Genomic DNA, 225864 nt, shown 5'->3' with positions numbered 1-225864 from the left:
TTGTCAGAGCCGGCGTCGCTCTGACCCTCGGCGGCCTCGTCGGCGCCGTCAGCATCGTCCTGATTGCCGTTATTGTCCTCACGCTCATCGCGTTTGGGCTGGTTGGCCTGAACGATGCGCAGATAGTGCTCGGCGTGCTGATAATAGTTTTCAGCCATCACCCGGTCCCCGGCGGAGGACGCATCGCGGGCCAGCTGCATGTATTTGTCGTAGATATGAGAGGGGGCGCCCCGAACTTTTACATCCGGCCCGTTGCTCTCATATGAGCGATTGCTGGGCGATCCGGCCTTTCGGCCTCGTCCGCGTTGACGCTTCATGTTCAAGAACCTGATCTCTTTTCGGGTTGTTGATACCATTAAGGCCGACACGACACCGCGAAATTCGCGTCTATCGGCACGAGCGCAACCAAGATTGCGTCCGAACTCAATAGCGTGTGGGCCGATCGGTCAGCGGGGCGCTCAGTAATTGCGTCAGGACAGCCCCTGCCCCGACATGCATCACCCGCTGGACTTGCCCGCACCCTAGACGCAGCTGCAGGCAGATTCCAACACTTTTCTGCACGCATTTGAGCTCAGAGCGAAAAACGCAAGCTGACAACGCGGTCATTACCGGCCAAATCCTTCAAGATGCTCACCTCTTCAGCGCCGGCTTCACGTGCGGCCTGCTGCGCCATGGCGCCTTGGTCATAGCCGATCTCAAACAAAGCCAGCCCGCCAGGCTTCAAGAGGCGTGCGCCCTCGGCGAACAAATGCGGATAGGGCCCGAATCCGGTCACACCGCCGTCGAGCGCTAGCCGCGGCTCGAACACCCGAACTTCGGGCTCCAATGTCTCAAGCACATCTGTTGCGATATAGGGCGGGTTGGACACCACCAGGTCAAAAGCGCCTGAAACGCCATCCGCCCAATTGCACAACTGAAAGCGCACGCGTTCACTCAATGTAGTGCGCGCCGCATTCTCCGCCGCAACCTTCAGCGCCGCTTCGCTCAAATCGGTCGCCACTCCCGTGGCGTTCGGGAACTCGCTTAGCAAAGCCAGAATAATTGCGCCCGAGCCCGTCGCAATGTCGAGGATCCGCAAGGACGCCGATCGGTCCGGAAAAGCGGCCAGCGCCGCCTCGATCACGGTCTCTGTGTCCGCACGCGGGGTCAGCACATCGCGGGTGACTTTCAGCTCCAGCGTCCAGAAGGGCTGAACGCCGAGAATGTGCGATAGCGGTTCGCGCTGTTCGCGTCGCGCCACGAACGCGTCAAACTGTGTGCGCTCTTCAGCCGGCATGGGCTGGGTCATCTCGGTGAGCAGGCGCGCCGGACTCAGAGCGCTGGCCGCCAGCAGCAAGCGCCGCGCTTCATCGGCCGCATCCTCCAGCCCCGCCGCGCGTAACCGTTCAACAGCAGTCCGCAAAAGCGCAGCCCGGGTCACCCCGCTCAAGCGTCTTCCATCGCCGCAAGTTTTGCGGCCTGGTCTTCAGCGAGCAACGCATCAATGACTTCATCCAGGGCGTCGCCAGCCAGGATCTCATCAAGCTTGTAGAGCGTCAGGTTGATGCGATGGTCGCTGACCCGCCCCTGGGGGAAGTTATAAGTGCGAATGCGTTCAGACCGGTCGCCAGACCCCACCTGCCCCTTGCGCTCAGCGGCGCGGGCCTCATCCTTCTCGCGGCGCTCTTTTTCATAAAGGCGCGTCTTGAGCACCTGCATGGCGATGGCGCGGTTCTGGTGCTGGGACTTCTCCGAACTCACGACGACGATGCCGGTGGGAATGTGGGTCATGCGCACCGCGGATTCAGTCTTGTTCACGTGCTGACCGCCGGCGCCGGAGGCCCGCATGGTGTCGATGCGCAGATCCTCGTCCTTGATCTCGATCTCGACATTTTCAGGCTCGGGCAGCACGGCGACCGTGGCGGCGGATGTGTGAATGCGGCCGCCCGATTCTGTGACCGGAACGCGCTGAACCCGGTGAACGCCGGATTCAAACTTCATCTTGCCGAACACACCCTTGCCCTTCACCGACGCGATGATCTCCTTGTAACCGCCGACTTCCGCCTCGCTGGCTTCGACCACTTCGACCTTCCAGCCCTGATTGGAGGCGTAGCGCTCATACATGCGGAACAGATCGCCGGCGAACAACGCCGCCTCGTCGCCACCGGTGCCGGCGCGGATCTCGATCATGATTGAGGCGTCGTCATCGCGATCCTTGGGGATCAGCAGAAGCTGCAAATCCCGCTCAAGCGCGGGCAGGCGCTTTCTGAGTTCCTGTCGCTCCTCTTCGGCCAGCTCGACCATATCCTTGTCAGAGCCGTCCTCGATGATGGCTTCGGCTTCTGCAAGGCTGTCACGCGCGGTTTTCAACTCGCGCGCTTTCTCAGCCACCGTTTTGAGTTCGGCGTGCTCTTTGGAAAGCGAAACGATCTCTTCTGGATCAGCGGCGGCGCCCAAACGCGCCTCGACCTGATCGAACCGGTCGATGACCTGGTCCAGTTTTGCGTCCTGAATACTCATGCTTGATCAGTTACGCCCGGCAAGAGGATTTGGAAAGGGTGAGGGGCTGTAAAGTCGACAGCGACTAGACCTGCCCCGCCGCCAGCGTGGCGATCATGCCGGGGTGTTCGAAGGCTTCGAACTTCTCCAGAAGCTCTTCAATGGTTTCGCCCCGCACCAGCATCGCGCGATGCTTGTCCAGCAAGAAGCCTTCCTCAGTCATGTGGTCGATGAAGCCCAGAAGCTTGTCGTAATAGCCGTTCACATTGAGAACGCCCACCGGCTTTTCGTGGCGCCCAAGCTGGGACCAGGTCCAGACTTCAAACAATTCTTCCATCGTGCCGATGCCGCCAGGCATGGCGATGAAGGCGTCAGAGGCGTCCGCCATCATCAGCTTGCGCTCGTGCATGGAGGACACGATGTGCATGTCCTGAACGCGCGGATGAGCGATTTCTTTTTGATGCAGGAAGTCGGGAATGACCCCGTAAACTTGGCCGCCCGCATCAATGCAGGCATCGGCAACAAGGCCCATCAACCCCACCTGCCCCCCGCCATAGACCAGACGGATGTCGTTTTGAGCCAGTGTCTCGCCCACCGCTTGCGCGGCCTGGGCGTATTCGGGTGCGGCGCCCGGATTGGAGCCGCAATACACACAAATAGATTTTTTCATGAGCATCAATCTAGAGGGTCACGCCCTGATCCGATAGGGCCGTGAGCGCATACCGGCTCAGCCCTGTAGCGCCTTTTGCACATCAGTGGTCCAGCCTACCACTGTCCTTTCGCCCTGCTCGATCACCGGGCGTTTGATGAGAGTCGGGTTCTCGACAAGAAGTGCCGCTGGGTCTGACTCGACGCGCGCGCGCTGGTCCTCATCCAGACCGCGCCAGGTGGTGGAGCGGGTGTTGATCAACGCTTTCGCGCCCACCGCCTCCAGCCAAACCGGGACGCGATCGGCCAAATCCGCTTCGGCGCGAATATCGATGAACTCATGCACGATGCTGTTCGCCTGCAGGGCTCTTACTGCCTTCTTGCAGGTATCGCAGTTTTTGAGTCCGTAAACGCGGGTCATCCTTCATCCCTTTTGTCGTACACGAAACTGTTCATCGCCCGGTCAGATTATCTGGGCAAGGGTGAGCGCGCAGTATCGGAGCGACGCGGGGGAGAGCATGCCGTCAGTATTGAAAACCGGAATGACGCTGCTGGCGGGCCTCGTATTGCTCATAGCGGGCTGGGTCTTGATCAGCACGCAATGGGGCTGGAACGCCCTGCCGGACACCCCTTCTCCCACGGTGAACACTCTCGACACCCGGTTTGAAATCGCGGGGGTTGAGGCGGCGGAACGACTGGAAGCCATGCGCGCGCGCCATGGCGTACCCGGCGTCACCGCAGCGGTCGCCATAGATGGCGAACTGGTCTGGTCGGCAGGCGCAGGATGGGCGAATGTGCAGACGCAGACGCCCGCCACGCCTGACACCCTGTTCCGCATCGGCTCCACCTCGAAAGCCATGACCGCGACACTGATCGCCCGGCTTGTGGATCAGGGCGTGATCGACCCGGACGATACGGTCGGCGCACATGTCCCCGACGCCCCCAATGAAGACTGGCTGGAGATCGAACTCGACCAGCTTTTATCCCATACGGCGGGTTTTCCCGGCTATGAGAACAATTCTGACTGGCCGGACGCCTATGAAACCCTGCGCATGAAGCGCCAATATGACCAGGTGGAAGACAGCCTGGAGCTGGTGGATGACGCGCGCCTGCTGTCTGAACCGGGCGAGGCCTATTACTATAGCTCCTTCGATATTGTGCTGGCGGCGGTGATGGCTGAGCGCGCCACGGGTGAAGACTATGCCCGCTTGCTGGAACGCGAGATCCGCGCGCCTCTCGATCTTCCCACGCCAATACGCGCCAATGCGGGAGATGCGCCTGAGCAGGTGGCGCAATTCTACCAGTCACGCGGCAAAGGACAGATCCGCCCCCGCGGCGCGGTGAATGTCAGCCAGCGCTGGCCCAGCGGCGGACTGTATGCGCGCTCGGTTGATCTGGTGCAGGTCGCCAGCGCCTGGCTCGATGACGAGTATATTTCCGAAGCCACGCGCGAGCGCTTCTGGACGCCGATGCGGCTTAATTCAGGCGAGGTGAATGAAGAAGGCTATGCGCTCGGCTGGCGGGTGAACCCGCAGAGCATCTCCCGCTTTGGCGAGGATGCGCCGGTGCGCATCGTCCATCATGGCGGGGTCAGCCGCGGGGCGATGAGCTGGCTGATCCTTTACCCCGAGCTTGGTATCGCCGTAGCGGTGAACATCAATACCGAGACGGGTGAGTTCAGTGATTTCTCGAGTGTGGAGCCTGAAATCACGCGCCTGTTCGCCGAGGCGGTCGGCCGGACGCCCGAAAACGCCCGGCTGCCGGACTAGACCATCAACGCCAGCAGATTGCGCACGGCGATTACGATCAGAACGACGCTCGACAGAGAGAAAAGCACGAAGCGCACCGGGATGAAATTGATCGTCGCCTGGAAGATGCTGTGCGCCACGCGCAGGATCACATAGCCCCAGGCGAGGCCCACATTCAAAGGATCCGCCACACCGACCAGATGGCTGTAGGTCGCCAGTGCGTAGAAGACGACCGGCTGTTCATGCAGATGGTTATAGTTGTCTGCGATCTGCCGCACGGAGCGCGGCAGAACATCCATTTCAGACTTTTCCTTCATCTTGGCGGCGTTGATACCGGCTTTCTGCATGGCGGGAATGCGGGTGGCGTACATCCACAGCCACATCACCAAGGTCCAGCTCGCCAGCATCAACACTGGCGCCATCATGGATTGAAACATTTTTAAACTCCCCTAGACGGCCGCTCTTGTGGCGGCTCGAAGCAGAGCTAAGCGCATATTCGGTTTCATGGAAAGCGGCGCACGCGACCGCCGGCTCCCCTCTCATAGCGAGTTATGGCATTATTCACGCCTCCGGCCAGGACGCGCGCAGGGACAGGGTGCGTGAGAGGCCGGCCAAAGGGAGGATACAATGAGACCGATCAAAGTGCTGATTGGCGTCTTCGCCGCCATCGCTCTGGGGGCTGGCGGCTTTCTGCTGATGACCGCCAACGCCAGTGAAACCACGTTGCGCGAGAGCGCCGCCCAACGGGCGCCCGCCCGCGCCATGCAACGCCGTGTACCGGTCGCGCCGCCCGAGCACACCCGCACCTATGTGAACCAGAGCCCGGCCACGACCCTTCAAACCGGAGCAGACGGCATGACGCCCGTCCCCGATTATGATTGCAGTCACGCCAATGGCCAGGTGCAAGAGTGCTGGTGCGATGAACCGCTCGATTGCAAGGATATGGTCTTGAACGGGCCTTGCGGCGACGATGATATCTGGTGGACCAGTGGAGAGAGCACGCTGGGCTGTTCAATCCAGGCCACGAACAACAACTGATCCCGGCGGGCGGTGGTGGAAAGACTACTCCGCCGCCGCTTCGGACGCTTCGCGCTCGGCTTTCATCTTGGCGGCCTTGTCTTCGACCGCTTCGACAATGCGCTCGATCATGGTGTCGTTGGACACTTTTTCGTCGGCTTGGCCGGCGAAATACAGCATGCCTGAGCCCTTGCCGCCGCCGGTGAATCCCAGGTCCGTATAGGCGGCCTCGCCCGGCCCGTTCACCACGCAGCCGATAATCGACAGCGAGATGGGCTCGGAAATGTGCTCGAGACGATGTTCCAGGGTCTCGACGGTTTTGATGACGTCAAAGCCCTGCCGCGCACAACTTGGGCAAGCGATGATGTTCACACCGCGTGTGCGCAGGCCGAGAGATTTGAGAATGTCATAGCCGACCTTGATCTCTTCGATCGGGTCAGCGGACAGGGAAACACGGATGGTGTCGCCAATCCCGGCCCAGAGAAGCGATCCCAAGCCGATCGAGCTTTTCACTCCGCCCGTGCGCAGCCCGCCGGCTTCCGTGACGCCCAGATGCAAAGGGGCGTCGGTGGCTTCGGCCAGCGCCTGATAGGCGGCGACTGTCAGGAAGACGTCAGACGCCTTTACCGAAATCTTGTATTCGCGGAAATCGAGATCTTCGAGAATGCGCGCATGATTGAGCGCGCTTTCCACCATCGCGTCCGGGCACGGTTCCCCATATTTCTCCAGAAGCTCACGCTCCAGCGATCCGGCGTTCACCCCAATGCGGATTGAGCACCCATGATCGCGCGCGGCCTGAACCACCTCTTTCACCCGGTCCATCGAGCCGATATTGCCTGGATTGATCCGCAGGCAGGCGGCGCCCGCCTCGGCGGCTTCAATGCCGCGCTTGTAGTGAAAATGGATATCGGCGACTAGCGGGACTTTCGCAGCTTTCGCAATCGTCTTGAAGGCGGCGGTCGAGTCCGTATCCGGGCATGACACGCGCACAATGTCCGCCCCCGCCTCTTCCAGCGCCCGGATCTGGTTGATGGTCGCGTTGGCGTCCGTCGTGAGCGTATTGGTCATGGACTGGACGGAAATCGGCGCATCACCGCCCACAGCCACATCGCCCACATGGATCTGGCGGCTCTTGCGGCGGTCAATCATCCGCCAGGGCCGCACTTTGGTGTGATCTTCAACCGCCATGATCGCCGCCTCGCTTGGAGCAGGGTTTCAGTCTGACAGGGATATAAGCGCTGGAATGCGGTTAAGCGAGCCCCTCTGGCCGGGGCTGTCACGGCTGCAGCAGCTAGCCAGCGTCCGCTTCACGCAACGCCGTGAGCATAAACTCGGCGGCGGAGATATTGTCCACAGCTTGACCAGGTTCGCCCAGCGGGCCCATGGGCCGTCCAGCAGCCCGCACCAGAACCGCGCCAGCATCGTTCGTCGAAATGGTCAGCCCTGGCTCGTCCGGCGCGCGATAAAGCTCGCCTGGCTCAAGCTCACGCGCAGCGAGAATACGGCCCGATGCATCGCGGACCTCGATATCCACTCGGCCGCCCGCTTCCAGAACCAGCGTATTGCCCGCATGAGCGTCAGGCAGGCCAGACCAGATTGCGGCGCGGGTCGGTGCGCCGGAGCTTTCCAGCTCCACAAGCGGTGTTTCAGCGCGCATCAGCGCGTCCATGGGCGCAGCGGCGCCAGCGAACACTTCAGCGCGGGTCACGTAATTGCCGTACCAGCCCGCTGCGACGACCACGCCGCCCAGAATGAGCACTGCGCCAACCAGGCCGCGCGGCAGCTTGATCTCACGACGCTCCTGCGGCGCAGTCGGCTCGCCGCGACCGGCGTCGCAATCCACTTCTTCTTTGAACTGGCGAACGCAGTCGGCCACGTCCAGCCCGAGAAAGGCGGCGTAAGTGCGCAGATAGCCCACCGCATAAGCCTTTGACGGCAAGCCGCGGGAATCCATCGCTTCCAGAGCGTCCAGATAGTCACGTTTAATGCGGGTGCGGGCGGAGGCGCTGTCCAGGGTCAGTCCGGCATGAGTCCGGCTTAGCCGCAAGCGCTCGCCCAGGCTGACTCCTTCCAGCGCCGGCGCCGGCGCGCTGAACACCGCGTCAACAGGCACAAAGCCTGAATCATCTGACGTTGGTTCGTAATCGCGCATCTTCGCGTTCGCCATTTCCTGCGTCACAGTGGACGCTCCCCTCATAAGTGTGGCGCCCCAGCCTCACTCAAGACTATTCAACCAAATGCTTTAGTTTTTATCAACAACTTCTCGCGGCAATCCGATTTCTTTTCCAGCCTGGAGCATCCGGTCCCGCAAAGACGGAGCGCCGATTTTCGCGCCCTGCTGAATTTCAGCATCCAGCCAGGGCGTCAAACGGCTCAGATCGCAACCCGCCAACGCTTGCTTGACCGGCCCGATCGAACCCGCCGCCATCGACAGACTGCGATATCCCAGCGCCGCCAGGACACACGCCTCAAACGGCTGACCCGCCAATTCACCGCAGACATTCACAGGTTTGCCGTAAGCGTCACACGCTTGCCGAACATCCTTAAATAACCGTAACGCTGGCGCGCTGATCGGATCATACCGGTCAGACACGCGCGGGTTCTGACGATCCGCTGCGAAGAAATACTGCATCAGGTCATTGGCGCCGACAGACACGAAATCCGCCAGCTCCAGGCAGGCGTCCGGTGCAAACGCCACCGCAGGCGTCTCCAGCATTAACCCGACTCGAATGTCATCAGGGGCGTCATGTCCGTGACGTCGCGCCAGATCCAGCTCACGCTCCAGCACATCCCGCGCCGCAGCCAGTTCTTCGGCGACCGAAATCATGGGGAACAGCACATTGAGCGTACGTCCGCCCGAAGCGCGCACCAGCGCCCGAAGCTGGTACCGGGTCAGCGCAGGCCGATCGAGCCCCATGCGCAGCGCCCGCCAGCCCAAAGCCGGATTGGGTTCGCGCATGGACGAGATGAAGGATGTGACCTTGTCGCCGCCCAGATCGAGTGTGCGAAACACGACGGGCTTGTCGTCCGCCGCATCATAAACTGCCTTATACAATTCGATCTGCGCACTGAGCCGCGGCAGCGTATCGGCCACCATGAACTGAAATTCCGTGCGAAAAAGCCCAACGCCTGACGCGCCTGTGTCTTCAAGACGGTTCATCTCGACCAGAAGGCCGGCATTCATGCCCAGCGTCATCGCCTGACCGTCTGCGGTCTGCGCAGGCGCATCGCGCAAGTGTTCAAACGTCCGCTGTCGTTCGGCCAACATGGCGATCCGCTCGTCATAAGCGATGGTCACCTCGTCATTGGGACGCACGTGCAGAAGGCCGAATTCACCGTCCAGAATGACGCTGTCGCCTTCTTCCACCCGGTCAAGCGCACCTTCAAGCCGCCCCACCATCGGAATGCCAAGAGCCTTGGCGACAATGGCGGCATGGCTGGTGACGGAGCCTTCCTCAACGGCAATGCCAGCCAGACGCGAGCGGTCAAATTCCAGAAGTTCCGCAGGACCCACCGAGCGCGCCACAATGATCGCGTTCTCAGGCAGCCCCTCCTCTTGCGCCTCATCAGTGCGCGCCAGATGTCGAAGCAGCCGGTTGGCGAGGTCTTCAAGATCGTGAAGACGTTCCTGAAAGTGCGCATCGCGCGCTTTCATCAGGCGCGCCCGGTGTTCGTTTCGAACCCGCTCGACCGCGGCCTCCGCCGTCAGGCCTGCCCGGATCGCCTCGCCCAGCTGATTGAGCCAGCCGCGGTCATGGGCGAACATGCGGTAGGTTTCGAGCACTTCGCGCGACGGCGTGCCGATGGGCACGCGGCCGGAATCCAGAAGTTGGTCCACGGATCGGCGCAAGCGCGTGATCGCTTCGTTCAGGCGCGCTTCTTCCGCATCCGCGTCATCAGCCACAAGACGGGTGGAAAGCACATGCGGCTCATGCTTCACCGCGACGCCGCGCACCACGCCCGCCGAGAGGGCCAGGCCCTGAAACCGTTCAGGTTTCGAGAGCCGGACTTCCAGTTCCGAAAAGGCTTCCGCCTGCACAAGCTCGCCGGACGTGACGATTTCCGCCAGCAACATGGCGACGGTTTGCAGCGTTTCGATCTCTTCTTCGGTGGTCGGACGCACCGCCACTGTCTGCGCCGTCAGAACGCCCACAAGACGACCGCCGCGCAGGATCGGCACGCCCACAAAACTTTTGAACGGCTCCTCGCCGGTTTCGGGCTTGTAGGAGAAGCTGGGGTGAGAGGGCGCATCCTCGACTGCAAACGGACGCGCCCGACGCGCCACTTCGCCCACCAGGCCTTCACCAGCGCGAAGGCGCACCCGGTGTACGGCCGACGGGTCCAGGCCATGGGTCGCGGACAGCTCAAGAGCACCCGACGGCCGCACCAGATAGATCGAGCACACATCCGCACCCGTCTCTTCCGCAATGATGTCCGTGAGCCGGTCGAGACGCTTTTGCGCATCCTCCTGGGCCGCCATGAGATCGCGGATACGGCTGAGCAAACGGCGAGGGCCGCGCACGGTCGTGGACAGGCTTTGAGGCGTCATGGCGATCTGTCAGGCATCCTGTCTGGGGCCGCAGCAGGCGGAGCGCGCCCGCCTGAGTCCGGTTTCGGGGGATACAGGCAATGTTTGAGGGCGGTTCGTCAAGCCTTCGGCGGCGCCGCGCCCAACCTGTAGGCGCTGTGCAGCGCACGCACGGCGTGTTCAAGAAGGTCTGCATCCACAAGGGCTGAAATCTTGATCTCGCTCGTCGCGGTCATCCGCACGGCAATGCCTTCGCGCGCCAGTACGCCATACAGCGTACGCGCCACATCCGCCCGCCCCCGCAAGCCTGTGCCGACGACCGACACCTTGGCCAAACCGGTTTCAGAGCGCACCTCCAGCCCGTTGGGGCGCGCCGCGTTTTCCGCCGCCGCCAGTGCGCGCGGCAAATCGCGCCCCGCCACCGAACACTCCACCACCGAACCACCCGAGCGGGCGCGGGCCTGCACGATCATGTCCACATCCACATCCGCCTCACCCAGCGCCGCAAACAGAAGCTCCGCCGCCTGGGGACCCTCACCGCCATGCAGCGACAAGCGCGCCTGATCACGGACATAGGCGACGCCGGACACGATGCGCTTTTCCGCAATCTCCACCTCGGGCGTGACTTCAGTGCCCGCGCTCGCCCCTGCCGGCAAAAAGCTCGACTTCACACGTAATGTCACACCCTTCGCCTTGGCGTATTCAACCGAGCGGGTCTGCAGCACCTTCGCGCCCATGGCCGCCAGCTCCAGCATGGCGTCATGGCTGATGCGTTCGACCCGGACGGCTTCTGGCGCGATGCGGGGATCGGTGGTGAACACTCCATCCACATCGGTATAGATGTCGCACTCGGCGCCCACAGCCGCCGCAACCGCTGCGGCGCTCAAATCCGTGCCGCCCCGGCCCAGGGTCGCCAGACGCCCATCCGCGTTGAGCCCCTGATAGCCGGCGACCACCGGGATCACACCCGCCGACATCATCTCATCAAGAGTTACGCCATGAATATCGGTGATCTTGGCGCTACCCGGCGGGCCTTCCACCAGAATCGGCAAGCTCCAGCCGGTTACGGCTTCGGCATGAAAGCCTTCGCGCTTGAGCGCGAGCGCCATCAGCGCTGCACTCGCCTGCTCGCCCGCCGCCAGCACCGTATCGGTTTCAACCTCTCCCAGACCGCCGCCCAGCGCTTCAGCCGCGCCCAGCAGGCGATCGGTTTCGCCCGCCATGGCGGAGACAACAACGGCGACCTGTTTGCCCTGCCGCGCCTCGGCCGCGACGATCGAGGCGGAGTGCGCTATGCGCTCAGGGTCCGCCATGGAGGTGCCGCCAAATTTAAGCACAAGACGGAGCGTAGCCATTAACATCCTCCAGACACACGACAATCAGCGACAGAACGGCGCTCTGCGGCGCAACGGGCTCGATAATCGCGGGAGATGAGACCATATTGCGGCGCAATAGGTACAAAACCGGCGAAACCAGCGCAAATGCGCATCTGCTGTTCACCGCCGGGATGCGAAGGAGCCCATCATGGCCCAGGCCGAAGCCCCGACCCAGTTGTCCACGCCTTCGATCGACCCGGAGGAAGTTGAGAAATTCTCCCGGATCGCCGGCGAATGGTGGGATCCGAAGTCGAAATTCGCGCCTTTGCACAAATTCAACCCGGCGCGCCTGACCTATATCCGCGAACTGCTTGGCCGGCATTTCAACACCGGCGGCGCAGAACCGCTCAAGAACCTCAAAGTGCTTGATATCGGTTGCGGCGGCGGACTGGTCTCCGAACCCATCGCGCGGCTGGGCGCATCTGTGACGGCGGTGGACGCCGCAGAAGCCAACATCAAGACCGCCCTGGTCCATGCCGAGGAAAACGGCCTGACCATTGATTACCGCCATGGCACCGCCGAGCAACTTCTTGAAGAGGGCGGGCCAGAACAATTTGACGTCGTACTCAATCTCGAAGTGGTCGAGCATGTGGCCAATCCCGACACCTTCCTGCGCGATTGCGCCAAGATGGTGAAGCCGGGCGGCATGATGATTGTGGGCACGATCAATCGCACGCCGCGCGCCTTCGCCACCGCCATCTTCGGCGCTGAATATGTGCTGGGCTGGTTGCCGCGCGGCACCCATCGCTTCAGCAAGCTCGTCAAACCCCAGGAAGTGCGTAAAGCGCTCCAGGCCGAAGGGCTCAAGCCGCTTGAACCGGTGGGCGTGAGCTATAACCCGCTGAAGGATATGTTCTTCATCTCGTCAGATTCAGGCGTCAATTATCTGATGGCGTCCGAGAAACCGGCTTAGTTCGCCTTCTTGGGCGGCGTCGGCGCGAACGGCTCGGGCAAGGGCGCGCAGGGCACGCCCTCTTCGCTCAGCTGCTCGCGCTCTTCAGCGGTCGTCTCGCCATAAATCAGCCGCTCGGGCGCATCGCCCTTGTGGATGGCGCGGGCTTCGTGGGCGAAGCGCTCGCCCACATAATCAAAATTGGATCGGATATGCGCCTGCACCTGACGCGCAAGGGATTGAAAATCCGGCGCGCTGTTGGCGGTTGCTTCGGTTTTGCGAGAGGTGCGCACTGACGGCGCCATCAGCTGTTTTGAAATCTCGAGCGAGCCGCAGGTCGGACATTCGACAAGCCCGCGCGCATTCTGGACATCATAATCGTCTGAATTGCGAAACCAGGCCTCAAAGTCATGCCCCTCCGCACACGACAAGGCGTATCGGATCATGGCCCGGTGAACTCCCGGTCATTGCTGAGGGAGGGAATACGGCTGCGGGCGGAGGCGACCTCATCAAGGTCGATCTCAGCATGAAGCACGCCCGGTTCATCATGATCGAGATGGGCGATGACCTCGCCCCAGGGCCCGATCACCATGGAATGTCCCCAGGTCTTGCGCCCGTCCTCGTGCTTGCCGCCCTGGGCCGGCGCCAGAATAAAGCTGCCGGTCTCGATCGCTCTCGCCCTTAACAGGGTCTCCCAGTGCGCGCGGCCTGTCGGGCGGGTGAAGGCGCTAGGCACGGACATCATCTGGGCGCCCGCCTGAGCGAGCCGACGGTAAAGCGCGGCGAAACGCACATCATAGCAAATGGTCAGCCCCAGCTTTCCGCCCGCCGCATCAGTCAGGACGGCTCGGTCGCCGGGTGCGTAATTGGTGGATTCCGAATAGGTCTCGCCGCCGCCCAGCGCCACATCGAACATATGGATCTTGTCGTAGCGGGCTTTCAGCGCGCCATCGGGTCCGAAGAGATGCGAGCGATTGACCGCACGCTCGCGACCCTCGTCAGAGCTCACACCCCCTTTCAGCGCCATGGAGCCGATCAGAAGATCAACCCCCAAGGAATCCGCAAGATCGGCGAAGCGGACGAGGGCGGGCTCAACCTCCGGCGTATGGATCTGCTCAAACAGGCGCTCAGCGTCTTTTTGCACCAGTGTCGTCGTCTCTGGCGTCAGAATGAACGTCGCGCCATGGCCCGCCGCTTCGCGGATCATTGCTTCGGCGTCATCCAGATTGCGCTCCGGATCCGTGCCGGAACGCATCTGTATCAGTGCGAGTTTAATCGCGCTCATAGCGCTCCTTCAGTGCGTAGCAGATCATCCAGTTTGCCCGCGCGTTCCAGCGCCATCATCTCGTCGCAACCGCCCACATGGGTCTCCCCGATGAAGATTTGCGGGAAGGTGCGGGCGCCGTTGGCGCGGTCCACCATTTCTTTTTTCTTCTTCACATCAAAGCCGGCGTCAATCTCTTCAAACGAAACGCCTTTCTTTTTGAGAAGCGAAACGGCGCGCACGCAATACGGGCACATGGGGCGAGTATACAGGGTGACGGCCATGTCAGGCCCTCCTTGATTTGTATCAGTCTCAGGGGAGCGGGGTCTCCGCAATCGCCCTGTTATGTAAGCGGATCCACGGGTTTAACAACGCGCGCCAGCGTGATCGCGGTCACATCTTCGGCGCCGGCCCGTTTAAGAACCCTTGCACACGCCTGCAGTGTCGCGCCGGTCGTATGCACATCGTCGACAAGGACAAAACGCCGGCCTTGGATAAATGGTTTCGCATTTTTCTGAATCCGGAACGCGCCCGCCACATTGCGCTGGCGCGCCTTGCCGCTGAGCCCGCCCTGGCTGGGCGTGGCGCGTGTTCGCAATACCAGACTTGGCTCCACAGGCAGTGAGACGACCTCAGACAGTGCGCGCGCCAGCAAAAACGACTGGTTGAACCGGCGCCGACGCAACCGGCTGGCATGCAGAGGTATTGGGATCAGCCCGTCCGCCCCCTCCAGCGCATCGCGTCCGGCCCGCGCCATCCAGCGACCGAAGACCTTGAGCCCGTCGGTCCGCCCGGCATGCTTGAGCATCAAAACCAGACGCCGGCTCTCGGCGTCATACACGAAGGCCGACCTCATCCGCCGACAAGACGGCTCTTGCGCCGCACAGGCGCCGCACAACGCGCCCTTACCAATGGGATAATCAAACGGCAGCCCGCAGCTTTCACACCAGGGCGCGTCCAGAAAGCGCACCTGCGACCAGGCCTCGGCGGATAATTCTCCGGGCGCAGCCACGGGGTCGCCGGTGATGGGACACAAGGGCGGCCAGATCAGATTCGCGCAGACACGCCACAGCCCCAAGGCTTTGCCTGACAGCGCATTGGGTCCATATCTGGCCCATGACCCCGGTAACGCTGATTTCATCCAAACCCGCCCCGCAACCCGAAGACGGGCCGCCTGTCCTGTTTGACCGGCGATTGCTGACCCGTCGCCGGGATCGCGCCGCCTCTGATTTCCCAGCATACGACTTTTTGCACGCACGTGCTGCTGACGATCTTCTGGACCGGGTGGAAAGCGTCAGCCGGGATTTCGACACCTGCCTGGTTCTAGGCGGTGGCGGCGTGGTCGGGCGCGCGCTGAAAGACCGCCCTCAAGCGCGGCGTAAGATCAATCATCTGATTGAGGCCGACCTGTCACCGCGCATGGCGGGGCTGAGTGATCACAGCGCGGTTTGTCTGGATGAGGAACACTTGCCTATTGCGCCTGAAAGCGTGGATCTGGTTCTGGCCTGTCTGAGCCTGCACTGGACGAATGATCTCGTGGGGGCGCTGATCCAGATCAATCATGCGCTAAAGCCAGACGGGTTTTTCGCGGGCGCCATTCTGGGCGGATCAACGCTGACCGAATTGAGGCAATGCCTGAAAAGCGTTGATGAGGCTGACCCGGCGCCGCGCCGCGTCTCGCCCTTCGCCGATACGGTGGATATGGCGGGCTTGCTGGGTCGGTCCGGATTCGCCCTGCCCGTATCGGACGTGGACCGGGTGAAGACGCGCTATGGCAACTCATTTGTTCTGATGCGCGACCTGCGCGCCTGGGGCGAGACTAACGCCTTGATTGAGCGGCCCCGAACCCCCGCCACCAAAAGCTTTTTTGTGAAAACCGCCCAGATCTATTCAGAGCGCTTTGCAGAAGAGGACGGCAAGGTTCCAGCGACGTTCGAGATCATCCATTTCGCCGGCTGGGCGCCGCATCCCGACCAACCCAAGCCCAAACGCCCTGGATCAGCGAAAGTCCGATTGGCGGACGCGCTGGGGGTTGAAGAACACAAATCCGGCGACATCGCGGGTTAGGGTCACCCCTCTCCGCCCGAACTGCCCGAGGCCGTGCTGATCGTCGTGCTGACCATTTGCAAAAGCTGCCACAGCTGATCCCCCAAGAGCGAAACTGCGGTAATCACGACGACGCCCAATAATCCGACGATCAAGCCGTATTCAATGGCCGTCGCGCCACGCTCATCACGGATCAGCCGACGCGCGCACCGACCAGCCTGTCGCGCAATTCCGCCGCCAGCGGTTTGTCGGCGGGCGGCATGGGATACTCGCGAAACTGATCGGGCCGGATCCAGACGATCTTCTGCCCCTCGCTGGGGGCGATGAACCCGTCCCATCGCCGGCAGACGAAGAGCGGCATCAGAAGATGGCCCGCGCCGTCGAGCGGTTCGGAGGCAAAGGCGAAAGGCTGCAGACATTGCTCGCATGGCTCGATCCCCAGCTCCTCGCGCAATTCGCGCACAAGGGCCTGTTCAGGCGTTTCACCTGGTTCAACCTTGCCGCCCGGGAATTCCCACAGGCCTGCATGCTGTTTGCCGGTCGGTCGTTGAGCCAGCAGGACACGTCCATCCGGGTCCACAAGCGCGCACGCCACGACGAGCAACAGATTAGAAGTCATATCAGTAGACCGTTTGGGTTAAAGCGGAGTTGGGAGACAGGGTGTATGCGCCATTAAGGCCTAGGGCGCATCCTCGCCCGGCGCCTCTTCTGGCGTATCAATGTCGGCTGGCGGGACCGCAGCAGGCTCCGTCGTACGAAGCGCGCTGGGCGCCTGACCGGCGACCCGGGTCACGGGATACCGCTCGCGCAGCACCTCCAGAAGATCATCAATGCCCTGCAAAGTCAGGAAACGGATGATATTGGGCCGCACCTCGTCCAGGCCTTCACGCGGCTGCAGACGGCGGTCCATCACCTGCAAGACATGCCAGCCGTATTCGGTTTCAAACGGGGCGCTGACTTCGCCCTCGCTTGTGTCAAACGCCACCTGGGCGAAGCCGGTGAGAATGCCCGAGCGAGTGAAGTAACCCAAGTCACCGCCGCTGAAGCGCGTGGCGAGATCCCGGCTGACTTGCGCCGCCAATTGTCCGAAATCGCCGCCCTCAGCCAGAAGGCGCGCAACTTCATCCGCTTCTTCGCGGGTCTCCACCAGGATATGGCGCGCCCGGATCTCTTCGGTGCGGGGAGCGAGACGGCTCTGCTCTTCATAAACCTGCTGGACCGCGTCGTCGCTGACCGCAGACGCAATGGCGTTCTCCACCAGGATATTGCCCAGAATTCGCTCTTCAGCAGCGGCGAGACGACGCCAGGCTTCGTCCTCGTCCTGAATGTTGCGCGCCACCGCTTCCAGCGCCAGAAGCCGCTGATCGATCAAGTCTGAAAGCGTATCGCGGAATTCCTGATCGGATGGGCGCAGGGCCTGCGGATTTTCAATCAATCCCACAGCGGTCGCTTCCCGGCGCACATCATCGATTGTGATGACCGTCCCGCCCACGCGCGCGGCGATCTGTGAGGACTGCGTCTCACGGTCCGCAGTGAAGCGCAGTCCTGACTGTGACGAGAGGGCGCTGGAGGGCTGTGATTCTTCAATCCCTTGCGGGTTACAGCCCGCAATAAACGCCAATGTGATGAGTGCGGCTGCTACATGCAGTCGGCGGGCTTGATTGACAGTCAATCAGGGCCTCCTTAAGTGACCTTTGACCTTACACGACGTGAGAGTTGCGCCCAGGCGTCCGCTTCGGGCGCTCACGTCGTCTTTAATTCATTGTTCGCCCGTCAAGGCAGATACGTCATGCTCAACATCGCCCGCAAGCTTTTCGGCTCCTCCAATGACCGCGAGGTCAAGCGCATGCGTCCCATGGTGGACCAGATCAATGCGCTGGAGCCAGACTTTCAAGGGCTCGATGATGCAGCTTTGGCGCAAAAAACCATCGAGTTCCGCGAACGTCATGAGAAGGGCGAAAGCCTGGACAAGCTGCTGCCAGAGGCCTTCGCCGCCGTGCGAGAAGCCGCCAAGCGCGCTCTGGGGCAACGCCATTACGATGTGCAGCTGATGGGCGGCATTGTGCTGCACCGGGGCAATATCGCCGAAATGCGCACGGGTGAAGGCAAGACGCTGGTCTCCACCCTCGCTGCTTATCTTAACGCCCTGCCCGGCAAGGGCGTGCATGTGGTGACGGTGAACGATTACCTCGCCCAGCGGGACTCTGAATGGATGGGCCGGGTGTTCGCCAAGCTGGGCATGACCACGGGCGTGATCATTCACGGCATGAGTGATCCGGAGCGCCGCGAGGCCTATGCCTGCGACATCACTTACGGCACCAATAACGAGCTCGGCTTTGACTATCTGCGCGACAATATGAAGTACGCGCTCAATGACATGGTCCAGTTCGGCGGTCGTCCGCTGGAGAAGGCCGAGCACCATTTCGCCATCGTCGACGAAGTGGACTCCATCCTCATTGACGAAGCCCGCACGCCGCTGATCATCTCGGGGCAGACCGAAGACCGCACCGACTTTTACAAGACCATCGACCAGATCATCCCGATGCTGGACGATGAGGACTTCACCATCGACGAAAAGGCCCGCTCGTGCACCTTCACCGAGGAAGGCAACGAGCATATCGAACAGCTCCTGAAAGAACGTGATCTGCTCGATAATGACGCCGACCTCTACGATATCGAGAACATCTCTGTCGTGCACCACGTCAACCAGGGCCTGAAAGCGCACAAGCTGTTCGTGCGCGACAAGGACTACATCGTTCGCGACGGCAAGGTTGTACTGATTGATGAGTTTACGGGCCGCATGATGCCAGGTCGCCGTCTGTCGGACGGGCTGCACCAGGCCATCGAGGCCAAGGAAACCGTCGAGATCCAGCCTGAAAACCAGACTCTGGCCTCGATCACCTTCCAGAACTATTTCCGCCTGTACACAAAGCTTGGCGGCATGACCGGCACCGCCGCCACCGAGGCGGACGAATTTCACGACATCTACAAGCTGGGCGTGAACGAAATCCCGACCAATCGCCCGGTGCAGCGGATCGATGAGGAAGACGAGCTCTATCGAACCGAGGACGAGAAATTTAACGCCATCCTCAAGGCCATCGAAGACGCGCACGCCAAGAACCAGCCGGTTCTGGTGGGTACGGTCTCGATCGAGAAATCCGAGCGTCTGTCTGACTTCCTCAAGAAGAAAAAGATCGCGCACCAGGTTCTGAACGCCCGGTATCACGAGCAGGAAGCCGGCATTATCGCCCAGGCGGGCGCTCCGGGGGCCGTGACCATCGCCACCAACATGGCCGGCCGCGGCACCGACATCCAGCTCGGCGGCAATGTGGATTACAATCTGCAAGAATGGGCGGATGCGGAAAAAGCTGCGGGCCGCGAACCTGATGACGCCGCGCTGAAAGCCAAGCGTGAGCAGTTTGAAGCGGAAGTCGCCGACAAGAAACAACAGGCGCTGGACGCCGGGGGTCTGTTCGTCATCGGCACCGAGCGCCATGAAAGCCGTCGGATCGACAACCAGCTGCGCGGCCGGTCAGGCCGTCAGGGCGATCCGGGCCGCTCCGCCTTCTTCTTGTCCGTCGAAGACGATTTGCTGCGCATCTTCGCGCCTGAGCGCCTGGACGGCATCATGCGCACGCTGGGCCTGAAAGAGGGTGAAGCCATCCAGCACCCCTGGATGACCAAAGCCGTCGAAACCAGCCAGAAAAAGGTCGAGCAACGCAATTACGACATTCGCAAGAACATCCTCAAATACGATGATGTGATGAATGATCAGCGCAAAGCGATCTTCGAACAGCGCATCGAATTCATGACCGCGAAAGACGTCTCTGACGTCATCACCGACATGCGTGAGACGACCGTCGAGGACCTAGTCACCAAGCACATCCCGCCACGCGCCTATGCTGACCAATGGGATATCCAGGGTCTTAACGAGGAGGTGGTCAAGCATTTCAATCTCGAGCTCCCGATTAAGGATTGGGCCGCCGAGGAAGGCATCGCGGACGAAGAAATGCGCGAGCGCCTGATGAAGGTGGTCGACGAGACCTATGCCGAAAAGGCCGCCAATATCGGACCGGAGCTGATGCGCCGGATCGAAAAGCAGATCCTGTTGCAGACCATCGACCAGAACTGGCGTGACCACCTGCAGAACCTGGACGCCCTGCGCTCGGCTGTGGGCCTGCGCGGCTACGCCCAGCGCGACCCGCTCAACGAGTTCAAAACCGAAGCTTTTGCGCTGTTCGAGCACCTGCTTGACGAGCTGCGCTATGAGACCACGCGCGTCCTGTTCCATTTGCGCATGGCGCAAAGCTCGCCTGCGCCCGAAGCGCCTCAGCCGCCCAAGAATATCCAGGCGCAACATATCGACCCGCAAACGGGCCGGAATGAGATGGATGACAGCGGCCAGCGTCCCGCCCAGTCCACGCCCTCGCCGACCGCCACGCGCGTCGCCGCCCAGAACGTTGACCCCAACGATCCCAGCACCTGGGGCCGTGTGCCGCGCAACGCCGCCTGTCCGTGCGGATCGGGCAAGAAATACAAGCATTGCCACGGCGCAATTGGAAGCGCTTAATTTTCAAGTGCTTAGTGCTTTTCTTGTGCTAACATTTCGTTCTGCATATGTTATGCAAAACGGTGATTTGGCGCGGTTGTACGGCATATGTCAGGCAATGATGACGAGAGCTATGAGGAAAAACTCGAAGGCGGAAAGGTGCATTTGTTTCAACGCAATGGCATCTTTCAAGCACGCATCTATAAGGGCGACCGCCGATATATCTATAAGAGCCTGAAGACGAGAGACGTTACTCAAGCACGCAAGGCGGCAATCCGCTTATTTTTCGAGCTTGAGTTCCGCAAAGAACAGAACCTTCCGCTCCAAACCAAACGGCTCGACGACGTTATCGACGAGTACATTAAGCTTCGCCAGACACAGCACGACAGAGGCGGCTACAAGCGCGGCAAAAGCCAACGGGGACAGCACACCAGCGCACACATGCTTCGCCAGATAAAACGTGTGAGCAAGTTCTGGCGTGAATACGCAGGCAAGCTGGCCGTTGATAGGATCGATAACGCCGTATTGGCTGATTATGTGCCCTGGCGCAGAGAGTACTACCATCGCATGCCTGCAGATGAGATCCCACTCAACGCCAAGCCCAATCCTGCTGACAAGACACTGGAGTGGGAAACTACCTTCGCGCTCACGCTTCTAAAATTCGCACATGAGCGAGGCTACAGAGGCGCAAAGCCCCTGCCTACATTTAGGCACAAGGCATCGCGCACAGTGACTCGGCCAGCGTTCAACCTCGTCGAGTATCGCCGCCTCATCAGCGCAATGCGGCGCTGGATGCACGAAGAGAAAGACCCTAAGCGGCGCTACACACGCGAACTACTAAGGGACTATGTGCTGTTCCTCGCCAACACAGGCATGCGGGTAGGCGAAGCCAATAACCTGCGTGAAAGCGATATCAGCACCTTCACTGACGATATGGACCGCAAAAACTACGCGTTTGATGTAGACGGCAAGACTGGCAAGCGGATCGTAATTTTGCGCGCTGCAGCAGCGCGATGGGTCGAGCGCACCCTACAGCGCAACGAGCGCTGGAAGCCTGTTTGGGAGGCCGAAGCGGCCTCCGAGCGAAAGCATGTTAACCGCAAGAGCGCAGAGCATGACGACTGGCTGTTTCGCATGCCGGACGGGAACAAGGTCATCACACTGATCGACCAGTTCAAAAAGGTGCTCAAACGCGAGGGACTGACACACAGTACGGATGGTGAGCCGTTCACGCTGTATAGTCTGCGCCACTTCTACGCCGTTCAGATGCTGCGCAATGGCAAAGTCGGCGTGTTCGACGTGGCGCGCAACATGGGCACCAGCGTGCAAATCATCGAGCAGTATTACGGCAAGCACGCCACGCCAAAAGAACTGGCGACCCGACTGGGCGGTTAGCGGGAGCACGGCAGCGTCTTACAGCGCTCTGTGTGCCTCTTGCGCACTCTGCCAGCCACTCAGATAGCGACGCGACGAGATACGTAAAACAAGTCGCCGGATTTGTTATCATTCGAAATGCACAATTGACGGCGCGAAAAGCGAACAATGGGGTTTGATGAGATAGTTTCATAGTCAGCGCGGTTGCTGACGAACGGTTTAGAAAAGGGAGATTCCAATGAACCGCATCGAAACGATCTTTGACGAACTTGCTGCCGACGGCTTTCAACTTGTCGACGTGCAGCGCACTACTGTGCCCACCACGTTCAAAACCAAAGTGCTTGCAGCAGCCGATAAACAGATTGCTCTGCTTGCACAGAAAACCGATGCCGCGCAGCTCAATTATGCCAGCAAAGGCAATAGCGGGAAATACTGGTGGGGCACCAAGCCGGTAAACAACCAGCGTCTTGTTCGCGTGTATGTCGCCAATCGCTTGCTTTACCAGAACATGCAGGCCATTCGCGTGCCCAATACTGTGGATTCTGTTCGCCACGCTATCCTCGCTATCCGCGCTAAAGCTGAGGCTCGTTCGGAAGCGGACTGGGAGGCGTTTGCTAAGCGGCGCGAGCAAGCGCGCAACAAGGCCGCAGCAAAAAAGTAGTAGTACCGTCTGAGCTTTATCAGCTATGCGCGGAGGCGCATGGGCTCGATAAAAAGTGCCCGATCTATCTCCGCATACTGCGCCTCCTCCAGCAACTACGAATGACGCAGGGGCGCGTTCGTAGTTGCAAGAGAACGCAAGGGCTGGAACGGCGGATCGAGCGGCTCAATGAGCAACTTGGCGAAGCCGTAAGCGAGTTCGAAGACACTTACCCTTACCCAGCCTCCGCCATCTTCAACTTCATCGGCGACAGCGTGGTGCCCAGCGTCACTGAGTATGACGGCACCGATGAAAGCGACACCATTTTGAGATGGGATTTGTTTCCAAACCCGAATGCGGAGTCCAACGGAAAAGATACGGATGAGCTGGCTGAGAAAGAGAACAAGGCTCAGCAAGAGCGCCTCAACGCACTGCTAGCTTGGGCAAAGCGCAGACGGTGACATCGATCCAAAACGCCCTGCGAGAGCCGCAGGGCGTTTTTGTTAACCTCTGAGTGTTTTCTTTCGAAATGCGAATTTTCGCGCGAGAAAAGCGAACATCCGCATTTGATGCGACTATCTCCTTGTCAGCAACGGGCTGGCGCTAAAACAAGGAGACTTCAGATGAAACACATCATTATCAGCCACCCGCTCTATCAGCTTGAGGAGCGCAAAACCGCTATCGCTGTGGTATTTTTGGAGGGCATCAAGCCACCACGCGGCATCGCCCAACGGATTGCCGGCAAGCTCGGCCAATTTCGCCAGCACAATGGGCGCGCCGATAAGATCAAGCGAACCCGCCTCGCCAACGATGAAATAGTTTTTGAATTAGTATGCTCGGTCGATGAAATGAACGACGCAGAGCGCGATCAAACGGCAGCGGCAGTCGAGTACGCGATCTCTCACATCAACGCGCTTCACCCCATACCTGAGCTTGCTTGGCTCCAAGCCGCATTCAGCTCGCACGGGTCGGCCATGCGCGACAGCTTCATAAGCAAGCGCGCTGAGCGTATTCACAAGCTGCTTCGAGCGAATGGTTGGGCAATCAACAACGACACTCTCAAAGTGCTGTTGTCAGGTGTCAGCGAGGATGAGCTAGCTGACGCGAATATGGACTATGCACTTGGCTTGATAGCCGCCGAGTGACGCCCCAGCGCCGATCAAGCCAGCTCCACCGCATTACGCAGCTTGACGTCATTCACGTCCATGTAGCGCATCGTCGTGCTTAGGCAGCTATGTCGCGCTAGCACTTGTATGATGCGCGGATTTACGCCGCGCTCTGCCATGTTGGTAATGAATGTGCGCCTGCCGCTATGTGAGCTGGCGCCTTTGATACCCGCGTCTGCATACAACTTCGCAAACAAGTTAATGATGGCTTGTGTGGTTAGCCCCTCGCCTTTTTGCGAGAAGAACAAGGGGTGGTTTGGCTTAGCTGCGAGCACAGGGCGTGCAGCCAAGTATTCCCCAATGGCTTTACGCAGGCGCTGGCTGAGGAACATGCGGGCGCGGTTAGCGCCTTTGGTTTGCCAGCCCAGCAGCGTCACCACATCCACTATTGAGCCATCTGCCTCTTGCACATCACCAACACGCAAGCCAGCTAACTCGCAGGCTCGCGCTCCAGCCCAATGGCTCATCTGCACCAATAGCTTGTTTCTGCTCCTTAACCGCGTCGCGCCAGCTGCCGCCAGCACGCGCTTAAACTCCGCTTCGCCTAACACCTTTGCTTGTTTTGCCATCTGCTTCGCCTTCGGCTCAGAATGTGTTGTTTCGATGCAATTAAATATAAATCCAAACATTATCTCTTCCTACCAATTTAACGTGCTTGTATAGCGCGTTCTATTTCAATTACTTATCATAGAATGTTATGAACTGTATGATAGCTAACTTTCCCTCACGCTCTCATGCCTAGCGTTTCTCCAAGTTGCTTGTGCAGTGTCACCCATTCCTTTCACGTGTCCTTTTGATCAAGTGAGAACGATTGTGTTTGAGTGAAGCGCTGAAATTAGGTTGCACTGAAGATTAGTGTCAGCTTGCTCGCTGACGCTGTGCGCTTCTCTCAAACTGCCTGCCTCATCACTTGTTTTGGCGTACATGGTACTGCCTCCGCCAAATGCGGGCGCACGCCCGCTCTATGCAGCGCGCTGGAAAAGCCGACGTTGGACGACGCTGCTGATCTTCGTCCTGTCCACGTGACTGTGTTCATGTGCGAAATGAGAAAGGTGCGGCTGGAAGCTTTCTGAGCCCTCGCGTAGCCCGTCGAAGAAGGTTTCGCTGGCCGCATAGACCCCGCCTGCCTCGCTACAGCGCATAAGGCTGATTTCACTGTCTCTGCCGTAGCACCACCGATCCAGCCCTGCCCATTCGCGTTCAGCAATCCCGCAAAATTCTACAGGCAAGGGCGGATTGGCGAGGAAATGATAGTGGCGGTTCTGGCTACGGGCGAATTTACCAAACTGCAGGAATACAGCACGCTCCGTTCGAACGCCCTGTCGACGCGTCAGGTTGCCATAGTATCTAGCGTCCAAGCGCTGCCAAAACGTCCTAACAAACTCGTCAGCTCTGTTCGCGCCGACCGTTTCGCCGTCAGTGAATTTCAGCGTGCCAAACACCGTCCAGCCGTGCTCCCTCATCCAGTTCAAATTGGCTTTCGCCAGCTCTCTTCGAATCCTCTCCATCTTTGGTAAATCCTCACATTTTCGCTCGGCTATTTATCTAGCGAGCAGCGTTCAGCTGGGATTTTTGTGAAAGAGCAGCGACTTGGTGCTTTTCGCGTGAAGCGTGCACGATATGATGCCAGCCAAATCAGAACGTGACGCTCACGCGTATTGGGGAAATGCATGGCGGTTTCGCTAAGCGAGCTTGAACAGCACCTATGGGGCGCAGCGAATATCCTGCGCGGCAGCATCGATAGCGGCGAGTACAAAAGCTACATCTTCGGGCTGTTGTTCTATAAGCGCCTCAGCGATGTATGGCTGGAAGAATACGAGCAGTCTCTCGCCAAGTTTGGCGACGAAGAGCTGGCTGCCGACGCAGAACAACACCGCTTCGACATACCTGAGGGCCATCGCTGGGAAGACGTGCGCAGGCACACCACCAACATTGGCGAGCACCTCAACGCAGCGTTCCAAGCTGTTGAAGACGCCAACATGAAGCTGCGCGGCATCTTCCAAAGCGTGGACTTCAACAACAAGGAACGCTTCACCGACGAAACGCTCGAACGCCTGCTTCAGCATTTCGAGCGTTACGACATGCGCAACAGCAATGTCGATGCCGACATGTTGGGCAATGCCTACGAATACCTCATCAAGCAATTCGCAGACGATGGCGGCAAGAAAGGCGGCGAATTCTACACGCCCAAAGAAGTCGTTCGCCTGATGGTGCGCTGCTTGGAAATCGACGAAGGCATGAGCGTCTATGACCCCACATGCGGCAGCGGCGGCATGCTGCTGGAGGCAAACAAGGCTGTTGAGAGTGCGGGCAAGAATGCACGCTCGCTGAGCCTGTTCGGACAGGAGCGCAATCTCAACACATGGGCCATCTGCCAGATGAACCTGTTCCTGCACGATATCGATGATGCCGACGTACGTAGGGGCGATACGCTGCGCGAACCGCTGCACACCGCCGGCTCTGGTGCGCGCGCGCTGCGCAGCTTTGATCGCGTCATCGCCAATCCGCCCTTCTCACTCAAAGAGTGGGGCCACAGTGTGTGGAGCAATGGCGATCCCTATGGACGCGACAGCTATGGCCTACCGCCTAAAGGCTATGGCGATCTGGCCTTTGTGCAGCACATGCTGGCAAGCCTGAATGAACGCGGGCGCCTTGCTGTTGTTGTGCCGCATGGTGTGCTGTTCCGCGCTGGCGCTGAAGGTGCGATCCGCAAGGCGTTTATCGAAAACGACCTCGTCGAAGGCGTGATCGGCGTTGCGCCGAACCTGTTCTATGGCGCAGGGATCCCCGCAGCTCTGCTTTTTATGAGCAAGAACAAGCGAGCGGAACGCAAAGGCTCACTCATCATCATCAATGGCGCTGAACAGTTCGAAGAAGGTCGCGCACAGAACTACTTGCGCGACGTACATATCGACACGCTGGCTGGCGCGTTCCTCGCTTACGAGGACGCAGAGCGACTGGCGAAGGTGGTGCGCACGGAGGACGTCGCCGCCAACGATTTCAACCTCAACATTACGCGCTACGTGAACTTGGGTGAGGCCGCTGAAGAGATTGACGTTGCGACTGAAGCTGAAGCTCTGGCCACGCTGATTAGTGAGCGTGATGCAGCTGAGGCAAAGGTAATAGCATACCTGAAGGAGCTTGGGTATGTTCGCTAATCTACCTAGCGGCTGGGAGCAATTACCTCAACAAGCAGTCGCAAAGTTCTACAATGGTCGCGCGTACAAACTGAAGGAATGGGAAGACACAGGTACCCCTGTAATAAGGCTTCAAAACCTCACAGGCAGCGGTAATAAATTCTATTATTCGAAACTGAAGCTGCCAGAGCACCAGTACTGCGTCAAAGGCGATCTCCTATATATGTGGAGCGCCACCTTCGGCCCCCACATTTGGGACGGCGACAGGGCCATCTACCACTACCACATTTGGAAGGTCGAACAGGCGCATAACAAACTAGATAGAACTTTTCATTTCTTCATTCTGAGCCACCTGACGGAACAATGGAAGTCAGGCGCCAACGGCATGGCAATGCTTCACCTCACAAAAAAGGGGATGGAGCAGCTAACGATCCCTGTCCCCCCACTATCAGAACAAAAACGCATCGCTGAAATCCTCACCGCCGTTGACGACAGCATCCGCGCTGGCGAGCGCGTGATTGAACAGACCGAGCGCGTCAAAAAAGGCCTGATGGAAGAGCTGCTCACAGGCGGCTTGGGTAGCGCGGCGATTGAGCGCGGCGAGGTGCCTACGGGGTGGAGACAAGACGTATTTGAAAAGCTAGTTCGCCTAAAGCGCGGCTATGATCTGCCAGTCTCTCAGCGCATTGAAGGAAGCGTGCCTGTAGTCGCGTCCAATGGCCCTGTTGGAACGCACAATTCGCCTGCCGTCGAAGGTCCTGTTGTGGTTACCGGACGAAGCGGTACGATTGGGAAGGTTGCGCTATATGAGACTGAGTGCCACCCATTAAATACGACGCTCTATTCTCAGAAAACGCATGGGAACAATATTCGATACATCTATTACTTTTTATGTTGGTTCAGATTAGGGCGCTTTGGGACGGGGACAGGCGTGCCCACGCTGAACCGCAACGATGTCCACGCCCAGCAGATTGTAATACCGTCACTGCCTGAGCAGAAACGTATCGCCACCATACTCACCAGCATCGACGACCAAATCGAAGCCGAGCGAAAGCACGTCGAACAACAAAAGCGCCTCAAACAAGGCTTGATGGATGACCTGCTCACTGGACGCGTGAGGACGGTATGATGAGGGGGCGCGGCAGCGAGTGGAAGCTGGCTGAGAAGCCAACGCTCGAATACCTCACTACGCTCGGCTATGCGTTCATCGCGCCGGAAAAACATGAGGATTTGCGAACCTCACTGAACCAAGTGCTGTTCCGCCCTCATCTCATCGACGCTATCGAACGCCTGAACGGAGTGTCGCGCGCCGATGCGGAAGCTGCCGCCGCAGAGCTTGCGCGCGAAGAAGGCAATGAGGAATGGCTCAAGCTCATGCGCGGCGACTTCAGCCGACAGGTTGAAGGCCAAACCACGCATCGCACGCTCAAACTCATCGACTTTGAGAACCCGGCGAGCAATCAGTTCACCGTCACCCATCAGCTGTACGTGCAGGCTGAGAAGAGCCGCATACCGGACATCGTTGTTTATGTGAACGGCATGCCACTGGTGGTGATTGAGGCGAAAAGCCCGCTGAGCCACAAGGACAAGACCGGCGAGGCGTTCGAACAGATCAAGCAATATGAGCGCGATATTCCGCGCCTGTTCGCTACCAACGCCTTCAACATCGTCACTGACGGGACGACCGTGCTCTATGGCGCGACGGGCGCCCCCTCCAAGTTCTATGGCTATTGGCGTGATCCATATCCGCGTGCTGACGACTTCAGTAACGAGCTGCACAAAGGTCTGTGGTGCCTGCTCGAACCCAGCCGCCTGCTAGACTTGCTTGCGCATTTCATCGTTTTCGAACGCGAACCCGAAACTGGCAGAGTCATCAAAAAGATATGCCGCTACCAGCAGTTTCGTGCCGTCAACAAGATGGTGGATCGTGTTGTTGAGGGGAAGCACAAGCGCGGGCTGATCTGGCATACGCAGGGCAGCGGTAAATCGCTGACGATGGTGTTTGCTGCGCTCAAGCTAAAGCACCACAGAACGGTCAGTTCACCCAAACTCGCCAATCCCAATCTTCTGGTGCTTACCGACCGCATCGACTTGGACGAACAGATATCGCGCACCTTCATAGCTACCGGTCTGCCTAATCCTGTCAGCATCGCGTCCATAAGAGATCTACGTGACAAAATGGGAAGCGGCGTTGATGGCCAGACGCTGCTAAGCACCATCTTCAAGTTCGAAGGCTCGACCAAGCCCATTCCCAACAGCGAGCGCTGGATTGTGATGGTGGATGAATGCCACCGCACACAGGAAAAGAACTTGGGCGCGAGCCTGCGCGCCACCCTGCCCGACGCCACCTTCTTTGGCTTCACCGGCACGCCTGTGAAGAAGAACGACAAGGACACCTACGCCAACTTCGGCGTCGAAGGTGAAGGCTATTTGGACAAGTACGGCATCGACGACGCAGTGCGCGACGGTGCGACGGTGCCGATCTACTACACCAGCTGGAAGACGGACTGGCAGATCGACGAAGCGAAGATCGACACTCTGTTCGACACCTGGTTCGCTGAATACGATGATGAGAAGCTCGCCGACATCAAAAAGCGCGGCGTGAAAATTGGGGATCTGGTCAAACACCCCAAGCGCATCGAGCTTATTGCTTTCAATGTCTGGCACCACTTCAAAAGCTACGCCAAGCCCGATGGGTTCAAAGCCCAGCTGGTCGCTTACGACAGAGAAGCCATCGTTCTCTATAAAAGAGCGCTGGACGCACTGATCGCAAAAGAGCTTGAGAAAGGCGGCATGGCTGCTGATGAGGCCGCCGCAAGAGCAACTGCGATGAGCGCCTGCGTGTTCTCCAAATCGCAGGAAGACGACAAGCCCAGCGAGGATAAGTACATAGCGGGCATCCGCAAGGACCTCTGCCGCTGGTACGCGGACAGGGACGCTGAGCGGGACATCAAACGTGACTTCAATGTGCGCGGCGCTGACCCGCAAATCCTCATCGTCTGCGACAAGCTTCTCACCGGGTTCGATGCGCCCGCCGAAGCAGTCATGTACTTGGATAAGCCGCTGCGCGAGCACACGCTTCTGCAAGCGATCGCGCGCACTAACCGGGTAGCGGACGCAAAGAAGAAGAACGGCCTTATCGTCGATTATATCGGCGTCAGCCAGAAGCTGGATGAGGCGCTGGAAAGCTACCGCAGAGAAGACGTCGAAAACGCTATGCGCGACTTGGATGCGCTACGCAGCGAACTCAAAGCCGCCCATCGCGCCGTGCTGGTCTATGTGAAGGACATCAAACGCACCGGCAAAGACCTCAAAGCCGAGTATGACGCGCTGGTCAGCGCTATCGGTACAGAGGACGAGTGGATCATCTTTCAGCGCAAGGTGCGCGACTTCATCACCTTGTACGAGGCACTAGCGCCTGACCCGTCCGTGCTCAACGCCACCGACGATCTCAAATGGTTCGGCAACTTCCTGCGCTATGGGAAGCAACAGTTTGAAAAGAAGGAAGCGCTCGAACACAGCGACTTCAGCGCGAAGATACGCGAGATGCTGGAAGAGCACATCGACGTCAGCGGCCTTCGCAACATCATCAAGCTGCGCAGCGTGGTCGATGATGAGTTTTGGGACGACTTTGAAACCGGCGAGAAGTCCGAAAGCGACTTAAAAGAAGCCGCCATTCGCAAGACCACAGAGCTGCGCAAGATTACAGAAGCGCGCATCGGTGAGAACCATCATCAGTATGCAAGGTTCTCTGAGAAGCTGCGCGAGCTGATCGGAAAGCTCGATGACACAGCGATGAGCTGGAGTGAGAAGCTCAAAGCCGTCGAAGCCTACGCCAAAGAGCTGGACGCAGAGGCTAAGGCCTATGAGGGCACGGGCCTTAGCGAGAGCGCACATGCCGTTTTGCGCGTTATCGAAGCTGTAGCGGAAGACGCTGAGGACAGCGCGTGCAAGCAGCTCGCTGTTGATGTTGAGGCGCTCTACACCAGCGATGAGCACGCCCCCAAGCTCTGGCACACCAAAGACGCTTTGAGGAAAATGCTTCGCCAGCATGTCCGGCTACGCGCGCATGAACTTGGCTTCAAGCAGCTCAAAGAGCTTCCTGTCGAAATCGAAGAGGTCGCCATCAAACGTTATGCACGCGGTTCACATGACTGAGTTCGTCATAGGTAATCTGCGAGTCCCCTACGCGCTTCGCCGCAGCGAACGGGCAAGCCGCGTGCATATCGAAATGACGATGGACGCCATGCGCGTCACCGCGCCAGCGAATGTGTCCAGCAACGACATTGATGCTGCGCTATACAGGAAACGCCGCTGGATCGTTGAGAACCACTACGAGCTCGCAGAAAAATACGCACAGACCCACAAGATTGCGAGATTTAGAACAGGTGCGAAGGTTCCTTTTTGGGGCCGCCTTGCCGCGCTGCGTACTGAAGCGGCTGACGTGAATACGCCAGAAGTTACATACCAGAACAACGGCTTTACTGTTCGCCACCAAGCCCAGCCGACCGCGCAAGAACATGACGATGTCGTCGAAGGGGCACTCAAAAGCTGGCTACGCGAAAGATTACGGATTGAAGCGCGTCAAGCTTCCAATCGCTATGCGCGGGCATTAGGCGTTGAAGTCACTGCGCTACGTGTAAGCGAGCTAAGCACATGCTGGGGGAGCTGCGGCGCCAGAGGTTCAGTCAGCGTTGACTGGCATTTGATCTTCGGCCCTAAGCGCGTGGTGCATTACGTGATCGCACACGAACTCGCGCACCTCGTTGAACGCAATCACAGCCCGCAGTTTTGGCGCGTCATAAAGAGCGTTTTTGGGGATTATGAGCGCGAGCATGCCTGGCTCACAAAGAACGAGCATTTGCTAGGTTACAAGCGAGTTCCAACGCGCGCGTCTGAGAACGCGCACAGCGCCTCTCGCGTTACGCCCGCTACTCGTGCCTAACTAAATCAGCTTTTGCGCGCACACGGCGTTTGTGCAGCTGTTAAGAAGCCAGCGCGGGACGGAGAGTGAGTTGCAAGCCGGAAAACCAAAGGTGCTCTATCGCTTCCCTGCCAGCAGACCCATTTTTGACATGCGACGCTTCGCACACGATGTGCGGCCAGACGGTACGCAGATCGATGCAAAGCGTGGCGGCGTGCAGTGGGATCGCAGCATCTATTACTACTGGTGGCATTTCCTGCGCCGCTCAGAAAAATTTCAAATGGCTTGTGAGCGGAGCGGCGATTACGGCTCAAAGCCGCTTCGTTCAGTTTATGCGGACTTCGGCGATATCTTCGCGTTCGATGACACCAAACGAGGTTTTCAAGCTTGGTGGAACGAAACCAACGCGGACATGGGCACCAATAGAGGTGCATATCTCTTTGGCTACCCAGTGCAAGAGAACGTCACGTTGGTTAGAAATGCAGCCTCGTTCAACTCTGAGGGCTCACTGCTCATCGCCATACCCAAAGGCATACGCAAGCGCGAAATCCAACGTCAGCTAGACACTATCCTCAGCAAAGAGATTCCGCGTAAGCGCGGCGAACGCTTGCAGAAAGCTGACGTTCGATACCGCCCGTTACACGAGCGAATGCATGGTTTGGATACGGCGCTGAAGGTGCTGGAAGTGCGAAGCAACCATCCCCAAAAGGCGTTATGGGAAATCGCGCACCTCGCTGGCGTCAGCAAGGAGGTGAAGCTAGAGGGAGATGAGGCGAAGAGCGGAAGTCGCTCGCACGCGGCCGACAAAAAAGCCTATCTAGCTCAGCATGCCCACAGACTGATTACGAGAGCTAATAAGGTGATTGCAGGCGTCGAACGGGGCGAATTCCCTGTCACTAAATGATTATTATCTGACATTTTGACGCCCTCTCACAAATTCTTGCAGCGTTAAATCAGGTTTTCCATCGCCACATCTGAAGTTAAGCAAACGTGTTCACCAAAGGAGACACGTGATGCAACAACTGTCCAACTTCACCATCAAAACAGTTAATCGCTCTGCTCATAGAGACCCTGTCCAGCAGCGACGTGCAAAACTTCTTTCCAAGCTCGATGAACAACTCAAAGTGTTCGCTGCGGCGCAACGCGGAGAGACTTATTCAAAGACGAAGACGGTTTGGGTAACTAATAGCGATGGGCAACGCGTTCAAACCAAACGCACCCGCGCAGTTCGCGCATGGTTCTTTGAGCAAGACGACGGCTGGTATGTTCAATGTCGCTATGGCGCTAAACCATTGCGCTTCGGAGATGATGGTAACGCGATCTTCGTCGACAAACTTGATGATGTCGAAAAAGCGTTGAATGCGATGCGCGTCGCCATTGGCAAGGGAGACATGGACGACCTGATTGCAGAGGCGCTAAAGGGGCAAGTGAGCGCCGGAGTGCAGCGCAAAAAGCCGCGCGCCTAATAAATATCCAAAATTGAAAGACGAAGGGGCGAGCGCATAGCTGGCCCCTTTTCTATTGCGATGCGGAAATAGGAAACTTGCGGCGATCAATTGAGCCAGCGAATGTCAGGTTTTTGTCGGAAAACGCGCCCTCATCAGAAGCGCTAGCGCGTACTACGCGTTCAAAATTGTCGATGAAGAACACCAAAAGATCGACACCTACACGCGCACTTGAAACCGACTTAAGCGCTGCAGATAACTCTGGCTCTTTGGTGAGCGCTGCAACCAAACGCCGGTAGTGGCTGAATGTCGATGCAAGATAATCCTCATTGAATTTAAGCAGACGGTCATATCGAGTGCGTTCATCCCAGTCGCCAAGCTCGGCATCCAGTTCGAAGCTCATACCCCAATCAGACTCTGCATCGAACGCGCTGAGACCATGTTCAAAGATTAGGGCAAGCCGTTCGTCTCTATGTGCGGAGAAGACCTCTTCAGCTGATCGGTTAAATCGCTCTAACCAGATAAGGCCTATTATGTGTTCAGACGTCAGAGCAGGCGTGATGTAGCTGGAGCCAATGCTTACGTCTTGCTCGAATAGCTTGTCTCCAAACTGTTTGTAGAGGCCGCCCGCTTTAAACATGTTCGGCTTGCCCGAACCGATACCAAAGCTTATGCGCACAAGGCGCTCAAGCCTGACATCTGGCGCTTTCATTCGAGCTTTGATGTAGCTTCGCGCCGGCCCCCATTTGCGACGCTCGCTTGCCTGCCGCAGCGCCTCCAACAGTCCGACGATCAGAGCCACTTCAACTCCAGCCACCGCTATTGCGGCTGGCAGCTCAGCGAAAAACGCTTCTCTATGTAGAAAGAACGCGACGCTTGATGCCGCAAGCGCAGCCAAAAGACCAAGCGCGATTACTATACGGTTCATTAGCCCCTCCAGCGAGACAGACTGTACGGACCGCAAGCGATCAGAGCAAATACACCCGCTTTGTAATGCTAAATAGCTGTGGAGGTGCAGCTATGAGGCTCAGTGACATCGCATTATATGACTATGAATGGCTCAGAGGGCCGCCCTCGCCATCCGCTGCCAGCAAACGCATAGCTCGACACCAAAAGGAAATTGAACGCGATGAACAAAACGCGCTCTCAATACCACGTGAGCTGATGAGCAAGCATGCCAAACAAGAGCTTGGCTATAGCGCTTCGCAGGAGCTTGAACTGCTGGACATCGAAGCAAACAAGGCCAGATTGCGACGGCTTGAGTTAGAGCAGCAGCGAGCAGCGCGACGCGAACAAGCTGCACGTGACGCCGAGTTGCTAAAAAAGTACCTTTCGAAAAAGAGCTATTAACATCATCGACCAGTTAGGCATTTGTTATGCAGCCTCAAAATCCAAAATTAAAGAACTGTTTTTATTTTCCTTTTAAGGCGCTTGTTGAATACAAGCATTGCCACGGCGCCATCGGCCAGGCCTGACCCTGACGCTTGATGCCTGACATACGCCTTTCACGCCTGGAGCCGGATCAGTTTGACGCCGTCAACGCCATGATCCTGCGCTCCAAGGCGTATTGGGGGTATGGCGAGGACATGATGGCTAAGATGGAGGCTGTCCTGCGTCTGGATCCGGGCGCCGCGAAAGACGGTCGGGCCATCGCCGCCTGGCGCGATGATGCGCCCATAGGGCTCGCCCAGATCAGCACGCCCTATGACCTAAGCGACGGGCGGGGCGTCATGCTGGATTTATTGTTCATCGCTCCTGACGCCATCGGAACAGGGCTGGGCAAGCGCCTGTATGACTGGGCGCTGGAGCAGGCGCGTATGGCGGACGTTGATGTTTTGCAAATTCTGTCGGACCCGAACGCGCGCAGTTTTTACACCGCCATGGGCGCAAGTTTCGTCGAGGACCGCCCCTCCAAGCTGATCCCGGGTCGTACCCTGCCCTGGCTGGAGCACAGGCTCTCCTGACACAATAAATCCCTGATTGCATACCCCACCCCTCTGAGTCAGTGTTCTGTACATGACACACGGAGGCGGTGATGAAACGATTGATCGTATGCTCTGACGGCACCTGGCAGACCATTAGCCAGCAGGTGCCGACGAATGTGGCCAAACTCGCGTTTTCTCTCAGCGCAGCAGACACCTCTGATCCCGACAAGCCGATCGAGCAAATCGTTTTCTACGATTCCGGGGTCGGCACGCCATTTACCCAAAGTAACACCAACTGGTTCAGACGCATCCTCAGCTCGGTGCGCAAGAAACGTCAGGGCGCGTTCGGCGGCGGGCTCGAAGAAAAAATCTACGACGCCTATCGCTTTCTCGCTCTGAACTATTGCAAAGGCGATCAGATCTGGTTGTTCGGATTTTCGCGCGGCGCCTACACCGTGCGCTCGCTGGCGGGCCTGATCTATAATTCGGGGCTTCTGCACCGTCGCAATCTGGGCAAGCTGTCTGAAGCCTATGAGCTGTACCGCTCCAAGGACCTCAAACCCTCATCCTGGAAGTGCCGAGAGTTCCGCGAGCGCAACGGTTTTGAACCCGACATCCATTTCCTGGGATGTTGGGACACGGTGGGCGCCTTGGGCATCCCCGATCTCTCTGACGATCATGAGATCAATGAGCGCCTGAACGCCGAATACCGGTTTCATGACGCGCAGCTGAACCGGAAAGTGCTTCACGCCCGTCATGCCTGCGCACTGGATGAAACCCGAAAAGCCTTCCCCCTCACCCCGATGGAAGCCTCCAAGCACGCCCAGAGCGGGACGGATCCCTTGCGGCAGGTCTGGTTCATCGGGCCCCATGGCGGCGTGGGCGGCGGTGAAGCCGACAACACGCCCTTATCAGACATCGCCTTGAAATGGATGGCTGACGAGGCGCGTGAGCAAGGATTGTCGATAGAGCACGCTGTGCTGGATTCACGGTTGGAGCCGGACCCGCTCTGCCGCTTCAAGACTCCGGGCGGTCTGCTCGGCGCATTGGGCGACAAGGTGCGTGAAGCGCCGCCCCCGTCACAGAAGACGCTGGCCTGTTTCCATCCCAGCGTCTGGGTGCGCTTTGATGACGAGGAGGCGGACTATCGTCCCGCATCCATGAAGGACTGGGCTGATGTGGATCGCGACGCTTTGAGCTGACGCTGGCGTCAGGTTTCCAGAAGCGAGCGACCAATCGTCAGAAAGCGATCCCGGCGACGCTGACGCAACTCGGCGGGGCTCAGCCCGTCCAGACTCGCCAGAGCCGTTTCAACCGCATCCCCCACCCGGCGGATCGTGTCTGCGCGATCGCGGTGTGCGCCGCCCAGAGGCTCCTCGATGATCGTGTCGATGATTTTGAGCTCGATCAGATCCTGCGCGCTGACTTTCATGGCGAGCGCTGCGTCACGGGCGCGAGCGCCGTCACGCCACAGAATGGACGCACAGCCTTCAGGCGAGATCACCGAATAGATCGAGTGCTCCAGCATCATCACGGTGTTCGAGGACGCCAGCGCCACAGCGCCGCCTGATCCGCCTTCACCGGTCACCACACTGACCATCGGCGTGCCGAGCGTCAGGCAACGCTCGGTGGAGCGGGCGATGGCCTCGGCCTGGCCGCGTTCTTCCGCGCCAATGCCGGGATAGGCGCCAGCGGTATCCACCAAAGTGACCACAGGCAGATCAAACCGCTCCGCCAGATCCATCAGACGTATGGCCTTGCGATACCCTTCAGGGCGCGCCATGCCGAAATTGTGCTTGAGGCGGGTCTGGGTGTCATGGCCCTTTTCATGGCCCATGATCACGACCGGACGACCGTTCAGACGACCAAGACCGCCCACAATGGCATGGTCCTCGCCAAAGCGGCGGTCACCAGCCAGCTCCTCGAAATCGGTCACGAGGCTAGAGATGTAATCGCGCAAGTGCGGGCGCTCGGGATGCCGCGCCACCATGGTTTTGCGCCAGGCGTCGAGCTTGGAATACATCGATTTGAGCTGGTCGGACGACTTCTGACGCAGCTTGGCGATCTCGTCCGCCGCATCCGGCGCGTCTTCGCCGTTCCGGGACAGGACGCTTTCAAGTTCTTCAATCTTGGCGTCAAGCTCGGCGATCGGCCGTTCGAAATCGAGATAGGTGCGCGTAGAATCTGACATGGACGGTCCTGGTGGATGGGCCCCGGTGGAGGGCGCAAACTAAAGGGCGCTCAAGCGCGAAGCAATCTATGCACTGTTATGAGCAAATGCCGGGCCGGTTTCAGTGCTCAGAGCCTGTCTCATCATGGCTCAGCGGGTGCGCGTCATGCACCAGCGCCTTCAGGCGCGCCTCCAGAACATGCGTATAAATCTCGGTGGTCGAGACGTCGGCATGTCCGAGCAAGGTCTGCACGCTGCGCAAATCCGCGCCATTGGCCAGAAGATGCGTGGCGAACGCATGGCGCATCACGTGCGGACTGACCCTTTGAGGGTCGAGCCCTGCGGCCAGCGTCAACTCTTTCAAACGCTGGGCGAACCGCTCGCGCGTCAAATGCCCGCCTCGCGCCGTGCGCGACGGAAAGAGATACCGCGCCGCTTTTCCATAGGCTGGCGCTTTGGGCGCCGGCAAATGCTCCGCTCGCGCCGCCTTGTATGCTTCCACAGCGTCCAGCGCGGCGTCGGTCAGCGGGATCAGACGCTCCTTGCCGCCCTTGCCGGTGACAATCAGGCAGCGTTCTGACCGGGCGAAGCCTGACAGCGGCAAGGTCACAAGCTCGCTCACGCGCAAGCCGCCCGCATACAAAAGCTCCAGCAAGGCGCGCAGGCGCAGCCCCTCCGCCCCCTCCATGCGATCAGCGGTGTCAAACAGCGCCTCGACCTCGCTCTCGCTCAGCACTTTGGGCAGTGGGCGCGACTTTTTCGGTCCCGACAAGGTCTTGGCCGGATCGTCGGCGCGCAGCCCTTCCTTGAGCAAAAACCGGTAATACCGCTTGAGCGCAGACAGTCGGCGCGCGGCGGTGGCGGGCGACAGGCCGTCCGCAGCGAGATCGACGAGCAAGGCTTCCACATCGCGAGTTTGCGCCTGTTCGAGGCCCACGCCATGTCCGCCCAGTCGCCGGGCGGCGTCTTCCAGGTCCCGGCGATAGGCGTCGAGCGTATTTCGGGCGGCGCCGCGCTCCGCCGCCATCATGTCGAGGAAGAGATCAATCGAGCGCGCGCTCACGCAGTATCCTCGATGACCCGCGCCAGCAGGTATTGCAGCGCCTGCCGACGCAATCCCGCATGATCGAGAGCCAGCATGGACGCCGCGCAGGTTTCTGCGTCTTCAGGATGGCGCTCCAGCAGCGAAGCGGCATGCAATTGCGTTTCGCCCAGCGCGCCTGCGCCAGAGGCCAGCAGCAAGGGTCCCAATGCAGGGGGCGTCACGCCCGTCTGGCGGGTCAGGCCAGACAGCGCCTGTTGCAACTCGCCCTGATCATCTGCGCCGAGCGCCACAAGGCCCGCCGCCTGACACAAACGCTCAGGCGTCGCCGTCTCAAGCCGCGCCGCCAGCAGCGCCATGAAGGCGTCGTCCTCGATCTGATCGAGCGCAATGGCGCGGGCGAAATCGATCGCCACCATCAAACCCGGCGAAGGCGGTTGCCATGCAACAGCCTGGAGTGTCTTGTCTTCGCCCGCGGCCAGTAAGTCGTCGCTCCCCAGCGGCGGCAACTCGCCCAGCTCAGAAGTGGGCCGGGGCGCCGGGGCAGGCTCTGGCGGCCCGTCCAGCAAGGCTTCGCGCCAGCGCTCGGCGGCGACAAAATCGTCAGCCGCCAGGGCGGCCAGCACGAAATGAACGCCATGAGCGAGCGTGTTTTCCGTAATTGGCAAACTCGCCACTTCCGGCCCGAAAGTCAGCGCGGCCTCCATGAACAGGTCTTGCTGCGCCGCGTCCGACAAGCGGATGGCGAGCGCCTCGGCCGCGATCTCGCGATCGAGGTCCTGCCCGATCAAGGCGCCCAGCGCCGCCGCGCGCTCAGCGCCTTCCATGACAACCGCCGCTTCCAGCGCTTCAGGCAAGGTCTGCGGCAGGGCGATGGTCGGACCGGTGCGCTCCGCCGCCAGATGCAGCCAGTTCGGTGCATCCTCGTGCGGGTAGAGCCGCACACCCGGCGCCAGCGCTTCCAACAGGGTCAGCTGCAGCGCGGTGCGCGGACGAAACCCCTCAGGCGCCGGCTGGTTGAGCGTCAGAGCGTCAAACACCTGATCAAATGCTGGTGTTTGCGCCTGAGCGCGCGCCAGTTCTGCGGTCAGCTCTGCAGCCGGAATGCGGCCATCAAGCGCCAGACAGCTGGCGCGCAGGCGCAGCCAATAGGCCGCGTCCCGACCTTCCAGCAGCGCATCGGCAACCCGGCAGGCCTCCTGTCTGCGCCCCATCGCCAGCGCGGTTTCCGCATAAACACGCGACAGCGCATCTGATTCGTTCACCCTCGGCGTGCGGGCCATCAATTCATAGACCAGCTGAGCCCGCCCGGCGGATAAGGCCCGGTCTGCACGTTTGGCGGCGAGCGCGAAATCATCGCGTCCGCCGCGAGGCGGCTCGCCCGAGGACCGTAACGCGGACAAAGCCAACCTCGCCGCGGCCGGATTGCTCCACCCTGAGCTGGCGCGATCCGGCAGCACCGACAGCGCACCATTCAGCGCCCCCGCATGCCCCGAGCTCCAGACCGTTTCCGGCAGAACTGAACTGACGCCCACTTCGAACGGATCGACGGCGCCCAACTCGGCCACTTCAATCTGATCATTGGCTGGCTGGGCCTGAGCGAACGCCTGACCACACGCCAACACGCTTGCGGCCAGCAAGGCGGTTTTAATCGACCAGGTCATCTGTCACCTCGACACGCACTTCCTCAGGGGTCGGCGCATTGCTCTCCGCCAATCCCAACAAAGCGATGAACCCGCCGATAATGACCACCAGCCCTACGCCCAAGCCGATCAGAATGGTTTTCATGAGAGTGCCTTTTCCATGTCGCTCGCCCGGTGGCGATAGTTAAGCAGGCGAATGCGGCGTTTTCCAGACGTCTGCAGTGATTGCTCGCCTGCGCAGCATTGGCGTATAGCCTTACAGTGTGATGACAAATTCTGAAAACCCGCCCGCACTGTCGCGGCACGTGACGCTTGTAGGCTTGATGGGCGTGGGCAAGACCACGATTGGACGACGGCTCGCCCGGCGGCTCGGCGCCGAGTTCCGAGACGCCGACGAAGAAGTCGAGCGCGCTGCGGGCCGCACGGTCAGCGAGATCTTCGCCGATTTCGGAGAGCCCGCTTTCAGAGAGGGTGAGCGCAAGGTGATTGACCGCTTGCTGGCGCAGCCTGATCCGCTGATCATCGGGCTTGGCGGCGGCGCCTTCATTCAGGATGAAACGCGCGCATTGGTGAAAGCCAAAGCCATCTCCATCTGGCTGAAAGCCGATCTCGACGTCCTGATCGAGCGGGTGGGCCGCAAGCCCGGCGCTCGACCCTTGTTATCGCAAGGCGATCCCGCCGAGATCATGACCCGGCTTGAACGCGAGCGCGCGCCCCTCTACGCCCAAGCGGACATTGTGGTGGACACCTCGGTCGGCAGCCATGAACAATCGGCCGATCAGGTGATCGACGCCCTCAGGACCTATCAAGAAGGAATGCGCGAATGAGCGTGCTGCGCGTGATCGAGGTGAACGCAGCGTCCGGCGCCTATGAAGTGGTGATCGGTCGCAACGCCCTGTCTGCGCGTGCGGATCGGCTCGCCAATCGCGCCCCGCGTGGACGCGCGGTCATCGTGGCGGATTCTCAAGCGCTCAGCCATCACGCGACTCGCCTGACCCAGGCCTTTGATGCCGCTGGCCTCAAAACTGAACTCATTGAGATCGAGGGCGGGGAAAGCGCCAAAAGCTGGCGCGGGCTGGAAGCTCTGTGTGATCGCCTGCTGGACCTGAATGTGGAGCGCAGCGAGCCGGTGATCGCTTTTGGCGGCGGCACGGTCGGCGATCTGACCGGGTTCGCCTCGGCGATCCTGAAACGCGGTACGCGCTTCATCCAGATCCCGACGACGCTCTTGGCTCAGGTCGACAGCTCGGTCGGCGGCAAGACCGGCATCAACACCCGGCACGGCAAAAACCTCATCGGCGCCTTTCACCAGCCAGACCTCGTGATCGCCGACACCGCCTTTCTCGACACCCTGCCCCGGCGTGAAGTGCTGGCGGGCTATGCCGAGATCGTCAAAGCCGGCTTGATCCAGGATGCGCCGCTGTTTGATCGTCTTGAAGCTCAGGGCGTGAACGCAGTAACGGGAGACGGTCTGGTCCAGGCCGTCGCAGACGCCGTCGCATTCAAAGCCCGGATCGTCGCCGAGGACGAGCGTGAAAGCGGCGTGCGCGCCTTGCTCAATCTGGGCCACACTTTCGGGCATGCGTTTGAAGCGGAAGCGAAAAAGGGCGCTCTGATTCATGGCGAAGCCGTCGCCTGCGGCCTTGCGCTCGCCTATCGGTTTTCGGAACGGCTGGGCCTGTGCGACGCTGAGGACGCGCGCCGTGTCGAGCGTCATTTGAAGGCTGTGGGACTTCCCGCCCGGGTTTCAGACTTGCCCGGCGGCCCCTACACGGCGGATCGTCTGCTGGCGCGCATGCAGGACGACAAGAAAAATTCGGGCGGTGCGGTCACATTGATCCTTGCGCATGGCATCGGGAATGCCTTCATCACCCGTGATGTGGATCACAAAGAGCTGGCCGCGTTTTTGTCCAGCGAGGTTGAGGACTGATGACTTTTGAACCGTGGATGGCCTGGACCGGACTTGGCATTTTGTGCCTGCTGGCTTTTTCGGGGTTCTTTTCAGGCTCTGAAACCGCGCTGACCGCCACGTCCAAGGCGCGCATGCTGACCCTTGAGAAAGAAAAGGATCACCGCGCGCGGCGGGTCAATCTGCTGATCAATGACCGCGAAAGCCTGATCGGCGGGATTTTGCTGGGCAATAACCTCGTGAACATTTTGGCGGCGTCGCTGGCGTCGGCGGTGTTCCTGGCCATGTTCGGCGAAGCGGGCGTCCCGATCGCCACTTTGGTGATGACCCTGTTGGTGCTGATCTTCGCTGAAGTGCTGCCCAAGACGTATGCGCTGTCGAACCCGGACCGTATGGCGCTGACCGTGTCCTTGCCGATCCGGATCTTCGTGATGCTGTTCGCGCCGGTGGTGGCCGCCGTGCAATGGCTGGTGCGGGCGACCTTACGCATTCTGGGCCTGTCGGTGGAAGGCCCGGTCCTGTCCGCCCATGACGAAATTCGCGGTCAGATCGATCTGCACCACCAGGAAGGCGGCGTGGTGAAAACCGACCGCGACATGCTGGGCGGCGTGCTCGATTTGCGCGAACTGACGGTGGATGACGTCATGGTCCACCGCAAAAGCCTTGTGATGTTTGATATCGACCAGCCCGTCGAGCAATTGGTGGCCGATGCGCTGAGTTGCCCGCACACCCGCCTGCCGCTCTATCGCGATGACGCCGAGAATATTGTGGGCATTTTGCATGTGCGCGATCTGGCGCGTGAGCTGCACAATGCCGGCGGGGATTCCAGCAAGCTCGATATTGAATCCATCAAGCGCGAACCCTGGTTCATTCCCGAAACCACAGAACTGCTCGAACAGCTGACGGCCTTCCGCCAGAAGCGCGAGCACTTCGCTCTGGTGGTGGACGAGTACGGCGCCTTGATGGGCGTTGTGACGCTGGAAGACATCATCGAGGAAATCGTCGGCGAGATCGAGGACGAGCACGATGTCACGGTCGAGGGCGTTACGCGCTTGCCGGACGGCTTTATCCTGGTGGATGGCGGTGCGCCCATTCGCGACGTGAACCGGGCGCTGGACTGGGAATTGCCCGATGATGAAGCGGTGACGATTGCGGGCCTTGTCATCCACGAAGCCCAGACCATCCCCGAAGCGGGGCAGATCTTCCGCTTTCACGGGGTTCAGTTTGAAATTCTTGAACGTCGCCGCAATCAGATCACCCGCATGCGGCTCAAGAAAGAGCCAGAAGCGGAAGACGAAGCCGAGTAATCAGACCGCTTCCTGTGGAGCCTTTGCCTTGATCGCCAGCGCATGAACTTGCGCCTTCAGCAAGTCTCCAAGCGCCTGATTGACCAGACGGTGACGCTGAACCCGGCTCTGCCCTGTGAACGCCTCGGATACGATCTCGACGGTGAAATGGCTTTCCCCCGCCCGCGCCTGTTCTGAATGACCGGCGTGAAGCGCGCTGTCATCGGTCACTTTCAACGCGGACGGCGCCAGCGCCTGGGTCAGTCGATCTTCGATTTGCTGCTTTACGCTGGACATTGTCATCCTCTGTTTATTGTCCGTCAGGGCGGTGCGCCCCATACTTGGGGGCATGGACGGCTCATATAAATACCGACCCAAATTTAAAGACATCCGCATCAAGCCGCCCAAAACCGAGGCGCGGCAAGAGGATAAGGTGTGTGAGCACCCCCAGTGCCGCGCGAAAGCGACAGCACGCGCGCCCAAGAGCCCGGCCAACCGCACTGAGTTTTACTGGTTCTGCCAACAACACGCCGCCCAATACAACAAGGAATGGAATTTCTTTGAGGGCATGAGCGAGGATGCGGCCAAGGCCCATGCCGCCGCGGACATGTACGGCCATCGCCCCACCTGGGGATTTGCATCCGGCTCGAGCGCCCGCCGGGCCGCGCAGAACGCCAGCAAGGATTTCAAGGACGGCTTTGTTGATCCGTTCAACCTGTTTGGCGACGGCCCGCCCCCCGGGCAGGAACGCGCCCAGCGCGAAGCGGAAGACCCGAACGCCGGCATGGGGCGGCTTCAAAAACGCGCCCTCGACACCCTCAATCTCGACCCCAAGGCCAGCAAGTCCGTCATCCGCCGTCGTTACGCGGAGCTCGTGCGTCAATACCACCCGGACTCAAATGGCGGCGACCGCTCGATGGAAGAGCTGCTTCAGAAAGTGGTCGAGGCCTACCAGATCCTCAAAAGCAGCGGCATGGGCTGAGCCCGAGTGGCGACAGGGCTTGGACGCTCTATGTCTGGGGCTTATGGTTTGAACCACCCTGTCGCGCTGCAACAAAGAGCCCTTCCGCGTATGACCGACGATACCCTGATCAGCCTCACCCCCGACACCACTGCCGATTGTCAGGCCTTGTTTGGCTTCGATCCGGGATTTGAGGTCCCTGCCTTTTCCGCCCGCGATTCCCATGTGCCCGACATCGACGACACTTATGTGTTCGATCCGGCCACTACGCGGGCCATTCTGGCGGGCTTCGCCTTCAACCGCCGCGTCATGGTTCAGGGCTATCACGGCACCGGTAAATCCACGCATATCGAACAGGTCGCCGCGCGTTTGAACTGGCCGATGATCCGGGTCAATCTCGACAGCCATGTGAGCCGGATCGACATGGTGGGCAAGGACGCCATCGTTCTCAAAGACGGCCAGCAGATCACCGAGTTTCAAGAAGGCATTCTGCCCTGGGCCGTGCAGCGCCCGGTCGCCTTGCTCTTTGACGAGTACGACGCCGGCCGCCCCGATGTGATGTTCGTGATCCAGCGTGTTCTGGAAGCGTCGGGCGCGCTGACGCTGCTCGACCAGAACCGGGTGATCCGCCCCAATCCGAATTTCCGGCTGTTCGCGACCACCAACACGGTGGGCTTGGGGGATACGACGGGCCTCTATCACGGCACCCAGCAGATCAACCAGGGCCAGATGGACCGCTGGTCACTGGTTGCGACGCTCAATTATCTGCCCGCCGAGACCGAGCGCCAGATCGTCGCCGCCAAGCTGGGCGAGCTGGGCCAGACCGACGCTGGCGCCAAGATGATCGCCGATATGGTGACGGTCGCCGATCTCAGCCGCGAGGCGTTCATCAATGGGGATCTGTCCACCGTGATGAGCCCGCGCACCGTGCTGACCTGGGCGGAGAACACCCAGATCTTCGGCGACGCCGGCATCGCCTTCCGCCTGACCTTCTTGAACAAATGCGATGAGCTGGAACGCCCGATCGTGTCGGAATTCTATCAACGGGTGTTTGGCGAAGATCTGCCGGAAAGCGCCCTCGCCGCCGGTACTGCAGCCTAAAGGCTTTTCATGTCTGACGCTTCGCCTGCAGATCAGTTCCGGCGCGCGTTGTCCGCTGCGACACGCGCCATTTCTCACGACCGCGAACTGGACGTGAAGTTCGGCGGCGACGCCGCGGCGCTGTCCAGCGGCAAGGTCGTATTGCCCAATCCGCCCGACAAGCTGACCGCGGATGATGCGGCAAAGCTGCGCGGCAAGGCGGATGCGCTGGCGCTGCGCCTGCAGCTGCATAACGCGCGCTCGCATCAGACCGCCCTGCCGCCCGGCGCTCGGGCCCGGAAAATCTTTGACGCCGCCGAACAGGCCCGTGTGGAAGCTCTGGGCGCGCGCGCCATGCGCGGCGTAGCGGACAATCTGGACGCCGCGCTGGCCGATCGCTGCCGCCGGGAAGGCTGGAACCACGCCGAGGACCGGCAAACCGCGCCCCTGGCGGACGCCATCTCCATGCTGGTGCGCGAGCGGGTGACAGGCCGTCCGGCGCCCGACGACGCCAAGGGTCTGATGCAGGTCTGGCGCGAGGATCTGGAAAGCAGCGCCGGCGGCGCGCTGGATGCTCTGGCGGGCGCCGTAGAGGATCAAACCGCCTTTGCAGACGCTCTGCGCCAAGTGATCCGGGATCTCGATCTGACCGATGAGCTGGGCGAGCACGACCAGGACGAAGACGACACCGACGACAGCCAGGATGACGCCGGCGTCGAACAAGAGCCTGAAGCAGGCCAGGACGATACAGACAGCGATCCTGATCAGGGCGAGGATGAGGACGACGCTGCGGACGCCAAGGGCACGGCCGCGGACACCGACGACATTCATTTCGCCGAAGACAGCCAGACCCGCGTCGAGGCCGATGACGAGCCCAGCGAGTCCATGCAATCGGCGAAACCCAACTGGGTCAGCCCGCCGGGCGAAGATCCCAACGCCTATAAGGTGTTCACCGACAAGTTCGACGAGGTGATCCAGGCCTCTGACCTCTGCGATGCCACCGAACTCAACCGTCTGCGGCGCACCCTCGATCAGCATCTCAAAGGGCTGGAGAGCGCGGTTGGCCGCCTCGCCAATCGTTTGCAGCGCCGCCTGATGGCCCAGCAGCAACGCTCCTGGTCGTTCGACCTTGAAGAAGGCCTGCTCGATCCGGCTCGCCTGCCCCGCATCATCATGGACCCGATGATGCCCTTGAGCTTCAAGCAGGAAAAAGACACCGATTTCCGCGATACGGTCGTCACCTTGCTGCTCGATAATTCAGGCTCCATGCGCGGACGGCCGATCCTGGTGGCCGCCGCCTGCGCCGACATACTGGCGCGCACGCTGGAGCGGTGCGGCGTGAAGACCGAGATTCTGGGCTTCACCACCCGCGCCTGGAAAGGCGGGCGCTCGAAAGAAGAATGGCTCAGCCAGGGCAAACCGCCCAATCCGGGCCGACTCAATGATCTGCGCCACATCATCTACAAGGCCGCAGACGCCCCCTGGCGACGCGCGCGCCCTAATCTGGGGCTGATGCTGCGTGACGGCCTCCTGAAGGAAAACATCGACGGCGAAGCGCTGCTCTGGGCGCATAAACGCCTGATGGCGCGACCTGAACAGCGCCGCATCATGATGGTGATCTCAGACGGCGCGCCAGTGGATGACGGCACGCAGTCCGCGAATTCGCCCGCCTATCTGGAAAAGCATCTGCGCGAAGTCATCGCCATGATCGAGACCAAATCCGATGTCGAGCTGCTCGCCATTGGCATCGGTCATGACGTGACCCGCTATTACCGCAAAGCCGTGACCATCGTGGATGTGGAGCAACTCGCCGGCGTCATGACCGACCAGCTCGCAGGCCTGTTTGATGAGAAGCGCGAGCGCAAAACAGACAGCAAAATTCGCTCTAGAGGCGAAAACAAGGTGCGTCCGGCCGCCGGCTCGGCTATCAAACGGGCTGTGACCGGTACGCGCGCTCGACGCTAGGGGCGCGCCTTCTTCAGAGGCTCGCCATGATCCGTACGGCTCTCACCGCCGCCCTGTTCAGCCTGAGCGCCGCGTGCGGCGGACAGGCTCAGGACGAATCGCTCCCATCTGATGCAGGCTTGCCCGTCAGCGCTGAGCACGTGGTTCTGTTTCCCGATGACCCCGGCCGCATGCGTGTGGGCGATCTTCGCTATATGGGCGGCGTTGAACTCAGCAGCGAGGATGAACGGTTCGGCGGCTGGTCCGCCCTGCATCTGAACGGCGGGTCTGACGCGCTTGCGCTGATCATGCTGTCAGACCGCGGGGGCTTGGCCCAGGGGCGGCTGGCGCTGGACAACCAGTCTGCGCCCAGCTCCATTCAGCTTGATCAATTTGAAAGGCTGACGGACCCGGACGGAGCGCCGCTGGACGGCGCCGCGGCTGATGCGGAAGGCCTGGCGGTCCTCTCTGAAGACGTGCTGGCCATCAGCTTTGAACGCGACCACCGCGTGTGGAGCTATCCGCGCATGTCCCCGCTGATCGCAACGCCTCTGGCCTTGCCCCCTCGGACGCAAGGCATGGGAAACAATGCCGGCCTTGAAGGCCTGGCGGTGGACGATTCCCATTTATGGGCGAGCGTCGAATACCCGATCCGGGGCGAAGAGGCGCACACGCTCTGGCGCTATGACCGCGCGGACATGGACGCGGCCCCGACAGAATTCCAGCTGGCGCTGGATCCTGATTACGGGATTACCGCTCTTGAATCCGACAGCGTCGGCGGTCTGTACCTGTTGCAGCGTTTCTACCGGCGCGGCGTGGGCAACCGCATCCGCGTTCTGCACCTGACGGCGGATCAGATCGCGACTTCCGGCGAAGCGGCGCTGGAGCCTGCCTTGCTGGCAGAGCTGACCGAAGACATGACGGTGGATAATATTGAAGGTCTGGCGGTCGTCGAGATCAATGGCGAGACGCGCCTGTTTCTGATTTCGGACGACAATTTCAATGAGTCCCAGCGCACCCTGCTGCTGAGCTTCGCCATCGAACCGCGCGACTGAGCCGTTGATCAACACACACAGAAAAACGCCCGCCGTTTCCGGCGGGCGTTTTTCTCGCGTAAAGCTCAGAGCCGTTTAGGCGGCTGCAGCGGCTTTCTTCAGCTCGCGCTTGATTTTCAGCGCGGCGCCAGAGAGCTGCTCATCACGAGCTTTCAGCAGGAATTGGTCCAAACCACCAACATGGTCGACGCTGCGCAGAGCCTTGGCGGCGATACGCAGACGGAAAGACCGCCCGAGGGACTCAGACGCCAGCGTCACCTGACACAGGTTCGGCAGAAAGCGGCGCTTGGTCTTGTTGTTGGCGTGGGAAACGTTGTTGCCCGAAACCGGACCCGTCCCAGTAAGTTCGCAGCGGCGCGACATAGCTTCCACCTTGTTCCACAACAGTCGTAAAATCATATGCGACCGCTTACATGGAAAAACCAGGGTGCGGCGCGAGAGCGGGCGATGTACCGGTCTGGGCCGCCTGCGTCAAGGCGTAGGCGCACAGAACTTGGCGTTCATCTTGCAGCCAGATCACGTTAGATAGGATGCGAACTCGGCTGGGGCCGAAGGAATAGAGTAAAATGCTGACTGTGTCGAATTACGCCCGCCTCACTGTGGCGGCTCTGGCTATGACAAGCTGCCCGCTGGCCGCCAGCGCCCAGAGCGTTGAGCCGCCCCAGCAGATCTACGCCCAGTACTCAGGCTCGGTCCTGATCCTGAAAGTTGCTGACATCTCCTTGTCCGCCGCCTTTCAGGACGGCACCTATTCGGCGGCCGCAACGTTTGAAAGCGGCGGATTGCTGCGCTGGTTCGACGACACCAATATCGAAGCGACCACTTCGGGCTATCGCGCGACGGATTCTCTGAGTCCCTATCGCTATGAGCACATCAATCACGCCAGCAACAAAGGCCGCGTCGTCGGGATCAATTTTGATGACGGCGTCGCCATGCCCGACGTCCAGCCGCCCTTTGGCTCCATGGGCGAGCCGCCCGCCAACGCGGAAGAACGCGCAGGCGCGCTTGATCCCATTTCGACCCTGCTGGGATTGATGCTCTCCATACAGTCCGACGAGGACGAGATCTGCGAGGGCCGCCTGCCCGTCTTTGATGGCAAGGCGCGCTATGATCTGCGCTTCAATAATGCCGGACCCGACGATGTGCGCACCCGCGGCTGGAGCGGCGAGGCCATACGCTGCCAGGCCTATATCGAGCCGATCAGCGGTTATGACGCGGGCGACCGGCCAGACGAGCAAGAGACCAATCGACCGGTGACGATCTGGCTCGCGCCGATCGAAAGCGTTTATGTCCCGGTGCGGTTCCGCGCCCAGACGCGGATCGGCTCGATCAACATCACCGCAACCCAGCTCTATGCAGGCGACGCTTCGCAATAAGATCGATCCCACCTATCTGTAAGGCGAACCCACGCTGGAGAGCGTCATGTCACGCGCCCGCGCTGGCGATAGCCGTATCGCCGCGATCCTAGGCCCCACCAACACCGGCAAGACCCATCTGGCGCTTGAGCGCATGATGGCGCACAGCACCGGTGTGTTCGGCCTGCCGCTCAGGCTGCTGGCGCGTGAGCTTTATGACAAGGTCGTCAAGGCCAAGGGCTCCGCCGCCGTCGCCCTGATCACGGGCGAGGAAAAGATCGTGCCCCCGACCGCGCGATTCTTCTTGTGTACGGTCGAGGCGATGCCGCTGGACATGCGTCCGGCCTTCCTCGCCATCGATGAGATCCAGCTGGCCGCAGACCCCGAGCGCGGGCATATCTTTACGGACCGGCTGCTTCATGCGCGCGGCACGGCGGAGACCCTCTTTCTGGGCTCCACCACCATGCGGCCCATTCTGCGACATCTGATCCCGGACGCCGAGATTGAGGAACGTGAACGCTTTTCGGTGCTGACCTATGCCGGCGCCAAGAAGCTGACAAAGCTGCCCCGACGCTCCGCCATCGTCGCCTTCAGCTCTGAAGACGTCTATTCCATCGCCGAGCTGGTGCGCCGTCAGCGCGGCGGCGCGGCGGTCGTGATGGGCGCGCTCAGTCCGCGAACCCGCAACGCCCAGGTTGAGCTCTATCAGTCAGGCGAAGTGGATTTCCTGATCGCGACCGACGCGATCGGCATGGGGCTGAACATGGATGTGGACCATGTGGCCTTTGCGAGTTTCTCAAAATTCGATGGCCGCAAGCGCCGCCGTCTTTTCCCCCATGAGATCGGGCAGATCGCCGGACGCGCAGGCCGATTTCGCTCTGACGGCACGTTCGGTCAGACCGCCGACGCCCGGCCGCTTGATGTCGACATCATCGAGCGGGTAGAGAACCACACCTTCGAACCGGTCCGCAAACTGACCTGGCGCGACGGTCGGCTCGACCTGCGCAATCTGGATACATTGCGTCGCTCGCTCAACACGCCCTCCCCCGATCCTGTGCTGGAGCGTGTGCGCAATGCAGCCGATGAGCATGTGCTGGATCTGGTGTCGCGCGATAGCGATATTCGCCAGCGCGCCGCCGCTCGAGACGGGACCGCGCGCTTGTGGGATGTCTGCCGGACACCGGACTTTCGCAAATCCAGCCCGGAAGAACATGCCCGTCTGGTTTCAACACTTTACATGCATTTGACCAGCGCCAAGGGCTATTTGCCCGACAGCTGGCTGGACGCCCAGTTGACGCGACTGGCCAAGACCGCCGGAGACGTGGATGCGTTGGCGCAAAGACTGGCTTATGTCCGCACTTGGTCTTACGCCGCCCACCGGAAGGACTGGACAAAAGACCCTGAATATTGGACGAGCCGTACCCGAGAGGTTGAAGATCAGCTCTCGGACGCGCTTCATGAGCGCCTGACGGCCCGTTTCATCGACCGGCGCACCAGCGCGCTGATGAAAGGGCTGCGTGAGAAAACAGATTTGCAATCCGGGCTCAACAGCCTGGGCGAGGTCACTGTGGAGGGCCATTTCGTGGGACGATTGAACGGGCTGAGCTTTGAAGCCGACGCGGCAGGCGAGCCTTTGGCGCGCCGGGCTGTGGCGAACGCCGCCATGAAAGCCGTCCGGCCGGAAGTGAACCGGCTCCTGTCCCAGCTCTCCCAGGCTGACGATGCGGACCTGGCCCTGGGCGAAGATGGCCTTCTGAACTGGAAAGACGATCCGGTTGGACGCCTGAAGGCGGGCGGCGATCCGTTCACGCCGGGCGTTGATCTGATCGGTGGCGAGCTGGGATCCAGCGAATTGATCGCGCAGGCCGAAAAACGCCTGATGACATACGCCGCAGAACAAGCGCAGGCCCGGCTCGAACCGCTTCTGGACATGCGCAAAGCGCTCAAGGAAGAGGGGCGGCTGGACGGTCTGGCGCGCGGCGTCGCCTATCAGCTGGTGGAAAATTTCGGCGCCATGTCCCGCGCCAAGCTGGCGGATGAATTATCGGCCCTGTCCGTGCCCGAGCGCCAGTCCCTGCGGCGCGCCGGCGTCCGCATTGGCGAACATGCCGTCTTCATGCCCGCTTTGCTCAAGCCCGGCGCCGCGCGCCTGCTGTCCATGCTCAAGGCTGTGCATGAAGGCGATATCGAGCGGGCGGTCAATCCGCCGCCCGGCCTGACCAGCATTCCCAATGATCGCCGCTATACCCTGGCCGATTATGCGGCGGCGGGCTTTCAGCCCTGTGGTCCGCGTGCGGTGCGTCTGGACATGCTTGAGAGGCTGGCGGACCTGATCCGTGACCAGCGCTCTGAGAACAAGGAACGGCGGTTTGAACCCAATGCGCCCATGACGGCGCTGCTCGGCTGTTCCAATGAGGATTTGCGCGAGGTGCTCAAAGCCCTGGGTTATCGCCGGGTGCAGACCGCGACTGAAGAGCAACCCGAATTGTGGGCGGGCCGGTCGCGCGCCAGCACCCGTCCGGCGCAAGGCGGAAACAAGCCCCACGGCAAAGGCAAGGGCAAAGGTCCGCGCAAGGATGTGCGCGCCGCCAAGCCTGCACCAGCTGAGAATAAGCCGATCGACCCGGATTCGCCCTTCGCCGCGCTCGCCGCACTGGAGTTGGAGCCCCCGAAACCGGCCGCTCAGAAACGCCGCAAGCCGCGCAAGAAACCAAAGACGAAACCTGCCGAAACACCTGCAAGCGACGCTAAGGCTGAGGCTGGCGACGCACCCACACCTTCAACGACGACTGCGCAAGACAGTGAAAGCACCGCATCTGTTGCGCCCGCTGTGACTCGCGTCGAGGAGCCTCAAGCAGACACTCAGGCCGCATCAGACACGGCGGAGACACCACAAGAGCGTTCATGAGCGAACACGGCCCCGCCCAGCGTTGCGATGTCTGGCTGTTTCGGACGCGGCTCTTCAAATCGCGCGCCTTGGCGGGGCAGATGGTCGAGAAAGGCGCTGTCCGAATTGATCGCGGGGGAAAGGTGATGCGCCTGACCAAGCCCTCCAGCCCGGTCCGCGCGGGCGATCAATTGGTGGTCCGTCGCGGCGCAGCGCTTTTCCGGCTGGTCATCCTCGACTTGCCGGAACGGCGAGGCCCTGCAGTAGAAGCCGAGGCGTGCTACAGCCTTGCCACTGAGTAGCGCATAGACTTTTCTGGATGGATTATGTTTGAAACCCTGAAACGCCTGTTCACATCCACAGAACCCGCAACAGAGCGCGCTTTAACCCCTGAAGTGTGCACGGCGGCCCTCATGGTGGAGGCTGCCCTCTCAGACGGTGTGTACGCCGATGTGGAGGAAGCCGAGATCATCTGTGTGCTTCGCACCGGTTTTGACCTCGACGAAGCGCGCGCTGCGGCAGTGCTGAAAGAGGCCGAGGACCAGGCGGAATCCGCTGTCGACCATCACCGCTTCACCCGCGTGGTCAAACAACTGCCCCGCGACCAGAGACTGACCATTCTGACCGATCTCTGGCGGGTCGTCCTGGCGGATGGCGAGCGTGATGCGCACGAAGATGCGCTGATACGGCGCCTGGCGCCGCTGCTGGGCTTGTCAGACCGTGACCGTGCTGAAGCGCGTCAAGCGGCCTCGAGCCGTTGACAAACGCGCCAGCCGGGGCCATGTCCCCGCCAACTTATCGTCTCTTCCCTGTTCCGAGGCCGCCCGCGCGATGACCTATATCGTCACTGACGCCTGCATTCGCTGCAAATTCACCGACTGTGTCGAAGTCTGTCCTGTGGACTGCTTTTATGAAGGCGAGAACATGCTCGTCATTCATCCCGACGAGTGCATTGACTGCGGCGTTTGCGAGCCTGAATGTCCGGTTGAAGCCATCAAGCCGGACACCGAAGACGATGCAGACGGCAAGTGGCTGGCGTTGAACTCGAAATACGCCACTGTCTGGCCGAACATCACGGTGCGCAAAGACCCGCCCGCCGACTATAAAGAGTTCGAGACCATCACGAATAAGCTGGAGAAATACTTCTCCGAAAAGCCTGCTTAGAAATCTCTGAATTCATTCAAAATCTTAGCGATTGGTTAACTGCGTTCCGCACGCGGAATAGACTGAACTGCGCATCAAGTTGAGTTTTAGCAGTTTTTCTGTTACATTCCCTGTCTTCGGTAAGCGCACATGCGCGTATTCCGGGACAGCAACCGCCTTGATGTAACTGTATCATAGAAAGTCCGACCGCTGATCTTCCACTTAGATCAGATCGGGTTTTCGTGTGGTCTATTCTGACCTGAAAAGATGACCAGTTCGGCAGGCTTTGGACGAGAGGGCCTCGTATGACCAAAAAATCCGCCAACGATAATAAGACGTTCAAGAAAAGTGACTATGTGGTCTACCCAGCTCATGGCGTGGGCCGTGTGGTGGGCGTCGAAAAAGAAAGCGTCGCCGGATTTGATATCGAGGTCTATGTCGTCTCCTTCGAGCAAGACAAAATGACCCTGCGCGTGCCGACCGCCAAGGCGACCGACGCGGGGATGCGCCCTCTGGCCAGTGACGATGTCTTGCAGAACGCGCTCAAAACCCTGAAGGGCAAGCCCAAGGTCAAGCGCACCATGTGGAGCCGCCGCGCTCAAGAATATGAAGCCAAGATCAATTCCGGCGATCTGATCTCCATTGCGGAAGTCGTGCGCGACCTGCACCGCCAGGAAGACCAGCCCGAGCCGTCCTATTCCGAGCGCCAGCTTTATGAGTCTGCGCTGGACCGCATGGTCCGCGAAGTGGCCGCGGTTGAGAAAGTCGACCGTGAGGAAGCGCTTGAGCTTCTGACCACCACCTTGACCAAAAAAGCCGCCTGATACGCGCCTCGTCCCCTCAGGACGTCGACAGTTCAACGCCCCGCCAGAGCACTCTGGCGGGGCGTTTTTCGTTCGACCCCAGCAATTCGTGAACTATCACTTCAGAGCGTGATCCAGGTCCGGACATCGTTCGTATATGCTCATGATCAAGTTACTGGCCCATGCGAAACGAAAGCGAACAAGATGTCACAGTCTGCGCCGACTCGCTCCGCCCCGTCGCGCTCCGTCGATCCTGATCGGCGTTACATGAAAAAGGCGATGGATGCCCCTCTGCTCGAGCGCCAGCAAGAGCTGGACCTCGCGACCGCCTGGAAAGAAAAGGGCGACGAGGAGGCGCTGCATACCCTAACCACCGCCTATATGCGGCTGGTCATCTCCATCGCCGCCAAGTTTCGCAATTATGGTCTGCCGTTTCCCGACCTGGTGTCGGAAGGCAATATCGGTTTGATGCAGGCCGCCGCCCGGTTCGAGCCTGAACGCGAAGTCCGCTTCTCCACTTACGCCACCTGGTGGATCCGCGCCTCCATTCAGGACTATGTTCTGCGCAACTGGTCCATCGTCCGCACCGGCACAACGGCCGCCCAGAAATCTCTGTTTTTCAATCTTCGCCGTCTGCGCGCCCTGATCAAGGACACAAGCTCAGGCGCACTGACACCGGAAAACCGCGCCTATGTGGCCCAGGCCCTGCGCGTCGGTGAGGACGATGTTGAGAAGATGGCGAGCCGCCTGGCCGCTGTCGACCGCTCTTTGAACGCGCCCTTCACCGAAGATGGCGAAGGCGAGTGGCAGGACCTGCTGCAAGATGACAATCCGGACCCGGAAACCCAGGTCATGGAAGATCGCGATCAGAACCAGCGCGCGCAATGGCTGGGTCAGGCTATGGGGCGTCTCAGCGAACGTGAGCAGCTGATCATCCGCGAGCGTCGTCTGGGTGAGGATTCTGTCACGCTTGAGAAATTGGGCGAACGTCTGGGCATCTCGAAGGAACGTGTCCGCCAGGTGGAGCACCAGGCGCTGAAAAAGCTCAAACAATACCTGACTGAAGTCGTGGGTGACCCCGAAGAAGCCGGTCTGATCCCAACCGACTAAGGTTCACGGCAAAGGTCGAGGGTCCGGCGCATCGAGAATTTCGATCTGCGCCGGACTCGCGACATGGATCATCGGTCCGTTCTCGGCATACAGCCAGCCCCGCACGCGAATAACGGCGCCGTCCAGTTGTGCCGGGTCCGAAAGCCCCTGTGCTTCAAATCGCTCGCGGTCGGCCCGGTTCAGGCTCACGGTGAAATCCGTCCGCCAATTCAGCCCAAAATTGAGATAGAGGCGGCCATTGCGCGCCTCTCCCACCGCGACGACGCGGCCTTCTATGATCTGGGCGCTATCAAGATGCTGGGCCAGGCGGTCGGGATCCGGATCACGGATAGCAAACTGCCCGCTGCCCCATCCCCCCGCTCCGGACTGTCGCGCCTCGGCTTCCAGTGCATACAAAACAAGAGCGCGCTGATCTGCGTCAGGTCTCGGCCAGACCATGGCCTGCCCTGACCGAACCATCTCCGCGTCGAGCTGCGCCTCGTCCGCTTCCCGATCAAACAACGCCAGCACCACGGGCCGATCATACCGGTCACGCCCGGCTTCGGTCTCGATCAGCATCAGGGCGTCTCCCGCTTCCTCAAGAAGACCCTGGAGATGGTCGCGGGACGCACGTGTATCCGCGCCCCTGACGCCCGCCAGGAGCGCGGTCTGGCGGACACCCGCCTCGTCCAGATACGTAAAGCTGTGGCCCGAGCGCGCACCCAGAGGCGCAACGCTCGAAACCTCCGCCCGTTCAGGCGCATGACAGGCTGACAGGCCGGCCAAAACCAACACGCAAAGCGCGATTTTGAACATATTAAACTCCCCCAAGAGGGGAGCATACTGCCTGTCAGCCCCAGAAGGTCAAAGCCTAGAACCGGGTATTCAGCCGAAGCCACACCCCCGTACCAGCGCCCGGCAGACGCTCGCCAACCGGCACACCAAGGCCGGAATTGCGGTTATAGCCCGCCAGATGATCGCGATAGGGCTGATCCAGGATATTCTCGACGCCCGCCGACAGGCTGACCTGCTCATTGACCGCCCAGCGCCCGAAAGCGTTCAGAACCACATAGCCCGGGGTTTCCTGCTCGCTGTTCTCGGCGGACACCTTGTCCTGCTCGGCGACCATCAGCGTCTCGAGGCTGGCGGACCAGACCGCCTGCTCATAAGTGGCGCTCAGACGCAAGCTGGCGGGGGTGATGCGGTAGAGGTCATCATCCACATCATCGCGTTCGCCGCGCACATAGGTCAGCACGCCGTCCAAGCGCCAGCTCGGCGTCAGAGCCAGACCGAAGTCCGCATCAAAGCCGTAGAGCCGCGCATCCACATTGGAAAACCGCAACGGCGTCGGATCGCCGTTCATGCCCGACACCATTTCAAGAGGCGTATCGGGAACGCCGGGGGTGTTGGGCTCGGCCGGAACGCCCTGGATGTAATCTTCAACCCAAGCGACATAGACGGTCGGCCGCAGATACGCCCGGTCAGACGCATAATCGAAACCCGCTTCCAGGCTGGTCGCCACTTCGGGGTTCAGATCGAGCGTTCCCACATAGGTGTTGCCGTCCGCCAGACCGCCGGACGCCGTGATCGGCAGCCAGCCATAGCGCTCCACTTGCCCGGCGACGCGGGATTTGCGCGCGATCGCGCCGCGCAGCGTCAGGGTTTCTGTGACAGGACGCGCCAGACGCACCAGGCCATCCACCGTCACATCATCCCAGGACCGGTCAGCATTTGAAAACGCCATGGCCAGCATGCGCGGCCCCATGGGCAAGGCCGCGCCGAGAGACGGTTCGCCCGCCTCCGCTTCGTGAGCGTCAACTCTGAGACCGGCATAAAGCTCATAGGCGGAGACCGGCCCGTCCCATTCGGCATAGGCTCCCGTACGCGTCAGCTCTACATCCGGAAAGGGCGTCACAAAGAAATCTGCATTCATGGGATTGGTGATGGTGGTGTCATGGCGGATGTCCGCGCGATCCAGCCCCAGGCGCAGGACGCCATCCCGAAGGGGACGTTCCGCATCGAAGCCGAACGTCACAGTTTCAGAACTCGCCAGCGTTTCCCGCAGGCGCATTAGCGCCGGCGCCGGGCGTTGATCGAAATTGTTCATGGCGTGATCCACGCGCGCATGCTCGGCGCGCAATGACAGGCTCCACGCCTCAATCTGAGTATCAAGCCCAAGGCGGCTCGTGGACGTGTCCATATAGCGAATATCCATGGGGAATGGCGGGTTGCCGGTTTCGCCCCCTTCCTGGCGGCGGAAATCCGCCGTCAGCTCAGTGTTCGCGGTCAGGCGCAGACCATACCCAAAGCCATAGACATCGCGCGCATGGCCGGTCCCGTTCAAAGTTCCATAGGGCGTGTCTCGATCTTCACCGCGCTCGGTAGACGCAATCACTTCAAAGCGCTGGCGATCCGTCGCAATCCCGGCCACGCCGCCCACGGCATAGCTCTCATCGACGCTGCGGACGATGGAGGTGATGTCCGCACTCAAGACAGGGCTCGCGGTCTCGGCATAGTCGACATGCTTGAACACCGCGTTGACGCCCGCACTCAGGGCTGGCCCCTGACTGACCGGCGCCGGACCACGCGTCACTTCAAGCCGTTCCAGCAAGGGCGCCGGCGCATAATGCAGCGGCGGATCCATCAGGTTGGGACCGCCCGAATGAAAGGCCTGCCCGTCCAGTCGCACCGCAACGCGCGCGCCATAAAGACCGCGATACTGGACCTGACCGGACAAGGCGCCGTTATCCACAAGCGCGGCCCCGGGCAAACGCGCCGCGAGGCCGGCGGCGTCCGGCGCGACCGCAGGCGCAAAATCGGTGGAGACGGCGGCTTCATCCGCCGAGAGCGGCGCATGGCCGGTGACGGTGATGACATCCACCCAGCGCGGATTGTCAGACTGGGACGCCGCTTCGGATGTGGCGGTAGAAGCGGCCGACAGGGCGAGCGCAGAGACGCCCGCAAACAAGATGACAGACATGGTTTCTCATTTCACAAAAGCAGATCACGCGTCCGACACCAAGGTCAGACGCCGACACGCGCCTGGAGGCGCGGCGAGGAGACGATCAGCTGTGAAACGGGGGCGCGCGGAGCCCTACGGGAGGACCGGTGGGCGTGCGAGAGCCGGCCTGATCCACACGGCGGAAATTAAGCGCGACCTGGATCGGTGTCCTGTCCATCAGGACAAGCGCGTCCGCAACCAGCGCAGTACCCTGTCCCAAGGCGCAGGCCACGCAGTCTGAGGGTTCAAAGCCGGCGGGGCGCTCCTGAGGCTCTTCCAGCCCGGTCAGCGCGACAAGTTCAGCGATCTGGGCACGCGCTTGCGCATCCAGATCCATCGACAACGTCCCGCACAGATATTTCGCGTCATCAAAGCCTGCGGCGTAAGCCGTCGCCGCCATGGACGACCACAACGCCTGCAGGGCGATGAAGGCCGCCGCAATCCGGCTCAGGACAGGGTGGGACGCACGAAACATGATAGCGCTATAAGACAGATCGCATTCCTTGGAAAGCTGAAGCCGTGTCGCACAGCGGCGTCACCAGCTCTCTGCCCAGGGACGCAGGTCCAATTCATGCGTCCAGGCCGTGCGCGGCTGATGATGCAAGCTGACATAGGCGGCGGCGATGGCGTCGGGGTCCAGCAGACGGTCCTCAGCCCGCAACGCCTCCACATCAGGCAAGATCTCGCGGATAAACGCAGAATCAATCGCCCCGTCGATGAGCGCATGAGCCACATGGATATTTTTCGGTCCCAGCTCTCGCGCCATGGACTGGGCCAGAGCGCGCAGTGCGAACTTCGCTCCTGCAAAGGCGGCATAGCCCTTCCCGCCCCGAATGGACGCCGTAGCGCCGGTGAAAATAACCGTGCCGCGTTCGCGCGGGACCATCTTGCGCGCCGCTTCCCGTCCCGCCAGGAAGCCGGCGTAAGCGGCCATCTCCCAGACTTTGCGATAGACCCTTGCGCTAGTCTCCTCGATCGGGACATTCACATTCGCCCCGATATTAAAGACCATGATCTCGATCGGGCCGATTTCAGCTTCAACCTGATCAAACAGCGCCGTCATCTGGTCTTCGTCGCGTGCGTCAACGCCGAACGCACGGGCGCGCCCGCCATCATCGCGGATGGTCTGCGCCAACGCCTCCAACTGATCGAGATGACGCGGGCGACGCACCACGCAGGCGTCATAGCCTTCCTTGGCGAAGGCCCTGGCGACTGCGCCGCCCGTAGCGTCGCCGGCGCCGATGATAACCGCCGCGCCGCTCATGAAAGCTGTTTTCTGATTTCGGCCTCGATCTGGTCCAGACGCTCTTTGCCGTAAAACATCTCGTTACCCACAAAAATTGTGGGCATGCCGAAGACGCCGCGAACAACCGCGTCTTGGGTGTTCGCGATCAGATGCGCCTTCACATCGGTGTCCCTGGCTCGCGCGAGCAGCGCGCCTGCATCAAATCCGGCGCCCGAGAAATGCGCCAGGATGACGTCTTCCTGGGTGAAGTCCCGATCTTGCTCCCATAATCCGGCGAAGCCTGCATCCAGAAAGCCGCGTAATTGATCGGGTGCATCCATCTCCACAGCCGCGGCCATGCGCATGAGCGTGAGGGTGTTCATCGGGAAATGGGAGTTGAACTTGAACGCTCCCAGCTCGTGTTTGGCCGCATAGCGACGAATTTCGAGCATTTCATAATCGAGCTTGTGCTTGATATCGGCGAACGCAAAGAAGGGCGACTGATTGCCGGTCTCCTTGAATATCCCGCCCAGAAGGCAGGGGCGATAGCGAAAGCGCGCTCCTGTGCGGCTTTCAATGTCCGGCAAGACCTTGTGGACCAGATAGGCGTTCGGACTGCCCAGATCCGTGATGAAGTCCGGCTCGATCATGGTCTATGCCCCTTGCTGATACCGCCTTGACGCGGATGACTGGGTCAGAGCCTCCCCCTCCACCGGCTTCCAGGCAAGCCCTTCAATGACAAAACCCCCGGAGCCAGGCTCCGGGGGTTTCTTGCCAAGAGGCGATCCGTCGACTTAGCCGCCAAAGGTGTAGCGGAAGCCGAACTGGGTCTGCCAGCCATACTCTTCGTACTGGGAGTTCAACTCACGGCCACCATCGCGGAAGGCCGCGCGGAAGGGCTCGTCAAACGCGTTCTTGAAGTCGAAATAGAGACGCAGATTGTCGGTCAGATCGTATTTGGCGGAGAAATCAATCTGGGTGTGCTCCAGAGCGATCCGGTCTTCCGCCGCTTCACCGCCCAGCTCATCGATGAAGGCGTCACGATACGACAGCGCCGCGCGCAGATCGAGACGTCCGTCATCATAGCCGAGCATCAGGTTGAACACGTTCTGGGACTGCAAGGGCAGCGTGATCTCACGGCCATCCGCCAGCGTCGCGTCTGAGTCCACATAGGTGTAGTTCGCGCCGATAAGGGTGTGCTGCAGAACGCTCGGCAGCATGGTGAGGGCCTGCTGGTAGTTGAACTCGAAGCCCAGCAGATCCGCCTCGTCAATATTGGCGAAGGTGGTCAACTCGTTGATGTCCGCGCCATTCAGCTGGCCCGGATTGTCATCAACGAAGGTCGCGATCAGATTGTCGATCGACTTGTAGAACACACCGCCGGAGATCACAGCGTCTTCAGTGGGATAATACTCCACCATCAGATCAAAGTTCTGGGCCTGTTGACGGTCAAGATCGGGATTGCCGGCTTCAGCCTCATCATCGTCATCAATGACGATGCGCGGGGCTGTTTGCGCCAGGTTCGGGCGCGAGATCGAGGCGTAGTATGCGCCGCGCACGATCACGTTCTCAGCAGCCTCATAACGCAGGTTCACGCTGGGCAGCCAGTCGGTGTACTCGTTCTCGGCGCTGACAGAAGTCACGCTCTCGAGGTCTTCGTCGATCTGATTGCCCGTGGTGTCAAACTGGGTGTCTTCAACCCGGACGCCCGCGACGATCCGAAGGGCGTCAATGTCGACCGAGCCCATCAGATAGGCCGAGAAAACATCTTCCGAGGCGGAGTAATCGTCACCCGCGCTGGCGAACAACGAGTCGGTGTCATCGAGTTCGAAATCAGCGCGGTTGGCGTTGAAGAAGCCGCGCACCGTCTCAGGCACCGCAAACGGACCAAACTCACCCAGCGGATAGTCCAGGGATGACGCAAAGCCCGCCAGGGTCAGATCATCGCCTGAGCCGTTGTCATAGCCGCCATAGACCAGGGTCGTCGCATCATAGGACTTCTCGCGCGTGCGGTATTGGACGCCGCTCTTGAGGAAGCCGAAATACTGACCGAAGGCCATGTCGCGCTGAACGTTGAACTGGAAAGACCATTCCTCGTCCTCTGCAACGCCATTAAGGAACTCAAGACCGTCAAACTCATAGTTTGAAGCGTCCAGATAGGCGGCCTCAGCCGCAGCGTCGCCGAAAATCACTTGCGGCAGCATGGCGTCGTTCACATTGACGCCAAAAACGCCCTCGTCGAACTTGGCGCGGAAGTCAGCATCTATTCTGTCCGGTTCCGCTTCTTCAGCGTAGGCGTAAGCCAGCTGGTAATCGAACGACCAGGGACCGGTGAACGTCTCGCCGCCCAAAGCGATGGCGTAGATGGTCTGCTCTTCCAGACGATCCTTGATGTCGCGGTCCACTTCGAACTCATCCCCCGTGGACGCGTCAAAGAAGGCGCCGCCGCCCGATGAGCTGTCGAGATAATCGGGATCTTCAAACTTGTTCTCGACCCGCGCCCGATATTCCTGGTCAGAAAAGTCGGAATAGGTGGAGCGCAGATAGAGATTGGTGGAGTCAGTGGCTTCAAAATCCAGATTGAAGACGACCGATGTGCGTTCGCGCGTAATGTCGTAATTGCGGTTTTCAAACTCACCCGGGAACGGAACCGACACGCCCGTCTCCCAACCGCCATCGACTTCGGCGTTTTCCGAGCCGAATTTGCGAAGCTGATCTGAAATCGACAGGGCGACGCCAAGCCGGCCGTCCATGAAAGTGTCTGCGAACGTCAATGAGCCGCGATACCCGAAGTCTTCCACCACATCCGCATAAATGCCGCGCAGGCTGAACTGCAGCAGGCGCTCATCCTGATCAAGACCAGACAGGGTCTCAATCTCGATATTGCCGCCAATCGTGTCGCCCGGCATGTCAGGCGTGAGCGATTTGGAAATGATGATCGAGGACAGGACGTCTGAATCGATGACGTCGAGGGGAACCTGGCGATTGTCAGATTCAGGCGACGGCAAACGCACGCCGTTCACTGTGGTGGTGTTCAGGTTCGGGTCAATGCCGCGCACGGAGACAAAGCGGCCTTCGCCCTGGTCATTGAGCACGTTTATGCCGGCGATGCGGCGCGCCGCTTCCGCCACATTCTCATCTGGCAGGCGGTCGACCGCGTCGGCTGACAGGACCGAGATCAGCCCGTCGGCAGCGCGCTGACGATTGAGTGCGCTGGTCAGCTGTCCGCGTTGACCAATGATCAGAATGTTGTCGTCGGCGGCGACATCCGCGCCCAGCACGAAATTGGTCTCGACCTGGTCGTCGGCGCTGATCAGCGTCACGGACCGGGTCTGGGCGTCTGCGCCGAGATAATCGACCACCAGAGTGAAATCGCCAGCCGGAACATTGCTCAGGCGGAAGGAGCCGTCGCGTGCGGACGACACGGTCTGGCCGGTCTCGCTGATGCGCACGATCGCGCCCTGAAGGCCCACCGTTCCGGTCGATTCTGTCACACGACCTGTGATCTCGCCCGCCTGGGCCGTCCCTGCCGCAAGCGCCATCATGGACGCTGCACCCAGCAAACTGGTCATACGCTTCATCTGAAAGTCCCCCGACTCATATCTAGACGCAAAAGGCGCGCAGGCCTGCGCGCGATTAAGAAAGGGTTATGAAGAGCTCAGACGACAGTTTGATGTTGTCTACGACACGGCTTTGTGTCGGCTGTACATACTCAATATGACAATGTTTCGCCGCCACTTGCTCAAGACTGAACACCCCCGGTATGGAGTGCGCCAGTGAAGCCGGTTTCGGATGATAAAAAGGGGGTGCGTCATGCGCGCGACAGTTTCTATACTTTTTGTGACACTCTGCGCAGGCGCAGTGGTCGCCTGTTCCGAGGCGCCCGGGCCGAGCCTGCCCCGCGTCTCTGTTCCTGCGAGCGTGGAAACCGCTGCCGTGGCTGGCGCTGGCGACGCAGCAGATGATCCCGCTTTGTGGCGCGCCCCAGACCCGGCTCAATCGCGCATTCTCGGCACAGACAAGAAAAGCGGGCTCTATGTCTACACGCTGGACGGGGAAACCGCCCAATACCTGGCCGCCGGGCGCATGAACAATGTCGATGTGCGCTATGGCTTTGAGGCTGGCGATGAGACCGTGGACATCGCGGTCGCCTCGGACCGCACCAATATCGCGTTGGCGGTGTTCTTCATCGATCGCGAAACGGGGGATCTGAGCGTAGCGCCCGGCGGGGTCCTGCCGCTCGACTTTGTCGACCCTTATGGCCTGTGCCTGTATCAGCGCCCCTCTGACAATGCGCTGTTCGCCTTTGTCACTGAAGACGATACCGGACGCCTGATGCAGTTACGGCTGTGGTTTGAGGACGGCGCCATGCGCAGCGAGACAGTGCGCAGCTTCTCCCTGGGCACCATCACCGAAGGCTGCGCCGTCGATGATCAAACGGGCACGCTTTATATCGCTGAAGAGACTGTGGCGGTCTGGGTCTATGACGCAGACCCCGAGAGCGGCGAGGCGCGCAGCAAGCTTGCGGACGTGAATTCTGACAGCCTGGTCGAGGACGCAGAAGGCGTGGCGCTGTGGCCGCAAGACGGCGCCGCGCCCTGGCTCGTCGTCTCCAGCCAGGGCGATAACGCATATGCGGTGTTCGACACGGCGGACAACAGCCTGATCGGTCGTTTCGAGATCAATGGCGGTGACATTGACCGCACCAGCGAGACCGACGGCATCGAGGTTCATGCCCAGCCCTTGCCTGGATATCCCGAAGGCGTTTTCCTGGCGCAGGATGATGCGGAAGACACTGGCGGTCAGAACTTCAAGCTCACAGACCTCGCCACAATCCGCGCAGCGCTGACCGAAGCGTCGCAATAAGCATTCGCCGGGGTGACGCGCCCGTCATCCCGGCTTATTTTCCGTCAGCGTGTCCCCGTAGCTCAGCAGGATAGAGCATCAGATTCCTAATCTGAGGGCCACTGGTTCGAATCCAGTCGGGGACACCAGACAGGCTTGAACCTGATCCTCTCCTTGCACTGCGACGTGATGACGAATCAGTCATGTCAGGCAGGTAAGCGTGCGCCCGGAGTCCGAAACACTCGCTGGCAGACGTCGCAATACCGAAACCTGTCGGTCAGGTTACGAAATCAACACGAATATGAACAAAATCGGACACCAAGACTGAATGCCCATAAGGTATTGTTACGCAATCATTATGGGGGAGCGCCTCATCGTAAAGGCTGAACATACCTTAACTTGAGGCAGAGAATGCTTTTTAGCAACTGTTGAAAATTCAACATTATCCGAAATATCACTTTGCACAGTCATACCGTCACACTAGCTTCAACATGGACAAAAATTTAGGCTCGGGAGCGCCCCTATGACGGCGATGGGAACAAACAAACCGACTCTCCTCCTGGTTGAAGATGACGATCAGGAAGCCTTCCTGTTTGAGAAAATGCTTCGTGAAGAATCGGGCGCTGCCGTCATCGACCGCGCCGTGGAAGGCCAGCAGACCCTGGAGCTTGTACGCGCCAATCCCGATTATGATTGCATCGTCCTGGATCTGAAGCTTGCCGGTGAAGACGGCGTCTGGGTTCTTGAGCAATTGTCTCAGTCCCCGGAAATTTCACACATCCCGGTGATTGTCTTTTCCGGAGACACAGAGCGCCTGCAACAAGCGTGCTCGCAATATGCCAATGTAGTTTCGTCCGTGCGCAAGCCTGAAACGCTCGAGCAATATCGCTCGGCGCTGACCATTGTCATGGCCATCCTCCACGCAGCGCTGGACGTGGCCTGATCCGCTGCAGATCAAGCGCCTTGCGAGTTGTCCTTAACCGTTTAAGCTTCCTGCATACTCATGCGGGAGGATCAACACATGGATCTCAACGGGAAAATCGCCATTGTCACTGGCGGCGCCAGCGGCATTGGCAAGGCCTGCGCATCCGCCTTTCATGCGCGCGGCGCCAAAGTCGTCATCGCAGACCTCAATCATGACGCCGCCAAAGCGGCGGGTGAGCAATTCGGCGGGTTCGGCCTGGGCGTCGACGTCACCGATGAAACCGCGCTGGCGCGGCTGATCAATCGTGTGGAGCGCAAGCTGGGTCCCGTCGACATCTTCATGTCAAACGCCGGCATCGGCGTGTCCGACGGCCCCGGCTGGGGCGCCGGGGATGCGCCGACGCCGTCCTGGGACGCTTGCTGGCAGGTCAATGTGATGGCCAGCGTCTACGCCGCACGCATGCTGGCGCGCTCAATGGCGAAGCGGCATGGTCACTTCATCATCACGGCCTCGGCCGCGGGCCTTCTCAACCAGATCGGCGACGCCCCCTATTCCGCCACCAAAGCGGCGGCGGTTTCCTTCGCGGAAAGCCTGGCGATCACCCATGGTGATGACGGCCTGAAAGTGCAGTGCCTGTGCCCGGAGGGCGTGAATACGCCGCTGGTGAAAGAGATTGAAGGCGGCGCCCAGGGGCTGAGCGGCTATCTCGAACCTGAAGATGTCGCAGAGACCTTGCTCAAGGCCATGGAAGAGAACCGCTTCCTGGTGACCACCCATGCCCAGACCCCCGAATATGTCGCCAAGAAAGGCAACGAGCGGGACCGCTGGGTCGGCGGCATGCGCAAACTGCGTCGCATGCTGGTTGAAGCCAATAACGGTCGACCTTTGTAGCGCTCGGGCACACAATGCGCGCTCGAATAAGAGGAGTGCGCCATGACCGAGACAGCGGGCCGACAAGGTCTTGATCTATCCGCGTTAAGCGTCGGCCAACGTGCAGAGGAGGTGCGCCGGATCACGCCGAACGCATTGGTGTTCTACACCCATGCCTCAGGCGATCTCAATCCGCTGCACCTGCCCGAGCTTGATGGCGATGGCGACGGCAATCCCGAAGGGATTTGCCCGCCCGCCTTTCTCGCCAGCCTGATTTCCTCGGTGGTTGGCCAACGCCTGCCCGGACCAGGGTCGCGAGAGCGTGCATGGCGCTTTGAAACCGGCGAACCTGTCTGCATTGGCGACGAGGTGGCGATCCGGGTGCATCTCATCGCCAAGCACAAGGATTACGTCACACTCTCCGCCAGTGTGGACGGCCCGGACGGGCCCGCCTTGAGTGCGGAACTGGACGTGGTCCCGCCCGGCCAGTCGCGCCATTTTGGTCCGTATGATCTGCCCGATTTGATGGTGCAGCGTCATCGCCATTTCGAGCGCTTGCTGACCGCCTGCAGCGATATCGCGCCGGCCGTCACCGCCGTGGTTTGCCCCCAGAGCGAAGATGCGTTGGCGGGCGCTCTGGCGGCGGCGGATCGCGAGTTGATTACGCCGATACTTGTGGGCGATCCAGACGCTATCGCCGAAGCAGCGCACGCCGCCGGACGCTCCCTTGAGGGAATTCGGATTGAAGCGGCGCCGGACGCTCAAAGCGCCGCAGCGCTCGCCTGCAAGCTGGTGGCGGACGGACAGGCGCAAAGCCTGATGAAAGGGCATCTGCATACCGACACCTTGCTGCGCGCCGTGCTGAACCGCAGCCATGGCCTGCGCACCGAACGACGCCTCTCCCATGTCTTCGTGATGGACGTGCCGACCCATGACAAATTGTTGCTTGTGACGGACGCAGCGGTGAACATCGCGCCCGACCTTCAGGCCAAGGCCGACATCACCCAGAACGCCATCGATCTGGCGCGTGCGCTCGGCGTTGCGCTGCCCAAGGCTGGCATCCTGTCGGCGGTGGAGACCATCAACCCGGCCCTGCCCTCGACGCTCGACGCCGCCGCCCTGTCAAAAATGGCCGACCGTGGCCAGATCACCGGCGGCCTCGTGGATGGTCCGCTGGCCATGGACAACGCCGTAGATCTGGAAGCGGCGCGGGTGAAAGGGCTGACCGGCGCTGTCGCCGGTCGCGCCGACATCTTGGTCGCGCCCAATCTGGAAGCGGGCAACATGCTGGCCAAAGAGCTGACATTTGTCGCGCGCGCCGAAAGCGCTGGCGTGGTGCTGGGCGCGGCGGCCCCCGTGATCCTGACCAGCCGGGCGGATTCTGAGTTCTCACGATTAATGTCCTGCGCAGTGGCGGCGCTGCACGCCCAATGGCTGAAAACCGGTCAGCCGGCGCCCGCTCTCTGTCACCCCGCGACCGAGGCCGCACAATGAGCCTTGTGGTGCTTAATGCGGGCTCGTCCTCGCTCAAATTCGCCGTTTTCACCGCCAACGGCCAGAACCGTCAGCTCACCGGGCATATCGACGGCGTGGGCGAGGCCATGCAGCTGACCTTGAAGAGAAATGGCGTTGCAGAGACGCAAGCTGTTCCTGCCGCCGCGGATCATGGCGGCGCCATGGCGGCGGCGCTCGACATTCTGGCCGATGTGATCGACGATCAGGTGCGCGGGGTCGGACACCGCATCGTGCACGGCGGAACCCGCTTCACCGACCCCGTGATCCTGACCCCGGAGGTTGAAGCAGAGCTTGACGCGCTCAGCCCGCTCGCCCCTTTGCACCAGCCCCACAATCTGGCGGGCGTGAAGGCTGCCCGGCGCGCCTTTCCCGGCGCTGTTCAGATCGGGTGTTTCGACACCGCTTTTCATCGCAGTCATCCTTGGGTGAACGACACCTTTGCTCTGCCCTTGAGATATTTTGACCAGGGCGTGCGCCGCTACGGGTTTCACGGCCTGTCCTATGAATGGCTGACCCGGCGACTGGACGAAGTGTCTGACGGCGGACGCCCGCAAAAGGTGATCCTGGCGCATCTGGGCGCGGGGGCGTCCATGTGCGCGGTGAAGCAGGGCCGCTCCATCGGCTCCACCATGGGGTTTTCCGCGCTGGACGGATTGCCCATGGCGACACGGTGCGGCCAGATTGACCCGGGCGTCCTGCTGCATCTGATGGAGACTGAAGACCTGAACGCCGCCGCCCTGACCGCGCTTCTCTACAAGGAAAGCGGGCTGAAGGGCCTGTCGGGGCTGTCCGGCGACATACGCGTTCTGGAAGCCAGTGACACACCAGAGGCGGCGCAGGCGCTCGACTATTTCGTCTTTCGCTGCCGCCGGGAAATCGGGGCGTTGACGGGCGTGCTGGAAGGCCTTGATGCGCTGGTGTTCGCAGGCGGCGTGGGCGAGAACGCCCAAACCCTGCGCAAGCGCATCTGCGCTGGCTTTGAGTATCTCGGTCTCGCCATTGACGAGGACGCCAACCAAGCCGCCCTCGGTGAGGCTGCCCGCATCAGCGCGGCGGACAGCTCCGTCAATGTGTGGATGATCCCCACCGATGAAGAAGCGGTGATCGCCGACGCCATGGTCGAGCTTTTGGCCTAACCCGTCAGCATGATGACGCCGCACTGGCCGCCGAAATGACCGGCATGACCGTCCCGCGCGGCGCGGCGGCAGGAGAAGAACCGGTCTTCGTCTGCAAAGGTGCAGGCCGCCAGCCAGTCTATGGCGTCGTCTGACACCCCGGCGCGAAGCAGCTGACGCCCTGCGCCCTCAGAAACGTTCAGCCCTGCGCCGCCTTCACGATCGCGCGGCAAGGCCAGTCCGTCATCAAGCGGTCCAAACAAGGCTTCAAATTGCTCCAGCACTTCCGGGCCGACCCGATAGTTTTCAGGAGTGACGGCAGGGCCGATCACGGCCTGCAGGGCTTCAGGGCGGGTCCCATAGGCGTGTTTCATGGCGCTGATCGCTGCAGGGATGACCTCGGCGATCACCCCGCGCCAGCCTGCATGTATGGCGGCGATGGCCGCGTTCTCAGCATCGTAGAGCAGGACTGGGGTGCAATCGGCGGTTTGAGCGCACAAGGCGAGGCCGGGCTGATCGGTGATCAGCGCATCTCCTTCGCCAGCGGACCAGTCTTCGGGCGCAGCGTCCACCTTCAGAACTGTCGCGCCATGAACCTGATTGGCGAAGACCAGACGCCCGCCTCCGAACGCCTGAGACACGCGGGCGCGATTGGCCTCGACGGCGGCTTTGTCGTCGCCGCGCGACCAGGACAGGTTCAGGCTGGCATACGGACCAGTGCTGGTCCCGCCGGTACGCGTCGTGAAGCCATGCGTAATGCGGTCATCGCCAAACCCGTCCGCGCGCAGAATTTCCAGCATGCCCTACTCCGGCAGAAACCCGATCCGATCCCGACCCAGATCATAGGCGCGGCGCGCTTCATTCACATCCGCCAATGTCTGCTCGAACGCTGACCAGTCATCGCTTTCGGCGATGGGCGCCCAGAGCGCTTCCACATGATCAATCGTCAGATGCACAGGGTCCTCGCGCTGAAAATAGGCATGAGACAGGCGCTCTGGCCGCACAGGCGTCCGCGCGCTCAGCGCCTCGATCACGGGCCCGAAAGCGTCCTGACGATAAAGGCCTGACCGATCTGAATGCAGCGCGCGCTCGCGCGAGGCCTCACCGCCGAACCAGTCGAAAAACATCGCTTCAAACGGGATCTGAAGCTCGCGACCGGCATTCAAAAGGCTGCTGACCAGTTCGCCGTCACGGTCATCGCCCAGCGCTTTCACGCCCAGCCGATGATGGAAGGCTTGAGTAATCTCGCGTTTGTAATGCTCGGGGTAGCGCTCCAGCGCCTGGATCAAGCCGTCACGTTCGCTCACAAGGCTCAGCGCCGCCCCCAATTGCTGCAGCGCCCAGAACACGCTCTCGGGCTGGCGCGCATAGGCGTAAAGTCCCTGCTCGTCAAAATAGGCGGCGGTGAATCCGGGCTCGAAATACGGCAGAAAGCGCCAAGGGCCGTAATCAAAACTTTCGCCGGTCACCACCAGATTATCGGTGTTCAGAACGCCGTGAACAAACCCCGCCGCCATCCATTGCGCGGCGAGCTTTGCCGAACGCTTCACCACAGCCTCCAGCAAGGCCGCAGCGCGATCGCCTTCAAGCGCAGCCGCTTCGGGAACGAGGTTTTCAATCGCGTACTCGACCAGCTCAGAAATCAGATCCGGCCGGTCGTGATAGGCATGGCGCTGAAACACGCCAAACCGCACATGGGAATGTTGCAGCCGGGTCATCACGGCCGAGCGCGTCGGGGACGGTTCATCACCCCGGTGTAGCTGTTCGCCAGTCTCAAAAATCGCGAAGGTCTTGGAGGTATAAACGCCCAACGCTTCAAGCATTTCAGACGCCAGCACCTCACGCACCGCGCCCTTGAGCGTCAAACGCCCATCGCCGGAGCGCGAATAGGGCGTCTGTCCCGAGCCTTTGGTCCCGAGATCCAGCAAGCGGTCGTGGCTGTCGCGCAGCTGGGCGTAGAGAAAGCCCCGCCCATCGCCGATCTGCGGGTTGTAAACACGAAACTGATGGCCGTGATAGCGCAGGGCCCGCGGCTCGGTCTGATTGTCCGGCAAGGCTGCGAAGCGATGAAAATGCGTCTGGCGCTGCTCATCATCCAGCGCCTCCAGCCCCACCTCCTGCGCCCAACGCGCATTCCACCAGCGCAACCGGGCTTGCGGGAAATCCGCGGCTTCCACCGCATCTGAAAACTCATCGCCCAGGGCGGCGAATTGAGGATCGGGTCTGTATCTCGATGTGAGTGTCATGGGGTTGAGCTAAGACCTGCACGCGCTGGCGGCAAGGCTCAGGCCTCAAAGGTTTGGCTCAGCGCGCGAGCCGACGCCTCAATCGCCGAGATACAAGCGGGAAACAAGCGCGACATATTCAAAAACCCGTGCGGCACCGTCTTCCACAGTCTGTATTCCACTGGCACGCCGGACGCCGCCAAGCGGTCGCGATAGGCCGCCCCTTCATCAAGCAGCGGGTCCATTTCTGCAGCAAGTATGTAAGTCGGCGGCAAGCCCTTCAGATCATCCGCCAAAAGCGGCGAAATCCTCACATCGGCGGGATCAGCGCTGGCGATGTAATGCTTTCGGATCTCCTCGAGCGTAAACTCGGACAGCAAAGGACCTTCCTGCCAGCGCGGTCGATCCTTCTTGGTCTGCAACAATTGCATCAGCGGATAGAGCAGCAGCTGATAGTGCAGCTGCTCCCGGCGTTCGCGCGCCACGCTCGCCGCCAGATTGCCGCCAGCCGAATCCCCGCCAACCGCAAGGCGGTTTGGATCAAAGCCATACTCCGCCAGATCGCCAGCCAGCGCCGCATCCATGGCGGCAAAGGCGTCATCAACCGCGGCAGGGAAAGGGTGTTCGGGCGCCAAGCGGTAATCGACCGAACAAATGCGCACGCCTGACACTGCCGCGAGACGACGGCACAAGGGATCATGCGAGTTGAGCGATCCCACCATGAATCCGCCGCCATGATAGAAAATCAGGCCCGGCCCGCTGTCAGGCTGCGCGCCATAGGGCAGATACACGCGCGCCGGGCGCGCACCAGAGCCGCCTTTAATCTCGATATCCTGGACGGCTTCGACAGGAGGCGGCGCGACCTCGACCAGTTCCTCCATCCGCGCCATGGCGTCGCGCATGGCGGTGACGGTTTTCTGCGGATTGAACAGATCGTTCAGTCCAGCCTGGCTGATCCAGGTGTCGAAGGGTGAAGGGTCGCTCATGGCTCAAAGCTGTCTGAGGGCGTGCAGCCTGGCAAGACAAACTCCCATGACCACCAACAATTATTGCATCTGGATCGGACTTTCACGGCCAATGACGCCAGCCAGGGCGTCCTGAATTTCCCAACGCAAGACGCGCCAGGCGTTGGCGCTTTCATCCTCGCCCTTCTGCTCAAGCTCGGTCACCGCGAGATCGGCATAATTCAGCGCCTGGTCGCCATGACGATCCACCAAGGTGAAGGCGATGGCGCGAATATCGAGCGGCGTAATTCGGGACTGACGTTGGGCGGACATGAACGAGGGCTCCTGAGACACGACTGAGCGCCTGTCTTGCAAAGCGCCTGCCGAAGTCCAGCCCAGCAATTTCAATATGTTACGCAATACATTCGGCGCACAGACCGAGTCAGGACTGCCCTTGGGACGATTTTGCCGAGCGTTTCAGACCCGGCGCATATCCGCCCTCTTCCAGAAAGCGGACCTCTTCGGCGCGCGGCGTGCGCCCCAGGACGGCGTTGCGATGGGGAAAACGGCCAAAGCGTGCGATCACATCCATATGCGCGCGGGCATGACGGGTGTTCTCGCTGTCTGCGCCCAACCGCTCCTCGCACATCAGAACCGCCAGCGCCTGATCCTCGATATCTTCAGAATGCGAGAACGGCAAATAGACAAAGGCCCGGCGCTCTTTGGGCAAGGCCCAGTCAAACCCCGCATCCAGCATGGCCATGGCGGCTTCTCGCGCCAAAGGATCGAGCTTGAACGCGGCGTTTGAACCGCGCCACACATTGCGCGGCGCCTGATCGAGCACAATCACAAGCGCCAGCGCGCTCTCCGGCTCGACCATCCAGGGATGATCGAGCACAGACCGGGTCTGTAGAAAGCCATGACAGGCCGGACCCAATATCCGGCGGACACGGGCGTCAAAGGCCGCATCCACCGCGAACCAGGCTTTGGGGCCCGCCTGCTCGAACCAGAAGTCGAGAACGTCTTCCGGCAGCAACACCATGATCAGACCCGTTTCTCGCCAGACATGATCTGGGCGCGAATCTCCGCGGTCAGCGGAATATACTCACCCGCATCGGGATCATCGAAATACACAGGTTCGGGAATTGCTTCAGGATCCCAGCCCTGTTTGACCAGATCCGTCTTCTTCAATTTGAACGTGCCGGTAGTGTTCTCGTCCTGAGTATCTTTGCTCAGGCGAATGAAGAGCGGACGAGCATAATGCGGCAGTTCTTTCGTCACATGCGCATGCAGTGATTTGAGATCCAGCCCGTCTTCAGCCACGAGCGCCACCATGCCGGCTTTGCCCGAATAATCGGCGACTTCCACGCCATAAACATTGGCCTGAACCACTTTCTCGTGCGTGCCGAAGACTTCCGCGACCTCATTGGTGGAGACGTTCTCCGACTTCCAGCGGAAGGTGTCGCCCACCCGGTCGACGAAGTAGAAATAGCCCTGCGCGTCCCGCTTCATCAGATCGCCGGTACGGAAATAGACATCTCCTTCGTCAAAAACGTCGCGCAGAATCTTCTTCTTGGTGGCTTCTTCATCACCATAGCCGTCAAAACGATAGCGGGCGTCATCGGACCGGATTTCGCCGATCGCCTCGCCCACCTCGCCCGGTTTGCACTCGATGCAATGACCATTCGCATCGCGGATGGGCGCTTCCTCATCCATATCAAACTTGACCAGCTTGATGTTGAAGCGCTTGGACAGGTGCGGCGGCACACGACCGATCGCGCCTTGTTTCGAATCCAGATTGATCAGGCCCACATTGCCTTCGGTCGCGCCATAAAATTCCATGATCCGCGGAATTCCGGACCGCTCCACAAAGCGCGGCCAGACGTCGGGACGCAAGCCATTGCCGATGGCGATGCGGATCTTGTGCTTCTTTTCCCACTCCGTGGGTTCAGCGGCGACCAGGAAGCGACACAACTCGCCTACATACATCAGCATGGTCGCGCCGGTTTCTGTGGCGTCCTGCCAGAAGCGCGTCGCGGAGAACTTCTTGCGCACGATCACCGCGCCGCCAAAGGACAGCGCCGCGCCAACCCCGCACAGACCGCCGGTGGCGTGATACATGGGCAGCACCATCATCATCCGGTCGTCTTTGGACGCATGACCGGAGACGCCGAAAACCTGCAGGTAATACAGCGCCCGCGTGTGCGCGACGATCGCCGCCTTGGGCAGGCCGGTGGTGCCTGACGTGTACATTTTCATGCACGGATCTTTGGCCGTGAACTGGGCGCGATAGGAGCGATCGGGGCGCACATCGGACTGGCCGGACAGAGCCGCATCAAAATCCTTGCCGCCGGGCACCTTGGCCTGGGCGCCATCGCTGATCCAGGGCGTCATGGCGCAGTCAATCAACTCGCACGCGGTTACGTACGCTTCGGCCATGTCACCTTCGACAATCACATGCTGGGCATCGGACACATTGATGCAATGCGCCAGCGAATGTCCTGTGATCTGGTTGTTGAGAAGCGCGGCCATGATGCCGACTTTCGACAGGCCGTACCAGATCGCCACATATTCCCAACGATTGGCCATGTAGAGCGCAACAGTGTCACCTGGCTTCAAGCCTTGAGCCAGCGCCCAGTGAGCGACGCGGTTCGCATAGCGGTCAAACTGGGCGTAACTGATCTCGACGCCGCTTTCGGTGATGAAGGCCGTGCGCTGCTGGTGCTTGTCGACACTCTCTTCCAGAAGGTCGGGGGTCAGATAGTCAGAATCCGGCGTGATTTTTTTCAGTGCGCCCAACATGCGCGCCAGTTGCGTCGTATAAAACCACTCGCGACGGATCGCCGACCATAAGCCCATAGCATTGTCCTCCCTCGTAGCCGCACGATTGGCGGCTTTGTTGGGGCGACAGTACGGCTGCAAAACGTCCGGTCAAGTTCAGCTCGGCAGGTGGAGAGCGCATTTTTAAGCGCGAATGCGTTGCAGTGCGGCAGCATTGCGAATAAGACCGGATAAATCACTGAGTCAGATTCAATAAACGCACCGCGGTGCTCCGATCAATTGAATGGGTCTAAATTATGAATTGGGGAAAAGAGCTCAGAGCTTTCCGCCAACGCACCGGTCTGAAACAAGAGGCTGCAGCGCATCTGCTCGGCGTCAGCCAAGCCTATGTATCGAGACTTGAAAATTCCACAGCGTCCCCCTCCGCTCAGCTTGAAGTGAAACTCGAGCGTTTGTTGCAGGAGCCGGAACACAGACCGCTGTTTGAACACTTCCGCACGACGATCAGCCATTCGCCGCACCTGATCAGCATGCTGGCCGAAGTCGACGGCAAGGTCGTTGTTGACACTGTCAGTGAAGCTTTGCGCGATCACGGCACGCCTTTCGAGCGACTGACGCCCGGTGAAGTTCTTGAGTCGACCAACTCTGACGTCATCGAAATTCTGAACGCTTTCCTGACTCTCGGCGCCTTTTCAGGTCGCGTCGCCTCCATGCAGGTGACCTGGACCTATGAGAATAAGGGTGATCCGGTCTCGCACTGGCGCACCACCGAAATCCCCGTACGCGATGATGCCGGTCGCTGGTATTTGCACGGCGCACATGTGGAAATCACCGCCGAGGAAAAAGCACAATTGCTGCGCGATTGGGACGGCCCCATCAAGGTTCGCACCTTCGCCGACGACGACTCTGAGGGGGACGCTGAACCCAACCCCGCCAACGACACCGAAGCCGCCTGAGCCACAAGCGGCTTCTGCGTCACGCAAAACAGCCCGGACCTTTCGGTCCGGGCTGTCTTCTATTGAGCAGCGACAAAAGCGCTAGAAGGCTTCATCCGAGCTGCCGGTGTCTCCGCTATCGCTCAGTGACAGCTCATGCCACATGGCGTTGAGAATGGCGAAGGTGCAAGCGAGCCCGAGGCCCAAAATCCAGGCGAAATACCACATTGGTCGTCTCTCCTTGGTGTCAGTAATAATCGCCCTTGGCGACCGCCTCGGTGGTCACCCGCCCCCACATAACCTTGAACGCCCAGGCGGTGTACGCCAGGACAATCGGCAACAGGACGGCGGTCACAATCAGCATCACGAACAAGGTCGTATGACTGGACGATGCGTTCCACACGGTCAGGGACGCGTTAGGATCCACGCTGGACGGCAGGATGAAGGGGAACATCGACAAGCCCACCGTCGAGATGATGCCCACAACGGAAAGCTTGGATCCGACGAAGGTCATCGCCTCGGAGTTGGAGCGCAGTCCGAACAGCGCCAACACCGCTCCGCCGAAACCGAGCACAGGCGCGATCAGCATCCACGGATAGCGACCGTAATTGGACAACCAGGCGCCGCTTTCACGTACAGTTTCTGTAAATCTCGGGTTCGAAGGCCCGTCCGCGGCGACCGTATTGGTGACCTGATAGCCCAGATCCCCGAACGCCACCCAGGCCCCACCTGCTGCGAACAGCACGATTGAGGCGAACGCGAAGATCGGCGCATAAGCGCGCGCCCGATCCCGGACGACGCCGTATTCGGTTTTCATCGACAACCAGGCCGCCCCATGCAGGAACAGCATGGTCACGCTCAACACACCGCACAACAGGGCGAAGGGGTTGAGCAGTCCGAAGAATGATCCGTCCCAGAAGATGCGCATGTCGTCATCCATCCGGAACGGCGCGCCGACGAGGACATTGCCCACCGCGACGCCAAAGATCAGCGCCGGGACGACACCGCCCGTGAACAGCGCCCAGTCCCAGAAGCGGCGCCAGCGCGGATCCTCTCGCTTGGAGCGGTATTTGAACGCCACGGGCCGCAGGATCAGCGACGCCAGCACAACAAACATCGCCAGATAGAATGACGAGAAGGAGACCGCATAGACCAGCGGCCAGGCGGCGAAGATGGCGCCGCCCCCCAGGATCAGCCACACCTGATTGCCTTCCCAGGTCGGCCCGACCGTATTGATCGCAAGCCGGCGTTCGGCGTCTGTGCGAGCGACAAAGGGCAATAAGCCGGCAACGCCCAGATCAAAGCCGTCCGTGATCGCAAAGCCGATCAGCAGAACGCCGAGAAGCGCCCACCAGATCACACGCAAGAGTTCGTAAGACAGAGGAATTTCCATAATCGATCCTCCCTATTCGGCCGGCAGCGGGACGAACCCGCCCTGCGGCTTACGGGATGCACCGCGTGACGGGCCGTCCGGGTAAGGCCCCTTGCGGACATATTTGATCATCAACATCACCTCCACGACCGCCAGCACGCCATAGAGCACGGTGAAACCGATGATGGTCATGATCATTTGTGAGGGATGAAGGCTCGACACGCCTTCAAAGGTCGGCAGAACGCCTTCGATAATCCAGGGCTGACGGCCATACTCCGCCAACAGCCACCCCAGCTCTGCAGCCACCCAGGGCAAGGGCAGAGACACCAAAGCCAGTTTCAGGAACCAGCGGGTTTCATGCTTGCGCATCGAGCTCAGAACGAAAGCGGTCCCGAACAGGGCGATGAAGTAAAAGCCCAAGCCCGCCATGAAGCGGAAGCTCCAGAACATCACCGCCACATTGGGCACCGTGTCCATAGCCGCTTGCGCGATCAGATCCGGCCCCGCCTCGCGCGGGTCAGCCACATAGCGTCGCAGCAGCATGGCGTAGCCCAGATCATCGCGCGCGCTTTCAAACTGCGCCAGGGCGTCTGCATTGTCAGGGTCCTCGCGCAATTGCATCATCGCGTCATAAGCCAGGACGCCGTTCTCGATGCGGGTTTCCGCCTGCCCGACCAGCGGCAAAATGCCTTCCACCTCCCCATCCAGAGACCGGGTCGAGATCAGGCCCAGCACCCAAGGGATGCTGATGGCGTGTTCGGTCTCCTGGGTATCCCGATTGGGAAAGCCTATCAGCGTCAGGGGCGCCGGCGCGGGTTCGGTGTGCCACATGGCCTCCAGCGCTGCGAGTTTCATTTTCTGGTTGTCGGTCAGCGCATAACCGCTCTCATCACCCAGCACCACGACAGACAGCGCGCTCGCCAGACCAAACGCAGCGGCGACCGTCATCGAGCGTTTGGCGAAGCCCACAAAGCGACGGTTGAGCAGGAAAAAAGCCGAGATCGCCAGAACGAAGAGCGCGCCAGTGACATAGCCGGCGGACACGGTGTGCACGAATTTCGCCTGGGCGACCGGGTTAAAGAGCACCGCCATGAAGTCGGTGACTTCCATGCGCATGGTCTCGGGATTGAACTCCGAGCCCACCGGGTTCTGCATCCAGCCATTGGCGATCAGAATCCAGAGGGCGGAAAGATTGGTGCCCAGCGCCATCAACCAGGTGGCGGCCAAGTGCCCGTGCTTGCTCATCCTGTCCCAGCCAAAGAAGAACAAACCCACCAATGTGGCTTCCAGAAAGAAGGCCATCAGGCCCTCAATCGCCAGCGGCGCCCCGAACACATCGCCCACATAGTGAGAATAGTACGACCAGTTCATGCCGAACTGGAATTCCATGGTGATCCCTGTGGACACGCCCAGCACGAAGTTGATGCCGAACAGCGTGCCCCAGAACTTCGTCATGTCCCGCCAGACCTGTCGGCCTGTCATCACATATACGCTCTCCATGATGGCGAGTATGATGGACAGTCCAAGCGTGAGCGGTACAAAGAGGAAGTGATACATCGCGGTCAGCGCAAACTGCCACCGCGACAACTCCACAACGGTCATATCGACCATTTCACCCTCCAAGGCTTTAAAAGAAGTCGTTAAATGAGTACGCCCGAAAGCGCAGTAGCCGCATTTATCTGGCAAGAACGTTAGTTTGTATCGTCTGCACGGTGTCGCATGGGACGAGGCGCCGCAGTCAAAATCGGGCAAGGGCGTGTATGTCGCAGGCCATGAGCACTACTGAATTGTCAGCCGACGCCGAGAAAACCGCCAGCAAAGCCCGCAAGGCCGAGCTCGGCGTCTTGCTGAAAGCATGGGGCGAGCCCGCGACTGCTTTGACCCGTCAAAGCATGGCTTTCGGCGCGGCCCAGTACGCCGTCTTTGTGGGCTTCGCCTGGGGCGCAGCCTGGGCGGTCAGCGCCCTGGTCAATAACAGCGCAATCTGGCCCGGCCTGCTCCTGGCTTTGGCGTGCGCAGGCATACGGGCGGCGTGTCAGGCGGCCGAAACCCGCACCGGCGTCGAAGCCAGCCTGAAAGTGCGCCAGAGCGTGCGCGCCCTGGCGGCGCGAAAGCTCGCAGCCCTTGGGCCGGGTTACACCGAACGTTTTGATTCCGGGGAAACCACCTCCGCCCTGATTGACGCCGTGGACAAGCTGGATGGCTATTATGGCCGCTATCGCCCTTTGATGGGCGTGGTCATGGTCGGCCCGTTGATCATCATGGCGGCGGCGTTCAGCGCCAGCTATATCGTCGGCCTGATCTTTCTGATCACCGCGCCCTTGCTGATCGTCTTCATGGCGCTGGTGGGCGCAGGCGCGGCCGCGGCCTCCAAGGACCAGCTCACCACGTTGCAGAGGCTGGCGGGACGGTTCAACGATCGTTTGCGCGCCCTGGAAACCCTCAACGCCTTTAATGCGGTGGAGCGCGAGCGGGACGGGCTCGCCCAGGCGTCCGAAGATTTTCGGCGACGCACGATGAAAGTGCTGGCGATGGCGTTTCTGTCGTCTGGCGTGCTGGAGTTTTTTGCGGCGCTCTCGGTCGCTGGGTCTGCGATCTATATCGGCTTCTCGCTTCTGGGCGAGATGCCCTTTAGCACCGGCGAAACCATCACGCTGCAGACCGGCTTGTTCTGTCTGGTCCTGGCGCCAGAGTTTTACATGCCCTTGCGGCGCTTGTCGGCGGCCTATCATGATCGCGCTGACGCGGAAGCCGGGGCCGAAGCGCTCGCTCCGTTCATGACCGACGCTGAGCCAGACAGCGAAACCCGGCTCACACAGCAGGCCATCGCCCCCGCGACCGCCGCCTTAAAATCGATGGACACGCCGCCCGCGATCAAGTTTGTCCAGGCCGGTTGCGTCTATCCCGATGGTCGCTTGGGGCTTGCCCCGCTCAGCTTTGAAGCGCCGGCAGGTAAAATCACCGCCCTGTGGGGACCGTCCGGCGTGGGAAAATCCACGGCGCTGAAGCTCTTGATGGGCTATGCGCCGCATACGGACGGCCAGATTTTCATGGATGGCGATGAGCTCAAGGCGCCTCTGATCGGACAAGCCGCCTGGATCGCGCAGCGCCCGCATGTGTTTTTCGGAAGACTGATTGACAATATCAGCCTGTTTGATCGCTCAGTGCCTCTTGATCGCATCCAGAGCGCAGCGGAAACCGCCGGCGTCATGGATTTCGCCGCCAGCCTGCCTGAAGGCCTTCAAACTAAGGTCGGTGATCAGGGTTACGGCCTGTCGGGCGGTCAGGCGCAAAGACTGGCGCTGGCGCGCGCCTGGGCGGTGGATATGAAACTTGTGCTGCTGGATGAACCCACAGCCCATTTGGACGGCGAAGCGGAAGCGCGCTTTCTCGCCGCGCTCAAGCGCATCAGTGAAGGCCGCACCGTGATCATCGCCACCCACAGCCCCGCCGTACGTGAGGCCGCAGACCAGGTGATCACGCTCGAGACTGAGGGCGCATCATGAAGGATCTGCGCTTTTTTCTCGCCCTGGCGCGCCCGGACCGCTGGTGGCTTCGCCTGGGCGCCGCCCTGTCCGCTCTGACGCTCCTGGCCGGCATCGGTCTGCTCTCATTATCAGGCTGGTTCATCACCGCGTCTGCAGTCGCGGGACTGGCGGGAGCCGGTCGGGCGTTCAACTATCTGTTCGCCTCCGGCGGTGTTCGCGGCTTTGCTATGGGGCGCACCGTCGGACGCTATGCCGAGCGCATGGTCACCCATGAGGCGACCTTCCGGATTTTGTCGCGCCTGCGGCTCTGGGTGTTCGAAACCGCTGCGCCCCTGGCGCCCGCTCGTCTGGGCCGTATTCGCGGCGGGGATCTGCTCTCCCGCGTCACCCAGGATGTCGACGCGCTGGATGCGCTATATCTGCGCTTTGTCACGCCGGTCACCGCCGCGCTGGCGGGCGCGCTCTTCACCAGCGTGCTGCTGGCGCTTCTGGCGCCGGCGGCGCTTCCAGGCGTTTTGGGCGTTTTCGTTCTGGCGAGCGTGATCCTGCCCTTGAGGGTCGCGAAATCGGCGGGCGCGGCTGGGGAAACCCTGACGCACAGCGCCAGTTCCATGCGCGCCGACGCCGCAGACCTGGTCTCCGGACTGGCGGAGCTGAAAGCCTATGGGGCCGAGCACCGCATTATCGGCCATCTCGAACAGTCCAACGCCGAGTGCGTCGCCGCCCAGCGCGACATCGCACGAATTTCCATGTTCAACAGCGCGCTGCTTGCGCTGTCCGCTCCCGCCAGCTTTGTGCTTGGCTTCGGCCTCGCGGCGGCGTCAGGCGCGGCAGCCCCCATATCGGCATTGGCGGGCTTTGTCGCCTTCGCGCTCTTTGAAGCCGCCGCGCCCCTGGTTCAGGCGGCAGAGCTTTACGGCAAGACCACAGCCTCCGCCCGGCGGCTGAAGACGCTGACGGAAATCCAGCCTGCCGTGAGCGATCCCGCTTCGCCTCAGCCCTTGCCGGATCGCTGGGATATTGAGGTGAAGGGGCTTCACTTCAGCTATCCTGATACCGACACGCCCGTGCTGCGCGACGCCAATCTGAGCCTGCCCGAAGGCGGTCGGCTGGCGCTCGTTGGCGCCTCCGGCGCCGGCAAGTCGAGCCTGATCAAACTCCTGATGCGCTTTTATGCACCGCAATCAGGCGAGATCAGCCTGGGGGGAACAGCGCTTGATGCGCTCGCCATTTCAGACACGCGCAGCCGCTTTGCACTGGTTGACCAACGCGCGGAGCTGCTGTCGACCACCATTCGCGCCAATTTGCGCCTCGCAAATCCAGAGGCGAGCGAAGACGAACTCTGGCACGCACTTGAACGGGCGCGGGCGGCGGATTTCGTGCGCAAGCTTCCAGACGGACTGGCGAGCTGGACCGGTGAGCTCGGCGGTCTGGTGTCAGGCGGGCAGGCGCGCCGGATCGCGTTGGCGCGCGCCTTCGTCAAGAACGCACCGGTGCTGTTGCTCGACGAACCCACAGAAGGGCTCGACGCGGATACGGAAACCGACTTCCTGAATGCGCTGGATGACTGGCTGGATGAAGACGCGCGCCGCAGCGCGCTGATCGTCACCCATCGCGCGCGGCTGCTGGAGCGCGCCTATCAAGTCGCGGTTCTTGATCAAGGCGAGATCGTTGCAGAAGGCCCCGTTCAAAGCGTCAGACAGTCGAGCCCGGCCTTCAAGCGCCTTTTCCCGAACGCCTAGTGGCCAGGAGGCGGCGGAGGCGGAGGCGGCGGGAGGGGGCGGTCATCATTGCCAACGCCGGGGTCGACCACCACCCGCTCCCCAGTCTTTTGATTTCTCAGCACTATCTGATATCGATATGTAAAGAAACACTGGCACTTATCGACAACAACAACGCTCTGCCGCCCTTCATCACCGAAGGACACTTCAAAGTCTGAGTCTTCAGGCATCACAGCGATGCCATCCCAAACCTTACCGGCCAATTCGAAGCGCTCGAACTCCCAACCCGCGGTCATGACGACAAAGATCATTTCGGTGGGAAAATCGATAAAGAAATTGCCGTCGCGTTCACCCACATAGGCTGTGTGAGTCTGAACGAGCTGCCCATCAATTTCACTGATAGACGGATCGACATACACTGCGATGTGACGCACATCGCGTGCGCTGAACCCCAGCGCTTTGAAACGCTCGGCCTGTTTTCGTACACCGCTCATGTCAGCCCCCTTGAGAAAACTCAGCCTCGACGGTGTTCGCCTGATCAATTTCGGACCAGAACGCCAAGAACGAGCGTCGAGCGTAGCCACGCTCCTCTAAAGACTGTCTTACAGCGAGCGCCCGGCTGACATCACCCAGACTCCAGGCGATGCGGGCTTCAAGTTCATCTGAATACATTGGGCGCGGGGCACTCATCAGACCCAATTGATTCAAGGCGGAACGATACATCGTGTTCGCCTCGTCCAACTGACCCAACGCGTTCAGAGCTTCAGCGCGCACAAAATAGGCTTGCGCCAGATAAGGACGCGCCGTTTCAAAACCAGCCGCCACAGACTGCTCGCCGGTGCTGACGGCCTGGGTCGCGTCGAGCACGGCTGACTCATATGATTGCGCTTGCAGTGCGAGCGTCGCCGACAGGGTCAAAGAAGCCGAACGGCTGAGATACCGGCCGTCATTTTCACCGTTTTCGTTTGTCCGCGCCGCCAGGCGACGCGCCTCTCCGATCAGCAATTGCGCCCGTATCAGATCATCGCGCATCAAGGCGAGTTGCGCTCGATGGAAAATCAATCCCACATAAAATCGCGCGTATCGGTCATTGTCAGGCGACCCAGCATAAAGCGTGCTGGCCCTGTCCAGAGCCTGATCCAGCAACTGCGCGCCTTCCTCGTCCTCGCCCATATCCGTTGCAAGGCTTGCGATTTCTGCTTGCGTATGGGCGATCCTGTACAGCGTGCGGGAATCGCCTGGCGATTGGGCAAGCTGTTCTTCATACAGCGCCAGTTGATGCTCACGGCTGCTACGCGCCTGGGCGACGTCGCCCATTTCACGCCGGGCGTCAGCAAGCCAGCCCAGGGCGTTGCCAAGGTCGGCCACCTGCACCACGCCCTCTTGAACCAGCCCGTCTCCAAACCGCTCGGCCGCCTGTGAAAACAGGTCCGCAGCCGATGGAGCGTTGCCGCTCTCCAGTTCGATGACCCCCAGGTTTAACGCCGCATACCCCCGTTCAGCCTGGTAACTGAGATTGTCCGGCTCGCGCTCCATCAACAGGTCCGCCATCTGTGCGTATATGTCGAAATAGCGCTCGGCAGTCATCAGATCGCCGCTGCGATAGGCCTGATTGCCGACCCAGTATGCGGACTGCGCATGGTCGTAAACGCGTTGCATATTGGCGGGCGACCGGTCCAGAAGCGCTTGGGTCAGCCCATAGGCGGCTGTGAACGCTTCACGGGCGCCCGCTGGATCGCCATGCACGTCACGCGCCTCGCCGATCAGATTAAACAGACGTGCGCGACGCCCCAGTTCATCATCGGACAGGCCTGCTGCGGACGCCGTCAGATAGGTCTCGGTCAGATCGTCCGCCAGCCGGATCAAGGTCTCGCGCCGCGCGGTATTGGGCAAGTGTTGCGTGATGTCCGTGAGAAGGCGGCTTGAGAACGCCTTGGCGGCCTCCGCCTCCTCTTGGTGGGCGCTGATCTGGTCGGCTTGCCAGACACTGACGCCCAGCATCACTGCGCAGGCCGCCGCAAGCCCGGTCGCGAGCGGTCGGCGCACGACCGAACTGACCGCGCTGGACACCAGCGTCGCAGACGGATCCGTACTGCATTCATGCGCGATCTCGTCAGCTAGATGCTCAAGGCTCATCGTATCATTATAGAGCGCGCCAATGACCGGCGGGCGCGGCAAGGTCCAGAACGCGCCATTGCTGCGTCGCTCCGCCCGGAGCGCCATGGGCAGCACAGGCCGCTCGCTTTCGAGGCCCACCACATGAACGTGGTGCATGCCGTTGGACCAGACAAAATCTTCCAGAAAATTATTGAGCGGCTGGCACTTCAACGATGCGGGCGAGCACAGCACGATCAGGCGCGCCTTTTTCTCGGCGACACCGACCTCTGCAGACATGACGACGCGCACACCCCTGTCGAGCAGGGCCTGTCGCAAGCTCTTCGCGGACGCTTCGTCGGCGCTCGCGGCGGCGATGATCACCAAGGGCTGCTTACTGGCGTTCAATGGTCCACGTCCTGAAAAGTGAAATGGCCTCAAGCCCTTTTGTACAGACTCTTGGTCAATTGATAAGCGGCAGGATTAACAGGAGTTTTCACAACGCCTGTCAGGTATTACGCGCAGTATCGCCTATTAGGGGAATATAGGCCAGCCCCAAGATTATCCACACCTAACGTCAAGCTGTTGAATTAATATGTCGAATTGAATTACCAGAAACATTTTCAAGACTTTGGCCAAGACCTGAAAAATCATCTGTCAGGGCACTTAAACCCTCGCAAACATTTCATTTTTTACTGTGGAAAGGTGTGAAATCGACATTGCTTCCACTCAGGTCGTTCCAGGACTGTCCTGAGGGAGAGTGGTACGGGCGGTCGGACTCGAACCGACAAGGGCTTGCGCCCGGGGGATTTTGAATCCCCTGCGTCTACCAATTCCGCCACGCCCGCACGCATGTCGACGCAAGCGCTGTATATGCCTTGAATTTTACGCTTGGTCGACCCTGGTTTTCAGTTCCATGGGCGTCGCCAGTTTCGGCGCGATCCGCCGCTGAGCTGGATGGACGATTAGCGCTGCGCCGACTAAGACAGGCACGCTTCTCCTCCCCAAGGGTTATACGTCATGGTGCAATTCCAGCAGGATGAAACCGGCTCGCAAGACACCGGCCAATCGCAGCCCCTCAGCCTGACTGCGGCGCTCGCGCGCATCGCGCACGACGCGCCCGATGAGGGGCTGACTTTGGGGGCGTTTAGCGACGCGCTCGGCGAACGGGTTTTTGGCGCCTTGCTGTTTGCGCTCGCCATACCGGTCTGCATGCCCTTTCTTTATGGCGTCCCGCAGATTGTCGCCCTGCCCATGATGGCCATCGCCTTGCAAATGGCCAGCGGACGCGCACATCCCTGGATGCCGAAAAGCTTCCGCGATCGCCAGCTGGACAAACCCGGGCTGGTTCGCATCGCCGGCTGGTCACGCAAATGGTTCGGGTGGCTGGAAGCGCTGGCCCGCCCCCGTCTGAGCGCTCTGTCAGGGCCTATGGCGGAGCGCTTCGTAGGCGGCGTCTTCGTGCTGTTCTGCGCCTCCATTCTCATCCCCCTTCCCGCCACCAACACGACGCCAGGCATCGCCATCGCCATCGCCTCGATCGGCCTGATCACCCGTGACGGGCTGCTGGTGCTGGCTGGACTGGTGCTGGGCCTGCTGTGGGTCAGCCTTCTCGTCATCGGCTTCACATTCTTTGGAGCGGCGTTTCTTGATATGCTGAAAACCTTCATACTTGGGATGTTCGGCGCCGGGGGCTGATGCTGCGTCTCCCTGTCGCTCAGTCAATCGCTCGCCCAGCCCCTCCTCGCATTCTAGGTTTGCATTCATGACAGCGTTTCAAACTCTCGCCGACAGATGGACTCGCCCCGATCAATGGCCGCTCATCGGCGCGCTGGTGTCCGCCGCCCTGTTGGCCGGAGCGTTCGGTTTTGAAGTCATCGGCCGGTATCCCCCGTGTCCGCTGTGCATCGAACAACGCTGGGCGCACGCCTATCTTCTGATGGCTGGGCTGATCACATTCGCCGCCCTTCACGTCCTCAAACCCGCCAATGCTCTGTTCGCCCGCGCAGCCAGCGCGCTCATCGCGGTGCTGGCCGGGTTCAGCGCCTGGGTGGCGGGCTATCATGCGGGGGGCGAGTACGGCTTCTGGCCGTTGTCATGCCAAGCCGGTGATACGACCTCGCTGAGTGTGGATGCGCTATTGAACTCGCTGAACACGCCGACCAATGTCGTGCTGTGCGACGAGCCGGCCTGGACCCTGCTGGGCGTGTCCATGGCGGGCTATAATGTGTTGATCAGCGCTATCGTGATGCTGATCTCGATCCTGGTGGTGTTCCGCAAACCGTATCGGAGCGTATGATGTCTCGTCCGCAAACCCGCAAAACCATCCGGCGCCCCGGTCGCAAGACCGACGCCTCCCGCATTGAATCCATGGTGCGTGTGGATCATGCGGGGGAATATGGCGCGGTGGCGATCTATCAAGGCCAGCGCGCGGTGTTCAAAGGCCGGCCCGACAAGGCCCGCATCGCTAGCCAGCTGGTTCATATGGAAGCGGACGAGCAGCACCATCTGCAGGCTTTTGATGATCATATCCTGAGCGGCAAGGCGCGCCCGACCCTGCTGGCTCCTTTGGCCAATCTGGCAGGATATGCGCTTGGGGCCGGGACGGCGCTGCTGGGCGAGAAAGCCGCCCACGCCTGCACCGAAGCGGTCGAGGCGGTGATTGAAGGGCATTATGATGAACAGGTGCAGGAACTGCGCCTCGCCGGGCAGGATGAGCTGGCGGATCAGTTCGCCCAGTTCCGCGATGAAGAGATCGCGCACAAGGAGCTCGCCGTTGAGGAAGGCGCCAAGGACGCGGCCGGCTATCCGGTGCTCTCTGCGCTGATCACCGCCGGCTGCCACGCCGCGATCGCGGTGTGCAAGCGGGTCTAGCGCTCCAGCGCCTTGAGCCGCTCCACGGCGACCATCTTGTCGATGGCGGCTTTCACATACGCATCGAGTTTGGAGCCGTCTGCGTAATCCGCATCCGTTGTGAAATGCACGCGGCGATCGGTTTTGAGTTTGGCGGTCTTTTCAGCACTTTTGACGTCGCCGGCAGGATGCACGGCGATGGACACGCCGCCTTGCTCCTTCACCGTCCGCATGCAGGGCACATCGGTATCGCCATCGCCGATATAGATCATATTGCGGAAGGGGACGGGCCGATCATCCTCAGGCACATAGGCGTTCACTTCGGTATGGTCTGACAGATCCAGCGCGCCCTTGTTGATGCGGAACAGGAACTGGGTCTTGTTGGTGTAATTCACCGCCGAAGCCGCCCAGACCGGCACGTCATCCGCATTATATTTGAACTCGCTGGCGAAAATGGCGTCAAACTGATCGCCGACCGCGCTGGCGGCGATCATCTCTTTGAGCCCGGACGAGATAATGTAATGCTCGATCCTTACCTCGCGCTCGGCGCCATAGGCCCGCAAACGCTCAAACCAGCCTTCGGCCACGCCCGGAAAAAAGCCGACGGACGCGCCGTGACGTTCAATGTCTTCACGCCGGAACCGCACATCTTCACGCTGGGCGGCTTTCACCATCTCGTGCATGTAAATCAGGATATTGTCCGCGCCCAGCCGCGCCGCCTCGCCGTTCACGCGCGACCAGAACGCGCCGATCTGCTCACCGATTTCGGGGATGAAGGAATGCTCCTGCATGGAGCCGGGACTCAGCGTGCCGTCAAAATCATAGGCGATGGCGATGGTGGGGGTGCGGGTCATGGATGGGGATGAAACCTGTTCCGGGTCCGTTGGCAAGAGCGCAGGACGCTAGGCCTCAAGCTCCACATCCCAGTAGAGATAATCGAGCCAGCTTTCGTGCAGGTATTTGGGCGGGAAACGCCGCCCCTGAGCCTGTAATTGGTGCTGGCTGGGTCTGTCCACATCCTTCAAGAGCGGCATCTTGGCTTCACGCGGCGTACGACCGCCTTTTTTGAGATTACACGGCGCACAGGCGGCGACAATGTTCTCCCAGGTGGTGCGGCCGCCATAGGCGCGCGGCGTCACATGATCAAAGGTCAGTTGGTCGATATCGTCCGCGCCGCAATACTGACAGCGGAACCCGTCACGCAGAAAGACATTGAATCGGGTGAAGGCGGGCGGGCGGTTCTGGCTGACATAATCGCGCAACGCCACCACCGACGGCGCCCGGATCGATCGCGACGGGCTGCGGATTTCCGTGGCGTATTCAGACACGATGTCCACACGCTCGAGGAACGCCGCCTTGATGGCGTCCTGCCAGGGCCAGGTGGACAGAGGATAATAGGATAGCGGCTGGAAATCCGCATTCAGGACAAGGCAACGAAGATCGGTAGGCGCCGTCTTAAAGACTCGCATGACCGCCCCCGCAAAAACGCGCCGGGCGACGCAGATTCAGGGTCTGACCCCTTTGATATGCAAGCGCTATCTTGAAGACGCGCCTCCCTCTAAGCCTTGGGGCCGCTCCTTACAGCGAATCAGCGACCCGATCCTTGCGACGGCTGAGACTAACCCTGTTCATGTAACAGCGCCATGACGCTGGCTCGACGCTTGTTTGACAATCACGCCTGACCGCGCAGGCGCCCTGAAAACGCCGCCTCCATGAAATGCCGCCCCAGCTCCAGCCCGTCCGGGCCGATGGAGTGGGGAATGCCTCTGGAGATATGAAACTGGGCCCCGTGCCCCGCTTCGGCAAGCCCCTGGGCCGCCATCAGCGTCATACCCACCGGCAAGACATCATCACTGTCGCCATGGATCAGCATGATCGGCGGCTTGGCGGTCATTTCAGATTTCAGCCGCTCAGGGCCCGGCAAGGCGCCCGAATACCCAATCACCCCAGCAGGGGCGACCTCGCGCCGAAGCGCGGTGTGCAGCGCCATCATTGTGCCTTGTGAAAACCCGATCAGAACGAGGTTTTCCGCCGTCACCTCCCAGCGGTTCAGCTCGGAGCGGACAAACTGTTCCGCCGTGGCGTGCGCCGAGCGCACCCCCTGCTCCATCAGCGCCGGGTCAAGACGCGAAATCGGAAACCATTGATACCCGCCGGGCGCGCCGGGCACGGGTTCGGGCGCGTCGGGCGACGCCCAGGCCACATCCGGAAAATGCGGCGCCCAATGCTGGGCGAGCCCCGCGAGGTCGGCGCCATTGGAGCCATAGCCATGAAACAGGATGACCAGCTTCTTCGCCTGCCCGGATTTGGGCGCAATGCGCGGACCGTCGATCAAGATCATGGAATGCGTCCCTCTGATGTGTGCTGCGCGATCATAGAGCGCTGACCGGGCAGGAAAACCCCAAGTCTCGCACTCACATCAGCGCAGTGATATCAAACGCGCATGAGCGCTTTTCTGACCCGTTTCGCCCCCTCGCCCACCGGCTTCCTGCATCTGGGCCACGCCTTTTCAGCGCTGACGGTGTTCGAGGCTGCGCGAGAGGCCGGCGGGACGTGTCTGTTGCGGATCGAGGATATCGACACGACGCGCTGCAAGCCCAACTACGAGGCGGCGATCCTGGAAGACCTTCGCTGGCTGGGCTGTACCTGGCCCGAGCCCGTGCGTCGGCAGAGCGAGCATTTCGCCGCATATCACACCGTTCTTGAGCAGCTTCACTCTCAAGGCCTTGTCTATCGCTGCTTCAAGACGCGGCGGGAAATCGCCGAGGACATTGCGCGCGCCCCGCATCATCCCGGCGAAGGCCCTGAAGGCGTGATCTATCCCGGCCCGTCACAGCCGATGAGCGCGCAGGAAGAAGCTGAGCGTCTGGAGGCGGGCGACGCCTTTGCCTGGCGGCTCTCCCTCACCGCTTGCCGCGATCATCTGGGCGCGGAGTTTGACCGTCTGACATTCACCGAGACTGGCGCAGGCCCGGACGGCGAGACCGGCGAGATCCGCGCCCGCCCTGAAACGCTGGGCGATGTGATTTTGAGCCGCAAGGATGTGGGGACGAGCTATCATCTCGCATGCACTCATGACGATGCACTACAGGGCGTGAGCTATGTGATCCGGGGGGTGGACCTCTATTTCGCCACCCATCTGCATCGTTTGCTGCAGGCGCTGATGGGCTGGCCGGTCCCGGTTTATCGCCACCACCCTTTGATGCTCGATGAGCACGGCAAGCGCTTCGCCAAGCGCGATCAATCGCTCACCCTGCGGGCCTTGCGGGAGGCCGGCGAGACGCCCGAAAGCCTGCGCAAACGGGTGGGGCTCTAGCCGCCCGTCTGGCGCTTGCGCATGACGAACAGGGCCAGCGCGATAACGTTGAACACCGCCGCCATCACGAACGGCGCACCGGGGAACACCACGCCGCCCACGCCCTCTTCAAAGGCGAAGAAGAGCTGGGTGTAGATCAGCGGGCTGAGGATCAAGACGATCGACCCGAGGCCCGACAAGCCGCCCTGAAGCTCGCCTTGGGCGTCCGGCGGCACGCGCTCCGTCATCACTTTCTGGAGCGCAGGGCCTTCCATACCGGTGAACAGGGACGGCAGGATCCACAGATAGAGCACGAGCGGCGTGGGCGCCGTGGCGAGACCGATCAGCGCCACCGCTTCCAGCGCAAAGGCGATCCAGATCACCCGACGTTCGCCGATCCGCGGCATCAGAAGCGGCGTCACCACCGCCTGGCAGATCACAAAGAGTACGCCGTAAACCGCCAGGGAGACGCCGATCTGGCCTTCTGTCCAGCCAAACTTGGCGATGCCCACATAGGCCCAGACCGCCGGATACACAAAGCCGGCCAGCTGGGCGAGGAAATACACCCAGACCAGCACGCCCAGGCCTTCGGCGCGACGCAGCCGCATGAGGGTTGCGACAGGGTTGGACCGTTTCCAGGAAAAAGGCCGCCGATGTTCGGGCTTGAGCGATTCAGGCACCACGAACCAGCCATAAAGCGCATTGACGCCCGCCAGAGCAGCGGCGGCGAAAAACGGCGCGCGCGGGCTCAACTCGCCCAGCAGCCCCCCAAGCGCCGGGCCGAGCACGAAACCCGCCCCCATGGCCGCGCCCAGAAGACCGAACCGGCGCGCGCGCTGCTCTGGCGTGGAGATGTCCGCGATATAGGCGTTGGCGGTGGAATGGGTGGCTGCGAACACACCTGACAGCAAACGCGCGATGAAGAACACCACAAGGGCGTGCGCCAATCCCATCAGCAGGAAGTCGAACATCAAAGCGGTGAGCGACAACAGCAGCACCGGGCGCCGCCCGAACCGGTCCGACAAGCCGCCGATGATGGGCGAGAAGACGAACTGCATCAGTGCGAAAACAAAGGTCGCGAGCCCGCCCCAGAGCGCCGCCGCCCCCACGCCGCCGCCCGTCAACTCCATCAGGAGCGTCGGCAAAACCGGGATGATGAGGGCGAACCCCAGCGCATCAATGGCGACCGTGCCCGTGATGAAGACGGTGGCGGCGGCGCGGGGGGGCGGTTTTGCAGCGGAGGGCGCGTCAGAAGTCATGGCGCATCTATGCGCCCGGCTTTGCGTCAGGGCAAGCGACCGTTTCTCGACACTCAGCGCGCCTCGTCTCGTCGATATTGGCCGCTCGCCTGATCCCAGATCAGCGCGGGCGCCTGAACCCTCGCCGGAAGCTCCAGAGGTCGGCCCTGCTCCGCATAGGCGCGGATCTCATCGGCCAGGGATGGATCGGCATGGTCTGCAATCCACGCATAAAACCGGGAGACATCCGGACGCTCCACTCCCTCTGTGCGCGCTTCCCGCGCCAGATCCCGCATCAGGTCGTCAAGACCCAGCGCGCCATCCGACCGGCTTCTCAGCGCTTCGTTGAGCATCAAGGCGATCAACTCTCCACGGGTATAGCTCATCGCGGCGCGTTCATCATTGACGGCCCAGAGTTCCGCCATCTCGTCATGGGTCAAATCGCGATGCTCGGCATCCTGGTAGGCGGTGATCGCGGTGTTGAGCGTTTCAACATATTTGGCGTCGTCATAGAGCTCCGAGCGCCAGGCCATCTCCCGCGCATAATAATTGGTGAAGCCTTCCACGAACCAGCGCGTGCTGTGGGCGTCATCGCCGTCCGCGAGATAGAACAAGACGCCGTTCCAGTTATGGAAATACTCGTGCGCGACAATGTCCTGCAGGCTGGGGTGAAGCCAGGCGCCATCCGGCCCCAGCGACAGACCCGGACTGAAATAAAGCGCAAAGGCGTTGGTGATCGCAGTGCCGCCGAGCGCAAAACCATTCTCGACCACCTCGCCTGCGGCGCCATAGGCGATGAAATACCAGTCCCCCGCTTCGGCCGCCCCCTCAAACATGGCCCGTGTTTCAATCAGCGCCGGTTCGATCAGATCCAGCAGTGCGGCCGGTTCCTGCGAGGTTCCCGGCATGGGCAGCGCGCCCAGTTGCGCCCCGTCCTCCAGCGTATGAATCACACCGCCCGGCCCTGCTGCGAACAGGCTTTCGCGCAAACGCATCTGGGTCAGGGGTCCAGAGCGCTCGTCTTCGCCCGGACCAAAGGGAGAAAAGGCTTGCCAGCCCTGCGCATTCACCCCGGTCCAGCGCGTGGAGAGGGTGAGGCTGGTCGCCTCTTCATGCACAATATGGGTGGGCATGAAGACCGAAATGCCGGTGTAAAAAACAACACCTTCCGCGCTGACAATCGGCTCATAGTTGTCTACGTCCGACAGGGCCCCGGCGCCCTGGTGCAACTGATAGCTCAAGGACACACTGTCGGACGGGACATGCGTGATCCTGACCGAAAGCGTTTGCGGATCAAAAACCGCCTCGCACGGCTGCTGGCACACCGCCTCAAATCCGGAAAACCAGTCCGCTTCAGGATAGGTGAAGCCGAAATCGGTATCGAGATCGAGCACGCTCACGCCTGACGCCGCTCCCTGAAAGCGGATCGAAAGACCGAGCATCCCGGCGTTCGAGGCGTCAAATTCGAGGCAGAGATCGGGCTGGACTGCGGGCGCATCTGCACCCGCGCTACAACCCGCCAGCATCGCGGCGGCCATCGCCGCCACGATCGTACGCATGCGCATCATGTGGGCTTTTATCCTGACGGTTTACTCACGGGAGTCCAGACCCAGCACCTCTTCGAGGAACTCGGCCTGGCGACGGTAATAGAACAGCTGGTTGGACAGTTTGCGCCAGCCATGACCCTCGTCCGGGATGCGGATGTAATCTGCCCGCACACCGTTCTCGCGCAGGGTGCGCACCATCACTTCGGTCTCATAAATGTCGATGCGCGGATCCATGACGCCGTGGGAATACAGGACCGGCACATTGATCTGGTCCGCCTGACGGATCGGCGAGTTCTCTGTGTAGTAATCACGCCAGCGCTGTTCAGTGATGTCGCCATACTCGATCCGGTCTGACGCCTTGAGCGCAGGAGAGGCGATCTCGAGCGCAGTCACCCAGTCCGCGACACCGTACAGCGACGCGCCCGCGCTGAAATGTCCGGGGAAGTTCGCCAAGACCGCATTGACCGCATAGCCGCCATAGGAGCCGCCCACGACCGCAGCGCGCTCGGCGTCCACACGACCATCCTCAGCCAGCCAGTTGAGCATATCCACCAGGTCGGCGATGGATTCCAGACGGTTTTCGCGATCATCCAGCGTCACATAGGTGTGCCCAAAACCGGTGGATCCGCGCACATTGGGCTCAAAAACCGCCATGCCGCGATCCACATGGTACTGAACCACGGCGTCAAAAGTCGGGCGTGATTGCGCAGTCGGGCCGCCATGCACAAAGAAGACGACCGGCGGCAGCTGATCGTCTACGCGCGAACTGTCGTCGGGCAGATACAAAAGTCCTTGCAACTCCACCCCGTCGCGCGCGGTGATGCGCACATCTTCCGGGCGCACCAGACGGTCCGCATCCAGCCCCGCCATGGACGCTGTAAAGGTGTCAAAGACCTCGCCACTCTGCATGTCCCAGAGCTGGAAGCCGCCCGGCGTGCGCCAGCCGTTGACATTGATCAGGATGCGGCTGGATTGATCGGTGCAGCTGACGCCGTATACGCCCTCAGCCAGCGCCGGGATTTCAAGCGTTTCACCGCTCGCCAGATCTCTGACGTGCAGACGGGAATACCCGCCCTCATTCACGCTCCAGACCAGATAGCGGTCGTCTGGGCCGCATAAATCCACGCTTTCAATATCGTGCTCCGCCGTCTCGATGACGCTGAACGTGTTGGTCCAGACGTCAAACTTCATCAAGGCGCTGTATTCGCGCTCGCGATTGGAGACGAGATAGAAGCTTGAGGCATCGTCCTGCCAGGCGATCGAGCCGTGCGCGGCGCGGCGTTCGGGCGTGGAAATCGGCGTGAATTCGCCATTGGTCAGATTGAGCAGGGCGAGATCATCTGAATCCTCGCCGCGCGACTGACTCACTGTCACATAGCGGCCATCCGGAGACAGGGCGCCGGGATAGTTCGCAAACGACCCTTCATAGACCATCCGCCGGTCGCCGCTCTCGAGATTGGCGACATAGATGTCGAAATCGAGAGCGTTGCGCACGGTCGAGGCGAAGACGATGGTTTCTCCGTCAGCGCCGAAATCACCGAACACCCGGAAAGCGCCTGCTTCGGCGGGAAAGACCTGGCGCTCGTTCAAACCGTCTGCGGAAATGCGGTAATAGGCTTCTTGCTCATTTCCATCATTGTCGGCGCCATAGATCAGGCTCTCGCCGTCCGGTGACCAGCGAAAAAAGGTGATGCCATTGCCATAGGTCAGCCGCGTGGGCTGGCCGCCTTCCGCATCCATGATCCAGAGCTGGGGCTCGCCGGTGATCGACCAGCGAAACGCGGCTTTCGAGCCATCCGGAGACAGCTGCGCGCCCCCCGCCGCGCCGTTTGCGGCCAGTAGATAGCGCGCAATATCGGCAGGGTCTTCACCCGCCAGACCAATGCTGACGGCTTCATCGCTCGGGGATATGGCCTCCAGGCTCTCGTCATAGCCTGACTGGCCGCCCGCTGTTTGAGCGAGCGCCGATGCGCCCATGAGCGTGGCGCCCGCAAGCAAAATTGAAAGCAAATGTGTCATGGCGTTCCCCGATCTTCGCGTCTGGCACGAAGTGTACGGGCAAACGTTCGGATCAGGAAGCTGTCCCGTATCGGGGCCTAAAAGCCATACAACAGCGAAACATCAAGACGCGTATCAGTCGGCTCAAATCCAGGTTCAGTTTCAAACTCGTGTTCAATATGAAGCCCGGTCTGCACCGCCCAATGACCAAACAGGCGATTGGTCAGGGTGAAACGCTGATCGATCTTGGAGCCGCCCCCGCCATAGACCGTGGTCTTGGATTCAAAACGGCTGGTGTCGCTGAACTGAAACGTCAGGTCAGACGCAGCTTCGGCCACCCAATCGCCCAGCGTCTCCCCATCGCCGGCGCGCTCGCGCCAACGGTGACCAACGCCAGCGCGCAGTTCCAGGCCCAAGCGGTCGCCGTCAATGGCATGCCAGACCGCGCCCCCTGTCGCAAAGGCGGACTGCTCATAAGCGCCAACCAGATCGCGCTCATACGAACCGCCCGCATAATAGCCATATCCTGAATCCAGCGCGCGCGAGATGCGGCTTTCCGCCAGCCAGTTGTCGCGGCTGGTCCGATCGCCATTCTCGGTCAGGAAATATTCAAACTGATTGTCTACGCGCCAGCCATAGGGCAGTTGACGATCGAGCTCGACAGCTAAAGAGAAGTCCACGAGTTCGGAATTGCCGTTCTCCACCTGAACACCCGCGCGAACATGGCCGGACCAGAGCTCGCCATGCAAAGCCCGGATCGGCGCCGCCAGCCACCCGCCAGATCCTTCAGGCGCGCCCGAGAGCGCCACCGGCGCGCCGCCCAGGGAGCGATGCGCGTGTTCAGGTTCCGCGTCAGTCTCTGGGGTTGCTGCTGGAGCAGGTTGGGGCTCGGGTTCCGGCAAGGGCCAGTCGCTAAGCGCGCCGGCTCGGTCAGGCAAATGCGCGATCACATCAGCATGTACGGCCGCCCGTCCGCCCGGAACCAGAACCGCTACCATGTCTGCGGTTTCCACAAACATCGCCTCGTCAATACCGCGCCGGTCCGCTTCAGCCAGCAGATTGCGGTAGGCGGGCGGAATGTCGGCGAAAGCCGAAGAGGTCGAGACGACCATCGCCAGGCCGGCAAGACCCGATTGGAATACTGAAACCATGTGCAAGCCTGCTATTGCGTACGCGTTACGGGACCAGGCGTGAACCAGCACACAGTCTGGCTGTCACCCACTTGCAGATCCGGCCAACCGTCCGGGCAGTCGTCAGAAAAGGCGTTATTGAGCCTGGCGTCCTCTTCAGCGCATGCATTCCTGCTAAGCGTCAGTTCGAGCTGATCACCGTCAACACGCCACTCCAACCGCACCTCTGCCGTGCAAAACAGAAGGTCCTGCCGAAGCACGGCGTCGCCCGCATTGGGACCTTCACCGAAGAACACAGAGCCAAACTCACCCAGGTCATAGCTTTGACCCGCCGGAGTAACCGCAGCATCGCCCGGATTGGCCAAGACCCCGCTCAACAACAGTCCGATGATCCACGCACTCATGCTCGCCCCCGCCTCGCTCAATGAGGCGCAAGGCTGACACGGCCAGAGTTAAGATCACGCTTATCTGCGCGAAGCCGCACGCAGAGACGGGGCGTTGTCGCCCTTATTCGATCCGGGTGATCCGCCAGGCGAGATCGCCGCCATCAGGCCCGAGCCAGCATACGCCTGTGGCTTCCCAGTCGCCGCCGACCGAGGTGATGTCCTCACCGATCGGGTAATCAGGCCAGCTGCGGCATTCGGGCCGCTCTCCCCACGGATCCATCCAGAAAATATCGGCGTCCACATAAAAGCGGCCGTTATTGGATTCACTCCATTCTGTCGTCCAGGGATCACTGCCCATGGCGTTCTGAATGCCAGAGACCGTGACCGACCCTCCCTCCTCAAAGCGGATGGTGGCGGTGTCGCCGACCCGCGCGAAATCGGTGTTGCGGGTCGCGACGGCCTGGAACACCTGACCCGCCGGGCCGTCATTGGCGAAGGCGCAGGGCGCCAGAAGGCCCAGCGCTACGCTGGCGATGATCATCTGTTTCATGAGTGTTTCCTGTTCCTGCCGAACGAAAGTGGGAGAGACCCGGGCGCTATTGCGTCCGCGTGACCGAAAGTACGTTGGGGTTGGTGATCCAGCACAGGTCCGTGGGTTGCGCGCTGGCCCCGACTTCAAGGTCTGGCCAGGACTCGCATTGGACCTGGCGCTGCCCCTCCGCGAGGAGCTGCAAGGCGGGCGGCGGCGGCAATTCATCGTCCTCAGAGCCTGGATCGGCGTCATCGCCCAAAATGGAGATCCGGCCCCCATCGGCATACCAGGTCCCGGTCCCGCCGGGTTGATCCGCGCCGCCAATGCCACTTTCGGTATAGCTGTCGATCAGACCGTCACCGAAGGAAAACAAGATGGTCCCCCCGAAGACCGGCGCAGTGTTTCCGAACTCGACCTGATAGATCTGGTTGAGCGGCGATGCGCTCTCATCCTGCCGGGCGAGCGCGTTCCCGCTTGTGACCGCTGCTGTCAGCGTCAGGCCTATGGCTGCACCACAGATCGTTCTCAATCTCAAAGGCATGCCGTCTTCCCCCATGCAGACTTGCTGGGCACAGACTAGACGACAGGTCTTTAAGATCAGATGAGCGTTGCGCGATTGCGCGCTTTAATCGCGAACGCGGCCGGCGCCATCAAATGCGCCATGGTCATAGCTGACGATCCGGGTGAGCTTCCAACCGTCCGCATCCTGACGCCAGACATGCAGGAACTGCCCCTGCCCGTGCGGCGCGTCCGCGCCATAATTGATGAAGGCGTGCCAGCCCGTCTGGATCGCGCCATACCCCGGCACCGGCCAGACTTCGATGGAGCCGGGCGTCAGCTGACGCTGGAAATTGCCGCAGATCGAGGAGTTCACGGCTTCAATCAGCGCGGCGCGATCCAGGATCAGGCCGTCCACATCATGATAAAACTCGATCTCTTCGGCGATAAAAGCGCCGAACCCCTCGCCATCGCAGGAATTGAACGCCTCAAACACGTCTGCATCCAGCGCGGTGACCGTCTCCAGCAAGGAGGGGGGCTCACCCGCATCCGGCGCAGGCTGGACGATCATCAGGGCGGCGGCGAGTAGCATGGACATCTTATAGCTCCCGGTCAGATCCGCTGAGCTTGACGTATTCGAGCCCGGCGAGACAGCAAAAGCGCCTATCTGGAAGATGTCTTTTTCGTCAGGTTTGCGTTGGGGAAGGAGTATGTGAACGCCCGCACAAACCCCAATGCGCTGGCTGGCGCCGCGACCTGGCGAGGCAGGGCCTCTCCCCTGTTGTCCGAGGTTGTCCGAGGCTGTTCGATCTATTCGGCCCGCTGAGACGGAGCCTCGTCCTGAGCCCGCGCCTCGGCGGTCTCGGCATCCTGTGAGACCAGCCGCGCCAGCAGATCAAAATCAATCTCTGACACCTGCTCGATCACCGCTGCCGTCAGATCAGCGGCGGGCGCAAGTCCGAGCGCTTGAAGGTCAGCCCTGTCGGCGATCTCGACCGCTTGCGCCTCGGCCACGCGCCCCAGGCCCAGACGCGCGATGGAACGCGCCATGCCGCGGGCATAGATGCGAGCGCGCGCCGCCTCGGCCTCGCTCATCTCCCCTGACGCCAGGCGGCCCTCGATCTCCGCCAGAGCGCGTCCGTATGGCGGCCAGGCTTCTGCGACCGCGCTCAGGTCTGCGCCGGAGACAGAGGTCTCACCATCGGCGTCCGTGCCGGCATACCGGCTGAGATACATCGCCACGTCCGACAGGGCGGCGCTGTCCGCAGTGCGCCAGTCATGGGCGGTCAAGCCGTTCTGGAGCGCCCCCGCCCCATCGCTGATCACCAGGGTGGGCGTCCCGAAACTCTCGCTGACGCCAAAGCGCTGAAGCTGGTCCTGATTGCGATGACGCTGGCCCACATCCACGCGCACCAGAACGTAATGATCTGCGATCAGGCTCGACAGCTGCGCATCGTCTTCGAGCTTGGCGGCCAGCCCCCGGCTGTCATGGCACCAGTTCGCGCCAAACAGGATCAGGGCCTGCTTGTCCTCATCGCGCGCTTGCGCCAGCGCGGCGTCGATGACGGTGTGGGCGTCAATGTCCTGCGGATAAAGGTCCACAGACTGGGCGTGAACGCCAGACCCTGTCGCCGCTCCGAGTAACGCAGCACTCAGAAACACCTCTCGCCAACGCATAACCCGAAGCCCTAGCGCGTGCGCGTAGCGCTGACGTGAGCCCCGTTCGTAGGCAACCAGCAAGGATTCTCAATGCTCTCGCCCACATCAACATCCGGCCAGGATTCACAAATAGAATAGTAATCGTCTTGAAGGGACACTTCATAAGCACCCGACGAATTCTTGGACACCAGCCCCACATTACGACCGACTCCGAACCCTTGACCGTGACTACAATCCAACATGATGCTGCCGCTGCCTGTATCACTATTAACCTCAATACTCAGATCACATTCCACTGGTACAGAGCCCGGTTCAGGATCTGTTATTGTCACGCTATAGCCTTGCGGACTCTCAATTTGCATTCCGTCAACGCCCATAACGCTAACCGCTACAGATGCGATAATTAGCAATTTCATGTTTAAACCCCTGATCAAACTGTCTGAGCAACGCTGCATATCAAGACATGGCAGTCTTTAAGAATGTGTGAGACCGTATCGTTTCCTTGTCTTTGAAGGTGTCTACAAGCGCATCTGGACAGGCTGCCCAAATTAGCCTGACGCCCTATGCCTCAAAGACCTGTCAGGCGATGCCATCCACCAGATTCTACTGCGTGCGTTCAATGCGCGGCGGCGCGGACAGACCGCCTGAACCCAAAGGACTTCATCGCTGCCCCTCCCCCCGTTTCGATGAGCCTGCGCGAGGGGGATGAGAGGGGCGTGAATGACGCACCATCTCTTTGATCATGCGGGCTGAAGGGACTGGCGTCGGCGGTTGAGACTCCGCGTTTGATACGCCGCACATTTACCCCGCACGGAAGGGTCCGGCAGGGGGACGGGAGCGCGCGGGACTGTCGTCTCCGGCCGGCGAGGCCGGCAAGCAGCAAGGCACAGCGAGGTCCGACGAATCCCGCGCGCGAGCATGTTATCCGGGGCGGGGCCAGGCGCAGTGACGCGCCCGATTACGCCGATCCGATATGAAGGGCCGGGGCGGATGGCGCCCCGGTTGATCCCTCTGCAAGCTTCACCCCTGACGCTTGGTCTCTGAGATCCTGCCCTGGCGAGTCATGTCATCCAGAACACATCCGATCGGATCCCGTCCGTACAGACCGTCACAGGCTGCTTCATACCTGACCGGACCCCACACGCGCCGCCGTCAGCGCGCCTGTCCGCTCTTTTGCGACAGGGTGCGAACCCGCCGCTCGAGGCATGCCCCCTCCCCGAACCTGTCAAGACGCCTCCGGACACGCCCCGCCCTCAGGGAAGTGCGCGCAGCGTAACGCGTGGGGAATGGGGTGGGGATAAGGGGGGGGAGCGTGACCCTTACCCGTGCCCACGCTCTCTTTACAGGCCCCAGTCAAGGTGAGGGCAAACTCCAGCCGGGATCCAGAGCCTTGGAACGCCTGCGCTTGTCTTCTCTGGATCCCCGCCTTCGCGGGGAAAGAGGAGGGAAGGGAGTTTTCTTTTCAAACCAGCCCCTCATACAAATCCGCCCAAGTCGGATTGCTTTCCTCGATCAGGCGCAGCTTCCAGGCGCGTTTCCAGTGCTTGATGCGATACTCACGCTGAATGGCGCTTGCCATCACATCGTGAGGCTCAAACCAGACGAGCGTATGAACGGCATTTTTGGCGGTGAAATGGGACCCCACGCCCTGCCGATGCTCCCAGACCCGTTTGATGAGATCGCCCGTGGAGCCGCAGTAGAGCGTGCCGTTGCGACCACTGGCGAGCATGTAAACACAGGGCTGGACAAGGTGCGCACACATGCTCGCGTTATAAGGGAACTTAAGCTTGGCCACATCCTGTTTCACTCGCTCCGCTCTTTCCCACGCCCCACCCGCTCTTTCCCCGCGCAGGCGGGGACCCAGAGATCATCAAGCGCTGACGTCTAACGGCTCTGGGCCCCGGCCTTCGCCGGGGAAGAGATAATACAAAAGGCCGGGCATCTGCCCGGCCTTTCCCATTTCCAGCAAGCGCCATCCGCCTTAATCAATCGGCTCGCGTGTCTCGCCTTTGTCGTTGAGGTAAATCTGCGACCCCTTCGCCTTGAACTCCTCGGCTTTCTCGGCCATCGCCTGGTCGACCTCGTCCATGGCGAGGGAGGTGTTGGGCGAGCGGGCGGAGCCGAATTCGTCGCGGATTTCCTGGGTGATCTTCATCGAGCAGAATTTCGGCCCGCACATGGAGCAGAAATGGGCGACCTTGTGAGCTTCTTTCGGCAAGGTCTGATCGTGGAAATCACGGGCGGTGTCGGGGTCGAGCGACAGGTTGAACTGGTCTTCCCAGCGGAACTCAAATCTTGCGCGTGACAGCGCGTCATCGCGCAGCTTGGCCGCCGGATGGCCCTTGGCGAGGTCGGCGGCATGGGCGGCGATCTTGTAGGTGATCACGCCCACTTTCACGTCGTCGCGGTCAGGCAGGCCCAGATGCTCTTTCGGCGTGACATAGCACAGCATGGCGCAGCCGAACCAGCCGATCATCGCCGCGCCGATGCCCGACGTGATGTGGTCATAGCCCGGCGCAATGTCGGTGGTGAGCGGGCCGAGCGTGTAAAACGGCGCCTCGCCACAGGTTTCGAGCTGCTTGTCCATATTGGCCTTGATCTTGTGCATGGGCACATGGCCCGGCCCTTCGATCATGACCTGACAGCCCTTTTTCCACGCGATCTGCGTCAGCTCGCCCAGGGTTTCGAGCTCGGCGAACTGGGCGCGGTCATTGGCGTCGGCGATGGAGCCGGGGCGCAGACCATCCCCCATGGAGAAGGAGACATCATAGGCGCGCATGATGTCGCAAATCTCGTCAAAGCGCTCATAGAGGAAGCTCTCCTTGTGGTGCGCCAGGCACCATTTCGCCATGATCGAGCCGCCGCGCGACACGATGCCCGTCACCCGGTCCGCCGTCATCGGCACATAGGCGAGGCGCACGCCGGCGTGGATGGTGAAATAGTCCACCCCCTGCTCGGCCTGCTCGATCAGCGTGTCGGCGAAGATGTCAAAGGTCAGGTCCTCAGCCACGCCGCCGACTTTCTCGAGCGCCTGATAGATCGGCACGGTGCCGATGGGCACGGGCGAGTTGCGCAATATCCATTCGCGGGTGTTGTGGATGTTCTTGCCGGTGGAGAGATCCATCACCGTGTCCCCGCCCCAGCGGATGGCCCAGACCATCTTGTCCACCTCTTCCTCGACGGACGAGGCGACGGCGGAATTGCCGATATTGGCGTTGATCTTCACCAGGAAGTTCCGCCCGATCACCATGGGCTCAAGCTCGCCATGGTTGATATTGGCGGGGATGATGGCGCGGCCGCGGGCGATCTCGTCGCGGACAAATTCCGGCGTCACAAATTCGGGCACCGAAGCGCCAAAGCTCTCCCCGTCCGCATGGCGGATTTTCGCGTCATGCAGCGCCTGGGCGCGGCCGAGATTCTCGCGCTCGGCGGCGTAGATCATCTCGTCGGTGATGATCCCGGCTTTCGCAAATTCATACTGGGTGACGGGCGCGGACCCCACTGCGCGCAGCGGGCGGTGACGCACCGGAAACTCGCGCGCCAGATACTTGCCCGTCGCGCCGCCATTATCGAGCGGGCTCAGCTCGCGGCCGTCATACTCCTCCACGCCGCCTCGCGCTTTCACCCAATCGATGCGGGTGCGGGGCAGGCCCCTTTCCACGTCAATGGACTGATTGGGATCGGTATAGGGACCAGAACAGTCATAGACGCGCACCGGCGGCTCCATCGCGGTGGGATGAAGCTCGATCTCGCGATGGGGCACCTTCAGATGCGGCGCCGCCTTGGGCGAAGAATAGACGCGCTGTGATCCGGCCAGCGGGCCGGTGGTCACGGTCGGGGTCGGAAATTCGGCCTGGTTGGTGGGCTTGTTCATGAGAGGGGTCCTAGGGTTTTGGCGATGATCGCCTCAGCGGCTTCTGCATCCGCGAGGTCGAAGAAATGGAACTCATCTTTCGGGTTGATGGCGCGCAGAATGAGCAAGCGCCCGTCACGTATCAGCGAGACAATGCGTTCAAGCTCGACGTCTTCGTAAACTTTGGATTTCGGCTGTAACGCCACTAAGCGATACTGGGTGAGCATATAGTCGATCAGTACAGGTTCGCCGCGTCGCTTCTTGTGGATGACCCAACGGAGTAAAAGACTCGATCCAATCCCGCTGACAACCAGCAAGCAGAATCCTATGAATTGCAGGAGAAAGTCGTCAGCAAAGAACATGATCAGCACCCCTGAAAGAACGCCCACCAAACTCACTGTGAGGAATTGAAATTCAACATGGATCATTTCAATCCAGCTGATCGGAACATAGCGCGGACGAGCAGAACTGGATCGGTCAACCCAAAGCATGCGTTCATCCGACGCCAAGGCCTCTTCAAGGGATGAAGCTTTCTTAAAGCGCATCCAGCCCCAGCTCCCGTTGGCGCTTCTTCGTCAGCCCTTGCGCGGCAAGGGCATGCGAGGCGCGCAAATGTTCGGTGAGGTCTGCGTCAGAGACGGCGGCGTCAGACGTGCGCTGGATCCAGGTCATCCCGCGACTGGCGAGATAGGGCGCGGGGCGACAGCCCTCGGCGTCGCGCAGCACTTCGTAGACAATGTCAGAGCATTTGAAGGTGACAGCGAGCGCGGGCTCTTCGCTGCCTGAGTCCGGCCAGCCGCCAATGGCGAAGACCTTTCCCGTCTCCAGCCCGCCCACTTTCCAGACATGGGCGCCGCCCCACTGGACCACATGGGCCGCGTGGGGAAGAGAGGCACAGACATCATTATACTCGTCGAGCGTCATCGCGCTGCTCCATCCCGCCGCCGGCATGACCCGGATCCGGTCCTGAGGGTGACGTCTCAGCCCCGCACAACCCATGCGCGGGACACCCCTTGGAACTGACGCCACACTGACGACGCCCGTCGTTTTTGGCAAGGGTTTGCGTTCATGCGCTCTGGGCAAATGCGCACTGACCGGTTATAAGGACTGCACAGAAAAAAGACCCGCCCGGGGGGATCCGGAGCGGGTCTAGGTCCGAGTTGAATGGAGCCGGCGAGAGCGATCTCGTCGGCTTCATCGCGTTTAGGTCGACGAGAAATTGGCCGAGATCATCCGCGCGACGGCGATGGCGTCGGAGATGGTGTCCACGGAATAGATCTGCATCACGCCCTGGGTGGAGGCGGCCTGGGCGTTGGTGAAGGCGTGCGACTGAGCGTTCACCGCGTTCTCGAACATCAGACCATGCGAGTGCGCCATCGCCTGATAGACATTGCCCATCGCCATGGCCGGCGCTTCACCGACCACTTTGACGTTTGACTGCGTCACCGCATCGGTGACCTGGGAATTCACTTGTTCGTTGGCTTGGGTAGACATTTCAAGTCCTCATTGTTGTGTGGGGGTAAAGAGCAGACCCGATCCCTGTGAGCGGGATCTGCGAGGCTTTCTGCGGCGCGTGCGCCCTCAGAAACTGGGTTAGTCCTGCTGGACGTTGACGGAGGGGCCGGTATTGGGGTTCCAGATCGTGTCCGCACTGCGCCCCAGCGTCAGGATGTAGGCGACGCAGGTCGCCGTGGTGGCGGCGGCGGTCTGGTTGTTCAGAAGCTGGTTCTGGACATTGCCTTCAAACAACTTCGCGAGGGAGCTGGCGCTGGCGTTCGTGGCAATGCTTTCATTGCTGACAACACCGAGCTCGTCGATGGTCAGGGTGATCTGCTTGTCTTCGCTCATAATGGTCTCCTTTAGAGTGGAAGGCCCGCAAGTTTCTGGGCGATCCGGGCTTCGATCAGGCTGGTGCGGCGGGCGATGGAAGCGGCCTGTTCCTTCTGGCGAACCTTCGCCGCCTGCTCGAGACGCTGACGCATGGCCGCTTCGTCAGACGCTTGCGCCTGCGCCTCGGTCATGGTCGCCGCCGGCCCGAGCCCCGGAATGGGCGGAACATCAATCGGCGTTTGCGGTATCGAGGTCTCGGGTATGGACGGGTCCGGAACAGAGGGGTCCGGGATGGGCGGATCGGGAATGACCTCGCCGCTGTCCGCTTTCATCGTCTGAATATCCGCCCAGATCTTGTTGAGGACCGCGCTCAAGGGCTCGATCTCCGCCATTACGATCGCGCGGACCTGGTCTTTCATGGCCTGGTTCATGATCGCCCCTCCCCGGGCTAGGGATTCAGCGCACGGTGAAATAGCGGGTGTTGGGGTCTTCAGGATCCGGATGGGCCAGATAACGGCGTCCCACCACCATCGGCGAGCCACGACCCGGCACATCTTGAAGGTCATCATCCTCCGGCGTCACCAGGAGCCCGGTCAGCCCCGCCACGCCGCGCAAGGCGCCGCCGACGCCGGCTGCGATCGGACCACAGAAGAACCCGAGCCCGGTTGCGACCAGCCCACCGGCTTGCAACAGGCCGATGGTCCACGTCTTGGCGCCCGAAGTGATTCCAAGCCCCAGTGCGTCTTGCCGGCTGGTCAGGCTGACTTCAGTCAGCTCGAACCCGAAAGCGCCGCAAACCGACGCCACTTCAGCGGCGAGCTCCATATCCATGAAGCGTTTGAGATTGGCCGCCTCATCTGAAGACAGTTCATCAAAAGCGATCATGGTGTTCTCGGTTCGATATTTGAGATCCCCGGCGCCGTTTTTCTGGATGCTGACGATGGTCTGGGCGACACAGCTGGTCGGCACGGTGATCTGCAACAGACCATCATGATCGCCCTGGGAAATCTCGGAAATATCGGTCATCGGCAAATAGCTGACCTGCACCGCGATCTCGTTGGGGTTCAGCGCTTCAAGCGCCAGCACCACCAGACCCGGCTCGCCATCAGCCCATTCGACCAGAAAGCTGGTGCAGCCCGACTTGCTGGGAATGAAGACCCGACGGATTGTCGGCGTCAGCGCGCTGCCGTTCAGCATGACGCGCACCAGAGGGTTACTGGGTTCAGCGCCGGGCGCCCCGGACGTCCCAAGATGCAGGCGCGGCGTACCGGCGGCGTCATAGCTTTCGGTCTGGGCGTCCAGATAGACTTGCGGTTCCAGTGCCTCGATGGGCGGGATTCCGGGTGTAAAGACCGGCTTCATCCGCGCCGCATAGCTGTCTGACGGATCAGATTTTGAAGTGACACGGGTCATGATCCGAAGTCTCCCTTGATGGTGCTGGCGGTTGTGGTGACAGCGTCGGCGAAGGTGGTGATGTTGGCTTGCCAGATAGCGATCTGCTCCAGCGCCGTCTGACCTTCAGACTGGGTCAGCGGATCCACCAGGAGCGCCAGGGCCTGACCGGAAGCCGCCAGCAGCAATTGTTCGGAGCCCTGCATGTAACCGCGTACATCCTCGAGCATCATCACCGCCGCCTGGTCTGCGACCGGGTTTTCAAGGGCAGAGAGGACTTCACCCGTCTGCGCGGTCAGCTGGGCCTGATTGAAGGCCACCGCTTTCTGAACGTCGGTGGTGGGGGTGGGCAGGCTGGCGCTGGCCAGCGCATCCCCCTCATCGGAGACGACGTCGTCGGCCTGGTCCTGGGCGTCCGTGACGGCATCGTCCAGAGCTGTGTCTTCAGCGGACTGCGCCGCCGACGGGGCGGGCTTGGGCTTGGCCTTGCTCAGCCGCGGGCGCGGGGTTCTGGAAGTGGGCTGTCTCGCCATCGCCGGATCCTCCTGCTCTATGAGCCGTTAATCTTGGCGATCGCCTGGGCGACGATCGACGGATTGAGCTGGTTGAGGTTTTGCTGATTGGAGACCGAATTGGTCAGCGCCAATCCGTTGGCGTTCGCCAGACTCTGATACAGCGCCCCGATCGCCACCGATGGCGCTTCGGCCAACACACCAACGGCGGTTTGCGCCACTGCATCGGTGATCTTCCCGTTGACCTCGTCTGAACTCGCCATGTTTCACCTCCTGAACACCCGGCGAGTAAAAACAACCCTTGCGAGAGTCGCTATGGCGACAATGTCCCTTGCGTTGCAGATTGACTTCACGCTTAAATTGAAGCCGAACAAAGGAGGAACCGCGCTCAGGCGCTCAGACTTGACGTTGAGGAGAGTAGAATTGACCTCGCACCCCCTTCCCCTGAAAGGCGCTGACATGCTGATGAACTCTGTTGAAGGCATTGATGCGCCTTACAAACTGATCGCTCCACGATTGGGTGCGACCCAGGATCCTTCCTTGATAAAGTTCATAGAGGTCCATTTTGACGCGCTGACGCCGCACTTGAACTGGTTCACCGTAGAGTTGTTTTTTCAATGCGGCGTCGCGCGCGGACTCGCCTATCTGGATCGCCACGCGTCCAAGCGCATCAGCACCCAGAAAATCCTCGCTGATATTCCCGGCTCGTCCCGGTTCACCTCGGTGGTGATGAACAATGCCGGGCAGACCGGCTATGTGGAAATTCAATCCAAATCCGGCTTCATCGAAAACATTCGCCGCTTCATCGCGGTGGAGGCGCTCAACGCCGGCGCATCGACGGCGGACGTGGCGCATCTGTGCGGTGTCAGCGTGCGCACCGTGCAACGCCTTCAACGCAGCGGCGTGCAAGCGCAGGCGCAAGTTCGCACACCCTAGCCGCGTTCAGGGGGCAGCCCTGGTGACGGACGCCCTCACACAGCAAAAGCGCCGCCGTGAACCCTCACGCCGGCGCTTTCGTTTTCGCTATGTCATCGAGTTACTTAGCGCGCCGCCGCCTCAACCGCCCGCATCACCCGCAGCAGATTGCCGCCCCAGATCTTGGCGATGTCGCTTTCAGAATACCCGCGGCGGATCAGCTCGGCGGTGACCGCCGGGGTGGTGCTGGCGTCATCCCAGCCGCCGACGCCGCCGCCGCCGTCAAAGTCTGACGCTATGCCCACATGATCGATCCCGGCCACCTGAACCGCATGATCGATATGATCAGCCAGAGTAGAGATCGTGATGTCATTCATGGACGCCCGCAATTCCCGTAAGCGCGCCTGATAAGCGTCGCGTTGCCGGTCGGTCGCCGCCGCGTACTCCTGACGGCTGGTGAAGCCAAACTCTTGCGCCAGAACGCGTTCGGCTTCAGCCAGATCCGGATCGACTTCGCCAATATAGCGGCGGAACGCCACCATTTGGGCCACGCCGCCATTATCACGAATGGCGCGCAGCTGTTCATCATCCAGATTGCGCGGATGGTCATAGACGGCCCGGGCGCCAGAATGGCTGGCCATGACAGGCGCGCGGCTCAGCGCGATCGCTTCGAGCATGGTGCGCTTGCCCACATGAGACACATCCACCATCACGCCGTGATCATTGAGTTCACGCACCAGGCCGCGGCCCAGCTCGGTCAGTCCTGGATCCTCGCTGGGGTCGCCTTGCGCCAGATTGGGGTTGGAGCTGCCGCCAAACTGGTTGTTGCCGAAATGGGTGATGGAGACATAGCGCACGCCGCGCTCCGCCCACATGCCGACATTCGACAGGTCCTCGCCCAGCGGCCAGGAGTTCTCCATGCCGATCAGCGCGACCAGCCGGCCCGACGCATGAATGGCCTCGACCTCGTCGGCGGTGGTGGCGAGGGCGATCTGATCGCCATAGCCCCGGATCATCCGCATGATGGCCTGGTATTTGTCGTCCGCGATTGCCGCGGCGTCTTCATAGCCGATCGGGCTGATCAGGCCCTGACCCACATAGACGATGAAAAACGCGGCATCGAGACCGCCATCGCGCATTTTCGGCAAATCGACCTGAGCGCGGGTGAAGCCGCCCGGATCCAGCGCCGCTGTGGCGTAGCCCTGACCTATGTCCACATGGGTGTCCAGGGTCAGCACACGGTCATGGAGCGCGCGATCTGTCTCCCCAAGCGCATCTGCGCCGCGCAGAGCGCTGTCCGAACCTGCGCTTGAAGCGGCCGCAGAGCCCGCCCCCTCGGAATACGCGACGCTGACGCATCCCGTCAGCGCCAGCGCCGCAGCGCCTGCAAGCCATGCCTTCATCGCCCTCTCCCCTTTTTTATAGGACGGCGAAGGCTAGTCCCCGCCGGGGGAGAGGAGCAAGGCTGAGGCGCGGCGAGTTATAAAGCATTCCGGCTCATTGCCGCTGGAAACGCGCCTTTTCATAGGTCAACGCCACAATGCCCCCCGCTTCATCGCGTTCAAATCGCAAGGGCAGCACCTCATCCAGAGGATGTTGCTGCAGCCCGAAGACATCGGCTTGAGCTGGCGCACCCGTAAACCGGTAATCCCCCCAGGCGGCCTGAAGCTGTCCGTCCACGACCGAGATCGTCACCGGCGCATACATGGCGTCATTGCCATAGACGCCTTCATAGGCAGCAAGCTCGGCGGCTTCGGGCGTCCAGCTCCTATCACCGAACACGGCATGGGCGCGGTTCTGCTCCAGGCTTCCATTGCGCTGAGCGAGCAAGCGCTCCACACGCTGAGGGTATTGTTCCTGGCGGATCTGCATCCAGCGATCAGCGTCCTGATGATCGATCACGAATTGCAGAAACTGGATCATGGTCCGGCTGGTCAGCCAGCCCGTCATATTGTCAGAGTTGGAGAACACGCCGATGCCGACGCCCAGATCCGGTGAGAACGCCATCATGGTGCGTGCGCCCGTGTAGCCGCCGCCATGGGCGTAGAGGGTATGGCCCTCGAAATCACACACATTCCAGCCCAGCGCATAGCCATAACAGGGCAGCTCATAGGCGTTGCGCGCCTCGCGGCTGACCTCTGCGGCGATGGTGTGGGCTTCGCTGACAACGGCCTCAGTCAGGCCAGAACCGGCCGGTCCTTCGCCGCGCAAATTCATCTGCAACCAGGCGATCATGTCATTGGGCGAGGTGGTGATTCCGCCCGCAGACTGCATCTGGGCGTCGGTCTTGGGGCGGACTTCGAACCAGCCCGTCTCGGATCCGGTCCAGATGTGGTTCCAGCTTTGCCCATCAAGATCGAAATCCGAGGTGCGCGCGCTGGTGTGGTCCAGGCCAAGCGGATCAAAGACCCGTTCGTCCAGCCAATCCTGCCAGGTGCGGCCCGTCACGGTTTCCAGGATCGCGCCATAGAGATTGTAGCCCAGATTGTCATAATCAAAGCCGGGCTCGCGTGCGGTCATGACCGCTTCGATCAGCAATGGATAATCCGCCGGGTCAATGCGTGTGACATAAGCCTCCAGGATCACGATGAGATCCGCGCTCACCGGAACCTGATGGCTGATCAGATCGCGCAGCGTCCAGTCAGCCGGGTTCACGCCATCTGGAAACCGCACGCCCGGCCAGTGATCGGCCAGCGTCGCGTCAAGGCTGAGGACGCCGTCGGCATCCAGTTGTGCAGCCAGCAGCCCCATATAGGCCTTGGTCTGGGAGGCGATATAGATGGGCGTGTCCGCAGTCAGCGGCGCGCCCGTGCTGGCCCGGCGCTCGCCCCAAACTTCGCGCAGCAACACGTCATCCGCCGTGACGGCCACCACAGCGTAGCCCGGCCCCAGATCCTCAAACCCGGACAGAAAGCCCTGCATCCGCGCCGCAGCGGCCTCAGGGGTCTGCGCCTGCGCAACCAGGGTTGGCGACAAAAGGGCCAACGCCGCGCCAGCGAAAAGGTTTGAAAAACGCATATAAATCTCCATCAAAGGCCGCACACTTTACCCAAAACTAGCGCCGAAGAGACATGCGGTCTTGTACGCATGTAACCCGGCGCCGCTTGAACTCAGTCAAACACCGCCTTGAGCGCAGTCGCGGTCAGTCCGATCTCAGACCGCAAGGTGCGCGCCAGATGCGGCTGGTCGGAAAAACCCCCGATCTGGGCGGCGACCGCCACGCTCGCATCCTCTTCCAGCAAGCTGCGGACCGCCTGCCCCAGCCGCAAGCGGCGACGCTCCAGACTGATCGGCGCGCCATAAAACCGGGCATAGCTTCGCGACAAATGCACCCGGTGGACCCCGGCTTCATCCGCCAGCCTCTGCACATTGATATCGGACGGGTCGTCTCGCACCGCCTCACGCACGCGCATCAGCCAGGCCGGCGCAGAGCCAGGCGGGGTGTCAGCCTGCTCCCCCATCACACCCATCAGGTCGATCAGCACCTGGTCATCCTCTGCACCGGCTTCCAACATAAGCCTCACCAGAAGCGCCGCGTCCGCCGCGCCTGCCGCCGCCCGCCAACTCCAAGGCGTCTTGGGTCTGGCGCACGGCTCGGCGTTCACCGCCAGGATGAGCGCGCCGTTCGGACCATAGCGATTTTCGTGTTTGTGACCGGCCGCCTTGAACCCGATATGAGAGGCTGTGGGACGCGCGGTTTGGGAGGGGGTTTCTTCAAAGAGCCCGCCGGACAGGATCATGGAGCGTTGATCACACTCATGCGCATGCTCCGCCATGACATGCCCGGACGGGTAATAACTCAAGACCGCCTCTGCACCTTCAAACCGGGCCAGTGACCGGCGCTTGGGAGTGAGAGGCTGGGTCATGAGGCATCCTGACTGATACTGAACCATACACGTCATCATGACGCGCAGGCCCACACAACAAAAGCCGGCGGGCGCCCGCCGGCTTTTGAATAGATGCCGCCAATCAAAAGACTGGATGCATTTTATGTCAGCGCCTGTTCAGGCCTCTGCGTCAGCGTACGCTTCTCCGCTTTTCGCTGAGCTCAAAGCCTGTTTGAGCAAGCCGCGACCGATATCGTCGACATCGTCTTTCTCAAGCTCGGTCTCACAGGCCTGCACCAGAAAAGCCTCGCCATCATCAATGGCCTTGAGCGCAGTCTTCTCTTCGCTGCCGAAATTGGCGCTCATGCCGGTGAGCATTCGGTGCAGGCTGCCCAACGGGCCGCCCTCATCCTTGGGCTCTTCACCTTGCAGTCGCACATGGGCCTGAAACTCAAGGATCATGGCCTGGCGCTCGGCCAGCTTCTTGGCGAATCTGGCTTTGTGGACATAGTCGTCCTCCACCAGATTGAGCGCCATTTCATAGCCGCGTCGGCTGTCGATCAAAATCGGCAGAATATTGTTCAAGGCAGCAGCGGTTTGATGTCCCATCGGACTCTCCTTGCATTAGAGCTGGAAACAGACACGTGGCGCTTTAGGCCGCGGCTGCGTTAACCTCGGTTTCTGCGATGCGGGTCAATTCGCGATCGCCGCCATAGGTCTCGTCCAGGCACTCTTGCAAGACGTCCATATCCGCTTTCAGGCCCTGCCGCTGAGCGAAGGCGCGGACAACGCCGTAGCCGGCAAGCGCGTAGTGCGTCATGCGTTGGGTTTGCGCAATGATGGAGGCGTCTCGCACATCGTCATCGCTGATGTCTGCGTCCAGCGCATGGGCGCGCGCCTCGGTCACCAGACCCTCCATGCCTTTGCAATGCTCGCCTTTCGGGTCGGCGCCATGGTCCTGGATCAGGCCCTTGATTTGCTCCATGCCTTTGCTGATCCCCACGACATTGCGTTCCAGCGCGGATTTCAGCTCATCATTTTTCGCCGCTTTCGCCAGGTCTTTGGAAACGGAGAGGGCCTGCTTGTCAGCGCTGTAAAGGTCTTGCAGCTGGTCGATATAGAGGTCTTTCAAGGTGTCCATGATCAAGTCTCCTTCATGGGAGTTCTGAATCCGGCCCGCATCATCCGGGGGGAGGCCGCGCCGCAGGGCGCGTCTTCGGGCTTCGTGCTGACTCAACGCCAAGTCAGGGCTCGCGTTCCAAATTTGGCGCAGCTTTCAGACAAAAGGGCGGCCCTTACGGACCGCCCTTTTCAGATCACTCCGGCCCTCAAAAGGCCTGTCAGGACTTGAACGGATCCTGCATCAAAATGGTGTCGTCACGCTCAGGGCTGGTGGACAAGAGCGCCACCGGCGTCTCGATCAGCTCTTCGATGCGGCGCACATATTTGACGGCTTGCGCGGGCAGGTCCGCCCAGGAGCGCGCCCCCGCGGTGGAGCCGTCCCAGCCTTCAAAGGTCTCATAGACCGGCTCGACACCCGCCTGGGCGCCTGTTCCGGCCGGCAGACGGTCATACATCTCGCCGTTGAATTTGTAGCCGATACAGACCTTGAGCTCGTCAAAACCGTCCAGCACATCCAGCTTGGTCAGCGCCACGCCATTGATGCCGTTAATCTTGCAGCTTTGACGCACCAGCACGGCGTCAAACCAACCGCAGCGGCGCTGGCGAGAGGTGACCGTGCCGAACTCATGCCCGCGTTCACCGATCTTCTGGCCGATCTCGTCGGTCAGCTCGGTGGGGAACGGACCTTCGCCGACTCGCGTCGTGTAGGCTTTCACAATCCCCAGCACATAGCCGACCTTGCCCGGCCCCACGCCTGATCCGGCGGACGCCTGACCGGCGACCGTGTTCGAGCTGGTCACATAGGGGTAGGTGCCGTGATCGACATCCAGGAACGCGCCTTGCGCGCCTTCAAACAGGATTTTCTTGTCGTCGGCGATGGCCCGGTCGAGCGTGCGCCAGACAGGATCCGCATAGGGCAGGATTTTCGGCGCGATATCCAGAAGCTCGGCGACCAGCGCGTCTTCATCCGCCTCTTTAACGCCCATGCCGCGGCGCAGCGCGTTATGATGATGCAAGAGCTCGGAGACGCGGCGGCGCAACTGGGTTTCATCGGCCAGATCAATCACCCGCACCGAACGGCGGCCCACCTTGTCTTCATAGGCCGGCCCGATGCCGCGCCGGGTGGTGCCGATCTTCATGCCGTCATCGCGGTTCTCACGCAGGGCGTCGAGCTCGCGATGAACGGGCAGGATCAAGGTGGCGGTCTCCGCCACGCGCACGAGTTTGGGGCTGATATCGACGCCCTGCTCACGCACTTTCTCGATTTCGGAGATGAAGGCCCAGGGGTCCACCACCACGCCATTGCCGATAAGAGAGAGCTTTTTTTGCACCACACCCGACGGCATCAGAGACAGCTTGTAGACCACCCCGTCCACGACCAGCGTGTGACCGGCATTGTGACCGCCCTGAAAGCGCACGACCACGTCGGCGCGATGAGACAGCCAGTCGACAATCTTGCCCTTGCCCTCATCGCCCCACTGGGCGCCGACAACCACAACATTGGACATGGCGCAAATACTCCGTATCGCGGAAAAACCGGGGGTGGCTTACGCGCTTCTCAGCCCTTGGGCAAGCAGCGCGCTGGCAAAGCCGTGTGGGCAAGTTTAATCGGCCGGGTTCGCGAGCGCTTCGTGATACGCCCAATCGAGCCAGGGGCCGAGCGCCACCAGATCATCGGCGTCCACCGTCGGGCCGCACCAGATGCGCAAGCCCGCGGGCGCCTTGGGGTGGGGAATGACGTCAAATGCGGCTTCTTCGCGATCCAAGAGCACGCCCATGCGGCGCGACACCGCCCAGCGCTCCGCCTCGGATTTGCCCTCCAGCTCATTGCCGGAAAACTTCAGCGTCACAGACGTGGTGGAGCGGGTGGCGGGGTCCCGGGCCAGGAAATCGATCCAGTCGGTTTTTTCGACCCAGGCCGCCAGCGCGTCAAAATTGGCCTGGGTGCGGTTGATCAGCGCTGACACGCCGCCCTCCTTCGCCGCCCATTTCAGCGCATCGAGATAATCTTCGGTGCACAAGAGCGAGGGCGTGTTGATGGTGGAGCCTTCATAGATGGCCGCTGTTTCCTCACCCGCTTCAAACAATTGCAGGAGACGCGGCACCGGCCAGCTGGGGCGAAACTCGCGCAGCCGCTGGCGCGCGCGGGGGCTGAAAATGGCGATGCCGTGCTGGGCTTCGCCGCCCATGCATTTTTGCCAGCTGAACGTGGTCACATCCAGCTTGTCCCAGGGCAGGTCCATGGCGAAGGCGGCCGAGGTGGCGTCGCAAATGGTCAGGCCCTCGCGATCGTCCTTGATCCAGTCGCCATCGGTGACGCGCACACCCGCCGCCGTGGCGTTCCAGGTGAAGACCACGTCATTGTTGAAATCGACCTTGGAATAATCGGGCGCCTGGCCATAGGGCGCGTGATGAAGGGTCAGGCCTTCGGGCTTGAGTTCATCGCGCGCATCAATGAGCCAGCGGCCGCCAAACTCGTCGCAGGCCAGCACGTCCACGCCGCGCGCGCCCAGCATGGACCACATGGCGCCTTCCATCGCGCCCGTGTCAGACGCCGGGGTGATGACCACTTTGTAGTCATCCGGGATTTCCAGGATTGCGCCCGTGCGTTCAATCGCTTCCGCCAGGCGCGCCTTGGGAGTGCCGCCACGATGCGTGCGGCCCAGGGGCGCCGCAGCGAGTGCAGAGAGTTCCCAACCCGGACGCTTCTTGGTGGGCCCGCAAGAGAAGCGAGCATCATTGGGGCGGCTGGTGGGTTTGAGAACCGTCATGACACGATGACCTCAGCGTTGTTATCGACAGGGCTCCACCGGTAGGCCGTGCTGCACATGCGGTCAATTGCACAAGGCCAGGAAAAATCCTGACTTGACCATGTTCCGTACACGCCGTAGCGCAAATGCCATGACCGATTATCGCGCCTTGTTCGATTTGCCCGCTGACACCGCTTACTTCAACGCGGCTCAGGTCGGGCCCTTGCCGATCCGCGCAGCCGAGGCGGGACAGACTGCCTTCCGCGACAAGCTGCGCCCCTGGCGACACAGCACAAACGCGCTGTTCTTCGACAGGCCCGAGAGCGTCAGGGGCGAAGCCGCCCGGCTGTTCAACGCGTCAGCCGATGACATCGCCCTGGTCCCCGCCGCCTCTTATGGTCTTGCCACAGCGGCGCGCAATCTTGATCTCCAATCGGGTGATGAGATTGTCATTCTGGACGGGCAATTCCCCTCAAACGTCTACACCTGGCGGGCGCTGGCGCAGCAGACCGGGGCGGTTATTAAAACCGCCAAGAGGACGGAGACCGGGACCTGGACCCAGGCGCTGCTCGCCACGATCACGCCGCGCACGCGTCTTGTGGCTTGCGGGGCGCTGCACTGGATTGATGGCGGCCGGATTGACCTTGCCGTGGTATCCCAAGCCGCCAAAGCCCAGGGCGCGGCCTTGGTGCTCGACCTCACCCAGTCGCTGGGCGTGATGGCGTTCGACGTGAAAGCTGTCGATCCCGATTTCGCGGTCGCCGCCGCCTATAAATGGATGCTCAGCCCGTATGCGACGGGATATCTGTATGTAGCGCCGCGCCACCAAGGCGGTGTTCCGCTTGAGCAAAACTGGATCAACCGCAGCGATGCCCGCGATTTCAGCCGACTGACCGATTATCGCGACACCTATGACGCGGGCGCGCGGCGGTTTGATATGGGTGAGCGCGCCAATCATCAATTGCTGCCCGCCGCGCTTGAAAGCCTTAGACTGATCAATGGACTGGGCGTCTCCGAGATCGCACGCCAGTGCGCGGCGACCAGCGCCAGTATCAAGGCGGAGGTTGCGCCGCTTGAGCTGCACGCGGACATACCAGAGCAGGCGCCGCACTATCTGTCGCTGAGCTTACCGGCCCACGCGCCGGCCGACATCGCCTTCCAGCTGCGCGAGAAAGGCGTCCACGCCTCCCAGCGTGGCCCGCGTTTGCGGATCAGCGCTCACATCTACAACACCGACAATGACGTGGACCGGCTGATCGGGGCGCTGAAAGACATTTTGAGATGACGCGCGAAGAGCCTGGGGTGAAAGGCTGGAGCGCGCTTGGCCTGCTGGCGCTTTTATGGGGTGGCGCCTTCGCCGTCATCGCGGTCGCCGTCGACACTCTGCCGCCCTCCATCGTGGTGCTGGGGCGCCTGACCCTGGCGGCCGCCGTCCTGACGGGATGGGTGTTTTATCGCCGCCGCCGGTTCCCGCCGCTGCGCGATGTGCGCTGGCTGTGGTTTCTGGGCCTGGGTCTGGCAGGCAACGCCCTGCCCTTCGTCCTGATCGCCATCGGCCAGAAAACCGTGCCCTCGGGCATCGCCGGCATTCTGATGGGCATGATGCCGCTGACGGTGATCGCCGCCGCGCATTTCCTGCTGCCGGACGAGCGCTTGAGCGCGCGAAAGGGTTTGGGCTTTGTGATCGGGTTTTCCGGCATTGTGATCTTGATGGGACCGGCGGCGCTCAAGGGCATGCTGGAAGCGGATTTCCTCGCTCAGCTGCTGATTTTCATCGCGACGCTTTGCTATGCGGCCAATGCCGTGATGTATCAGGCCGCACCTGAGACGCCGCCCAGCGTGATCGCGGCGGGCTCGATGATCTGCGCGGCGATTCTCTCTCTGCCGGTCGCGATCTATGACCTTGTCGCCGGGCCGCCGATCAGCCCCAGCCTGCCGTCGGTGCTGGCGGTGATAGCGCTCGGCCTGTTGCCGACCGCGCTCGCCACCATCGTCTACATGACCATCGCGCGCAAAGTGGGCGCGGCCTTTATCGCGCTGATCAATTACATGGTGCCGGTGGTGGCGGCGATCATCGGGCTGCTGCGCGGCGAAGAGATGACGCTTACCACCCTGATCGCACTGGGCGTGATCTTGCTGGGCGTCTATGTGGCGCGGCGCAAACCCATACCCTATTCGCCCCGCACGGGCGCGTGAGCGAATTCTGAGGCGTTGACCGTCCAGCCATGCTGGACCGGGCCATGGCCTGCGCCAAAACCGGGGGCGCGGCGGATCGCTTCATACAGATAATCCCCCGCCATTTCGACGGCCCGGTCGAGGCCCTGCCCTTGCGCCATCAAGGCGGCGATCGCGCTCGCCAGCGTACAGCCCGTGCCATGGGTATGGCGCGTATGAATGCGCGGGCGTGTGAACAGGCGCACGCCATTGCGGGTCGCCAGCAGATCAATGATCTGCGATCCTTCAAGATGACCGCCTTTGATCAGCACCGCCCTTGCGCCCATCTCCAGCAATTCATCAGCGGCGGCGCGCTGATCATCCATGTCTTCGAGGGTTCCGCCCGCCAGAATAGCGGCTTCAGGCGCATTGGGCGTGATCAGGCTGGCGCGCGGCAGTAAAAGGGTGCGGATCGCCTCGGCCGTATCCTCACTGACGAGGGAATCGCCCGAGCTCGCCACCATGACCGGATCGACGATCAGCGGCAGGCCGACCGTCCTGTTATCCTCAAGCGCCTTGACCACCGCTTCAATCGTGCCGACCGAGGCGAGCATGCCGGTCTTGATCGCGTCCGTACCGATATCTGACAAGACAGCGCCCATCTGGGCCGTGATCACGTCATCGGGAATGGCATGCAGGCCGGATACGCCCTTGGTGTTTTGCACCGTCACCGCAGTGATCGCGGTCGAGGCGTAACCGCCGAGCGCCGTGACCGTCTTGATATCGGCCTGGACGCCAGCGCCGCCAGAGCTGTCAGACCCGGCGATGATCAGAACCCGGCCCTTGGGGTCTTCAAACTCGCCCGCTCCGGTTTCGGTCTCGTCTGTCATGTCGCTCATGGCTGTGCTCCGTCTGTTTCGGCTCTGAGCTAGTCCGTGAGGCGTGAAGACGCAAGCGGGCGGCTGTGCTCGTGCAGACACACTGGCGCATAATCGCAACGCTCGCTTCAGTTCATGCTGGCCTCTGATCGGGGCTTGCTTTATGGCTCCGCACCCTGACAGAGCCTGTCTGTCCAGAAGGAGTATTCGGACCCGTGCCACGATCTTCATAGCCGCGGCGGCCTGGTTAAACCCGGGCGGTGAGCGTCGCAGCAACCGAGGACTTCGCGCGTATCGCGCCAAGCCCGAGCGCTAAATCCCTCGCCTCTTCCGCAGCTTTACAGATCGTGCGTGTCGCCCGTCGCCGAAGTCCGGTTGATGACGCCCCGCACGTATGCAGGACCGAGATGACCGATTTCAACGATTTTGAAGACGAGAACGCCCCCAGCGCGCGGGTGCTCTCCAACCTGGACGTACTCCGCTTTGTCGCGCGGCAATGGGCGCGCCGCCCGTGGCTGTTCAGTCTGGTGGTGGGCTTTTCTGCGCTCGCCACTTTGGCGGACGTCTTTATTCCCGTGGCCGCGGGTCAGCTGATTGATTCCATCAGCAGCGCCAATGCCGACCCGTCAGGCGACAGCCACTGGATCGCGCTGATCGTGTTTGTGGGGCTCGCCGTGCTGGTGAACGCCGCGCGGCAGATCATGGTGCGCTGCGAGATCCCGTTCTCCAGCGCCAACATGGCCGACATGACGTCCGAGGCCTTCGCCAAGGTCCAGCGCTTCAGCGCGGACTGGCATGCGAACGCCTTCGCTGGCGCGGTGGTCCGCAAGATCACCCGCGGCATGTGGGCGTATGACACCATCACCGCCACTTTGTGGTTCTCGATGATCCCGTCCATCGGCGTGATGGTGGCGCTGGGCGTCTACATGCTGCTGCACTGGCCCGTCGTTGGCGTGTACGCACTGGCGGTGACCTTCACCTTCATCGTGCTGACGGTCTTGGTCTCCACCTATTATATCCGCCCGCAGAACGTCATCTCCAACGCCAAGGATTCAGAGCTGGGCGGCGCTATCGCGGACGTCATCTCCGGCGTCGCGACGGTGAAAAGCTTTGGTGCGGAAGCGCGTGAGGACCGACGGTTCCATACCCTGGCCTGGGGCTGGCGGGCGCAGGCGAAAAAGACCTGGTACCGTTTCACCAATGCCTGGCTGATCCAGATGACCGCCGTCGTTTTGCTACAGGCGGGCCTGGCGGGCTTGCTGCTGCAGCTGTGGACTCAAGGTCAGGCGACGGCCGGTGATGTGGTGTTCGGCATCACCGCCTTCTTGATGATGGCGGGCTATATGCGCCGGTTCGGCGAGGAAGTTCAGAACGTCCAGCGCGGTCTGGACGAGATTCAGGACCTGGCCGCCTTCGCCCGAACCGACGCCCAGATCGCCGATCTGCCCGGTGCGCCCGCGTTCAAACCCGGACGCGGCGAAGTGGTCTTCAAGGATGTGCGCTTCACCTATCAGGGACAGGACACGCCGCTTTACGAGGACTTCTCCCTGACCATTCCGGCGGGCGAGCGGGTGGCGCTGGTCGGCCCGACCGGGTCGGGCAAATCGACCTTCGTCAAGCTCGTCCAACGGCTGTACGACGTGGAGGATGGCGCCATCGTCATCGATGGCCAGGATGTGCGCACAATCACCCAGTCGAGCCTGCGCCGCTCCATCGCGCTGGTGCCCCAGGACCCGGCCCTGTTTCACCGCTCCATCGCGGAGAACATCGCCTATGCCTGCCCGGACGCCACACACGATCAGATCGTGGACGCCGCCAAGCGCGCCCGCGCCCACGACTTCATCATCACGCTGCCCAAAGGCTATGACACGCTGGTGGGCGAACGCGGGGTGAAGCTGTCAGGCGGCGAACGCCAACGGATCGCCATTGCGCGGGCCGTGCTGGCCGACGCCCCGATCCTGATCTTTGATGAAGCCACCAGCGCGCTCGACAACGAGACCGAACGCGACGTTCAGGACGCGATGGCGGAGGTGACCCGAGGCAAGACCGCCATCGTCATCGCCCACCGCCTGTCCACAATTCGGGACGCGGATCGCATTCTGGTTTTTGACAAGGGCCGTGTGGTCGAACAGGGCACGCATGACGCGTTGGCGGCTCAGGGCGAAGGCGTCTATGCGCGCCTCGCAGCGCTGGCGGAAGGCTAGGTCAATCAAGGCCATTTCGGGGCGGATGCAGGTTTTTCGTATCTTTTCGATGCGAGGCCTGCTATCAGCCGCCGCTCAGTCGCGCCGGGGCACTCCGCGCGATCAGGTTTTCAGGGCTGGCCTCAAGCAAGGGATTGTGAGGCGCACGTCCTTTGCGAGGTACATATGAACTTCCCCACTACCATTCCTTCAGCGCTGGTCTCAGCGCTGGAGACGAAGGGCTATGACGCTCTGACAGAAGTCCAGTCTGCGGTTCTCACCGACGAGGCTGTGGGTCGTGACCTTCTGGTCTCCGCCCAGACCGGCTCTGGCAAGACCGTCGCGTTTGGCCTCGCCATGGCCGAGACCCTGCTGGCGGGCGAAGATCGCCTGCCGCAAGCGGGCGCGCCGCTGGCTTTGATCATCGCGCCGACCCGCGAGCTCGCCTTGCAGGTTCAGCGCGAACTGGACTGGCTTTACGCCAACGCGGGCGCGCGTCTCGCCAGCGCCGTGGGCGGCCTTGACGCCCGCACCGAGCGCCGGGCGCTTGACCGCGGCGCCCATATCGTCGTGGGCACGCCGGGACGCCTGCGCGACCATATCGAGCGCAAGGCGCTGGACCTGTCCAATATCCGCGCCATCGCACTGGATGAAGCGGATGAAATGCTCGATTTCGGCTTCCGCGAAGACCTTGAATTCATTCTCGGCTCTGCGCCGGAAGAACGCCGCACGCTGTTGTTCTCGGCCACGGTCTCCAAAGAGATCGCCCGCATCGCGGAAACCTATCAGCGTGACGCTTTGCGCATCTCCAAGCTCGGCGCCACCGGCCAGCACGCCGACATCACCTATCTGGCGCACACCGTCTCCGGCCATGATCGCGAGAACGCCGTCATCAACGTGCTGCGCTATCACGCAGCGCCGCGGGCTCTGGTGTTCTGCGCCCGCCGCGATGAAGTGAACCGTCTGGCCGCCAAGCTGCATAATCGCGGCTTCCACGCTGTGGCGCTGTCGGGCGAGCTGACCCAGGCGGAACGCACCAAGGCGCTGCAAGCGCTGCGTGATGGCCGGGCAAGCGTGTGCGTCGCCACTGATGTGGCCGCTCGCGGCATCGACCTGCCAGGTCTCGACCTGGTGGTTCACGCTGAACCGCCGACCAATGCTGAAAGCCTGCTGCACCGCTCTGGCCGGACCGGTCGCGCGGGCTCCAAAGGCACCAGCGTGTTCGTTGTCGCCAGCTCTCGCAAGGGCCGGATCATTCGCCTTCTGCGCGACGCCAAGGTGGAAGCGCAATGGGTGAACGCGCCGGACGCCGACGATGTCCGCGAAAAGGACCGCGAACGCCTGGCTGAACACCCGGCGCTGGCCAATGATGTGGATGAGGACCGGATCGAAGAGATCCGCGCCCTGATCGAACAGTTTGGCGCGGAAAAACTGGCCGCTGGATTCCTGGCGGAGCTTGAGCGCCGCATGCCGGCGCCGGAAGAGCTGTCGGGCACGCCGCCGGAGCGCCAGCGCGAGGACCGCGCCGACCGGGGTCCGCGCCGCGGCCGCGAAGACTTTGACGAAGGCCAGTGGTTCGAGATTGATCTGGGCCGGAAACAACGCGCCGAACCGCGTTGGCTTTTGCCGCTCATCTGCCGTATCGGCGGTGTGGTCGGCAATGATATCGGCGCGATCCGCATTGGCGATTCCGCGACCCGCTTCCAGATCGCCGAAGACAAGATCGAAGGCTTCAAGCAGGCGATGAACCAGCCGCGTGAGACCGACAAGAATGTGCGGGTCTCACTGGCGGGCGACGAACCGTTTGAGACCGCTGCCCCGGACTTCAACAAGGGCCCGCGCGGCGGGGATCGCGACCGCAGCAAACCCAAGCGCGCGCCGCGTCCGGGTAAAAACGAGCGCGCCGCCAAGCGTCATAATGATGATGACTTCTTCGGCGGCTCCGCTGAAGACACGCGCCCCAAGCGCGACTGGGCGCCGAAAGGCAAGCCGCCGTTCAAAAAGCGCGAGAGCGACAAGCCCTATGCGGCCAAACCTGGCGGCTTCAAGAAAGGCGCGGGCGGCAAGCCCGGCTTCAAGAAGGCCGAGGGCGGCAAACCTGCGTTCAAGAAGGCGGAAGGCGGCGACCGCCCCCTAAAGCGCATCAAGCGCAAAACTGACAGCTAGCTTACCAAGCGGTCACGCTATGGACAGGACAAGCCTGCCGCCGTGCGGCAGGCTTGATCCATGTCGAGCCTGATTGAATGCCTTGAAGCTCAAGACGCAACCGCCCTGAGCCAATTGCTCGGGCGTTTGCCGCATTTGACCAATGCGCCTGTGATTGAAGGGGATGAAACGCCCCATCCCATCCATGCCATCTGTAATCGGGTCTTTGACGGGCGCCTCTCAGACTCGCAAGGGCTGGCGTTCGCCAACGCTTTGATCTCTGCGGGCGCAGATCTGGACGCCATACACCCTGCGAATGGCGACAGCCTGCTAATCAGCGCGATCAGCCTGTCCTGCCCGTCCATCGCCCACCGTCTCCTCGACAAGGGCGCCAATCCCGATCCGCGCGGCCTGTTCGGCGCCACCGCCCTGCACTGGGCCGCCATTATGGGCATGGCCGATCTGGTGAAACGCCTGATGGATCATGGCGTCTATATCTATCTGCGCGACGCCCAATACAGCGCCACGCCGCTCGGATGGGCCGTGCAGGGCTGGATTGAACCGCCGCGCGGGGCGCGTGATGACCATATGGCCTGCGCGCGGTTGCTGGTCGACGCGGGCCTTCAGCCCGATGCAGAATGGCGTCACAGCGAACAGATCATGGCGGACAGTGCGCTGCGTCAGGCTTTGGGCTGGGCCTAGCCCCCCGCGTTCAAAACCGCCGCCTGCACCTTGAGCGCCTGCACCGTCTCGCGCACATCATGAACCCGCACGATGGCGCAGCCGGCGCGTGCGGCGTGCAGCGCGACGGCGAGCGAGCCGCCCAGCCGATCCATCGCCTCATCGGCCGTGTCGTCAATCGCCTGGATGAAGCGTTTGCGCGAAGCGCCGAACAGAACCGGCAGCCCCAGAGAGACGAAATGTTCCAGCGAGGCCATAAGCTGGAGATTGTGGTCAAGCGTCTTGCCAAAGCCGATGCCCGGATCGAGCACGATCAGATCCCGATCAAAACCGGTGGCGAGCAAAACGCCGGCGCGCTGGCCCAGATAGCGCGCCACATCGTTGACCACATCGTCATACTGCGGCGCCGCCTGCATGGTGCGCGGCTCGCCCTGCATATGCATCAGGCACACCGGCACCCCCAATTCCATGGCGGTTTCCGGCGCGGTCTCGGCGCGCAGAGCGTTGACGTCATTCCAGAGGCTCGCGCCGGCATGCACCGCAGCGCGCGCCACGCCCGGCTTCATCGTATCGATCGAGATCGGCGTGTGCGGACGTTCCGCCAGTATCGCCTCGATCACGGGGGCGACCCGGTCCAGCTCTTCGCTTTCAGAGACGGGCTCGGCGCCCGGTCGGGTGCTCTCGCCGCCGACATCCAGACAATCCGCGCCCGCATCCAGCAAAGCCAGCCCATGATCGCGGGCCGCCTGAGTGCTGGCGTGACGGCCGCCATCTGAAAAGCTGTCAGGCGTCACATTGACGATGCCCATAACCTGCGGCCGACCATCTGCGTGCGGGCGGATCGGGAAGGCTAGCATGGGCGGCTCGACACCTTGGAATATTGTGACGGCTCGCCATGACGGAAATGACCCCGGTCCGCGCGCAGGGCCTCGGCGATATGATCAAGTACGGTGGCTTGCGCCCGGGACCGACGCACAGCGCCATGGGCGACGAGCCACAAATCCAGCAAGACCTCGAAATCGGGCAGGATGCGCACAAGCCCGGGGCTGACCCGCGCCAGGCGGTGCGAGGTCACCCCAAGGCCCAGACCATTGCGCAGCCCCTCAAGATGGGCGCTGGGATGCGCGGCCACCATGACGTCGCGTCTTGGCTTGAGCTCATCACCAATGGGCGTGCGCGGCCATTGAAAGGCAATCGGCGCCGCCCAGCCCACCGCCACATGATCGGCGACGTCATCAAGGGTTTGCGGCGCGCCATGGCGTTCGAGATAGCATTCAGAGGCGTACATGCCGCTGCCCACTTCCGCCGCGCGGCGGGCCAGAAGGCTGTGCTGCGGCCCGGGTTGGCCCCAACGCAGGGCGATGTCGGCGTCGCCGCCCGCCAGATTGGCCGGCTCGAACCCGATCTTGAGTTCGACGGACAGGTCAGGGTGCGCCTGGAGCAAGGGCGTCAGCGCGCCTGGCAGCCAGTCTGCGCCCACGCCGTCGCTGGCGGCCACAGTCACGCGCCCCTCGATCCGCTCATTGCCGCTGCGCGCTGCACGTTCGATCGCGGCAGCCTCGTCTTGCATTTTGCGAGCATGATCGAGAACCGACCGGCCAAGCGCTGTCGGCGTCAGAATATCGCCCCGACGTTCGAACAAGGCGCCGCCCAGATGGGTTTCCAGCGCGCGCATCCGGCGGCTGACCGTAGGCTGGCTGAGCCCCAGCACACGACCGGCGGCGGCATGACTGCCCGCTTCGTAAACAGAGAGGGCGAGATAGTAGTCTGACCAGTTATCCATTCAACTATGAATACCGATTATGCAGTTTCAGTCAATTGTACATATGCTGCGGCGCGTCATATTCGTGCCACCACTGAATGGAGGCTTATATGTCCGTGTTTGCAACAGCAATTCTCGCCCTGCAACTGACCGGCGCGCCGGTCCAGGATTTCACACCGGTCCGCGTGGCCGATTCCAATATTCGCGGGTCTGTCCGCGCCCTCAACCAGGGCGACTGGTCCACCGCATTGCACTTCAGCCGCGCCGCGCTGGACGGCGGATCGCGCACCAGCGTCCGCGCCGCCGCCCATGCGAACGCCTGTATCGCCCTGCATCAGCTGGGCCAGACAGCCGAAGCGCATCAGGCCTGTGAAACCGCTTTGGCCCTGGCCCCGAACAACGCTGTGCTGGCGTCCAACCTGTCTGCGGTGCAAACCCGCATGGCGGTCGCGCCGTCTGCTGGCGCCGGCAACTAATCCCTGATCACAGGAATGCGATTTGCGCCGTCAGGGTCTGACCGGTAACCGGTGACTTATGACGGCGCACTTCATCACGCGGCTCGGCCCCTATAGCGAAACGCGATCCCGCGCCGAACGCGGCGGGCATGAGTGGCGATATGATGCCGGGTTCTTGCCCCACACGGCGCCGCATAGAGTGCTGCCCGAAAGTCGGCTGAGCCTTGTCACCGAAAGCCTATACGCGCCGTCTGGCGAGCTGCTGGACCAGTCGCACTGGGTTTTTGGCCCTATCCGCACCCCTCGGCTCTACGCGCCGCCGCCGGGCTCCGTGCTGGAAGGCACGTTCATTCTCCCCGAACAGGCGCTGTGCCTGTTGGGTGTACGTCCTGACGACTTAACCGACGCCATCCTCCCCCAGAGCGATTTCCCGCGCCTGCGACAGCCCCTGACAGAACCGTCGCGTCAAAAAGACCGGCTGGCCATCTGGGCCGCGCGCCTGTTGCGCGCCACGAAAGGCCGGGTGCGCGCCACTGCCCTCGCCGAGCGCGCCGGGGTCAGTGAACGCCATCTTCATCGCTGCATGACCGGACGGCTGGGCGTCGGGACCAAGGCGCTCGCAGCGCAAATCCGCGCGCTGGCGGCGATTGAACGCGCCGACCAGAGCACTCGTCCGAACTGGGCGGACATCGCGCTGACCAGCGGTTACAGCGATCAAGCCCACCTCAGCCGGTCCGTCAAAGCCCTGACCGGGCTCACGCCGACCGCGCTCCATGCGGAAAGATCCGTAGAGTCCGAAATCTTCAAGACCGCCCTGTGACTTTTAATCCAATCTGCCTTCAACGCCCTTTCTGGCAGGAGGATTGAGATGAAACTGTTGTTCCCCGCAGCCGCCCTCATTGCGGCGCTCAGCGCGCCCGCATGGGCGCAAGACAGGATTGAGTTTGAAGGCGAAAGCTGGCGGATCGAAGCTGAACTGGCCGAACGCTCTGAATTTCTGGGTCGCGACGCGCTGCACTTTCGCGACGGCGTGATCTGGATCGATGGATCACAGTTCGAGACTGGCGAGATCCGCTTTGAAATGGCGATCAGCGGATCTCCGGGCCATACGGGCGTTTTATGGCGCGGCCAGGGCGTGGGGGATTGGGAGAAGTTCTATTTCCGCCACCACCTCAACACCATGCCGGACTCAGTTCAGTACACCCCCGCTTATGACGGCGTGACGGGCTGGCAGATCTTTTCCGATCCAGACGCCATCAGCCAGGTCAATCATGGTCTGAACCGCTGGATGGATGTGCGCGTTGTGGTCGCTGAGGACCAAGCCGACATCTTCATGGACGGTGCGCTGATCCATCACATTCCTGACCTGCAGCGTGAAGAGGGCGCAGGCTGGGTCGGCTTCTGGCAATTGGCGCCCAACGACGTGGCGTCAGGCTATGTGCGCAATGTGCGCGTCACGCCTGAGCGCAATCCCGAGATTGTCGGCGCCTCCGAACGCAGCGCAACAGAGCCAGCGGCGAACCTTGTGCGCACCTGGCGCGTCTCATCGCCGTTCAGCGAAGCGCTATTGGCCGAGCACAGTTTTGATAGCTTGCACGCCTCTCGCGAGCGCTGGACCGCGCTCGACGTGGCGTATAACGAGATCGCCAATCTGGCGAGCGTCACCCGCCATTCCGAAGGTGATACGGTCTTCGCCGAGACGACACTGCGCGCTGACGCCCCCCGCACGGCGCTGGTCCGATTTGGCTATTCCGACCGGGTTCAGGTGTTCCTGAACGGCGAACGTCTGTTTGTCGGCAATAATGACTGGCGCAGCCGCGACTATCGCTATCTGGGCACCATCACCCGGCATGTGGCCGTGCCGCTGAACCTGCGAGCGGGCGAGAACACCCTGACCTTCGCAGTGTCTGAAACCTTTGGCGGTTGGGGCGTCACCGCTGCGCTTGAACAGGCCGAGGGTGTGCGCATCACGCCCTGATCGCGCCACCTGCTCTGCCAGCCCTGCATGCGTGATCCTGCAGGGCTGATCTGGATTGAGCGACAGTGTCGCCGCACAAACTCATAGGTTGTAATTTTCCCTCAGGCATACTTGTGGCGCTCTTCATCAAGGGAGGATCCCATGAGCCTGTCCGTGCAATTGAACATCTTCTCCGGCCGCCCCAATCCGCGCTTCACCCTGTCAGAAACAGAGGCGATATCCCTGTTCAAACGGGCGCTCGAGGTTGGGCCCGCCAGCCCGAACGCCAGCCGCGGGCTGGGATATCAGGGGTTTACGCTGCTGCCTGTTGAGCCTGGATCGGACATGGACGCCATGAGCCAGGACGCCCTGGGCGCCGCGAGCGCCCACGGCTTGACCCTGATGGGCGCGCCTGAGCTTGAGCAAGAACTGCTCACGCTGGCGCTCAAGCGCCTCGACCTGAGCGCTGCCGTGCAATCCGCTCTCGCGCACGCCCATGAACGGCCCTTGCTCACCGCCCTGCCGCAAGTCGACTGTCCCGACTGCAAGGGTCAGAATGCGCCCGCCTATGACCCCGATTGGTGGAACAACAATGCTGTCCGTCTGGCGAACAATAATTGCTATAATTACGCCAACAACCAGGCCACCAACACCTTCGCCCAGCCCGGTCGCGCCTCTGGCACGCCCATGACCGGCATGAGCTGCGGCGGGGTTCAGCCCAGCGCAGTCTCGGACGGGCTCGTCGCCTCGGCGAATTTTTCCGACGAAACACCCGGCTGGTATGTGGCGCTGGTCATCTGGCCAGGCCAGGATTTCCACTGGTATCGTCAGGACTCAAATGGCTGCTGGTCGCACAAGCCGGGTTCAACCCCTGTGATCAACACCGACAATGCCGGCGCCCAGATCACCGATCCCGCCACCTGCGACCGCGGTGATTACACCCAGTTCTGCAGTTACATGATCACCAATGCCGGCGTGGTGATCAGCTAGGCCGGTTCAATGACCGTACGTGTGATCCTTCAGATCTACTCCGGGCGACGGGATCCTCAATGGCTTGTGTCGGGTGAGCTGGCCACCCGTTTGCTCGAGGCGCTTGAGGGATTGCCCGCCGGCCCGAAATGGACCCCGCCCACACGGCTGGGCTATCGCGGCATACGCCTCGAACATGATGCGTCCGCCCGGACCTGGCTGTGCGTCAAGGGACAGGTCATGCATGAGCAGGCAGCCGGGACATCCTGGTTGTCTGATCCAACATGCTCGATAGAAGCGCTGGCGCTGGAAAGCGGGCGACCCTTTCTGGATCCCACCACGCTTGATCATCTGATTAAAATGCTCACTGACGCACACTGACAAAAAAACGGCCGCTCCTGCCGGAGCGGCCGTTTGATCGTCTGGTTTCAAGGCCTATCAGGCGCCGCCCGGCTTGGGCTCAAGCCCGCCACTGCTCGGCGCTTCATCCTCGTCATCATCAATGACCGGCACCGCGCCCGACGGCGTCGAACCGCCATCCGCTTTGGGCGGCACATCCGTGTCGCGATGGGGTTTGTTGCCCTTCAACAGTTCAACAATCTCGTCACCGGACAGAGTTTCGTATTCAAGAAGCCCTTCAGACAGAGCCACCCAGTCATCATTCTTTTCGGTCAGGATGCGGCGGGCCTCTTTCAGACCGCCCTCAACCAGCGCCTTGACCTCTCGTTCGATCTTGGCGGAGGTTTCGGCAGAGATTTTAGACGACTGCATCAATTGCTGGCCCAGGAAAACATCGCCCTGGTCTTCGCCATAATCGACGGGGCCAATCTCTTCAGAGAAGCCCCATTGGGTGACCATGGCGCGGGCCAGACGGGTCGCCTGCTTGATGTCGCTGGCGGCGCCGGAGGTGACGTTCTCCTTGCCGAATTTCAGCTCTTCAGCCACGCGCCCGCCCATCATGATGGCCAGACGTGACGTCATTTCCTGATGGGTCATCGACAGCTTGTCGCCCTCGGGCAGCTGCATCACCATGCCCAGCGCGCGACCGCGCGGAATGATCGTCGCCTTGTGAACCGGATCCGCCGCCGGCACGTTCAGCGCCACGATAGCGTGACCGGATTCGTGATAGGCGGTGAGCGTGCGTTCTTTCTCGGTCATGACCATGGTGCGGCGCTCCGGCCCCATCATGACCTTGTCCTTGGAATCCTCGAACTCGGCCATGGAGACGACGCGTTTGTTGCGACGCGCAGCCAAGAGTGCAGCCTCATTCACAAGGTTCGCAAGATCTGCGCCCGAGAAGCCCGGCGTGCCGCGCGCAATGACTTTGGGCTCCACGTCATCAGCCAGCGGCACGTCGCGCATGTGGACTTTGAGGATTTTCTCACGGCCCGTGATGTCGGGGTTGGGCACCATGACCTGACGGTCAAAGCGGCCTGGACGCAGAAGGGCTGGGTCCAGAACATCCGGACGGTTCGTCGCCGCAATCAGGATGATGCCTTCATTGGCTTCAAAGCCGTCCATCTCGACCAGCAGCTGGTTGAGCGTCTGTTCGCGTTCATCATTACCGCCGCCAAGTCCGGCGCCGCGCGAACGGCCCACGGCGTCGATCTCATCAATGAAGATGATGCAAGGCGCGTTCTTCTTGGCCTGTTCAAACATGTCGCGCACGCGGCTCGCGCCGACGCCGACAAACATTTCGACAAAGTCAGAGCCGGAAATGGTGAAGAAGGGCACGCCCGCCTCGCCCGCAACAGCGCGCGCGGTCAGCGTCTTACCGGTGCCCGGAGGGCCAACCAGAAGCGCGCCTTTGGGGATCTTGCCGCCCAAACGCTGGAACTTGGACGGGTCTTTGAGGAACTCGACGATCTCCTGGAGCTCTTCCTTGGCTTCATCAATGCCCGCCACATCGTCAAAGGTGACGCGGCCCGTCTTTTCCGTCAGCAGCTTGGCTTTGGACTTGCCAAAGCCCATGGCGCCGCGGCCGCCGCCCTGCATCTGTCGCATGAAGAAGATCCACACGCCGATCAGGAGGAGCATCGGGAACCAGTTGATCAGAATGCCCAGCGGGCTGATGCCGCCTTCGCTGGGTTGTTGCGCAGTGATGTCCACATCCGCAGACCGCAGCGCCGCGGTCACATTGGCGTCTGCCGGAATGGTGGTGCGGAAGGTAGCGCCGCCCGTGGTCTGACCGGTGATCGTCTCGCCCTGAATGGTGACAGAGCTGACCTGACCGCTTTCGACCTGGTTCATGAACTGGGAATAGTTGATCTCGTTGGAGGGCGCCGATTGGCTGGGCCCCTGGAGCATGTTGAACAGCGCCAGCAGCAGCACCAGCAAGATCGCCCAAACCAGCATATTGCGCATATTCATCGTCAGTGTCCTTGTCCGCGCCGCCATCACTTCGGGCGCGCATCTGAGGCGGTCATCAAAATCTTAGGTCTGATATTGGGACGTCAGACCGTTTTTGCCAGTGCGCTGCGTATGTGCAACGCAGATTTGTCCCCATCAAACCATGCCGGCGCGTCGCAAGGAAGCAGCCAGCGCCGCAAGCGCGTCATGCAAAGCAGCGACCAATTGTCTGTGTCGCCCAATGGCAAGTGCACGATTTCGTCTCCCTCAGCGCGAGCGCCAATCGTCATCATTGTTAACGATTGGCGGAGGGCTTGCGGCACATCGGCGAGGGAAACATCGTCCGGCGGTGACCGCTCACCCAAGGCTTCTACCCGGCATGCCGTCTCCGCCCGGACTTCAAATCGGCCATCAAACAGACCCACCTCACCCGCTTGCAGCTCCAGGACTACAGGCGCCGCACCGCCGTCCGCCCGCCCAAGCACGGCCCCGGGATCCCGGCCCATCACGCCGTCAGCGGTCAGAAGCACACCCGATTGCGTATGCGCCTCTCGCGCTTCGAGCGCCTTCAGACAGGCCTCGACCCCGTCAGGGGACGGCGTCCGCGCCTCTCCAGACACGGCGAGCATGACCGCCTCCATCGCGCGCAGCGCCATGGGTTTGGCCGCCAGTGAGACCATGTCCGCATTCAATCGCGCCCCGCCCCAGGGCGTCCAGCTTACAGCCCGCTCCACCAGGCGCCAGGCTGCGCTGCGCAGCAGGCGCTCTGCATCCACACTCTGGTCGGACAAGCTCAACAAGCCATGCTCCGCCGGACCTCCGGGCGGATACGCCTTCTGGCGCAGCTGCACACGCTCATACTGGGCGTCTTCGTTCGAGGAATCCTCGATCCAGCGCGCCTCAATACGATTGAGGTAGTCACGCAGCTCTGCGCGCCTCAACTCGAGAAACGGGCGCGCCACCGTCAACTCGCGCCCTTCGGGCCAGACCGGAGACGCGTCAAACCGGGTCATGCCGGTCAAGGTCCGCCAACCGCCCTCGCGTTTGGCCCGCATGCGCAGGGTTTCGATCCGGTCATCCAGCGTATGGCCCAGGCACAACAGATGCACCCCCAGCCCCTCGCACGCCCCCGCCAACAGGCGATGGCGCGCCTGACGCGCGGCGGCCTGGTTCTTCCTGGGCGCCGTCCATCGCAGGATATGCGGTTCAGCCCCCAGGGATCGGGCGTAGTCTGCGCTATCAGCCGCCTCGGTCGCGCTTTCCGGCCGCAATTGATGATCAACGATCAAGGCATGCAGCGTGAGATCGGGAAACGCGGCCCGCAAGGCATGGAGCAGAGCGGTGGAATCTCCGCCGCCGGAAAACCCGAGCGCCAGCGCTTCAGACACGTCGCCCCCTATCGGCAGCCGATCCGTGCGGTCTCACGTTGCGCCTTGCGGCGCGCATCCTCACCGGCGCGCGGAAATTCGGACGGGAAGCTGGCCAGCACCTGGCAGGCGCGACTGGTTTCGCCCAAAGCCGCCAGCGAGGCTCCCAACCGCACCAAAGCGTCAGGTGCGCGGGCGCCCTGACGATCTGCCTGCAAGGACGCGATATAGGAGTCCGCCGCATCCTGGAAATCGCCATTGATGAAATGGGTTTCGCCCAGCCAGTACCAGGCCTGGCCGACTTTGGCGTCTTCAGGATAGCTCTGGGTGAACTCACGCAGCAATTCGCGTGCGCCGCCAAAATCACCGTCGAGCAGGCGCGCATTCGCGGTTTGGAACAGGGTGTCGGCATCCATGACCGCTTCCGGCGGGGCGTCCAGCTCCTGAATGTCTGCGTTCAGCTGGGGCAAAGCCGCGCTTTGCGACAGGCCTTCACGTCCTGTCCCGCGCGGCGCTGGCGTGCTCTGGCCGGGCGTCGGCGCGCGCAAGGGCTGCACGGTGGACGCCCGCGCTTCAGCGTATGGATCGCTTGAATCGACTTCGTCTGCCGACAGGAGGTCTGACGGGCCGCCCAGAGACAAAGGGTCTCCCGTCGCGCCCATTTCATCCCCTGCTGCGCCAAAGGCCGCGCCGCCTGACAGCAGCCGGTCCACATTGACGCCAAGCTGCTCGAGTTCCTGGCGCATACGGCGATTTTCAAAATTGAGGCGTTCGATCTCGCCGGTCTGAACCCGCTGCTGACGCTCCAGATCATCCACGCGCATCATCAGCGTTTCCGCCACCGGGTCGCCTTGCAGCGCCCGCGCCTCAACCTCCGCCAATCGCGCTTCAACCGCATCCAGGCGCGCCGCCAGCTCCCGGCGCGACTGCGCCTCGGCCGGAAGAGTGAGCAGGGCGGTGATCAGCAAAAGCGCTGACAGTGCGGAGAAAGGCGAACGAATCATGGCGCAGCGGTCCTGTGAAGCGGCTCAGGGCTATGAGCGCTAGTGTCGTCGAGCAAACGGCGAAATCAAGGCGAAGTCAGGAATTGTTGAGCAGTCGGACTTCGTCATTCACGACGCTCCAGCCCTCACCGTCCATGTTTTGCAGGGCGAAGGCGTAGCCATACCCGTCTTCACGACGCAGCGTGCATTGCAGCTGGACATGGCTGGGCGTGCAGACCGCCTCACCGCCCGAACCGGGTTCGGCGATCTGGGCGGAGAACGAGGCGAGGTCCGCGCGGCTGTCCACGCCCCACAGCCAATAGGCGTCCGTCCCCTCAAACAGATCCGCCAGAAACGCGGCGGCGCCGCCCTCGTCATAAGGCAGAGCGATCGGCGGTTCGCCCATCGGTTCTTCATGAGGTTCGGAAACCGGCTCTTCACTGGTGACCGGGTCAGACCCCGGCGCGCCATACACGCCCGGTGACGGCTCCATCACCATGGAGAGACCATACAGCGCGGCGACAGCGGCCACCGGCGCAACGACAAGTCCTACAAATGCTCTGATAATCATTAGACTGCCCCCTCAAGCAGAAACGCCCGCAAGGATGAACCTTGCGGGCGTTTCAATCAATCCTTTTCAGGTCCTGTCTTACGACACGGCGCCGGACTGGATAATGGTCATGGCGTTCCGGTTGGTCGCCCAGCAGCTTTCGTTGGACTGGCGGCAGACCGGACGCTCTTTCCCGTAGGACACGGTGGAGATGCGCGACGGGTCAACGCCCTGGCTCACCAGGAAGTCACGGGCCGCATTGGCGCGGCGTGCGCCCAGCGCCAGGTTGTACTCACGCGTGCCGCGTTCGTCGCAATTACCGGCGACCAGAATGCGGGCGCCCGGATAAGAGGACAGCCAGGCGGCCTGACGACGCAAGGTCGCGCGCGCTTCGCTGGACAGCGTGCTCTGATCCAGAGCGAAGAAAACGCGGTCGCCCGCATTCACTTCAAAGTCTTCAACCGAACCCGGGGTCGGACCCGCCGGCTCAGGTGCAGGCTCATAGACCGGCTGCGGCTCAGGCTCAGGCATCGGGGCCACCGGCTCCGGTTGGGAAGCACAAGCGGCCAGCGTGGCGCTGAGCGCCAGAGCGGCAAGAATTGACAGGCGTTTCATGTTGGTGTCGTCCCTCTCCAAGCCTATGGCGATCCGCATAGGCAAATCGGTGTGGATTCTATCAGAATTGGCGCGCTTCACACCCCAAAAATCCCCAAAACGCGCACCTCGGTTAAGACCTTAGCCGAGCAAAGCTCAGTCGATCAAGGGCGACCACGCCGGGTCGCTGGCTTGACCCTGTGTCGGCAGGCGGCGCAGGTTGAAACCCGCAAGGTCAGTGCTCCAGATCGAGTACGTTGTTCCCTCGCGTGTTCTGTCGCCTCGTGTGAACAACAACACGCGGCCATTGGGCGACCAGGCGGGCGTATCCACGAAATAGCCTTCGTAAAGGATACGCTCCTCGCCCGAGCCGTCCGCAGCCACAACGCCCAGCATGAACTGGCCATTGCGCTGTTTCGTGAAAGCGATCAGATCGCCGCGCGGGCTCCAGACCGGAGTCGTATAGCGGCCTTCGCCAAAGGTGATGCGCTGAGGGTCGGTCCCGTCTGCGTTCATCACATAGAGTTGAGACTGTCCGCCGCGCGAAGACGAGAAGACCACCTGTTCACCATCAGGCGCATAGGACGGCTCGACATCATCAGCGGGATGGGTGGTCAGCTGGCGCAAGGTGCGCGAGCGCAGATCAAAGCGGAACAGATCGTGCCCGCTATGGCGCTCGGCGGAGACCACCAGCGCGCGCCCCTCGGGATGGAACCGGGCGGACAGGGACTGGCCTTCGCTGGCGAGCGAGGGACCGGAATCAAACAGCGCTTCCTGGCGTCCGGTCTCAAGATCATAGAGATAGCTGGTCGCCCGGCCGTCACGGAAGGACACATAGGTGATCTGCTGGGCGCTGGGCGAATAGTTCGGCAATAGCGCCATATAAGACCGGTCGGTCAGAAAGGACGGGTTCGCGCCATCCTGGTCCATCACCGCCAGGCGACGGATCGGCTCGTCATTGGGGCCATAGCCTTCAGACACATAAACGATGCGGGTGTCGAAATACCCGCTTTCGCCCGTCATGCGCTGATAGACGGCGTCAGACACCTTGTGCGCGATCCGGCGCCAATTGTCCGGCGAAGTGACGAATTGCAGCCCCTGCAATTGCTGTTCGGTATTGGAATCCCACAGCCGGAACGCGACCAGCATGCGGTCATTCTCGTCAATGCTGACTTCGCCCACCAGCAAGGCCGACGCATTGATCACCCGCCAGTCGCCAAAGCGAGGACGCAGATTGATATCGGTGATATCTTCAATGAAGGCTTCGGGTTCGACCGGGGCGAACAGCCCGGACGTCTGCAGATTGTTGGTGATCACGCGGGAGATATCGGCGCCGATCTCACCCTCGCGCGTGTCCGCACCCAGAAAATCGGGAATGGCGATTGGCGTCGGATCAAGCGTGCCTTCGGTCACATCCACCACCAGGGGTGTTTGCCCGAAAGCCGATGCGGCCATCACGATCAGCGCGACGATCGAGGCGAAGAGTTGGCGCAGGGCGGTCATGGGAAGCTCCCGGGTTCGAACGACTGGGGTCAGCGATTGCGTTGCGTGTCGACATTGACCCGAAGCACCCGCCATTGGGCATAGTGTTCGGGGGGTAGAGGATAGGGTTGGCATTCGATCGCGCCGCGCAAGGCCCGTTCACCCGCCACTCTCAGGAAAGAATTGGGCGAATTCATGATGCGCGCTTCATCGATCAGGCGCGGCGGAACAGACAGGCGGCCATTGCGCTCCAGCCGGATCTCCATAGAAATTCGCAGATCCATATTGGCTGGCGCGTCCGCGTTCGAGCGAATGCAGCGGTTCATGTGAGACGCGGCCATCGCTGACAGGCTGGCGGTCATCGCAGTGCCTGGACCGACCTGATTGCGGGTTTCGCCCACTTCGGCGCGGCCTTGCGGGGCCGTGTTTTCGCGCGACCGGTCCACAAGCTGAGACAATGCACCCAGATCGAGAGACGGCTGCTGCGGTTCAGGCTCGCGCGGAGCCGGTGTGGGCTCGGGCTCCCGCTCGGGCTCAGGTTCGGGCTCTGGCGGTGTGGGCTCGGGTTCCGGCTCAGGTTCAGGCTCGTCCTGCGGCGCAGGCGGAATGATTTCGGGCTCGGCTTCTGGCTGCGCAGGTTCAGGCTCCGGCGCGGGTTGAGGCGCGGGCGTTTCCGGCTCGATCTCGGGTTCGGGCTCGGGCTCGGGACGCGCCGCGCGCACATTGGTCTCACGCGCCAGCGTCACCAACTCCACCGGAACGACCATCAGCTCTTCAGTCAGGCGACGCGATTGCGGAAACGCGATCAGCGCGCTCGCGACCAGTCCCGCATGAACCATGAGGGACACGATGAGCCCCAGGGCCTGACGCATGGCCCGGCCTCCCTATTCGCGGATGGGTTCGGTGACGAGGCCGATATTGGTGTAGCCAGAGGCTGACACCCGGGCCATCACACGCATGACGTCGCCATAGGGCGCGCCGTCATCGGCGCGAATATAAATACGCGCTTCGGACCCCGCGCCGGTGATCGCCTGAAGGCGGGGCGCCAGCTCGTCAAAGGCCACTTCGGTCTCCATCAGATAGAGCGTGCCGTCTGACTGGATGGTCAGGGTCAGGGGCTCTTCCGACGTGGTCATGGCGCGCGCTTCTGTGTCGGGCAGATCCACCTCGACGCCGACAGTCAGCAGCGGCGCGGAGATCATGAACACGATGAGCAGCACCAGCATCACATCCACAAAGGGCGTGACATTGATTTCGGCGTTGGGCTTGAAGCGGCGACGTCCATTGCCGCCGCCGGTGTCGAGACCGCCAGCCATCAATCAGCTCCCCCGGCTCGCCAGCGCCGCCAGATCATCTACGAGACCTTCAAGGCGGGAGGCGTATTTGGAGAGGTTTGACGACAGGGCGTTAAAGAAGATCACGGCCGGGATAGCCGCCAGCAGCCCGAGCGCAGTGGCGAACAGGGCTTCGGAAATACCCGGCGCCACAACCGCCAGCGAGGTGTTGTCGGACGCGGCGATCGAGCGGAAGGCGTTCATGATCCCCCACACCGTGCCGAACAGACCGATAAAGGGCGCCGCCGAGCCGATAATGGCCAGAACGCCCAGCCCGCTCTCCATCTTGCTCAGTTCGCGATTGGCTTCCGCGCCGCCACTTTTGGCGACCGCATACCCGTCCCAGTCACGCATGGACGCCGCCAGAACGCGGCCAAACGGCTCCTTGGCGGGTTTTGCGTATTTTGCGACCAGCTCGTCGAGAGAGCCGCCCGACCAGAAATCATTTTCAAAGCGAGACGCGCCGGCATGGGCGTTGTTCAATTGAAGCCATTTCTCGATGGCGATCGCCCAGGACCAGACCGACATGAACGCCAGGATCGCCATCACCGCTTTCACCACGATGTCGGCGCGCATGAACAAATGCATGATGGTCAGTTCAGTGGCCGGACCCGTCAGCTCAACTGCAACGCTTTCCATGGAAACTCCGCTAGACCCTCGCGCATCCGGCGAAGCGGATGCGTCATTATGAAACGCCCTCGGGCTGCAGGTGTAACCGCACGCACGCGTCACGCCAAGCCGAACTCGGCTTCGTCAGTGTGACAGGCTGAGAAAAGACGCAGATTGCGGCGAATTGAGGGAGGATTCTAGCCGGTTACGTAGCGTTGCACCTGATCGAGCAGGGTTTTGGGCAAGCGCCGGGGCCGCCCTTCCAGATCAATGCAGGCGGCCTCCACATCCGCCGTGACCAGCACTTCGGCGGCGCAGACCACACGTTGACTGATCATCAGACGGGCGCCTTTGACGGCCTTGAACCGCGTTTCGATGGTCAGGGCGTCGTCGATGCGGGCGGGTTTGAGATACTCAAGATTGATCTTGCGCACGGCGAAACCCAGCGGCGGATCAAGTTTCAGAATCTCGGCATGGCTGACGCCCGCGCACCGCAAGGCGTCGGTCCGCCCGCGCTCAAGGAATTTGAGATAATTGGCGTAATAGACGACCCCGGTGAAATCGGTGTCCTCATAATAGACGCGGACAGACAGCTGGTGGGTCTTGTCGTCCAGCCAGACGCCGGCATGCGGTTCGGCCATCTCTAGCCCTCCCCGAACAGATCGTCGCTGAGATGCCGCGGCATGGTGAAGCCCAGATGCTCATAGGCGCGCTTGGCGGCCACCCGGCCGCGCGGGGTGCGCATGATGAAGCCTTGCTGGATCAAGAAGGGTTCGACCACGTCTTCGAGCGCGTCGCGGGCCTCGGCGCAGGCCGCCGCCAGCGTTTCAACGCCCGCAGGCCCGCCGCCAAAGCCTTCGATCAGAACCCGCAGATAACGCCGGTCGAGGCTGTCGAGCCCCACCGCGTCCACTTCAAGCCGGCGCAAGGCGCCGTCAGCGACTTTGGCGTCAATCACCGATGCGTCGTCGTCTTCGGCGAAATCGCGCACCCGGCGCAGCAAACGCCCGGCGACGCGCGGCGTGCCGCGGGCGCGCTTGGCGATCTCGGTCGCGCCATCTTCGTTCATGGGCGCGCCCAGCTTGCGGGCCGCGCGGGCGACGATGCCTGACAATTCATCCACCGAATAGAACTCAAGCCGCACCGGCACGCCAAAGCGGTCACGCAGGGGCGTCGCCAGAAGGCCGGCGCGTGTGGTGGCGCCCACCAGGGTGAAGGGCGGCAGATCGATGCGTACGGTGCGCGCGCTCGGCCCCTCCCCGATCACCAGATCCAGACAAAAATCCTCCATCGCCGGATAGAGGATTTCCTCCACCGCAGGCAGCAGCCGGTGGATCTCGTCGATGAACAGAACGTCGCGTTCTTCCAGATTGGTCAGGATCGCCGCCAGATCGCCCGCCTTGGCGATGACGGGACCGGAGGTGGCGCGGAAATTCACGCCCAGCTCTTTCGCCACGATCTGGGCCAAAGTGGTCTTGCCCAAACCCGGCGGGCCGGACAGCAAGACGTGATCCAGCGCCTCGCCGCGCCGCCCGGCGGCCTGGGTGAAGACTTTCAGATTGGCGATGGCGGCGGGCTGGCCGACAAAATCCTCAAACGAGAGCGGACGCAAGGCCTTGTCCCGGCCGTCATCGGGATTGGCGTCAGCAGAGATGATGCGGTCTTCCGGCTCGCTCAACGCGCCAGCTCCTTCAGGGCCGATTTGATCACCAGCCCTTCGGTCGCATCATCGCCGAGCTGACGCAAGGCTTCCGCGGCGGCCTTGCGCGCATCGCTTTCCGCATAGCCCAGATTGACCAGCGCGGAGACGGCGCTTTCACGCATCAGATTATCGTGCGAGGCCGGAGCCGAAGCCGGCGCCTCCGCGCCCGCAGGCGCCAGAGCTGCGGCAAGCCCCGCTGCGCCGGCGCCGAGAGACCGCCCGAGCGGCGGCGCCTTGTCTTTGAGTTCAGTGGCGATGCGTTGGGCGAGCTTCTTGCCGACACCCTTGGCGCGTTCAAACGCCATGGGATCGCCCAGGATGGCCGAGCTTTCAATCTCGCCCACATCAATGGCGTCGAGCATGGCGAGCGCGTGCTTGGCGCCGACACCCTGCACTGATTGCAGACGAACAAACCAGGCGCGCTCTGAATCGCTTAAGAAGCCAAAGAGCTTGAACTGGTCCTCGCGCACATGGGTTTCGATGTGAAGCGAGACGGGCTTGCCCGGCTCCAGCCGGGCGAGCGTGCGCGATCCGGCGCTGACCAGATATCCGACGCCATTGACGTCAATGACGGCCTCTTCCTCGCCGACACAATCCACAACGCCCTTGAGCTTTCCAATCACGAGGCCAGTCCTTTCATCGCGGTTCTGTGGTGAGCGTGGCAAATCGCGACCGCCAGCGCATCCGCCGCGTCCGCATCCGCTTTTGAGCCCGGCAGCAAAATCGCGATCATTGCCGCCACTTGCGCCTTTTCTGCAGAGCCTGTGCCCACCACCGATTTCTTCACGAGCTTGGGCGCGTATTCGCCCACCACCAACCCGGCCCGCGCAGGGGCCAGCATCGCCGCCGCCCGCGCCTGACCCAGCTTGAGCGCGCTGACGGCGCTGGCGTGAACAAACTGATCCTCCACCGCAGCTTCATGCGGCTTATAGCGCTCAACCAGCTCTTCGATGGCGTTGTAAATCACGGTCAGACGCTCCGCCATCGGGGCTTTGGGCGGCGCTTTGACGACGCCATACTCCACCAGCGACAGGCGCGAGCCCGTCTGGTCGATCACCCCCCAGCCCGTGGCGTTCAGCCCCGGATCAATGCCCAGTATGCGAATCGAAGCGCTCATCCCTCACACCATAAAGCGCCCAGAACAAAAGGCGACCATTGCGTGCACGTTCATCCGTTCAGCTCGCGTTCAGTTTCCTGCAACCCATAATCAGTGTAAGGTTTTAGTCTTTGGGGGAGACGGACATGAGCAAGAAGCGCAAGCTTTCACGGCGCTCTTTTCTGACGCAAGTCGCCGGCGGCGCCAGTGTGATCGGCGCGGCAGGCCTGACCGGTTGCGCGACGACGGGCGGCCCAGGTTATACCGGTCAAACGGACGCGGATTCAGGTCCTTATGCCGATGCCGCAGGGTATGGGCGCAATGGCCGATATGGCGGCGGGCGCAACTGCACGGACGCCGATCAGGGCCCGTATGCGGACCCCGCCAACCAAGGTCGCAACTGCCGCGGCCAATCGGGGTACACGGATGCTGATCAGGGCCCCTACGCGGATCCGCCCGGTCAGGGCCGAGGCGACCATCAAGGCGGGTATACCGATGCGGACCAGGGCCCGTACGCCGACCCGCCCGGACAGGGACGCGGCGGTCAACGCGGGGGTTATACCGACAGTGATCAGGGGCCCTATGCGGATCCGCCCGGGCAAGGGCGCGGCGGACAGAGCGGCGGCTATACCGATAATGACCAAGGCCCTTATGCCGACCCGCCAGGTCAGGGCCGGGGCGGGCAAGGCGGCGGCTATACCGACAATGACCAGGGCTCTTACGCGGATCCGGTCGGTCAGGGGCGCGGCGGGTACAGAGGCGGCCAGCGCGGCGGTCGTCAGTGTACGGATTCTGATAGCGGCCCGTATGCCGATCCCGCCAATCAGGGCCGGCGCTGCTAAGCGAGATGACCGTATCTCATGAAACGCCGGGCGTGCTGGCCGAGTTGATCGCGCCGCACGCGCCGGACAAGTTTTTCAAGAGCGTGTTTGAGGTCCGGGCGCTCCACGCGCCGGGATCGGCGCCCGATCGTTTTTCATCCCTGATCAGCCTCGAGGTGATTGACGCCCTGTTGGCCGAAGGCCTGTTCCGCGAGGGCGATCTGTCCATGGCGCGCGCCGAGCCGCGCCTGGCTGACGGCGTGTGGTTGCGCGAAGATGGCCTGGTGGATCGCGGCGAAGTCGCCCGCCTCTATCAGCAAGGCGCGACGCTGATCCTGCCCCAGCTGCAGGCGCGACACCGACCGCTGGCGGATATGTGCCGCCAGCTGGAGGCTGACTTTTCCTGCCCCGTGCAGACGAATATCTACCTCACCCCGCCCAACGCGCAGGGGTTTCAGACCCATTACGACAATCATGACGTTCTGGTCTTGCAGGTGGAGGGCCGCAAACGCTGGCGGCTTTATGACGCCCCGGTCGGCGTGCCCTATCGCGGCGAGCGCTTCACGCCGGGCCGCTTCGCCCAGACCGAGCCCCGCGAGGAGCTGGTGCTGGAGCCGGGTGATGTCCTGTATGTGCCGCGCGGGCTGATGCATGACGCGGTCAATGAGGGCGATGATCAGGCCTCGCTTCACATCACCACGGGCCTGCTGGCGAAAACCTGGGCGGACTTCCTGCTCGAAGCGGTCTCAGAAGCCGCGCTGCGCACGCCCGCCCTGCGCCGCGCCCTGCCGCCGGGCTACGCCAAGGGCGCGGTCAGCCGCGAACATTTTGATGACGCGTTTCAAAGCGCGCTGCGTGAGGTCGGTCAAAACGCTGATCTGGATGCGGTGATCCACTTGTTCACCGACACCGCCATCACCTCGCGCCCGGCGGATACACGCGGCGCCTTGACCTTTGGTGCGCTCTCACCTCAGACGCGGATCAAACGCCGACCGCTGATCGCGCTGGAGCTGACCGAGGAGGACGATCACCTTGCGCTCGTCGCCCCGGGCGGCGCGCTGACCTTTGACTCAGAGGCCGAGGCCGGGCTTGAACGCCTGCTCGCAGGCGCAACGATCAGCCTGTCGGATTTCAGCGCGATGGACGACGCCAAGGCGCGCGACGTGATGGAGCGTCTGATCGCCTATGGGGCGGCGGAGCGGGCCTGACCCGCCCCGCCTTCCCTAATCACACGGCTTAGCGGTTATCAGGCTGGGCGCGCACCAGCTCCAGCCCCCGCCGCGTGATGCGATACGGGCCGCCCTGCGACGACGCCACAGCGCGCTTGGACTTGAGCTTGCGGAAAAGGCGCGGGGTGACGCCGGGCATGGCCCAGCCTTCCCGCGTGATCAACTCCACATCAAGGATGCGGCCGGAAGAGGTTTTCGCGGCCTGCAAACGGCCGCCTTTCGCCAGCGCGTGCAACACGCGCTGTTCGTCTTTTGAGATATCCATTGGATCTGTCGGTCCCGAGGGTCCGCAGCCAGGCTGCAGACACACAAAAACGGCGCTCGCCGGCATGCAGCGAACGGGCTCTTGAAGGCCGCCTCTCCCCCGCACAGTGCGAGGAGAGGCCCTATCGGGTCTCAGACAAAGAGTTACGCATAAGCGGTCTGGATATCAGACTTGACCCAGACCGCCTATGACCTGAAGGACACAGGAACGCCGTTAGACGCGCTTGAGCGCTTGCTCCACAACGGCGTCGGCGGTGACGCCGAAATGCTCGTAGAGCGCGTCCGCCGGGGCCGAAGCGCCAAAGCTCTCCATGCCCACAAAGCCGCCTTCGAGGCCAATCAGGCCATCCCAGCCCCAGCGCAGGGCCGCCTCAACCGCCACGACAGGCAGTTTCGGGTCAACCACAGAGGCGCGATAGCTCGCATCCTGCTTGAGGAAGGTTTCAAGCGACGGCGCGGAGACGACGCGCGCGTCAACGCCTTTATCCTTGAGTTTGGCTTGCGCCTCGATGGCGAGGCTCAACTCGGTCCCGGTGCCGATCAGGGTGATCCGGGCGTCGCCTTCGGCTTCGCGGATCACATAAGCGCCTTTGTCAGAGAGGTTCTTGGACCCATCGTCCTGGCGCACATGCGGGACTTTCTGACGCGACAGCACCAGAACCGTGGGGCCGTCGGTGCGTTCGAGCGCACATTTCCACGCTTCCGCCGCTTCCACCGCATCACCGGGACGGTAGACCGCCACATTGGGCATGGAGCGCAGGGCGGTCAGATGCTCGACCGGCTGGTGGGTCGGGCCATCTTCCCCAAGGCCGATGGAGTCGTGCGTAAAGACATAGATCACCGGCTGGTTCATCAGCGCCGACAGGCGGATCGCCCCGCGGCAATAGTCAGAGAACACCAGGAAGGTGCCCGAATAGGGCCGCAAGCCGCCATGCAGCGCAAGGCCGTTCATGGCCGCCGCCATGCCAAACTCGCGCACACCGTAATGAACATAGGCGCCGGAGAAATCATCCGGCGTGATCGACGCCATGCCCGGCGCGTGGGTGTTGTTTGAGCCGGTAAGGTCCGCCGAGCCGCCGACAAGGCCCGGAAAGGCTTGCCAGAAAGCCTCAATCGCCTTGCCCGACGACGCGCGCGTCGCCAGCGCCGGCTTATCGTTGAGTGTTTGTTTGATGTGCGCATCCAGCGCGTCCAAAGCGGCTTTCGGCGGCTGGCCCGACAGTTGCGCGGTGAAGGCTTCGGCCTTGTCAGAGGCGCTCAAGCGCGCGTCCCAAGCCTCGCGGGTCTGACCGCCCAGCTCGGCTGCGAAACGCCAGCCGTCGTAAATCTCGTCGGGGATGACGAAGGGGTCATGGCTCCAGCCCAGCGCTTCGCGCGCGCCCTTGATTTCCTCAGCCCCCAGCGGCGCGCCATGGCTTCCGGCTGTGCCCGCCTTGGTGGGCGCGCCAAACCCGATCGTGGTCTTGCACGCGATCAGCACGGGCTTGTCAGACATCTTGGCGTCGTTGAGCGCCTTGTCGACAGCCGCCGCGTCATGCCCGTCCACCTCGAGCGTCATCCAGCCTGCGCTTTCAAACCGCTTGCGATGGTCGACGGTGTCAGACAGAGCGGTGTCGCCGTCGATCTGGATGGAATTGTCGTCCCACAGCACCACCAGCTTGCTCAGCTTGAGATGGCCGGCGATGGAGATCGCTTCCTGGCTGACGCCTTCCTGCAGATCGCCGTCAGACGCGATCACCCAGGTGCGGTGGTCCACCAGATCATCACCGTAATGCGCATTCATCATGCGCTCGCCCAGCGCCATGCCGACCGCCGTGGCGAGGCCCTGACCGAGCGGGCCGGTGGTGGTCTCGATGCCCGGCGCATGACCAAATTCGGGGTGACCGGCGGTTTTCGAGCCCAGCTGACGGAAGTTTTTGAGCTCTTCCATCGTCATCTCTTCAACCCCGATCAGGTGCAGGATCGAATAGAGCAGCATGGAGCCATGACCCGCCGACAACACAAAGCGGTCGCGGTCGGCCCAGTTTGTGTCCTTGGGGTCGAACTTGATGTGCCGGGTCCATAGCACCGTCGCAGCGTCCGCCATGCCCATGGGCATGCCGGGGTGGCCGGATTTGGCGGCTTCAACAGCGTCCATGGACAGGGCGCGAACCGCATTGGCGAGGGGCTGGATCCGGGCCGGATCAAGAGCGGGCTGGGTCATATCGCTGGCCTTTATCGTGTGCGGGTGCGAAGGGCGTATCGGCAAAGTGTTTACACAGCCCTGAGCATCATCAATCAAGGCCCAATCGGTGCGTCAGCTCACGCGCCGGGCCGTCAAACCCGGCCATGTCGCCGGAAAGAATGGAGCGGGCAAGGCTTTTGCCCAGCTCGACACCCCATTGATCAAAGGGGTTGAGGCCGTAAATCACGGCTTCCACAAAGACTTTGTGCTCATGTAACGCGATCAGCGCGCCCAGGGTTTCAGGGCTTAATCGATCCATCACAAAGGTGGCGCTGGCGCGCCCGCCCCGGATCGCCTTGTGCTTCGCCAGATCCCCCTCACCGGTGCGGCCATGGGTCAGAGCTGCGCCTTGAGCGGCGAGATTGGCGTTCAGCGCCCGCACGCGCTCGTCATTCCGGCCATGATCCGCAATGGCGATGAAATCGACCGGCGCTTCATCCAGCCCCTGATGCAGCCATTGAAACACCGAATGTTGCAGATCTGATCCGCGTCCGCCCCAGACCAGGGGGCCGCTATGACCTTCAGACAAAGGCTGACCTTCGGCGTTTACGGACTTGCCCAGGCTTTCCATTTCGAGCTGCTGCAGATAGCTCGGCAACCGTTCGAGGCGGGAGGAATAGGCGGCCACACAGCGCGAGGGGAGCCCCAGACCCGCCCGATTGAACACGTCGATCAGCGCTTTCGCCACGGGCATGTTGCGCGCGAGCGGCGTCGTCGCGACATGCTCGTCCATCGCCCGGGCGCCCTTGAGCAGTCGATCAAATACGTCAGAGCCCAGCCCTGTCTCCAGCGCCAGCCCTGCAGCGGACCACAGCGAATAGCGCCCGCCAACCCCGTCGAGAAAAGCAAAAATGCGATCCTCATCGAGACCAAACGCTTTGGCTTTGTCAGGACAGGCGGTGGCGGCGGCGAAGCGCGCGCTGACGCCAGCCTCTCCCAGATACTTAACGATCCAGGCGCGCGCCGCACGCGCATTCATCAAGGTTTCCTGGGTGGTGAAGGATTTGGAGATGACCAGGATGAGCGTCGTCTCAGGGTCCGCGCCGTCCAGTGCGTCATCAAGATCGGCCGGATCAAGATTTGAGACGAAATGCGTCTCGACTCCGTCGCGGCGAAACGCGCCAAGCGCGTCATAGACAAAACGCGGCCCCAGATCGGACCCGCCAATGCCGATATTGACCACACGCCGCACCGGATGGCCGTCCAGCGCGTCGGGCCGTCCCATAAGGGCAGCGAAGGCGCGCGTCTTCTTGCGGGTGTCGATCATCGCTGCGGCGGCGTCCGACTCGCCCAACAGCGCGGGATTACGGCAAGCAGGATGCAGCGCCGGGCGCTGCTCGGTGCCGTTCACGATCTCACCCGCGAACAGGGCCGCCAGCCGTTCGTCGACGCCCAAAACATCAGCCCGTTCGACCAGAGCCCGCCAGGTCTGCAGAGTCAGTTTTTGACGGCGCAGATCGAGATACAGCCCCGCCGCTTCGAACTGCAACGCATCTGACCGCGACTCGTCTGACAGAAGGCTCGCCATATCAACGCGGGCCTGCGCCGCGGCGATCGCCTTCATCCCTGTTTCAGACGTCATCCCCATCCCCTTCGACAGGGCGCTCGGCCGCCCAGATCAGAACCGTCAGCCCGCCTTCAATGCCTTCTGGCTCCAGGGTGCGCAAGGATTTCAAGGTGAGCCCGCTGGTCTGCAGCCAGGCGGTGACCTGAGCCGGCGGGAAGCCCAGCCAGCGATGATGGTGCTGGATGCGCAGGGTTTCATGATGATGCTCGGCGAAATCCACCACCAGCAGCAAGCCGCCGGGCGCCAGAACGCGCGCGCATTCAGACAGCGCCGCTTGCGGATCCGGCAGATAATGCAAGACCTGATGCAGCGTAACGAGATCCGCCGCGCCTTCATCCAGCGGCAGGGCGGAGGCATCCGCCTGACGCACAAAGCGCGAGGACAAGCCCGCTTCAGTCAGTTTGGCGCGCGCCACATGAAGCATCTCACGGCTCAGATCGACGCCCATGCCCTCATCGGCCTGGTCGATGAACAGTTCGAGAATTCGGCCCGTGCCCGTACCGACATCCACATGCTGCTTGAAGCGGCGGTCCTCGGCCAGATCAAGCATCGCCGTTTCCACTTCGGCGTCGGAAAAATGCAAGGAACGGATTTGAGACCATTCCTGGGCGGCGGCTTCGAAATACTTCGCCGCTTCTTCTGCGCGCAGACGCTTGAGCTCCTGCAGGCGCTGACGATCACGATGAACCTGCGGTTCATTGGCTTCGGTGAATTCCTCCACCAACGCCGCGAGCCGGCTGACCGGTCCGGTGCGCATCAGCCGGTAAAAAACCCAGCCGCCTTCAGGAAAGCGTTCGCACAAACCCGCATCGGCCAGAAGCTTGAGATGGCGCGAAATCCGCGGCTGGCTTTGTCCCAGCACCTGCATGATCTCGCTGACGGTGAGTTCGCCCTGCGCCAGCAAGGACACAATCCGCAGGCGTGTCGGCTCCGCCAGAGCCTTGAGCTTCGCCAACAGATCAGATTGCATGGTCTCTCCCACCCAGCGCCGAACCGCGCCTGTAGCCTAACCCCCACCGCTTAGCGGGAGAATGCCGAAAAGTCATCTTTTCGGCGCGGTTTAAGGCACGATCAGTTCAGGGAGAGCTGGTCGAAGACTGTTGGAATGGCGGATTTGAACTTGAAAAACCCCTTGGTTGCGTAGGGGTGAAAGGCGGCATCCCAAGACCGGCGCAACTCAATAAGCGTGAGGCCGGCTTGCGCCAGCTTGGCTCGATACGGCGGCATCCGGTCCAGACCGGGCCCAACCGCCGGTCGCTGGGTCAGGATTTGTTTCGCGCCCACGGATCGGGCTGCGTCAATGACATCTTCAATGTGCGCGGACGCCTGAGCAGTATACCCGAAATGAGCGCCCGCCCGCCGCGCCCCGTCCTCAAGCGCCTGCTGGGTAAAGCGCGACGCGCACGCTCCCAGCGCCAGCTCGCCCCGCGGCAAGGGACCCGCCTGATAGACCACCGCGCGCACGTCGCGCTTTTCCGCAGCCCAGCTCTCGGCGTGCAAATCCTCTTCATGAATCCATAGGAGAGAGGGCGCATCAGGGTCTGGCGTCTCCCCCGCCGCCAGCGTTTGGGGAGCTGGGTGCTGAAGCGCAGGGTCAAGCGGCGGCGCGTCGTGCGCCAGCGCACCAGCGTCCGGCGTGAAACGACCGCCTGTGTACTTTTCAATATTGGAGGCGCGGGCCAGATAGGTCTTGCCCGCCGTTTGCAGCCCGCCCACCCACCGCCAGCTCAGCGTGTTGGAAGCCGGGTCGCCGTCAATCAGGTGGCGCAAGAACAGATCCGCGCCCAGCACCCAAGGCAGCTCAAGCGTATAGATCCAGATCGAGGCGAACCACATCCGTGCGTGATTGTGCAGATAGCCGGTCTGCATCAGCTCGCTCACCCAGGCGTCAAAGCAGTCAAGCCCTGTCCGCCCCTCGCAGGCCGCTTCATACCGGCGGCGCAGAGCGTCATCCTCGCCCAACGCGTTCAAGGCTTGGGACAGTTCTGACTTGTACTCTGACCAGCGCGACGGCCGCAGCTCCAGCCAGCCTTTCCAATAGGTCCGCCAGCAGACCTCCTGGATGAATTTCTCGGCGGCTTGAAGCCCATGCGCGTTCAGCGCCGCCTGGGCCAGTTCAGACTCCAGAACCAGCCTGTGACGCACATGCGCGCTCAGCATGGAAATATTCGAGCGGTCTTCAGGACCGAAGTCAAAGTTGCGCTGCGTCGCATAGCGCCGCCCCATCAAGGGCGTGAAGGCTTTCAGGCGCTCAAGGCCCGCCTGGCGGTCTGGGGTTGGCGGCACGGAAGGTGCGGAAAATAACTCTGTCTGGCTCATGACGGCGGAGCTAGACCGCGATCTGCCTCAGGAAAGACCGACGCTCGCAAGATTGCTGTTGAGATGGGCGGCTCGCGTGGTGGTGAAGAGCGCGCTGACCACGCCCGGCCGCCCAAGCGCCAGCTTGAGCCCGTCCGGGACGGCGATACGCCCACGCCCGGCGCCTTGTGATCGCACTCTCTTGGCCAGCGGATAGAAATCCGCGAGAGAGCGCGGCGCCCGCCATCTGGGCGGCGCATCCCCGGCGGTTTCAATCGCCAGGATGGGAAGCCCGGCCTGCGCGGCCCGGTCAAGCGCTGCGGTTTCCGCGCTGTCCAAAAAAGGGTGAACCGGCGCCATGACCACTTCAAACCATCCTGCATCCAGCGCCCAGTCGAGCGCCGGACCACGCCCCGCAGCGCCCAAGGCCCGAAACGCGCCAGCTTGCTTGAGCGCCCGCAACCGCGCCAGCAAAGCCGCATCCAGCTCATGCGGCGCCGCGCCATGCAGGAAGAGAATATCGACCCCCTCAACCCCCAACCGGTTTAGCGAGGCGCGCACGCTGGTCTCGACACCGTCCGGCGACAGATCGCGCCGCCGCCCGGCGAGGCCATGGCTGGTCAGCCCCGCCTTGGTGCAAACGACTAGCTCTGAACGATCGAGCGCTTTCAGCGCCAGGCCAAGACGCCGTTCGGCTTCCCCGGCCCCGTAAGACGGGGCGGTGTCAAAGACGCGTACGCCGCCCTGAACCGCCGCCTCGATCAGCGCCAGCGTCTCCAAGGCCGGAACAAGAGGGGTGCCATGGGCCCCGGAGACACCGAAGCCGAGAGCGGAAAACTTCATCATTCCCTCACGCTAAGCCGTCTCCGCGCAAATCGCCATGCGCAGTCTCCGCGCCTCGCCCACACGGTGTAACTTGACAACCTTACAGCTCAGAACAGCTTATGACAGTGTGCGAACAATAAAGAAGACGCACCGACACACGCTCTGGGGAGGAGCTTTATGTATAAACAAATGCTGGGGGCCTCATTGGCCGCCCTATCCTTCGCATCCGCGCCAGCCCTGGCGCAATCGTGGGATTTCACTGCGGGCAAGTCTTACGTCTTTGGCGACAGCCTGTCTGATACGGGCAATGTGTTTTTGGCCGCTGGCGCGGGCGGGCCACCGGTTTACTTCAATGGCCGCTTCTCCAACGGGCCCGTCTGGCACGAGTATCTGACCGGTCAGACACTGGCGCTATCGCCCTTCCTGTCTGGCGTCATCGGCGACGCCTCCAACGGGATCAACTTCGCCCATGGCGGCGCTCGTACAGCAGGATTCGCAAGCACGCCTGGCGGCCCGATCCTGCCCGGCTCCATCGAACAGGCCCAGTTCTTCGCCGCCGGCGTCGCCAGCGGTCAGATCGCTGCGCCAGACAGCTCTGACATTTTCTCTGTCTGGATCGGCGGAAACAACTTTCTCGCAGCACTGAGCGGAGGAAGCCTGGATATCAATCAGGGCGTGGCGGACATCCAGCAGACCCTGTCGACGCTGGCGGACGCCGGCGCCCGGCGCTTCGTGCTGTTTGGCGTGCCGCCCATCGGTTCATCGGTGGAAGCGCCCGCGCCGTTCAATGTCCAGTTCGATCAGGCCGCGGCGCAATTCAATATTGGCCTGCGCGGCGTGGACGCCGCAATCAGCGCGCAATACGGCGCAGACGTGCTCTATATCAATGTTGAAGATCTGCTGCTGGACGTCTACGCCAATTCCAGCCTGTACGGGTTCAGCGAAACGTCCATCGACTGCGTCAGTCAGGGCTTGCTGCTTGACGCCTGCCCGTCGGACTGGAGCGATTATGACGGCATCCACCCGACCACGCAGTCTCACGCCGTTCTGGCCGCCTTCGTGGTCGCAAGCGGCGCAAACGCAGACTATGCCGGTCAAAGCGCGGGCGGATTGACCGAGCACGCCTATCAGATCGGACGCCACTTGATCGTGGATGCGCTTGATGCAGCAAGTCGCGCCAGGTCGGAAACCGGCGGCTACATCACTGGCGGCTGGCTGGACGGGTCCGTCGACGCCAGCGCAAGCTCAGCTGGCGTCGACTATGATGGCTGGTCCGCCTCGGCGGGCTTCACCGCAGATCTCGGCACCGGCTTTTTCGCGGGTGCGCGCGCCAGCTTCGCCGATACAAGCAGCACCATCACCGGCGTTCTGCCCGCTTCGGGGGAAGCCGAGACATTCGCGGTCGCCGTCCATGGCGGCTTTTCGACAGGCGCGTTTTATCTGATGGGCGGCGCCGGTCTGGGCCGTACGGATATGGACACAGTTCGGGCCACCGGCTTCGCTCCGCGCAACACCGTGACCGGTCAGTTGGCGGTGGATCACAGCTTCACCGCGCTTGAAGCCGGGCTGGATTTTGACGCATCCGAGGCGTTGACGCTGACGCCTTATCTCCGGGCTGTCTTTACCGATTACGATCTCGCCGCCAATGTCGAGCGGGGCGTTCTGCTGAACGGCCGGGTGCAGGCGCTTGATTTCAGCAGCACGCTTTATGAAGCCGGCGTCCGCGCCAGCTGGCAGGTGTCGAACGCAGGCATGCTCCAGGCCGGTCTCGCCTATGAGAGCGAAGATGACGCCGAGCGAACCGTCGGGGTGCTCCTGAACGACATCGACCTGTCCACAGCGCGGATGGGCGGGAATGAGGATGGGCTGCTGCGTGCGCAACTGGGCTATGAGGCCGAGATCCGCGACCGGTTAAGCGTGTCTCTGACGGCTGCTGGCCGCTCGGGCGACGGCACGGACAGCCTGCAAGCGCGCTTGCAGGTGCGTCTGGGTTTCTAGGCTCTGCGAACCCCGGCCTCTTTGAGAGGTCGGGGCCTCAACCCAGCCTGGCGTCCACCAGTCTGATCGCCTCACGCACCGCCTCATCCACCGACATATCAGATGTATCAAGCTCGATCGCGTCATCGGCCTTGATCATCGGCGCGTCCGCACGGCTGGCGTCGCGGGCGTCGCGCTGGCGCAACTGGCCGAGCACCTGCTCAAAACTGATCTCTTCGCCGCGATTGACGAGCTCGGCCCGTCGCCGCCAGGCGCGTGAGTCTTCATCGGCGGTGACAAACAGCTTCACATCCGCATCCGGGCAGATGACCGTGCCGATATCGCGTCCATCCAGCACGGCCCCGCCGTCCTGGGCGGCAAACGCACGCTGCACATCCAGAAGCGCTGCTCGCACGCGCGGATGGGCCGACACCACGCTGGCGGCCACGCCGGCGCCTGCGGTGCGGATTTTGGATTCGTCGATGGCGCTGACGTCCAGCGCTCGTGCTGCGCGCTCGGCTTCATCCGCATTTTCAGGCGGCAAACCCTGTTCGAGCATGGCGACGGCCACAGCGCGATAAAGCGACCCCGTGTCCAGGTGCGGCACGCCAAAACGCGCCCCCAGTGCGCGCGCAATCGTCCCCTTGCCCGAAGCGAGCGGACCATCCACGGCGATAACGAGGGAGCGCGCCTGATCCGCCATTAGTCGAGAGACGCCATGTCTTCGTCGGAGATGTCGAAGTTTGCGAACACGGTGCTCACATCATCAAGATCTTCCAGCGCTTCCATGAGTTTCATCACGGTCGCCACTTTCTCGCCGGTCACCTCGATCAGGTTTTGCGGCTTCCAGATGATGTTGGCGGACTTGGCGTCGCCAAAGCGCTCTTGCAGGTTCGAGCTGACTTCAGCCAGGTCTTCGCGCGCGCAATAGATCACATGCTCAGGCGCGGGCTCGCCGTCATCATCGAGCAGGTCTTCTTGCACCACATCTTCCGCGCCGGCTTCAATCGCGGCTTCAAACATGGCTTCTTCATCGGCGACCGAAAGCGGGAAACGAATTTCGCCGACCTGGTCGAACATGAAGCTGACAGACCCGGTTTCACCCAGATTGCCGCCATTCTTGGAAAAGGCGGCGCGCACTTCGCCGGCGGCGCGGTTCTTGTTGTCGGTGGAGGCTTCCACGATCAGGCCGATGCCGGCGGGACCAAAGCCCTCATAGCGGATCTCGAAATATTCTTCGACATCGCCGCCCGCCGCCTTCTTGATGGCGCGCTCGATATTATCCTTGGGCATGGACTGGCCCTTGGCGTTCTGGATCGCCAGGCGCAGGCGCGGGTTCATGTCCGGGTCCGGTCCGCCCATTTTCACAGCGACCATGACTTCCTTGGACAAACGCGAGAACAGTTTGGCGCGAGCTTTATCCTGGCGACCCTTGCGGTGCTGGATATTGGCCCATTTTGAGTGGCCGGCCATGGTCGAAACCTCCGGAAGGCAAATGGCGAGCTGCCGAGCATGGCAGCATGAATTCTTGAAGCGGGCCTTCTACCCTATTGAAGCCGCTTCGGCCAAGACCTTGAGCGCTCACCGCGCGCACTGGCCTTCAGCGCCGGGCCATGGCATTGAACCCATCTATCCGTTTTGCTGCATTTTATAGGCGCCTCATGTCTGTTATCGCCGTTATTCCCGCCCGATACGGCTCCACCCGGTTTCCCGGAAAACCGCTTCACGAAATCGCTGGCGTGCCCATGGTCGAGCGTGTGCGACGGCTGGCCGCCGCCGCCCCCTCTGTCGACCGGGTGATCGTCGCCACCGATGATGCGCGAATTCTTGAGGCCGTAACAGCGTTCGGCGGAGACGCCGTGATGACCCCGGAAAGCTGCCGCAACGGCACCGAGCGCGCCTTTGAGGCGGTGCGCCCGTTCGCCCAGGCTGACGACGTCATCGTCAATCTTCAGGGGGACGCCCCCCTGACCCCGCCCTGGGTGGTGGACGCCGCCGCCGCCGCCATGAAAGCCGACCCCGCGCTGAAACTCGCCACGCCTGCAGTAGCCTTGTCGGAAGACGCGCTCGACAAACTCAGCGAGGCCAAGCGTCGCGGCGAAGTCGGCGGCACCAGCGTGGTCTTCGACAAAGCCCTGAACGCGCTATACTTTTCAAAGGCCATCATTCCGTTCAAGCGCGAAAAGACGGGGTTGCCGATCTACAAGCATATCGGGCTCTACGCCTATCGATTCGACACCTTGTCCGAACTGGTGGCGCTGGAGCCGAGCCCTCTGGAGTTGGCGGAAAGCCTGGAGCAATTGCGCGCGCTGGAAAACGGCATACCGATCAGGATCGTCCTTACCGATTATCATGGACGGACGCCCTATTCCGTGGACTCGCCACGGGATGCCGAAGTCGCCGCCGACATCATCGCCCGCGAAGGGGAGATTTTATAATGCTGCTGATCCTGGCGCGTCACGGCAACACCTTCGGTCCGGACGACACCCCGGTCTGGGTCGGAGCAAACGAGGATCTGCCTCTTGTTGACAAAGGCCTCGAGCAATCACGCGCCATGGGCGAAGCCCTGCGCACGCTGAACCAGCTGCCGGATCGCATCATCGCCGGGCCGCTCAAGCGCACCCGCACCGGCGCCCGTCTTGTCGGTGAGATTTGCGGCTTCACCGGCGAGGTCGAGATCGATGACCGTCTGCGCGAGATTGATTACGGCGTCTGGGGCGGCAAAACCGACGCAGAGATCGCCGAAAGCTGGGGGGAAAGCGCGATCACGGACTGGCGCGAGCGCTCCATTCCGCCCAACGGCGCAGGCTGGAGCCCCACTGTAGAAACGCTCAAGGCCAATGCCCGCAGCGTGCTGGATGCCGTGACTCGCGACCGGGCCGACGACACGACCGTTTTCATTCTGACGTCCAATGGCGTGTTGCGATATTTTCACGCGCTTCTGGCGACGGACGCCCCAAGCGAAGACGCCAAGGTCAAGACCGGCCATATGGGCGCCGTGCGTGTGACCCAAGAGGGGCGCGAGCTTCTGGCCTGGAATCTGGCGCCGGAAGCCTTTGTGAAAGCGCTCAATCCGTGACGACCCGCTGGCGTTCCTCCTCGGTCACCCTCGGGGTGCTGTTGACGCTGAGCGCTGTCTTTATCGCTGCGGGCGGGTTGGGGCTCGCCACTTCCGTGGCGCTGATCGGTTTGATCTTCATGCCGGTCATTTTCGTGTCTGGCTGGCGCTCCTTCAAAAGCGCACCGACACTGGCGTTTCTGGGCATGCTGAGCGTGACCTGGCTGTGCGTCTCTCATCTGTGGTCACCCTATGAGCGTGCTGATCAGGCCTATAAGCTGGCTCTGCTGACCCCCTTGTTTGTCTTGGGCGCCTATATCGGTTGCCGCCTGACGGATGAAGAGGCCGGGCGGCAAGCCCGACTCCTGAGCGTGGTGGCGCTGCTGGCTGGCGGGTATTTTCTGCTTGAAGCGCTGACAGGCGGCCTGATCGGCGGTTGGATCGAGCTCGAGCTTGAAGACTCAACTTACCCCGCCGAAGCCATACGCAACGCCAAAGTCACACTGTCACGCGGGGCCACCGCCTTCATGATGGTGGCGGGGCCTGTCGCCTTGTATATGTGGCGTCAAGACGGCGCCTGGCGGCGGGGGCTGGCCCTGACGCTTCTGGTCATGGCCGCGTTCGCGTCAGCCAGTTTTGATGTCGAGGCCAACATCCTGGCGCTTGTGTTCGGCCTGATCGCCGCCGGCGCGGCCCAGATGGCCCCACGCACAACCTTGCAAGTCATATTGCTGGGTGCCGGCGTTTGGGTGTTGGGTGCGCCGTTGTTCATGGGCTTGGGCTTGGCCTTGATGCCTGAGAGCGTTGAGGACAGCCTGCCCCTGTCATGGGCGTGGCGACTGGAAATCTGGAAGGCCGTGCTGGAGCAAATCCGGCAAGCGCCGCTGATCGGGCATGGGCTCGACAGCATGCGCGCCTTGTCGGATTCGGTGCTGTATCGCGATATGATGATCGACCGCTTGCCGCTCCACGCACACAATGCAGGCCTGCATATCTGGATGGATGCCGGCGCGATCGGCGCATTGCTCTGCGCCGCCACGCTGTTCGCCGGCGCGCGTGCGGTTGGACGCGCGCCACTGAACGCCGATCAGATCACGGGTCTCGCCTTTGTAGGCGGCATCTGGTGGGTCAGCGTGCTGCTGGGATACGGCGTCTATCAAGAATGGCATCACGCAGCGCTCGCCCTGGGCGTTTTCGCAGCGTTCCTGAACAGAACAGACGCTTCTGAATAAAGCGCCTCAGTCCGGCGCCGTTCTTGCTCCTCACATCCCAAACCGCCGTCAGAGCGGAAGCAGTGGATCGAGGAGAGCTCATGTCGTCCCGGATTGATGCACACGCACCGCCTTACGCCCCTGCGCGCGCCACCGGCTCGATCAATCCTGTGCAGGTTTTCGTCCTGTCCGATATGAGCGCAATCAGCCTGTCCGGCATCACACTTCAGGCGCTGCACGCCCTGACTGGCGGCGTGTCCCAGCACGGCGAACTGGCCTTCTTCTTTCTGACGGGCGTGCTGCTCATCGGCTGGTTCAACGCTCAGGGACATTATCGCACGCGTCAGCCGGTGATGGGGGCTGCAGGTTCAGTGCTCAAGGCGTGCGGCCTTGCCTTGCTGGCGCAGATCGCCGGACTCTACGCCTATGGAGAGGTGACCGGCGCTGGGTCGGTCCTGGCGGCCTGGTTGTGCGCACCGGTCCTGATCCTGAGCTTGCGGCTTGGGGTTCGCGCCCTGTTCACGGTCAGCGGCGGCTGGCTGCAACCCGTCACGGTTCTGGCGCCACAAGGCCTGACCCTGACGCCCGACAGCGTCATCCGCTCTGATGCCGGTCATGGCCTGCATGCCGAACGCAGTCTGGCGCTTGAGCCGTTCGCTCAGCTGAGCGACGCCGCACTGCTTGAGCAGATCGCCCCCCTCACCCAGCGCCCCGTCTTCCTGGCCCCGGACGCCTCAACGCAAGAGATCGCCGGTCGGCTGGCGCGTCTTTTGTCGGCCCAGGGCGCGGCCTATTATTATCGCCCGGCCCTGGGCGCGGTCTCGGGCGAATCCTTTGACCTGGTCCGTTTTCCGCCTGAAGACGGCGTGATCCTGTCCATGATCAATGCGCAGGACCGTCCCTTCGCTCAAGCTCTCAAGCGCGGCTTCGACATTATCGCCTCGGCTTGTGCGCTGGCGTTTCTCAGCCCGGTGCTGGTCTTAATCATGCTCGCCATTCGCAAGGATGGCGGCCCGGTCATGTTCAGCCAGCAGCGCGTGGGCGCAGACGGCCAGCCTTTCGGCTGCCTGAAATTTCGCACCATGGTGGTCAACGCCGAAGCGCGCCTGGCTGAGATTCTGGAGAGCGACCCCGAACGCGAGGCGCAATGGCGCGCGTATCAGAAACTGGACGACGATCCGCGCATCACCCCCGTCGGGCGCCTGTTGCGCATGACCAGCCTCGATGAACTGCCCCAGCTGATCAATGTGCTCAAAGGCGATATGAGCCTGGTGGGGCCGCGACCGATGACGCTGGATCAGCAGACATGTTATGGCCAGTCCATGCTGGATTACCAGCGTGTGCGCCCGGGCCTGACCGGCTTGTGGCAGGTCAATGGCCGCAACGAAACCACGTTTGAAGAACGCGCCCGGCTCGATAGCCATTATGTCCAGAACTGGTCCTTGTGGCGCGACGTCGTCATTCTGGTGCGGACGGTCCGCGAAGTCCTGTTCGGTTCCGGGCGTTAGAGCGGCAGTCTTTCCAGAACGATCCGGTCCTGAAACTCGCCTGTACGCTGAGAGGTTGACCAGTGCCCGGGCTCGACAGGCTCTGCGAGCCTCAACCCCGCCTCACGCACCCAGTCTTCAAACACCGCGCGCTCATAGCCTATCGCGCGCTCAGGCTCTCGCGGATCCGCCGCCCAGGCGCCGTCTCGAAACGACTGCAACGCCAGAACCGCGCCTGACAAGTCCATGCCTGGCTCCACGATGAAGCCTGTCAGGCACAAACGTCCGCCCGGTTTCAACACCCGTCCCGCCTCCTTGAGATAGGCGGCCGCGTCTTCAGGGAGCAAATGGCTGAACAGTGAAATCGCCAGCGCTGCGTCGATGCTGGCGGTGTCAACCGGAAAGCGATACCCCATCGCCTTGTCGCCTGCGCCGCCATATTCGCGGCTTTGCACATCCGCCCGTACAAAGGAGAAGTCCGCCTCGCCGGCGACATGCTTGCGGGCGAAGCGAAGCGCCCGCTCCGACAAGTCAAAACCTGTATAGCGTCCCTGCGCATTCAAATACTCGGCGAGAGCAAACGCGATACGGCCCGCTCCGCACCCCATATCCAGCACGTGAGCAGAGGGCTCAAGCCGGGCGGAGCGCTTGAACCAGCTGAAATAGGCCTGACCGATCTGGTGGAAGTCGCCGCCGCCCACATTGTGCCAGACCCGCCAGGGTCGCGGCGCACCTGGCGTACGCCAGCGGATGGGCAAATCGCGGGCGTCGCTCGCAAGATTCCACAAGAAATTTACAAGAGGTCGCGGCAGGGTCTGATGCGTCCAGGTTTTGACCGCGCTTGCAACGCCCATGCAGCCTTCCTCATTTCCAAACCGGTTTTATGGTGCTGTTATGATTGAGGACTAAAGCTGGTTCAAGATATCGACGTCTCATTGCTGACCGGAGCGCCCCATGCAGATCTTTCTCGACACCGCCGAAATCTCCGAGATCGAAGCGCGCGCCGGCCTTATTGACGGTGTGACGACAAACCCGTCCCTCATTGCGAAATCCGGCGCGGGCGTATTTGACCGCATCAAGGAGATCGCCAAAACAGTCTCCGGCCCCGTCAGCGCAGAAGTGGTGGCGTCCGATTATGACGGCATGCTGGAGGAGGGCCGCAAGCTGCGCGCCCTGGGCGACAATGTGGTGATCAAGCTGCCGCTGACGGCGGCGGGTCTTCAGGCCTGCCGCGAGTTCACCGCCGAAGGCGTGCCCACCAACGTCACCTTGTGTTTCTCACTCAGTCAGGCGCTGATGGCGGCCAAGGCCGGCGCGACTTTCATTTCGCCGTTTGTAGGCCGTATCGACGACGCTGGATCAGACGGGATCAACCTGCTTGAAGACATCCGGGCGATGTATGATCAATTCGGGTTTGAAACCTCGATCCTCGCCGCCTCTTTGCGCCATATCAAGCATGTGGAGGGCGCGGCCCTCGCCGGGTGTGATGCGGCGACCCTGCCCGTGAAGACCTTCGATCAGCTCATCAAGCATCCCCAGACGGATCTGGGATTGGACGCTTTCATGGCGGACTGGAAGGCGACGGGTCGCGACGGGCTGGTCTAGCCCGCCGCGTCACGCCCTACCCCATGATCAAACGCGCGCGGATCGTGCCGTCGATCGCGCGCACGCGATCCAGAAAATCTGTTGGCAGATCCCCTTCAAGATCGGCCACCGCATAGCCCAGATCCCCTTCGGTTTGCAGGAACTGGGCGGCGACGTTCGCGCCCACTTGCTCCACAGCATCATTCAAACGCCGCAGGAAACCCGGACGGTTCTTGTGCGGGGCCAGAACGCGTGTGCGTCCGGGCTGGATGGGGCCAGGGTCCACATGGGGAAAGTTCACGGCGAACGTGGTCGAGCCTTCATAGAGGTACCGCGCCAGCTTGCCTGCCGCATCCAGACCAATGGCCTGCTGCGCCTCAAGCGTCGAACCGCCGATATGCGGGGTAAGGATGACGTTGGCGCATTGCGTGAGCGGACTGTCAAAGCGCTCATCCTTGCTTTTGGGTTCAACCGGGAACACATCCACCGCCGCGCCGGCCAGATGACCTGAATTGAGCGCCGCCGCCAAGGCCTCCACATCCACAAGATCACCGCGGGCCTGATTGATCAGAAACGCGCCCGGTTTCATCCGAGTGATCTCGGCCTGGCCAATCATGTTCTTGGTGCGCGGCGTGGAGGGCACATGCAAGGTGACCACGTCGCACTCAGACAACAGGCCGTCCAGCGTATCCATCGGACGGGCGTTGCCATGAGCCAGCTTGGGCGCGATGTCATAGTAATAGACATGCATGCCCAAGCCCGACGCCAGTACGGAGAGCTGGGCGCCGATATTGCCATAGCCGATAATGCCGAGCTTCTTCTTGCGCACCTCATTGGCGCCCTCAGCGGTTTTCAGCCATTCCCCGCGCTCTATGGCGAACATTTTTTCGGGGATGCGTCGCATCAACATGATCACGGACGCCAGGGTCAGCTCCGCCACCGACCGGGTGTTGGCGAAAGGCGCGTTGAACACCGGCACGCCGCGTTCGGCGGCGGCGGTGAGATCCACCTGATTGGTGCCGATGCAAAAACAGCCGATGGCCTGAAGCGCTTTGGCTGCGTCCAGCAAGGCCGCATCCACATGGGTGCGCGAGCGAATGCCCAGCACGTTCGCCAGTGCAATTTCGGCCTCAAGTTGCGCGCGGTCCGGAGACCCGGAGAGACGCGTCACACTGACCGGACCGGCGGTCTGAAGCGCGCTGTCGGCGTCCGGGTGCACGTTTTCGAGCAAAAGGGCGGTGTATTCAGGAGTGTGGGCCATGGGGGCGTCCAATGATCATGTTGCGTTGCACCACTGTGCCCAAATGACCGGGCATTTCAATGCCGCGTTCGGGCATATCCTGAATTCATCCGGCGCCTCGCCTTGCCGCCACCTGCCTGCACGCGTATCTGGGGGCGCTATACGCCGTCGATCAGACCGCCCTTTCCTGAGGAGGCTTTCATGAAGACCCGCGCCGCCATTGCATTCGCGCCCAACACACCCCTCGAAATCCATGAGGTGGACCTTGAGGGGCCGCGCGCAGGCGAAGTCCTGGTCGAGATCATGGCGACCGGCGTCTGCCATACCGATTCCTATACGCTCGACGGCAAGGACAGCGAGGGTCTCTTCCCCTCCATTCTGGGCCATGAGGGGGCGGGCATTGTCCGCGAAGTCGGCGCTGGCGTGACCAGCGTGAAGCCCGGCGATCATGTGATTCCGCTCTACACGCCTGAATGCCGCCAGTGCAAAAGCTGCCTGAGCCAGAAAACCAATCTGTGCACCTCGATCCGCTCCACCCAGGGTCAGGGTCTGATGCCGGACGGCAGCTCGCGCTTCAGCCTCAACGGTGAAACAATCCACCATTATATGGGCTGCTCGACCTTCTCGAACTTCACCGTCATGCCTGAAATCGCACTGGCGAAAATCCGTGAAGACGCGCCGTTTGACAAGGTTTGCTATATCGGCTGCGGCGTGACAACCGGCGTGGGCGCGGTGATCTTCACCGCCGGTGTGGAGGCTGGCGCCAATGTCGCGGTGTTCGGTTTGGGCGGTATCGGCCTGAACGTGATCCAGGCCGCGCGCATGGTCGGCGCGGACAAGATCATCGGCATCGACATCAACCCCGCCAAGCGCGCCATGGCCGAAAAGTTCGGCATGACCGACTTCATCAATCCCAACGAGATCGGGATGGACAAGGTGGTCGAGGCCATTGTCGACATTACCGGGGGCGGCGCGGATTACAGCTTTGACTGCACCGGCAATGTGAACGTCATGCGTCAGGCGCTGGAATGCTGCCATCGCGGCTGGGGCGAGAGCATTATCATCGGCGTGGCCGAGGCCGGTCAGGAAATCTCCACGCGTCCCTTCCAGCTGGTCACGGGCCGGGTCTGGAAAGGGTCAGCGTTCGGCGGCGCACGCGGCCGGACCGACGTGCCGAAAATCGTCGATTGGTATATGGATGGCAAGATCGATATCGACAGCCTGATCACCCACAAGATGCCGCTGAACGATATCAATAAAGCCTTTGACCTGATGCATGCGGGCGAGAGCATCCGGTCTGTGGTGGAGTTCTGACCTGACCCTGTTCATCGACGCCGACGCCTGTCCGGTGAAGGACGAGGCGATCAAGGTGGCCGAACGCCATCGCACCGAGATCAAGCTGGTCTGCGATGGCGGTTTGCGCCGCCCGCAAAGCCAATGGGCCGAGCTGGTCATCGTTCCGGAAGGCGCGGACGCGGCCGATGACTGGATCGCCGAGCGGATTGGTCCGGGCGATATCTGCATCACCGGGGATATTCCCCTGGCCGATCGCTGTCTGAAAGCGGGCGGGAAGGCGATGGATCATCGCGGGGCAGAGTTTGACGCCCACTCCATTGGCTCCAAACTCGCCATGCGCGATCTGATGACGGACCTACGCAGCGCCGGAACCATGGAAGGGGGCGGCGGCAAGCCGTTCGGCCCTCGCGACCGGTCAAACTTTCTCAACGGGCTCGAACGCCTGTTCCAGGATCTCAAACGAGGACGGTAAGCTTATGGAACTCAAATCCGAGACCCGCAGCTTTGGCGGCCGCCAACAAGTCTGGTCCCATGACTCCCAAGAGACCGGCACAGAGATGACGTTTGGGCTATACTTGCCGCCCGCCGCCGAAGACGGTCCGGTTCCGGTTGTGCTTTATCTATCGGGCCTGACCTGCACCCACGCCAACGTCACCGACAAGGGCGGCTTCCAGCGCGTCTGCGCCGAACTGGGGCTGGCGTTTCTGGCGCCTGACACCTCGCCGCGCGGTCTCGATCTGCCCGGCGAGCATGACAGCTATGATTTCGGCTCCGGCGCCGGCTTTTATGTGGACGCCACCCAGGCGCCCTGGGCCCAACACTACCGCATGGAAAGCTATGTGACGGGCGAGCTTCTGAAGGTCGCCGCCCAAGCCGCGCCCTGTCTCGATCTCGAGGACATCGCCATCACCGGCCATTCCATGGGCGGGCATGGCGCGCTCACCCTGGGCCTCAAACGCCCGGACCTGTTCAAGGCGATCAGCGCATTCGCCCCGATCAGCGCGCCGATCCATTGCCCCTGGGGTCAGAAGGCGCTGGGCGGGTATCTGGGCGATGACATCGCGGCCTGGCGCAAATACGACGCCTGCGCCCTGATTGAAGACGGCGCACGGTGCGAAAGCGGTATTCTGGTGGATCAGGGGCTGAGCGATCAGTTTCTGTCCGAACAGCTCAAGCCTGAATTGCTCGAAGAGACCTGCCGCACGGCGGGCCAGCCGCTCACGCTTCACCGTCAGGACGGCTATGATCACAGCTATTTCTTCATCGCCACCTTCATGGAAGACCATTTGCGGTGGCTCAGTGACCGGTTGTGATCAGACCTCGGGGATGATCTGTGCAAGCTGCCCGCCCACGCGGATCGGCTCGCAGCGCACCGCCAGCCCCGTCGCGTCATCGGTCTCCACATAAAGCCCGCACACCGTCGCCTCGCCCGATGCGGGGGTGAAACGGCCTGACCGCATATGGGTGACGAAGCGGTTGATCGGCTCGTCTTTGACCATGCCGATCACGGAATCATAATCGCCGCACATGCCCGCATCGGTCTGATAGGCCGTGCCCTTGGGCAGAATGCGGTGATCGGCGGTGGGCACATGGGTATGGGTGCCGACAACCAGGCTGGCGCGTCCGTCGCAATAATTGCCCAGCGCCACTTTCTCGCTGGTCGCCTCGCCATGCATGTCGACGATGATGGCGTCCGCAACCGCGCCCAGCGGGCAGGAGTCGATCTCATGATTGACCGAGGCGAACGGGTCTTCGAGCGGCTGCATGTACAGGCGCAGCATCACATTCATCACCAGCACCCGGCGGCCATCGGGCAGGTCATAGAGCCCCGCTCCCCGCCCCGGCGCCGTGCCCTCGCGATAATTCACCGGGCGCAGCAGCCGCGGTTCGCGTTCGATATGCGACAAGGTTTCTGACTGGTCCCAGGCGTGATTGCCAAGCGTCAGAACATCCGCGCCTGCATCATACATCTCATTGGCGGTCTTCTCGGTAATGCCAAAGCCGCCCGCCGCGTTCTCGGCGTTCACGACCACGAAATCGAGCTGGAGCTGCTGGCGCAAATCAGGCAGCGCATCGCACAGACCTTCTCGCCCCGACTTGCCGACCACATCGCCAAAAAACGCAATACGCATGAAACCGCCTTACCTTGCTCAGGCGTGCGGATATAGGCGAAGCACACCGGTTAGGCCAGCGGTGCGTGTTCCCGGCTCAGCCCACAAACGACTTCTCGACCACGTACTGGGCCGGGCGGGCGTTGGAGCCTTCTTTCAAGCCAGCGCGGTCACACCGCTCCTTGCACGAATTGAGCATCTCCATGGAGCCGCAGATCATCACCCGATCGGTTTCGGGGTTGAGCGGCGGGACGCCCAGCTCGTCATAGATGATCCCGTCATCCATCAATTGGGTGATGCGGCCCGTGCGCTCGAACGCTTCGCGGGTGACGGACGGGTAATAGACCAGCTTGTCGCCGACAAACTCGCCCACCAGCGGGTCCTCGCGAACTGCGTCCACAAGCTCCTTGCCGTAGGTCAGCTCGGCGACTTCGCGGCAGGTATGCGTCAGGATCACCTGATCAAAGCGTTCATAGGTTTCAGGGTCCCGGATCACGGATGCAAACGGCGCGATGCCGGTTCCGGTGGACAGCAGATAGAGCCGTTTGCCCGGCTCCAGCGCATCGAGCACCAGTGTGCCGACGGACTTCTTGCCCATCAGGATTTTATCGCCCGGCTGGATATGCTGCAGCTGGCTGGTTAGCGGCCCGTCGGGCACCTTGATCGAATAAAAATCAAGCTCTTCATCCCAGGCCGGGCTGGCGATGGAATAGGCGCGCAGGAGCGGTTTGCCATCAACCATCAGGCCGATCATAACAAATTCGCCCGAGCGGAAACGGAAGCTTTGCGGGCGGGTCACCCGGAATGAAAACAATCGGTCGGTATAATGCCGGACCGCAATGACTTCCTCTTCCGTAAACGCGCCCATCGCCGTCTCGCTTTCTGAAGTTGATAAGTGAGGGCGTTCTAGGCCGGTGGGGACACCTTGCCAATGGTTCGCGCTGCGGCGCGCGGTCACGCCCCGGCGCTATCGGGTTCAGTCGCCGAAACCGGGATCGCGCGCTTTGTCTGACACCGGCAAACGGCCAAAGGCGGAATGCACGCCAGATAAATAATGGGGCTGGTTGGTGTTGACCTGCCCGGGCAAGGTGAAGCTGCCTAGATTGACCGTGGGCCCGCCCGCATAGCCGAGCGTTTCGATCGGCCCGAAGGCGGTCTCGACCTTGGCGATTTCATCTGCGCTCGCAAAGGCGGCGTAACCATTGGGATCGGTTTGCGCCGCCGGATCGCATCCAGCGGCGGCGCGGGTATGCTCAGAGCCGCCAGCACAGAGCAGGCCGCGCAAGGCGCCCGCCGTGCGCTCGCTGACCACAGGCCCCGCATCCGGCGCCCAGCCCGCTTGTCCGCCTTCCGCGGTCAGCACCTGTTGCGGCGCGGGTTCAGCGGGCGCTGGAGCCGGGCTTGCAGTCTCGGCCGGACGCTGCGGCGCAGGAGCAGGCTCTACTGGCGCTCTATCAGAATTGAGCGCTGGCGGCGCTGGCGCCGGCTCCAGAACCGGTTGAGGCGCGACGCTCGGCTCCGGCGCCACAACGGGCTCAGGCTCGAGATCGGGAACGGTCACCATCGTCAGATGGATCGTGCGACCCGATAGCGGCTGCGGGGTCGGCGCGTGAAGCAGATACAGCGCCGCAGCGCCAAGCCCCAGATGCAATGCCGCAGCAATCGCGCTCGACGCCCATTTCAGCACAGTCGGGCTGATTTCGCCGGTCAGGCTCGACAGGGAGACCGTCGTTAGAGTGGGGGAGGCGAGCGCGTTCATTCATTCCGCCGCTTGGTTTTGCACCGCCAGTCAGACAGCAGCTCGGCTCGCGGTCAATGGCGTGGACGCCAGCTTGCCGCTTTGTAATACGGTTCAGCAGGCGATCTGATGAGCGCCCTGCTCCGTGACGATCCAATCAAGACGCATATCGTGCGCTTCAGCGGGAACCCTGGCCAGCTTCTGTGCTTCATAGGCCAGACCCACCACGGTCAAGGGACCGGATTGTTTCAGCTTATCCAGCGTGCGGTCATAAAACCCGCCGCCATAGCCAAGCCGTCGCCCCTTGAGGTCAAATCCCACCAGTGGAACGAGAACAAGGCTCGGCGTCAGCTCAGAGGAAGACGCTGCAGGCTCTCGCGTGCCGAACGGTCCAGGCTCCAAAGGCTGATCCAGCGCCCACGAGCGAAAGATCAGAGGCTGATCCTTCTCAACGACGCAAGGCAAGGCGATGCGCGCCTGCTCCAACGCAAAGGTCTCAAGCAAGGTCTGCGGGTCGATTTCGTCGCCGATGGCGGCGTAGCCCGCAACCACTTGCCGGACATTCGGCCAAAGGCTGTCGGGAAAGTGCTCGACCAATCGGCGCCCCGCGTCAGGGTGTCTAGCGTAGGCCGCAGCCCGCGCCGCCCGGGCAGCGCGCCTAGCGTTTGTCTTGCGCCAGGCCGTCAGCATGAAAGGTGAAAAGGCAAGGTGGCGGCGCCAATTCCGCCGGTGGTCGTTTTCCAACCCTGATGACCCGGTAAACCAGGTGGGCGCCGCTTAGATAGGACCACGGTCCAGTCCAGAGGCAGCTCCCTCTCAGAGATGTAAGGTCCTCGGGATGTTAAGACCTGCCGAACGGTCCAGCTACCGCCGCTGACATAGATGGGGGCGAGACCGCCCGCGCTCAAGCGCTTTCTCCATCTGAGGGCTCCGCCGGCGCAGTCGTCACGTCTGCAGCGCCCCCCGCACCCGTCAGGGTCTCAAGCTGTTCTGCGGCGCTGATCAGCGCCTCTGCCGCCCGTGCGCGATCCGCTCGCCGGCGCGCGTCCGCCTGGGAGACCTTGCCCTTGAGGTCGAGCACAGTGTCTTCAAGCTCATCGACCTTGCCGCGCGCCTCGCGCATTTCATCGGTGACGATCAGGGCCGCCATCAACAACAAGCGCACATCGCCGATCTGGCCGACCTTGTCCGCCAGGTCGCGCACATGTGTGTCCAGATGCCCCGCCAGCTCCCGCAGATAGGCCTGTTGACCCTCTTCGCATCCAATGGTGAAAGCGCGTCCGTTCAGGGAGATGGTGACCTTGCTCACGCTGTCTCCTCTGCATCATCAGTTGCGGCGAGCAGGGTTTGCAGATCGCTCATGGCGGCGTCGAGCGCCTGCGCAGCGTCGGTCGCGGCGGCCTGAAGTTCGTCCTCACGCGCTTGCGCCTCATCCAGCGCAGCCGCCAGACGGGCGCGGTCATCATCAAGATCCCGCGCCGCCTCCACATCGCCCGCGGCGGCGCTCAAACGCAGCTGATAGTCTTCCAGCCGGGCGCCCACACGCGACACAGCCCGGTTCAACCGGTCAACAGCATCAGCCAACGGGTCGTCGGCGGCAGGAGGTTCAGGCGCACTCATGCCCTTAAAATCCGTCTTTAACGGCAAAAGTTCAAGCAGTGTGACAGGGCGAGCCTGAAAGAATCTCTGCGCCCGGCTCTCAGCTCAGCTTCAACTGCACCAACATGTCTGACAATCGCGCCCGAACAACCTCGCGCGAAGTCTCCCGCCGGGCGAACTCCACGCCGGCCTGGCGTACGTCATTCCACCGGTTTTCATCCTCAAGCATGGCGAGGATATGGCGCGCAAACCCTTTGGGATCATCAGACACCAGCACGTCCACACCGGGGGTCAGGCCCATGCCTTCAGCCCCGATCATGGTTGACACGCACGGCGTGCCGAGCGCCAGGCTGGCTGCAACCTTGCCCTTGGCGCCCGCGCCATAACGCAGCGGGGCCACAGAGGCGCGGATCTGGCCGAAGAACTCATCGACCGTTTCAACAAATCCCAACACCTTGACGCCGGCCTTGCCATCCAGCGCCTTGAAACGGTCCGGCATCTTGCTGCCCGCCAGAACAAAGCGCGCATCCGGTTTCTGGGCGCGCACTTCAGGCCAGATCTCCGAAAGAAACCAGTCAACAGCGTCCACATTCGGCGGATGCCCGAATCCGCCCAGAAAGCCGATGCCGTCGCGGCGATGAAAGCCCGCCGGAATCGGTTCAGGATCAAAAATAAGCGGCAATTTGAACGCTGGCGTCTGCGGCGCTTCCTCATCCAGCAGAGCGATTTCAGCGTCCGAATGCGGCAGAACGACATCTGCAGAGCGGATAATCGCCAGCTCGCGACGCTTGGTCTGCGCCGCCGCCTCCTGCGCCACCGCATCCTCAGACAATTCAGCTTCGCGGTGCTCCCGCAGGAAGTGCAGGTCCGCCGGCATGAAGGCGATTTTGGCTTTCGGCGCATGTGTGCGCACCGCGCCCAACACCCGCTCGGCGGCGGCGAAGCGGTGGATGAGAACGAGGTCAAATTCGGCCCCGCGCGCCGTGATGAAGGGCTCGAAGCGCGAATAGAACGGGTGATAGATCGTCTCGACGCCCATCGCCTGCAAAGGTGCGGAATAGGCCTTGGTCCACAAGAAATTGTCGACCGGCACAAACGTCACCTTATAGCCCAGCCCCTGGAGCGCGCGCATCGTCTCGACCGCCACCAAAGAGCCTGCATCATGCTGGGGCTCAGGCGTGGTCATGTCGATGAACAGAACACGTTTCTGGACGCCACGCTCTTTCTCGCGCTCGGGTTGCTGTCCATTGGGGCGGTGCGCGGCCAGCACGTCCGACCAGCGCTCGCGCAATTGTTCAAGGTTTTTCACCTGATACGCCTTGGCTCCGGAGGCGAGATCCGTGCCCGAACTCACGCCCTCGAAATGAACCAGCATGGAGCGCGGCTGAAACACCGTACGCAGCCCTTCGGCGCGCACACGGAAGGCCAGATCCGCATCCTCGGCATAAGCGGGACGATAAATATCATCAAAACCGCCCAGCTTTTCCCAAAGCGCGCGGGGCAGCGCGATGGAGGCGCCGGAGATGTAATCCACATCCCGGGCATAGCTGAATTCCGGACGCCTTGGATGATCGAACCGGCCAAGATTCCAGGCCGAACCGTCCTGCCAGAAAATCCCGCCCGCTTCCTGCAAACGCCCGTCCGGATAGATCAGCTTTGAGCCGAGCAGACCGACCTTGGGGTCGGCGTCCAGCGTTTCAACCAACGTATCCAGCCAGTCAGGTAGCACCAGCGTGTCATTGTTCAGCATCAGCACATGCCGGCCTCGTGCATGCTCAGCCGTCAGATTGCAATTGCCCACAAAGCCCTGATTGGTCTCATGACGCACCCAGCGCACATGCTCCATCGGCACTTCTGCGGCGGCTTGAGTGCCGTCCGTGGACTGGTCGTCGCCCACCAGGATCTCGAAGCTCGATTGCGGCGCGCTGGCGAAGACGCTCTCAATGCAGGCCAGCGTATAGGAAATCTGGTTGTAGGCGGGGATGATGATGGAGACGTCCGGCGACGCCGCAACGGGCCGTTTGGCTGCGATCTTGGCCAGGCGCTCCGCCAGCTTGCGCGCGGCCTCATCACCTACGACCGTCTTGATCGGCGGCTGGCCTTCTGACTGGAAGGCGAGATCGTACCGACTGATCAATTCGGGGATATAGCTCGCCCCATCGCCAAACTCTTCGGTGAGCACACTGTTGAGAGTTTTGATTTGTGAGCGAGGTGTATGTGTCGGCGCCCCGCTCTCCGGAGCACGTGCTTCATCGAGCTGAACCGCGAGCTGTGACGCCTTGCGGGCGCGCAAGCGCGCGCCAATCTGCCCCGTCGCCGTCCACCAGACAGCTTTCAGACCCCGCCGGATGACGTTTCGAACGCCCGGAAGGCGCGCCATCACAGCCCGGATCGGCGTGGTGGCCTTCCAGATCGAGCTGTCTTCGATGGCTTTCAGACGCATGGCCTCCGCACGCAAGGCCTGGCGTTCGGAATCTGCGGCGACAAAATCCGCCTGAGTGCTCTTGAGCTCATCTTCCAGCGATTGAGCATGGTCCTGATAGGCTTCAACAGACGCTTCAAGCGCTTTGAAATCCTTGACCAGTTCGGATATCTGAGATGAGAGACTGAAATTCTCATTCCTCAAATCCCCGAGCGCATTCGATGCGTTCAGAAGCTGCGCTGAAATCGCCCGCTTCTCTTCATTCGCTTTTTCAAAAGCGGCGCGCGCCTGGTCGCGTTCCTCCGAGAGTCTCGCTTCAGTGTGCTTTTGAGCCTCTCGCGCCTTGTCGCGTTCACGTTCAACTTTTGCGACCTGTTTATGACCCTCTGCCCGGAGACGTAGAATGGCGGCGCGGCTCTGTCCGGCGCGGCGCAGGATCTCGTCTTCCAAGGCGCTGAGATCATCTAGCAAGCTTCCCGCTTCCGCCTTGTCGTGCAGCGCCTGTATCGTCGCCACGCATTCAGAGATGTCTGGACTGAATTCTGCTTCAGCTTGCGAGCGCGGTGTGGTTAGAAACTCGCCTACTTTCGCAGCGGACTCAGGCGTGATCTCAAGCCCCTCAAGGGACAAGCCGATCCGTACGCTTTCGATGACCGCCCGCCAATCCTGACGCAAAGCTGAATAGCTGACGACAACACCGCCATGGGACTGGTACGCCTTGAGTGCTTTGAGGCTATACCAGGCCCATAGCAGCCCCGCTTCATCGGCGGTGAACTTGTCGCGGTGCGCCAGCGATTGCGCGACTTCCGCCGGGTCACGGTGGATCAGCAATTGCGCCGGTGCATACCCCGCCCGTTTCAGCGCCTGTCGCCAGGTCGGCACATAAAGCGTGCAGCGCGGATCTTTCACGGCGATCAGCTCATGGCCGTCGCCAAACGCCGTAAGGAGGATGTCCGCCGCCGTCTTCACGGCCGTGCGCGGCAGCGCTTCATGGAGCGCATCCTCTGTCAGAAAAGGCGCGTCCCAGGCCGCGTCCGCTTTGGCCAGCCAGGCGTCGTTCAGGGCGACCACGCCCTTGGGCTCCCAATAGCCGGACTTGTTATAGGCGTTGGCCGGCATAAGATCGTCCGGCAGATCCGCGCCCAGAATGTTGAGAATCCGGGTAAGCGCTGAAGTCCCGGAGCGATGCATGCCCAGAACCATGATCGCTGTTGAAGTGTTTTCCGTCATATGTCCCGCCAGCGCCGTGTGATGCGCCACTGTGTAGCCCTTATCGGGGCCGCCCCGTCAAGACGAGAAGTGTGCGCTTCATTGCGCCTGAAGTAAAAAATGCTAAACACGCTGCCTTAGTGCAGATTACTGCTGGCCTCAGGCGCGTCCCGCATGTCCACGTCAACTCCCCGGCCCGTTTTCATCATTGGCGCGCCGCGCTCGGGCACTTCAGTGATGACTTGGGCGCTCGGCCAGCATCCCGACATTCAGCCTATGCCGGAGACGGCCTGGATCGCGGCGGAAGCCGTGGCGAGCCTGCAATCGTTCAAGCTGGGGTCCGCACGCGGCGAGTTCTCACATCTCTCCAATGTCAGCTTCCCATTCGACGCGTTTCTTGAACACAAAGGACGCGCCATTGACGCCGTAGTTCATGACGCCTTCGCCAGGCGGCTCAAGGACAAGTATGGCGAGGATGGCCGCCCCAGCGTCGACCAGCTGGCGGATCCTGAATTCCTGCACATCCGCCTGCACCCGGACCACGCCAAATCGCGCTGGGTGGACGGCGCGCCGATCAACACCTTCTACACCTGGGCGCTGGCCCAGATGTTCCCCCAGGCGCAATTCCTGTTTCATCTGCGCGCGCCTCAGGGCGTCATCGCCTCGCTTGAAAAATTTGACGTGGCTGGAGGCGTCGCCACTGAGCGCGAAGCGGCCTTGGGACTCTGGCTCGAGCATGTGCGCGCCGCCTGGAACACCGAAAGAGCGCTTGGATCTGATCGTGTCTTCAGGGTCGAGTTTGACCGCCTGCAATCCGAACCCGATGCGCTGATGGGCGAGATCTGCACGTTTTTGGATGAGCCATCATGCTTAGAGTGCGCCGCTTTTCTCAACCGCCGTTTGAACTCATCGGGCACCCATCAGAATGATATTCGCGACACGCTGGACCAGCTTGCGAATTTCAGCGAAGCGGAAGCGCTCTACCACACCATCACAAAGACACTGAGCACGACGGCCCAGGAACGCAAAGAGGCCGAGCGCTATATCCGTGATCGCTTTGAAAGCCTCTGTGCTGATCGGCCTCTGCTGGGTGGACAGGCATGACCGACACCCCTTCCGTCCGCACATCGCCGACAATCACGGTCATCATCATCGCCTATAATAGCGGCGACTTTCTGCAGCCTTGTTTGGATGCGCTGGCGGCGCAAAGTTTCACGGACTTTGAAGCTGTGATCGTGGACAACGCCTCCACGGACGGCGCAGTGGATGCGCTGGCCTTGCCCGATGACCGGTTCCGCATTGATCGCCCGGGCGAAAATCTGGGCTTTGCGGGCGGCAATAACCGCGCGGCGCGCGCGTCGCAGGCGCGCTGGATCGCCTTGCTGAACCCGGATACGCGTGTCGCGCCGAATTGGCTGGACGCCTTGCTGGACGGCGCACGGCGCTGGCCGAACTGTCCGGCGTTCGGATCCACCCAATTAAGGCTGGATGAACCGGACATTCTCGATGGGGCGGGCGATGTCTGGTATGCGGGCGGCGTGGCCTGGCGCGCTCTGGAAGGGCGACCGCTGAGCGAGAATCCTCCAGAAGGCGAGACGTTTGCGCCTTGCGGCGCCGCCGCCTTCTATGACCGCGCCCGTTTTCTCGAACTGGGCGGGTTTGACGAGCGCTTCTTTTGTTATTGCGAAGATGTGGATTATGGCTTCCGCGTCCGTCTGACAGGACAGATCTGCATCCAGCTCACAGACGCGATCGTCTATCACGCCGGATCCGGGACGACCGGCAGGCATTCGGAATTCACTCTGTTTCACGGGCACCGCAACCGGATCTGGGTGTTTTTCAAGAACACACCGGCCACGTTGTTGCCCGTCCTGACTCCCCTTCATCTGGCTATCAATATGTATCTGTATCTGCGGGCCGATGCGGAACGGCGCAGGTATCTCAAACGCGCGTATGGCGCCGCCTGGAAAGGCCTCGGCGGTGTGATGCGCCAGCGCAAGGCCTTGCGCCGTATCAGGACCGGGCCCCTCGTCTCGCTTGTGCGCGCCATGATCTGGTCGCCGGCTCTGGTTACACAGCGCGGCGCCAAGCTCACCGGAAAAGGCGAGCGTTCTTCCAGCCATGAGTAAGAATGCACCTCACTCAAGCCGAATGCGTACAATCCCCTTTTCAGCCGTGCTATGGCCTTAAGGGTGATTTTGAACCGATCTGGATGACCATGAACCGTTCCGCCGGGTACACGCTGCTTGAAGTCATCATCATGCTCGCGGTCACAGCGATCCTGGCTGCGACGGTTCTGGAAACCGTCCGCGCTTCAGCCTCCAACGGATTGCGGATCGAACAGGCCGCCCGCAATGCGTCCCAAGACTACATCACCCTGGCCGGCGTCCGCCGGGCCGTCGAGAACACCCGCGCCGAATATACGAACGAACCTGGCGTATTTGTTGGCGATGACACGCAATTCAGCGCGTTGACGAGCCAGGCCCTTATGACAGACAGGCCCTATGCGCAGCGTTACACGCTTCGTCTGATCAATGAGCCAGACGGCGTAGCGCTCCTGTATGAAGACCAATCAGGAGACTTTCGAGTTTCATATTGGCCCGGATCTCAGGGTCGTTTTTTTTACTATGGGCCCGAGCTGGAACCGCAAAGCGGCTTTGTTGCGCGCCCTGGCGAGCCGACGGACAGAGTGTGGCGCTCTGAATGGCCATTTCAAACCGGTCTTCGCTCTCAAACTGATCAATCCTACTTCCGGGCTTTGCCGTTAGCGATCCGAGCCGAAATAGAATTCCCGACCGGTGAGGTGCGCACGATCGTTTTTCAACTTCAGGCAACCGCCCCACCGACTCCACGGATTGAAGACGTGTTAGGCACTCTCGGGCCATGACGACAAGAAATGGACATGCGCTGCCGTTGACACTCGCGGCCATTATCGTGATCGCATTAGTCGCCGCGATTGCGGCGGAACAGGTTCGTAGCTCTACGCGCACCATCAGCGCGCTTTCAGATCAAATCCGAAACCAGACCGCGCTCATTTCAGCTGAGCAAACCCTGATCTATGAACTGCTCACAGAGCCCATGACGCCTGAAGGGGTCGCAATCGGCTCTCAAACCGATATCACGCTTCTCGCCATGGGCGCCAACGCGTCTACACCGGACTCAGCTGTGGTGCGCGCCAACGGGCAACCTTATCAGGTTGGGCCGCTGAATCCGGTCATTATCCGATTGTATGATGACCAGACCTTCTTGAATGCAGCCAGTTCCGACCCTGCTTATGTTTCCGATGTCCTCTCACTGTTCGACATCCCAAGAACCGATCATTCCAGATACGCGGCGGCGCTCCGTGATTACCAAGATGAAGACGATCTAAGGACTCTTAGCGGCGCCGAAGCATCAGATTATGATCAACCCGGCCTGCCGACCAACAAACCGCTGCGCGATGCCTTGGAGCTTTGTGCAGTCAAGTACTGGGAGACTTCGCCCATCTGCGACGATCCAGCCAGGGTGCTGCTGACAATGCGGACCCGTCGAAGTGATCGACTGAACCCAGGGCTAAGTTCTGAAGCGCTGCTGAGCATCTTAATGCCGCATGCGAGCGCGGAAGCCATCGCAGAGGCACATGCAAACTACGCCAACAGGATATACACGAGCTTTGGTGACATCGGCGCTGATACATTTGATGTTAACCGTGACCCATTGAGCACCCTCAGCGCCCCGGGACCGATGGTTACCCTGATTTCTCACACGCCAGACGCAAGTGTGGTCCAACGAACAGTGATAGGACTCACCCCTAACAGCCTGATCTCTCCCTTTGTGGTTCACAGCAAGTACGCTATTGGGGGTGATTATGCGCAAAACCTTTTGCGAATTGAGAGACTCGACGATGTCGCGCCGCTTCCCCAACCGACCTCAATCCGTACTGAGCGCTAAGCGCGGCGTCGAGCGCAGGGGCGGACCTGTTGAGCGCCTGGTCTTGGGCGAACGGGTCATCCTCAGCCGTGCGCTTTGCCATTTTGAGACCATGAACGCCCTGCCCGGCGGGCAAAGCCTGCGCCGCTATGAAGCCGCCAAGCTTAACGCCCGGGCGCGCACACCTATCGCTGATCCTGATTTTTATTTTGACTGGGGCACCGATCAGGTGGGTGTTTGGAGCTGGCCTAAAAGCCTTACGTCAGACCTGACAGACTTTGAGGGCGAAATCCTGCCCGAGACTGTGTTGCATTCCCCCTTGCAAGACGGCGCGCGCCTGATGAAGGCCATAGACGGATATGAAGGTCAGGTCTGGCGCGACGGACAGTTAAGGGCGAGTCGCTGGTGGCCGAACCAGCCGGGCGATGCGGACTGGGCCAACTTCATGCGCGTATCGCGCATGACCGGCGCCGATCAGTTCCGCCCGGCCGTTGAAGAGCTCGTCCTGGCCGAACGCCCCGCACACGGCCAGCCTTACACAGCGCTTTTGGACAGGGTGAAGTCCATCAGCCTGCGCGACATGGCTGCCCTAGCCCTGCTGTGCATCGCCGTACCCGGTCTTTATTTGCTGGGACAATGGGCGCATTTAAGTCAGACCCGCGCCTCAGCCAATGCTGAACTGTCCGCTCTGTCAGTAGAGACTGCTGAAATCAGCGAGGCGCGTCGGAGCGCGCAGGCCGCATCCAACGAGCTGGCTGCGTACGCTAGCGCGCTCAATCGCCGTCACCCGGCTGAGCTGCTGGCCAGCGTCAGCGAAGAACTCGCCCGGTTCTCCATCCGTCTGGACGCCTTTGAACAAAATGATGATCAACTGGCGTTGAACCTTCGCGCCGATGCCGATTTCGCGCCTGAGGCGCTGGTCCGCGCCATGGAGAACAATCCGCTCATGAACAGCGTCAGACTGGAACCCGGTCGGGGCAATGGCGAATGGCTTCTGACCGCCCAGCTGGAGGCCCTGCAATGATCCAGCGAATTCGTGACACCCAATGGGGGCGCCAGCTTGAGGAGCAGGCCACGCCCAGAGCCATGGCTGGTCTTGCAGCTCTTGTACTCATCCTCGCCGTCTGGGGTTTGAGCGAGCTGAGCGCTACTGTTTCCAGCCTGCGACAGGATGTTGAAGAACTGCAGCGCGCCCAGCGTCTGGAGCTCAGCCTGCTCAATGATCAGAACTGGATCGAACAAGCCGGCGATCTGCAGGCCCAGCTACAACAAACCCAGGCGGGGTTCTGGGAAGGCGACACCAACGGTATTGTCGCTGCTCAATTGCAAGGCGCAGTGGAACGTGCGGCCCGCAACGCAGAGCTGACGCGCATACGGGTCAATGTGGAATCAGCGCCAGATTCTCTGGGTGCGCAGGCCCAAATCTTCGAAATCTCACTGTCAGCCCGGGATACGGATGGCCAATTCCTGGCGCTGTTTCAGGAACTCAGCCGAACCGAGAACCAGCTTGCGATCACACGCTTTGACTGGCGCCGCAGTAATGGCGCGCTCGATATGCGGCTGCAGGCGCCTGCCCTGATCGGACCGTCAGGGGCCGCGTCATGACCTCACGCTTTCGATTGCTCGCCGCTGCCTTCGCTGCCTGTCTTGCGCTCTTGGCGGGACTATTGAACGGCGTGGCCACAAATGGCCAGGCCCCGTCAGGACGCAATGTAGGACTGAACACCCCACAACTCGCGGCCTCAGACGACGTTGATCGGTATGTCCAGTCGATTTACCAATCGGATCTGTTCCCGAATGCGCGGCTTCGGCGCGACGATGACGGCGCTGAGACGTCTAGCGCAGAGCAAACCCTCGCAGAGCTTGAGCAATCATTGAACGACCCTTCCCTTTCCGCGCTCGTCAAACGGGAAGACGTCTGGCGGATCTTTCTTTATGGTGACGGCGAGGGGGCGCAAGTGCGCGAGATCGGGGACCAGCTGGCGGACGGCTGGATCATTCAAACTATTGACTCGACTTCAGTCCTTCTGATCAAGGGCGAGCAATCTCGTCGTATTGAGGTTTTCAAGGCGGAGCCTGACACACAATGAACGCACATCGCATCTCACTCGCCTGCGCGACCGCGCTCTTTGCTGCAGGCTGTGCGACACAAGGCGGTCCAACTCGCCCTGAATGGCTTGTCTTGCCTGTCTCTGCCTCGACCCAGGACGAAAATGAGACACGCAACACCACGCAACAGGAATTTGATGGCGGGGTCATTACTGAGCAGACGGTTCCATCCGTCACACGCAACACCGTGCCATCGCTGCGCAATTCCGGCCGCGGCGGAGATGTCTCATATCAAGACACGCCGCAACTGCCTGAGGCCTCGATCAACGTCACCTTGCCGCCTCAGCCGCTTCCCGTCTTCATCAACACCATTTTCAGCGACATTCTGGAACAGCCCTTCAGCCTGGGCCCCAATGTGGCCGAGCGTCAGGAGCTGATTTCGCTAAGAAGCGTCAATGATATGGCGCCTGCGACTTTCTTGGCGCTGATTGAACAAGCCCTGCAAGATTACGGACTCGGCGTAACCTATAACGAGGGGCTCTTCCGAATTGTGGAACTCTCTGAGCTGCGCGCCCAGATGCCGCGCTTCATACGCGCGCGGGCCCATGCGAGCGTGCCGTCTGATTTGCGCCCCGTGGTCCAGTTTGTCGAATTGCAGGCGATCGACGCCGCCGACATGCAGCAAATCCTGCAACAAGCTTTCCCTGACAGGGATGTCCTGACCATCAACAATAACCGCCTGTTGAATACCCTGACCCTCAGCGGACTGGCCGAAGACGTCAACGCCGCCATGTCCATTGTCCAGGAAATGGATGAATTGCGGTTCGCAGGCACACAAGTGGTCACCGTCCGGGTTCGCAATTGGGACGCAGCAGAACTTGCCGCGTCCATGAGCCAGATCATGACGCTTGAAGGCTACATGGTTGGAGTCGGCGTTAACGCGCCACGAACACTGACCCTGCTACCGCTCGACTTCACCAACCAGGTCATGATTTTCGCCGCCTCACGCGATCTGGCTGACCGGGCGCTTGCACTGGCTGTGCGCCTCGACCGCGAGGCCTTCAACGGGGAAGTGCGTACCGCGCATGTCTACCAAGCTCAGAATACAGAAGCGACCATGCTCGCCGAAATCATTGCCGGCGTGATGGGCGTCACCGGCGCAGGAGGAACAGGGGGGGTGCCTGAGACTTCCTCGACAGGAGCCTCATCCGGTGGTGAGGGCGGCGGCAATCCCCGCTTTGAAAACATCACGGTGGATGAGCAAGGCAATCGCGTCATCTATTACGGAACGCAAGCCCAATACGACGAGTTCGTCAGTCTGGCGCGCCAGCTGGACACGCCCGTGCCGGAAGTGATGATCGAAGTCACCATCGCCGAAGTCACCCTGACCGACGATTCGTCTTATGGTCTCGATGCGGTGTTTGACTCTGAAATCGCGCCGACTTTCAGCACGTCCCTGACCAGTAACGGCAGCTTCTCAGGCACGGTTCGTACCGGCCAGGTCACCCTGAACGCCAGTGCGACCGCCAATAACAGCCAGGTCAACGTGCTGTCGACGCCGCGCATTGTCGCCCGGTCCGGCACTGAGGCCACGGTCCAGGTCGGCAATGATGTGCCCATCATCACCACACAACGCGCTGCAAACTCACAGTCCAGCGGCTCGACCGATGTGCTGCAGACCGTCCAGTATCGCAGCACAGGCGTGCTGTTGAGCGTCACCCCGCGTGTGTTCAGTGGCAATCGCATCGACTTGGAAATCTCACAGGAGACCAGCGCAGCGGAAGCCAACAACAACTCTTCCATCTCAAGCCCGCTCATCTCCACCCGGTCCATGAATTCGCAACTCTCCTTGCAAGACGGGCAGACAGCGGTCCTGGGCGGACTGATTGAAAACCGGTTCACACGCGGCAATTCGGGCGTCCCGCTGCTCAAGGACGTCCCGTTCCTGGGCACGCCTTTCCGCAATGAAACCCTGAACGCGACCCGCACCATGCTGGTGGTTCTAGTCACGCCCTTCGTGCTCGACACCCGCAATGACCGCCAGCAGGTGGTCGACACTCTGGTGCGTGCGCTGAACGATAATTTCCATAATCAGACCCGCGCCAACGGCACGCTCTTGCCGCCTAGCGAACCCTTCCAGATTCGCGCCGCTGGCGGCGAAGCTACGGATCAGGAAACGCAACAAGACTAAGGATCCTGCATGACCTTGCTGACAGGTCTGGCGCTGGTTGCGGGTGTACTGGCTAGCCTGTCCGCGCTCCGGATTGATCGAACAATCAGCGTGCAGCAAACGGGCTCCGCGTCCCGCATCAGCCCCGTCCTTTGTGGCGGGGCGGGCGGGCTGCTGGCTGTGAGCGCATATGTCGTCACCCGCGATCTGATTATCGCCAGCGCCCTTCTCGCTGCCATGACAGCACTCAGCGTTGCCGTAAGCATGGACTGGCGCTTCGGGCTGCTCGCAGACCTCGCCAGCCTCATCATCGCGCTGGCTGCACTGGTGTCCGCACCACTTCTGACTCCCGGCCTCACCCGTCTGGACATGATGATCGCCGCGGCCCTGGCCATGGCGATTTTGGCGCTGGCGGGCCTGTACGGGCGCGTACGGCGCGGAGAGATGGGATTAGGGGGCGGCGATATTGTACTCGTCGGCGCGTTGGGCTTGTGGTGCCCGCCTGTCACCGCCGCTCTCGGGGTGGCGATCGGGGCCGCACTGACTCTGGTTCTGGGCGTGCTCACCCGGGCGCGCCGCCACACCCGCTTGCCCTTCGCTCCAGGCCTGGCTGCTGGTTTCGTCCTGGCGTTTATCGTAGACAGAGTGTCATGACTTCGATCCGCACCCGGCCCGGCTTTTCTGTGATGGAGACACTCGTAGCCGTCGCCTTGTTGGCGATCGCCATTATTCCACTCTACGCGTTTCAGCAGACGCTGGCGAACACCGCTGCGCGGCTTCAAACCGCCTCAGACTTGCTGGACGCCCAGGAAAGCGCTCTGGCCGTACTGCAAACCATCGACCCGATCGCCCAGCCCTCAGGCGACATGCAGCTGGGTGACTGGCGGCTCAGCTGGGAGAGTCGTGAGCTTGTGTCAGAAAGCCCGGCTGACGGCTATCTGGGATCAAGCATCTGGGGGGTGGGGCTTTACGAAGTCCAGGCGACGCTTGAACGCGGAGACACTCGTCGAGAGCTCACGATCCGGCGCGTGGGCTGGATCCAGGTCCGCGATCCGAGCCGGCTCTAGGACGTCGCCGATCTAAGTGCGCAATCGCCCTCAGACACATCGAACGCCCAGCGACGCCCCGACGGCGCGAATAAAACCACCCTTCCCCCCGTACAATATCCGCTGGATGCGAGATACAGAGTCTCATCCACTTCGATACGCCAGTCAGGTGGAATGTGCGCATCCAGACGCGTCTGCACGTCATCTGCGCTTAAAGCGGTGTTGTTGAGGAAGGCTTCAGCGCGCAAGGCGCCCATCTCGGCGGCCACCCCGCGCACGACTTGCTGGGCCTGCTGGGCTGAGATCATCCGGCCGATAGACGGGCCGCTCACAGTGGCGGCAATCCCAAGGATCGCCACGACCACGATAACTTCGAGCAGGGAATATCCGGCCCGCAGCCTGCAAAGGGCGTGGCTGAGCCCACCGATCATGGCTTAAAGGCCGATATCGGCGTCGAGCCCCGATCCGCCTTCCTGCCCATCCGCACCATAAGAGAAGACCTGGCCGCGATCAGAGCCGCCGCCGACACGATACTGATAGGGCCGTCCCCATGGATCGTCCGGCACTCCATCATCCCCTTCGAGATAGGGACCTGCCCACATGCCCGACACCGCTTCATTCGGAGTGACCAGAAGCGCCAACCCCTCTTCTTCGGTCGGATAGCGGCCAATGTCCAAGCGCAATGTGTCGAGTGCGGTTTCAATCATGCGGATTTGCGTCTCGGCAGCCGTCACATTTGCCCGGTCCAGTTGCCCCAACAGACGCGGCCCCACCAAAGTCGCCAGAACCGCGATGATCGCCACGGCGATCAGGACCTCCATGAGTGAGTACCCAGAACGCGTCTTCCGGATCGCCCGGGTGATGGGCTGAAAGCGTCGAGCCAGACTGATCATGGGCGCACCTCATCCAATACTGGAGTGTCATAACGCGGCTCCCCTCACCGCTTTCAACACTCATACCACCCGCCAAACGGGCAATGAAAGACGCAAGTGCGGTTTGATCGGTTTTCGCACGGGCAAGGCGCTGATATAGCTCTTGAACCCAGAGGAGCCGAACATGACCCGCCATCTTTCCGCAACAGACGCCAACCAGCTTCAAGCCGGTGATGATCATTACCGCGCCTATGTCGGGCCGCCCGGTCGGTATGGCTTGCTGGGCCTGCTGCAGATGAACCTTCTGACAGCTCTGGGGCTTGAGGAAACCGACACCGTGCTCGATTTCGGCTGTGGGTCGCTGCGTCTGGGACGCTGCCTGATCCCCTTCCTGCTGCGCGGGAAGTATTACGGGATCGAACCTCATGACTGGTTGATCCAGGATGGCTTCACCCATGAAACCGGCGGTCAGCTGCGCACGCTCAAGGCGCCGCTCTTCTCCAATGACGACACATTTGATTGCACCGTGTTTGACGTCGACTTCGACTTCATCATGGCGCAATCCATCGTCACCCATTCCGGCCCCAAACAGACCGCGAACCTGATCCGCACGGCCGCGCAAAGCCTGAAACAGGACGGCCTGTTCCTGTTCAGCTTCATCCTGGGAGAGGACGACACGCCCTTGCCGGAGGCGGACTGGACCTATCCGTTCAACGTGCCCTATCCCAAACCCTGGCTCGACCAGCAGTGCGCAGACAACGGCCTGGTGATGAAACTGATCAACTGGCACCACCCCGGCGCGCAATGGGCGGCGATCGCGCGCGATCCCCGCCGGCTCGAAGCGCTTGATAACCAGCTGGGGCTGGCGGGCAAACCGGTGAAGCGCTGGCGCGCCTAGATGGCGATGTCGTAAATGCTCGTCATCGCCAGCACCAGGCTGATCACGATGGTGCCCACCACAAGGGCGATGAACAAGATGGCGAGCGGCTCCGCCAAAGAGGTGAGCCGCTTGGCCCGGTTGCGCGATTCCTCTTCATAAAGGTCCGCCACAAACAGCAGCATCTCGTCCAGGCTGGCCGACGCCCGGCCCGTACGCACCAGATTGACGGTCATGGAATCAAACCCGGCATGGGTTTTCAGCGCAGCGTCGATCGGTTCGCCGGACCGAATGGCGCGTCGCGCCTCGGCCAGACCTTGCTTGCGCCGAGCCGAATTAACCGCCGATTCCGCCAACACCAAAGCGTCCACCAGCGGCGCGCCGCCCGACAACGCCGTGCCGCACGCCCGCGCCCAGCGCGCCACTTCCGAGGCCGTCAGGAAGCTGCCGACAACCGGCATGCGGTGCATGAGCTCAGACAGGCTGGATCGCACGCCCTTGTTGCGAGACAAGGCGAAAATAACCGCCACCAACCCTGCGATGAACAGGCCAGTCTGGACCATGTTTTCGCTCATGAAGACGCCGGTTTCGATCACCCAACGCGATAGCGCCGGTAGCGAACTACGGTCGTCTCCCAAGAGGTTTGCGAAGCGCGGCACCACAAACAGGAAGATGAAAACGATGGCGAAGACGCCCGCCACCGCCAGAAACGCCGGATAAGCCAGCGCATTGCGGATCTCAGACGCAGCTTTGAGGTCATGCTCCATCTGGGACGAAATATCAGCCAGCGCCTTGGGCAATTGCCCTGTCGCTTCGCCCAGCTCAATCAGGCGCGGCGCATAGGCCGGCAGGTCCGGGAACCCGTCGCGCATGGCCAGTGAGAGCTGCGCGCCGGAGCGCAGATCCCGGCGCACGCTCAAAGCCTGCTCCGCCAGATCCTTGCACGGCTCCTCCGCACTGAGCGAATCAAACGCGTCGAGCAAAGGCGTGCCGGCTTTGAGCAAGACCGACAATTGCCGCATAAACCGGAAGCGGTCCTGAGGTCGGGCCTTCTTGCGGTCATATTTGCGCGGCTCCAAACCCGCTTCGTTGAGCTTGAAAGGCGCGATGCGCTGCACTTCGAGCTGACGCAGCGCCTCCACTTCATCTGCCGCCGTCAGGCGACCGTCCACCTCTGCGCCGTCTGCATTCAAACCGCGATAGACATAAGTGGGCATGATCAGTCCTGCCCTGCATCGCGGACGAACAGGGCCATGCGCTGATCGCGCGGATGATCCCAATGGTTCAGCACGTCCAGCCGCCAGCCTGCGGGCGTCGCCGCGGTCAGCGCTGTGATCGTCGTGTCATAGGGATCGCGATCGGGATAGGTCACCACCCCGCCCGGCTCATGCGGCACAGGCGCGTTGGCGGGCGTCTCAGCCGGACGCTCAAAGAAGGTCACGTAAAACCGACCGCCTTCAGAGAACACCGGCGCCAAAGCGGTCAGACAGTCGGTCAGGCGCGCAATCGGCATGTGCGTGAAGACCGACTGGGCGATCCCATAGTCAAAGGTCACGCCAAAGCCGGTCGCGTCGAAATCCGCGTTCGCGGCCAAATGATCGCGCGGCAGTTTGGCGTTCAGACCGGCCGGGATGATTTCGTGCTCATACCCAGCATCCAGCAGATCAGCGCTGATATCCACACCGTAATAATGCTCAGGCTCAAGATAGTCAGTCAGCGGCACGCCAGCCCGCAAGGAGCCGCAGCCCATATCAATAAAACGGTGATGAGGCTGGAGCCCCTGAGATATCAGGAAACGCTTTTGAAGCGCGCCCAGCTCATCCCACATACCGCCGATCACGGCGCGATGCTGACCGTCCGCCACGGCCTTCTTCATGTTCTCAAGGGCGTCATAATGGCTGTAATGGGCGCTCATCTCTGGATCTCCCTCAGGCCCTGGCCTGTTGACGCGCCTGCCCGGCGCCCAGAACCCTCAAAACCTCACCAACCGAGGTGACGCCTTGCGAGGCCTTGATCAAACCATCTTCCAGCATGGTCAGATACCCGTCCTGACGCGCAGCGGCTAAAAGGCCCGCCGCATCCGCGCGATCATTGATGGCGGCGCGCAAAGCTGGTGTCACGCGCGCTGCTTCAAACACGGCGACACGCCCCGTATAGCCTTGCCCGCCGCAATGATGGCAGCCGTCCGCCGTACGCCATTGAGTATGTGTTGGCAAACCAACAGCGCCTTCGCTGCGCGCTTCGGCCAGCATTTTCTCACCCAAGGCCACATCCTCAGCATCTGCCGGACGGGCGCAGTGCTCACACAGGCGCCGCACCAGCCTTTGCCCCATCAGCCCGCGCAAGGCCGAGGATACGAGGAAGGGTTCAACCCCGAGATCAACCAGTCGCTCGATCGCCGCCAGCGCCGAATTGGTGTGAAGCGTGGAGAGCACCAGGTGACCGGTCAGCGCGGCCTGGGCCGAGATGGACGCGGTTTCACCATCGCGAATCTCACCGATCATGATCACATCGGGGTCCTGACGCAGGATCGCCCGCAAGCCTTTGGCAAAAGTGTAACCAATCTCGGACCGCGCCTGCACCTGGGTGATGCCGGCCATGTCGTATTCAACCGGATCTTCAATGGTGATGATCTTGCGCTCGCCATCATTCACCAGCTCCAGCCCGCGATAGAGCGTGGTGGACTTGCCCGAGCCCGTGGGACCGGTGACGAGGATCACACCGTTGGGCTCAGCGATCAGCTGCTGGAACACGCTCATGGCGTGCCCCTCAAGGCCCAGCCCCTCAAGGCTTGGCAATTCCTGCTGCTTGCGCAGAAGACGCAAAACCAGGCTCTCCCCCCAGGCGCCCGGCAGTGATGACACGCGCAGATCAATATCCTGACCTGCGAAGCGCACAGACTGACGCCCGTCCTGGGGCAGGCGGCGCTCGGCGATATCCATGTTTGAGAGCAGCTTGATTCGGCTCGCAACAGCGTCAAAACGCGCGCGCGGCAAAGTCTGCATCTGGTGCAGGACGCCATCCACGCGGAAGCGGATTTGGAAATGGCTTTCAAATGGCTCGATATGAATATCCGAGGCGCGCCGCTGCAGCGCGTCTTCAAAGACGCCGTTCACAAAATCGATGACGGGGGCCTCTTCCGCCATCTCGCGCAGGCGCTGCGCGTCATCCATGTCATCGCGCGACTGCACACGCCCCGCCGACCGCAGGCCCGCCAGGGCGGTGTCCAGCAGGCGATTGGGGCCGAGTACAATCTGAACCTCGCCCTGCGCATGCCGCGACAGGGTTTCATGCAAGGCTGGGTCCATGGGTGAGCGAGCGAAGACGATCAGGGTGCGGTCACTGAAATCCGCCGCCGTCGGCTCGCTGGCAAACTCGTCCAACTCTGAACCAGAAGCCGCCTCACCCTCGGAGGATGCGTACCAGAGCACGGTATCGTGCAGCAAAAGCCAGTCCACGGACACGCCCAGCGAATCCGCCGCCTGACGATACAAGGAGGGCGCGTCAGGCAAGTGGTCGGGCGTCAGCACAGGCAGATCAAGCTGATCCGACAAGGCGGACAACAGCACGTCTTCAGAGACAGCGCCAAGGCGGAGCAACGCCTGACCAAACAGCGCCCCGATCTCGCCCTGATATCGCGCAGCGCGTTCCACATCGGTCGGCGTAATCACGCCGCGTTCCAGCAGAATGTCGCCAATCCGTCTGTCGTCCATGAAACCCCCTGCCCCGATACGCCGCTCAGCCTAGCGTTCAAGCGCAAAGCATACTGCATCTCTCATCTGGAGACAGCCGCCGCCTTCAGTCAATTCGCGCCGTCTCAGCTGACCTCCAGACAAAAAGAAAGGGCGGCCGAAGCCGCCCTTTCCCATCCAGTGATCCGAAGATCAGAAGGATTAGTTGTCGTTGCCGAGGGTGATGACACCTTCGGTCACGTGGAAACGACGGATGTCGTCCACAGCGCCTTCGACGAAGAAGCGAATGTCAGCACGACCGAAGTCAGAGCCGATGATGCCAGCCAGCTGAGCGTTGGTGACAATCAGTTCGCCGCCAGCAGACGGGGTGTAGGTGCCCAGAGCGTATTCGTCGTTCAGAGAATCGTCAGCAGAAGCATTGGTGACGATGAAGCTGATGGCCGGCGGCTGAGTGGTGCTCAGGCCGGTGAAACGGAACACGTTGGAGGTGGAAGCCGTCGCATCACCAACCCACTCGAACGTTGCAGATGATTCACCTTCGCGAGTGATCTGCTCAACGTCAGAGCCACCGCCGATGGTCAGATCGGTGCCAGTAGCAGCACCGGTGCTGACTGCGATCGAGAAGTTGCCTTCGTTGATCAGGGTGGTGTCATCGCTGTCTTCGTTCAGGACAACAGAAACCGGAGCAGTTTTGACTTCGGTGGTGTCCAGACCGGTGGAAGCGGTGTCGGTCAGCGTGAAGGTCGCCGAGTTGCCCGTCAGAGCAACAGTGGTGTCGTTAGTGCCGGTGCCGTTCAGAGTCACAGACTCAAAGCCGGTCGCGTCATCCAGAGTCACAACCACGGTGATTTCGTCAACCTGAGCAGCCAGGTCCCAGTTGGCAGCTGCGCCGCCGACAGAAACCAGAGCGCCGCCACCAACAGTTTCGTTGGCGAAGGTCAGGGTGCCGATCACGCCGCCAGCATCCAGAGCGTTGTAAGACACGCCAGTGGTGGACAGCTGTGCTTCACGGTCAGAACCAGCAACGGTCACAGCGAAGCCCGGGGTGCCAATGACCAGGGAGGTCAGAGCTTGAGTGCCAGCAACGAGAACCGGGTCAACGGCTGCACGGTTGAAGGCGTCAGAAGACACTGCAGCGCCAGTCGCGGTGGTGGCCATGGTGTAGGACACGTTCGCCGTGGAGCCGGTCAGATCGATCGGCAGCAGGAAGCCGAGAGCAGCTTCGTCAGAGTCGGTGTCGCCAAAGCCGGCGGTGGTGCCGTCGTCATCACAAGCAGCAAGGTCAGCGATGCGGAACACAGCGGAGGACTCGCCGGCGAGACCGCCAGAAACCAGGGTCGGTGCGCAAGCGCCGCCGGTGCCGGTTGCAGGGTGGTTTGCAGCGACCAGAGCCGTCGGGAAGATACCGCCGGAAACGCTAACGGTAATGTCGACAGAGGTACCTGCATAAGCTGCGAAGCCAGCGTCCAGGTCAGCCGTATTGGTGGCGTTACGCGGAACGATCGTGAATTCGACCTGCTGGTTGGCGGCTTTGGTGGCGTCGTATTCGGAAGCCAGCGTGATGCCGGTGGCAGGGATGGTCGTACCAGCGCCGACGTTTTCGTCGATACGCAGCTCGGTGACAACCTGAGCGGAAGCTGCGCCGGTAAGCAGAGCAGCGACAGCGGCGCCAGTGAGAAGTTTAGTCAGTTACATCTGGGAATCCCCCAATTGATTTTAGCCATGGCTGTTCAGCGCCATGGGGCCAAACATGAATTTGTCGTGCTCCTGCAGAGAACACGGTTTCACGCCCCCCTCAAGCGAGGCGCCGAACGAAGCGGAGTAAAGGCGAGAGGCGGCTGTGGTGTCAACCGTTTATTCGCCCGCTCCGCGTACATGATCACAGCTTACGCGTTCGACGGAGCGTGTGTCACATTCGCGCAACGCACGCCTTCTCCGCACCGCAAACAGCGATCAATGCCAGGAAGGAGATAGACCGCGTAAGGTTAACGAGCCGCTAGCACGCTGCGCAATCGCCGAGAGGCGTGTCGACGGGTTTGCAGACGCGCTCTGTTACTGTAGGTCCAACACCTCGTGTCCCAGCGCCAGAGCTTTTATGTCCTTCTCTTCCTTGTCGCCGTTCAAACCCCGATTTGACTCACCGTCAGACGCCCCGTTCGTCATCACGCCTGCGCGCTTTGGCGATTCGCGCGGCTGGTTCAGCGAACGCTATAATCAGCGCCGCCTGGCGGACGCCGGCTTTGACGTCCGCTTCGTGCAAGACAACCTGTCTTTCTCCGCGAACAGGGGCACCTTGCGCGGCTTGCACTATCAATCCCCGCCCCACGCCCAGGGCAAGCTGGTGGGCGTTCTGACCGGCGCGATCCGCGATGTGGTCGTGGACATACGTGACGGCTCGCCCTCCTACGGCCAGTGGGCGGCGGTGGAACTGAGCGAAGAGAACGGCCAGCAGCTCTGGGTTCCGCCCGGCTTTCTACATGGCTTTGTGACGCTGACGGACAACACCCGGGTTGCCTATAAGGTGACCGACTATTACTCCAAAGAGCACGATGGATCGGTGGCGTACAATGATCCCGATCTGGGCGTCGACTGGGGGGTGGACGATCCGGTTTTATCGGATAAAGACGCCGCCGCCCCGCGCCTGAAAGACGTGGCCCCGCTTTTCCCGGCGGGGTGGGAGGGAGCCTAGCAATGCGAGTCTTGGTGACAGGCGGATCGGGCTTTATCGGCTCGGCGCTGGTGCGGCGTCTGGTGCTGGAGACCGGATGGGACGTGCTCAATCTCGATGCGCTGACCTACGCCGCCTCGCCCGCCTCGCTGGCGGACCTCGAGGATCATCCCCGATACACCTTCCTGCACGCCGACATTCGCAATGCCGAGGCCGTCGCCCAGGCGTTTGACCGGTTTGAGCCAGACGCCGTCATGCATTTGGCGGCGGAAAGTCATGTGGACCGCTCGATCACTGGCGCGAAGGATTTCGTGGATACGAATGTTTTGGGCACGTTCACGCTGCTCGAAGCTGCGCGCGCCTATCGCGACAAACGCGGCGCGGCGGCGGACCGATTCTGCTTTTTGCATGTCTCCACCGATGAAGTGTTCGGCTCACTGGGAGATGACGGCAAATTCTCTGAAACCACGGCCTATGATCCCTCCTCGCCCTATTCGGCGTCCAAGGCGGCGTCCGATCATCTGGCGCGCGCCTGGGGCCGCACCTATGGGCTGGATGTGCGGGTGTCGAACTGCTCGAATAATTACGGACCGCGCCAGTTTCCCGAAAAACTGATCCCGCTGATGATCCTGAAAGCACTGTCGGGCGAGGCCCTGCCGGTTTATGGCGACGGCTCGAATGTGCGCGACTGGCTCTATGTGGATGATCATGCCCGAGCGCTGGAGCTGGTGGTCAGCCAGGGCCAAGCGGGGCAGACCTATTGCATTGGCGGCGACGCCGAGCGCACCAATCTTCAGGTGGTTCAGGCCATTTGCGACCGGCTGGACGTGGTGCGCCCCACAGACTCAGAGCGCGCCGCACAGATCCAGTTCGTCACTGATCGCCCTGGTCATGACCAGCGCTACGCCATTGACGCGAGCACCATCAAGGCCAAGCTCGGCTGGAGCCCGTCGGTCAGCTTTGAAGACGGCCTCGCCGCAACCCTAGACTGGTATCTGGCGCATGAAGGCTGGTGGCGGCCCATCCTTGACAAGAGCTATCAGGGTGAACGGCTGGGTCTGAGCGCATGACTCCGGACCAGAGGGATTCCAACGCTCCGATCCTGGTGATCGGGCGCACGGGACAATTGGCGCGCGCATTGGCGGCGCAAAGCGACGCCGTGACCGCTTGCGGGCGGGATCAGTTTGATCTGTCCCAGCATGATCCCGACGCTTTGCTGGACCATCACCGCCCCCGCATCGTCATCAACGCCGCCGCCTATACCGATGTGAACGGTGCGGAAAATGACGAGCTGGCCGCCCGCGCGCTCAATTGCGTGGGCCCCGCGCGTCTGGCCGCGGCCTGCAAGGCGCGCGGCGTCGGCTTTCTTCATGTCTCCACGGACTATGTGTTTGATGGGGCGCCCGGTCAGGCTCCCTATGCCGAGACGGCCCCGACCAACCCGCTCAATGTCTATGCGCGCACCAAGCATGAGGGCGAGCAAGCCATCTTCGATGTGTGCGACACCGCGCTGATCCTGCGCGCCGCCTGGATCTTCGACGCGCGCGGCGGCAGCTTTCTCAACGCGATCCTGAACCGGCTCGATCAAGGGCAACCGCTCAAGGTCGTTAACGACCAGATCAGCACGCCCAGCTGGGCGCCGGATCTGGCGCAGGCGCTGCTGACCCTCGCGGCACAGACGCAGCGGCCGAGCGGCGTCTTTCATTACAAGGGCGGCGACTATGCCAGCTGGTATGATTTCGCGTGCGCCGCCGCGGACCTGGCGCGGCCTCACCTTCGCACCGACCCGGTGATAGAGGCGGTGGATTCAAGCGCCTTCCCGCAAGCTGCAGAACGCCCGAAAGATACGCGACTGAACGCCCAAGCCTTGCTGGACGCGGCCGGAATCGACGCGGGAGACTGGCGCGCGGGCTTGCCTGAAGTGATCGCTCAGCGCTATGAGCAGCGCATAGGTTGAGTGAGCATGCGTCATGTCGAAAACAACAAAGGGTATTATTCTGGCTGGCGGGTTGGGCAGCCGCTTGCGCCCGATTACATTGGCCGTCTCAAAGCAGCTCCTGCCAATTTATGACAAGCCACTGATCTTCTATCCGTTTTCGACGCTCCTTCTCGCCGGCATTCGCGAGATCTTGATCATCACTACGCCTGAGGCACGGTCGTCTTATGAGCTCTTGCTCGGGGATGGCTCCCGGTATGGCGTGACCATCCAGTACGCTGAGCAGGACGAGCCGCGCGGCCTGGCCGAAGCCTTTCTGATCGGTGAGGACTTCATCGGCGACGACAATGTCGCCCTGATCCTGGGCGATAATCTCTTCCATGGCGCAGGGCTTGTTGAAGGCTTGCGCACGGCCGGTGAGTTTGACGAGGGCGCGCTGGTTTTCGCCTATCATGTGGCCGACCCGACCGCTTTCGGCGTGGTCGAACTTGATGATGAGGGTCGCGCCGTCAGCCTGGTGGAAAAGCCGAAAAAACCGCGCAGCAATTGGGCGGTGACCGGGCTTTATTTCTATGATTCCAGCGTTGTCGAGATCGCCAAATCGATCACACCGTCGGCGCGCGGCGAGCTTGAGATCACTTCCGTCAATGAAGCCTATATGGACCGCGGCCAGCTGAAGGTTCAGCTCTTGTCGCGCGGCGTCGCCTGGCTGGACACCGGGACGGTGGAAGGCATGGTGGAGGCGACGGAATATGTCCGCGCCATCGAAAAACGCCAGGGCCTGAAGATTGCTTGCCCAGAAGAGATCGCCTGGCGCAATGGCTTCATCACTGACGAGCAGCTCAAGAAGACCGCGAACGCCATCCCCAACGCCTATGGTGCATACCTGAAGAACCTGCTCAAGGCGGAACGTCGCTAAGCCGTATCAGACAAAGGATCTGGCCATGTCCCTCAACGCTCTCGCACGGTCTTTCGGTCAGATCTGTCTTGAGGCCGCCATCCCGGTGATGGAGGTCTATGAAAGCGACTTCACGCCCGAGCAAAAAGCTGACAAATCTCCGGTCACCGAAGCCGACAAGCGCGCTGAAGTGATCATTCTGGACGCACTGGCGAAGCTTTTGCCCGACACGCCGGTTCTGGCCGAAGAGAGCTTTGAGGCGGGCGTCCGCCCCTCCGTCAGCGATGAGTTCCTGCTGGTGGACCCTGTGGACGGCACCAAGGAATTCATCGCCAAGCGCGGCGAGTTCACCCTCAACATCGCCTTGATCCGGAACGGCGCGCCCGTGGCAGGCGCGGTGTATGCTCCGGCTCTCAAGCAGCTTTATCTCGGGGGCGAGACCGCCTTTACGGGCCGGTTCGAACCGGGCGAAACCCTGGACGAGGCTCGGCTGTCCGCAGCCCAAACCCGTCCCACGCCCGATGCTGGCATGACGGCTGTCATGAGCCGCTCTCACGCGGACGAGCAGACCAAAGCCTTCGCTGAAGCCCGGGGCGTGGTCGAAGCGATCTCGGCCGGGTCATCGCTGAAGTTTTGCAAGCTCGCCGAGGGCGCGGCGGATCTTTATCCGCGCTTTGGCCCCACCATGGAATGGGACACGGCTGCGGGCCATGCGGTGCTGAGCGCCGCCGGCGGCGCGGTGACAGAGCCCGACGGCGCACCTTTCCGCTATGGCAAGACCGCAGACGGCTACAAGAACGGCGCGTTTGTCGCCTGGGGTCAGCCGCCACGCTAAGCCAGGCGGCAGACATCCAGACAGGGTAAATCGGCCTAGCCGATAAAGCCGCGAGCGATCAGCTCTTCGATCACGCGCTCGGCCGCGTCTTCAGCCGACAGATCATCCGTCTTGAGGTGTATTTCGGCGTGCTCAGGCGCTTCATACGGGCTGTCAAAACCGGTGAAGTTCTTGATCTCGCCCGCCTGAGCCTTTTTGTAGAGCCCTTTGGGATCGCGCTCGATGCACACTTCAAGCGGCGCATCGACAAAGATTTCAACAAACTCCCCCGCCTCAACCTGCTCGCGCACCATCTGACGCTCGGATCGGAAGGGCGAGATGAACGAACAGGTTACAATCAGGCCTGCGTCGACAAAGAGCTTGGCCACTTCACCGATGCGGCGAATGTTTTCCACCCGGTCCACATCGGTGAAGCCGAGATCCTTGTTCAGGCCATGACGCACATTGTCGCCGTCCAGCGAATAGGTATGACGTCCCGCTTCCGCCAGCTTGCGCTCGACAAGGTTCGCGATCGTGGACTTGCCAGCGCCGGAAAGCCCGGTGAACCACAAGACGGCGGGCTTCTGCCCCTTCATGCCGGCGCGACGATCCTTGTTCACATCCATGGCGTGGGTGTGAATATTGCTCGCCCGGCGCAAGGAGAACTCGATCATTCCCGCGCCCACCGTCTGGTTGGTGAAGCGGTCGATCAGGATGAAGGACCCTGTTTCACGTTGATCGGTATAGGGATCAAACGCGATGGGGCGTGAGGTCGACAAGGTGCAAACGCCGATCTCGTTGAGCTTGAGCGATTTGCCCGGCTCTTTTTCGAAACTGTTGACGTTGAGCTTGTGCTTGAGCGTCGTCACAGACGCCGGGACGATCTGCCCTCCCGCCTTCAGAAGATAAGACCGCCCTGGCAGCATCTCTTCATCGGTCATCCAAAGTATTTCGGCTGCGAACTGATCTGACACCTCGGGGCGCTGCTGCGGATCGGTCAACATGTCGCCGCGCGCGATATCGATCTCGCGATCCAGAACCAGGGTCACCGCTTCACCCGCCGTCGCGCTGTCGCGATCGCCGTCAGCGGTTACAACGCGTGCGATCTGGGCGCTTTTACCGGAATGCGCGACCACCACGTCATCGCCCGGGGACACCTCACCGGACGCAACCGTGCCGGAAAAGCCGCGGAAATCCAGATTGGGACGGTTCACCCATTGCACCGGAAAGCGGAACGCATAGGCCGCTTCCTTGTCCACATTGGTGTCCACCCGCTCCAGATGCTCCATCAAGGTCGGGCCGTCATGCCATTTCATGGCATCAGAGCGCGCAAAGATATTGTCGCCATAGCGCGCCGAAATCGGGATCGGCGTGATCGACGCGAACCCCAGGTCTTCGGCGATGGTCAGATACTCAGACACGATCTCATGGAAGCGCGCGCGCGAATGATCCACCAGATCCATCTTGTTCACCGCCACCACGGCGTGGCGAATGCCCATCATGTTGGCGATATAGGTATGACGTTTGGTCTGGGTCAGCACGCCCTTGCGCGCATCCACCAGAATGATGGCGAGGTCAGCCGTCGAGGCGCCGGTCGCCATATTGCGCGTATATTGTTCATGGCCGGGCGTGTCCGCGACGATGAATTTGCGCTTTTCGGTGTTGAAGAAGCGATAGGCCACATCGATCGTGATGCCCTGCTCGCGCTCGGCTTCCAGACCATCCAGCAACAGCGCGAAATCAATCTCCTCGCCCGCTGTGCCGTGCTTGCGGGAGTCGCGCTCGAGAATTTTGATCTGATCTTCAAAGAGCAGCTTGGAATCAAACAGCAAACGGCCGATCAGGGTTGACTTACCGTCATCGACAGAGCCGCAGGTAATAACCCGCAGGACGCCGTTCTCACCGGCCCGCGTGAGGCGGTCTGTGACTTCCGTGCGGATCGCATCATCAGCCATCTTAGAAATACCCCTCACGCTTTTTCTTCTCCATCGAGCCCGCCTCGTCAAAGTCGATCAGGCGGCCGGCGCGTTCAGACGTCCGCGCGGTCAGCATCTCCAGTACGATGTCGTCCAGCGTTTCCGCCTCACTCTCCACAGCCCCTGTCAGCGGGTAGCAGCCCAGCGTGCGGAACCGGATCTTGCGCATCTGCGGCGTCTCACCCGCCTGCAAATCCATCCGGTCGTCATCGACCATGATCAGCGTGCCGTCCCGCTCCACCACAGGTCGTTCGCCTGCGAAGTAAAGCGGCACGATCGGGATGTCTTCTTCCAGGATGTACTGCCAGATATCCACTTCGGTCCAGTTGGACAGCGGGAAGACGCGAATGCTCTCACCCTTGCGGATTCGGGTGTTATAGGTGCGCCACAGCTCAGGGCGCTGATTGCGCGGGTCCCAGGCATGGGAGGCGTTGCGGAAGGAAAAGACACGCTCCTTGGCGCGGGATTTCTCTTCATCGCGGCGCCCGCCGCCAAAAGCTGCGTCATACCGGCCGTCATTGAGCGCCTGCAGGAGGCCTTCCGTGCGCATGACCTGGGTGTGAAGCGCCGAGCCGTCAGTGAACGGATTGATCGCCTGCTTGCGGCCTTCCTCATTCACCCAGACGATCATGTCGAGCCCCAGCGCTTCGCTCAGCGTGTCGCGAAAGGCGCCCATGGCCTGAAATTCCCACAGAGAGTCGATGTGCAGGAACGGGAAAGGCGGCTTGGACGGAAAAAACGCCTTCATCGCCAGATGCAGCATGACCGTGGAGTCTTTGCCGATTGAATAGAGCATGACCGGGCGCTCAAACTCGGCCGCCACTTCGCGCATGATATGAATGGCTTCCGCTTCCAGCGCTTGAAGATGCGGCGAAAGCCGTCGTCTCGGCTCGGCGGAGCTCGCGTTAAAGCGCTGCGCATAAGCCCGAATACGCGACTGGATGTCGGTCATATCGACGTCCCTTGGTCAGGAGAAGATCAGCAGGTGTGGTAGTCAGTTTATGAACTTTTGCAAAGTCTAGAAACCGGTCAAATCAAACCTTGTGTGCAGCGCACCATAATTCTGGACGCTTGTGACGCATATGAAACGGGCGACCCTTAGGGGCCGCCCGCTTGAATCACTAATGTTTCAATGCAGCGCAGCATCCCGGCCGCGCACGCCGACCTAGACGGAGGCCCGCACGGCTGCGATCACCTGTTCAAGCCGCTCGCCTTCCAAGTACGCGTCCATGGGCAGCGACACGACGCGGCCTGCGGCCGCTTCGGTGATCGGCAGCCGGCCCGGCATCTGTTTGAACGCGGCGTAGCAATCTTGCAGGTGCAGTGGCACCGGATAATAGACCGCGGTCGGCACCTGACGCTCGGCCAGCTTGGCGCGGAACGCATCGCGATCCTCAACTTCGATCGTGTATTGCGCCCATGTGGAGACGCCGCCTTCAATGACCTTGGGCGCTTTCACCACATCACCAAAGCCCTTGGCGTACGCACCGGCCGCCACATTCCGAGCCTTTATTTCGTCTGCGAATATTTCGAGCTTGAGAAGCAGGACCGCCGCCTGGATCGTATCCAGACGGGAATTGAGACCAATGCGGGCGTAATAATAGCGCTCGTCCGCCTCGCCATGATTGCGCAGCGACTTCATCAGATGCTGCAGCTCGTCATCCTGGGTCAGTACCGCGCCGCCATCGCCGTAACAGCCCAGTGGCTTGGCGGGATAAAAGCTGACAGTGGTCACATCCGCCCATTCAGCCGGGTGCTGACCGTTCAGAGTGCAGCCATACCCCTGGGCGCTGTCCGCGATCAGCTTCATGCCATTGGCCTTGCAGATCTTGGCGATCGCCGGATAGTCTGCAGGCTGGCCAAACAGATCCACGGCGATCACCGTATGCGGGTTCAGCCCTTCCGCCTTCGCCCAGGCGACCGCTTGCTCCAGATGCGCAGGGTCCATGCAATAGGTGTCAGGGTCGATGTCCACAAACACCGGATGCGCGCCCAGATGGGCCGGCATTTCAGCCGTCGAGGCGAAGGTGAAGCTCGGCACGAAGATCGCGTCTGTCTCACCCACCTGCCAGGCCATCAGCGGCAGCGCCAGCGCATCGGTGCCATTGGCGCAGGTCAGAGCATGTTTGGCCGCGCCGAACTGCGCCAGGCGCTCCTCGAGTTCGGTGACTTCGGGTCCGAAAATATAGCGCCCCTCCTCAATCACCTTAGCGATGGCCTGATCGAGCCTGGGCTGAAGGCGGGCGCGCTGAGTGGCGAGATCGATGAAAGGCAGCATGGCGCGGATTCCTGACGCAGAGCGAATAAGATGACGTCACGCTCTTATTGGCTTCGGAGTTTGGAGAAAAGTCACGAAGCCTGTCGTTTTATTTCACCAGACGCACCCAAGGCCGCACGATTGCATCTGATCGGCGTTCAGCCTACCAACTCAGAACCGTAGCCAGCACGGGGATCGAGCCCATGAAACAGTATTTTGGCACTGACGGCATTCGCGGTCGGGCGAACCAGCCGCCCATGACCCCCGAAGTCGCGTTGAAGCTGGGCCGGGCCATCGGCTCGTTCGTCCGCCAGGGCGAGCGTCGCCACATGGTCGTGATCGGCAAGGATACCCGATTGTCGGGCTATATGATCGAACACGCCATGGTGGGCGGGCTGACTGCGGCCGGTATGGATGTGCGCCTGATCGGCCCCTGCCCCACCCCCGCCATCGGCATGCTGACCCGCTCCATGCGCGCCGATCTGGGCATCATGATCACTGCATCTCACAACCCCTACACCGATAACGGCATCAAGCTGTTCGGCCCGGACGGGTTCAAACTGGCGGACGATAGCGAGCTGGAGATCGAACGCCTGATCGAACAGGACCCGGATGCGTCGTCCGTGGACGGTGAAAAGATCGGCAAGCTCGATCACTATAAAGACGCCTATGGCCGCTACATCGAAGGCGCCAAGGCCAGCTTCCCGCGCGAACTCTCCCTGTCCGGCATCAAGGTGGTGGTCGATTGCGCCAATGGCGGCGGCTACAAGACTGCGCCCATCGCCTTGTGGGAGCTGGGGGCGGATGTTCACCCTATCGGGGTCTCGCCCAACGGCACCAATATCAATCGCGCATGCGGCTCCACGGCGCCAGAAGCGATGATTAGCGCCGTACGCGAGCTGGGCGCGGATATCGGCATAGCCCTGGATGGCGACGCCGACCGCGCCATTTTGTGTGACGAGAAAGGCCACCTGATCGACGGCGACCAGATCATCGCGCGCATTGGCAAGGACCAGTACGACACCGGCCAGCTGCGCGGCGACGGCGTGGTGACCACCGTTATGAGCAATTTCGGGCTGGAGCGTTACCTGACGTCAGAAAACCTCAAGCTCATCAGAACCCAGGTCGGCGACCGCCATGTGGTCGAAGCCATGCGCAGCGGCGGCTATAATGTGGGCGGCGAGCAGTCCGGCCATGTGGTCCTGCTCGATCACGCCACCACCGGCGACGGGCTGATCGCCGCGCTTCAGGTTCTGGCGAGCTGCGTGCGCGCCCAGAAGCCGGCCAGCGAGATCTGCCATCTGTTCGAACCCGCGCCTCAAATCCTGATCAATGTGCGCTATCAAGGGGCTTCGCCGCTGGAGCTGGAGAGCGTGCAAAAAGCCCAGGCCGATGCCGAAGCCCGGCTGGGCAATCAGGGTCGACTGGTCTTGCGAAAATCAGGCACCGAGCCGCTGATCCGGGTGATGACCCAGGGCGATGACGACCAGCTGGTCAATTCGGTGGCGGAAGACCTGGCCGAGGCGATCCGGCAGGCGGCGGGTTAAACCCGCCGTTCACCCTTCAGAAGACCTGACAGCAACGCAGTGCTGGCGGTTTCGTCCGCCTTCAGCGCCATCGCCGCAAACGCTTCGAGATAGCCCTGGGGCGAGCCGGTGTCATAGGTCACGCCGTCAAACTTGTAGGCGTGGAAGGGCCGGCTTTTCAGAAGCGTGACCATGGAATCGGTCAGCTGGATCTCACCGCCCGCACCCGGCGGCTGAGCGCCCAGCAGATCCATGATCTGCGGCTCGAGGATATACCGCCCCGACAGCATCAGATTGGACGGCGCCTGGTCCACGGGCGGCTTTTCCACCATCCCGGTCATTTCCAGAAGCACACCCTTGTCCTCGCCCGGTTCGATCACGCCGTATTTCGAGACATCCTCATGTGGCACGGCCTCGACGGACACGATATTGCCGCCTGTCTCGGCATAGGCGTCGACCATGCCCTTCAGGCACGGAACGCCGCCATCCATGATCATGTCGGGCAGCATCACTGCGAACGGATCCTCACCCACCAGATCGCGGGCGCACCAGATGGCGTGTCCAAGGCCTTTGGGGGCTTGCTGACGGACAAAACTGCACGCGCCGGCTTCCGGGCGCAGCGCGTTGAGGGTGTCCAGAAGCGCGGTCTTGTTCTTCTGCGCCAGCGCCGTTTCCAGCTCAAAGGCGTGATCGAAATAGTCTTCGATCGCGCCCTTGTTGCGCCCGGTGATGAAGATGAAATGCTCGATCCCGGCTGCGATGGCTTCATCGACCACATATTGCAGCGCCGGACGGTCATAGACCGGGAGCAGCTCTTTGGGGATGACCTTGGTGGCGGGCAGGACACGCGTCCCGAACCCGGCGACCGGAATTACAGCTTTGCGAACGGCCCGCGACATACTCACCCCCTAGCGTGTTCAGCGTGGTTGATAGCTTGTGGGCCGCGCCGCCGCAATGTCTGCGCGAGCCGGTTTATTCAACCGTCACAGACTTCGCCAGATTTCGCGGCTGGTCCACATCGGTGCCTTTGAGCGACGCTGTATGATAGGCGAGCAGCTGAATGGGCGCCGCCGCGACGATGGGGCGGATGAATTCAGGGCAATCGGGCATCGTGACCACATGCTTGGCGGTATCGCCCGCCAGGGCCGCCCCCTTGTCGTCCGTGATCAGAATGACCTCGGCGCCCCGCGCGGCGACTTCCTGCATATTCGAGAGCGTCTTTTCAAACAGGGCGTCATGGGGCGCGGCCACAACAACCGGCGTGCCCTCTTCGATCAGCGCGATCGGGCCATGCTTGAGCTCGCCTGCCGCATAGCCCTCGGCATGGATATAGCTGATTTCCTTAAGCTTAAGCGCACCTTCCATGGCCAGCGGGTGATAGACGCCGCGCCCCAGATACAGCACGTCGCGCACCTGGGTCAGGCGATGGGCGATCGCCTCGATCTGCGGCTCCGCCGCCAGCGCGGCGTTAATCAGGCGCGGCGCTTCAAGAAGCTCGGTGACGAAGCGCGCTTCATCGGCTTCGGTCAGCACACCCCGCGCCCGACCCGCTCCGATGGCGAGACACGCCAAAGCGGTCAATTGCGCGGTGAACGCCTTGGTCGACGCCACGCCGATTTCAGGTCCGGCCTGGGTCTGGGCGATGGCGTCGGCTTCGCGCGCAATGGAAGACTCCGCCACATTGACCACCGCCAGGGTTTTCGCGCCAGCGGCCTTGCAATAGCGAAGCGCGGCCAGCGTGTCGGCGGTTTCACCCGATTGCGAGATGAACAGAGCTGCGTCCCTGGGGCCGATCACCGGATCGCGATAACGAAACTCGGACGCCACATCGATCTCGACCGCCAGACGAGCATGCGCTTCAAACCAGTGCTTGCCAATGGCGCCCGCGTAAAACGCCGTGCCGCACGCGGTGCTCAGCAAGCGATTGATCTTGGCCCAATCGAGCAGCTCGCCCGTATTGAAGCGCCCTGCATCCACATCGACATAACGCGACAGAGTATGGGCGATGGCGTCAGGCTGTTCATGGATTTCCTTTTCCATGAAGTGGCGATACTCGCCCTTGTCTGCGAACCCGGCCACGGCCCGAGACACATGCACTTCGCGATTGGCGGGGCGCTGCGCCGCGTCGAGAATGCGTACGTCATCAGCCGTCACAACCGCGCGGTCGCCCTCTTCCAGATAGATGACCTTGTTGGTCCAGCCTGCAAGCGCCAGGGAATCTGAGCCCACATAGCCCTCGCCGTCACCCAGACCGACCACCAGCGGGCACCCCGACCGCGCCACAAAGAGCGCCCCCGGCTCGTCCACATTGAGCGCCGCAAGCGCATAAGCGCCGCGCAAGCGATCCACCGCCGCATGAAAGGCCGCCGCCATGTCGAGGCCTTGTTTGAGACCGGCAGCGATCAGATGCGCGATCACTTCAGAATCGGTCGGCGTGGCACATTCAAAGCCTTCCGACTTCAATTCCGCGCGCAGGTCCTGGTAGTTCTCGATGATGCCGTTATGCACGATCGCCACCGGCCCTGAGGCGTGCGGGTGCGCGTTCTCCAGTGTCGGCGCGCCATGGGTGGCCCAGCGCGTATGCCCGATGCCGATGACGCCATCGGTCGGCGCCTGGGCGATCGCCTGGTCCAGACCTGCGATCTTGCCGGGCGCACGGCGCCGCTCGAGCGCGCCCTGAGGCGTGATGACGGCGACGCCGGCTGAATCATATCCGCGGTATTCCAGTCGCCGCAGCCCGTCCACAAGACGCTCTGTAACCCGGGTCGAACCGACAATGCCGACAATACCGCACATAGACTGCTCCTGAGCTTAAACCGTTTGCGCCCGCCTTCGATAATCAGAGCGCTTGGCCCTGACTAGCGAAAGACGTGCTGCAATCGATCGAAAGGCTTCAACAATTACTGCGGCGGGTTTCAGGCGAGGATGCGGCTATCGTCCGATGCTGACATATTTGAAGCCACGTTCGGCCATGTCGGCGGGATCGTAGATATTGCGTAGATCCACCAGGATGGAGCCCTTCATGCACTCACGGACCCGATCAAGATCAAGCGCTCGGAATTCGTTCCACTCGGTGATGATCACCATTACGTCGGCGTCTTCGGCGCACAGATAAGCGCCCGTGGTCATCTCCACATCACTCAACAGTTTTTCCGCTTCCAGAGCTCCGGCCGGGTCATAGGCCTTGATCTTGGCGCCGGCTTTCTGAAGCGCCGGAATGATGTCGAGGCTCGGGGCGTCGCGCATATCGTCCGTATTCGGCTTGAAGGTCAGACCCAGCACCGCCACGGTCTTGCCCGCCACATCGCCCTCGCACGCCTTGATGACCTTGTCAGCCATCGCCGCCTTGCGCGCATCATTGATCTCGACCACCGTCTCCACCAGACGCACCGGGCTGTCGTATTCCTGGGCCGTGCGGGTGAGCGCCAACGTATCTTTCGGGAAGCATGAGCCGCCATAGCCGGGACCCGCGTGCAGGAACTTGCCGCCAATGCGGTTATCAAGGCCAATGCCCTTGGCCACTTGCTGCACGTCCGCGCCGACAGCTTCGCACAGATCCGCCATCTCGTTGATGAAGGTAATCTTCATCGCCAGGAAGGCGTTCGCGGCGTATTTGATCAGCTCCGACGTCCGGCGCGCAGTGAACACGATCGGCGTCTCGTTGAGGAACAACGGACGATAAAGCTCGCGCATCACATCGCGCGCGGTGTCATCTTCAACGCCGACAACGACCCGGTCAGGGCGTTTGAAGTCTTCGATCGCTGCGCCTTCGCGCAGGAATTCAGGGTTGGAGACCACCGCGAACTCAGCATCAGGCCGGGTCTTGCGGATCACCGCCTCCACCTCATCGCCCGTGCCGACCGGTACGGTGGACTTGGTCACAACGACAGTGAACCCGTCCATTGCCTGAGCAATTTCTTCGGCAGCGGCATAGACATAACTTAGATCCGCATGGCCATCGCCACGGCGTGACGGCGTGCCTACAGCGATAAACACCACATCCGCCGCCTTCACCGCTTCGGTCAGATCGGTTTCAAAATCCAGACGCCCTTCGCGCACATTGCGCTCGATCAGCAAATCCAGACCGGGCTCATAGATCGGCACGCCGCCAGAGCGTAACTGTTCGATCTTGTCCGCATTCTTGTCGATGCAGGTCACATGATGACCGAAGTCCGCGAAACACGCCCCGGACACAAGCCCCACATATCCGGTGCCAATCATTGCTACGCGCATCATAAATCTCCAATCGGGCTGAACAGCGCCGCGCCCAAAGAATAGTCTTGGTCAGCCCGGCATGTCTCTCACGCAAACTACGCACCTGGCCAAACACCCATGGATCACCCTAGCGCGGGTCCATCCTGTACTTCGCCAGCATGGCGTCGGCCGCCGGCAAACTCCAGTTCCGCCCTTTTTTCAGAAGAATCACTCGGCCACTCCGACGGACGACATCGAACAGGTCTTCCAGTTCTTCGTAATGTGTGCGATCGCCGTAATCATCAACGGCATAGATCACATGATCATCAGTGCGCAAGGACGCATTGACCGTGGTCGCGACCCTGAATCGCCCATCGATCAGGACAAAATCAACTTCATCGACAGGGATTTGGGACCATGGACCTTTGAGATAGGCATCACTTGCAGCTGACGACATCTGAACAGGATAGCCCCATTCTTTGACGGGCCCGACATCAGCATGGATGAAACTCACACGCCGTCCAGACTGCAAGGCTTGAACATTCGGATCGGATTGGATGTGTTCAATCCAGTTCGGATCCGTCTCGACGCTATAGAGGTGCCCGATGCCTGTCTTGGCCGCGATCCGGGTCGAACCGCCTATGCCAAACTCAACCGCGACTCGCGCGGCGTCATAACACTCCGCGACGCAGCGTCGCCCTTCATCATCGAGCGCCGCAGGAACATCCACGATATCCTCTTCGAGCACACGGATAGGCGTGGTCGCCACCTCTACGATGGCAGGTTTCGCGCTCTTGGTCTTCGCATTGCGGTCATAACCGTTTTCGATCAATGTCCGCAGGCCTGCCTCCCAGCGCGAGATGCAAAGCTTCCAGTCATGCATTGGCTCCGTCCGAGCCCGAATACGCGCGGCTAGGTCCGCCTGATTCTCGATCGCCCAACACAATTTTTGATAAATCGCGTCTGAATCGGACGGGAAGGGAAAGGTTGCGCTCAACTGCGGGTCATGCAGCTCAGCAATGATGTTGCGATCATAGCCGCACATCACAGCGCCCGCCATCTGAGCCTCGACATTCTGGACTTCATAGATCGCGCGGTCTCTCCACAAGGGTTCGAACTTGTGGATCGTGCCGCGCACATGGGGCGCGCTCTGGGCGTAATCGATGAAGCAATACACCCAGGCCGGATTGATGAACTGCTCAGCCAGCTGATCATATGGCATAAAATCAAGATGCGTCGCGCCTTCAACACCGATCGATCGCCCCAGCGAAACGATTTGAAGGTCTGGATATCGATCTCGTAGGCGCTCAAGTGGCTCAACAAAGTGTGCGATCGCCCAGTCATCTGCGGTATTGGGGACGTCCACCGCGATGAAGGGCGTGTCTGACTTCATGTTGGGATGAAACAGCTCGGGATCTGCGCCGCGGCCGACATAGCCGTATCGATCCAGCGAATAGGAGTCAGATTTATAATTGGCAACAACCGCCACGTCTTCTTTCAGTGCAAAAGCGGCGTAATCGAAGGTCGAAAACATGTTTCGGGCAGCAACGCCGTCGCGCACAGGCGCGGTTTTCGGAAAGTTTTTCGTCACCACACGCGATTGGGCGGCGAAGCGTTTGAAATACGTGTCCCAGACGACATGGTCAGTCACCTGCCAGATCAACACGTCACACGGCGCGATATCCTCAATCTCTTCAACGAAGATCGGTCGGATATCAAACGCTTCGCCCAGTTTCGGCAATTCGTTGAGATCATCAAAGTCATTCAGGGAGATAATGTGATCCAGCTCGGCGCGTTCCCGAAATGGGATCACCAGCTCGACCTCATGGCCCCAATGAGACAGCCAGCGCGCTTCGTTCAAAGACATTACACCGCAGAACCCGGGCTGAATGACAGGGTGCTGCCCGATAATCACTACTTTCAAAATGCTCTCCAATTGAGGCGCTTAGTCGTCTGAACGCGTCTGTGCGGGACCTGGAGCATCTCAACAAACAGGCTGAGATGCTGTGCTACAGCTCCTGATCGAACGCGCCGATCTCGGGGTGCTGAGCCAGTTCGTCCTTGATGGCGGTGAAGATCGCTTTCACATCCTCTTTGCTGTCGGGGCTTTCCACCACGATCACAAGATTGGGCGTGTTGGAGCTCGCGCGCACCAGCCCCCAGGCGCCGCCCTCCAGCGTGAAGCGCACGCCATTGACGGTGTTCACATCAATGATCGTCCGGCCCGCCAGCTGAGCGCCGTCGGCATGGCGTTTCTGAAAAGCCGCCACAATGCGGTCGACCACATCATACTTCTCTTCATCCGAACACGCCGGCGACATGGTGGGCGAGCCATAGCTGACAGGCAGATCATTTTTCAGGTCTGCGACCGTCTTGCCGGGATTGCGCTCGAGCATTTCCAGAATGCAGCGCGCGGCGACAATGCCGTCGTCATACCCGCGCCCCACCGGCGGCTGCAGGAAAAAATGGCCCGACTTCTCAAAACCCGCCAACGCCCCGAGCTCATTGGCGCGCCGCTTGATATAGGAATGGCCGGTCTTCCAATACTCGGTCTCACAGCCATTGGCTTTCAGTACGGGATCGATGGCGAACAAGCCGGTGGATTTCACGTCCACAACGAATTTCGCGCCTTTATGGCGCTCAGACAGATCCCGGGCGAGCATCAGGCCCACCTTGTCGGCGAAGATTTCTTCGCCCGTATTGTCCACCACGCCGCAGCGATCGCCGTCGCCGTCAAAGGCGAGACCGATATCCGCGCCCGTCTCCTTCACCCGATCAGAAAGAGCGTGCAGCATTTTCATGTCTTCAGGGTTGGGATTGTATTTGGGGAAGGTGTGATCGAGCTCGCAATCCATGGCGATCACCTCAACGCCCATGGCTTCAAGCGCCTCAGGCGCAAAGGCGCCCGCCGTGCCATTGCCGCAGGCGACCACGGCCTTGATCTTGCGCTTCAGCGACAGACTGCCAGCCAGCTCGGCCTTGTAAGCGTCCGCCACGCCCTTTTCGCGTACATAGCCGCCGCCCGGTCGCGCCACGCCCTCATCGTTGAGGACGATCTCCTTGAGACGGGTCATCTCCTTGGGACCAAAAGTCAGGGGGCGTTCAACGCCCATCTTCACCCCGGTCCAGCCGTTTGAGTTATGGCTGGCGGTGACCATCGCCACAGACCCAATATCAAGATGAAATTGCGCGAAGTACGCGGTTGGCGACAGAGCGAGGCCAATGTCATGCACCTCGATGCCCGCCTGCATCAGTCCCACTTCCAGCGCCTGTTTGACGCTCAGCGAGTAGCCGCGAAAATCATGGCCCGTCACGATCTGGGGCGCCTTGCCCAGCTCATGGATGAGCGTGCCCAGACCGAGGCCCAGCGCCTGAATCCCATAAAGGTTGATTTGGGGCGGCTTGTCAGAGCCCGGATGACCGAACCACCAGCGCGCATCATACTCCCGAAAGCCGGTCGGCGTGACGAAGGCTTCGGTTTCATAATCCCAGGTATTGGGTTGAAGGTCGGTGCGCATTGTCATCCCCTCTTGTCGGCGCGACCTGCAGCGCGCCTACGATCAATTTCAACTCTGCCGCGTACGGAATTAGCAAACAAGTGTGACGTCTAGTGTGACGCCATCTCATCAATACGCTCAGCAAACCGCACCGCGGCGGCGCCCGCTTCTCCGGAAGCGGCGGGACCATCCGCCCGCCCCAGCACCGCATCAACGAACCGGGCGACATTCGCGCCCAGCGGGTCGCGGCCTTCAGGCGTGTCCATATAATCGGGGTTGAGGTCAAATCCTGTGGTGTTCTTGAAGGTGCGCGCCACGAAATCAATCTCGATGACGCCGCTGTCATACGCCACCACCATGCCGCGGCGGCGGTCTTCGGCGATACGGCTAGCTCTCAGCTCAAGCGCAGCGCCGTTTTCAAAACGCGCCTCGATGCTCACCGCATCCAGGCTGTCGCTGCGCTCGGTCTGACCGTCAACGCTCAGTGTTTCAGCCTCTGACTGTCCGATCAGGGTCAGGGCGAGGTCCAGGTCATGCACCATAAGATCAAAGGTTACCGAGATGTCGGTGCTGCGACCGCTCCAGGGTCCTTCGCGCCAGGCGGTGATGCGCTGGGGCGGCGTCTTGATCGCCGTCAATCCCATCACGTCAAAGACCAGACGTTCCTGATGCCCGCAGGCCAGCACCAGATCCTGCTCAGCCGCCAAAGCGACCAGACGGTCCGCCTCTACACCGGTGACGGCGAGCGGCTTTTCAATCAGAACCGGCTTGCCCGCCATGAGCGCCTGGGCGCCCATCTCGGCATGGGTGACGCCCGGGCTGGCTATGGTGACCACATCCACAGCCTGCAAGAAGGCGTCGAGATCTGAATACGGCGTCGCGCCATGCTGAGACGCCAGGGCCTGCGCCCGCTCCGCATCGGGATCAAAGATCGCCGTCAGCGTGGTGTCGGGGTTCTCGACATATTTGCCAGCGTGATAGCCGCCGAACACACCCGCGCCGATAACGCCTGCGCGCAAGGGAGATGTCGCCGTCTTGGTCATGGATATGCCCTGTCATGCTGAAGGCTGAACGGTGTGCGGTGTCATAAAACGCGTTTGGGCCGGAGGCAAAGGGCCGTATCGCCGCGCTAGCTGACACCCGCACGCAGAAGATCGTGGATGTGCAACAAGCCGACGGGCTTGCCCTGGTCGTCACAGACAAAGAGCTGGGTGATCTTGCGGTTCCCCGCCGTCATGATCCGCAAGGCGTCAGACGCCAGTGCATGAGGTCGGGTAGTGACCGGGCTGGCCGTCATCACGCTTTTCACCGATTGCTCGATCAGATCCGAGCCCATTTTGCGGCGCAAATCGCCATCGGTGACGATGCCGGACAGCCTGCCCCCTGCATCTGTGACGCCGATACAGCCAAATCCCTTTTCGCTCATCACGATCAAGGCGTCGCCCATGCTGGCGAGCTCGGGCGCAAGCGGCATGGCGTCGCCGGCATGCATCAGCTCATCCACCCGCGCCAGCGCCGAGCCCAGCGCGCCACCGGGATGAAACCGCGCAAAATCGGTTGCGGTGAAACCGCGCGCTTCAATCAGCGCCACCGCCAGCGCGTCGCCAAACGCCATCATCATCGTGGTGGAGGTGGTGGGCGCGCGCGTCTCTCCGCACGCTTCGGCTGCTTTGGGGCACAGCAACACCACGTCAGACCCCTTCGCCAGGGTGGAGTTTGCGCCCGCCGTCATACCGATCAGCGGCACGCCGAAGCGGCGGCAATACGCGATCAGATCACCCAGTTCTTTGGTTTCGCCTGAATTTGACAGCGCCAGCACGGCGTCATCCGCCGTGATCATGCCCAGATCACCATGGCTGGCTTCTGCTGGATGGACGTAGGACGCCGGCGTCCCGGTTGAGGCGAGCGTGGCGGCGATCTTGCGCGCCACATGACCCGACTTGCCCACCCCTGCGCAGATCAGGCGTCCTTTGAGGCCGCTGATCAGGCGCACCGCCTCGACGCTGACCTCGTCAAGCGCCGCGCTCAATTGCGCCAGCCCGTCCTGTTCCAGGCTCAATGTGCGGCGCATGGCCTCCAGGATCGGGGCGGATTGAAGAGCAGTTTCGGACGGCGACATGGTCCATTCCCTTCATCTGTCCCGGCTTTGAACCGGGTCTGGGGCGGGTGGGCGCTCCCTGTACCAAGCCGAGCGCGAACAGGCTAGATACGGATGCGTCTGCAGATGGGCTCGACGGACAGGCGGTAAAAGGGGTAAACCGCGCGCCACAGCAGTCTGTCCGTTAAAGGAACGCCATCATGACCCGTCTTGTGCTCACCCGTCACGGCCAGAGCGTCTGGAACCTTGAGAACCGGTTTACAGGCTGGGTGGATGTGGACCTGACCGACGAAGGCGTCAAACAGGCCAAGCGCGGCGGTCAGTTGCTGGCGGAGACCGGTTTCAAACCTGACTTCGCCTGCACCTCGGTGCTGAAGCGCGCCATCCGCACCTTGTGGTTCGCGCTGGAAGGCGTGGACCGGGTCTGGGTTCCGGTCGAGAAAACCTGGCTGTTGAACGAACGCCATTACGGCGCGCTGACGGGTCTCAACAAGGCGGAGACCGCCGCCAAGCACGGCGAAGAGCAGGTCAAGATCTGGCGGCGCTCCTATGATATCCCGCCGCCCGCGCTGGAGGCAGATGATGAGCGCCATCCGCGCTTTGATGATCGGTACGCCAAGCTCGATCAGGCGCGGCTGCCCGGCACGGAAAGCCTGAAGCTGACCCTGGATCGCGTCGCGCCCTATTTTCACAGCACGATCGCGCCCAAAATCAAGGCGGGCGAAGACATCCTGATCTCCGCACACGGCAATTCGCTGCGCGCGCTGATCAAGATGCTGTTTGACGTCTCCGCCGACGACATCGTCAAGGTCGAGGTGCCCACCGGCAATCCGTTGATGATCGAACTGGACGGCCTCAAGCCGATCTCAGCGCGCTATCTTGATGAAGCGCGCGCCCAGCCGCTGAGCTTTGCGGATTAATCCCAGATGAGCGCCCGCCCGGTCAGCGTCGACGATCTACGCTACATGGATGTGGCGCTGGCGCTGGCCTATGCCCGACTGGGCGCCACTGCGCCCAACCCGTCTGTGGGCTGCGTCATCGTCAAGCATGGCCGGATTATCGGCGCCGCCGCCACCGCTCCCGGCGGTCGCCCCCATGCCGAACCCCAGGCGCTGGCCCAGGCCGGGGACGCGGCGAAAGGTGCGCAAGTCTATGTGTCACTGGAGCCGTGCGCTCATTACGGCCAGACGCCGCCCTGCGCAGAAGCCTTGATCAAAGCGCGTCCCGCCGAAGTGATCATTGCCTGCCGCGACCCGTTCGAGTCTGTAGCGGGACGGGGCGTCACCATGCTGAAAGACGCGGGCGTTCCGGTACTGGAAGGTGTGCGCGAAGCGCAGGCCCTCGCGATGAACGCCGGTTTCTTTCACAGGCTCAAGACAGGACGCCCCTTGCTGGCGGGCGATCCGCGACCCGCGCTTTTTGATGCAGATCTGAGCCTTGAGCCTGGCGAAAGCCTCGATGCGGCGCTGGATCGCTTCGGACAAGCGGGTCTGACACGCGTCCGACAGGTGTAAAAAGCGCACCTGAGCGCTCTGCGACAAGATAGCGTTAAGAGGACTGCGTCCACACTACGCCCCTCTGGGCGCGTGCGCCCGTCCCCGCAACGGATTGCAGATGATCGGCAAGCCCATCCAGTATCAGCCCATGACCCAGCTTGAGGTGGATGACGCCTGCCGCAAGCACGAGTTCTTGATGAATGGGCGCATGGGCGGCGCGCGGGCGAATTTCTCCTACAAAATTCTAAAAGGCCTGGACCTCTCCGGGCGCAATCTCGCCGACGCCGATCTGTCGGGCGCCATTCTGGAGGGCGCCAATTTCTCCGGCGCCAATCTGACTCGCGCGACGATTTTCGCCGCCGATATGCGCCAGGCGAACCTGTCGGGCGCGGTGCTGCACCGAGCGGATATGCGCGGCGTGATCCTGCGCGGGGCAGACCTGACCGGCGCCGATCTCAGCCAGGCCGATCTGCGCGAAGGCGCCATCGCCCAGGTGGATCGCGAAAAAGGTCTCGCCGTGATTACCCATGAGCAGCGGGCCGGCGAAGCCAGCGAAGCGCGCTTCAAGGGCGCAAACCTGTCGCAGACCAAGATGACCGGCGCCGTGGCGCAATCGTCAGACTTCACCGACGCCGTTCTGATCGGCGCGCGCCTGACCCGCGCCAATCTGCGCGGCTCGCGTTTTCCTGGCGCCAACCTTCAAGGCGCCGACCTCTATGGCGCCGACCTTAGCGATGCGGATATGCGCGATTGCGTGCTGATCGGCGCGAAGACCGACATGGCCCAATTCCAGCGCGCCAATATGGAAGGCGCCTTGCGCGACGCGCCGCCGCCTGAAATCGCCGATCCCGGCGGAGAGACCGCCAAGGCGCTCGACCGTCATGCAAGATGGTGCGAAACCGGCGGCGCGGAGGGAGAGCCCTCCACATTCAATGACAAGGATTTACGCGGGCTGAAATCACTGGCCGGTCGCAACCTCACGGCGCTCCAGGCCCGCAACGCCATTCTCTACGGTCTCGACATGGAGGGCGTAGAGCTGCAAGGCGCCAAACTGTCCGGCGCGGATTTGCGCATGACGTCGCTGCGTGGAGCCGATCTGCGCGGCGCAGACCTCAAAGGCGCCAAGCTCAACAATGCTGATCTGCGCGAAGCGCAACTGGGCCCGCTCGTGCTGCCCAATGACCGGCTTCTGGCGGCTTCGATCGCCGAAGCCTGCCTACGTTATGCAGACCTCTCCGGCGCAGACCTTCACCATCTGAACGCCGAAGCCGCGGACATGTCCTTTGCTCGACTGCATGGCGCAGACGCCCGGAAAGCCGTGTTCACGCGCGCCCTGTTCACCGGCGCCAAGCTGGGCGCAAACTTCACCAAAACGGTCGAAGATCTGACAGACGCGATCGACATCAACGCCGCCTGAGTGGACGTTTCTCCCGTCAGCCGATAAATACTCATCCTGAGCATAAGGGGCGCCGCCCCTCTGACCGGTGACCTGATGACCGCTTTCACGAATATCTATCGCCATGGCTTCGCCCGGATTTCAGCCTTTGCGCCCGAAGTGCATCTGGCCGATCCCCTGCGCAACGCCGAGAGCCTGATCGAGCTTGTGCGCACCGCCCATGAGCGCCATGCCGCCGTCTGCCTGTTTCCCGAATTGGGCCTGACCGGGTATTCGGTCGACGATCTGCATCATCAAAGCGCGCTTCTGGACGCGTCAGAGTCAGCCGCCGCCCGGATCATCGAGGCGAGCGAGGGGCTGCGCCCCCTGATCTTTTTCGGCTGCGCCCTTCGCAGCGCGGGGCAGCTGTTTAATTGCGCGCTGGCGGTGCAAAACGGCCAGCTTCTGGGGGTCATTCCCAAAAGCTATTTGCCCAACTACCGCGAGTTCTACGAAAAGCGCTGGTTCGCTGACTCCTCGAGCGTCATTGAGGATACAATCTCGGTCGGCGAACATGTCGCGCCTTTTGGAACCGATTTGTTGTTTGAAGCGCTGGATGCGCCCGGCCTCGTTGTTCATGCGGAGATTTGCGAGGATTTCTGGTCGCCCATTCCGCCGAGCCTTTATGGAGCGCTGGCGGGTGCGACCGTCATGGTCAATCTCTCCGCCTCGAACGCCACCATTGGCAAGGCCCGTGAACGCGCCGCCCTATGCGACGCCCAGTCTCGCCGCACCCAGGGCGCCTATATCTTTTCAGCCGCCGGGACGGGCGAATCCACGACGGATCTGGCCTGGGACGGCCAGCTCCTGGCCTATCAGCAAGGCGAACTCATCGCAGAGGGCGAGCGCTTCCTCAACGACGCGCCGGCCATGCTATACGCCGATATAGACCTCGACCGCATCACCTCTGAACGCGCGCGCCTGTCCACTTGGCGCGACGCCTGCGCGCGCCATGCAGAAGAGCTGCGCCGCTTCTCGCGCATCGGATTCACGCTGGAACCGGACCTTGAGGCCGACATCGCGCTACAGCGGGAGGTGGCGCGCTTCCCATTTGTGCCGAACGACGCCGCCCGGCTCGATGAAGATTGCTATGAAGCCTATAACATTCAGGTCCAAGGGCTGGTCCAGCGCCTGAAGGCCACCGGCATCAAGACCGCTGTGATCGGCGTTTCAGGCGGGCTGGACTCCACCCAGGCGTTGATCATCACCGCCCGCGCGTTTGACCGATTGAATCTCGACCGCTCGGGCATTCTCGCTGTCACCCTGCCCGGCTTCGCCACGTCAGCTCAGACGCGATCAAACGCTCTGGCGCTGATAGAGGGCCTGGGCGCCACCCATCGCGAGATTGATATCAAGCCCGCCGCCGAACGGATGCTGGCCGATCTCGACCATCCCTATTCAGAGGGCGCCAATCAGTACGACATCACCTTTGAAAACGTGCAGGCGGGCTTGCGCACTGATTACCTGTTCCGCTTGGCCAATCATGAAGGCGGGCTGGTCGTCGGCACAGGGGATTTGTCAGAGCTGGCTTTGGGCTGGTGCACCTATGGCGTCGGCGACCATATGAGCCATTACAATGTGAATGGCGGTGTCGCGAAGACCCTGATCCAGCACCTGATCGGATGGGCCGCCCGGCGCGAGGAATATGGCTCTGCGGTTTCCAAAGCCCTGCTCGATGTACTGAACACCGAAATCTCACCCGAGCTGATCCCGGCCGGCGAAGACGGCGCGATCCAGAGCACAGAAGACGCCATCGGCCCCTACCCGCTTAATGATTTCTTCTTGCACTATGTGGTCCGTCACGGCTTCAGCCCCGCCAAGATCGCCTTTCTGGCGGAAGCGGCCTGGAGCAATGCGGAGACCGGCCATTGGCCGCCCCATGTGAGCGCGGCGGACAAGCGCGCCTTTGACCGCGCTACCATTTTGCATTGGCTGGGGGAGTTCGCGCGGCGCTTTTACGGGGCCAGCCAGTTCAAGCGCTCAGCGGTTCCAAACGGCCCCAAACTCACATCGGCCGGGGCGCTGAGCCCGCGTGGAGACTGGCGCATGCCATCCGATAACAGTGCGAAAGTCTGGCGCGACGCGGTCGCGGCGCTGAAAGACGAACTCCTCTGACGCAAAAAGCGGCGCTTCGTCTTGAGGATGAAGCGCCGCCAAAGTGTCAATCAGGGGAAGGTCGTCATAGAAGGTGTGGCCCGATCAGCCAGACGCCGACAATCGGGGGGAGGGACGACGCACGTCCGTCCGACCGGGCCTTGTCTCGGCTAGGCGGCGTCCGCCTTGTTCGCCGAGATGAGTTTCGCATCTGTCTTGCCATTCACGGCGATCCGGCGAGGCTTCTTGGCCTCGGGAATCTCGCGCTCCAGACGAATGGACAAGAGACCATTCGCAAGCGAAGCATCGCGCACCTGGACATGGTCGGCCAGATGGAAGCGGCGCTCAAATGAACGCTCGGCGATGCCGCGATGCAGGTAATTTCGATCTTCAGCATCCTCAGCCGGGATACGCTTGCCGGAAACGGTCAGGACATTTTCCTGAACTTGCAGATCCAGATCGTCTTCACTGAAGCCGGCGACGGCCAGTTCGATCTGGTATTCGTGCTCGGACAGCTGTTCGATATTGTAAGGGGGGTAGCCGCCCGAAGGCTCCAGCTTGGCCGCGTTGTCGATCATGTTGGCCAGACGGTCAAATCCGACAATCGTACGGTACAGCGGGGTAAAGTCAGTGGTGCGCATGGTGTCGATCCTCCTTGGAAGCGATCGGGCCCTCGCAAGGGCTATGTCAGTTTCAGAAGCCGCCTTCAAAACCGCCCGCCTGTTGCAGCGCGGCCTGTCCGGCAATCCGTAAAGCCCCGTTTGGCGGCCTTACCTTAAAAGAATTGGGAAAGCGGATCAGAGCGCGCAAGAGGGGGGCGGGATTTTTTTTCAAACTGGCGTCCTGAAGCGTGTGACCGCCATTGTGGCGCGGATCGTTATCCCACTATGATAAACGCTATTATGGCCAATCCGGAGTGAGCCCATGACACGTCTGACCGCCCTACTATCCGCTGCGTCCGTCCTCGCCTTCCTGACCGCGTGCGGCGCGCCTCCCGCCGAGGAGGATATGACCGCGTCTGAGCCATCCGCCGAGATGAGTGATACCGGCGATACCGCGGCCACCGAAGAGGACATGGCCGCCGACGACGCGGCGATGATGGAGGAAAACGGCCCCGAGACCGGCAGCCTGGCTTGGGCCCTGAATGGCGAGTGGCGCAGCGAAGACGACAGGGCGCGCGACTCAAACCGGCACCCGATGGAAACACTGGAGTTCTTCGGCATTGATCCATCAGGTCGCGTGATGGAAATCTGGCCCGGCGGCGGCTGGTATACCGACATTCTGGCGCCCTGGATCACGGCCAATGGCGGCCAGTATATTGCTGTCTGGCCGACCATTCAGGCCGACAATGAACGCGCCGTCGCATTCCAGGCGCGCTTTCTGGAGAAATTCGACGATCCGCGTTTTGGTGAGGCTGAGCTCGCCACCTTTGACGGCGAAAGCGGCCCGCTGGGCGAGCCCGGCTCAGTCGACGCCATCGTGACCTTCCGCAACACCCATTCCTTCATGGGTCGCGGCGCGGCGGAGAAAGCCTTCAGCGACTTCTTCGATGTGCTCGCTCCGGGCGGCGTTCTGGGCCTGGTCCAGCACCGCTTGCCCGCAGACCGCGTGCAGGATCCGCGCGCCAGCACCGGTTATGTGCAAGAGGACCTTGTGGTCTCCATGGCCGAAGAGGCCGGCTTTGAATTGATCAACAGCAGCGAGGTCAACGCCAATCCGATGGACACGGCGGACCACCCGTTTGGTGTTTGGACCCTGCCGCCCGTGTCACGCTCATCCGCCTTCGGCGAGCCTGCGGATCCCGAATTTGATCGCGCGCCTTATGACGCAATCGGGGAATCTGATCGCATGACCTTGTTGTTCGTCAAACCTGAAGGCGACGCGGGCGAGTAAGTCTGAGGAAACGCCGACCCGGAGCCGTCCGGGTCGGCGTTTTCTTTTGACCGATCAGAGCGCCGCGCTGGCGAGTTGATCAAGCGCTTGGGCATGCAATGCCGGGTTGGCGGCTGCGATCAGCTGCCCGCCCTCGTGGGCCGGCCCGCCCCGCCAATTGGTGATGACGCCGCCAGCCCCACGGACCACGGGAATGAGCGCGCCCACATCCCAGGGCTTGAGCCCGCTCTCAATGACCAGGTCCACGCCGCCCAATGCAAGCGCTGCGTAGCCATAAGCATCCAGCCCATAGCGGCGCACCTTGGCGCTTTGAGCGATGCGCGCGAACGCTTCCGCTTCTGCGCCGCCGAACAATCCCGGATCCGTGGTTGAGACGATCGCGTCCTCAACGCGCAACACGGTGTCGCGCGTCCGCAAGCGCTCGCGCCCGCTTTCACGCTCAAACCAGGCGCCGACGCCGCAGACTCCTGTGAAACGCTCGCCGGTGAACGGCTGATCAATAATGGAGAGGAGCGGCCCGTCGGGCCCGTACAGCGCGATCAGCACACACCAGGTCGGCAGCCCCGCAATAAAGGCGCGCGTCCCGTCTATGGGATCCACGACCCAAGTGCGCCCCGAACGACTGGGCGTTTGCGCCTGCTCTTCGCCCAAAACCCCGTCCTCAGGACGCAAATGACCGAGCAAGGCGCGCATACGCGCCTCGATCAATCGGTCCGCTTCCGTGACAGGATCAAATTCGGCTGCAGGTTTAGCATCGACGCTCAATCCGGAGCGAAAGTGGAGCAGCGCGATAGGGCGCGCGGCGTCCGCCAATTGAGCAGCGACCGCCAGCTCCGCTTCCAAATCCAGATCAGGCATCAGTCTCTCAGCTTAAGAAGGTCTGAGATTACGCAGCGCTTTCACCCCGGGCATCGGGGTCCAAAGACCGCGCCAGCTCGAGCAGGCGACGGCGGGGACGTTCGTTGAGCTTGTAATAAGCCCGAACGAGATCCAGCGTTTCTTTTTGCGACAAAACATCGGCCGCAACGTTCTCGCCTTCCGGCGCCGCAGATTCTCCAGACCCTTGCAGGCCTTCGTAAAAATATTGCACGGGCACGTCGAGCGCTTCAGCAAGCTCGAACAGGCGCGATGCGCTGACGCGGTTGGCGCCGCTTTCATATTTCTGAATTTGTTGAAAGCGAATGCCGACAGACTGCGCAAGCTGTTGTTGCGTCAGCCCCAACAGACGACGACGGCGGCGGATGCGCTTTCCAACATGATGGTCAATGGCGTTGGTCATTGTGAAAACCCTCGATCAAACTTTTGAGTTGCGACTCCCCCGTCATCACCGCAACACGACACTTCAATGACGTTTGAGATATGGCACACTCATCTTCGCGTAGCAAGTGAACACAACAGCACAAATCTACTTAGAGGAAACATGTTTGAAATATGCTTTCCCAAACACTTCACTCTGCGACAAGTCTACCTGTGTATTCTGTGTAAACCATAGACTTGGTCCAATTAACCAAACGCTCTCTCAGACTATCCATATGCGCAGACGGCCGAACTTCCACCTCTCGCAAATACAATCCGCGATTGATTTCCAGTTGCATGACGTGAACGCCATTCACCGGATCTCCATAATGCTCGGTCGTATACCCTCCCGCATACGGACGGTTCCGGGTTACCGTAAACCCCAGATCTTTAAAATGCGATTCTGCATGGTTGACGAGGTTTCGCCCACAAGACGCTCCGAACCGGTCACCGAGAACCATATCGGCCCCGCGGGCGCTGGACGACGGCATGGAATGGCAATCGATCACGACCGCATATCCGAATTGCTCTATCGCTGCGTTTATCTCTGCTTTGAGTGCAGCATGATAAGGGCGATAATATTGTTCGATCCTGCGACGCCCTTCTGCATAGGCGATCAATCCGGGATGAATGCAACGCCCGTCTGCGGCCAGCCGCGGCACCACGCCCAGCCCGGCCGAGGTGCGCGCATTGGGTGCGCTGAACCCCTGCTCTGGCGCAGCATCAAACAAGCGGGCATCCAATTCGTCCGGCCCTCGATTGGGATCAACAAAGGCCCGCGCAAAAATCGCCTCGACAAAACTCGCGCCCAGAGTCGGGACGTGCGAGAATAACATGTCGACATACGCGTCCTCTGACCGGCGCAACACCGATACAGGCGCACACGCCTGGTCCAGAAAGTCTGTTTCATAGCAGCGACCGGAATGCGGTGAGGCGAAGATGAACGGCGATGTCCGCACCTCTGGCGCATGAACCAGAACCGGTTCATCTATCGGGGCAATCTTATAATCTGAAACAGAATGCATGGATCAATTGTGATCGGTGTACGGGCCAGGTCAATGAGACATACGGCCCACTGAGAAAAAAGCTGAGCGTCTTATCCTGCGTTCAGTGGACTTTTACGAGTTCGGTATAAGCTCGGCGCTGGTGGATAACAAACAAGGGGGCGGCGATGGCCCGCATTCTGCTCGCAGAAGACGACGATTCCATGCGTGACTTCCTGGCCAAGGCGCTCAATCGCGCGGGCCATGAAGTGGACGCCGTGGCTGATGGCGAGGAAGGCCTGGATGCGCTGGGCGAAGCCCCGGGCGCGTATGAATTGCTGCTCACAGACATCGTCATGCCTGGCGTTGACGGGATCGAGCTGGCGCGGCGCGCCGCGCAAATCGACACCGGACTGAAAATCATGTTCATCACGGGCTTTGCGGCCGTGGCGCTTAATGCCGGCGAAGCCGCGCCCAACCAGGCGAAAGTGCTCTCCAAGCCCTTCCATCTGCGTGACCTCGTGGACGAAGTCGCCAAGGTGATGGCGGCGGCGTAAGTCCGTCACGTTTCAGTTCTGTCAGAGCATGACGCTGGCCTCTGATACGGTGTCGGCGCTAAACTCGCGCAATCATGCGAGTTAGGAGTCACACAATGCGTCTATCGACGATACTTGCTTGCGCGGCCAGCGCGGGCGCGGTCGCAACCGCTTCACCTTCGGCGTCACACGCACAGACCCCGGATCTGAACGCGATTATCGCCTGCAGCACCATTCAGGATGACGAGGAACGACTGGCTTGCTTTGATGCGACGGTGGCGCCATTGACTGAAAACGCCGAAGATCTGGTGGTCGTCAATCGCACTCAGGTGGAGGCCGTGGAGCAAGATGGCTTTGGCCTAGAATTGCCCAGCCTGCCCAATCTATCACTGTCCTTGTTTGGTCGAGGCGGTGAAAGAGGATTGGAAGACAGCAGCGCCGACTCCGCAGAGATGACCCGCTCCACCCCTCAAGCGACTCGCAACGCCGCTGCATCAGAACCGCGCGTCTCCGAGGTTTTGGAGCGCAATAATGGCGGTGAAATCGAAGTGATCAGACTGCAGCTGACCGACATCAGGCGCCGCGGTTATGATGACGTCTTCTTTGTCATGGCCAATGGCCAAGTCTGGGAACATGTGGGCGGGCCCAATCTGAGACGCGACCCCAATTTCAACCGTGGACCGGTCTTTGTGGAAATTCGGCGCGCCAGCATGGGCAGCTATCTTTTGCGCGTGGATGGCAGCGGCGCCGCCTATCGCGTGGTTCGGCGGGATTAAGACCGACGGACTCGGCTGAAACACGTTGAAAGAAAAAAGGGGTAAGGCGGATCGCCTTACCCCTTTTGACTGATGCGCGTGCGTCTAGCCGCCTAGAAGCCGCACTTGGTTTCAAAGAACTCGAACAGTTCCGGCATCCACTGCATGTTGTCTTCAAACGTGCGCGGACTGTGGCCCATGTCCTCGATCTCGACATAGCTGATGTCCACACCAGCGGCCTCTGCGCCGCTCACCCAGCGGCGGCTGTGCTCAACCGGCACGGTGGTGTCATAATCACCGTGGACGATGAACATCGGACGCTCCACGCGATCCACCAGCTCAATCGGGTTCACCCCGTCAATGGTGGGCTGCTGGAACTCGCGCAGGAAACGGCTGCCCGACAGACCGCCACGAATGCGACGGATATCCGCCACGCCAGCGCCGGCGGCGATACAGTTGAATTGCGAATTGGGACGGGTCGCCGCCGCAAACGCGCTGTACCCGCCGTAAGACCAGCCGAAGAAGCCCAATTTCTCGGGATCGGCGATGCCTTCCTGGATCAGGGCCTGGACGCCGTCTTCGACATCGTCCTGCATGCTCAGCCCCCACTGGCGGTCACCTGCAATCCAGTGCGCCTTGCCCAGCATACGGGACCCGCGATAATTCGGCTGGAACACCGCCCAGCCGCGATTGGCGAGCATTTGGGCCCATCTGTCATAGCCCAGATAATCACGCACCCAAGGGCCGCCATGCGGCATGGCGATCAGAGGATGCGGCCCCTCGCCGTCGGGCACCGTCACATAGCCGCTCATCGGCATGCCGTCGCGCGCCTCGTATTCCACGAGATAGCTGGGTGACAGCGCGTCTGCGGGCAAATCGGCGTTGCGGCCGATCAGGCGCGCCACGCGCCCGTCCCGCAACAGATACCATGTACCCGGGTCTTGCGGCCCGGAGGTGTACAACAGCACGGTGCCGCCATCTTCCGAATAGCGGACAATCTGGACAGACCGTCCCGGGAAGGCATCGCTCAGGCCAGCGTACAGCGCGCCAAATTCCTGGTCGATATAGTATTGCTGGATCCCTTCCAGATCCGCATAGCGGTAGCCCACCACACGCGAACCGTCAGATGCGCGAGGCGACAAGATGGCGCTGACCGCATCATAGTCCGGCGTCCGGAACAGCAGTTCACGATCACCAGAGGTGATGTCCTGTTCGTAGATACCGACCGTGTTCTCGCCCGGTTCATCCGCTACGATCAGCGCCGTATTGGGGCGATCAGGGTCGTAAAAGCCCAGAAGGCCGAAGCGGTCCCGATTTGCGGCGTCAAGCGCGCCGATCTCACGCCAGTCATCGTCCGCCCCGGTACGCGCCAGTGTAATGACCCGATTGGCGGCTGCGTCATACTCGGTCGCGCCCCGCACTTCACCCTGACGGTCCACAATGAGATCGTCAAATCGGCTATTGCCCCGGAACACCAGTTCACGCGCGCCCGTGGCGACATTCGTACGATAAAGATTCGGGCTCTGTCCCCGTTCTTCTGTATGCGCGACCAAAATATGGTCAGGGTCATCAATTAACTGACTCTGGACACGACCCACGCCCAGTTGCGCCATCATGTTGGACGCATTGCTGCGAATGTCACGACCGCCAATGCGGACCATGCTGCGCCAGCTTTGCTCTTCTACATCGAAAGACAGCACGCGAGGCAGATAAACCGGACGTCCCGTCTGAGACAGCTCGACGATCATCGACACGATCAAATAGCGGTCATTCGCCCAAAACACGTTCGTGGGCGTCAGCCCTTCTTCCACGGCGATCGCCTGCAGGCTGCCGCTCAGATTGTCCGCGTCAAAGAGCAACAACTCCGGATCGCCCGCTTGAGAGCGGCGCATCAGCATGGCGATGCGCTCGGCGTTCGGAGACATGTCAACGGCGGTGACCTGATCTCTGTCCGCCCAGACCTCAACGGCGACTTCTTGCGGTTGCGCCCAGCTGGCGCCGCCGCTTACAGCGAATGCGAGCAGCACTAGAAGCTTCTTAATCACACGACTCCCCATCATTTTCATCCTTGGCAGATTTTCACAAAGTGTTCCGGAGCACCGGAAAACTGTCAAACGTTAGTGCGAGCAAATTGGGAAAAAAAACGCCCCGCGTCAGTGACGCGGGGCGTTTCCTGATCCCGTTAGGGACCCGCTTTTAGAACTGCTTGGACACGTTCACGAAGAACGTCCGACCAGCCAGGTCGTAACCGGAGCCACGAACGGAGTTCACATTGGTCTGAACGAAAGGCGCTTCGTCCAGAACGTTGTTCACACCCGCGCGGATCGCCCATGTGTCGTAAGCGTAGGACACGGACATGTCGTGCACCCAGTACTCCGGAGAGTCTTCAAGGATCACGCAAGGACCGTCACCAGCCTGGATACACGGGTTGAAGCTCGACGTCGTCGTATCTTCCGGATCATCATTGTCTTCGATGAACGAGGAGATGTAACGGGTCTGCCACAGGAAGCGCCAGTCCTGGAAGCCCAGGATATGGGTCAGGCTCGCGCGATATTCCGGGTTGCCGTACTCGGTCAGATCGTCATCGATGCTGACGCCGGTGGCCAGGAACTCTTCTTCCGTTTGGGTCAGCATCTGAGTGCCGCGGAAGATGGCGTCGTAGCGCAGGCCGGATTCGAACCAAGGCACATTGAAGTCGAGACCAAACTCGACGTTCAGGTCAACGCCTTCAGAGATCTGCTCACCGAGGTTCTGGTTCAGCGCTTCAACGAAGGTGATCTCACCCGAAGACGGCGAACGCGTGATGAACGCACACTGCGGATCGGCGAGATTATTGTCGTTGTAGCAACGGCTCACGATGGTCGCAGCGGTCAGCTGATCGACTTCACCATCCACAGCGATCTCGAAGTAGGTCGAGGTCAGACGCAGATCGAAGCTGTCGAACCAGGGCTGCTCCATCACGAAGCCAACCGTCAGCGCTTCAGAGGTTTCCGCGTCAAGATTCGGGTTGGAGCCCGAAGCCACTTGAGTCGGAGACCCGAGGAAGGTCACGGTCGGAGTGCCCAGACCCGCAGTGCCCAGCGTGAACGGATCGGTGCCCGGCAGGTTGAACGGCCCGCCGCCATTGATGCAGTTCTGGATCACAGACGCTTCGCGGGTGTCCAGGCTCGGGTCGTACTGACGCTGATCCGGAGTGGTCGGGTCGTTGTCATGATCGACGAACGGCAGCGCGGTGCCCGGCACGCGGCACGGGTCGTTCGGGTTGCCGAAGCCTTGCACGCGACCACCGAACTGTTCGTTCAGGTTCGGCGCGCGGAAGGACGTGCCGAAGGTGGAGCGGAAACGCAGCCAGTCATTCGGGGCGTACAGGCCCTGAATACGATAGGTGATGTACGAACCGAACTCGGATTCCTGAGTCCAGCGCGCCGCCAGGTTGAAGGACAGCTCTTCAGCGAAGTCGAGACCGGCCAGAACCGGAATCTCGGTCTCGGCGAACGCTTCCATCAGGTTACGCTGACCGTTGGAACCCGGGTCACCAAAGAAGCCGAAGAAGTCGCCAGCTGCCGCCAGAGCATCGGTGTCGGTGGTGATGGAGTCTTCGCGGTACTCGTAACCCAGAACCAGGCTGGCAGGGCCGGCCGGCAGGTTGATCAGGTCACCGGCGACGTAACCGGTGTAGATGTTCTGCTCAACAGCGGTGTTGGAGATACGGTTCGGGAAGAAGTAGTCGTTATCCGCCTCGTCAGCGAAACGACCGGTCGTCAGGAAGGTCTCGTTGAAGAAGTCAAGCGGACGACAGATGACCTGCTGGCCTTCGTTCGGCACGCCGCGCGGATCACAGACAGCCTGACCGCCGACAATCTGGGTGTTGGCGATGGTCTGCTCGAAACGCGGGTAGTGATAAACGCCTTCGACGCGGTCAAAGCCGGACGAACGCGAATGGCTGATATACGCGTCCCAGGTCCAGTTGTTGAGGGTGCCCAGACCGTTCAGGAACGGCAGTTCGCCGCGCAGACCACCAATGAGGCGGGTCTGAGCCACGACGGTGTCGGTCTCAATCTGAGAGCTGTAGTACAGCGTGGCGTCACGGCCGAACTGGTTCAGCGCATAAGACGCCGGCAGACGGACACGGCCCTGGCCCGAGGTACGGGTGGTGGTGTCACGCTCGCTGAAGGACGCTTCGAAATAGGCGGTGATGTTGCCGTAGCCGCCCAGCTCGTATTCACCGGAGGAATACAGGGTCAGACGTTCGAAGTCCGGCGCGCGAACCGCGTCCAGTTCTTCCGGCCACAGCAGCAGGGCCTGACCGTTGACGCTGCCCGGGGTGAGCAGATCGGACGTGATCGGAATACGGAAGAAACCGTTCGGAAGACCGGCTTCAGTGCGGCCCGGCTCATAGCCGACAAAGCCGATGCCGGCGACGGAGCCGGAGCCGGCGCCGAAGGAGCCGCCGCAGGACTCGTAACGCTGGCCGGATGCGCCGGTTGCGTAAGACGAGATACAGTCACCGGCGAAGGGTTCCCAGAAAGAACCGAACTGGCGGTTGGTGAAACCGTCGGTTTCGGAATATTCAGCGGCGAAGCCGATGAAGCCGCGATCCGAGGTCACGCCCAGCGTGCCCGAATAGACCTGCTGACGGCCGCCGTCGCCGGACATTTCCGGGTCGGTGTAGAAGGCGTCGAGGGTCAGACCGTCGAAGTTGTCTTTCAGGATGTAGTTGACCACGCCGGCCACGGCGTCGGAGCCGTAAACCGAAGACGCGCCGTCAACCAGCACTTCAACGCGCGAGATCAAGGAACCCGGGATCAGGTTCAGGTCCGGCGCGCTCGGTGCGCCACGCACGCCAGCCGGAGCCAGACGACGGCCGTTCACCAGAACCAGGGTGCGCCCGGCGCCTTGGCCGCGCAGGTTGGCGGTCGCCGAACCCGGACCGTTGTCAGACAGGATGCCGCCGGACGTGGACAGGCCGGTGGTGATCTGCTGGCCGGTGACCACAGTGGTCTGAGCCAGAAGGTCAGCGGCGTCAACCAGACCCAGATCACGGGCGATTTCGCCGTCAATCACCTGGATCGGAGAGGCCGAGCTGAATTCATCCCGTGCAATACGCGAACCCGTGACGACAACTCGGTCACTGGAGGACCGAGCTTCTTCTTCCTGCTCAGTCGTTTGTTCCGGCTCGTCCGTTTCTTGTGCGAAAACCGGTGCGCCGCCCATGGTCAGCGCCGCAACGCCAGCCAGAACGGTCGAGCGCAAAAGGCGCTCTTTGTTAGTCATGCTCACGATCGTTCCCCTTCGGATTTGATCCCCCGCCGCGATTAAAGCAGGGACGGTACGCGCTATTTTTATGCGCTTGTTCAGTTTTCTAAAACAGGAATGCCGAGGCTCAAAGGCCTGGATCACAGATTTGACACACTTTGGAAACGCTTTCGCCATGCATGTTGCTTTTTTGCAATGTCTGTCGAATGGCTGAGCCGAGCATCAGCGTCGGCTTCAAAGAAAGCTGCAAAACATTTGGCCACCGGCAGCCTTGCCAATTGACACCGGCAAGCCCGCCGACTTATTACGCGTCCTCTCTCGACGCCCCTCGGGCGCAAGAGACCTATGGCGAGCCATAGCGGGCGCGTAGCTCAGTTGGTTAGAGCACTACGTTGACATCGTAGGGGTCACAAGTTCGAATCTTGTCGCGCCCACCATTCCCTACACCCTGAAAGCAGGCATGCCCCACCGATCGCTTGGCCCTTGGCCGGGTGTGAGCGTGCGCGACGCGCACTGCGTCACCGATTGCGATCAAACCCGGGACGGTGTGTCAGAGCTGATCAAACAGGCGTTGCTCCAGCGCGCTGACGCGCTGACGATCCCGGCGCCAGCGCCACCACAAAACCAGAATGCGCGACCCATCCACCAGATAGCGCTTCCACATGCGGCGCGGCTGTTCAGCGAGACGAAACAGCCATTCCAGACGCAATGTCTGCAGCCATTTTGGCGCCCGCCGGGCCTTGCCCGACAAAAAGTCCAGCGATGCGCCCACACACAGGCCGAGACCTGTGCAATCGCCACGCTCGAGACAGGCTTCGGCCACCAGTTCTTGCTGGGGCGAGCCCACGCACAGGAAGGTGAAGCGCGCCGGGTTCTCAGCGACAAAGGCGGCGCACTCGGCAATCGCATCCGGCTTGTGGCGCAAATGCATCGGCGGCTCATGCCATCTGATGTCTGACAGGCCATACCGCGCCTTCAACCCGGCGATGACGCTTTCATCGCCGCCAATCACCACAATGGGTTCATCAGGCTTGATCACGCCCTCGAATAACGCGGCTGTGAGGTCTGCGCCGGTGGTGACGTCCAGCGCTTCACCCGACAGATCAGCGATCAGCTCCAGAACGCGACTGTCACACACTGTCAGCCAAGCCTGGGCATAGAGATGCGCCAGAACACTTTCGGTCTGGAGCCGCACCAGATGGTCGACATTCGGCGTGACCACAAAGGCGAACGGGTCACGCGCGGGACGCTCGGCGACTCGCTGGAGCGCAGTGTCAAACCCGATCCGGTCAAATGCGGCGTTCAGGAACCAGACATGACGCGCGCCGCGACGGCGGTCATCTCCGGTCCAAGGCAGGCCAGACGAGAGTGCGGCGAGCTTTTTGGGATCAAGATGGGCGGTCATGCGTGTCGAAATGCTCCAGCCAGAGATGCTTTGGCTGATGACCAGCAAGTTCAATGCCGTACGCAAGAGTCCTGTCGTTTGCAGAGTCCAGGCCGCATCCAAACCCTCGCTTGACTGCATCTAACCCACACCTTGCGCAGAAAGCTGAGAGAACGCCCGTGTCCCATTACGACCGCATCCTGGCTCTGACGGTGGGCTCCATAGCCGCCGGCGTGCTGGTGGCGGGCGGGCCCGCATCAGACCCCGTAGCCCGTCACCATCACCTGCAATTGCAGACCGGGCCGCTGACCGTGCAGCTGGGCGGGCCGGGTCTGGCGCGAATCGACACGGCGCCGAACTGTCTCGAGCAAGCCTGCCCCATGCTGTCCTTGTCGCTTGGAACCTCAGCTCCGGCGCAAGGCGCGCCAGAGCAGTCGCGCCGGATGCAGGCTTGCCAGCCCGGCGCGCTCCATCGGGGCGGGCTCATTGCAGAGCGCGCTGACGAGAGCCTCGGCGAGCAAGGGCGCATGTGCGAACCCGCGCGCCCCGAAGCCGCCTAGAACCATCAGCCCTGAAGCGTTCAGGTCTGTATGGGCGGGCGCAGGACCGCCTTTGGCGTGTGCGCGCCAGACCGCTTCGAACCCGGGCGGCGCGGCCGCGCCCGCCAGCGGCAGGCGGTCCGCGACGGCAGCTCGCACGCCCGACCACCCTGAAAGACGCGCGCCCAGTGTCACGGGGCCTCCCGGTGCGTCCTGCGCCAAGACCCGCAGCGCCGCTTCAGCGTCATCTTCCGTCTCCGGCTCGGCGCGTTTCACATGGGTTGCGCCCACCATCAACGCCTCGCCCAGCCGCGCCGCATAGCCGCCCCAGGCGGCCGGCGCGCGCAGATCAAAACGGCTCTCAAACAGGGCCAGCTGACCGGCGGACGGC

At 61.6% G+C, this 225864-nt stretch carries 220 protein-coding genes, 3 tRNA genes, 1 other RNA gene and 1 riboswitch (2 of these 225 running past the window's edge); of the genes, 92 read left to right on the top strand and 132 right to left on the bottom strand.

The genetic code is table 11. The annotated features are described in order from the left end of the window. The 5 genes from ACP154_RS08220 to ACP154_RS08200 form a co-directional block, all read right to left on the bottom strand. Positions 1-317, bottom strand: partial view of a DUF4167 domain-containing protein gene (locus ACP154_RS08220; RefSeq protein WP_424993778.1) — the 5' portion only. The gene continues 301 nt to the left of window position 1, outside the view; 317 of the gene's 618 nt are visible here — the first part of the coding sequence; it begins with the start codon at positions 315-317; the stop codon falls past the left edge of the window. 254 nt (positions 318-571) lie between these two features. Next, positions 572-1420 carry a peptide chain release factor N(5)-glutamine methyltransferase gene (gene prmC, locus ACP154_RS08215; protein WP_421861374.1) on the bottom strand — a complete coding sequence of 283 codons (849 nt, stop codon included), beginning with the start codon at positions 1418-1420 and terminating at the stop codon, positions 572-574. 5 nt (positions 1421-1425) lie between these two features. After that, a complete protein-coding gene (prfA, locus tag ACP154_RS08210; protein WP_421860009.1) occupies positions 1426-2499 on the bottom strand; it encodes a peptide chain release factor 1 in 1074 nt (357 codons plus the stop codon). A 64-nt stretch (positions 2500-2563) separates the two neighbouring features. Further along, positions 2564-3148 carry a TIGR00730 family Rossman fold protein gene (locus tag ACP154_RS08205; RefSeq protein ID WP_421860012.1) on the bottom strand — a complete coding sequence of 195 codons (585 nt, stop codon included), beginning with the start codon at positions 3146-3148 and terminating at the stop codon, positions 2564-2566. A 57-nt stretch (positions 3149-3205) separates the two neighbouring features. After that, positions 3206-3547 (bottom strand): Spx/MgsR family RNA polymerase-binding regulatory protein, encoded by a 342-nt coding sequence (locus ACP154_RS08200; RefSeq protein WP_421860013.1) that lies wholly within the window; start codon positions 3545-3547, stop codon positions 3206-3208. A 97-nt stretch (positions 3548-3644) separates the two neighbouring features. Between ACP154_RS08200 and ACP154_RS08195 the strand changes: the two genes are divergently transcribed. Beyond that, positions 3645-4895, top strand: a complete 1251-nt coding sequence (locus ACP154_RS08195; protein WP_421860016.1) for a serine hydrolase domain-containing protein — start codon at positions 3645-3647, stop codon at positions 4893-4895. Here the strand turns inward: ACP154_RS08195 and ACP154_RS08190 are convergent. Beyond that, on the bottom strand, positions 4892-5311 hold the full coding sequence (locus tag ACP154_RS08190) for an MAPEG family protein (RefSeq protein ID WP_107712514.1): 420 nt from the start codon (positions 5309-5311) through the stop codon (positions 4892-4894). The two genes, ACP154_RS08195 and ACP154_RS08190, sit on opposite strands and share 4 nt — an antisense overlap. Before the next feature lie 190 nt (positions 5312-5501). On the opposite strand from ACP154_RS08190, the gene ACP154_RS08185 reads away from it, so the two are divergent. Further along, positions 5502-5912, top strand: a complete 411-nt coding sequence (locus tag ACP154_RS08185; RefSeq protein ID WP_421860018.1) for a hypothetical protein — start codon at positions 5502-5504, stop codon at positions 5910-5912. 24 nt (positions 5913-5936) lie between these two features. Here ACP154_RS08185 and ispG read toward each other — a convergent pair whose 3' ends face one another. The 4 genes from ispG to ACP154_RS08165 form a co-directional block, all read right to left on the bottom strand. Continuing rightward, positions 5937-7079 (bottom strand): flavodoxin-dependent (E)-4-hydroxy-3-methylbut-2-enyl-diphosphate synthase, encoded by a 1143-nt coding sequence (ispG, locus tag ACP154_RS08180; protein WP_421860021.1) that lies wholly within the window; start codon positions 7077-7079, stop codon positions 5937-5939. Positions 7080-7182: 103 nt separating this feature from the next. After that, complete coding sequence (locus ACP154_RS08175; protein ID WP_421860024.1) at positions 7183-8058, bottom strand: helix-turn-helix domain-containing protein; 876 nt, start codon at positions 8056-8058, stop codon at positions 7183-7185. Between the two features lie 75 nt (positions 8059-8133). Then, the gene (ptsP, locus tag ACP154_RS08170) at positions 8134-10440 is read right to left on the bottom strand and encodes a phosphoenolpyruvate--protein phosphotransferase (protein WP_421860027.1); all 2307 of its coding nucleotides are present in this window, start codon (positions 10438-10440) and stop codon (positions 8134-8136) included. Positions 10441-10538: 98 nt separating this feature from the next. Further along, on the bottom strand, positions 10539-11774 hold the full coding sequence (locus ACP154_RS08165; RefSeq protein ID WP_421860030.1) for an aspartate kinase: 1236 nt from the start codon (positions 11772-11774) through the stop codon (positions 10539-10541). 169 nt (positions 11775-11943) lie between these two features. On the opposite strand from ACP154_RS08165, the gene ubiG reads away from it, so the two are divergent. Further along, positions 11944-12708 carry a bifunctional 2-polyprenyl-6-hydroxyphenol methylase/3-demethylubiquinol 3-O-methyltransferase UbiG gene (ubiG, locus tag ACP154_RS08160; protein WP_421860032.1) on the top strand — a complete coding sequence of 255 codons (765 nt, stop codon included), beginning with the start codon at positions 11944-11946 and terminating at the stop codon, positions 12706-12708. Here ubiG and ACP154_RS08155 read toward each other — a convergent pair. From ACP154_RS08155 to ACP154_RS08140, 4 genes are read right to left on the bottom strand one after another with little or no spacing between them, the layout of a single operon-like run. Then, entirely contained in the window at positions 12705-13133 is a 429-nt protein-coding gene (locus tag ACP154_RS08155) for a DUF1178 family protein (RefSeq protein WP_421860034.1), read from the bottom strand. The two genes, ubiG and ACP154_RS08155, sit on opposite strands and share 4 nt — an antisense overlap. After that, entirely contained in the window at positions 13130-13972 is an 843-nt protein-coding gene (locus ACP154_RS08150) for a carbon-nitrogen hydrolase family protein (protein WP_421860037.1), read from the bottom strand. The genes ACP154_RS08155 and ACP154_RS08150 overlap by 4 nt, the downstream gene beginning before the upstream one ends. Then, positions 13969-14235, bottom strand: coding sequence for a glutaredoxin 3 (gene grxC, locus ACP154_RS08145; RefSeq protein ID WP_022700293.1), 267 nt, complete (start codon positions 14233-14235; stop codon positions 13969-13971). Before grxC ends, ACP154_RS08150 begins: the two co-directional genes overlap by 4 nt. Before the next feature lie 59 nt (positions 14236-14294). Next, the gene (locus ACP154_RS08140) at positions 14295-15029 is read right to left on the bottom strand and encodes a ComF family protein (RefSeq protein WP_421861376.1); all 735 of its coding nucleotides are present in this window, start codon (positions 15027-15029) and stop codon (positions 14295-14297) included. A 38-nt stretch (positions 15030-15067) separates the two neighbouring features. Between ACP154_RS08140 and ACP154_RS08135 the strand changes: the two genes are divergently transcribed. Continuing rightward, complete coding sequence (locus tag ACP154_RS08135) at positions 15068-16018, top strand: methyltransferase domain-containing protein (protein WP_421860039.1); 951 nt, start codon at positions 15068-15070, stop codon at positions 16016-16018. Positions 16019-16020: 2 nt separating this feature from the next. On the opposite strand, the gene ACP154_RS08130 is transcribed toward ACP154_RS08135, so the two are convergent. The 3 genes from ACP154_RS08130 to ACP154_RS08120 are packed head-to-tail and all read right to left on the bottom strand — an operon-like array spanning position 16021 to position 17669. After that, positions 16021-16137, bottom strand: a complete 117-nt coding sequence (locus tag ACP154_RS08130; protein ID WP_424993792.1) for a hypothetical protein — start codon at positions 16135-16137, stop codon at positions 16021-16023. A 53-nt stretch (positions 16138-16190) separates the two neighbouring features. After that, on the bottom strand, positions 16191-16616 hold the full coding sequence (locus tag ACP154_RS08125; protein ID WP_107712505.1) for a (deoxy)nucleoside triphosphate pyrophosphohydrolase: 426 nt from the start codon (positions 16614-16616) through the stop codon (positions 16191-16193). A 60-nt stretch (positions 16617-16676) separates the two neighbouring features. Further along, complete coding sequence (locus tag ACP154_RS08120; protein WP_421860046.1) at positions 16677-17669, bottom strand: peptidylprolyl isomerase; 993 nt, start codon at positions 17667-17669, stop codon at positions 16677-16679. A 117-nt stretch (positions 17670-17786) separates the two neighbouring features. Here ACP154_RS08120 and secA point away from each other — a divergent pair, with 117 nt between their 5' ends. The 5 genes from secA to ACP154_RS08095 all read left to right on the top strand — a co-directional run bounded on the left by secA (position 17787) and on the right by ACP154_RS08095 (position 23705). Beyond that, positions 17787-20567, top strand: a complete 2781-nt coding sequence (gene secA / locus ACP154_RS08115) for a preprotein translocase subunit SecA (protein ID WP_421860049.1) — start codon at positions 17787-17789, stop codon at positions 20565-20567. An 87-nt stretch (positions 20568-20654) separates the two neighbouring features. Continuing rightward, the gene (locus ACP154_RS08110) at positions 20655-21941 is read left to right on the top strand and encodes a tyrosine-type recombinase/integrase (protein WP_421860051.1); all 1287 of its coding nucleotides are present in this window, start codon (positions 20655-20657) and stop codon (positions 21939-21941) included. A gap of 217 nt (positions 21942-22158) precedes the next feature. Next, positions 22159-22581, top strand: a complete 423-nt coding sequence (locus tag ACP154_RS08105; protein WP_421860053.1) for a hypothetical protein — start codon at positions 22159-22161, stop codon at positions 22579-22581. A 101-nt stretch (positions 22582-22682) separates the two neighbouring features. Then, on the top strand, positions 22683-23021 hold the full coding sequence (locus ACP154_RS08100) for a hypothetical protein (protein ID WP_421860056.1): 339 nt from the start codon (positions 22683-22685) through the stop codon (positions 23019-23021). Between the two features lie 162 nt (positions 23022-23183). Further along, positions 23184-23705 (top strand): hypothetical protein, encoded by a 522-nt coding sequence (locus ACP154_RS08095; RefSeq protein WP_421860059.1) that lies wholly within the window; start codon positions 23184-23186, stop codon positions 23703-23705. 14 nt (positions 23706-23719) lie between these two features. Here ACP154_RS08095 and ACP154_RS08090 read toward each other — a convergent pair whose 3' ends face one another. Beyond that, a complete protein-coding gene (locus ACP154_RS08090) occupies positions 23720-24355 on the bottom strand; it encodes a tyrosine-type recombinase/integrase (RefSeq protein WP_421860061.1) in 636 nt (211 codons plus the stop codon). Positions 24356-24688: 333 nt separating this feature from the next. Then, positions 24689-25234 (bottom strand): hypothetical protein, encoded by a 546-nt coding sequence (locus tag ACP154_RS08085; protein ID WP_421860063.1) that lies wholly within the window; start codon positions 25232-25234, stop codon positions 24689-24691. A 162-nt stretch (positions 25235-25396) separates the two neighbouring features. Between ACP154_RS08085 and ACP154_RS08080 the strand changes: the two genes are divergently transcribed. From ACP154_RS08080 to ACP154_RS08055, 6 genes are all read left to right on the top strand, one after another. Continuing rightward, a complete protein-coding gene (locus ACP154_RS08080; RefSeq protein ID WP_421860066.1) occupies positions 25397-26884 on the top strand; it encodes an N-6 DNA methylase in 1488 nt (495 codons plus the stop codon). After that, positions 26874-27992: a restriction endonuclease subunit S gene (locus ACP154_RS08075; RefSeq protein ID WP_421860069.1), complete on the top strand. Its 1119-nt coding sequence runs from the start codon at positions 26874-26876 to the stop codon at positions 27990-27992. Before ACP154_RS08080 ends, ACP154_RS08075 begins: the two co-directional genes overlap by 11 nt. Further along, entirely contained in the window at positions 27989-31021 is a 3033-nt protein-coding gene (locus tag ACP154_RS08070) for a type I restriction endonuclease subunit R (RefSeq protein WP_421860072.1), read from the top strand. Before ACP154_RS08075 ends, ACP154_RS08070 begins: the two co-directional genes overlap by 4 nt. Next, a complete protein-coding gene (locus tag ACP154_RS08065) occupies positions 31014-31808 on the top strand; it encodes a M48 family metallopeptidase (protein ID WP_421860075.1) in 795 nt (264 codons plus the stop codon). Before ACP154_RS08070 ends, ACP154_RS08065 begins: the two co-directional genes overlap by 8 nt. A 70-nt stretch (positions 31809-31878) precedes the next feature. Beyond that, a complete protein-coding gene (locus ACP154_RS08060; protein ID WP_421860077.1) occupies positions 31879-32691 on the top strand; it encodes a hypothetical protein in 813 nt (270 codons plus the stop codon). A gap of 109 nt (positions 32692-32800) precedes the next feature. Next, positions 32801-33253, top strand: coding sequence for a hypothetical protein (locus ACP154_RS08055; protein ID WP_421860080.1), 453 nt, complete (start codon positions 32801-32803; stop codon positions 33251-33253). A 52-nt stretch (positions 33254-33305) separates the two neighbouring features. Here the strand turns inward: ACP154_RS08055 and ACP154_RS08050 are convergent, their stop codons facing one another. Next, positions 33306-34160 (bottom strand): hypothetical protein, encoded by an 855-nt coding sequence (locus ACP154_RS08050; RefSeq protein ID WP_421860082.1) that lies wholly within the window; start codon positions 34158-34160, stop codon positions 33306-33308. A 92-nt stretch (positions 34161-34252) separates the two neighbouring features. Here ACP154_RS08050 and ACP154_RS08045 point away from each other — a divergent pair, with 92 nt between their 5' ends. From ACP154_RS08045 to ACP154_RS08035, 3 genes are all read left to right on the top strand, one after another. Then, positions 34253-34582, top strand: coding sequence for a hypothetical protein (locus ACP154_RS08045; protein ID WP_421860085.1), 330 nt, complete (start codon positions 34253-34255; stop codon positions 34580-34582). A gap of 137 nt (positions 34583-34719) precedes the next feature. After that, positions 34720-35196, top strand: coding sequence for a GNAT family N-acetyltransferase (locus ACP154_RS08040; RefSeq protein WP_421860087.1), 477 nt, complete (start codon positions 34720-34722; stop codon positions 35194-35196). Between the two features lie 71 nt (positions 35197-35267). Next, positions 35268-36359: a DUF2235 domain-containing protein gene (locus ACP154_RS08035; protein WP_421860089.1), complete on the top strand. Its 1092-nt coding sequence runs from the start codon at positions 35268-35270 to the stop codon at positions 36357-36359. An 8-nt stretch (positions 36360-36367) separates the two neighbouring features. On the opposite strand, the gene ACP154_RS08030 is transcribed toward ACP154_RS08035, so the two are convergent. The 4 genes from ACP154_RS08030 to ACP154_RS08015 form a co-directional block, all read right to left on the bottom strand. Then, positions 36368-37348: an acetyl-CoA carboxylase carboxyltransferase subunit alpha gene (locus ACP154_RS08030; protein ID WP_421860092.1), complete on the bottom strand. Its 981-nt coding sequence runs from the start codon at positions 37346-37348 to the stop codon at positions 36368-36370. A 100-nt stretch (positions 37349-37448) separates the two neighbouring features. Then, complete coding sequence (locus ACP154_RS08025; protein ID WP_421860095.1) at positions 37449-38390, bottom strand: site-specific tyrosine recombinase XerD; 942 nt, start codon at positions 38388-38390, stop codon at positions 37449-37451. Beyond that, positions 38387-40033 carry a hypothetical protein gene (locus ACP154_RS08020; protein WP_421860098.1) on the bottom strand — a complete coding sequence of 549 codons (1647 nt, stop codon included), beginning with the start codon at positions 40031-40033 and terminating at the stop codon, positions 38387-38389. The genes ACP154_RS08025 and ACP154_RS08020 overlap by 4 nt, the downstream gene beginning before the upstream one ends. Beyond that, positions 40017-40157: a hypothetical protein gene (locus ACP154_RS08015; RefSeq protein WP_158267870.1), complete on the bottom strand. Its 141-nt coding sequence runs from the start codon at positions 40155-40157 to the stop codon at positions 40017-40019. The genes ACP154_RS08020 and ACP154_RS08015 overlap by 17 nt, the downstream gene beginning before the upstream one ends. Positions 40158-40278: 121 nt before the next feature. Here ACP154_RS08015 and ACP154_RS08010 point away from each other — a divergent pair, with 121 nt between their 5' ends. Genes ACP154_RS08010 through ACP154_RS08000 form a run of 3 tightly spaced genes read left to right on the top strand, consistent with a single transcriptional unit; the run spans position 40279 to position 43228 of the window. After that, positions 40279-40839, top strand: coding sequence for a shikimate kinase (locus tag ACP154_RS08010; protein ID WP_421860101.1), 561 nt, complete (start codon positions 40279-40281; stop codon positions 40837-40839). Continuing rightward, the gene (gene aroB / locus ACP154_RS08005) at positions 40836-41942 is read left to right on the top strand and encodes a 3-dehydroquinate synthase (protein WP_421860103.1); all 1107 of its coding nucleotides are present in this window, start codon (positions 40836-40838) and stop codon (positions 41940-41942) included. The genes ACP154_RS08010 and aroB overlap by 4 nt, the downstream gene beginning before the upstream one ends. After that, complete coding sequence (locus ACP154_RS08000; RefSeq protein ID WP_107712481.1) at positions 41942-43228, top strand: HlyC/CorC family transporter; 1287 nt, start codon at positions 41942-41944, stop codon at positions 43226-43228. Before aroB ends, ACP154_RS08000 begins: the two co-directional genes overlap by 1 nt. On the opposite strand, the gene ACP154_RS07995 is transcribed toward ACP154_RS08000, so the two are convergent. Further along, positions 43229-43504 (bottom strand): BolA family protein, encoded by a 276-nt coding sequence (locus tag ACP154_RS07995; RefSeq protein ID WP_421860106.1) that lies wholly within the window; start codon positions 43502-43504, stop codon positions 43229-43231. Between the two features lie 52 nt (positions 43505-43556). Between ACP154_RS07995 and ACP154_RS07990 the strand changes: the two genes are divergently transcribed. From ACP154_RS07990 to ACP154_RS07975, 4 genes are all read left to right on the top strand, one after another. Next, on the top strand, positions 43557-44189 hold the full coding sequence (locus tag ACP154_RS07990; protein ID WP_107712480.1) for a J domain-containing protein: 633 nt from the start codon (positions 43557-43559) through the stop codon (positions 44187-44189). Between the two features lie 90 nt (positions 44190-44279). Next, a complete protein-coding gene (cobS, locus tag ACP154_RS07985) occupies positions 44280-45269 on the top strand; it encodes a cobaltochelatase subunit CobS (protein ID WP_107712478.1) in 990 nt (329 codons plus the stop codon). A 9-nt stretch (positions 45270-45278) separates the two neighbouring features. After that, positions 45279-47213 carry a cobaltochelatase subunit CobT gene (cobT, locus tag ACP154_RS07980; protein WP_421860109.1) on the top strand — a complete coding sequence of 645 codons (1935 nt, stop codon included), beginning with the start codon at positions 45279-45281 and terminating at the stop codon, positions 47211-47213. Between the two features lie 26 nt (positions 47214-47239). Further along, positions 47240-48247, top strand: coding sequence for an esterase-like activity of phytase family protein (locus ACP154_RS07975; RefSeq protein ID WP_421860111.1), 1008 nt, complete (start codon positions 47240-47242; stop codon positions 48245-48247). A 75-nt stretch (positions 48248-48322) separates the two neighbouring features. Here ACP154_RS07975 and rpmB read toward each other — a convergent pair whose 3' ends face one another. After that, positions 48323-48610 carry a 50S ribosomal protein L28 gene (gene rpmB, locus ACP154_RS07970; RefSeq protein WP_022700315.1) on the bottom strand — a complete coding sequence of 96 codons (288 nt, stop codon included), beginning with the start codon at positions 48608-48610 and terminating at the stop codon, positions 48323-48325. A 203-nt stretch (positions 48611-48813) separates the two neighbouring features. On the opposite strand from rpmB, the gene ACP154_RS07965 reads away from it, so the two are divergent. The 7 genes from ACP154_RS07965 to ACP154_RS07935 all read left to right on the top strand — a co-directional run bounded on the left by ACP154_RS07965 (position 48814) and on the right by ACP154_RS07935 (position 55545). Then, on the top strand, positions 48814-49623 hold the full coding sequence (locus ACP154_RS07965; protein WP_421860114.1) for a DUF3108 domain-containing protein: 810 nt from the start codon (positions 48814-48816) through the stop codon (positions 49621-49623). Positions 49624-49669: 46 nt separating this feature from the next. Further along, a complete protein-coding gene (locus tag ACP154_RS07960; RefSeq protein ID WP_421860117.1) occupies positions 49670-52510 on the top strand; it encodes a helicase-related protein in 2841 nt (946 codons plus the stop codon). Continuing rightward, positions 52507-52791, top strand: a complete 285-nt coding sequence (locus ACP154_RS07955; RefSeq protein ID WP_107712473.1) for a S4 domain-containing protein — start codon at positions 52507-52509, stop codon at positions 52789-52791. The genes ACP154_RS07960 and ACP154_RS07955 overlap by 4 nt, the downstream gene beginning before the upstream one ends. 24 nt (positions 52792-52815) lie before the next feature. Further along, positions 52816-53250, top strand: coding sequence for a TerB family tellurite resistance protein (locus tag ACP154_RS07950; protein ID WP_421860121.1), 435 nt, complete (start codon positions 52816-52818; stop codon positions 53248-53250). A 70-nt stretch (positions 53251-53320) separates the two neighbouring features. Next, on the top strand, positions 53321-53653 hold the full coding sequence (fdxA, locus tag ACP154_RS07945; RefSeq protein ID WP_107713655.1) for a ferredoxin FdxA: 333 nt from the start codon (positions 53321-53323) through the stop codon (positions 53651-53653). 284 nt (positions 53654-53937) lie between these two features. Continuing rightward, a complete protein-coding gene (locus tag ACP154_RS07940; RefSeq protein WP_022700321.1) occupies positions 53938-54456 on the top strand; it encodes a CarD family transcriptional regulator in 519 nt (172 codons plus the stop codon). A gap of 183 nt (positions 54457-54639) precedes the next feature. Then, positions 54640-55545, top strand: coding sequence for an RNA polymerase factor sigma-32 (locus ACP154_RS07935; RefSeq protein WP_107712471.1), 906 nt, complete (start codon positions 54640-54642; stop codon positions 55543-55545). A gap of 3 nt (positions 55546-55548) precedes the next feature. Here the strand turns inward: ACP154_RS07935 and ACP154_RS07930 are convergent, their stop codons facing one another. The 6 genes from ACP154_RS07930 to ACP154_RS07905 all read right to left on the bottom strand — a co-directional run bounded on the left by ACP154_RS07930 (position 55549) and on the right by ACP154_RS07905 (position 63331). Further along, complete coding sequence (locus ACP154_RS07930) at positions 55549-56340, bottom strand: thermonuclease family protein (protein ID WP_421860123.1); 792 nt, start codon at positions 56338-56340, stop codon at positions 55549-55551. A 55-nt stretch (positions 56341-56395) separates the two neighbouring features. Then, entirely contained in the window at positions 56396-58504 is a 2109-nt protein-coding gene (locus ACP154_RS07925) for a TonB-dependent receptor plug domain-containing protein (RefSeq protein ID WP_421860126.1), read from the bottom strand. Between the two features lie 85 nt (positions 58505-58589). After that, positions 58590-59000 carry a hypothetical protein gene (locus ACP154_RS07920; protein ID WP_421860129.1) on the bottom strand — a complete coding sequence of 137 codons (411 nt, stop codon included), beginning with the start codon at positions 58998-59000 and terminating at the stop codon, positions 58590-58592. Between the two features lie 60 nt (positions 59001-59060). Further along, on the bottom strand, positions 59061-59789 hold the full coding sequence (locus ACP154_RS07915) for an SDR family oxidoreductase (RefSeq protein ID WP_421860132.1): 729 nt from the start codon (positions 59787-59789) through the stop codon (positions 59061-59063). After that, on the bottom strand, positions 59786-60400 hold the full coding sequence (locus ACP154_RS07910) for a 2-hydroxychromene-2-carboxylate isomerase (protein WP_421860135.1): 615 nt from the start codon (positions 60398-60400) through the stop codon (positions 59786-59788). The genes ACP154_RS07915 and ACP154_RS07910 overlap by 4 nt, the downstream gene beginning before the upstream one ends. A 144-nt stretch (positions 60401-60544) precedes the next feature. Further along, entirely contained in the window at positions 60545-63331 is a 2787-nt protein-coding gene (locus ACP154_RS07905; protein WP_421860138.1) for a TonB-dependent receptor, read from the bottom strand. A gap of 232 nt (positions 63332-63563) precedes the next feature. Here ACP154_RS07905 and ACP154_RS07900 point away from each other — a divergent pair, with 232 nt between their 5' ends. The 6 genes from ACP154_RS07900 (at position 63564) to ACP154_RS07875 (ending at position 69041) form a co-directional block, all read left to right on the top strand. Next, the gene (locus tag ACP154_RS07900; RefSeq protein WP_107712464.1) at positions 63564-64616 is read left to right on the top strand and encodes a phytase; all 1053 of its coding nucleotides are present in this window, start codon (positions 63564-63566) and stop codon (positions 64614-64616) included. Positions 64617-64667: 51 nt separating this feature from the next. Continuing rightward, a tRNA-Arg gene (locus ACP154_RS07895) sits at positions 64668-64744 on the top strand. Between the two features lie 374 nt (positions 64745-65118). After that, complete coding sequence (locus ACP154_RS07890) at positions 65119-65538, top strand: response regulator (RefSeq protein ID WP_133724840.1); 420 nt, start codon at positions 65119-65121, stop codon at positions 65536-65538. A gap of 78 nt (positions 65539-65616) precedes the next feature. After that, the gene (locus ACP154_RS07885; RefSeq protein WP_421860143.1) at positions 65617-66411 is read left to right on the top strand and encodes an SDR family NAD(P)-dependent oxidoreductase; all 795 of its coding nucleotides are present in this window, start codon (positions 65617-65619) and stop codon (positions 66409-66411) included. A 42-nt stretch (positions 66412-66453) separates the two neighbouring features. Continuing rightward, complete coding sequence (locus ACP154_RS07880) at positions 66454-67884, top strand: bifunctional enoyl-CoA hydratase/phosphate acetyltransferase (protein ID WP_421860145.1); 1431 nt, start codon at positions 66454-66456, stop codon at positions 67882-67884. Beyond that, positions 67881-69041 carry an acetate/propionate family kinase gene (locus ACP154_RS07875; RefSeq protein ID WP_421860147.1) on the top strand — a complete coding sequence of 387 codons (1161 nt, stop codon included), beginning with the start codon at positions 67881-67883 and terminating at the stop codon, positions 69039-69041. Before ACP154_RS07880 ends, ACP154_RS07875 begins: the two co-directional genes overlap by 4 nt. Here ACP154_RS07875 and pgeF read toward each other — a convergent pair. The 6 genes from pgeF to ACP154_RS07845 form a co-directional block, all read right to left on the bottom strand. After that, positions 69038-69820 carry a peptidoglycan editing factor PgeF gene (gene pgeF, locus ACP154_RS07870; RefSeq protein WP_421860149.1) on the bottom strand — a complete coding sequence of 261 codons (783 nt, stop codon included), beginning with the start codon at positions 69818-69820 and terminating at the stop codon, positions 69038-69040. The genes ACP154_RS07875 and pgeF overlap by 4 nt on opposite strands. A 3-nt stretch (positions 69821-69823) precedes the next feature. Beyond that, positions 69824-71266, bottom strand: coding sequence for a protein adenylyltransferase SelO family protein (locus ACP154_RS07865; protein WP_421860152.1), 1443 nt, complete (start codon positions 71264-71266; stop codon positions 69824-69826). Positions 71267-71304: 38 nt separating this feature from the next. Continuing rightward, entirely contained in the window at positions 71305-72231 is a 927-nt protein-coding gene (locus ACP154_RS07860; RefSeq protein WP_421860155.1) for an alpha/beta hydrolase, read from the bottom strand. A 60-nt stretch (positions 72232-72291) separates the two neighbouring features. After that, on the bottom strand, positions 72292-72522 hold the full coding sequence (locus tag ACP154_RS07855) for a hypothetical protein (RefSeq protein WP_107712456.1): 231 nt from the start codon (positions 72520-72522) through the stop codon (positions 72292-72294). Between the two features lie 109 nt (positions 72523-72631). Next, entirely contained in the window at positions 72632-73231 is a 600-nt protein-coding gene (locus tag ACP154_RS07850) for a DUF924 family protein (RefSeq protein ID WP_421860159.1), read from the bottom strand. Positions 73232-73233: 2 nt separating this feature from the next. Next, a complete protein-coding gene (locus ACP154_RS07845; RefSeq protein WP_421860162.1) occupies positions 73234-75048 on the bottom strand; it encodes a long-chain-acyl-CoA synthetase in 1815 nt (604 codons plus the stop codon). A gap of 218 nt (positions 75049-75266) precedes the next feature. Here ACP154_RS07845 and ACP154_RS07840 point away from each other — a divergent pair, with 218 nt between their 5' ends. Next, on the top strand, positions 75267-75926 hold the full coding sequence (locus tag ACP154_RS07840; RefSeq protein ID WP_421860165.1) for a helix-turn-helix domain-containing protein: 660 nt from the start codon (positions 75267-75269) through the stop codon (positions 75924-75926). A gap of 81 nt (positions 75927-76007) precedes the next feature. Here ACP154_RS07840 and cydX read toward each other — a convergent pair whose 3' ends face one another. From cydX to ACP154_RS07825, 3 genes are read right to left on the bottom strand one after another with little or no spacing between them, the layout of a single operon-like run. Next, positions 76008-76133 carry a cytochrome bd-I oxidase subunit CydX gene (gene cydX / locus ACP154_RS07835; RefSeq protein ID WP_107712452.1) on the bottom strand — a complete coding sequence of 42 codons (126 nt, stop codon included), beginning with the start codon at positions 76131-76133 and terminating at the stop codon, positions 76008-76010. Between the two features lie 19 nt (positions 76134-76152). Beyond that, a complete protein-coding gene (cydB, locus tag ACP154_RS07830) occupies positions 76153-77298 on the bottom strand; it encodes a cytochrome d ubiquinol oxidase subunit II (protein ID WP_107712451.1) in 1146 nt (381 codons plus the stop codon). A gap of 12 nt (positions 77299-77310) precedes the next feature. Beyond that, positions 77311-78888: a cytochrome ubiquinol oxidase subunit I gene (locus ACP154_RS07825; protein ID WP_421860170.1), complete on the bottom strand. Its 1578-nt coding sequence runs from the start codon at positions 78886-78888 to the stop codon at positions 77311-77313. 161 nt (positions 78889-79049) lie between these two features. Between ACP154_RS07825 and cydD the strand changes: the two genes are divergently transcribed. Both cydD and cydC read left to right on the top strand, forming a co-directional pair. Then, positions 79050-80783 carry a thiol reductant ABC exporter subunit CydD gene (gene cydD, locus ACP154_RS07820; RefSeq protein ID WP_421860173.1) on the top strand — a complete coding sequence of 578 codons (1734 nt, stop codon included), beginning with the start codon at positions 79050-79052 and terminating at the stop codon, positions 80781-80783. After that, positions 80780-82507, top strand: a complete 1728-nt coding sequence (gene cydC / locus ACP154_RS07815; protein ID WP_421860176.1) for a thiol reductant ABC exporter subunit CydC — start codon at positions 80780-80782, stop codon at positions 82505-82507. Before cydD ends, cydC begins: the two co-directional genes overlap by 4 nt. On the opposite strand, the gene ACP154_RS07810 is transcribed toward cydC, so the two are convergent. From ACP154_RS07810 to ACP154_RS07800, 3 genes are all read right to left on the bottom strand, one after another. Then, on the bottom strand, positions 82504-82980 hold the full coding sequence (locus ACP154_RS07810) for a hypothetical protein (RefSeq protein WP_421860180.1): 477 nt from the start codon (positions 82978-82980) through the stop codon (positions 82504-82506). The two genes, cydC and ACP154_RS07810, sit on opposite strands and share 4 nt — an antisense overlap. A gap of 1 nt (position 82981) precedes the next feature. Then, positions 82982-84988 (bottom strand): hypothetical protein, encoded by a 2007-nt coding sequence (locus ACP154_RS07805; RefSeq protein WP_421860182.1) that lies wholly within the window; start codon positions 84986-84988, stop codon positions 82982-82984. Between the two features lie 353 nt (positions 84989-85341). Then, positions 85342-85428, bottom strand: a tRNA-Leu gene (locus tag ACP154_RS07800). A 172-nt stretch (positions 85429-85600) separates the two neighbouring features. Here ACP154_RS07800 and ACP154_RS07795 point away from each other — a divergent pair. The 3 genes from ACP154_RS07795 (at position 85601) to ACP154_RS07785 (ending at position 87454) form a co-directional block, all read left to right on the top strand. Next, entirely contained in the window at positions 85601-86278 is a 678-nt protein-coding gene (locus ACP154_RS07795; protein ID WP_421860185.1) for an exopolysaccharide biosynthesis protein, read from the top strand. A gap of 67 nt (positions 86279-86345) precedes the next feature. After that, positions 86346-86879, top strand: a complete 534-nt coding sequence (locus tag ACP154_RS07790) for a disulfide bond formation protein B (protein ID WP_421860187.1) — start codon at positions 86346-86348, stop codon at positions 86877-86879. Further along, positions 86879-87454 carry a demethoxyubiquinone hydroxylase family protein gene (locus ACP154_RS07785; protein WP_421860190.1) on the top strand — a complete coding sequence of 192 codons (576 nt, stop codon included), beginning with the start codon at positions 86879-86881 and terminating at the stop codon, positions 87452-87454. Before ACP154_RS07790 ends, ACP154_RS07785 begins: the two co-directional genes overlap by 1 nt. Here ACP154_RS07785 and ACP154_RS07780 read toward each other — a convergent pair. The 3 genes from ACP154_RS07780 to ACP154_RS07770 all read right to left on the bottom strand — a co-directional run bounded on the left by ACP154_RS07780 (position 87451) and on the right by ACP154_RS07770 (position 89774). Continuing rightward, the gene (locus tag ACP154_RS07780; RefSeq protein WP_421860193.1) at positions 87451-88287 is read right to left on the bottom strand and encodes an HAD family hydrolase; all 837 of its coding nucleotides are present in this window, start codon (positions 88285-88287) and stop codon (positions 87451-87453) included. The genes ACP154_RS07785 and ACP154_RS07780 overlap by 4 nt on opposite strands. A gap of 48 nt (positions 88288-88335) precedes the next feature. Beyond that, positions 88336-88902 carry an HNH endonuclease gene (locus tag ACP154_RS07775; RefSeq protein ID WP_421860196.1) on the bottom strand — a complete coding sequence of 189 codons (567 nt, stop codon included), beginning with the start codon at positions 88900-88902 and terminating at the stop codon, positions 88336-88338. Between the two features lie 203 nt (positions 88903-89105). Continuing rightward, positions 89106-89774: an alpha/beta hydrolase gene (locus ACP154_RS07770; protein WP_421860199.1), complete on the bottom strand. Its 669-nt coding sequence runs from the start codon at positions 89772-89774 to the stop codon at positions 89106-89108. Positions 89775-89876: 102 nt separating this feature from the next. Here ACP154_RS07770 and gluQRS point away from each other — a divergent pair, with 102 nt between their 5' ends. Further along, positions 89877-90749 (top strand): tRNA glutamyl-Q(34) synthetase GluQRS, encoded by an 873-nt coding sequence (gluQRS, locus tag ACP154_RS07765; RefSeq protein WP_421860202.1) that lies wholly within the window; start codon positions 89877-89879, stop codon positions 90747-90749. Here gluQRS and ACP154_RS07760 read toward each other — a convergent pair. The 20 genes from ACP154_RS07760 to ACP154_RS07665 form a co-directional block, all read right to left on the bottom strand. Continuing rightward, positions 90746-91987, bottom strand: a complete 1242-nt coding sequence (locus ACP154_RS07760) for an MFS transporter (protein ID WP_133724816.1) — start codon at positions 91985-91987, stop codon at positions 90746-90748. The two genes, gluQRS and ACP154_RS07760, sit on opposite strands and share 4 nt — an antisense overlap. Positions 91988-92040: 53 nt before the next feature. Further along, on the bottom strand, positions 92041-93534 hold the full coding sequence (locus tag ACP154_RS07755) for a hypothetical protein (RefSeq protein ID WP_421860205.1): 1494 nt from the start codon (positions 93532-93534) through the stop codon (positions 92041-92043). A gap of 21 nt (positions 93535-93555) precedes the next feature. After that, on the bottom strand, positions 93556-95532 hold the full coding sequence (locus tag ACP154_RS07750; protein WP_421860208.1) for a prolyl oligopeptidase family serine peptidase: 1977 nt from the start codon (positions 95530-95532) through the stop codon (positions 93556-93558). A gap of 77 nt (positions 95533-95609) precedes the next feature. Next, entirely contained in the window at positions 95610-96662 is a 1053-nt protein-coding gene (locus ACP154_RS07745; protein WP_421860211.1) for a DUF481 domain-containing protein, read from the bottom strand. Between the two features lie 11 nt (positions 96663-96673). Then, entirely contained in the window at positions 96674-97045 is a 372-nt protein-coding gene (locus ACP154_RS07740) for a hypothetical protein (protein ID WP_421860214.1), read from the bottom strand. A 103-nt stretch (positions 97046-97148) separates the two neighbouring features. Continuing rightward, the gene (locus tag ACP154_RS07735; protein ID WP_421860216.1) at positions 97149-97577 is read right to left on the bottom strand and encodes a hypothetical protein; all 429 of its coding nucleotides are present in this window, start codon (positions 97575-97577) and stop codon (positions 97149-97151) included. Between the two features lie 46 nt (positions 97578-97623). Further along, positions 97624-98100 carry a hypothetical protein gene (locus ACP154_RS07730; protein WP_421860219.1) on the bottom strand — a complete coding sequence of 159 codons (477 nt, stop codon included), beginning with the start codon at positions 98098-98100 and terminating at the stop codon, positions 97624-97626. Positions 98101-98184: 84 nt separating this feature from the next. Next, on the bottom strand, positions 98185-98655 hold the full coding sequence (locus tag ACP154_RS07725; protein WP_421860222.1) for a nuclear transport factor 2 family protein: 471 nt from the start codon (positions 98653-98655) through the stop codon (positions 98185-98187). Positions 98656-98867: 212 nt separating this feature from the next. Beyond that, positions 98868-99734, bottom strand: a complete 867-nt coding sequence (locus ACP154_RS07720; protein WP_421860225.1) for a thioredoxin family protein — start codon at positions 99732-99734, stop codon at positions 98868-98870. 11 nt (positions 99735-99745) lie between these two features. Continuing rightward, positions 99746-100132 (bottom strand): hypothetical protein, encoded by a 387-nt coding sequence (locus tag ACP154_RS07715; protein WP_146160062.1) that lies wholly within the window; start codon positions 100130-100132, stop codon positions 99746-99748. A 1046-nt stretch (positions 100133-101178) separates the two neighbouring features. Further along, positions 101179-101523, bottom strand: coding sequence for a GIY-YIG nuclease family protein (locus ACP154_RS07710; protein ID WP_421860228.1), 345 nt, complete (start codon positions 101521-101523; stop codon positions 101179-101181). Positions 101524-101697: 174 nt separating this feature from the next. Further along, on the bottom strand, positions 101698-103590 hold the full coding sequence (thiC, locus tag ACP154_RS07705; RefSeq protein ID WP_421860231.1) for a phosphomethylpyrimidine synthase ThiC: 1893 nt from the start codon (positions 103588-103590) through the stop codon (positions 101698-101700). After that, on the bottom strand, positions 103587-104114 hold the full coding sequence (locus ACP154_RS07700; protein WP_421860233.1) for a hypothetical protein: 528 nt from the start codon (positions 104112-104114) through the stop codon (positions 103587-103589). Before ACP154_RS07700 ends, thiC begins: the two co-directional genes overlap by 4 nt. After that, positions 104104-104493 (bottom strand): MmcQ/YjbR family DNA-binding protein, encoded by a 390-nt coding sequence (locus tag ACP154_RS07695; protein WP_421860236.1) that lies wholly within the window; start codon positions 104491-104493, stop codon positions 104104-104106. The genes ACP154_RS07700 and ACP154_RS07695 overlap by 11 nt, the downstream gene beginning before the upstream one ends. Next, a riboswitch (TPP riboswitch) is annotated at positions 104489-104593 on the bottom strand. (Overlaps the previous gene by 5 nt.) Positions 104594-104772: 179 nt before the next feature. Continuing rightward, positions 104773-105063: a RebB family R body protein gene (locus tag ACP154_RS07690; protein WP_107712426.1), complete on the bottom strand. Its 291-nt coding sequence runs from the start codon at positions 105061-105063 to the stop codon at positions 104773-104775. A 99-nt stretch (positions 105064-105162) separates the two neighbouring features. Further along, positions 105163-105417 (bottom strand): hypothetical protein, encoded by a 255-nt coding sequence (locus ACP154_RS07685; protein ID WP_107712425.1) that lies wholly within the window; start codon positions 105415-105417, stop codon positions 105163-105165. A gap of 11 nt (positions 105418-105428) precedes the next feature. Continuing rightward, entirely contained in the window at positions 105429-105830 is a 402-nt protein-coding gene (locus tag ACP154_RS07680) for a hypothetical protein (RefSeq protein ID WP_421860239.1), read from the bottom strand. Positions 105831-105855: 25 nt separating this feature from the next. After that, entirely contained in the window at positions 105856-106812 is a 957-nt protein-coding gene (locus ACP154_RS07675) for a hypothetical protein (RefSeq protein ID WP_421860242.1), read from the bottom strand. Continuing rightward, entirely contained in the window at positions 106809-107324 is a 516-nt protein-coding gene (locus ACP154_RS07670) for a hypothetical protein (RefSeq protein WP_421860245.1), read from the bottom strand. The genes ACP154_RS07675 and ACP154_RS07670 overlap by 4 nt, the downstream gene beginning before the upstream one ends. A gap of 17 nt (positions 107325-107341) precedes the next feature. Beyond that, positions 107342-107566, bottom strand: coding sequence for a RebB family R body protein (locus ACP154_RS07665; RefSeq protein ID WP_022700372.1), 225 nt, complete (start codon positions 107564-107566; stop codon positions 107342-107344). 160 nt (positions 107567-107726) lie between these two features. Here ACP154_RS07665 and ACP154_RS07660 point away from each other — a divergent pair, with 160 nt between their 5' ends. Then, entirely contained in the window at positions 107727-108239 is a 513-nt protein-coding gene (locus ACP154_RS07660; protein ID WP_421860247.1) for a hypothetical protein, read from the top strand. A 104-nt stretch (positions 108240-108343) separates the two neighbouring features. Here the strand turns inward: ACP154_RS07660 and ACP154_RS07655 are convergent, their stop codons facing one another. From ACP154_RS07655 to ACP154_RS07625, 7 genes are all read right to left on the bottom strand, one after another. Then, complete coding sequence (locus tag ACP154_RS07655) at positions 108344-109621, bottom strand: dipeptidase (protein ID WP_421860250.1); 1278 nt, start codon at positions 109619-109621, stop codon at positions 108344-108346. 94 nt (positions 109622-109715) lie between these two features. After that, positions 109716-111236 (bottom strand): serine hydrolase, encoded by a 1521-nt coding sequence (locus tag ACP154_RS07650; protein ID WP_421860253.1) that lies wholly within the window; start codon positions 111234-111236, stop codon positions 109716-109718. Positions 111237-111328: 92 nt separating this feature from the next. Beyond that, the gene (locus ACP154_RS07645; RefSeq protein WP_421860255.1) at positions 111329-112084 is read right to left on the bottom strand and encodes a helix-turn-helix domain-containing protein; all 756 of its coding nucleotides are present in this window, start codon (positions 112082-112084) and stop codon (positions 111329-111331) included. A 138-nt stretch (positions 112085-112222) separates the two neighbouring features. Next, positions 112223-112654, bottom strand: a complete 432-nt coding sequence (locus ACP154_RS07640) for a PA2169 family four-helix-bundle protein (RefSeq protein WP_421860258.1) — start codon at positions 112652-112654, stop codon at positions 112223-112225. Positions 112655-112697: 43 nt separating this feature from the next. After that, a complete protein-coding gene (locus ACP154_RS07635) occupies positions 112698-113186 on the bottom strand; it encodes a DUF892 family protein (RefSeq protein WP_421860260.1) in 489 nt (162 codons plus the stop codon). 199 nt (positions 113187-113385) lie between these two features. Then, entirely contained in the window at positions 113386-114675 is a 1290-nt protein-coding gene (locus tag ACP154_RS07630) for an adenylosuccinate synthase (RefSeq protein ID WP_421860262.1), read from the bottom strand. Positions 114676-114771: 96 nt separating this feature from the next. After that, positions 114772-115938: a phosphoserine transaminase gene (locus ACP154_RS07625; RefSeq protein ID WP_421860265.1), complete on the bottom strand. Its 1167-nt coding sequence runs from the start codon at positions 115936-115938 to the stop codon at positions 114772-114774. Positions 115939-116068: 130 nt separating this feature from the next. Between ACP154_RS07625 and ACP154_RS07620 the strand changes: the two genes are divergently transcribed. Next, positions 116069-117202 (top strand): aminotransferase class V-fold PLP-dependent enzyme, encoded by a 1134-nt coding sequence (locus ACP154_RS07620; protein WP_421860268.1) that lies wholly within the window; start codon positions 116069-116071, stop codon positions 117200-117202. Continuing rightward, positions 117199-118113: a DMT family transporter gene (locus ACP154_RS07615; RefSeq protein ID WP_421860270.1), complete on the top strand. Its 915-nt coding sequence runs from the start codon at positions 117199-117201 to the stop codon at positions 118111-118113. The genes ACP154_RS07620 and ACP154_RS07615 overlap by 4 nt, the downstream gene beginning before the upstream one ends. Here ACP154_RS07615 and thiD read toward each other — a convergent pair. Next, positions 118089-118961 carry a bifunctional hydroxymethylpyrimidine kinase/phosphomethylpyrimidine kinase gene (gene thiD, locus ACP154_RS07610; protein WP_421861378.1) on the bottom strand — a complete coding sequence of 291 codons (873 nt, stop codon included), beginning with the start codon at positions 118959-118961 and terminating at the stop codon, positions 118089-118091. The two genes, ACP154_RS07615 and thiD, sit on opposite strands and share 25 nt — an antisense overlap. A 395-nt stretch (positions 118962-119356) precedes the next feature. Here thiD and ACP154_RS07605 point away from each other — a divergent pair, with 395 nt between their 5' ends. The 3 genes from ACP154_RS07605 (at position 119357) to ACP154_RS07595 (ending at position 123979) form a co-directional block, all read left to right on the top strand. Next, the gene (locus ACP154_RS07605; RefSeq protein ID WP_421860274.1) at positions 119357-121153 is read left to right on the top strand and encodes an ABC transporter ATP-binding protein; all 1797 of its coding nucleotides are present in this window, start codon (positions 119357-119359) and stop codon (positions 121151-121153) included. Positions 121154-121318: 165 nt separating this feature from the next. Then, positions 121319-123298 carry a DEAD/DEAH box helicase gene (locus tag ACP154_RS07600; RefSeq protein WP_421860277.1) on the top strand — a complete coding sequence of 660 codons (1980 nt, stop codon included), beginning with the start codon at positions 121319-121321 and terminating at the stop codon, positions 123296-123298. A 60-nt stretch (positions 123299-123358) separates the two neighbouring features. Continuing rightward, entirely contained in the window at positions 123359-123979 is a 621-nt protein-coding gene (locus ACP154_RS07595; RefSeq protein ID WP_421860280.1) for an ankyrin repeat domain-containing protein, read from the top strand. Here the strand turns inward: ACP154_RS07595 and folP are convergent. Further along, positions 123976-124815 carry a dihydropteroate synthase gene (gene folP, locus ACP154_RS07590; RefSeq protein ID WP_421860283.1) on the bottom strand — a complete coding sequence of 280 codons (840 nt, stop codon included), beginning with the start codon at positions 124813-124815 and terminating at the stop codon, positions 123976-123978. The two genes, ACP154_RS07595 and folP, sit on opposite strands and share 4 nt — an antisense overlap. Next, on the bottom strand, positions 124809-125741 hold the full coding sequence (locus tag ACP154_RS07585) for a LysR family transcriptional regulator (protein WP_107712406.1): 933 nt from the start codon (positions 125739-125741) through the stop codon (positions 124809-124811). Before ACP154_RS07585 ends, folP begins: the two co-directional genes overlap by 7 nt. Positions 125742-125830: 89 nt before the next feature. Between ACP154_RS07585 and ACP154_RS07580 the strand changes: the two genes are divergently transcribed. From ACP154_RS07580 to ACP154_RS07560, 5 genes are all read left to right on the top strand, one after another. Continuing rightward, entirely contained in the window at positions 125831-126196 is a 366-nt protein-coding gene (locus tag ACP154_RS07580; RefSeq protein ID WP_107712405.1) for a tetratricopeptide repeat protein, read from the top strand. Between the two features lie 58 nt (positions 126197-126254). Continuing rightward, positions 126255-126995 (top strand): helix-turn-helix domain-containing protein, encoded by a 741-nt coding sequence (locus tag ACP154_RS07575; RefSeq protein WP_421860286.1) that lies wholly within the window; start codon positions 126255-126257, stop codon positions 126993-126995. A gap of 48 nt (positions 126996-127043) precedes the next feature. Continuing rightward, entirely contained in the window at positions 127044-128153 is a 1110-nt protein-coding gene (locus ACP154_RS07570) for a hypothetical protein (RefSeq protein ID WP_421860288.1), read from the top strand. A 141-nt stretch (positions 128154-128294) separates the two neighbouring features. Further along, entirely contained in the window at positions 128295-129122 is an 828-nt protein-coding gene (locus tag ACP154_RS07565; protein ID WP_421860291.1) for a hypothetical protein, read from the top strand. A gap of 9 nt (positions 129123-129131) precedes the next feature. After that, positions 129132-129482, top strand: coding sequence for a hypothetical protein (locus tag ACP154_RS07560; protein ID WP_421860293.1), 351 nt, complete (start codon positions 129132-129134; stop codon positions 129480-129482). Positions 129483-129539: 57 nt separating this feature from the next. Here the strand turns inward: ACP154_RS07560 and ftsH are convergent, their stop codons facing one another. From ftsH to ruvC, 13 genes are all read right to left on the bottom strand, one after another. After that, complete coding sequence (ftsH, locus tag ACP154_RS07555; protein WP_421861381.1) at positions 129540-131477, bottom strand: ATP-dependent zinc metalloprotease FtsH; 1938 nt, start codon at positions 131475-131477, stop codon at positions 129540-129542. A gap of 77 nt (positions 131478-131554) precedes the next feature. Then, the gene (gene tilS, locus ACP154_RS07550; protein ID WP_421860296.1) at positions 131555-132838 is read right to left on the bottom strand and encodes a tRNA lysidine(34) synthetase TilS; all 1284 of its coding nucleotides are present in this window, start codon (positions 132836-132838) and stop codon (positions 131555-131557) included. Between the two features lie 8 nt (positions 132839-132846). Beyond that, positions 132847-133821, bottom strand: coding sequence for a tol-pal system protein YbgF (gene ybgF / locus ACP154_RS07545; protein ID WP_421860298.1), 975 nt, complete (start codon positions 133819-133821; stop codon positions 132847-132849). A 76-nt stretch (positions 133822-133897) separates the two neighbouring features. Next, a complete protein-coding gene (locus tag ACP154_RS07540; protein WP_421860300.1) occupies positions 133898-134371 on the bottom strand; it encodes a hypothetical protein in 474 nt (157 codons plus the stop codon). Positions 134372-134449: 78 nt separating this feature from the next. Next, positions 134450-134965, bottom strand: coding sequence for a peptidoglycan-associated lipoprotein Pal (gene pal / locus ACP154_RS07535; protein ID WP_421860302.1), 516 nt, complete (start codon positions 134963-134965; stop codon positions 134450-134452). 135 nt (positions 134966-135100) lie between these two features. Next, positions 135101-136447, bottom strand: coding sequence for a Tol-Pal system beta propeller repeat protein TolB (tolB, locus tag ACP154_RS07530; RefSeq protein WP_107712396.1), 1347 nt, complete (start codon positions 136445-136447; stop codon positions 135101-135103). Positions 136448-136476: 29 nt separating this feature from the next. Beyond that, positions 136477-137298 (bottom strand): hypothetical protein, encoded by an 822-nt coding sequence (locus ACP154_RS07525; RefSeq protein WP_421860304.1) that lies wholly within the window; start codon positions 137296-137298, stop codon positions 136477-136479. A gap of 12 nt (positions 137299-137310) precedes the next feature. Next, complete coding sequence (locus tag ACP154_RS07520) at positions 137311-137742, bottom strand: ExbD/TolR family protein (RefSeq protein ID WP_022700401.1); 432 nt, start codon at positions 137740-137742, stop codon at positions 137311-137313. 3 nt (positions 137743-137745) lie between these two features. Continuing rightward, positions 137746-138399, bottom strand: a complete 654-nt coding sequence (locus ACP154_RS07515) for a MotA/TolQ/ExbB proton channel family protein (RefSeq protein ID WP_133724775.1) — start codon at positions 138397-138399, stop codon at positions 137746-137748. A 167-nt stretch (positions 138400-138566) separates the two neighbouring features. Then, on the bottom strand, positions 138567-139010 hold the full coding sequence (ybgC, locus tag ACP154_RS07510; protein ID WP_421860306.1) for a tol-pal system-associated acyl-CoA thioesterase: 444 nt from the start codon (positions 139008-139010) through the stop codon (positions 138567-138569). Positions 139011-139012: 2 nt separating this feature from the next. Next, positions 139013-140047 (bottom strand): Holliday junction branch migration DNA helicase RuvB, encoded by a 1035-nt coding sequence (gene ruvB / locus ACP154_RS07505; RefSeq protein ID WP_421860309.1) that lies wholly within the window; start codon positions 140045-140047, stop codon positions 139013-139015. Then, positions 140044-140694, bottom strand: a complete 651-nt coding sequence (ruvA, locus tag ACP154_RS07500) for a Holliday junction branch migration protein RuvA (protein WP_421860312.1) — start codon at positions 140692-140694, stop codon at positions 140044-140046. Before ruvA ends, ruvB begins: the two co-directional genes overlap by 4 nt. Continuing rightward, positions 140691-141188 carry a crossover junction endodeoxyribonuclease RuvC gene (ruvC, locus tag ACP154_RS07495; RefSeq protein WP_421860314.1) on the bottom strand — a complete coding sequence of 166 codons (498 nt, stop codon included), beginning with the start codon at positions 141186-141188 and terminating at the stop codon, positions 140691-140693. The genes ruvA and ruvC overlap by 4 nt, the downstream gene beginning before the upstream one ends. A gap of 125 nt (positions 141189-141313) precedes the next feature. Here ruvC and ACP154_RS07490 point away from each other — a divergent pair, with 125 nt between their 5' ends. Together ACP154_RS07490 and ACP154_RS07485 are read left to right on the top strand one after the other, a co-directional pair. Beyond that, entirely contained in the window at positions 141314-142009 is a 696-nt protein-coding gene (locus ACP154_RS07490; RefSeq protein ID WP_421860316.1) for a hypothetical protein, read from the top strand. A gap of 5 nt (positions 142010-142014) precedes the next feature. Next, on the top strand, positions 142015-143196 hold the full coding sequence (locus tag ACP154_RS07485; RefSeq protein ID WP_421860319.1) for a cupin domain-containing protein: 1182 nt from the start codon (positions 142015-142017) through the stop codon (positions 143194-143196). 28 nt (positions 143197-143224) lie between these two features. Here ACP154_RS07485 and ACP154_RS07480 read toward each other — a convergent pair whose 3' ends face one another. The 6 genes from ACP154_RS07480 to ACP154_RS07455 all read right to left on the bottom strand — a co-directional run bounded on the left by ACP154_RS07480 (position 143225) and on the right by ACP154_RS07455 (position 150413). Further along, positions 143225-143482 carry a YjhX family toxin gene (locus ACP154_RS07480; protein WP_107712388.1) on the bottom strand — a complete coding sequence of 86 codons (258 nt, stop codon included), beginning with the start codon at positions 143480-143482 and terminating at the stop codon, positions 143225-143227. Positions 143483-143695: 213 nt separating this feature from the next. Beyond that, positions 143696-145684: a transketolase gene (tkt, locus tag ACP154_RS07475; protein WP_421860322.1), complete on the bottom strand. Its 1989-nt coding sequence runs from the start codon at positions 145682-145684 to the stop codon at positions 143696-143698. 70 nt (positions 145685-145754) lie between these two features. Beyond that, on the bottom strand, positions 145755-147287 hold the full coding sequence (gene pgi / locus ACP154_RS07470; protein WP_421860325.1) for a glucose-6-phosphate isomerase: 1533 nt from the start codon (positions 147285-147287) through the stop codon (positions 145755-145757). Continuing rightward, positions 147277-148242 carry an ArsR/SmtB family transcription factor gene (locus ACP154_RS07465; RefSeq protein ID WP_421860327.1) on the bottom strand — a complete coding sequence of 322 codons (966 nt, stop codon included), beginning with the start codon at positions 148240-148242 and terminating at the stop codon, positions 147277-147279. The genes pgi and ACP154_RS07465 overlap by 11 nt, the downstream gene beginning before the upstream one ends. Positions 148243-148343: 101 nt before the next feature. Then, positions 148344-149591: an FAD-binding domain-containing protein gene (locus ACP154_RS07460; RefSeq protein ID WP_421860330.1), complete on the bottom strand. Its 1248-nt coding sequence runs from the start codon at positions 149589-149591 to the stop codon at positions 148344-148346. Positions 149592-149618: 27 nt separating this feature from the next. Further along, on the bottom strand, positions 149619-150413 hold the full coding sequence (locus ACP154_RS07455) for an aldo/keto reductase (protein WP_421860333.1): 795 nt from the start codon (positions 150411-150413) through the stop codon (positions 149619-149621). 159 nt (positions 150414-150572) lie between these two features. On the opposite strand from ACP154_RS07455, the gene ACP154_RS07450 reads away from it, so the two are divergent. Further along, positions 150573-152393, top strand: coding sequence for an autotransporter domain-containing protein (locus tag ACP154_RS07450; RefSeq protein ID WP_421860336.1), 1821 nt, complete (start codon positions 150573-150575; stop codon positions 152391-152393). 37 nt (positions 152394-152430) lie between these two features. Here the strand turns inward: ACP154_RS07450 and cmk are convergent, their stop codons facing one another. Next, complete coding sequence (gene cmk, locus ACP154_RS07445; protein WP_107712381.1) at positions 152431-153075, bottom strand: (d)CMP kinase; 645 nt, start codon at positions 153073-153075, stop codon at positions 152431-152433. Then, positions 153075-153845 carry a YebC/PmpR family DNA-binding transcriptional regulator gene (locus ACP154_RS07440; RefSeq protein ID WP_421860339.1) on the bottom strand — a complete coding sequence of 257 codons (771 nt, stop codon included), beginning with the start codon at positions 153843-153845 and terminating at the stop codon, positions 153075-153077. The genes cmk and ACP154_RS07440 overlap by 1 nt, the downstream gene beginning before the upstream one ends. Before the next feature lie 188 nt (positions 153846-154033). On the opposite strand from ACP154_RS07440, the gene kdsB reads away from it, so the two are divergent. From kdsB to ACP154_RS07420, 4 genes are all read left to right on the top strand, one after another. Next, entirely contained in the window at positions 154034-154810 is a 777-nt protein-coding gene (kdsB, locus tag ACP154_RS07435) for a 3-deoxy-manno-octulosonate cytidylyltransferase (RefSeq protein ID WP_107712379.1), read from the top strand. Continuing rightward, positions 154810-155451 carry a histidine phosphatase family protein gene (locus ACP154_RS07430; RefSeq protein WP_421860342.1) on the top strand — a complete coding sequence of 214 codons (642 nt, stop codon included), beginning with the start codon at positions 154810-154812 and terminating at the stop codon, positions 155449-155451. Before kdsB ends, ACP154_RS07430 begins: the two co-directional genes overlap by 1 nt. Further along, positions 155448-156662: an O-antigen ligase family protein gene (locus tag ACP154_RS07425; protein ID WP_421860345.1), complete on the top strand. Its 1215-nt coding sequence runs from the start codon at positions 155448-155450 to the stop codon at positions 156660-156662. Before ACP154_RS07430 ends, ACP154_RS07425 begins: the two co-directional genes overlap by 4 nt. An 80-nt stretch (positions 156663-156742) precedes the next feature. Beyond that, positions 156743-158149 carry an exopolysaccharide biosynthesis polyprenyl glycosylphosphotransferase gene (locus tag ACP154_RS07420; protein WP_421860348.1) on the top strand — a complete coding sequence of 469 codons (1407 nt, stop codon included), beginning with the start codon at positions 156743-156745 and terminating at the stop codon, positions 158147-158149. Here ACP154_RS07420 and ACP154_RS07415 read toward each other — a convergent pair. Next, the gene (locus ACP154_RS07415; RefSeq protein ID WP_421860350.1) at positions 158146-158982 is read right to left on the bottom strand and encodes a methyltransferase domain-containing protein; all 837 of its coding nucleotides are present in this window, start codon (positions 158980-158982) and stop codon (positions 158146-158148) included. The genes ACP154_RS07420 and ACP154_RS07415 overlap by 4 nt on opposite strands. A 100-nt stretch (positions 158983-159082) precedes the next feature. Between ACP154_RS07415 and fsa the strand changes: the two genes are divergently transcribed. Next, positions 159083-159733, top strand: coding sequence for a fructose-6-phosphate aldolase (gene fsa / locus ACP154_RS07410; RefSeq protein WP_421860352.1), 651 nt, complete (start codon positions 159083-159085; stop codon positions 159731-159733). A 16-nt stretch (positions 159734-159749) separates the two neighbouring features. On the opposite strand, the gene serA is transcribed toward fsa, so the two are convergent. Further along, a complete protein-coding gene (gene serA / locus ACP154_RS07405; protein WP_421860354.1) occupies positions 159750-160973 on the bottom strand; it encodes a phosphoglycerate dehydrogenase in 1224 nt (407 codons plus the stop codon). 180 nt (positions 160974-161153) lie between these two features. On the opposite strand from serA, the gene ACP154_RS07400 reads away from it, so the two are divergent. The 3 genes from ACP154_RS07400 to fghA are packed head-to-tail and all read left to right on the top strand — an operon-like array spanning position 161154 to position 163561. Next, complete coding sequence (locus tag ACP154_RS07400; RefSeq protein ID WP_421860357.1) at positions 161154-162266, top strand: S-(hydroxymethyl)glutathione dehydrogenase/class III alcohol dehydrogenase; 1113 nt, start codon at positions 161154-161156, stop codon at positions 162264-162266. Beyond that, a complete protein-coding gene (locus ACP154_RS07395) occupies positions 162229-162720 on the top strand; it encodes a YaiI/YqxD family protein (RefSeq protein ID WP_133724754.1) in 492 nt (163 codons plus the stop codon). The genes ACP154_RS07400 and ACP154_RS07395 overlap by 38 nt, the downstream gene beginning before the upstream one ends. Positions 162721-162724: 4 nt before the next feature. After that, the gene (gene fghA / locus ACP154_RS07390) at positions 162725-163561 is read left to right on the top strand and encodes an S-formylglutathione hydrolase (RefSeq protein ID WP_421860359.1); all 837 of its coding nucleotides are present in this window, start codon (positions 162725-162727) and stop codon (positions 163559-163561) included. Here the strand turns inward: fghA and ACP154_RS07385 are convergent, their stop codons facing one another. The 8 genes from ACP154_RS07385 to ACP154_RS07350 form a co-directional block, all read right to left on the bottom strand. Then, on the bottom strand, positions 163562-164380 hold the full coding sequence (locus ACP154_RS07385) for a TIGR00282 family metallophosphoesterase (RefSeq protein WP_133724751.1): 819 nt from the start codon (positions 164378-164380) through the stop codon (positions 163562-163564). Positions 164381-164456: 76 nt separating this feature from the next. Next, on the bottom strand, positions 164457-165227 hold the full coding sequence (locus ACP154_RS07380; RefSeq protein ID WP_107712368.1) for a ferredoxin--NADP reductase: 771 nt from the start codon (positions 165225-165227) through the stop codon (positions 164457-164459). 108 nt (positions 165228-165335) lie between these two features. Next, complete coding sequence (locus ACP154_RS07375; protein ID WP_421860362.1) at positions 165336-166118, bottom strand: hypothetical protein; 783 nt, start codon at positions 166116-166118, stop codon at positions 165336-165338. Between the two features lie 93 nt (positions 166119-166211). Further along, on the bottom strand, positions 166212-166787 hold the full coding sequence (locus tag ACP154_RS07370; RefSeq protein WP_421860364.1) for a 5-formyltetrahydrofolate cyclo-ligase: 576 nt from the start codon (positions 166785-166787) through the stop codon (positions 166212-166214). A 20-nt stretch (positions 166788-166807) separates the two neighbouring features. Continuing rightward, positions 166808-166967, bottom strand: a non-coding RNA gene (ssrS, locus tag ACP154_RS07365) — 6S RNA. 34 nt (positions 166968-167001) lie between these two features. Further along, on the bottom strand, positions 167002-167406 hold the full coding sequence (locus tag ACP154_RS07360) for a cell division protein ZapA (protein WP_421860366.1): 405 nt from the start codon (positions 167404-167406) through the stop codon (positions 167002-167004). Beyond that, the gene (locus tag ACP154_RS07355) at positions 167403-167717 is read right to left on the bottom strand and encodes a DUF4164 family protein (protein WP_421860369.1); all 315 of its coding nucleotides are present in this window, start codon (positions 167715-167717) and stop codon (positions 167403-167405) included. Before ACP154_RS07355 ends, ACP154_RS07360 begins: the two co-directional genes overlap by 4 nt. A gap of 79 nt (positions 167718-167796) precedes the next feature. Next, a complete protein-coding gene (locus ACP154_RS07350) occupies positions 167797-171348 on the bottom strand; it encodes a glycosyltransferase (RefSeq protein ID WP_421860372.1) in 3552 nt (1183 codons plus the stop codon). Positions 171349-171501: 153 nt separating this feature from the next. Here ACP154_RS07350 and ACP154_RS07345 point away from each other — a divergent pair, with 153 nt between their 5' ends. The 10 genes from ACP154_RS07345 (at position 171502) to ACP154_RS07300 (ending at position 180522) form a co-directional block, all read left to right on the top strand. Beyond that, a complete protein-coding gene (locus ACP154_RS07345; protein WP_421860375.1) occupies positions 171502-172431 on the top strand; it encodes a sulfotransferase family protein in 930 nt (309 codons plus the stop codon). Beyond that, entirely contained in the window at positions 172428-173456 is a 1029-nt protein-coding gene (locus ACP154_RS07340) for a glycosyltransferase family 2 protein (RefSeq protein ID WP_421860377.1), read from the top strand. The genes ACP154_RS07345 and ACP154_RS07340 overlap by 4 nt, the downstream gene beginning before the upstream one ends. Before the next feature lie 89 nt (positions 173457-173545). Further along, positions 173546-174214 (top strand): type II secretion system protein, encoded by a 669-nt coding sequence (locus ACP154_RS07335; RefSeq protein WP_421860380.1) that lies wholly within the window; start codon positions 173546-173548, stop codon positions 174212-174214. Beyond that, a complete protein-coding gene (locus ACP154_RS07330) occupies positions 174211-175257 on the top strand; it encodes a hypothetical protein (protein ID WP_421860383.1) in 1047 nt (348 codons plus the stop codon). Before ACP154_RS07335 ends, ACP154_RS07330 begins: the two co-directional genes overlap by 4 nt. Then, positions 175211-176260, top strand: coding sequence for a hypothetical protein (locus ACP154_RS07325; RefSeq protein ID WP_421860385.1), 1050 nt, complete (start codon positions 175211-175213; stop codon positions 176258-176260). Before ACP154_RS07330 ends, ACP154_RS07325 begins: the two co-directional genes overlap by 47 nt. Beyond that, positions 176257-176841: a hypothetical protein gene (locus ACP154_RS07320; protein ID WP_421860388.1), complete on the top strand. Its 585-nt coding sequence runs from the start codon at positions 176257-176259 to the stop codon at positions 176839-176841. The genes ACP154_RS07325 and ACP154_RS07320 overlap by 4 nt, the downstream gene beginning before the upstream one ends. Next, positions 176838-177326, top strand: a complete 489-nt coding sequence (locus ACP154_RS07315; RefSeq protein WP_107712351.1) for a hypothetical protein — start codon at positions 176838-176840, stop codon at positions 177324-177326. The genes ACP154_RS07320 and ACP154_RS07315 overlap by 4 nt, the downstream gene beginning before the upstream one ends. Then, on the top strand, positions 177323-179476 hold the full coding sequence (locus tag ACP154_RS07310; RefSeq protein ID WP_421860391.1) for a secretin N-terminal domain-containing protein: 2154 nt from the start codon (positions 177323-177325) through the stop codon (positions 179474-179476). Before ACP154_RS07315 ends, ACP154_RS07310 begins: the two co-directional genes overlap by 4 nt. A gap of 9 nt (positions 179477-179485) precedes the next feature. Further along, on the top strand, positions 179486-180109 hold the full coding sequence (locus ACP154_RS07305; protein WP_421860394.1) for a prepilin peptidase: 624 nt from the start codon (positions 179486-179488) through the stop codon (positions 180107-180109). Further along, complete coding sequence (locus ACP154_RS07300) at positions 180106-180522, top strand: PulJ/GspJ family protein (RefSeq protein WP_421860396.1); 417 nt, start codon at positions 180106-180108, stop codon at positions 180520-180522. Before ACP154_RS07305 ends, ACP154_RS07300 begins: the two co-directional genes overlap by 4 nt. Here ACP154_RS07300 and ACP154_RS07295 read toward each other — a convergent pair. Together ACP154_RS07295 and gspG are read right to left on the bottom strand one after the other, a co-directional pair. Beyond that, a complete protein-coding gene (locus ACP154_RS07295) occupies positions 180519-180932 on the bottom strand; it encodes a pilus assembly FimT family protein (RefSeq protein WP_421860399.1) in 414 nt (137 codons plus the stop codon). The genes ACP154_RS07300 and ACP154_RS07295 overlap by 4 nt on opposite strands. Positions 180933-180935: 3 nt before the next feature. After that, positions 180936-181394, bottom strand: a complete 459-nt coding sequence (gene gspG, locus ACP154_RS07290) for a type II secretion system major pseudopilin GspG (protein ID WP_107712346.1) — start codon at positions 181392-181394, stop codon at positions 180936-180938. A gap of 163 nt (positions 181395-181557) precedes the next feature. Between gspG and ACP154_RS07285 the strand changes: the two genes are divergently transcribed. Then, the gene (locus ACP154_RS07285) at positions 181558-182271 is read left to right on the top strand and encodes a methyltransferase domain-containing protein (protein ID WP_421860401.1); all 714 of its coding nucleotides are present in this window, start codon (positions 181558-181560) and stop codon (positions 182269-182271) included. Here the strand turns inward: ACP154_RS07285 and ACP154_RS07280 are convergent. From ACP154_RS07280 to ACP154_RS07265, 4 genes are all read right to left on the bottom strand, one after another. Then, on the bottom strand, positions 182268-183467 hold the full coding sequence (locus ACP154_RS07280; RefSeq protein ID WP_107712344.1) for a type II secretion system F family protein: 1200 nt from the start codon (positions 183465-183467) through the stop codon (positions 182268-182270). The two genes, ACP154_RS07285 and ACP154_RS07280, sit on opposite strands and share 4 nt — an antisense overlap. A gap of 2 nt (positions 183468-183469) precedes the next feature. Beyond that, positions 183470-184165, bottom strand: coding sequence for a hypothetical protein (locus tag ACP154_RS07275; RefSeq protein ID WP_421860404.1), 696 nt, complete (start codon positions 184163-184165; stop codon positions 183470-183472). A 13-nt stretch (positions 184166-184178) separates the two neighbouring features. After that, entirely contained in the window at positions 184179-185963 is a 1785-nt protein-coding gene (locus tag ACP154_RS07270) for a GspE/PulE family protein (RefSeq protein ID WP_421860407.1), read from the bottom strand. A 180-nt stretch (positions 185964-186143) separates the two neighbouring features. Continuing rightward, positions 186144-187241 (bottom strand): hypothetical protein, encoded by a 1098-nt coding sequence (locus ACP154_RS07265; RefSeq protein ID WP_424993777.1) that lies wholly within the window; start codon positions 187239-187241, stop codon positions 186144-186146. Positions 187242-188037: 796 nt separating this feature from the next. On the opposite strand from ACP154_RS07265, the gene rfbC reads away from it, so the two are divergent. Genes rfbC through cysQ form a run of 5 tightly spaced genes read left to right on the top strand, consistent with a single transcriptional unit; the run spans position 188038 to position 192279 of the window. After that, entirely contained in the window at positions 188038-188631 is a 594-nt protein-coding gene (gene rfbC, locus ACP154_RS07260; protein WP_421860411.1) for a dTDP-4-dehydrorhamnose 3,5-epimerase, read from the top strand. Between the two features lie 2 nt (positions 188632-188633). Continuing rightward, complete coding sequence (gene rfbB, locus ACP154_RS07255; protein ID WP_421860413.1) at positions 188634-189680, top strand: dTDP-glucose 4,6-dehydratase; 1047 nt, start codon at positions 188634-188636, stop codon at positions 189678-189680. Continuing rightward, complete coding sequence (gene rfbD / locus ACP154_RS07250) at positions 189677-190567, top strand: dTDP-4-dehydrorhamnose reductase (RefSeq protein WP_421860416.1); 891 nt, start codon at positions 189677-189679, stop codon at positions 190565-190567. The genes rfbB and rfbD overlap by 4 nt, the downstream gene beginning before the upstream one ends. Before the next feature lie 13 nt (positions 190568-190580). Then, complete coding sequence (gene rfbA, locus ACP154_RS07245; protein WP_107712337.1) at positions 190581-191465, top strand: glucose-1-phosphate thymidylyltransferase RfbA; 885 nt, start codon at positions 190581-190583, stop codon at positions 191463-191465. A gap of 25 nt (positions 191466-191490) precedes the next feature. Continuing rightward, the gene (gene cysQ / locus ACP154_RS07240) at positions 191491-192279 is read left to right on the top strand and encodes a 3'(2'),5'-bisphosphate nucleotidase CysQ (protein ID WP_107712336.1); all 789 of its coding nucleotides are present in this window, start codon (positions 191491-191493) and stop codon (positions 192277-192279) included. A gap of 35 nt (positions 192280-192314) precedes the next feature. Here the strand turns inward: cysQ and cysN are convergent, their stop codons facing one another. The 3 genes from cysN to ACP154_RS07225 all read right to left on the bottom strand — a co-directional run bounded on the left by cysN (position 192315) and on the right by ACP154_RS07225 (position 196512). Then, entirely contained in the window at positions 192315-194213 is a 1899-nt protein-coding gene (gene cysN / locus ACP154_RS07235; RefSeq protein ID WP_421860419.1) for a sulfate adenylyltransferase subunit CysN, read from the bottom strand. Position 194214: 1 nt separating this feature from the next. Then, positions 194215-195186 carry a sulfate adenylyltransferase subunit CysD gene (gene cysD / locus ACP154_RS07230; RefSeq protein ID WP_133724720.1) on the bottom strand — a complete coding sequence of 324 codons (972 nt, stop codon included), beginning with the start codon at positions 195184-195186 and terminating at the stop codon, positions 194215-194217. Positions 195187-195399: 213 nt separating this feature from the next. Then, positions 195400-196512 (bottom strand): DegT/DnrJ/EryC1/StrS family aminotransferase, encoded by a 1113-nt coding sequence (locus ACP154_RS07225; protein ID WP_421860421.1) that lies wholly within the window; start codon positions 196510-196512, stop codon positions 195400-195402. A 182-nt stretch (positions 196513-196694) separates the two neighbouring features. Here ACP154_RS07225 and glmM point away from each other — a divergent pair, with 182 nt between their 5' ends. Next, entirely contained in the window at positions 196695-198038 is a 1344-nt protein-coding gene (gene glmM, locus ACP154_RS07220; RefSeq protein WP_421860424.1) for a phosphoglucosamine mutase, read from the top strand. On the opposite strand, the gene galU is transcribed toward glmM, so the two are convergent. From galU to ACP154_RS07185, 7 genes are all read right to left on the bottom strand, one after another. Further along, on the bottom strand, positions 198035-198916 hold the full coding sequence (gene galU, locus ACP154_RS07215) for a UTP--glucose-1-phosphate uridylyltransferase GalU (RefSeq protein ID WP_107712331.1): 882 nt from the start codon (positions 198914-198916) through the stop codon (positions 198035-198037). The genes glmM and galU overlap by 4 nt on opposite strands. A gap of 73 nt (positions 198917-198989) precedes the next feature. Beyond that, entirely contained in the window at positions 198990-200813 is a 1824-nt protein-coding gene (gene glmS, locus ACP154_RS07210; protein ID WP_421860427.1) for a glutamine--fructose-6-phosphate transaminase (isomerizing), read from the bottom strand. 135 nt (positions 200814-200948) lie between these two features. Further along, positions 200949-202250, bottom strand: a complete 1302-nt coding sequence (locus tag ACP154_RS07205) for a UDP-glucose dehydrogenase family protein (RefSeq protein ID WP_107713650.1) — start codon at positions 202248-202250, stop codon at positions 200949-200951. Positions 202251-202359: 109 nt separating this feature from the next. Continuing rightward, positions 202360-204135 carry a hypothetical protein gene (locus ACP154_RS07200; protein WP_424993776.1) on the bottom strand — a complete coding sequence of 592 codons (1776 nt, stop codon included), beginning with the start codon at positions 204133-204135 and terminating at the stop codon, positions 202360-202362. 85 nt (positions 204136-204220) lie between these two features. Further along, positions 204221-205729 carry a phosphomannomutase/phosphoglucomutase gene (locus ACP154_RS07195; RefSeq protein ID WP_421860431.1) on the bottom strand — a complete coding sequence of 503 codons (1509 nt, stop codon included), beginning with the start codon at positions 205727-205729 and terminating at the stop codon, positions 204221-204223. A gap of 89 nt (positions 205730-205818) precedes the next feature. Then, the gene (locus tag ACP154_RS07190; protein ID WP_421860434.1) at positions 205819-206751 is read right to left on the bottom strand and encodes a Gfo/Idh/MocA family protein; all 933 of its coding nucleotides are present in this window, start codon (positions 206749-206751) and stop codon (positions 205819-205821) included. An 86-nt stretch (positions 206752-206837) separates the two neighbouring features. Beyond that, the gene (locus ACP154_RS07185; protein WP_421860437.1) at positions 206838-207827 is read right to left on the bottom strand and encodes a KpsF/GutQ family sugar-phosphate isomerase; all 990 of its coding nucleotides are present in this window, start codon (positions 207825-207827) and stop codon (positions 206838-206840) included. Between the two features lie 179 nt (positions 207828-208006). Here ACP154_RS07185 and gpmA point away from each other — a divergent pair, with 179 nt between their 5' ends. From gpmA to ACP154_RS07165, 4 genes are all read left to right on the top strand, one after another. Next, the gene (gene gpmA / locus ACP154_RS07180; RefSeq protein WP_421860440.1) at positions 208007-208726 is read left to right on the top strand and encodes a 2,3-diphosphoglycerate-dependent phosphoglycerate mutase; all 720 of its coding nucleotides are present in this window, start codon (positions 208007-208009) and stop codon (positions 208724-208726) included. Positions 208727-208732: 6 nt separating this feature from the next. Beyond that, complete coding sequence (gene ribD, locus ACP154_RS07175; RefSeq protein ID WP_421860443.1) at positions 208733-209320, top strand: bifunctional diaminohydroxyphosphoribosylaminopyrimidine deaminase/5-amino-6-(5-phosphoribosylamino)uracil reductase RibD; 588 nt, start codon at positions 208733-208735, stop codon at positions 209318-209320. A 100-nt stretch (positions 209321-209420) separates the two neighbouring features. Then, positions 209421-210719: a pentapeptide repeat-containing protein gene (locus tag ACP154_RS07170; protein WP_133724711.1), complete on the top strand. Its 1299-nt coding sequence runs from the start codon at positions 209421-209423 to the stop codon at positions 210717-210719. Positions 210720-210794: 75 nt separating this feature from the next. Continuing rightward, positions 210795-212852 carry an NAD(+) synthase gene (locus ACP154_RS07165; protein ID WP_421860445.1) on the top strand — a complete coding sequence of 686 codons (2058 nt, stop codon included), beginning with the start codon at positions 210795-210797 and terminating at the stop codon, positions 212850-212852. Between the two features lie 149 nt (positions 212853-213001). On the opposite strand, the gene ACP154_RS07160 is transcribed toward ACP154_RS07165, so the two are convergent. Continuing rightward, the gene (locus ACP154_RS07160; RefSeq protein ID WP_107712322.1) at positions 213002-213472 is read right to left on the bottom strand and encodes an Hsp20 family protein; all 471 of its coding nucleotides are present in this window, start codon (positions 213470-213472) and stop codon (positions 213002-213004) included. A 283-nt stretch (positions 213473-213755) separates the two neighbouring features. Between ACP154_RS07160 and ACP154_RS07155 the strand changes: the two genes are divergently transcribed. Next, the gene (locus ACP154_RS07155; protein ID WP_421860447.1) at positions 213756-214724 is read left to right on the top strand and encodes a class I SAM-dependent methyltransferase; all 969 of its coding nucleotides are present in this window, start codon (positions 213756-213758) and stop codon (positions 214722-214724) included. Positions 214725-214778: 54 nt separating this feature from the next. Here ACP154_RS07155 and ACP154_RS07150 read toward each other — a convergent pair whose 3' ends face one another. The 3 genes from ACP154_RS07150 to ACP154_RS07140 all read right to left on the bottom strand — a co-directional run bounded on the left by ACP154_RS07150 (position 214779) and on the right by ACP154_RS07140 (position 217045). Next, a complete protein-coding gene (locus tag ACP154_RS07150; RefSeq protein ID WP_421860450.1) occupies positions 214779-215582 on the bottom strand; it encodes an inositol monophosphatase family protein in 804 nt (267 codons plus the stop codon). Between the two features lie 28 nt (positions 215583-215610). Next, on the bottom strand, positions 215611-216003 hold the full coding sequence (locus ACP154_RS07145) for a helix-turn-helix domain-containing protein (RefSeq protein ID WP_022700478.1): 393 nt from the start codon (positions 216001-216003) through the stop codon (positions 215611-215613). A gap of 169 nt (positions 216004-216172) precedes the next feature. After that, entirely contained in the window at positions 216173-217045 is an 873-nt protein-coding gene (locus tag ACP154_RS07140; protein WP_421860453.1) for an N-formylglutamate amidohydrolase, read from the bottom strand. A gap of 146 nt (positions 217046-217191) precedes the next feature. Here ACP154_RS07140 and cpdR point away from each other — a divergent pair, with 146 nt between their 5' ends. Then, complete coding sequence (gene cpdR, locus ACP154_RS07135; RefSeq protein ID WP_107712318.1) at positions 217192-217560, top strand: cell cycle two-component system response regulator CpdR; 369 nt, start codon at positions 217192-217194, stop codon at positions 217558-217560. Between the two features lie 95 nt (positions 217561-217655). Continuing rightward, positions 217656-218315 carry a hypothetical protein gene (locus ACP154_RS07130; RefSeq protein ID WP_421860456.1) on the top strand — a complete coding sequence of 220 codons (660 nt, stop codon included), beginning with the start codon at positions 217656-217658 and terminating at the stop codon, positions 218313-218315. Between the two features lie 92 nt (positions 218316-218407). On the opposite strand, the gene ACP154_RS07125 is transcribed toward ACP154_RS07130, so the two are convergent. Further along, positions 218408-220321 carry an alpha/beta hydrolase family protein gene (locus ACP154_RS07125; RefSeq protein WP_421860459.1) on the bottom strand — a complete coding sequence of 638 codons (1914 nt, stop codon included), beginning with the start codon at positions 220319-220321 and terminating at the stop codon, positions 218408-218410. A 169-nt stretch (positions 220322-220490) separates the two neighbouring features. Next, a complete protein-coding gene (locus tag ACP154_RS07120) occupies positions 220491-223568 on the bottom strand; it encodes a TonB-dependent receptor domain-containing protein (RefSeq protein WP_421861383.1) in 3078 nt (1025 codons plus the stop codon). 342 nt (positions 223569-223910) lie between these two features. On the opposite strand from ACP154_RS07120, the gene ACP154_RS07115 reads away from it, so the two are divergent. Further along, positions 223911-223987: transfer RNA gene (locus tag ACP154_RS07115), tRNA-Val, on the top strand. A gap of 113 nt (positions 223988-224100) precedes the next feature. Here the strand turns inward: ACP154_RS07115 and ACP154_RS07110 are convergent. Both ACP154_RS07110 and mnmD read right to left on the bottom strand, forming a co-directional pair. Further along, entirely contained in the window at positions 224101-224955 is an 855-nt protein-coding gene (locus tag ACP154_RS07110; protein WP_107712314.1) for a WecB/TagA/CpsF family glycosyltransferase, read from the bottom strand. A 383-nt stretch (positions 224956-225338) separates the two neighbouring features. Continuing rightward, positions 225339-225864: the 3' portion of a tRNA (5-methylaminomethyl-2-thiouridine)(34)-methyltransferase MnmD gene (gene mnmD / locus ACP154_RS07105; protein WP_421860464.1), read on the bottom strand. Its footprint extends 1376 nt past the window's final position; the window shows 526 of its 1902 coding nt (coding positions 1377-1902); its start codon lies beyond the right edge, outside the window; it ends in the stop codon at positions 225339-225341.

It is taken from the genome of Oceanicaulis sp., from assembly GCF_965249665.1.
Lineage (GTDB): Bacteria > Pseudomonadota > Alphaproteobacteria > Caulobacterales > Maricaulaceae > Oceanicaulis.
Note: the sequence above shows the minus strand (reverse complement) of the source record. Positions and strands in the feature narration are given on the sequence as shown.

What these genes read in the sequence shown, in the direction of transcription:
- pgi (WP_421860325.1), bottom strand. Translation starts at nt 147,287, where the DNA reads ATGACGTCTGAAACAGGGATGAAGGCGATCGCCGCGGCGCAGGCCCGC.
- cydC (WP_421860176.1), top strand. Translation starts at nt 80,780, where the DNA reads ATGAAGGATCTGCGCTTTTTTCTCGCCCTGGCGCGCCCGGACCGCTGG.
- prfA (WP_421860009.1), bottom strand. Translation starts at nt 2,499, where the DNA reads ATGAGTATTCAGGACGCAAAACTGGACCAGGTCATCGACCGGTTCGAT.
- ACP154_RS07670 (WP_421860245.1), bottom strand. Translation starts at nt 107,324, where the DNA reads ATGGCGAGACAGCCCACTTCCAGAACCCCGCGCCCGCGGCTGAGCAAG.
- rfbC (WP_421860411.1), top strand. Translation starts at nt 188,038, where the DNA reads ATGTCCTTCTCTTCCTTGTCGCCGTTCAAACCCCGATTTGACTCACCG.
- ACP154_RS07395 (WP_133724754.1), top strand. Translation starts at nt 162,229, where the DNA reads ATGCGGGCGAGAGCATCCGGTCTGTGGTGGAGTTCTGACCTGACCCTG.
- ACP154_RS07570 (WP_421860288.1), top strand. Translation starts at nt 127,044, where the DNA reads ATGAAACTGTTGTTCCCCGCAGCCGCCCTCATTGCGGCGCTCAGCGCG.
- ruvC (WP_421860314.1), bottom strand. Translation starts at nt 141,188, where the DNA reads ATGAGCGCTTCGATTCGCATACTGGGCATTGATCCGGGGCTGAACGCC.
- ACP154_RS08000 (WP_107712481.1), top strand. Translation starts at nt 41,942, where the DNA reads ATGACTTTTGAACCGTGGATGGCCTGGACCGGACTTGGCATTTTGTGC.
- ACP154_RS07625 (WP_421860265.1), bottom strand. Translation starts at nt 115,938, where the DNA reads ATGACGGTTCTCAAACCCACCAGCCGCCCCAATGATGCTCGCTTCTCT.
- ACP154_RS08135 (WP_421860039.1), top strand. Translation starts at nt 15,068, where the DNA reads ATGACCCCGGTAACGCTGATTTCATCCAAACCCGCCCCGCAACCCGAA.
- ACP154_RS08100 (WP_421860056.1), top strand. Translation starts at nt 22,683, where the DNA reads ATGACGCAGGGGCGCGTTCGTAGTTGCAAGAGAACGCAAGGGCTGGAA.
- ACP154_RS07400 (WP_421860357.1), top strand. Translation starts at nt 161,154, where the DNA reads ATGAAGACCCGCGCCGCCATTGCATTCGCGCCCAACACACCCCTCGAA.
- ACP154_RS07880 (WP_421860145.1), top strand. Translation starts at nt 66,454, where the DNA reads ATGACCGAGACAGCGGGCCGACAAGGTCTTGATCTATCCGCGTTAAGC.
- ACP154_RS07355 (WP_421860369.1), bottom strand. Translation starts at nt 167,717, where the DNA reads ATGAGTGCGCCTGAACCTCCTGCCGCCGACGACCCGTTGGCTGATGCT.
- ACP154_RS07785 (WP_421860190.1), top strand. Translation starts at nt 86,879, where the DNA reads ATGTCTCGTCCGCAAACCCGCAAAACCATCCGGCGCCCCGGTCGCAAG.
- folP (WP_421860283.1), bottom strand. Translation starts at nt 124,815, where the DNA reads ATGCTAGCCTTCCCGATCCGCCCGCACGCAGATGGTCGGCCGCAGGTT.
- ACP154_RS07450 (WP_421860336.1), top strand. Translation starts at nt 150,573, where the DNA reads ATGTATAAACAAATGCTGGGGGCCTCATTGGCCGCCCTATCCTTCGCA.
- ACP154_RS07130 (WP_421860456.1), top strand. Translation starts at nt 217,656, where the DNA reads ATGCGTCTATCGACGATACTTGCTTGCGCGGCCAGCGCGGGCGCGGTC.
- ACP154_RS07305 (WP_421860394.1), top strand. Translation starts at nt 179,486, where the DNA reads ATGACCTTGCTGACAGGTCTGGCGCTGGTTGCGGGTGTACTGGCTAGC.
- ACP154_RS07930 (WP_421860123.1), bottom strand. Translation starts at nt 56,340, where the DNA reads ATGTTCAAAATCGCGCTTTGCGTGTTGGTTTTGGCCGGCCTGTCAGCC.
- ACP154_RS07170 (WP_133724711.1), top strand. Translation starts at nt 209,421, where the DNA reads ATGATCGGCAAGCCCATCCAGTATCAGCCCATGACCCAGCTTGAGGTG.
- ACP154_RS08050 (WP_421860082.1), bottom strand. Translation starts at nt 34,160, where the DNA reads ATGAACCGTATAGTAATCGCGCTTGGTCTTTTGGCTGCGCTTGCGGCA.
- ACP154_RS07685 (WP_107712425.1), bottom strand. Translation starts at nt 105,417, where the DNA reads ATGAGCGAAGACAAGCAGATCACCCTGACCATCGACGAGCTCGGTGTT.
- ACP154_RS07420 (WP_421860348.1), top strand. Translation starts at nt 156,743, where the DNA reads ATGTCGTCCCGGATTGATGCACACGCACCGCCTTACGCCCCTGCGCGC.
- ACP154_RS08095 (WP_421860059.1), top strand. Translation starts at nt 23,184, where the DNA reads ATGAAACACATCATTATCAGCCACCCGCTCTATCAGCTTGAGGAGCGC.
- rpmB (WP_022700315.1), bottom strand. Translation starts at nt 48,610, where the DNA reads ATGTCGCGCCGCTGCGAACTTACTGGGACGGGTCCGGTTTCGGGCAAC.
- ACP154_RS08110 (WP_421860051.1), top strand. Translation starts at nt 20,655, where the DNA reads ATGTCAGGCAATGATGACGAGAGCTATGAGGAAAAACTCGAAGGCGGA.
- tkt (WP_421860322.1), bottom strand. Translation starts at nt 145,684, where the DNA reads ATGACCCAGCCCGCTCTTGATCCGGCCCGGATCCAGCCCCTCGCCAAT.
- ACP154_RS07140 (WP_421860453.1), bottom strand. Translation starts at nt 217,045, where the DNA reads ATGCATTCTGTTTCAGATTATAAGATTGCCCCGATAGATGAACCGGTT.
- ACP154_RS07745 (WP_421860211.1), bottom strand. Translation starts at nt 96,662, where the DNA reads ATGGTTTCAGTATTCCAATCGGGTCTTGCCGGCCTGGCGATGGTCGTC.
- ACP154_RS07575 (WP_421860286.1), top strand. Translation starts at nt 126,255, where the DNA reads ATGACGGCGCACTTCATCACGCGGCTCGGCCCCTATAGCGAAACGCGA.
- cobT (WP_421860109.1), top strand. Translation starts at nt 45,279, where the DNA reads ATGTCTGACGCTTCGCCTGCAGATCAGTTCCGGCGCGCGTTGTCCGCT.
- ACP154_RS07955 (WP_107712473.1), top strand. Translation starts at nt 52,507, where the DNA reads ATGAGCGAACACGGCCCCGCCCAGCGTTGCGATGTCTGGCTGTTTCGG.
- ACP154_RS07490 (WP_421860316.1), top strand. Translation starts at nt 141,314, where the DNA reads ATGAGCAAGAAGCGCAAGCTTTCACGGCGCTCTTTTCTGACGCAAGTC.
- serA (WP_421860354.1), bottom strand. Translation starts at nt 160,973, where the DNA reads ATGGCCCACACTCCTGAATACACCGCCCTTTTGCTCGAAAACGTGCAC.
- rfbA (WP_107712337.1), top strand. Translation starts at nt 190,581, where the DNA reads ATGTCGAAAACAACAAAGGGTATTATTCTGGCTGGCGGGTTGGGCAGC.
- ACP154_RS07825 (WP_421860170.1), bottom strand. Translation starts at nt 78,888, where the DNA reads ATGGTCGATATGACCGTTGTGGAGTTGTCGCGGTGGCAGTTTGCGCTG.
- ACP154_RS07585 (WP_107712406.1), bottom strand. Translation starts at nt 125,741, where the DNA reads ATGGATAACTGGTCAGACTACTATCTCGCCCTCTCTGTTTACGAAGCG.
- ACP154_RS07190 (WP_421860434.1), bottom strand. Translation starts at nt 206,751, where the DNA reads ATGACCAAGACGGCGACATCTCCCTTGCGCGCAGGCGTTATCGGCGCG.
- ACP154_RS07845 (WP_421860162.1), bottom strand. Translation starts at nt 75,048, where the DNA reads ATGGGCTTATGGTCGGCGATCCGTCGCGAGTGGTTTTATACGACGCAA.
- ACP154_RS07975 (WP_421860111.1), top strand. Translation starts at nt 47,240, where the DNA reads ATGATCCGTACGGCTCTCACCGCCGCCCTGTTCAGCCTGAGCGCCGCG.
- ACP154_RS07990 (WP_107712480.1), top strand. Translation starts at nt 43,557, where the DNA reads ATGGACGGCTCATATAAATACCGACCCAAATTTAAAGACATCCGCATC.
- ACP154_RS07725 (WP_421860222.1), bottom strand. Translation starts at nt 98,655, where the DNA reads ATGTCCATGCTACTCGCCGCCGCCCTGATGATCGTCCAGCCTGCGCCG.
- rfbB (WP_421860413.1), top strand. Translation starts at nt 188,634, where the DNA reads ATGCGAGTCTTGGTGACAGGCGGATCGGGCTTTATCGGCTCGGCGCTG.
- ACP154_RS07690 (WP_107712426.1), bottom strand. Translation starts at nt 105,063, where the DNA reads ATGTCTACCCAAGCCAACGAACAAGTGAATTCCCAGGTCACCGATGCG.
- ACP154_RS07810 (WP_421860180.1), bottom strand. Translation starts at nt 82,980, where the DNA reads ATGAGCGGTGTACGAAAACAGGCCGAGCGTTTCAAAGCGCTGGGGTTC.
- ACP154_RS07860 (WP_421860155.1), bottom strand. Translation starts at nt 72,231, where the DNA reads ATGAGCGACCCTTCACCCTTCGACACCTGGATCAGCCAGGCTGGACTG.
- ACP154_RS07195 (WP_421860431.1), bottom strand. Translation starts at nt 205,729, where the DNA reads ATGCGCACCGACCTTCAACCCAATACCTGGGATTATGAAACCGAAGCC.
- ACP154_RS08065 (WP_421860075.1), top strand. Translation starts at nt 31,014, where the DNA reads ATGACTGAGTTCGTCATAGGTAATCTGCGAGTCCCCTACGCGCTTCGC.
- ACP154_RS07605 (WP_421860274.1), top strand. Translation starts at nt 119,357, where the DNA reads ATGACCGATTTCAACGATTTTGAAGACGAGAACGCCCCCAGCGCGCGG.
- ribD (WP_421860443.1), top strand. Translation starts at nt 208,733, where the DNA reads ATGAGCGCCCGCCCGGTCAGCGTCGACGATCTACGCTACATGGATGTG.
- ACP154_RS07665 (WP_022700372.1), bottom strand. Translation starts at nt 107,566, where the DNA reads ATGGCGAGTTCAGACGAGGTCAACGGGAAGATCACCGATGCAGTGGCG.
- ACP154_RS07960 (WP_421860117.1), top strand. Translation starts at nt 49,670, where the DNA reads ATGTCACGCGCCCGCGCTGGCGATAGCCGTATCGCCGCGATCCTAGGC.
- ACP154_RS07320 (WP_421860388.1), top strand. Translation starts at nt 176,257, where the DNA reads ATGATCCAGCGAATTCGTGACACCCAATGGGGGCGCCAGCTTGAGGAG.
- ACP154_RS07565 (WP_421860291.1), top strand. Translation starts at nt 128,295, where the DNA reads ATGAGCCTGTCCGTGCAATTGAACATCTTCTCCGGCCGCCCCAATCCG.
- ACP154_RS07430 (WP_421860342.1), top strand. Translation starts at nt 154,810, where the DNA reads ATGCTGCTGATCCTGGCGCGTCACGGCAACACCTTCGGTCCGGACGAC.
- ACP154_RS07885 (WP_421860143.1), top strand. Translation starts at nt 65,617, where the DNA reads ATGGATCTCAACGGGAAAATCGCCATTGTCACTGGCGGCGCCAGCGGC.
- ACP154_RS07755 (WP_421860205.1), bottom strand. Translation starts at nt 93,534, where the DNA reads ATGATGCGCATGCGTACGATCGTGGCGGCGATGGCCGCCGCGATGCTG.
- ACP154_RS07110 (WP_107712314.1), bottom strand. Translation starts at nt 224,955, where the DNA reads ATGACCGCCCATCTTGATCCCAAAAAGCTCGCCGCACTCTCGTCTGGC.
- ACP154_RS07485 (WP_421860319.1), top strand. Translation starts at nt 142,015, where the DNA reads ATGACCGTATCTCATGAAACGCCGGGCGTGCTGGCCGAGTTGATCGCG.
- ACP154_RS07440 (WP_421860339.1), bottom strand. Translation starts at nt 153,845, where the DNA reads ATGGCCGGCCACTCAAAATGGGCCAATATCCAGCACCGCAAGGGTCGC.
- tolB (WP_107712396.1), bottom strand. Translation starts at nt 136,447, where the DNA reads ATGACCGCCCTGCGCCAACTCTTCGCCTCGATCGTCGCGCTGATCGTG.
- ACP154_RS07455 (WP_421860333.1), bottom strand. Translation starts at nt 150,413, where the DNA reads ATGAAGTTTTCCGCTCTCGGCTTCGGTGTCTCCGGGGCCCATGGCACC.
- ACP154_RS07740 (WP_421860214.1), bottom strand. Translation starts at nt 97,045, where the DNA reads ATGAGTGCGTGGATCATCGGACTGTTGTTGAGCGGGGTCTTGGCCAAT.
- ybgF (WP_421860298.1), bottom strand. Translation starts at nt 133,821, where the DNA reads ATGATTCGTTCGCCTTTCTCCGCACTGTCAGCGCTTTTGCTGATCACC.
- ACP154_RS08155 (WP_421860034.1), bottom strand. Translation starts at nt 13,133, where the DNA reads ATGATCCGATACGCCTTGTCGTGTGCGGAGGGGCATGACTTTGAGGCC.
- ACP154_RS07275 (WP_421860404.1), bottom strand. Translation starts at nt 184,165, where the DNA reads ATGAGCGCCCATTACAGCCATTATGACGCCCTTGAGAACATGAAGAAG.
- ACP154_RS08080 (WP_421860066.1), top strand. Translation starts at nt 25,397, where the DNA reads ATGGCGGTTTCGCTAAGCGAGCTTGAACAGCACCTATGGGGCGCAGCG.
- ACP154_RS07775 (WP_421860196.1), bottom strand. Translation starts at nt 88,902, where the DNA reads ATGCGAGTCTTTAAGACGGCGCCTACCGATCTTCGTTGCCTTGTCCTG.
- ispG (WP_421860021.1), bottom strand. Translation starts at nt 7,079, where the DNA reads ATGGCGGTTGAAGATCACACCAAAGTGCGGCCCTGGCGGATGATTGAC.
- gspG (WP_107712346.1), bottom strand. Translation starts at nt 181,394, where the DNA reads ATGATCAGTCTGGCTCGACGCTTTCAGCCCATCACCCGGGCGATCCGG.
- cysD (WP_133724720.1), bottom strand. Translation starts at nt 195,186, where the DNA reads ATGACCGACATCCAGTCGCGTATTCGGGCTTATGCGCAGCGCTTTAAC.
- glmS (WP_421860427.1), bottom strand. Translation starts at nt 200,813, where the DNA reads ATGTGCGGTATTGTCGGCATTGTCGGTTCGACCCGGGTTACAGAGCGT.
- ACP154_RS07280 (WP_107712344.1), bottom strand. Translation starts at nt 183,467, where the DNA reads ATGCCCACTTATGTCTATCGCGGTTTGAATGCAGACGGCGCAGAGGTG.
- ybgC (WP_421860306.1), bottom strand. Translation starts at nt 139,010, where the DNA reads ATGGCCGAACCGCATGCCGGCGTCTGGCTGGACGACAAGACCCACCAG.
- ACP154_RS08125 (WP_107712505.1), bottom strand. Translation starts at nt 16,616, where the DNA reads ATGACTTCTAATCTGTTGCTCGTCGTGGCGTGCGCGCTTGTGGACCCG.
- ACP154_RS07165 (WP_421860445.1), top strand. Translation starts at nt 210,795, where the DNA reads ATGACCGCTTTCACGAATATCTATCGCCATGGCTTCGCCCGGATTTCA.
- ACP154_RS07375 (WP_421860362.1), bottom strand. Translation starts at nt 166,118, where the DNA reads ATGAACGCGCTCGCCTCCCCCACTCTAACGACGGTCTCCCTGTCGAGC.
- ACP154_RS07875 (WP_421860147.1), top strand. Translation starts at nt 67,881, where the DNA reads ATGAGCCTTGTGGTGCTTAATGCGGGCTCGTCCTCGCTCAAATTCGCC.
- ACP154_RS07120 (WP_421861383.1), bottom strand. Translation starts at nt 223,568, where the DNA reads ATGACTAACAAAGAGCGCCTTTTGCGCTCGACCGTTCTGGCTGGCGTT.
- fghA (WP_421860359.1), top strand. Translation starts at nt 162,725, where the DNA reads ATGGAACTCAAATCCGAGACCCGCAGCTTTGGCGGCCGCCAACAAGTC.
- glmM (WP_421860424.1), top strand. Translation starts at nt 196,695, where the DNA reads ATGAAACAGTATTTTGGCACTGACGGCATTCGCGGTCGGGCGAACCAG.
- ACP154_RS07520 (WP_022700401.1), bottom strand. Translation starts at nt 137,742, where the DNA reads ATGGCTGGCGGTCTCGACACCGGCGGCGGCAATGGACGTCGCCGCTTC.
- ACP154_RS07145 (WP_022700478.1), bottom strand. Translation starts at nt 216,003, where the DNA reads ATGACCAACGCCATTGACCATCATGTTGGAAAGCGCATCCGCCGCCGT.
- ACP154_RS07595 (WP_421860280.1), top strand. Translation starts at nt 123,359, where the DNA reads ATGTCGAGCCTGATTGAATGCCTTGAAGCTCAAGACGCAACCGCCCTG.
- ACP154_RS08085 (WP_421860063.1), bottom strand. Translation starts at nt 25,234, where the DNA reads ATGGAGAGGATTCGAAGAGAGCTGGCGAAAGCCAATTTGAACTGGATG.
- ACP154_RS07910 (WP_421860135.1), bottom strand. Translation starts at nt 60,400, where the DNA reads ATGATCGAGCCGGACTTCATCACGGATCTGGGCAGTCCGAACGCCTAT.
- ACP154_RS08045 (WP_421860085.1), top strand. Translation starts at nt 34,253, where the DNA reads ATGAGGCTCAGTGACATCGCATTATATGACTATGAATGGCTCAGAGGG.
- ACP154_RS07900 (WP_107712464.1), top strand. Translation starts at nt 63,564, where the DNA reads ATGCGCGCGACAGTTTCTATACTTTTTGTGACACTCTGCGCAGGCGCA.
- thiD (WP_421861378.1), bottom strand. Translation starts at nt 118,961, where the DNA reads ATGACAGACGAGACCGAAACCGGAGCGGGCGAGTTTGAAGACCCCAAG.
- ACP154_RS07310 (WP_421860391.1), top strand. Translation starts at nt 177,323, where the DNA reads ATGAACGCACATCGCATCTCACTCGCCTGCGCGACCGCGCTCTTTGCT.
- ACP154_RS07540 (WP_421860300.1), bottom strand. Translation starts at nt 134,371, where the DNA reads ATGATTATCAGAGCATTTGTAGGACTTGTCGTTGCGCCGGTGGCCGCT.
- ACP154_RS08010 (WP_421860101.1), top strand. Translation starts at nt 40,279, where the DNA reads ATGACAAATTCTGAAAACCCGCCCGCACTGTCGCGGCACGTGACGCTT.
- ACP154_RS07225 (WP_421860421.1), bottom strand. Translation starts at nt 196,512, where the DNA reads ATGCTGCCTTTCATCGATCTCGCCACTCAGCGCGCCCGCCTTCAGCCC.
- ACP154_RS07630 (WP_421860262.1), bottom strand. Translation starts at nt 114,675, where the DNA reads ATGTCCAATGTTGTGGTTGTCGGCGCCCAGTGGGGCGATGAGGGCAAG.
- ACP154_RS08070 (WP_421860072.1), top strand. Translation starts at nt 27,989, where the DNA reads ATGATGAGGGGGCGCGGCAGCGAGTGGAAGCTGGCTGAGAAGCCAACG.
- ACP154_RS07460 (WP_421860330.1), bottom strand. Translation starts at nt 149,591, where the DNA reads ATGAGCCAGACAGAGTTATTTTCCGCACCTTCCGTGCCGCCAACCCCA.
- ACP154_RS07715 (WP_146160062.1), bottom strand. Translation starts at nt 100,132, where the DNA reads ATGAAATTGCTAATTATCGCATCTGTAGCGGTTAGCGTTATGGGCGTT.
- pgeF (WP_421860149.1), bottom strand. Translation starts at nt 69,820, where the DNA reads ATGCTGGAAATTCTGCGCGCGGACGGGTTTGGCGATGACCGCATTACG.
- ACP154_RS07270 (WP_421860407.1), bottom strand. Translation starts at nt 185,963, where the DNA reads ATGGACGACAGACGGATTGGCGACATTCTGCTGGAACGCGGCGTGATT.
- fdxA (WP_107713655.1), top strand. Translation starts at nt 53,321, where the DNA reads ATGACCTATATCGTCACTGACGCCTGCATTCGCTGCAAATTCACCGAC.
- ACP154_RS07340 (WP_421860377.1), top strand. Translation starts at nt 172,428, where the DNA reads ATGACCGACACCCCTTCCGTCCGCACATCGCCGACAATCACGGTCATC.
- fsa (WP_421860352.1), top strand. Translation starts at nt 159,083, where the DNA reads ATGCAGATCTTTCTCGACACCGCCGAAATCTCCGAGATCGAAGCGCGC.
- ACP154_RS07735 (WP_421860216.1), bottom strand. Translation starts at nt 97,577, where the DNA reads ATGAAACAGATGATCATCGCCAGCGTAGCGCTGGGCCTTCTGGCGCCC.
- ACP154_RS07650 (WP_421860253.1), bottom strand. Translation starts at nt 111,236, where the DNA reads ATGCGTTTTTCAAACCTTTTCGCTGGCGCGGCGTTGGCCCTTTTGTCG.
- ACP154_RS07205 (WP_107713650.1), bottom strand. Translation starts at nt 202,250, where the DNA reads ATGCGCGTAGCAATGATTGGCACCGGATATGTGGGGCTTGTGTCCGGG.
- ACP154_RS08035 (WP_421860089.1), top strand. Translation starts at nt 35,268, where the DNA reads ATGAAACGATTGATCGTATGCTCTGACGGCACCTGGCAGACCATTAGC.
- ACP154_RS07635 (WP_421860260.1), bottom strand. Translation starts at nt 113,186, where the DNA reads ATGGACACCTTGAAAGACCTCTATATCGACCAGCTGCAAGACCTTTAC.
- ACP154_RS07580 (WP_107712405.1), top strand. Translation starts at nt 125,831, where the DNA reads ATGTCCGTGTTTGCAACAGCAATTCTCGCCCTGCAACTGACCGGCGCG.
- kdsB (WP_107712379.1), top strand. Translation starts at nt 154,034, where the DNA reads ATGTCTGTTATCGCCGTTATTCCCGCCCGATACGGCTCCACCCGGTTT.
- ACP154_RS07640 (WP_421860258.1), bottom strand. Translation starts at nt 112,654, where the DNA reads ATGGGACATCAAACCGCTGCTGCCTTGAACAATATTCTGCCGATTTTG.
- ACP154_RS07700 (WP_421860233.1), bottom strand. Translation starts at nt 104,114, where the DNA reads ATGCGCTTTAAGAAAGCTTCATCCCTTGAAGAGGCCTTGGCGTCGGAT.
- galU (WP_107712331.1), bottom strand. Translation starts at nt 198,916, where the DNA reads ATGTCGCGGGCCGTTCGCAAAGCTGTAATTCCGGTCGCCGGGTTCGGG.
- cobS (WP_107712478.1), top strand. Translation starts at nt 44,280, where the DNA reads ATGACCGACGATACCCTGATCAGCCTCACCCCCGACACCACTGCCGAT.
- ACP154_RS07925 (WP_421860126.1), bottom strand. Translation starts at nt 58,504, where the DNA reads ATGTCTGTCATCTTGTTTGCGGGCGTCTCTGCGCTCGCCCTGTCGGCC.
- ACP154_RS08020 (WP_421860098.1), bottom strand. Translation starts at nt 40,033, where the DNA reads ATGACCTGGTCGATTAAAACCGCCTTGCTGGCCGCAAGCGTGTTGGCG.
- ACP154_RS07325 (WP_421860385.1), top strand. Translation starts at nt 175,211, where the DNA reads ATGTCGCGCCGCTTCCCCAACCGACCTCAATCCGTACTGAGCGCTAAG.
- ACP154_RS07760 (WP_133724816.1), bottom strand. Translation starts at nt 91,987, where the DNA reads ATGACTTCTGACGCGCCCTCCGCTGCAAAACCGCCCCCCCGCGCCGCC.
- ACP154_RS07850 (WP_421860159.1), bottom strand. Translation starts at nt 73,231, where the DNA reads ATGGTGTTGCTGCCGGAAGACGTTCTCGACTTCTGGTTCGAGCAGGCG.
- ACP154_RS07965 (WP_421860114.1), top strand. Translation starts at nt 48,814, where the DNA reads ATGCTGACTGTGTCGAATTACGCCCGCCTCACTGTGGCGGCTCTGGCT.
- secA (WP_421860049.1), top strand. Translation starts at nt 17,787, where the DNA reads ATGCTCAACATCGCCCGCAAGCTTTTCGGCTCCTCCAATGACCGCGAG.
- ACP154_RS08055 (WP_421860080.1), top strand. Translation starts at nt 32,801, where the DNA reads ATGCAACAACTGTCCAACTTCACCATCAAAACAGTTAATCGCTCTGCT.
- ACP154_RS07645 (WP_421860255.1), bottom strand. Translation starts at nt 112,084, where the DNA reads ATGACCCAGCCTCTCACTCCCAAGCGCCGGTCACTGGCCCGGTTTGAA.
- ACP154_RS07905 (WP_421860138.1), bottom strand. Translation starts at nt 63,331, where the DNA reads ATGAAGCGTATGACCAGTTTGCTGGGTGCAGCGTCCATGATGGCGCTT.
- grxC (WP_022700293.1), bottom strand. Translation starts at nt 14,235, where the DNA reads ATGGCCGTCACCCTGTATACTCGCCCCATGTGCCCGTATTGCGTGCGC.
- ACP154_RS07890 (WP_133724840.1), top strand. Translation starts at nt 65,119, where the DNA reads ATGACGGCGATGGGAACAAACAAACCGACTCTCCTCCTGGTTGAAGAT.
- ACP154_RS07655 (WP_421860250.1), bottom strand. Translation starts at nt 109,621, where the DNA reads ATGAAGGCATGGCTTGCAGGCGCTGCGGCGCTGGCGCTGACGGGATGC.
- ACP154_RS08105 (WP_421860053.1), top strand. Translation starts at nt 22,159, where the DNA reads ATGAACCGCATCGAAACGATCTTTGACGAACTTGCTGCCGACGGCTTT.
- ACP154_RS07315 (WP_107712351.1), top strand. Translation starts at nt 176,838, where the DNA reads ATGACCTCACGCTTTCGATTGCTCGCCGCTGCCTTCGCTGCCTGTCTT.
- ACP154_RS07465 (WP_421860327.1), bottom strand. Translation starts at nt 148,242, where the DNA reads ATGCAATCTGATCTGTTGGCGAAGCTCAAGGCTCTGGCGGAGCCGACA.
- ACP154_RS07620 (WP_421860268.1), top strand. Translation starts at nt 116,069, where the DNA reads ATGACCGATTATCGCGCCTTGTTCGATTTGCCCGCTGACACCGCTTAC.
- ACP154_RS07915 (WP_421860132.1), bottom strand. Translation starts at nt 59,789, where the DNA reads ATGAGCGGCGCGGCGGTTATCATCGGCGCCGGCGACGCTACGGGCGGC.
- ACP154_RS07285 (WP_421860401.1), top strand. Translation starts at nt 181,558, where the DNA reads ATGACCCGCCATCTTTCCGCAACAGACGCCAACCAGCTTCAAGCCGGT.
- ACP154_RS07680 (WP_421860239.1), bottom strand. Translation starts at nt 105,830, where the DNA reads ATGAACCAGGCCATGAAAGACCAGGTCCGCGCGATCGTAATGGCGGAG.
- cydD (WP_421860173.1), top strand. Translation starts at nt 79,050, where the DNA reads ATGAGCACTACTGAATTGTCAGCCGACGCCGAGAAAACCGCCAGCAAA.
- ACP154_RS08190 (WP_107712514.1), bottom strand. Translation starts at nt 5,311, where the DNA reads ATGTTTCAATCCATGATGGCGCCAGTGTTGATGCTGGCGAGCTGGACC.
- ACP154_RS07720 (WP_421860225.1), bottom strand. Translation starts at nt 99,734, where the DNA reads ATGCGTTGGCGAGAGGTGTTTCTGAGTGCTGCGTTACTCGGAGCGGCG.
- cysQ (WP_107712336.1), top strand. Translation starts at nt 191,491, where the DNA reads ATGTCCCTCAACGCTCTCGCACGGTCTTTCGGTCAGATCTGTCTTGAG.
- ACP154_RS07795 (WP_421860185.1), top strand. Translation starts at nt 85,601, where the DNA reads ATGGTGCAATTCCAGCAGGATGAAACCGGCTCGCAAGACACCGGCCAA.
- ACP154_RS07770 (WP_421860199.1), bottom strand. Translation starts at nt 89,774, where the DNA reads ATGATCTTGATCGACGGTCCGCGCATTGCGCCCAAATCCGGGCAGGCG.
- ACP154_RS07950 (WP_421860121.1), top strand. Translation starts at nt 52,816, where the DNA reads ATGTTTGAAACCCTGAAACGCCTGTTCACATCCACAGAACCCGCAACA.
- ubiG (WP_421860032.1), top strand. Translation starts at nt 11,944, where the DNA reads ATGGCCCAGGCCGAAGCCCCGACCCAGTTGTCCACGCCTTCGATCGAC.
- ACP154_RS08015 (WP_158267870.1), bottom strand. Translation starts at nt 40,157, where the DNA reads ATGAAAACCATTCTGATCGGCTTGGGCGTAGGGCTGGTGGTCATTATC.
- ACP154_RS07330 (WP_421860383.1), top strand. Translation starts at nt 174,211, where the DNA reads ATGACGACAAGAAATGGACATGCGCTGCCGTTGACACTCGCGGCCATT.
- pal (WP_421860302.1), bottom strand. Translation starts at nt 134,965, where the DNA reads ATGAAACGCCTGTCAATTCTTGCCGCTCTGGCGCTCAGCGCCACGCTG.
- ACP154_RS07295 (WP_421860399.1), bottom strand. Translation starts at nt 180,932, where the DNA reads ATGATCGGTGGGCTCAGCCACGCCCTTTGCAGGCTGCGGGCCGGATAT.
- ACP154_RS07335 (WP_421860380.1), top strand. Translation starts at nt 173,546, where the DNA reads ATGAACCGTTCCGCCGGGTACACGCTGCTTGAAGTCATCATCATGCTC.
- ACP154_RS08030 (WP_421860092.1), bottom strand. Translation starts at nt 37,348, where the DNA reads ATGTCAGATTCTACGCGCACCTATCTCGATTTCGAACGGCCGATCGCC.
- ACP154_RS07160 (WP_107712322.1), bottom strand. Translation starts at nt 213,472, where the DNA reads ATGCGCACCACTGACTTTACCCCGCTGTACCGTACGATTGTCGGATTT.
- ACP154_RS07155 (WP_421860447.1), top strand. Translation starts at nt 213,756, where the DNA reads ATGACACGTCTGACCGCCCTACTATCCGCTGCGTCCGTCCTCGCCTTC.
- ACP154_RS07790 (WP_421860187.1), top strand. Translation starts at nt 86,346, where the DNA reads ATGACAGCGTTTCAAACTCTCGCCGACAGATGGACTCGCCCCGATCAA.
- ptsP (WP_421860027.1), bottom strand. Translation starts at nt 10,440, where the DNA reads ATGACGCCTCAAAGCCTGTCCACGACCGTGCGCGGCCCTCGCCGTTTG.
- ACP154_RS07840 (WP_421860165.1), top strand. Translation starts at nt 75,267, where the DNA reads ATGAATTGGGGAAAAGAGCTCAGAGCTTTCCGCCAACGCACCGGTCTG.
- ACP154_RS07935 (WP_107712471.1), top strand. Translation starts at nt 54,640, where the DNA reads ATGTCACAGTCTGCGCCGACTCGCTCCGCCCCGTCGCGCTCCGTCGAT.
- ACP154_RS07995 (WP_421860106.1), bottom strand. Translation starts at nt 43,504, where the DNA reads ATGTCCAGCGTAAAGCAGCAAATCGAAGATCGACTGACCCAGGCGCTG.
- ACP154_RS07370 (WP_421860364.1), bottom strand. Translation starts at nt 166,787, where the DNA reads ATGCTGACGGCCTGGCGCAAGACAAACGCTAGGCGCGCTGCCCGGGCG.
- ACP154_RS08165 (WP_421860030.1), bottom strand. Translation starts at nt 11,774, where the DNA reads ATGGCTACGCTCCGTCTTGTGCTTAAATTTGGCGGCACCTCCATGGCG.
- ACP154_RS08200 (WP_421860013.1), bottom strand. Translation starts at nt 3,547, where the DNA reads ATGACCCGCGTTTACGGACTCAAAAACTGCGATACCTGCAAGAAGGCA.
- gpmA (WP_421860440.1), top strand. Translation starts at nt 208,007, where the DNA reads ATGACCCGTCTTGTGCTCACCCGTCACGGCCAGAGCGTCTGGAACCTT.
- ACP154_RS07780 (WP_421860193.1), bottom strand. Translation starts at nt 88,287, where the DNA reads ATGACCCGCACCCCCACCATCGCCATCGCCTATGATTTTGACGGCACG.
- cydX (WP_107712452.1), bottom strand. Translation starts at nt 76,133, where the DNA reads ATGTGGTATTTCGCCTGGATTTTGGGCCTCGGGCTCGCTTGCACCTTC.
- ACP154_RS07920 (WP_421860129.1), bottom strand. Translation starts at nt 59,000, where the DNA reads ATGTTTCGTGCGTCCCACCCTGTCCTGAGCCGGATTGCGGCGGCCTTC.
- ACP154_RS07730 (WP_421860219.1), bottom strand. Translation starts at nt 98,100, where the DNA reads ATGCCTTTGAGATTGAGAACGATCTGTGGTGCAGCCATAGGCCTGACG.
- ACP154_RS07380 (WP_107712368.1), bottom strand. Translation starts at nt 165,227, where the DNA reads ATGGGCGCGTTTACGGAAGAGGAAGTCATTGCGGTCCGGCATTATACC.
- ACP154_RS08205 (WP_421860012.1), bottom strand. Translation starts at nt 3,148, where the DNA reads ATGAAAAAATCTATTTGTGTGTATTGCGGCTCCAATCCGGGCGCCGCA.
- ACP154_RS07560 (WP_421860293.1), top strand. Translation starts at nt 129,132, where the DNA reads ATGACCGTACGTGTGATCCTTCAGATCTACTCCGGGCGACGGGATCCT.
- ACP154_RS08090 (WP_421860061.1), bottom strand. Translation starts at nt 24,355, where the DNA reads ATGTTTGGATTTATATTTAATTGCATCGAAACAACACATTCTGAGCCG.
- cydB (WP_107712451.1), bottom strand. Translation starts at nt 77,298, where the DNA reads ATGGAAATTCCTCTGTCTTACGAACTCTTGCGTGTGATCTGGTGGGCG.
- ACP154_RS07300 (WP_421860396.1), top strand. Translation starts at nt 180,106, where the DNA reads ATGACTTCGATCCGCACCCGGCCCGGCTTTTCTGTGATGGAGACACTC.
- ACP154_RS07615 (WP_421860270.1), top strand. Translation starts at nt 117,199, where the DNA reads ATGACGCGCGAAGAGCCTGGGGTGAAAGGCTGGAGCGCGCTTGGCCTG.
- ACP154_RS07515 (WP_133724775.1), bottom strand. Translation starts at nt 138,399, where the DNA reads ATGGAAAGCGTTGCAGTTGAGCTGACGGGTCCGGCCACTGAACTGACC.
- ACP154_RS07750 (WP_421860208.1), bottom strand. Translation starts at nt 95,532, where the DNA reads ATGACACATTTGCTTTCAATTTTGCTTGCGGGCGCCACGCTCATGGGC.
- ACP154_RS07480 (WP_107712388.1), bottom strand. Translation starts at nt 143,482, where the DNA reads ATGGATATCTCAAAAGACGAACAGCGCGTGTTGCACGCGCTGGCGAAA.
- cpdR (WP_107712318.1), top strand. Translation starts at nt 217,192, where the DNA reads ATGGCCCGCATTCTGCTCGCAGAAGACGACGATTCCATGCGTGACTTC.
- thiC (WP_421860231.1), bottom strand. Translation starts at nt 103,590, where the DNA reads ATGAACAAGCCCACCAACCAGGCCGAATTTCCGACCCCGACCGTGACC.
- ACP154_RS07940 (WP_022700321.1), top strand. Translation starts at nt 53,938, where the DNA reads ATGACCAAAAAATCCGCCAACGATAATAAGACGTTCAAGAAAAGTGAC.
- ACP154_RS07855 (WP_107712456.1), bottom strand. Translation starts at nt 72,522, where the DNA reads ATGTCCGCCCAACGTCAGTCCCGAATTACGCCGCTCGATATTCGCGCC.
- ACP154_RS07150 (WP_421860450.1), bottom strand. Translation starts at nt 215,582, where the DNA reads ATGCCTGATCTGGATTTGGAAGCGGAGCTGGCGGTCGCTGCTCAATTG.
- rfbD (WP_421860416.1), top strand. Translation starts at nt 189,677, where the DNA reads ATGACTCCGGACCAGAGGGATTCCAACGCTCCGATCCTGGTGATCGGG.
- gluQRS (WP_421860202.1), top strand. Translation starts at nt 89,877, where the DNA reads ATGAGCGCTTTTCTGACCCGTTTCGCCCCCTCGCCCACCGGCTTCCTG.
- ACP154_RS08040 (WP_421860087.1), top strand. Translation starts at nt 34,720, where the DNA reads ATGCCTGACATACGCCTTTCACGCCTGGAGCCGGATCAGTTTGACGCC.
- ACP154_RS07865 (WP_421860152.1), bottom strand. Translation starts at nt 71,266, where the DNA reads ATGACACTCACATCGAGATACAGACCCGATCCTCAATTCGCCGCCCTG.
- ACP154_RS07600 (WP_421860277.1), top strand. Translation starts at nt 121,319, where the DNA reads ATGAACTTCCCCACTACCATTCCTTCAGCGCTGGTCTCAGCGCTGGAG.
- ACP154_RS07345 (WP_421860375.1), top strand. Translation starts at nt 171,502, where the DNA reads ATGTCCACGTCAACTCCCCGGCCCGTTTTCATCATTGGCGCGCCGCGC.
- ACP154_RS08175 (WP_421860024.1), bottom strand. Translation starts at nt 8,058, where the DNA reads ATGGCGAACGCGAAGATGCGCGATTACGAACCAACGTCAGATGATTCA.
- ACP154_RS07185 (WP_421860437.1), bottom strand. Translation starts at nt 207,827, where the DNA reads ATGTCGCCGTCCGAAACTGCTCTTCAATCCGCCCCGATCCTGGAGGCC.
- ACP154_RS07385 (WP_133724751.1), bottom strand. Translation starts at nt 164,380, where the DNA reads ATGCGTATTGCGTTTTTTGGCGATGTGGTCGGCAAGTCGGGGCGAGAA.
- cmk (WP_107712381.1), bottom strand. Translation starts at nt 153,075, where the DNA reads ATGGCGGATCAGGCGCGCTCCCTCGTTATCGCCGTGGATGGTCCGCTC.
- ACP154_RS07675 (WP_421860242.1), bottom strand. Translation starts at nt 106,812, where the DNA reads ATGACCCGTGTCACTTCAAAATCTGATCCGTCAGACAGCTATGCGGCG.
- cysN (WP_421860419.1), bottom strand. Translation starts at nt 194,213, where the DNA reads ATGGCTGATGATGCGATCCGCACGGAAGTCACAGACCGCCTCACGCGG.
- ACP154_RS08185 (WP_421860018.1), top strand. Translation starts at nt 5,502, where the DNA reads ATGAGACCGATCAAAGTGCTGATTGGCGTCTTCGCCGCCATCGCTCTG.
- ACP154_RS07415 (WP_421860350.1), bottom strand. Translation starts at nt 158,982, where the DNA reads ATGGGCGTTGCAAGCGCGGTCAAAACCTGGACGCATCAGACCCTGCCG.
- ACP154_RS07525 (WP_421860304.1), bottom strand. Translation starts at nt 137,298, where the DNA reads ATGCGTCAGGCCCTGGGGCTCATCGTGTCCCTCATGGTTCATGCGGGA.
- ACP154_RS08195 (WP_421860016.1), top strand. Translation starts at nt 3,645, where the DNA reads ATGCCGTCAGTATTGAAAACCGGAATGACGCTGCTGGCGGGCCTCGTA.
- ACP154_RS08075 (WP_421860069.1), top strand. Translation starts at nt 26,874, where the DNA reads ATGTTCGCTAATCTACCTAGCGGCTGGGAGCAATTACCTCAACAAGCA.
- ACP154_RS07695 (WP_421860236.1), bottom strand. Translation starts at nt 104,493, where the DNA reads ATGACGCTCGACGAGTATAATGATGTCTGTGCCTCTCTTCCCCACGCG.
- ACP154_RS07350 (WP_421860372.1), bottom strand. Translation starts at nt 171,348, where the DNA reads ATGACGGAAAACACTTCAACAGCGATCATGGTTCTGGGCATGCATCGC.
- aroB (WP_421860103.1), top strand. Translation starts at nt 40,836, where the DNA reads ATGAGCGTGCTGCGCGTGATCGAGGTGAACGCAGCGTCCGGCGCCTAT.
- ACP154_RS08150 (WP_421860037.1), bottom strand. Translation starts at nt 13,972, where the DNA reads ATGAGCGCGATTAAACTCGCACTGATACAGATGCGTTCCGGCACGGAT.